Origin of the sequence: Aggregatibacter sp. oral taxon 513 (genome assembly GCF_018128305.1) — a bacterium.
GTDB lineage: Bacteria > Pseudomonadota > Gammaproteobacteria > Enterobacterales > Pasteurellaceae > Aggregatibacter > Aggregatibacter segnis_A.
The window spans coordinates 170,766-401,451 of sequence record NZ_CP072381.1 but is presented as its reverse complement, the minus strand read 5'-3'; the positions used below and the strand labels follow the sequence as shown (position 1 = coordinate 401,451).

At 43.0% G+C, this 230,686-nt stretch carries 229 protein-coding genes, 5 tRNA genes and 2 pseudogenes (2 of these 236 only partly in view); 92 read left to right on the top strand and 144 right to left on the bottom strand.

The genetic code is table 11. The features are described 5' to 3' along the window. The 19 genes from J5A60_RS02120 to rsuA all read right to left on the bottom strand — a co-directional run. Positions 1 to 794, bottom strand: the 5' portion of a protein-coding gene (locus tag J5A60_RS02120) for an NAD(P)/FAD-dependent oxidoreductase (protein WP_212510419.1). Its footprint begins 409 nt before the window's first position; 794 of the gene's 1,203 nt are visible here — the first part of the coding sequence; its start codon is at positions 792 to 794; its stop codon lies off the left edge, out of view. Beyond that, the gene (gene nrfF, locus J5A60_RS02115; RefSeq protein ID WP_212510418.1) at positions 791 to 1,840 is read right to left on the bottom strand and encodes a heme lyase NrfEFG subunit NrfF; all 1,050 of its coding nucleotides are present in this window, start codon (positions 1,838 to 1,840) and stop codon (positions 791 to 793) included. The genes J5A60_RS02120 and nrfF overlap by 4 nt, the downstream gene beginning before the upstream one ends. Beyond that, on the bottom strand, positions 1,837 to 2,367 hold the full coding sequence (locus J5A60_RS02110) for a DsbE family thiol:disulfide interchange protein (RefSeq protein WP_212510417.1): 531 nt from the start codon (positions 2,365 to 2,367) through the stop codon (positions 1,837 to 1,839). Before J5A60_RS02110 ends, nrfF begins: the two co-directional genes overlap by 4 nt. Continuing rightward, positions 2,360 to 4,270: a heme lyase NrfEFG subunit NrfE gene (gene nrfE, locus J5A60_RS02105; protein ID WP_212510416.1), complete on the bottom strand. Its 1,911-nt coding sequence runs from the start codon at positions 4,268 to 4,270 to the stop codon at positions 2,360 to 2,362. The genes J5A60_RS02110 and nrfE overlap by 8 nt, the downstream gene beginning before the upstream one ends. Before the next feature lie 354 nt (positions 4,271 to 4,624). Further along, entirely contained in the window at positions 4,625 to 5,590 is a 966-nt protein-coding gene (gene nrfD / locus J5A60_RS02100; RefSeq protein ID WP_212510415.1) for a cytochrome c nitrite reductase subunit NrfD, read from the bottom strand. Then, a complete protein-coding gene (gene nrfC, locus J5A60_RS02095; RefSeq protein WP_212510414.1) occupies positions 5,587 to 6,264 on the bottom strand; it encodes a cytochrome c nitrite reductase Fe-S protein in 678 nt (225 codons plus the stop codon). Before nrfC ends, nrfD begins: the two co-directional genes overlap by 4 nt. Then, positions 6,261 to 6,917, bottom strand: a complete 657-nt coding sequence (gene nrfB, locus J5A60_RS02090) for a cytochrome c nitrite reductase pentaheme subunit (RefSeq protein ID WP_021615857.1) — start codon at positions 6,915 to 6,917, stop codon at positions 6,261 to 6,263. The genes nrfC and nrfB overlap by 4 nt, the downstream gene beginning before the upstream one ends. A gap of 72 nt (positions 6,918 to 6,989) precedes the next feature. Then, on the bottom strand, positions 6,990 to 8,513 hold the full coding sequence (gene nrfA, locus J5A60_RS02085; protein WP_212510413.1) for an ammonia-forming nitrite reductase cytochrome c552 subunit: 1,524 nt from the start codon (positions 8,511 to 8,513) through the stop codon (positions 6,990 to 6,992). Positions 8,514 to 8,989: 476 nt separating this feature from the next. Further along, positions 8,990 to 9,910, bottom strand: a complete 921-nt coding sequence (gene ccmI, locus J5A60_RS02080; RefSeq protein ID WP_212510412.1) for a c-type cytochrome biogenesis protein CcmI — start codon at positions 9,908 to 9,910, stop codon at positions 8,990 to 8,992. Continuing rightward, positions 9,907 to 10,389 (bottom strand): cytochrome c-type biogenesis protein, encoded by a 483-nt coding sequence (locus J5A60_RS02075; RefSeq protein WP_212510411.1) that lies wholly within the window; start codon positions 10,387 to 10,389, stop codon positions 9,907 to 9,909. The genes ccmI and J5A60_RS02075 overlap by 4 nt, the downstream gene beginning before the upstream one ends. Then, complete coding sequence (locus J5A60_RS02070) at positions 10,389 to 10,937, bottom strand: DsbE family thiol:disulfide interchange protein (RefSeq protein WP_212510410.1); 549 nt, start codon at positions 10,935 to 10,937, stop codon at positions 10,389 to 10,391. Before J5A60_RS02070 ends, J5A60_RS02075 begins: the two co-directional genes overlap by 1 nt. 29 nt (positions 10,938 to 10,966) lie before the next feature. Further along, positions 10,967 to 12,925, bottom strand: coding sequence for a heme lyase CcmF/NrfE family subunit (locus tag J5A60_RS02065; RefSeq protein WP_212510409.1), 1,959 nt, complete (start codon positions 12,923 to 12,925; stop codon positions 10,967 to 10,969). Beyond that, positions 12,925 to 13,443, bottom strand: a complete 519-nt coding sequence (gene ccmE / locus J5A60_RS02060; RefSeq protein ID WP_006717138.1) for a cytochrome c maturation protein CcmE — start codon at positions 13,441 to 13,443, stop codon at positions 12,925 to 12,927. The genes J5A60_RS02065 and ccmE overlap by 1 nt, the downstream gene beginning before the upstream one ends. Then, the gene (gene ccmD / locus J5A60_RS02055) at positions 13,440 to 13,646 is read right to left on the bottom strand and encodes a heme exporter protein CcmD (protein WP_006717136.1); all 207 of its coding nucleotides are present in this window, start codon (positions 13,644 to 13,646) and stop codon (positions 13,440 to 13,442) included. The genes ccmE and ccmD overlap by 4 nt, the downstream gene beginning before the upstream one ends. Positions 13,647 to 13,663: 17 nt before the next feature. Beyond that, positions 13,664 to 14,401, bottom strand: a complete 738-nt coding sequence (locus J5A60_RS02050) for a heme ABC transporter permease (RefSeq protein ID WP_212510408.1) — start codon at positions 14,399 to 14,401, stop codon at positions 13,664 to 13,666. 10 nt (positions 14,402 to 14,411) lie between these two features. Then, entirely contained in the window at positions 14,412 to 15,077 is a 666-nt protein-coding gene (gene ccmB / locus J5A60_RS02045) for a heme exporter protein CcmB (protein ID WP_006717132.1), read from the bottom strand. A 4-nt stretch (positions 15,078 to 15,081) separates the two neighbouring features. Next, positions 15,082 to 15,717, bottom strand: coding sequence for a cytochrome c biogenesis heme-transporting ATPase CcmA (ccmA, locus tag J5A60_RS02040; RefSeq protein ID WP_109859214.1), 636 nt, complete (start codon positions 15,715 to 15,717; stop codon positions 15,082 to 15,084). Positions 15,718 to 15,911: 194 nt separating this feature from the next. After that, the gene (locus J5A60_RS02035) at positions 15,912 to 17,108 is read right to left on the bottom strand and encodes a Bcr/CflA family multidrug efflux MFS transporter (RefSeq protein WP_212510407.1); all 1,197 of its coding nucleotides are present in this window, start codon (positions 17,106 to 17,108) and stop codon (positions 15,912 to 15,914) included. A 1-nt stretch (position 17,109) separates the two neighbouring features. Further along, positions 17,110 to 17,814, bottom strand: a complete 705-nt coding sequence (gene rsuA / locus J5A60_RS02030) for a 16S rRNA pseudouridine(516) synthase RsuA (protein ID WP_212510406.1) — start codon at positions 17,812 to 17,814, stop codon at positions 17,110 to 17,112. Between the two features lie 228 nt (positions 17,815 to 18,042). Here rsuA and J5A60_RS02025 point away from each other — a divergent pair, with 228 nt between their 5' ends. Together J5A60_RS02025 and sodA are read left to right on the top strand one after the other, a co-directional pair. Further along, positions 18,043 to 20,307 (top strand): NADP-dependent malic enzyme, encoded by a 2,265-nt coding sequence (locus J5A60_RS02025; RefSeq protein ID WP_212510405.1) that lies wholly within the window; start codon positions 18,043 to 18,045, stop codon positions 20,305 to 20,307. A 146-nt stretch (positions 20,308 to 20,453) separates the two neighbouring features. Beyond that, a complete protein-coding gene (sodA, locus tag J5A60_RS02020) occupies positions 20,454 to 21,098 on the top strand; it encodes a superoxide dismutase [Mn] (RefSeq protein ID WP_006717123.1) in 645 nt (214 codons plus the stop codon). A gap of 67 nt (positions 21,099 to 21,165) precedes the next feature. On the opposite strand, the gene plsY is transcribed toward sodA, so the two are convergent. Continuing rightward, on the bottom strand, positions 21,166 to 21,762 hold the full coding sequence (gene plsY, locus J5A60_RS02015; RefSeq protein ID WP_032997768.1) for a glycerol-3-phosphate 1-O-acyltransferase PlsY: 597 nt from the start codon (positions 21,760 to 21,762) through the stop codon (positions 21,166 to 21,168). A gap of 94 nt (positions 21,763 to 21,856) precedes the next feature. Between plsY and folB the strand changes: the two genes are divergently transcribed. From folB to J5A60_RS02000, 3 genes are read left to right on the top strand one after another with little or no spacing between them, the layout of a single operon-like run. Beyond that, on the top strand, positions 21,857 to 22,210 hold the full coding sequence (gene folB / locus J5A60_RS02010; protein ID WP_048750628.1) for a dihydroneopterin aldolase: 354 nt from the start codon (positions 21,857 to 21,859) through the stop codon (positions 22,208 to 22,210). 23 nt (positions 22,211 to 22,233) lie between these two features. After that, a complete protein-coding gene (gene mltF, locus J5A60_RS02005; protein ID WP_212510404.1) occupies positions 22,234 to 23,754 on the top strand; it encodes a membrane-bound lytic murein transglycosylase MltF in 1,521 nt (506 codons plus the stop codon). Next, complete coding sequence (locus tag J5A60_RS02000; protein WP_162837158.1) at positions 23,723 to 23,869, top strand: hypothetical protein; 147 nt, start codon at positions 23,723 to 23,725, stop codon at positions 23,867 to 23,869. The genes mltF and J5A60_RS02000 overlap by 32 nt, the downstream gene beginning before the upstream one ends. Before the next feature lie 59 nt (positions 23,870 to 23,928). Here the strand turns inward: J5A60_RS02000 and dsbB are convergent, their stop codons facing one another. Beyond that, complete coding sequence (dsbB, locus tag J5A60_RS01995; RefSeq protein WP_109859219.1) at positions 23,929 to 24,468, bottom strand: disulfide bond formation protein DsbB; 540 nt, start codon at positions 24,466 to 24,468, stop codon at positions 23,929 to 23,931. A 24-nt stretch (positions 24,469 to 24,492) separates the two neighbouring features. Continuing rightward, on the bottom strand, positions 24,493 to 26,034 hold the full coding sequence (gene nhaB, locus J5A60_RS01990; RefSeq protein ID WP_212510403.1) for a Na(+)/H(+) antiporter NhaB: 1,542 nt from the start codon (positions 26,032 to 26,034) through the stop codon (positions 24,493 to 24,495). A gap of 187 nt (positions 26,035 to 26,221) precedes the next feature. Here nhaB and fadR point away from each other — a divergent pair, with 187 nt between their 5' ends. Beyond that, positions 26,222 to 26,947, top strand: coding sequence for a fatty acid metabolism transcriptional regulator FadR (gene fadR / locus J5A60_RS01985; protein ID WP_048750624.1), 726 nt, complete (start codon positions 26,222 to 26,224; stop codon positions 26,945 to 26,947). A 93-nt stretch (positions 26,948 to 27,040) separates the two neighbouring features. Here fadR and J5A60_RS01980 read toward each other — a convergent pair whose 3' ends face one another. Continuing rightward, positions 27,041 to 28,255, bottom strand: a complete 1,215-nt coding sequence (locus J5A60_RS01980; RefSeq protein WP_048750623.1) for a pyridoxal phosphate-dependent aminotransferase — start codon at positions 28,253 to 28,255, stop codon at positions 27,041 to 27,043. A 117-nt stretch (positions 28,256 to 28,372) separates the two neighbouring features. Here J5A60_RS01980 and J5A60_RS01975 point away from each other — a divergent pair, with 117 nt between their 5' ends. From J5A60_RS01975 to metK, 5 genes are all read left to right on the top strand, one after another. Beyond that, positions 28,373 to 29,680, top strand: a complete 1,308-nt coding sequence (locus J5A60_RS01975) for an isochorismate synthase MenF (RefSeq protein WP_212510402.1) — start codon at positions 28,373 to 28,375, stop codon at positions 29,678 to 29,680. After that, positions 29,671 to 31,377 (top strand): 2-succinyl-5-enolpyruvyl-6-hydroxy-3-cyclohexene-1-carboxylic-acid synthase, encoded by a 1,707-nt coding sequence (gene menD / locus J5A60_RS01970; RefSeq protein WP_212510401.1) that lies wholly within the window; start codon positions 29,671 to 29,673, stop codon positions 31,375 to 31,377. The genes J5A60_RS01975 and menD overlap by 10 nt, the downstream gene beginning before the upstream one ends. A 51-nt stretch (positions 31,378 to 31,428) precedes the next feature. Beyond that, positions 31,429 to 32,193 (top strand): 2-succinyl-6-hydroxy-2,4-cyclohexadiene-1-carboxylate synthase, encoded by a 765-nt coding sequence (gene menH, locus J5A60_RS01965; RefSeq protein WP_212510400.1) that lies wholly within the window; start codon positions 31,429 to 31,431, stop codon positions 32,191 to 32,193. Positions 32,194 to 32,271: 78 nt separating this feature from the next. Beyond that, positions 32,272 to 32,541: a 30S ribosomal protein S15 gene (gene rpsO / locus J5A60_RS01960; protein ID WP_021615823.1), complete on the top strand. Its 270-nt coding sequence runs from the start codon at positions 32,272 to 32,274 to the stop codon at positions 32,539 to 32,541. Positions 32,542 to 32,742: 201 nt separating this feature from the next. Further along, positions 32,743 to 33,897 carry a methionine adenosyltransferase gene (gene metK / locus J5A60_RS01955; protein WP_212510399.1) on the top strand — a complete coding sequence of 385 codons (1,155 nt, stop codon included), beginning with the start codon at positions 32,743 to 32,745 and terminating at the stop codon, positions 33,895 to 33,897. Between the two features lie 84 nt (positions 33,898 to 33,981). On the opposite strand, the gene J5A60_RS01950 is transcribed toward metK, so the two are convergent. From J5A60_RS01950 to tpiA, 19 genes and pseudogenes are all read right to left on the bottom strand, one after another. After that, entirely contained in the window at positions 33,982 to 34,389 is a 408-nt protein-coding gene (locus tag J5A60_RS01950; protein ID WP_249113882.1) for a transposase, read from the bottom strand. 391 nt (positions 34,390 to 34,780) lie between these two features. After that, a complete protein-coding gene (locus J5A60_RS01945) occupies positions 34,781 to 35,287 on the bottom strand; it encodes a HEPN domain-containing protein (RefSeq protein ID WP_212510397.1) in 507 nt (168 codons plus the stop codon). Next, on the bottom strand, positions 35,277 to 36,401 hold the full coding sequence (locus tag J5A60_RS01940) for a DUF262 domain-containing protein (protein ID WP_212510396.1): 1,125 nt from the start codon (positions 36,399 to 36,401) through the stop codon (positions 35,277 to 35,279). Before J5A60_RS01940 ends, J5A60_RS01945 begins: the two co-directional genes overlap by 11 nt. Before the next feature lie 63 nt (positions 36,402 to 36,464). Further along, complete coding sequence (gene purL, locus J5A60_RS01935) at positions 36,465 to 40,358, bottom strand: phosphoribosylformylglycinamidine synthase (RefSeq protein WP_212510395.1); 3,894 nt, start codon at positions 40,356 to 40,358, stop codon at positions 36,465 to 36,467. A gap of 160 nt (positions 40,359 to 40,518) precedes the next feature. Further along, entirely contained in the window at positions 40,519 to 40,815 is a 297-nt protein-coding gene (gene fis, locus J5A60_RS01930) for a DNA-binding transcriptional regulator Fis (protein ID WP_032997766.1), read from the bottom strand. 20 nt (positions 40,816 to 40,835) lie between these two features. Further along, positions 40,836 to 41,798, bottom strand: coding sequence for a tRNA dihydrouridine synthase DusB (gene dusB, locus J5A60_RS01925; protein ID WP_212510394.1), 963 nt, complete (start codon positions 41,796 to 41,798; stop codon positions 40,836 to 40,838). 287 nt (positions 41,799 to 42,085) lie between these two features. Next, positions 42,086 to 42,970, bottom strand: coding sequence for a 50S ribosomal protein L11 methyltransferase (prmA, locus tag J5A60_RS01920; protein WP_212510393.1), 885 nt, complete (start codon positions 42,968 to 42,970; stop codon positions 42,086 to 42,088). Between the two features lie 17 nt (positions 42,971 to 42,987). After that, the gene (gene panF, locus J5A60_RS01915; RefSeq protein ID WP_212510392.1) at positions 42,988 to 44,421 is read right to left on the bottom strand and encodes a sodium/pantothenate symporter; all 1,434 of its coding nucleotides are present in this window, start codon (positions 44,419 to 44,421) and stop codon (positions 42,988 to 42,990) included. Then, positions 44,418 to 44,693: a YhdT family protein gene (locus J5A60_RS01910; RefSeq protein WP_212510391.1), complete on the bottom strand. Its 276-nt coding sequence runs from the start codon at positions 44,691 to 44,693 to the stop codon at positions 44,418 to 44,420. Before J5A60_RS01910 ends, panF begins: the two co-directional genes overlap by 4 nt. Positions 44,694 to 44,705: 12 nt before the next feature. Next, positions 44,706 to 44,831 (bottom strand): annotated as a pseudogene (locus J5A60_RS01905) (single-stranded DNA-binding protein); the annotation flags it as partial. A 13-nt stretch (positions 44,832 to 44,844) separates the two neighbouring features. Further along, positions 44,845 to 45,294 carry a hypothetical protein gene (locus tag J5A60_RS01900; protein WP_212510390.1) on the bottom strand — a complete coding sequence of 150 codons (450 nt, stop codon included), beginning with the start codon at positions 45,292 to 45,294 and terminating at the stop codon, positions 44,845 to 44,847. An 11-nt stretch (positions 45,295 to 45,305) separates the two neighbouring features. Further along, the gene (locus J5A60_RS01895; RefSeq protein WP_212510389.1) at positions 45,306 to 45,626 is read right to left on the bottom strand and encodes a hypothetical protein; all 321 of its coding nucleotides are present in this window, start codon (positions 45,624 to 45,626) and stop codon (positions 45,306 to 45,308) included. Between the two features lie 81 nt (positions 45,627 to 45,707). Continuing rightward, positions 45,708 to 47,054 carry an acetyl-CoA carboxylase biotin carboxylase subunit gene (gene accC / locus J5A60_RS01890; RefSeq protein ID WP_212510388.1) on the bottom strand — a complete coding sequence of 449 codons (1,347 nt, stop codon included), beginning with the start codon at positions 47,052 to 47,054 and terminating at the stop codon, positions 45,708 to 45,710. A 41-nt stretch (positions 47,055 to 47,095) separates the two neighbouring features. Then, the gene (accB, locus tag J5A60_RS01885) at positions 47,096 to 47,557 is read right to left on the bottom strand and encodes an acetyl-CoA carboxylase biotin carboxyl carrier protein (protein WP_212510387.1); all 462 of its coding nucleotides are present in this window, start codon (positions 47,555 to 47,557) and stop codon (positions 47,096 to 47,098) included. Positions 47,558 to 47,704: 147 nt separating this feature from the next. Continuing rightward, positions 47,705 to 48,154 (bottom strand): type II 3-dehydroquinate dehydratase, encoded by a 450-nt coding sequence (gene aroQ / locus J5A60_RS01880; RefSeq protein ID WP_006717072.1) that lies wholly within the window; start codon positions 48,152 to 48,154, stop codon positions 47,705 to 47,707. A gap of 106 nt (positions 48,155 to 48,260) precedes the next feature. Further along, entirely contained in the window at positions 48,261 to 49,262 is a 1,002-nt protein-coding gene (gene menC / locus J5A60_RS01875; RefSeq protein ID WP_249113898.1) for an o-succinylbenzoate synthase, read from the bottom strand. Positions 49,263 to 49,331: 69 nt separating this feature from the next. Next, positions 49,332 to 49,574 (bottom strand): annotated as a pseudogene (locus J5A60_RS09520) (nucleotidyltransferase domain-containing protein); the annotation flags it as partial. Positions 49,575 to 49,677: 103 nt separating this feature from the next. Further along, positions 49,678 to 50,535: a 1,4-dihydroxy-2-naphthoyl-CoA synthase gene (menB, locus tag J5A60_RS01870; RefSeq protein WP_005701557.1), complete on the bottom strand. Its 858-nt coding sequence runs from the start codon at positions 50,533 to 50,535 to the stop codon at positions 49,678 to 49,680. 111 nt (positions 50,536 to 50,646) lie between these two features. Further along, positions 50,647 to 51,438: a triose-phosphate isomerase gene (gene tpiA, locus J5A60_RS01865; RefSeq protein WP_109103942.1), complete on the bottom strand. Its 792-nt coding sequence runs from the start codon at positions 51,436 to 51,438 to the stop codon at positions 50,647 to 50,649. A gap of 174 nt (positions 51,439 to 51,612) precedes the next feature. Here tpiA and J5A60_RS01860 point away from each other — a divergent pair, with 174 nt between their 5' ends. Further along, positions 51,613 to 52,056: a GNAT family N-acetyltransferase gene (locus tag J5A60_RS01860; RefSeq protein ID WP_109859234.1), complete on the top strand. Its 444-nt coding sequence runs from the start codon at positions 51,613 to 51,615 to the stop codon at positions 52,054 to 52,056. A gap of 106 nt (positions 52,057 to 52,162) precedes the next feature. On the opposite strand, the gene hemN is transcribed toward J5A60_RS01860, so the two are convergent. The 10 genes from hemN to gltX form a co-directional block, all read right to left on the bottom strand. Then, positions 52,163 to 53,530 carry an oxygen-independent coproporphyrinogen III oxidase gene (gene hemN, locus J5A60_RS01855; RefSeq protein WP_212510385.1) on the bottom strand — a complete coding sequence of 456 codons (1,368 nt, stop codon included), beginning with the start codon at positions 53,528 to 53,530 and terminating at the stop codon, positions 52,163 to 52,165. A 16-nt stretch (positions 53,531 to 53,546) separates the two neighbouring features. Further along, positions 53,547 to 53,981 (bottom strand): DUF2489 domain-containing protein, encoded by a 435-nt coding sequence (locus J5A60_RS01850; protein ID WP_212510384.1) that lies wholly within the window; start codon positions 53,979 to 53,981, stop codon positions 53,547 to 53,549. Between the two features lie 13 nt (positions 53,982 to 53,994). Then, positions 53,995 to 54,555 carry a Der GTPase-activating protein YihI gene (yihI, locus tag J5A60_RS01845; protein WP_212510383.1) on the bottom strand — a complete coding sequence of 187 codons (561 nt, stop codon included), beginning with the start codon at positions 54,553 to 54,555 and terminating at the stop codon, positions 53,995 to 53,997. Between the two features lie 99 nt (positions 54,556 to 54,654). Further along, a complete protein-coding gene (gene tadA, locus J5A60_RS01840) occupies positions 54,655 to 55,182 on the bottom strand; it encodes a tRNA adenosine(34) deaminase TadA (RefSeq protein ID WP_212510382.1) in 528 nt (175 codons plus the stop codon). 63 nt (positions 55,183 to 55,245) lie between these two features. Beyond that, positions 55,246 to 56,097, bottom strand: coding sequence for a thymidylate synthase (locus J5A60_RS01835; RefSeq protein WP_212510381.1), 852 nt, complete (start codon positions 56,095 to 56,097; stop codon positions 55,246 to 55,248). After that, positions 56,094 to 56,891 carry a prolipoprotein diacylglyceryl transferase gene (gene lgt, locus J5A60_RS01830; protein WP_212510380.1) on the bottom strand — a complete coding sequence of 266 codons (798 nt, stop codon included), beginning with the start codon at positions 56,889 to 56,891 and terminating at the stop codon, positions 56,094 to 56,096. The genes J5A60_RS01835 and lgt overlap by 4 nt, the downstream gene beginning before the upstream one ends. An 8-nt stretch (positions 56,892 to 56,899) precedes the next feature. Further along, positions 56,900 to 57,697 carry a sulfite exporter TauE/SafE family protein gene (locus J5A60_RS01825; protein WP_212510379.1) on the bottom strand — a complete coding sequence of 266 codons (798 nt, stop codon included), beginning with the start codon at positions 57,695 to 57,697 and terminating at the stop codon, positions 56,900 to 56,902. Positions 57,698 to 57,699: 2 nt separating this feature from the next. Then, positions 57,700 to 58,299, bottom strand: a complete 600-nt coding sequence (gene rppH, locus J5A60_RS01820) for an RNA pyrophosphohydrolase (protein ID WP_212510378.1) — start codon at positions 58,297 to 58,299, stop codon at positions 57,700 to 57,702. A gap of 277 nt (positions 58,300 to 58,576) precedes the next feature. Continuing rightward, positions 58,577 to 58,652: transfer RNA gene (locus J5A60_RS01815), tRNA-Ala, on the bottom strand. Positions 58,653 to 58,731: 79 nt separating this feature from the next. Next, positions 58,732 to 60,177 carry a glutamate--tRNA ligase gene (gene gltX, locus J5A60_RS01810; protein WP_212510377.1) on the bottom strand — a complete coding sequence of 482 codons (1,446 nt, stop codon included), beginning with the start codon at positions 60,175 to 60,177 and terminating at the stop codon, positions 58,732 to 58,734. 170 nt (positions 60,178 to 60,347) lie between these two features. Here gltX and J5A60_RS01805 point away from each other — a divergent pair. The 8 genes from J5A60_RS01805 (at position 60,348) to J5A60_RS01770 (ending at position 65,793) form a co-directional block, all read left to right on the top strand. Then, positions 60,348 to 60,423, top strand: a tRNA-Val gene (locus J5A60_RS01805). Between the two features lie 37 nt (positions 60,424 to 60,460). Then, positions 60,461 to 60,536: transfer RNA gene (locus J5A60_RS01800), tRNA-Val, on the top strand. Positions 60,537 to 60,573: 37 nt separating this feature from the next. Beyond that, positions 60,574 to 60,649 (top strand) — tRNA-Val (locus J5A60_RS01795). 27 nt (positions 60,650 to 60,676) lie between these two features. Next, positions 60,677 to 60,752 (top strand) — tRNA-Val (locus J5A60_RS01790). Positions 60,753 to 60,863: 111 nt separating this feature from the next. After that, entirely contained in the window at positions 60,864 to 61,652 is a 789-nt protein-coding gene (locus tag J5A60_RS01785; protein ID WP_212510376.1) for a glycosyltransferase family 32 protein, read from the top strand. Positions 61,653 to 61,766: 114 nt separating this feature from the next. After that, entirely contained in the window at positions 61,767 to 63,140 is a 1,374-nt protein-coding gene (argH, locus tag J5A60_RS01780; RefSeq protein ID WP_212510375.1) for an argininosuccinate lyase, read from the top strand. 273 nt (positions 63,141 to 63,413) lie between these two features. Further along, positions 63,414 to 64,763, top strand: a complete 1,350-nt coding sequence (gdhA, locus tag J5A60_RS01775; protein WP_212510374.1) for an NADP-specific glutamate dehydrogenase — start codon at positions 63,414 to 63,416, stop codon at positions 64,761 to 64,763. A gap of 199 nt (positions 64,764 to 64,962) precedes the next feature. Continuing rightward, a complete protein-coding gene (locus J5A60_RS01770) occupies positions 64,963 to 65,793 on the top strand; it encodes a class II glutamine amidotransferase (protein WP_212510373.1) in 831 nt (276 codons plus the stop codon). Positions 65,794 to 65,863: 70 nt separating this feature from the next. On the opposite strand, the gene dnaE is transcribed toward J5A60_RS01770, so the two are convergent. Then, positions 65,864 to 69,340 (bottom strand): DNA polymerase III subunit alpha, encoded by a 3,477-nt coding sequence (dnaE, locus tag J5A60_RS01765; RefSeq protein WP_212510372.1) that lies wholly within the window; start codon positions 69,338 to 69,340, stop codon positions 65,864 to 65,866. A gap of 242 nt (positions 69,341 to 69,582) precedes the next feature. Here dnaE and J5A60_RS01760 point away from each other — a divergent pair, with 242 nt between their 5' ends. The 3 genes from J5A60_RS01760 (at position 69,583) to nrdG (ending at position 74,632) form a co-directional block, all read left to right on the top strand. Beyond that, positions 69,583 to 71,370, top strand: coding sequence for a long-chain fatty acid--CoA ligase (locus J5A60_RS01760; RefSeq protein ID WP_212510371.1), 1,788 nt, complete (start codon positions 69,583 to 69,585; stop codon positions 71,368 to 71,370). 281 nt (positions 71,371 to 71,651) lie between these two features. Further along, positions 71,652 to 73,778: an anaerobic ribonucleoside-triphosphate reductase gene (gene nrdD, locus J5A60_RS01755; RefSeq protein ID WP_212510370.1), complete on the top strand. Its 2,127-nt coding sequence runs from the start codon at positions 71,652 to 71,654 to the stop codon at positions 73,776 to 73,778. Between the two features lie 386 nt (positions 73,779 to 74,164). Next, positions 74,165 to 74,632 (top strand): anaerobic ribonucleoside-triphosphate reductase-activating protein, encoded by a 468-nt coding sequence (nrdG, locus tag J5A60_RS01750; RefSeq protein ID WP_212510369.1) that lies wholly within the window; start codon positions 74,165 to 74,167, stop codon positions 74,630 to 74,632. A gap of 27 nt (positions 74,633 to 74,659) precedes the next feature. On the opposite strand, the gene J5A60_RS01745 is transcribed toward nrdG, so the two are convergent. Together J5A60_RS01745 and J5A60_RS01740 are read right to left on the bottom strand one after the other, a co-directional pair. After that, positions 74,660 to 75,451, bottom strand: coding sequence for a TatD family hydrolase (locus J5A60_RS01745; RefSeq protein ID WP_212510368.1), 792 nt, complete (start codon positions 75,449 to 75,451; stop codon positions 74,660 to 74,662). A 43-nt stretch (positions 75,452 to 75,494) separates the two neighbouring features. Beyond that, a complete protein-coding gene (locus J5A60_RS01740) occupies positions 75,495 to 76,007 on the bottom strand; it encodes a peptidylprolyl isomerase (protein ID WP_212510367.1) in 513 nt (170 codons plus the stop codon). Positions 76,008 to 76,106: 99 nt separating this feature from the next. Between J5A60_RS01740 and cysS the strand changes: the two genes are divergently transcribed. Continuing rightward, complete coding sequence (gene cysS, locus J5A60_RS01735) at positions 76,107 to 77,486, top strand: cysteine--tRNA ligase (RefSeq protein WP_212510366.1); 1,380 nt, start codon at positions 76,107 to 76,109, stop codon at positions 77,484 to 77,486. Between the two features lie 137 nt (positions 77,487 to 77,623). On the opposite strand, the gene lipA is transcribed toward cysS, so the two are convergent. The 10 genes from lipA to rhlB all read right to left on the bottom strand — a co-directional run bounded on the left by lipA (position 77,624) and on the right by rhlB (position 87,022). Next, entirely contained in the window at positions 77,624 to 78,586 is a 963-nt protein-coding gene (gene lipA / locus J5A60_RS01730) for a lipoyl synthase (protein WP_212510365.1), read from the bottom strand. Positions 78,587 to 78,640: 54 nt separating this feature from the next. Further along, positions 78,641 to 79,279 carry a lipoyl(octanoyl) transferase LipB gene (lipB, locus tag J5A60_RS01725; protein ID WP_212510364.1) on the bottom strand — a complete coding sequence of 213 codons (639 nt, stop codon included), beginning with the start codon at positions 79,277 to 79,279 and terminating at the stop codon, positions 78,641 to 78,643. 45 nt (positions 79,280 to 79,324) lie between these two features. After that, entirely contained in the window at positions 79,325 to 79,627 is a 303-nt protein-coding gene (gene ybeD / locus J5A60_RS01720) for a DUF493 family protein YbeD (protein ID WP_006717010.1), read from the bottom strand. Positions 79,628 to 79,699: 72 nt separating this feature from the next. Further along, positions 79,700 to 80,887, bottom strand: coding sequence for a serine hydrolase (locus J5A60_RS01715; protein ID WP_212510363.1), 1,188 nt, complete (start codon positions 80,885 to 80,887; stop codon positions 79,700 to 79,702). 30 nt (positions 80,888 to 80,917) lie between these two features. Beyond that, positions 80,918 to 81,781 (bottom strand): septal ring lytic transglycosylase RlpA family protein, encoded by an 864-nt coding sequence (locus tag J5A60_RS01710; protein ID WP_212510362.1) that lies wholly within the window; start codon positions 81,779 to 81,781, stop codon positions 80,918 to 80,920. 47 nt (positions 81,782 to 81,828) lie between these two features. Next, entirely contained in the window at positions 81,829 to 82,950 is a 1,122-nt protein-coding gene (gene rodA, locus J5A60_RS01705; protein ID WP_371817618.1) for a rod shape-determining protein RodA, read from the bottom strand. Next, complete coding sequence (mrdA, locus tag J5A60_RS01700; RefSeq protein WP_212510361.1) at positions 82,937 to 84,874, bottom strand: penicillin-binding protein 2; 1,938 nt, start codon at positions 84,872 to 84,874, stop codon at positions 82,937 to 82,939. The genes rodA and mrdA overlap by 14 nt, the downstream gene beginning before the upstream one ends. Continuing rightward, entirely contained in the window at positions 84,875 to 85,342 is a 468-nt protein-coding gene (rlmH, locus tag J5A60_RS01695; RefSeq protein WP_006717001.1) for a 23S rRNA (pseudouridine(1915)-N(3))-methyltransferase RlmH, read from the bottom strand. Positions 85,343 to 85,390: 48 nt separating this feature from the next. After that, complete coding sequence (gene rsfS, locus J5A60_RS01690) at positions 85,391 to 85,699, bottom strand: ribosome silencing factor (RefSeq protein WP_212510360.1); 309 nt, start codon at positions 85,697 to 85,699, stop codon at positions 85,391 to 85,393. A gap of 66 nt (positions 85,700 to 85,765) precedes the next feature. Next, on the bottom strand, positions 85,766 to 87,022 hold the full coding sequence (gene rhlB, locus J5A60_RS01685; RefSeq protein WP_212510359.1) for an ATP-dependent RNA helicase RhlB: 1,257 nt from the start codon (positions 87,020 to 87,022) through the stop codon (positions 85,766 to 85,768). Between the two features lie 298 nt (positions 87,023 to 87,320). Between rhlB and rho the strand changes: the two genes are divergently transcribed. Beyond that, a complete protein-coding gene (gene rho, locus J5A60_RS01680; protein WP_212510358.1) occupies positions 87,321 to 88,583 on the top strand; it encodes a transcription termination factor Rho in 1,263 nt (420 codons plus the stop codon). Between the two features lie 130 nt (positions 88,584 to 88,713). Here the strand turns inward: rho and J5A60_RS01675 are convergent, their stop codons facing one another. From J5A60_RS01675 to bioA, 13 genes are all read right to left on the bottom strand, one after another. Then, entirely contained in the window at positions 88,714 to 89,940 is a 1,227-nt protein-coding gene (locus tag J5A60_RS01675) for an MFS transporter (RefSeq protein WP_212510357.1), read from the bottom strand. 225 nt (positions 89,941 to 90,165) lie between these two features. Then, on the bottom strand, positions 90,166 to 90,396 hold the full coding sequence (gene acpP, locus J5A60_RS01670) for an acyl carrier protein (RefSeq protein ID WP_005627318.1): 231 nt from the start codon (positions 90,394 to 90,396) through the stop codon (positions 90,166 to 90,168). A 269-nt stretch (positions 90,397 to 90,665) separates the two neighbouring features. Next, the gene (fabG, locus tag J5A60_RS01665) at positions 90,666 to 91,394 is read right to left on the bottom strand and encodes a 3-oxoacyl-ACP reductase FabG (RefSeq protein WP_111295745.1); all 729 of its coding nucleotides are present in this window, start codon (positions 91,392 to 91,394) and stop codon (positions 90,666 to 90,668) included. A gap of 21 nt (positions 91,395 to 91,415) precedes the next feature. Beyond that, the gene (gene fabD, locus J5A60_RS01660) at positions 91,416 to 92,354 is read right to left on the bottom strand and encodes an ACP S-malonyltransferase (protein WP_212510356.1); all 939 of its coding nucleotides are present in this window, start codon (positions 92,352 to 92,354) and stop codon (positions 91,416 to 91,418) included. Positions 92,355 to 92,460: 106 nt separating this feature from the next. After that, positions 92,461 to 93,411 carry a beta-ketoacyl-ACP synthase III gene (locus J5A60_RS01655; protein ID WP_032997759.1) on the bottom strand — a complete coding sequence of 317 codons (951 nt, stop codon included), beginning with the start codon at positions 93,409 to 93,411 and terminating at the stop codon, positions 92,461 to 92,463. A gap of 35 nt (positions 93,412 to 93,446) precedes the next feature. Then, the gene (plsX, locus tag J5A60_RS01650; RefSeq protein ID WP_048749910.1) at positions 93,447 to 94,481 is read right to left on the bottom strand and encodes a phosphate acyltransferase PlsX; all 1,035 of its coding nucleotides are present in this window, start codon (positions 94,479 to 94,481) and stop codon (positions 93,447 to 93,449) included. A 27-nt stretch (positions 94,482 to 94,508) separates the two neighbouring features. After that, positions 94,509 to 94,679, bottom strand: coding sequence for a 50S ribosomal protein L32 (gene rpmF / locus J5A60_RS01645; RefSeq protein WP_005544470.1), 171 nt, complete (start codon positions 94,677 to 94,679; stop codon positions 94,509 to 94,511). A 16-nt stretch (positions 94,680 to 94,695) separates the two neighbouring features. After that, entirely contained in the window at positions 94,696 to 95,220 is a 525-nt protein-coding gene (gene yceD / locus J5A60_RS01640) for a 23S rRNA accumulation protein YceD (RefSeq protein WP_048749912.1), read from the bottom strand. A 71-nt stretch (positions 95,221 to 95,291) separates the two neighbouring features. Then, on the bottom strand, positions 95,292 to 95,933 hold the full coding sequence (bioD, locus tag J5A60_RS01635) for a dethiobiotin synthase (protein ID WP_212510731.1): 642 nt from the start codon (positions 95,931 to 95,933) through the stop codon (positions 95,292 to 95,294). Further along, entirely contained in the window at positions 95,933 to 96,697 is a 765-nt protein-coding gene (gene bioC / locus J5A60_RS01630) for a malonyl-ACP O-methyltransferase BioC (protein ID WP_212510355.1), read from the bottom strand. Before bioC ends, bioD begins: the two co-directional genes overlap by 1 nt. Beyond that, positions 96,688 to 97,341 carry a DUF452 family protein gene (locus J5A60_RS01625; protein ID WP_212510354.1) on the bottom strand — a complete coding sequence of 218 codons (654 nt, stop codon included), beginning with the start codon at positions 97,339 to 97,341 and terminating at the stop codon, positions 96,688 to 96,690. The genes bioC and J5A60_RS01625 overlap by 10 nt, the downstream gene beginning before the upstream one ends. Then, a complete protein-coding gene (locus J5A60_RS01620) occupies positions 97,326 to 98,498 on the bottom strand; it encodes an 8-amino-7-oxononanoate synthase (RefSeq protein WP_212510353.1) in 1,173 nt (390 codons plus the stop codon). Before J5A60_RS01620 ends, J5A60_RS01625 begins: the two co-directional genes overlap by 16 nt. Continuing rightward, a complete protein-coding gene (gene bioA, locus J5A60_RS01615; protein WP_212510352.1) occupies positions 98,491 to 99,780 on the bottom strand; it encodes an adenosylmethionine--8-amino-7-oxononanoate transaminase in 1,290 nt (429 codons plus the stop codon). The genes J5A60_RS01620 and bioA overlap by 8 nt, the downstream gene beginning before the upstream one ends. 227 nt (positions 99,781 to 100,007) lie before the next feature. Here bioA and asd point away from each other — a divergent pair, with 227 nt between their 5' ends. The 10 genes from asd (at position 100,008) to J5A60_RS01565 (ending at position 108,666) form a co-directional block, all read left to right on the top strand. After that, positions 100,008 to 100,877 carry an archaetidylserine decarboxylase gene (gene asd / locus J5A60_RS01610; protein WP_212510351.1) on the top strand — a complete coding sequence of 290 codons (870 nt, stop codon included), beginning with the start codon at positions 100,008 to 100,010 and terminating at the stop codon, positions 100,875 to 100,877. Positions 100,878 to 100,902: 25 nt separating this feature from the next. Then, positions 100,903 to 101,535 (top strand): FKBP-type peptidyl-prolyl cis-trans isomerase, encoded by a 633-nt coding sequence (locus J5A60_RS01605; RefSeq protein ID WP_006716926.1) that lies wholly within the window; start codon positions 100,903 to 100,905, stop codon positions 101,533 to 101,535. 222 nt (positions 101,536 to 101,757) lie between these two features. Further along, positions 101,758 to 102,096: a nitrogen regulatory protein P-II gene (gene glnB / locus J5A60_RS01600; protein ID WP_006716923.1), complete on the top strand. Its 339-nt coding sequence runs from the start codon at positions 101,758 to 101,760 to the stop codon at positions 102,094 to 102,096. 3 nt (positions 102,097 to 102,099) lie between these two features. Next, positions 102,100 to 103,155 carry an AI-2E family transporter gene (locus tag J5A60_RS01595; protein WP_109128422.1) on the top strand — a complete coding sequence of 352 codons (1,056 nt, stop codon included), beginning with the start codon at positions 102,100 to 102,102 and terminating at the stop codon, positions 103,153 to 103,155. A gap of 124 nt (positions 103,156 to 103,279) precedes the next feature. Beyond that, entirely contained in the window at positions 103,280 to 104,323 is a 1,044-nt protein-coding gene (mltG, locus tag J5A60_RS01590; protein ID WP_109128421.1) for an endolytic transglycosylase MltG, read from the top strand. Between the two features lies 1 nt (position 104,324). After that, positions 104,325 to 104,957, top strand: a complete 633-nt coding sequence (gene tmk, locus J5A60_RS01585) for a dTMP kinase (RefSeq protein WP_109128420.1) — start codon at positions 104,325 to 104,327, stop codon at positions 104,955 to 104,957. Further along, entirely contained in the window at positions 104,954 to 105,937 is a 984-nt protein-coding gene (locus J5A60_RS01580; RefSeq protein WP_109128419.1) for a DNA polymerase III subunit delta', read from the top strand. The genes tmk and J5A60_RS01580 overlap by 4 nt, the downstream gene beginning before the upstream one ends. Positions 105,938 to 105,940: 3 nt before the next feature. Continuing rightward, positions 105,941 to 106,723 (top strand): TatD family hydrolase, encoded by a 783-nt coding sequence (locus tag J5A60_RS01575; RefSeq protein ID WP_109128418.1) that lies wholly within the window; start codon positions 105,941 to 105,943, stop codon positions 106,721 to 106,723. A gap of 31 nt (positions 106,724 to 106,754) precedes the next feature. Then, entirely contained in the window at positions 106,755 to 107,279 is a 525-nt protein-coding gene (locus J5A60_RS01570; RefSeq protein ID WP_109103919.1) for a DUF1523 family protein, read from the top strand. Between the two features lie 91 nt (positions 107,280 to 107,370). Further along, complete coding sequence (locus J5A60_RS01565; RefSeq protein WP_109128535.1) at positions 107,371 to 108,666, top strand: hemolysin family protein; 1,296 nt, start codon at positions 107,371 to 107,373, stop codon at positions 108,664 to 108,666. A 148-nt stretch (positions 108,667 to 108,814) separates the two neighbouring features. Here the strand turns inward: J5A60_RS01565 and folA are convergent, their stop codons facing one another. From folA to J5A60_RS01550, 3 genes are read right to left on the bottom strand one after another with little or no spacing between them, the layout of a single operon-like run. Then, complete coding sequence (gene folA / locus J5A60_RS01560) at positions 108,815 to 109,297, bottom strand: type 3 dihydrofolate reductase (protein WP_109128417.1); 483 nt, start codon at positions 109,295 to 109,297, stop codon at positions 108,815 to 108,817. Positions 109,298 to 109,336: 39 nt separating this feature from the next. Next, complete coding sequence (locus tag J5A60_RS01555; protein ID WP_109103916.1) at positions 109,337 to 109,801, bottom strand: threonine/serine exporter family protein; 465 nt, start codon at positions 109,799 to 109,801, stop codon at positions 109,337 to 109,339. A gap of 1 nt (position 109,802) precedes the next feature. Next, entirely contained in the window at positions 109,803 to 110,588 is a 786-nt protein-coding gene (locus J5A60_RS01550; protein ID WP_212510350.1) for a threonine/serine exporter ThrE family protein, read from the bottom strand. Between the two features lie 164 nt (positions 110,589 to 110,752). Here J5A60_RS01550 and proB point away from each other — a divergent pair, with 164 nt between their 5' ends. Then, the gene (gene proB / locus J5A60_RS01545; RefSeq protein WP_212510349.1) at positions 110,753 to 111,859 is read left to right on the top strand and encodes a glutamate 5-kinase; all 1,107 of its coding nucleotides are present in this window, start codon (positions 110,753 to 110,755) and stop codon (positions 111,857 to 111,859) included. 95 nt (positions 111,860 to 111,954) lie between these two features. Here the strand turns inward: proB and mog are convergent, their stop codons facing one another. From mog to J5A60_RS01450, 19 genes are all read right to left on the bottom strand, one after another. After that, on the bottom strand, positions 111,955 to 112,536 hold the full coding sequence (gene mog, locus J5A60_RS01540) for a molybdopterin adenylyltransferase (protein WP_212510348.1): 582 nt from the start codon (positions 112,534 to 112,536) through the stop codon (positions 111,955 to 111,957). 68 nt (positions 112,537 to 112,604) lie between these two features. Further along, positions 112,605 to 113,534: a phosphatidate cytidylyltransferase gene (locus tag J5A60_RS01535; protein WP_212510347.1), complete on the bottom strand. Its 930-nt coding sequence runs from the start codon at positions 113,532 to 113,534 to the stop codon at positions 112,605 to 112,607. After that, a complete protein-coding gene (locus J5A60_RS01530; RefSeq protein ID WP_212510346.1) occupies positions 113,534 to 114,166 on the bottom strand; it encodes a lysophospholipid acyltransferase family protein in 633 nt (210 codons plus the stop codon). Before J5A60_RS01530 ends, J5A60_RS01535 begins: the two co-directional genes overlap by 1 nt. A 10-nt stretch (positions 114,167 to 114,176) precedes the next feature. Beyond that, entirely contained in the window at positions 114,177 to 114,785 is a 609-nt protein-coding gene (locus J5A60_RS01525) for a CDP-alcohol phosphatidyltransferase family protein (protein ID WP_212510345.1), read from the bottom strand. A 17-nt stretch (positions 114,786 to 114,802) separates the two neighbouring features. Next, the gene (locus tag J5A60_RS01520) at positions 114,803 to 116,665 is read right to left on the bottom strand and encodes an SLC13 family permease (RefSeq protein WP_212510344.1); all 1,863 of its coding nucleotides are present in this window, start codon (positions 116,663 to 116,665) and stop codon (positions 114,803 to 114,805) included. Between the two features lie 39 nt (positions 116,666 to 116,704). After that, positions 116,705 to 117,304 carry a ribonuclease HII gene (gene rnhB, locus J5A60_RS01515; RefSeq protein ID WP_212510343.1) on the bottom strand — a complete coding sequence of 200 codons (600 nt, stop codon included), beginning with the start codon at positions 117,302 to 117,304 and terminating at the stop codon, positions 116,705 to 116,707. Next, positions 117,297 to 118,481: a lipid-A-disaccharide synthase gene (gene lpxB, locus J5A60_RS01510; protein ID WP_212510342.1), complete on the bottom strand. Its 1,185-nt coding sequence runs from the start codon at positions 118,479 to 118,481 to the stop codon at positions 117,297 to 117,299. The genes rnhB and lpxB overlap by 8 nt, the downstream gene beginning before the upstream one ends. Before the next feature lie 79 nt (positions 118,482 to 118,560). Beyond that, a complete protein-coding gene (gene lpxA / locus J5A60_RS01505) occupies positions 118,561 to 119,349 on the bottom strand; it encodes an acyl-ACP--UDP-N-acetylglucosamine O-acyltransferase (protein WP_048749959.1) in 789 nt (262 codons plus the stop codon). 19 nt (positions 119,350 to 119,368) lie between these two features. Next, positions 119,369 to 119,779 (bottom strand): 3-hydroxyacyl-ACP dehydratase FabZ, encoded by a 411-nt coding sequence (gene fabZ / locus J5A60_RS01500; RefSeq protein ID WP_048750176.1) that lies wholly within the window; start codon positions 119,777 to 119,779, stop codon positions 119,369 to 119,371. 130 nt (positions 119,780 to 119,909) lie between these two features. Beyond that, entirely contained in the window at positions 119,910 to 120,941 is a 1,032-nt protein-coding gene (gene lpxD / locus J5A60_RS01495; protein WP_212510341.1) for a UDP-3-O-(3-hydroxymyristoyl)glucosamine N-acyltransferase, read from the bottom strand. Next, complete coding sequence (locus tag J5A60_RS01490) at positions 120,941 to 121,519, bottom strand: OmpH family outer membrane protein (RefSeq protein ID WP_212510340.1); 579 nt, start codon at positions 121,517 to 121,519, stop codon at positions 120,941 to 120,943. Before J5A60_RS01490 ends, lpxD begins: the two co-directional genes overlap by 1 nt. 99 nt (positions 121,520 to 121,618) lie before the next feature. Further along, positions 121,619 to 124,024 (bottom strand): outer membrane protein assembly factor BamA, encoded by a 2,406-nt coding sequence (bamA, locus tag J5A60_RS01485; RefSeq protein WP_212510339.1) that lies wholly within the window; start codon positions 124,022 to 124,024, stop codon positions 121,619 to 121,621. A gap of 26 nt (positions 124,025 to 124,050) precedes the next feature. Further along, entirely contained in the window at positions 124,051 to 125,385 is a 1,335-nt protein-coding gene (rseP, locus tag J5A60_RS01480; protein WP_212510338.1) for a sigma E protease regulator RseP, read from the bottom strand. 10 nt (positions 125,386 to 125,395) lie between these two features. Next, complete coding sequence (locus J5A60_RS01475) at positions 125,396 to 126,265, bottom strand: phosphatidate cytidylyltransferase (protein WP_111306076.1); 870 nt, start codon at positions 126,263 to 126,265, stop codon at positions 125,396 to 125,398. Positions 126,266 to 126,279: 14 nt separating this feature from the next. Next, positions 126,280 to 126,999 (bottom strand): polyprenyl diphosphate synthase, encoded by a 720-nt coding sequence (gene uppS, locus J5A60_RS01470; protein ID WP_111306077.1) that lies wholly within the window; start codon positions 126,997 to 126,999, stop codon positions 126,280 to 126,282. A gap of 22 nt (positions 127,000 to 127,021) precedes the next feature. Next, positions 127,022 to 128,227 (bottom strand): 1-deoxy-D-xylulose-5-phosphate reductoisomerase, encoded by a 1,206-nt coding sequence (gene ispC, locus J5A60_RS01465; RefSeq protein ID WP_207942844.1) that lies wholly within the window; start codon positions 128,225 to 128,227, stop codon positions 127,022 to 127,024. Between the two features lie 109 nt (positions 128,228 to 128,336). After that, complete coding sequence (gene frr, locus J5A60_RS01460) at positions 128,337 to 128,894, bottom strand: ribosome recycling factor (protein ID WP_048749974.1); 558 nt, start codon at positions 128,892 to 128,894, stop codon at positions 128,337 to 128,339. Positions 128,895 to 128,932: 38 nt separating this feature from the next. Beyond that, the gene (gene pyrH / locus J5A60_RS01455; protein WP_006716861.1) at positions 128,933 to 129,655 is read right to left on the bottom strand and encodes a UMP kinase; all 723 of its coding nucleotides are present in this window, start codon (positions 129,653 to 129,655) and stop codon (positions 128,933 to 128,935) included. 144 nt (positions 129,656 to 129,799) lie between these two features. Next, positions 129,800 to 131,458 (bottom strand): putative transporter, encoded by a 1,659-nt coding sequence (locus J5A60_RS01450; protein WP_212510337.1) that lies wholly within the window; start codon positions 131,456 to 131,458, stop codon positions 129,800 to 129,802. 156 nt (positions 131,459 to 131,614) lie between these two features. Between J5A60_RS01450 and J5A60_RS01445 the strand changes: the two genes are divergently transcribed. The 5 genes from J5A60_RS01445 (at position 131,615) to leuD (ending at position 138,762) form a co-directional block, all read left to right on the top strand. Further along, positions 131,615 to 133,399 carry an ABC transporter ATP-binding protein/permease gene (locus J5A60_RS01445; RefSeq protein WP_249113881.1) on the top strand — a complete coding sequence of 595 codons (1,785 nt, stop codon included), beginning with the start codon at positions 131,615 to 131,617 and terminating at the stop codon, positions 133,397 to 133,399. Positions 133,400 to 133,918: 519 nt separating this feature from the next. Next, positions 133,919 to 135,466 carry a 2-isopropylmalate synthase gene (gene leuA, locus J5A60_RS01440; RefSeq protein ID WP_212510335.1) on the top strand — a complete coding sequence of 516 codons (1,548 nt, stop codon included), beginning with the start codon at positions 133,919 to 133,921 and terminating at the stop codon, positions 135,464 to 135,466. A gap of 104 nt (positions 135,467 to 135,570) precedes the next feature. Next, positions 135,571 to 136,647 carry a 3-isopropylmalate dehydrogenase gene (gene leuB, locus J5A60_RS01435; protein ID WP_212510334.1) on the top strand — a complete coding sequence of 359 codons (1,077 nt, stop codon included), beginning with the start codon at positions 135,571 to 135,573 and terminating at the stop codon, positions 136,645 to 136,647. Between the two features lie 77 nt (positions 136,648 to 136,724). Next, positions 136,725 to 138,134: a 3-isopropylmalate dehydratase large subunit gene (gene leuC / locus J5A60_RS01430; protein WP_212510333.1), complete on the top strand. Its 1,410-nt coding sequence runs from the start codon at positions 136,725 to 136,727 to the stop codon at positions 138,132 to 138,134. Positions 138,135 to 138,159: 25 nt separating this feature from the next. Then, a complete protein-coding gene (leuD, locus tag J5A60_RS01425; protein WP_212510332.1) occupies positions 138,160 to 138,762 on the top strand; it encodes a 3-isopropylmalate dehydratase small subunit in 603 nt (200 codons plus the stop codon). 97 nt (positions 138,763 to 138,859) lie between these two features. Here the strand turns inward: leuD and J5A60_RS01420 are convergent, their stop codons facing one another. Both J5A60_RS01420 and mtr read right to left on the bottom strand, forming a co-directional pair. Beyond that, the gene (locus tag J5A60_RS01420) at positions 138,860 to 139,612 is read right to left on the bottom strand and encodes a bifunctional 2-polyprenyl-6-hydroxyphenol methylase/3-demethylubiquinol 3-O-methyltransferase UbiG (RefSeq protein ID WP_212510331.1); all 753 of its coding nucleotides are present in this window, start codon (positions 139,610 to 139,612) and stop codon (positions 138,860 to 138,862) included. Position 139,613: 1 nt separating this feature from the next. Next, positions 139,614 to 140,858, bottom strand: coding sequence for a tryptophan permease (mtr, locus tag J5A60_RS01415; RefSeq protein ID WP_212510330.1), 1,245 nt, complete (start codon positions 140,856 to 140,858; stop codon positions 139,614 to 139,616). Between the two features lie 153 nt (positions 140,859 to 141,011). Here mtr and ppa point away from each other — a divergent pair, with 153 nt between their 5' ends. Then, positions 141,012 to 141,539, top strand: coding sequence for an inorganic diphosphatase (gene ppa / locus J5A60_RS01410; protein ID WP_006716839.1), 528 nt, complete (start codon positions 141,012 to 141,014; stop codon positions 141,537 to 141,539). 78 nt (positions 141,540 to 141,617) lie between these two features. After that, positions 141,618 to 142,391 (top strand): M48 family metallopeptidase, encoded by a 774-nt coding sequence (locus J5A60_RS01405; RefSeq protein WP_212510329.1) that lies wholly within the window; start codon positions 141,618 to 141,620, stop codon positions 142,389 to 142,391. An 81-nt stretch (positions 142,392 to 142,472) separates the two neighbouring features. Here J5A60_RS01405 and J5A60_RS01400 read toward each other — a convergent pair whose 3' ends face one another. From J5A60_RS01400 to J5A60_RS01380, 5 genes are all read right to left on the bottom strand, one after another. Beyond that, positions 142,473 to 143,237: an energy transducer TonB gene (locus J5A60_RS01400; protein ID WP_212510328.1), complete on the bottom strand. Its 765-nt coding sequence runs from the start codon at positions 143,235 to 143,237 to the stop codon at positions 142,473 to 142,475. 10 nt (positions 143,238 to 143,247) lie between these two features. Beyond that, the gene (gene exbD, locus J5A60_RS01395) at positions 143,248 to 143,712 is read right to left on the bottom strand and encodes a TonB system transport protein ExbD (protein ID WP_212510327.1); all 465 of its coding nucleotides are present in this window, start codon (positions 143,710 to 143,712) and stop codon (positions 143,248 to 143,250) included. Between the two features lie 9 nt (positions 143,713 to 143,721). Beyond that, entirely contained in the window at positions 143,722 to 144,186 is a 465-nt protein-coding gene (gene exbB, locus J5A60_RS01390; protein WP_109432653.1) for a TonB-system energizer ExbB, read from the bottom strand. A 180-nt stretch (positions 144,187 to 144,366) separates the two neighbouring features. Further along, a complete protein-coding gene (locus J5A60_RS01385) occupies positions 144,367 to 145,629 on the bottom strand; it encodes an HlyC/CorC family transporter (RefSeq protein ID WP_212510326.1) in 1,263 nt (420 codons plus the stop codon). 75 nt (positions 145,630 to 145,704) lie between these two features. Continuing rightward, on the bottom strand, positions 145,705 to 146,499 hold the full coding sequence (locus tag J5A60_RS01380; protein ID WP_048750000.1) for an inner membrane protein YpjD: 795 nt from the start codon (positions 146,497 to 146,499) through the stop codon (positions 145,705 to 145,707). A gap of 152 nt (positions 146,500 to 146,651) precedes the next feature. On the opposite strand from J5A60_RS01380, the gene ffh reads away from it, so the two are divergent. Next, positions 146,652 to 148,031, top strand: a complete 1,380-nt coding sequence (gene ffh, locus J5A60_RS01375) for a signal recognition particle protein (RefSeq protein WP_212510325.1) — start codon at positions 146,652 to 146,654, stop codon at positions 148,029 to 148,031. A 124-nt stretch (positions 148,032 to 148,155) separates the two neighbouring features. Here ffh and plsB read toward each other — a convergent pair whose 3' ends face one another. Beyond that, entirely contained in the window at positions 148,156 to 150,597 is a 2,442-nt protein-coding gene (gene plsB / locus J5A60_RS01370) for a glycerol-3-phosphate 1-O-acyltransferase PlsB (RefSeq protein ID WP_212510324.1), read from the bottom strand. Positions 150,598 to 150,809: 212 nt separating this feature from the next. On the opposite strand from plsB, the gene lexA reads away from it, so the two are divergent. The 6 genes from lexA (at position 150,810) to dprA (ending at position 154,313) form a co-directional block, all read left to right on the top strand. Beyond that, positions 150,810 to 151,433: a transcriptional repressor LexA gene (lexA, locus tag J5A60_RS01365; RefSeq protein WP_006716824.1), complete on the top strand. Its 624-nt coding sequence runs from the start codon at positions 150,810 to 150,812 to the stop codon at positions 151,431 to 151,433. A 151-nt stretch (positions 151,434 to 151,584) separates the two neighbouring features. Continuing rightward, positions 151,585 to 151,962 carry a 30S ribosomal protein S6 gene (gene rpsF / locus J5A60_RS01360; RefSeq protein ID WP_005555822.1) on the top strand — a complete coding sequence of 126 codons (378 nt, stop codon included), beginning with the start codon at positions 151,585 to 151,587 and terminating at the stop codon, positions 151,960 to 151,962. Beyond that, positions 151,949 to 152,275 (top strand): primosomal replication protein N, encoded by a 327-nt coding sequence (gene priB, locus J5A60_RS01355; RefSeq protein ID WP_109432648.1) that lies wholly within the window; start codon positions 151,949 to 151,951, stop codon positions 152,273 to 152,275. Before rpsF ends, priB begins: the two co-directional genes overlap by 14 nt. Positions 152,276 to 152,287: 12 nt before the next feature. Further along, positions 152,288 to 152,518, top strand: a complete 231-nt coding sequence (rpsR, locus tag J5A60_RS01350; RefSeq protein ID WP_005541294.1) for a 30S ribosomal protein S18 — start codon at positions 152,288 to 152,290, stop codon at positions 152,516 to 152,518. A 15-nt stretch (positions 152,519 to 152,533) separates the two neighbouring features. Continuing rightward, positions 152,534 to 152,983 (top strand): 50S ribosomal protein L9, encoded by a 450-nt coding sequence (gene rplI / locus J5A60_RS01345; protein WP_006716790.1) that lies wholly within the window; start codon positions 152,534 to 152,536, stop codon positions 152,981 to 152,983. 214 nt (positions 152,984 to 153,197) lie between these two features. Then, positions 153,198 to 154,313 (top strand): DNA-processing protein DprA, encoded by a 1,116-nt coding sequence (gene dprA / locus J5A60_RS01340; protein ID WP_212510323.1) that lies wholly within the window; start codon positions 153,198 to 153,200, stop codon positions 154,311 to 154,313. A 220-nt stretch (positions 154,314 to 154,533) separates the two neighbouring features. Here the strand turns inward: dprA and J5A60_RS01335 are convergent, their stop codons facing one another. The 13 genes from J5A60_RS01335 to priA form a co-directional block, all read right to left on the bottom strand. Beyond that, positions 154,534 to 155,124 carry a sigma-70 family RNA polymerase sigma factor gene (locus J5A60_RS01335; RefSeq protein ID WP_212510730.1) on the bottom strand — a complete coding sequence of 197 codons (591 nt, stop codon included), beginning with the start codon at positions 155,122 to 155,124 and terminating at the stop codon, positions 154,534 to 154,536. A 155-nt stretch (positions 155,125 to 155,279) separates the two neighbouring features. Next, positions 155,280 to 155,570 (bottom strand): hypothetical protein, encoded by a 291-nt coding sequence (locus tag J5A60_RS01330; RefSeq protein WP_048750016.1) that lies wholly within the window; start codon positions 155,568 to 155,570, stop codon positions 155,280 to 155,282. 231 nt (positions 155,571 to 155,801) lie between these two features. Continuing rightward, positions 155,802 to 157,775, bottom strand: a complete 1,974-nt coding sequence (locus tag J5A60_RS01325; RefSeq protein ID WP_212510322.1) for an LTA synthase family protein — start codon at positions 157,773 to 157,775, stop codon at positions 155,802 to 155,804. A gap of 69 nt (positions 157,776 to 157,844) precedes the next feature. After that, the gene (locus J5A60_RS01320) at positions 157,845 to 158,504 is read right to left on the bottom strand and encodes an NAD(P)H-dependent oxidoreductase (RefSeq protein WP_111306096.1); all 660 of its coding nucleotides are present in this window, start codon (positions 158,502 to 158,504) and stop codon (positions 157,845 to 157,847) included. A 118-nt stretch (positions 158,505 to 158,622) separates the two neighbouring features. Continuing rightward, positions 158,623 to 158,916, bottom strand: coding sequence for a DUF167 family protein YggU (yggU, locus tag J5A60_RS01315; RefSeq protein ID WP_212510321.1), 294 nt, complete (start codon positions 158,914 to 158,916; stop codon positions 158,623 to 158,625). Positions 158,917 to 158,942: 26 nt separating this feature from the next. Then, on the bottom strand, positions 158,943 to 159,503 hold the full coding sequence (locus tag J5A60_RS01310; protein WP_212510320.1) for a YggT family protein: 561 nt from the start codon (positions 159,501 to 159,503) through the stop codon (positions 158,943 to 158,945). Positions 159,504 to 159,518: 15 nt separating this feature from the next. Then, positions 159,519 to 160,466, bottom strand: coding sequence for a magnesium/cobalt transporter CorA (corA, locus tag J5A60_RS01305; RefSeq protein WP_048750024.1), 948 nt, complete (start codon positions 160,464 to 160,466; stop codon positions 159,519 to 159,521). Between the two features lie 419 nt (positions 160,467 to 160,885). After that, positions 160,886 to 161,686 (bottom strand): class I SAM-dependent methyltransferase, encoded by an 801-nt coding sequence (locus tag J5A60_RS01300; protein ID WP_212510319.1) that lies wholly within the window; start codon positions 161,684 to 161,686, stop codon positions 160,886 to 160,888. A gap of 148 nt (positions 161,687 to 161,834) precedes the next feature. Then, positions 161,835 to 164,933, bottom strand: coding sequence for an efflux RND transporter permease subunit (locus J5A60_RS01295; RefSeq protein ID WP_212510318.1), 3,099 nt, complete (start codon positions 164,931 to 164,933; stop codon positions 161,835 to 161,837). Positions 164,934 to 164,946: 13 nt separating this feature from the next. Continuing rightward, the gene (locus tag J5A60_RS01290) at positions 164,947 to 166,137 is read right to left on the bottom strand and encodes an efflux RND transporter periplasmic adaptor subunit (RefSeq protein WP_212510317.1); all 1,191 of its coding nucleotides are present in this window, start codon (positions 166,135 to 166,137) and stop codon (positions 164,947 to 164,949) included. 27 nt (positions 166,138 to 166,164) lie between these two features. Continuing rightward, on the bottom strand, positions 166,165 to 166,734 hold the full coding sequence (locus tag J5A60_RS01285) for a TetR/AcrR family transcriptional regulator (protein WP_212510316.1): 570 nt from the start codon (positions 166,732 to 166,734) through the stop codon (positions 166,165 to 166,167). A gap of 200 nt (positions 166,735 to 166,934) precedes the next feature. Then, positions 166,935 to 167,756, bottom strand: a complete 822-nt coding sequence (gene ftsN / locus J5A60_RS01280; protein ID WP_212510315.1) for a cell division protein FtsN — start codon at positions 167,754 to 167,756, stop codon at positions 166,935 to 166,937. Positions 167,757 to 167,862: 106 nt separating this feature from the next. Continuing rightward, positions 167,863 to 170,061 carry a primosomal protein N' gene (gene priA / locus J5A60_RS01275; protein WP_212510314.1) on the bottom strand — a complete coding sequence of 733 codons (2,199 nt, stop codon included), beginning with the start codon at positions 170,059 to 170,061 and terminating at the stop codon, positions 167,863 to 167,865. Between the two features lie 147 nt (positions 170,062 to 170,208). Between priA and J5A60_RS01270 the strand changes: the two genes are divergently transcribed. From J5A60_RS01270 to J5A60_RS09615, 4 genes are read left to right on the top strand one after another with little or no spacing between them, the layout of a single operon-like run. After that, entirely contained in the window at positions 170,209 to 171,072 is an 864-nt protein-coding gene (locus J5A60_RS01270) for a glycosyltransferase family 2 protein (protein WP_212510313.1), read from the top strand. Further along, positions 171,069 to 171,866 carry a glycosyltransferase family 32 protein gene (locus tag J5A60_RS01265; protein WP_212510312.1) on the top strand — a complete coding sequence of 266 codons (798 nt, stop codon included), beginning with the start codon at positions 171,069 to 171,071 and terminating at the stop codon, positions 171,864 to 171,866. The genes J5A60_RS01270 and J5A60_RS01265 overlap by 4 nt, the downstream gene beginning before the upstream one ends. An 11-nt stretch (positions 171,867 to 171,877) precedes the next feature. Further along, entirely contained in the window at positions 171,878 to 172,993 is a 1,116-nt protein-coding gene (wecB, locus tag J5A60_RS01260; protein ID WP_212510311.1) for a non-hydrolyzing UDP-N-acetylglucosamine 2-epimerase, read from the top strand. Between the two features lie 34 nt (positions 172,994 to 173,027). After that, positions 173,028 to 173,633: a CatB-related O-acetyltransferase gene (locus J5A60_RS09615; RefSeq protein WP_212510310.1), complete on the top strand. Its 606-nt coding sequence runs from the start codon at positions 173,028 to 173,030 to the stop codon at positions 173,631 to 173,633. Here J5A60_RS09615 and J5A60_RS01250 read toward each other — a convergent pair. Further along, positions 173,626 to 174,474, bottom strand: a complete 849-nt coding sequence (locus J5A60_RS01250) for a glycosyltransferase family 25 protein (protein ID WP_212510309.1) — start codon at positions 174,472 to 174,474, stop codon at positions 173,626 to 173,628. The genes J5A60_RS09615 and J5A60_RS01250 overlap by 8 nt on opposite strands. Before the next feature lie 254 nt (positions 174,475 to 174,728). Between J5A60_RS01250 and rpmE the strand changes: the two genes are divergently transcribed. The 3 genes from rpmE (at position 174,729) to J5A60_RS01235 (ending at position 176,714) form a co-directional block, all read left to right on the top strand. Then, the gene (gene rpmE, locus J5A60_RS01245; RefSeq protein ID WP_006716752.1) at positions 174,729 to 174,941 is read left to right on the top strand and encodes a 50S ribosomal protein L31; all 213 of its coding nucleotides are present in this window, start codon (positions 174,729 to 174,731) and stop codon (positions 174,939 to 174,941) included. Positions 174,942 to 175,002: 61 nt separating this feature from the next. Then, the gene (locus tag J5A60_RS01240) at positions 175,003 to 175,689 is read left to right on the top strand and encodes a glycosyltransferase family 25 protein (protein ID WP_212510308.1); all 687 of its coding nucleotides are present in this window, start codon (positions 175,003 to 175,005) and stop codon (positions 175,687 to 175,689) included. Continuing rightward, on the top strand, positions 175,686 to 176,714 hold the full coding sequence (locus J5A60_RS01235; RefSeq protein ID WP_212510307.1) for a glycosyltransferase family 9 protein: 1,029 nt from the start codon (positions 175,686 to 175,688) through the stop codon (positions 176,712 to 176,714). The genes J5A60_RS01240 and J5A60_RS01235 overlap by 4 nt, the downstream gene beginning before the upstream one ends. Positions 176,715 to 176,717: 3 nt before the next feature. Here the strand turns inward: J5A60_RS01235 and mutM are convergent, their stop codons facing one another. The 4 genes from mutM to radC all read right to left on the bottom strand — a co-directional run bounded on the left by mutM (position 176,718) and on the right by radC (position 178,889). Next, on the bottom strand, positions 176,718 to 177,533 hold the full coding sequence (mutM, locus tag J5A60_RS01230) for a bifunctional DNA-formamidopyrimidine glycosylase/DNA-(apurinic or apyrimidinic site) lyase (protein WP_212510306.1): 816 nt from the start codon (positions 177,531 to 177,533) through the stop codon (positions 176,718 to 176,720). 69 nt (positions 177,534 to 177,602) lie between these two features. Next, positions 177,603 to 177,773, bottom strand: coding sequence for a 50S ribosomal protein L33 (gene rpmG, locus J5A60_RS01225; protein ID WP_005613503.1), 171 nt, complete (start codon positions 177,771 to 177,773; stop codon positions 177,603 to 177,605). A gap of 11 nt (positions 177,774 to 177,784) precedes the next feature. Next, complete coding sequence (rpmB, locus tag J5A60_RS01220) at positions 177,785 to 178,021, bottom strand: 50S ribosomal protein L28 (protein WP_005542826.1); 237 nt, start codon at positions 178,019 to 178,021, stop codon at positions 177,785 to 177,787. Positions 178,022 to 178,229: 208 nt separating this feature from the next. Continuing rightward, positions 178,230 to 178,889 carry a DNA repair protein RadC gene (gene radC, locus J5A60_RS01215; RefSeq protein WP_048750052.1) on the bottom strand — a complete coding sequence of 220 codons (660 nt, stop codon included), beginning with the start codon at positions 178,887 to 178,889 and terminating at the stop codon, positions 178,230 to 178,232. Between the two features lie 176 nt (positions 178,890 to 179,065). Between radC and coaBC the strand changes: the two genes are divergently transcribed. The 5 genes from coaBC to crp all read left to right on the top strand — a co-directional run bounded on the left by coaBC (position 179,066) and on the right by crp (position 182,317). Next, positions 179,066 to 180,265, top strand: coding sequence for a bifunctional phosphopantothenoylcysteine decarboxylase/phosphopantothenate--cysteine ligase CoaBC (gene coaBC / locus J5A60_RS01210; protein WP_212510305.1), 1,200 nt, complete (start codon positions 179,066 to 179,068; stop codon positions 180,263 to 180,265). Between the two features lie 69 nt (positions 180,266 to 180,334). Further along, positions 180,335 to 180,790 carry a dUTP diphosphatase gene (gene dut, locus J5A60_RS01205; RefSeq protein ID WP_048750057.1) on the top strand — a complete coding sequence of 152 codons (456 nt, stop codon included), beginning with the start codon at positions 180,335 to 180,337 and terminating at the stop codon, positions 180,788 to 180,790. Further along, positions 180,790 to 181,389: a nucleoid occlusion factor SlmA gene (gene slmA / locus J5A60_RS01200; protein WP_212510304.1), complete on the top strand. Its 600-nt coding sequence runs from the start codon at positions 180,790 to 180,792 to the stop codon at positions 181,387 to 181,389. Before dut ends, slmA begins: the two co-directional genes overlap by 1 nt. Before the next feature lie 23 nt (positions 181,390 to 181,412). Further along, positions 181,413 to 181,631 carry a YheU family protein gene (locus J5A60_RS01195; RefSeq protein WP_212510303.1) on the top strand — a complete coding sequence of 73 codons (219 nt, stop codon included), beginning with the start codon at positions 181,413 to 181,415 and terminating at the stop codon, positions 181,629 to 181,631. Between the two features lie 38 nt (positions 181,632 to 181,669). After that, positions 181,670 to 182,317, top strand: a complete 648-nt coding sequence (gene crp, locus J5A60_RS01190) for a cAMP-activated global transcriptional regulator CRP (protein WP_109128369.1) — start codon at positions 181,670 to 181,672, stop codon at positions 182,315 to 182,317. 119 nt (positions 182,318 to 182,436) lie between these two features. Here crp and gorA read toward each other — a convergent pair whose 3' ends face one another. The 3 genes from gorA to J5A60_RS01175 all read right to left on the bottom strand — a co-directional run bounded on the left by gorA (position 182,437) and on the right by J5A60_RS01175 (position 187,422). Further along, positions 182,437 to 183,807 carry a glutathione-disulfide reductase gene (gene gorA / locus J5A60_RS01185; protein ID WP_212510302.1) on the bottom strand — a complete coding sequence of 457 codons (1,371 nt, stop codon included), beginning with the start codon at positions 183,805 to 183,807 and terminating at the stop codon, positions 182,437 to 182,439. 109 nt (positions 183,808 to 183,916) lie between these two features. Then, positions 183,917 to 184,762, bottom strand: a complete 846-nt coding sequence (locus J5A60_RS01180) for a 23S rRNA (adenine(2030)-N(6))-methyltransferase RlmJ (protein WP_109859326.1) — start codon at positions 184,760 to 184,762, stop codon at positions 183,917 to 183,919. A 92-nt stretch (positions 184,763 to 184,854) separates the two neighbouring features. Then, positions 184,855 to 187,422 (bottom strand): penicillin-binding protein 1A, encoded by a 2,568-nt coding sequence (locus J5A60_RS01175; RefSeq protein WP_212510301.1) that lies wholly within the window; start codon positions 187,420 to 187,422, stop codon positions 184,855 to 184,857. Positions 187,423 to 187,532: 110 nt separating this feature from the next. Here J5A60_RS01175 and J5A60_RS01170 point away from each other — a divergent pair, with 110 nt between their 5' ends. The 8 genes from J5A60_RS01170 (at position 187,533) to J5A60_RS01140 (ending at position 193,969) form a co-directional block, all read left to right on the top strand. Further along, entirely contained in the window at positions 187,533 to 188,354 is an 822-nt protein-coding gene (locus tag J5A60_RS01170; protein ID WP_212510300.1) for a competence protein ComA, read from the top strand. After that, positions 188,351 to 188,869: a PilN domain-containing protein gene (locus tag J5A60_RS01165; protein ID WP_212510299.1), complete on the top strand. Its 519-nt coding sequence runs from the start codon at positions 188,351 to 188,353 to the stop codon at positions 188,867 to 188,869. Before J5A60_RS01170 ends, J5A60_RS01165 begins: the two co-directional genes overlap by 4 nt. Then, complete coding sequence (locus J5A60_RS01160; protein WP_212510298.1) at positions 188,866 to 189,393, top strand: competence protein; 528 nt, start codon at positions 188,866 to 188,868, stop codon at positions 189,391 to 189,393. The genes J5A60_RS01165 and J5A60_RS01160 overlap by 4 nt, the downstream gene beginning before the upstream one ends. Positions 189,394 to 189,403: 10 nt before the next feature. Continuing rightward, complete coding sequence (locus J5A60_RS01155; protein ID WP_212510297.1) at positions 189,404 to 189,790, top strand: pilus assembly protein PilP; 387 nt, start codon at positions 189,404 to 189,406, stop codon at positions 189,788 to 189,790. Between the two features lie 19 nt (positions 189,791 to 189,809). Further along, positions 189,810 to 191,234, top strand: coding sequence for a type IV pilus secretin PilQ (locus J5A60_RS01150; RefSeq protein WP_212510296.1), 1,425 nt, complete (start codon positions 189,810 to 189,812; stop codon positions 191,232 to 191,234). 214 nt (positions 191,235 to 191,448) lie between these two features. Further along, on the top strand, positions 191,449 to 191,976 hold the full coding sequence (gene aroK / locus J5A60_RS09510) for a shikimate kinase AroK (protein WP_048750075.1): 528 nt from the start codon (positions 191,449 to 191,451) through the stop codon (positions 191,974 to 191,976). A 33-nt stretch (positions 191,977 to 192,009) separates the two neighbouring features. Continuing rightward, entirely contained in the window at positions 192,010 to 193,098 is a 1,089-nt protein-coding gene (gene aroB / locus J5A60_RS01145) for a 3-dehydroquinate synthase (RefSeq protein ID WP_249113880.1), read from the top strand. Positions 193,099 to 193,102: 4 nt separating this feature from the next. After that, positions 193,103 to 193,969: a Dam family site-specific DNA-(adenine-N6)-methyltransferase gene (locus J5A60_RS01140; protein ID WP_212510295.1), complete on the top strand. Its 867-nt coding sequence runs from the start codon at positions 193,103 to 193,105 to the stop codon at positions 193,967 to 193,969. Between the two features lie 91 nt (positions 193,970 to 194,060). Here J5A60_RS01140 and J5A60_RS01135 read toward each other — a convergent pair whose 3' ends face one another. Further along, entirely contained in the window at positions 194,061 to 194,639 is a 579-nt protein-coding gene (locus J5A60_RS01135) for an NAD(P)H-dependent oxidoreductase (RefSeq protein WP_212510294.1), read from the bottom strand. A 307-nt stretch (positions 194,640 to 194,946) separates the two neighbouring features. Here J5A60_RS01135 and J5A60_RS01130 point away from each other — a divergent pair, with 307 nt between their 5' ends. Beyond that, on the top strand, positions 194,947 to 195,318 hold the full coding sequence (locus J5A60_RS01130) for a hypothetical protein (protein ID WP_212510293.1): 372 nt from the start codon (positions 194,947 to 194,949) through the stop codon (positions 195,316 to 195,318). Between the two features lie 680 nt (positions 195,319 to 195,998). Here the strand turns inward: J5A60_RS01130 and J5A60_RS01125 are convergent. The 3 genes from J5A60_RS01125 to J5A60_RS01115 form a co-directional block, all read right to left on the bottom strand. After that, on the bottom strand, positions 195,999 to 196,442 hold the full coding sequence (locus J5A60_RS01125) for a MarR family winged helix-turn-helix transcriptional regulator (protein WP_032997747.1): 444 nt from the start codon (positions 196,440 to 196,442) through the stop codon (positions 195,999 to 196,001). Between the two features lie 12 nt (positions 196,443 to 196,454). Then, entirely contained in the window at positions 196,455 to 196,862 is a 408-nt protein-coding gene (locus tag J5A60_RS01120) for a hypothetical protein (RefSeq protein ID WP_005715880.1), read from the bottom strand. A 464-nt stretch (positions 196,863 to 197,326) separates the two neighbouring features. Beyond that, complete coding sequence (locus J5A60_RS01115; protein ID WP_048750111.1) at positions 197,327 to 197,803, bottom strand: single-stranded DNA-binding protein; 477 nt, start codon at positions 197,801 to 197,803, stop codon at positions 197,327 to 197,329. A gap of 169 nt (positions 197,804 to 197,972) precedes the next feature. Between J5A60_RS01115 and uvrA the strand changes: the two genes are divergently transcribed. Then, on the top strand, positions 197,973 to 200,804 hold the full coding sequence (gene uvrA, locus J5A60_RS01110; protein ID WP_212510292.1) for an excinuclease ABC subunit UvrA: 2,832 nt from the start codon (positions 197,973 to 197,975) through the stop codon (positions 200,802 to 200,804). Positions 200,805 to 200,937: 133 nt separating this feature from the next. On the opposite strand, the gene pssA is transcribed toward uvrA, so the two are convergent. Continuing rightward, positions 200,938 to 202,305, bottom strand: a complete 1,368-nt coding sequence (pssA, locus tag J5A60_RS01105) for a CDP-diacylglycerol--serine O-phosphatidyltransferase (protein ID WP_212510291.1) — start codon at positions 202,303 to 202,305, stop codon at positions 200,938 to 200,940. Positions 202,306 to 202,476: 171 nt separating this feature from the next. Here pssA and J5A60_RS01100 point away from each other — a divergent pair, with 171 nt between their 5' ends. Then, a complete protein-coding gene (locus J5A60_RS01100) occupies positions 202,477 to 203,553 on the top strand; it encodes a tRNA/rRNA methyltransferase (protein WP_212510290.1) in 1,077 nt (358 codons plus the stop codon). 59 nt (positions 203,554 to 203,612) lie between these two features. Here J5A60_RS01100 and J5A60_RS01095 read toward each other — a convergent pair whose 3' ends face one another. After that, positions 203,613 to 203,873, bottom strand: coding sequence for a YfhL family 4Fe-4S dicluster ferredoxin (locus tag J5A60_RS01095; RefSeq protein ID WP_212510289.1), 261 nt, complete (start codon positions 203,871 to 203,873; stop codon positions 203,613 to 203,615). 66 nt (positions 203,874 to 203,939) lie between these two features. On the opposite strand from J5A60_RS01095, the gene J5A60_RS01090 reads away from it, so the two are divergent. The 4 genes from J5A60_RS01090 (at position 203,940) to J5A60_RS01075 (ending at position 208,181) form a co-directional block, all read left to right on the top strand. Further along, positions 203,940 to 204,635 carry a ribonuclease T gene (locus J5A60_RS01090; protein WP_212510288.1) on the top strand — a complete coding sequence of 232 codons (696 nt, stop codon included), beginning with the start codon at positions 203,940 to 203,942 and terminating at the stop codon, positions 204,633 to 204,635. Positions 204,636 to 204,772: 137 nt separating this feature from the next. Beyond that, complete coding sequence (gene pgk / locus J5A60_RS01085) at positions 204,773 to 205,936, top strand: phosphoglycerate kinase (protein WP_212510287.1); 1,164 nt, start codon at positions 204,773 to 204,775, stop codon at positions 205,934 to 205,936. Positions 205,937 to 206,060: 124 nt separating this feature from the next. Further along, positions 206,061 to 207,140 (top strand): class II fructose-bisphosphate aldolase, encoded by a 1,080-nt coding sequence (gene fbaA / locus J5A60_RS01080; RefSeq protein ID WP_111306354.1) that lies wholly within the window; start codon positions 206,061 to 206,063, stop codon positions 207,138 to 207,140. 108 nt (positions 207,141 to 207,248) lie between these two features. Beyond that, positions 207,249 to 208,181, top strand: a complete 933-nt coding sequence (locus tag J5A60_RS01075; RefSeq protein WP_212510286.1) for an alpha/beta fold hydrolase — start codon at positions 207,249 to 207,251, stop codon at positions 208,179 to 208,181. Here J5A60_RS01075 and crcB read toward each other — a convergent pair. Beyond that, positions 208,159 to 208,545, bottom strand: coding sequence for a fluoride efflux transporter CrcB (gene crcB, locus J5A60_RS01070; protein WP_212510285.1), 387 nt, complete (start codon positions 208,543 to 208,545; stop codon positions 208,159 to 208,161). The genes J5A60_RS01075 and crcB overlap by 23 nt on opposite strands. After that, complete coding sequence (locus tag J5A60_RS01065; protein ID WP_212510284.1) at positions 208,545 to 209,363, bottom strand: Cof-type HAD-IIB family hydrolase; 819 nt, start codon at positions 209,361 to 209,363, stop codon at positions 208,545 to 208,547. The genes crcB and J5A60_RS01065 overlap by 1 nt, the downstream gene beginning before the upstream one ends. A 153-nt stretch (positions 209,364 to 209,516) precedes the next feature. Here J5A60_RS01065 and ilvG point away from each other — a divergent pair, with 153 nt between their 5' ends. From ilvG to J5A60_RS00990, 15 genes are all read left to right on the top strand, one after another. Beyond that, entirely contained in the window at positions 209,517 to 211,169 is a 1,653-nt protein-coding gene (ilvG, locus tag J5A60_RS01060; protein WP_212510283.1) for an acetolactate synthase 2 catalytic subunit, read from the top strand. A gap of 4 nt (positions 211,170 to 211,173) precedes the next feature. Beyond that, positions 211,174 to 211,395, top strand: coding sequence for an acetolactate synthase 2 small subunit (gene ilvM / locus J5A60_RS01055; RefSeq protein WP_212510282.1), 222 nt, complete (start codon positions 211,174 to 211,176; stop codon positions 211,393 to 211,395). Further along, complete coding sequence (locus tag J5A60_RS01050) at positions 211,388 to 212,497, top strand: putative phage abortive infection protein (protein ID WP_212510281.1); 1,110 nt, start codon at positions 211,388 to 211,390, stop codon at positions 212,495 to 212,497. Before ilvM ends, J5A60_RS01050 begins: the two co-directional genes overlap by 8 nt. Before the next feature lie 30 nt (positions 212,498 to 212,527). Beyond that, on the top strand, positions 212,528 to 214,366 hold the full coding sequence (gene ilvD / locus J5A60_RS01045) for a dihydroxy-acid dehydratase (RefSeq protein WP_212510280.1): 1,839 nt from the start codon (positions 212,528 to 212,530) through the stop codon (positions 214,364 to 214,366). Between the two features lie 136 nt (positions 214,367 to 214,502). Next, positions 214,503 to 214,940, top strand: coding sequence for a hypothetical protein (locus tag J5A60_RS01040; RefSeq protein ID WP_212510279.1), 438 nt, complete (start codon positions 214,503 to 214,505; stop codon positions 214,938 to 214,940). Further along, positions 214,937 to 216,478 carry a threonine ammonia-lyase, biosynthetic gene (ilvA, locus tag J5A60_RS01035; protein WP_212510278.1) on the top strand — a complete coding sequence of 514 codons (1,542 nt, stop codon included), beginning with the start codon at positions 214,937 to 214,939 and terminating at the stop codon, positions 216,476 to 216,478. The genes J5A60_RS01040 and ilvA overlap by 4 nt, the downstream gene beginning before the upstream one ends. A 158-nt stretch (positions 216,479 to 216,636) precedes the next feature. After that, positions 216,637 to 217,557 carry a dialkylrecorsinol condensing enzyme gene (locus J5A60_RS01030; protein WP_212510277.1) on the top strand — a complete coding sequence of 307 codons (921 nt, stop codon included), beginning with the start codon at positions 216,637 to 216,639 and terminating at the stop codon, positions 217,555 to 217,557. Positions 217,558 to 217,560: 3 nt separating this feature from the next. Beyond that, the gene (locus tag J5A60_RS01025) at positions 217,561 to 218,721 is read left to right on the top strand and encodes a beta-ketoacyl-ACP synthase III (protein WP_212510276.1); all 1,161 of its coding nucleotides are present in this window, start codon (positions 217,561 to 217,563) and stop codon (positions 218,719 to 218,721) included. Further along, positions 218,711 to 219,100, top strand: coding sequence for a hypothetical protein (locus J5A60_RS01020; protein WP_212510275.1), 390 nt, complete (start codon positions 218,711 to 218,713; stop codon positions 219,098 to 219,100). The genes J5A60_RS01025 and J5A60_RS01020 overlap by 11 nt, the downstream gene beginning before the upstream one ends. A gap of 77 nt (positions 219,101 to 219,177) precedes the next feature. After that, entirely contained in the window at positions 219,178 to 220,119 is a 942-nt protein-coding gene (locus J5A60_RS01015; RefSeq protein ID WP_249113879.1) for a BtrH N-terminal domain-containing protein, read from the top strand. Then, a complete protein-coding gene (locus tag J5A60_RS01010) occupies positions 220,116 to 220,838 on the top strand; it encodes an ABC transporter ATP-binding protein (protein WP_212510273.1) in 723 nt (240 codons plus the stop codon). The genes J5A60_RS01015 and J5A60_RS01010 overlap by 4 nt, the downstream gene beginning before the upstream one ends. Beyond that, the gene (locus tag J5A60_RS01005) at positions 220,832 to 222,073 is read left to right on the top strand and encodes an ABC transporter permease (protein WP_212510272.1); all 1,242 of its coding nucleotides are present in this window, start codon (positions 220,832 to 220,834) and stop codon (positions 222,071 to 222,073) included. Before J5A60_RS01010 ends, J5A60_RS01005 begins: the two co-directional genes overlap by 7 nt. Then, entirely contained in the window at positions 222,073 to 222,363 is a 291-nt protein-coding gene (locus J5A60_RS01000; protein ID WP_212510271.1) for a phosphopantetheine-binding protein, read from the top strand. Before J5A60_RS01005 ends, J5A60_RS01000 begins: the two co-directional genes overlap by 1 nt. After that, complete coding sequence (locus tag J5A60_RS00995; RefSeq protein ID WP_212510270.1) at positions 222,363 to 223,349, top strand: beta-ketoacyl synthase N-terminal-like domain-containing protein; 987 nt, start codon at positions 222,363 to 222,365, stop codon at positions 223,347 to 223,349. The genes J5A60_RS01000 and J5A60_RS00995 overlap by 1 nt, the downstream gene beginning before the upstream one ends. Then, positions 223,346 to 223,933, top strand: coding sequence for a hypothetical protein (locus J5A60_RS00990; protein WP_212510269.1), 588 nt, complete (start codon positions 223,346 to 223,348; stop codon positions 223,931 to 223,933). The genes J5A60_RS00995 and J5A60_RS00990 overlap by 4 nt, the downstream gene beginning before the upstream one ends. 27 nt (positions 223,934 to 223,960) lie before the next feature. On the opposite strand, the gene J5A60_RS00985 is transcribed toward J5A60_RS00990, so the two are convergent. The 7 genes in view from J5A60_RS00985 to J5A60_RS00955 are tightly spaced (at most 49 nt apart) and all read right to left on the bottom strand, a layout consistent with a single transcriptional unit that may run on beyond the window. After that, positions 223,961 to 225,205, bottom strand: coding sequence for a beta-ketoacyl-ACP synthase (locus J5A60_RS00985; protein ID WP_212510268.1), 1,245 nt, complete (start codon positions 225,203 to 225,205; stop codon positions 223,961 to 223,963). Between the two features lie 39 nt (positions 225,206 to 225,244). Continuing rightward, complete coding sequence (gene fabG, locus J5A60_RS00980) at positions 225,245 to 225,973, bottom strand: 3-oxoacyl-ACP reductase FabG (RefSeq protein ID WP_212510267.1); 729 nt, start codon at positions 225,971 to 225,973, stop codon at positions 225,245 to 225,247. A 49-nt stretch (positions 225,974 to 226,022) separates the two neighbouring features. Then, positions 226,023 to 226,466, bottom strand: coding sequence for a dehydratase (locus J5A60_RS00975; protein WP_109128333.1), 444 nt, complete (start codon positions 226,464 to 226,466; stop codon positions 226,023 to 226,025). After that, positions 226,459 to 227,682: a beta-ketoacyl-ACP synthase gene (locus J5A60_RS00970; RefSeq protein ID WP_212510266.1), complete on the bottom strand. Its 1,224-nt coding sequence runs from the start codon at positions 227,680 to 227,682 to the stop codon at positions 226,459 to 226,461. Before J5A60_RS00970 ends, J5A60_RS00975 begins: the two co-directional genes overlap by 8 nt. A gap of 7 nt (positions 227,683 to 227,689) precedes the next feature. Next, positions 227,690 to 228,166 (bottom strand): hypothetical protein, encoded by a 477-nt coding sequence (locus tag J5A60_RS00965; RefSeq protein WP_048750136.1) that lies wholly within the window; start codon positions 228,164 to 228,166, stop codon positions 227,690 to 227,692. Between the two features lie 6 nt (positions 228,167 to 228,172). Then, complete coding sequence (locus J5A60_RS00960; protein ID WP_212510265.1) at positions 228,173 to 230,446, bottom strand: MMPL family transporter; 2,274 nt, start codon at positions 230,444 to 230,446, stop codon at positions 228,173 to 228,175. 6 nt (positions 230,447 to 230,452) lie between these two features. Next, positions 230,453 to 230,686: the 3' portion of an outer membrane lipoprotein carrier protein LolA gene (locus tag J5A60_RS00955; RefSeq protein WP_212510264.1), read on the bottom strand. It continues 351 nt past the right edge of the window; only the last 234 of its 585 coding nucleotides appear in the window; its start codon lies beyond the right edge, outside the window — the gene reads right to left on this strand; the stop codon is at positions 230,453 to 230,455.

The window sequence follows — 230,686 nt, the reverse complement described above, 5'->3', positions numbered from 1 at the left end:
TGACGAATATCGTTATAAGGCAATAAATCAAGATGAATACTTTCGCCCGGTTGCCAATAGTTGGAAATTTGCAAAATCGCCGGACCGGATAAACCACGATGGGTAAACAGCATTTGGTGGGTAAAGGTTTTGTGTTGATTGGTCGCGGCGACATCCAAGGAAATACCGGATAACGTCGCATAAAACTTATCGCATTCACGCCAAGTAAAAGGCACTAAACTTGCCCGAGGTGCAATCACATGAATGCCAAATTGCTCGGCGATTTGATAACCCAAAGGCGTTGCGCCCAAGCCCGGCATAGATAAACCGCCGGTAGCAACGACTAAATGAGTACAATACAATGTCTCACCATTTGCCACGACAGAAAATCCGTTTTCCGTTTTTGCCATAGCAGAAATGCTTTGTCGTAAGGCAATCTCCACGCCGTATTTTTTACATTCCGCCAGTAGCATATTGACGATATCTTCCGCACCGTTATCACAAAACAGCTGACCAAGCTCTTTTTCATGATAAGGAATGCCATACTCCGCCACTAAACCGATAAAATCCCATTGGGTAAAACGTTTTAAGGCAGATTTCACAAAATGTGGATTTTGGCTGAGATAACGACCTGAAGAAAGTTCCATATTGGTGAAATTACAAAAACCACCACCGGACATTAAAATTTTCCGCCCGACTTTTTTGCCGTTATCTAAAATTCTGACTTTGCCACCGCACTTTGCCAATTGCGACGCACAAAATAAGCCTGCCGCCCCGGCACCGATAATGAGTGTTTCAATGGCATGGTTGCTCACTGCAACTCTCCCTTTTGCATGAAACCGACCATTTTCATTTTCTGAATAGTGGCACGACGATCCACCGCGGAGTTACCTGAATCCAAAATTTGCTGCCAATAATCAAGTGCGGTGGAATAATCGCGTGTTTTTAAGGCTTCTGCCGCCAACAAAGATAATGCGGAGACTTCCTTCGGATCTTGTGCCAACGCTTCATTCAAGAATTGTTGCACCTTTGGCGTAATCTGTTGATTTGCTTGAAGATATAATGCCATCGCCATCAAGCCTTGCGTGGTCGGCTGACGGCCACTAATTCTTTCTGCATTGCCATAACAAACAAGGGCGCTGTCAAAATCGTTATTCTGCATATAGGCGTCACCCAGCTTAATCCAGTTTTCCGCGCTATTCGGATCTTGGCGCAATTTATCCTGAATTTTGCCGATAATCACCTCGGTTTTATTTTCTTCCGGCGTTTCAAGTTGCTGATTATGTTGTGCAATTTGTTCCTGCTCACCTTGCTGTGCGCGGGAAAAACGTTCCAAAGAAAAATAATAGGCTAAAGGAATAACAAGCAATAAAGCGAAAACCAGGAGCGTCGATTTAAGCTCAAATTTGACCGCACTTTTCTCTTTTAAGGATTGAAAGTGCGGTAGATTTTCCGCCTGTTTTTCCGGTTCAAGCGGTGATGAACTGCGACTGGAATACCAAATCAACCCAAATGCTGCGAGCAACAAGCCTATCGGCAATAACCAAAGTAATGCAGTATTCCATTGGAACGGCGGCTTATAATTGACGAAGTTACCGAAACGCGATGTCATGGCATCAATAATTTGCTGGTTCGTTTTGCCTTCATTTACCATGTTATACACCTCAATGCGCAAATCATAGGCAATGGGTGAATTCGATTCGACTAAGTTTTGGTTTTGACATTGCGGACAACGCAACGACTTCGCCAATTCCACGGCACGGGTGCGATCTGCCTGATTCTGAAATTCGAAGGTATCCACCATTTCAGCAATGGCATTCACACTAAACAATAAAAAAATTAACGCTAAAAATCGTTTCATGGTTGTAATAGCTGGTTAAGTTGAGGCACGAAAGTTTTTTGCCAAGTTTCCCGATCTAATAAGCCGGAATGACGATAACGGATAATGCCGTTGGCATCGACTAGATAGGTTTCCGGCGCACCATCTACACCGAGTTTTAACGCCAATTCGCCACGGCTGTCATCAATGACTAAGGTGTAAGGATTACCCATATGTTGTAACATCGCAATACCATTTTGTGGTTTGTCGCGATAGTCCACGCCCACGATAGGAATCTCTTTTGCTAACTCAAGCAATAATGGGTGTTCTTGCTGACAATAACCGCACCAGCTTCCCCAAATATTGAGTAAAAATGGGCGTTTCGGAAAATCTTTTGGGCTAAGTGTTTGACGATTATCCAATAAGTTTGCCTGATAAAACTCAGGCACGGGTTTATCAATTAACGCAGAGGCGATTTTTTTCGGATCTTGATGCAAACCCGCTAACAATAAAACACATACGCCAAGTAACAATACTAACGGCAGGAAGAAAATCACTTTTCTATTCATCACGTTTTCCTCTTCGCTTCGTGGTCAATACAGAACACAATGCACCCAATGCCATCAATATACCGCCAAACCATAACCAATGAATCAGCGGTTTGTAATGAAGACGGAACGTAAACTCCCCCTTTCCGAGCGGATCGCCCATAACAATATATAAATCGCCCCAAAAACCGCCAGACAACCCTACTTCACTCATGGTCATGGTGCGTACATCATAATAACGGCGTTCCGGCTGCAATTCGGCATACGGCTTGCCCTTTTCTGTCACGCTAAACGTTGCCACTTCAGCCGTAAAATTCGGGCCGATTTCATTGGAAAATCGTTCATAGTGAAAATTAAATGCACCGAGTTGTTGGCTTTGTTGCGGCGATAAACGTACACCGATTTCACTACCGAAATAACTGCTCATGACGGCGCCCATTGTGGCAATGGCCACACCGCTATGCGCAAAAATCATCGCATAGTGAGAAAGACCTAACTTTCGCCAGTTTTGCCACAACGTCGCCAATAATAGCCAAATCGCTAAGGTGAGTAGGAAATAGGCTGTCCATTTGAACTGTAATGCACTGTCATTTTGCATAACGTGGTGAATGGCTAAATAGGCAAGCAACAAAGAGGGCAACAATAACGCCGTACGTTTTAATAAAATGCGTTTATCCGCTTTCGCCCAATGCAAGCCTAGCGAGATCACCATGGCAATTAACACCAACACAATCAGCGGCAGGAAAATACTGTTGAAGTAAGGCGCACCAACAGAAATAGAGCCCCAATTCATGGCTTGGAATAACATTGGATAGAAAGTGCCGAGAAACGTGCTGACAGTAGCGATGCTCAATAAAACATTCAAAAAAAGCACCGCACTTTCTTTAGAAAGCAACTTTAATTTCACAGCTTGTTGCTGCATATTCGCTTTGAAAGCAAACAGACCGAGTGCCCCGACAGTCAACAGGAAGAAAATCACAAGCAATGCGGTGCCTCGCTGGCTATCGACTGCGAAAGCATGTACAGAAGTCAATGCACCTGAGCGCACGATAAAGGTGCCGAGAACACTGAAAGCGAACGCTAACAGTGAGAAAAGCGTTGTCCAATAATTAAAGATGCCCCGTTTTTCACTGACAATTAAACTATGTAACAGCGCTAAACCTAATAACCAAGGCATTAATGACGCGTTTTCTACCGGGTCCCAGAACCACCAACCGCCCCAGCCAAGCTCGTAATATGCCCACCACGCCCCTAGCACAATACCTAACGTTAAAAACAACCAAGAGACCAATACCCAAACCCGCATCACGCGGGCAATTTGGCTTTCTAAATGTTGATGCAACAATGCAGTAATACTCAACGCAAAATTCACTGCAAAGCCAACATAACCGAGATACAACAATGGCGGATGAAAAATCAGCCCCACATCCTGCAACATCGGATTCAGATCTCGTCCTTCCAACGGTGCTGGAAATAGGCGTCCATACGGATTAGAGAAAAAGACGATAAAAACCGCAAAGCTAAAACAAATTAAACCTAAAATCACCAGGCTCTGTGCCACAAAAGTGCGGTCATTTTTTCGATTAAATAATGCAAACAGCACAACCCAAACTGAAAGTGAAAATAACCAGAATAACATCGAGCCTTCATGCCCTCCCCAAGTCGCCGCAATTTTAAAGAACGTCGGCAATTGAGAATTCGAATGGGCTGCGACATATTCCAAGGTAAAATCATCGGTCGCAAAGGAATACGCCAAAATAGAAATAGCAGCTAACGTAAATAAGCCGAAGCAATAGCTTAATCCCCAAGCTAATTGGGTAAGTGCAGGCTTACGCAGCCAAAGCCCGAGTTGTGGAACGACCGCGAGAAGAAGCGCGCTCATCATAGCGAGAAGAAGAGAGATAAAGCCAAGTTCGGGGATCATAAAATAATCTCGTGTTTTAGATTGTCATGTTGGTTTTGTGGATGAGCACTTCAGGTTTCGCTTGCATTTTATACTGCCTCTTTAATAAAGAAGAAGTTAAGAGGAGATATTGACGATATTAAACAACCCATAAGGTTGAAATCACTTCTGCCAAACCTCCCCTTTTCCTCTTTGCTAAAGAGGGGAAAGTGAGATAAAAACATTTAAAATTTTAACCGCACTTTACTCGTAGAAAAAACAAATCAGATTTCCTTCTTTGAGCCGCCTTTCTTTTTTATTTTTCTTTGCCAAAGAAAATAACACCAAACAAAAAGGCGTATTTTACTACGCCTTTTGATACAAACAAAAACCTTATCATGCGATTGTAAGCTGTCCTGCGTACAAGATAAAGTAACGCAAGCATAACACCCCAATCAAGTCGAAAATCGACACAAGGATGATAAAATTCTTATTGAATTTCAAACGATCGCTAACAAACATATTGGCAATCAATGGAATTAAAATACCGATAAAGAATACCCCAATCCAGAAGACTGCGCCCCAGAAGCCGGATAATGCATTATGTAATGCCACCACTTTTTGTCCGCCACCGAAGTAGAGTCCAACGAAGAAACACACTAATAGACCAAGCTCGGTTACCATAATCGGCACTTCAAATTTATGAATGAAGTGTGATTCGTGGGAATCGCCTTTTAATTTACCTGCAATCAGGATAAATAAGAAAGTCGCGGCGATACCGGAAGAGGTACCGGAGGCTAAGAAGAGTGCCGGTAAGACCGGATTATTCAACATCGGATAGCTAATCAACGCAGAAAGTAAGAAACCGGTATAAGCCCCTAGCACCGCGGCTAAGATGAAGAGAATGACTTCAACAGGGGAGGTTACGCGTTCTAATACATTGATAATGCTACCAATAAAACGGAGTTTTGGCATAAAACGTTGGATCAATGCCATAATCTCTTCTTTGAAGATAACGACACACCAACAAACCAAAAACAGCATATACACTTGGAATAACATAACCCCCATAGACATCACGGAATTAAATTGATAGTTAAACATCAATTTCCAGAATGTCCAAGGACGCGCCAAATGGAAAATCAACAAGGTTAAACCGATTAATGTCGGCACACTCCCCAATACGGCAGCGGCACGAATAATCCAGTTTTTGCTTGGATTTTCAAGTTTGTTACTACGTTTATAAGCGATTGCTAGTTGTACTGCACCAGAGGAAATACCAAGCAAGAACAGATAGATAGCAATTGTTGAATCCCACACCAGATTAGGTGTGTGAAACGGAACAGGATAATCTAATGTCATCTTCTTGGTTCTCCATGTTGGAATGGAATGTGGTAAAGATTCGGTTGTGTACCTAATTCCACTTTCGTGCGGTAAACAGGACTTTGTTTTACCTTGCGTGCCACTGCGCTTGTCGGATCATTCATATCACCAAAGGTTAATGCTTTGGTTGGACAAGCTTCGACACAAGCCGGTTGTTTACCAGCTGCTAAGTTTGTATCACGACAGAAGTTACATTTATCTGCAGTACGGTGTACCGGATGAATGAAACGTACGCGATATGGACAGACGGCAATGCAATATTGGCAACCGACGCAAAGATCTTTATTCACATCCACGATACCGGTTTCATGATCGATGAATGATGCCCCGGTTGGACAAACCGCCACACAAGGTGCATTCGTACAATGTTGGCAAGATTGACGGAAAAACTCGTACTCTTGATTCGGGAATTCCCCATAAGGTTCGCTACGTAGGATTTCCAAACGTGAAACGCCTTCAGGCACGTGGTTAGTTTCACGACAAGCATCCATACACGCAGTACAGCCAATGCACGCGGTTTCATCGTGCACCATCGCGTAGCGTTTCGGTTTATCCGCCTTTTCCTCTTTCGCTAAAGAGGTCACTGATGTTCCCGTCATAAGGATCAACGCCCCCATGCCGGAAACAAAGTTTCGGCGTGAGCAAGTTGTCATTGTTTATCCTTTTGTTCGGTTGATTGAGTTTGTTCTTTTTGCGCTTTACGTTTTTGTTGTTCACCGTGGCAATCCACACAAAGTTTCACACGATTTTTCGGTTGAATACCTTTCATCGCATCATCTTTCGGGTGTAATGTGTGGCAACTTGCACAAGGCAATTTCATTGCATGAACATCATGCGCCCAAAGTTTTTCACGAAGTTTGTCCGGTTGGTGGCAAGAGAAACAGACTTGGTTTTGTTCTTGTGCGCTATACATCGGTTTTTTCTCACCGAAAATATCGCCGTCAAAACGCATCACGTCTTTTGCACCACGACGGTGATCTTCAGAAATATTGCCATGGCAGTTCACACAATTAATTGGTTTACCGTTATTCGGGTTTTTCTGATTTAAGTGCGCACCATGAAACTTACCGAAGTGTAATTCACCACCGGATTGATCCAAGGTTTGGTTTTTATCGACTTTGTCGAATTTATGGCATTTGGCACAGTATTGGTTTGGATCGCGTTGATTATCCAATTGCGGTTCGTAAGTAAACTTGTCCGCAGCAGACGGCTGACCTTCTGCTTGTGCGAGCATCGGTGCGGCGACCAATACTGCAAGCAATGCAAGGGCTTTTGCCGGTTTGCGGAGTAGAGACGTTAAATTCATTCTGATTACCTCAAATTTGTTTTTGAAAATGACCGCACTTTTATAAAGTGCACAAAAGTGCGGTACGTTTTTCTATTGTTTTGTTGCGGAATCTTCAGCTAATTTGCCATTGGCTTTAGCTTCTTTGACCCATTGAGGTACAACAGTTTCTAAGAATTCTTTTTTCGCTTTACGTTCTTTCTCGATGTCAATACCCATGACTTTCCATGCTTTTTCTGCAGTAGAAATATCGGGTACTTCAACCGGAGTTTTCACGCCATGTTTAGTTAAGATTGCGGCAAGTTTAGTACGAGCATCAGCAGCTTTGTCTAAACCAGAACCTAATACGCGAAGCATTACATCAGGTGCGTGCATGTGACCACCGTGACTTGCTGCTGCGTAGTCCCAACGCCATTGAGCGTGACGGATATCCATTAAAGCAGGTTCCATTTCTTCTTTAGTTGCACCAGCATCCCATGCTGCTTTCGCTTCAAAGTGAGCACGAACAACTTGATCTTCTAAACGACCCATTACATCTTTCACTTCTTTTTTACGTGAAGCAACGATGTCTTTAAGTTTTTCTTTGCTTTGATCGTGACAGTTTGCACATGTGGTATCAAATGCATCGAATGGGTTTTGGATTTGGTGGTCGGTGTAAACTTTACCATCTTTACCTTGTACTTTAGGCATGTGACAGTCGATACAAGTTACGCCGTTTTTACCGTGCATACCTAAAGACCAAATTTCAAAGTCAGGGTGTTGCGCTTTTAACATTGGTGCTTTAGAAAGCGAGTGAGTCCAGTCACTGAAGCCGATATCATCGTAGTATTTTTCGATGTCATCAACAGTTTGACCGTTGTTCCACGGGAAGGTTACTTGTTTTAAGTCGCCTGCGAAGTAGTATTCAACGTGACAGTTTGCACAGATTTCAGCACGTTTTTCAGTGCGAGCAGCTGTGTTAAAGCTTAAGTTAGCTTGTTCTTTACCTTCAGCTTTTGCTTTTGCTTGAAGTGCATTATTTAAGTGATCTAATGCACGAAGAACGTGTGGACGAGCAATACGTAATGCAGGTTTGCCTTCAGCAAAGTCTTTAGAGGTCGTATCGTGACAGTCAGCACAACCGATCGAGTTGACAATTTCTGGTCCACCTTTAGCCCATTTGGCACCAAAGTAACCATCTTCACCCCATTCTGCAATTAAACGAGGAACGTCTGGACCTTTACAAGTCCAACATGCCATTGGTTGTGGGCCATCATTTGCATTTTTGGGCGCACCAGTACGTAAAATATTACGTACATCTTCTACTGCATAAACGTGACCACGAGGTGCGTTATATTCTTTTGCAAAAGAATAGCCGCCCCATAACACGATTAAACGAGGATCTTGTTCGTCGGCGTAGATAATTTTGTCACCTTTTTCAGTCGCTTTCCACGAATTGAATTGGCTAGGATATTTTTCAGCAAATTTTTCATTCACTGCTTCGATTTTTAAATTAGGGTTAGGGGCTTCTACAGGTTGCTCCAGCGGTTTGTAAACCAATTCTGCCATGGCTGAATTAAACACGCCAAAAGCTGCGAAAGAAGCTGCCACAATCAGGCTTTTTCTCAATGCGTTCACGATAATCACTCCAATAAGGTTATAAAATGGCTTCTACTAGAATTAATAGAAGGTTACAAAAACATCTGTTATCAGCTCATTAGTAATGAGAATTTTTATCATTAATAACAATATGATAGAAGACATAACGACTTAAAATCAGCGGTAAAATAGCGAAATAACAATGTTTTTTCTATGGATATTTGCACTTTTCTTGTTCTTGATCAATTTTTAAAATTTAGGACTTAATTTTGTTTATTTTTGTAGCATCATTATCGATATATTCAAACCTCAAAGATACTTATTTATAGGTATTCAATCAAATACCCACTCTAAAACCGCCACTTTGCACATAACCATAAAGAGGTATTAAATTTAATACCCTATGCTACATTTACTTGAACGAAACAAAAAGGCTAAATTCCAAAAAGAATTTAGCCTTTTAAAAAATAAGTGCGGTCAAAAACAGCGCTATTTTTTCTAAAAATTAAATCAATTTAATTTTCCTTATTTGGTGTCACTTGCTGATGTTTCTCTTTTTCCTGACCTTCTAATGCATCACGCGCAGAACGAATGCTACGCTCAATAATTGGCGCTCTAGGGTCATCTTTCGGTAACAGTTTTAACATCATTGCCCATGTGACGGCTGCCATTTTGTAATCTTCCGTTTCAAAATAACTAAACGCCAGCAAGCTTAAGGCTTCAATATTGCTGTGATCCTCACGAATCACTTCGCGTAATAAATTATTACCTTTTAACTTGTCCGTCGTGTCTTCTGAAAACATCAAAACACGAGCATACCCGAGCTTATACTGGTTATTATCAGGTTCTAACTTATTCGCACGAGCAAAACTATCCAACGCCATTCTTGGTTGTTGTAAATTCATACCAAGTTGCCCTAACAACCACCAGTTTTTCGCATTATTTGGATTTTTCTGTAAATCAACTCGAAGTGCGGTCGCAAACTGTTGCATTTCAGCTTCATCTAGCGGGTTGCTGCTCTCACTTTTTATGCGCTCATAAAAGTACGGTAGTTTTTCTGCCGTTTTTTCTAACATGATTTCCGATTGCCAAGAACCCACTGCAAAATATGCGGCACCCGACAAAATTGCTAATGCTAAGAAACCTGAGACAAACCATAACTTGCCGTAATTTTTCTCAGTAAGAACAGCACTTTCTACCTGCTGAGGAATATCTTCCAAAAGGGATTGTTGCAGCTCTAATTTAAGCTGTTCGGTATTTTCTAATAATCCTTGATTTTCATCTATTTCCAGCTCTTTTAAGCGCTCGAAATAAAAGGCTTTATTGAGATCATCGCGTTTTACTGACGTACTTTTTTTGGATTCTAATAACAACGGGAAAAAACAAATTAACGCGGCAACCAACGTTAAGATGAGAATGCTTAACCATAAATTCATCTATCATTCTCCTTGTTTAATAAAGTATTCAAACGGTTTTGTTGTTCTTCAGTTAACACATTAGTAGCACTTTCCGTTGCATGGCTCACTTGCTCACTTTGCGAACGTTTGCGACGGAAAAGTACCAAAACGCCAAGCAAAATGAAAAGAATCGGCGCACACCAAAGAATCATAGTAACGGGAGTTAACGGCGGATCATAAGTGACAAAATTACCGTAGCGATCCACCATGTACTGCACAACATCTTGTTTAGATTTGCCTTCTTGCAATAACTCAAACACTTTGCCGCGCATATCCACCGCGATCACTGCGTTGGAATCGGCAATGTTGTTATTCTGACATTGCGGACAGCGTAATTCCTGCGTTAACGCGTGATAATCATCTTCCTGTTGCGGTGAACTGAAATTCAATGCATCAATCGCTGCAGAAGCACTAACGCTAAACAAAAGTGCGGTGGAAAATAAAAGCGTTTTTATCATTACTCTTTCCCTCCGCCTAATTTTTGATAAATCGGCTGCAAGGTTTCCTGCCAAACTTTTTCGTTTACATCACCGGCATAGCGATAATGAATCACGCCATTGCCATCAACAATAAAGGTTTCCGGCGCGCCATACACCCCTAAATCTAAAGCAAAAGACCCTTTTTCATCTTTCAACACGACCTGATAAGGATTACCAAGATCCTTCAGCCATTTCATCGCTTTCGCGTTGTTATCTTTATAGTCCAAACCAATTATCGTGACGCCTTGTTTCGCCAATTGGTTCAGATATTGGTGTTCGGCATAACAAGTAGGACACCAGGTCGCCCATACATTGAGTAAAACCGGTTTGCCTTGCTTAAACAAGGATTCATCATAGGTTTTCTCTGAAAGCAAATCCGGTAACGTTTTTGCCGGAACAGGTTTACCCACTAGCGCAGATTCTAATGTTTTCGGATCATCGCCTTGTGAATTGCGTTGCAACTGCACCAGAAATGCCGCCGCTAAACCTAAAAAAATGATTAAAGGTAAATATAATTTTTTATTCATTATCAATACTCTATTACGCCAATGAAGATTTATTGCGCATTTTCACTGCTTAAAATTTTGCTAAAGCGATAACGACGGTCAAACATACACAATAAACCGCCCAGCGCCATAAACAATCCGCCTAACCAAATCCAACGAATAAACGGTTTATAATATAAGCGTAATGCCCAGGCGTTATTCTCTAATTTTTCACCTAATGCCACATATAAATCACGGGTAAAGCCCCAGTCGATAGCTGCTTCAGTCATCGGCATTTTGCTTACGGTATAAAGACGTTTTTCAGCGAATAATGTCGCTTCCGTTTTACCATGATAGGTGATATCAATTTGTGCTTTTCCACCGATATAGTTAGGCCCGTTAGCATCGCTAATGCCCTTGAAGGTGAAATCATAGTCAGCAATTTGTACGGTATCTCCCACACTCATGCGGACATCACGTTCAACACTGTAGTTTTGGCTGAACGCAATTCCCCAAACGGTCATCGCCACCCCTAAATGCGCCAACACCATGCCCCAGTGGGAACGGGATAATTTTGTAACTCCTTTCAAGAAACTTTCCCGATGGGTAGCCCGTTGATGCATTTCATAAAGACTAAGCAATACGATAATCACTGCCATCATGGTGCCTAACACAGCACTGACGGTAAGTTTGTCTTGCAATAAGTAAGGCAGTGCAAAACCGGCAATCAGCATGATAATCAAACTCACAATCACCGGCGTGCGAATTGCAGAGAATTGGTCACGACGCCACTTCACAAGCGGACCAATACCTAACAGCAAAGCAAACGGTGTCATAATAATCAGGAACATTTGATCAAAGAACGGCGCACCAATAGAAATGGAGCCTAAGCCTAACTGTTTGTGTATGAGAGGCAACAATGTTCCCAACAATACGACACAAAGTGCGGTCATTAATAAAATATTATTTAACAACAACAGACTTTCACGGGAATAACGCTCCGCATTATCACGTGAACGAATTTGGCTTCCTTTGTAAGCATACAAGGTCAGTGAGCCGCCAATCACCACGATTAAATAGGCTAAGACATATAAACCACGGGTTGGATCAGATGCAAAGGCATGTACGGAAACCAAAATACCGGAACGAACCAAGAATGTGCCAAGCAAACACAAAGAGAACGCAGAAATTGCGAGTAACACCGTCCAGGCTTTAAAAGAACCGCGTTTTTCCGTTACTGCTAAAGAGTGCAATAACGCCGTTCCCGCCAACCAAGGCATGAAGGAGGCATTTTCTACCGGGTCCCAGAACCACCAGCCGCCCCAGCCAAGTTCATAATATGCCCACCAAGAACCAAGCACGATACCAAGTGTTAAGAACACCCAAGCGGCCATCGTCCAAGGACGTGACCAACGAGCCCAAGCGGTATCAAGTTTACCGGTCATCAAAGACGCGATGGCAAAAGCAAAGGCGACAGAAAAACCTACATATCCCATGTATAACAATGGCGGATGGAAAATCAATCCTACATCCTGCAATAACGGGTTAAGTTCTTTGCCGTCCACCGGAAATTCAGGGAAAGTGCGGTTAAATGGATTGGAGGTAAATAACATGAAAAGCAAGAAACCGATACTGATAATCCCCATAATACCAAGCACGCGAGCGGTGGCTTCTTGTGGTAAGTGTTTGCTAAACAATGCTACTGCCGCGCTCCACAAAGACAGCAACCAAATCCATAATAATAACGAGCCTTCGTGGGAACCCCATACCGCAGACAAACGATAGTAAATCGGCAATGTCGTGTTGGAGTTATTCACGACGTATTGCACGCTGAAATCATTGATGGCGAACAAATAAAATAAGGCACCAAACGAAAAAGTTAATACAACAAACAAACCATATGTCATTGGACGGGCCAAGGACATCATTTGTACGCTTCCTTTTTCCGCACCCCATAAAGGGAAAATCGCCAATAAAATGGCGATTGCTAAGCTTAGCGCTAAAGCATAATTTCCTAATTCTGCAATCATTACTGACCTTCTTTCATTTTTTCTTGACGATCGCGTTCACTCTCACCTTTCAGATCAGAAACACCCATCGGTTTATGCACTTTTTGCATTTGTTTTTCTAAATCCGGCGGCACGTAGTTTTCATCGTGTTTTGCCAATACTTCACTCGCTTCTAACAAAGTTGGTTCTTTTAAAATACCTTGTGCAACAATGCCTTGACCCTCACGGAATAAATCGGGAAGAATCCCTTCATATTCAACACTGATAGATGGACCAATGTCGTTCAAATCGAAACGAACTTTTAAGCTTTTCGGATCACGTTCTACCGTACCGGCAACAACCATGCCACCGACACGAATACGTTGTCCAACTTCCGGTTTTTGATCAGCATCATCGTTTTTACCGTAAATCACTTCTGATGGTGTATAGAACAGATCGATATTTTGGCGTAACGCGTATAACACTAAAGCGGAAGCCACAGCCACACCTAACAGTACGAATAAGACCACGGATAAACGAGATTTACGTCTCGGGTTCATAGCGTATCTCCTTTTTGTTTCATTTGTTGTAAACGGGCTTCACGTTGTTGTTCACGTTTGATGGATTTTAGCACCGCACTTTTGCCTGCAAGGCTTTGCACGATAAGCACCACAATCGCCAATAAGCTCAGACCATAAGAAAGCCACACATAAAAACCGTAGCCTCCCATATCCAGTAATTCACTCCAAGATTCAAAAAACATAGTTCCCCCGGTTCAAACTAAAATTTTTCAGCCAATGCTTTTACCCATGGGCGTTTAGCATCTTCTTTCAATAATTCATTGCGATAACGCACCAACGTCAACCAAACAGATAACGTCATGAAACCAAAGATACATAAAATCAGCGGCAGCAACATTGGTGTCGCGATAGATGGTCGTTCAAATTTCGTGATACTCGCACCTTGATGTAAGGTATTCCACCATTCCACCGAAAAGTGAATGATCGGTAAATTCACCACGCCAACAAGACATAAAACACAAGCGGCTTTTGCACCCACATTGCGATCTTGAAAGGCGGAATACAATGCCAACACGCCTAAATATAAGAAAAACAGAATTAATTCAGCGGTTAAACGGGCATCCCATACCCACCAAGCACCCCACATTGGTTTTCCCCAGATGGCACCTGTCACCAACGCCAAGAAAGTAAATAATGCACCAATAGGCGCCATGGCAATCATTGCCAATTGTGCCTGCTTAATTTGCCACACAAGTGCCACTAATGCTGCAACTGCCATGGAGCCATAAACCCCCATCGACCAAATCGCTGTCGGCACATGTACATACATAATGCGGAAGCTATTGCCCTGTTGATAATCTGCCGGTGCAAATGCGATGCCCCACACGATACCAACACTCAATAACAGCGCGGTCAGGATTGCAAGATAAGGGCTGAACTTACCACATAATTGATATTGCGTTTCCGATTTTGCATAAGGATGCAACCACTTCCACATAAACTATCCTCTATTGATCTAAACTAATCCGTAATGCCGTTGCTATGGCAAAAGGAGATAATGTTACTACAGCGGCTAAAATCGCACCAAGAATGGCTAATTGTCCGCCGTAAGGTAAATTTAATCCGGCGGCATCTAACACCGACGCAGAAAAAATAAGCACAGGAATAAACAACGGCACAACCAGTAAACTCAACAGCACGCCGCCTTTGCGTAATCCCACCGTAAGCGCCACACCAATAGCACCGAGACAGCTCAATACCGGTGTGCCTAATAATAGTGTCAGAACTAGCGCCCACCAAATTGATATTTCCAATGACAGCAATAATGCTGCAATAGGCGACAATAAAATTAACGGCAAGCCTGTTAACAACCAATGCGCCAGCACTTTCGCCAACGCCGTTAATACCAATGGCTGAGACGTCAACATGACCTGTTCTAAAGAACCGTCAATAAAATCATCACGAAATAAACGTTCAAAAGACAACAACGCGGACAACAACGCCGCCACCCAAGCCACACCGGGCGCAATACGAGAAAGCAGTTTCGGATCAGGCCCAATAACCAATGGAAACAAAGTAATTACAATAAGAAAAAACCACAACGGATTAAGAATCTCCGCCTGTTTGCGCATGGCAATTTGTAATTCGCGTTTAATAATATTCCAAAAGATCATGCCGTCACTCTGTACATTTAAACTGTTCTAAATTGATTTTTTTCAACCGAGCACTCGGCACTTCTTGATGGCTGGTTAATATCACAATACCGCCATTTTGTGCGTGTTGCTCAAAAAGTGCGGTCAAAACTACCACACCTTTTTTATCGATAGCGTTAAATGGCTCATCTAAAATCCATAACGGCGCTTTTGATAACCACAAACGTGCCAATGCAATACGTTTTTGCTGTCCGGCAGAAAGTTGTGCTGCAGGAATATCTTCTCGACCGAGCAAACCGACCGTTTGTAATACCTCCCACAACAAATCATCCCCCTGACGGCAATGCCCGATTTGTTGATAAAAGCGTAAATTTTCCCAAGCTGTCAATTCAGGCTTAATGCCACTCTGGTGTCCTAAATACAACAAATCATAATGGAAAGCTTCACGCTGTTTAATAATCTCTTCAGAATTCCACCGCACTTTGCCTTCCAGTGGTGAAGCAAGACCGGCGATAATGCGCAGCAAACTGGTTTTACCGATGCCGTTATGCCCTTCAATTTGCACGAAATCGCCTGCCTGAATTTGTAAATTCAAGTGTTGAAAAAGGACTTTATCACCACGTTGGCAAGCGAGATTTTCGAGAATTAATTGATTTACCATAACAGATTGTTTCACAGACTTATTTTTGCGGGGCATTCTATCACAAGGGAATGAAATGGCAGGGTTAAACCACATAACTATTTAGTGGTAGTTTAACTACTTTTTGACTTAGAACAAGTTTACGTCTTTATCAAGAATGAGAATAGGTGTCATCAATGAATTTAAGCCACATTCGACCGAATGTGGCCAGGTGATTATTTAAGGTTTTTTGCCGTTAAAAAAACATAGAAAAGAACAGACACAAGCGAACAGCCCCCCATCGTCAATAACATGGGCAATGCACTGTCGGTCGGCATTAACGCAATTAACGAGCCAATACAAGCACCAATACCAAAACGAACGCTGCCCACCATCGAATTTGCCGAACCTGCCGCATTAGGGAATTTTTCTAAAATAGACGCCATGGAATTGGAAGAGATCAACGGATTTTGCCCAACAAATACGGCAATACCTAATGCCATTGGCCAAAACCCTAAATCAAATAGGATAACGCCCATTAACCAAATACCGGCGAGAAATTGAACACCAAGCCCATAACGCAACATGGTTTCCGCCCCGAATTTACCAACTAAACGCCTGTTCAGAAAAGAACTCGATGCCATAATGGCAATATTCAACATGAAAAAATAACCAACGTTTTCCGGTTTAATGCCATAAATGCCGATATAGACAATGGAGCCTGCTGTCACGAAAGCAAACAAACCACCGAAAGCAAAAGAGGTGGTAAACATGTAGCCCAATACTTGTTTTTGTTTCCATAATGCCATGAAGTTTCGAGCAATAACATTCAAGCGTAAAGGAATACGCTTATCGTGATGATGTGTTTCGGGAATCACGAAGAAAACCAATAAAATGCTCAAGAACCCCATAAAGGCAATAACATAAAAAATGGCATGCCAGTGGAAAAAGTACACAATATAACCACCAATAATCGGTGCTAATAACGGCGCGACCATAAATACCAAGCTGATGGTTGACATCATTTTGGATAATTCATTTTTATCAAATAAATCCCGTAATAAGGCACCCACCAACACGACCGGTGCAGCACCAAAGAAGCCTTGCTCAAAACGAAGTGCGGTGAAATTTCCAATAGAATGTATCTGGGTCAGAATCAATGCGGCAACGGAGGCAACCATCACGCCTAACAAAATAATCGGCTTACGCCCGAAGCTATCACCGAACGGCCCCCAGAATAATTGCCCAAGCGCTAAACCATAAGCAAAAGACGTTAACGTATGTTGCACTTGATCATTGGTCACACCAAAATCTTGCGCAATAGTTAAAAATGCCGGCAAATACATATCTACGCCCAGCGGCGGCAACATAGACAAAATGCCTAAAGTAATAACGAAAATAAAATTTGTTTTAACGACTTTGCTTGAACTCAAACTATGCTTCCCCCATAAAATAAGCAATTTCTTCCTCGGTGAGATGACGAAATTCCCCTTCGCCTAAATCATCATCTAGAGTCAAATTGCCGATTTTCCAGCGATGTAACCCGACAACCTTATTTCCCAAGGCGGCAAACATCCGTTTTACTTGATGATAACGGCCTTCGCTGATCGTCAAATTCACGTTGTAATCATCTAAAATTTCTAACTCAGCCGGTTTGGTTGGCTCCTTTTCTCCACGTAATAAAATGCCCTCGGCACAAGCCTGTGCATAATTCGCTTCAACGGGATCTGCCAAGGTCACTAGATAGGTTTTTGGGTAATGGTGCTTTGGTGACGTAATACGATGAGACCACTGACCGTCATCTGTCAACAGCACCAAACCTGTGGTATCCACATCCAACCGCCCGGCACTGTGCAAACGGGTAGATAAAGGATAATCAAAAAATTGATAAATCGTCGGATGATCGCCATCTTCATGGGAGCAAATGTAACCTTGTGGTTTGTGCAACATAATGTATTGCCCGTTTTCTACCCACGTTAAACGCTCACCATCATAATAAATCTCATCATCAGGACTCACTTTCGCCGCCCCGCTCTTTTCAATTTTACCGTTAATCGTGACCGCACTTTGACGCAACACTTTTGCCGCCTGTGAACGGGTTAAACCGGTTGTTTCCGCTAAAAATTTATCTAAGCGCATAGAAATTCCTTATAAAAATCCTCGCGCATTATAGCGCTAATTTTCGCCCTTCGCCCACGGAAAAACACCACAAGAAATAACCGCACTTTATTAAAACACCATAGACCAACATTTCATACTTCCGAAAAATTGTTAATAATGTGTGAAATGTCACAGAATTCTTTTCTATTTTAATTATAATGCGGGGTACTTTTTTCTAACTGAATTTATTCAAAAGAGGATATTTTTATGGATGAACAACTAAAAAAAGCAGCATTAGATTTCCACGAATTTCCAATTCCGGGAAAAATTGAAGTGACACCAACCAAATCGCTTGCCACCCAACGCGACTTAGCCTTGGCTTATTCACCCGGTGTTGCGGCGCCTTGTTTAGCCATACAGGTAGACCCGGCAGATTCCTATAAATATACCTCGCGTGGCAACTTGGTGGCGGTAATTTCGAACGGTACGGCAGTGCTTGGTTTAGGCAATATCGGGGCTTTAGCAGGTAAACCTGTGATGGAAGGGAAAGGCGTATTGTTTAAAAAATTCGCCGGCGTCAACGTATTCGATATTGAAGTAAATGAACACGACCCAGACAAACTCATTGACATTATTGCGTCTCTTGAACCAACATTCGGCGGCATTAACTTAGAAGATATTAAAGCACCGGAGTGTTTTTATATTGAACGTAAATTACGTGAAAGAATGAAAATCCCCGTCTTCCACGATGACCAACACGGCACCGCGATTATTTCTGCCGCCGCGGTGCTAAACGGCTTACGCATTGTTGATAAAAAAATTGAAAACGTGAAACTCGTTGCTTCCGGTGCCGGTGCGGCATCGATTGCGTGCTTGAACTTATTAGTTTCTCTCGGCATGAAGCGGGAAAATATCATCGTATGCGACTCCAAAGGCGTGATCTATAAAAATCGTGATGATCGCATGGATGAAACCAAAAAACTTTATGCGATCGATGATAACGGCAAGCGTACGTTAGCGGAAGTCATTCCGAACGCGGATATTTTCTTAGGTTGTTCTGCTGCCGGCACGTTAACACAAGACATGGTTAAAACCATGGCGGCACATCCGTTGATTTTGGCACTCGCCAACCCTGAACCGGAAATCTTACCGCCATTGGCAAAAGAAGCCCGTCCGGATGCCATTGTGTGTACCGGTCGCTCCGACTATCCGAACCAAGTTAACAACGTACTTTGTTTCCCATTCATTTTCCGTGGTGCATTGGATGTCAGCGCCACCACCATTAACGAAGAAATGAAACTTGCCGCAGTGCGCGCCATTGCCGACTTAGCCTTGGCAGAGCAAAGCGATGTGGTTACCTCCGCTTACGGTGACAGCGAATTGTGTTTCGGGCCGGAATATATTATTCCGAAACCATTTGATCCACGTTTAATCGTGCGTATCGCGCCAGCCGTGGCGAAAGCCGCAATGGATTCCGGCGTAGCAACCCGTCCGATCGAAGATTTTGATGCTTACATCGAACAACTTACCCAGTTCGTTTATAAAACTAACTTGTTTATGAAACCGGTGTTTGCGCAAGCGAAACAAGACAAGAAACGTGTGTTATTAACCGACGGTGAAGAAACCCGAATTTTACACGCCGTACAAGAAATCTCGACTTTAGGCATCGCTTATCCGATTTTACTCGGTCGCCCAAGCGTGATTGAACAACGCATTAAAAAACTCGGTTTACATATTCAGGCGGGACGTGATTTCGAGTTAATTAACATTGAAAATGACGCACGTTATCAAGAATGCTGTAAAACTTACTATGATATGCTCAAACGCTCAGGCGTCACACCAAGCATTGCCAAACGTGAAATGTTTAACAACCCAACCGCCATCGGTGCCGTGTTGTTACATTTAGGCCATGCTGACGCTATGTTGTGTGGCTTAGTTGGACATTATGCTGATCATTTAAAAACCCTCAAAAACGTCATTGGTTTGCAAGACGGCGTCCATACTGCCGCTACCGTTAACGGTTTGGTGTTACCGGGAGGCAACTTATTCCTTGCCGATACCTTCGTGAACAACGATCCGACAGCGGAAGAATTAGCGGAAATTACGCTCATGACAGCGAAAGAAGTAAGCCTGTTTGGTATCGAACCGCAAATTGCCTTAATTTCACATTCCAATTACGGTAGCAATAACACCCCAAGTGCGGTCAAAATGCGTAACGTTTTACGTTTAGTGAGAGAAAGAGCGCCGGAACTCTCCATTGACGGCGAAATGCACTGTGACGTTGCCTTATCACAACAGCTCCGTGATAACGTGATGCCGGACAGCCCACTCAAAGGCGCGGCAAACGTATTGGTGATGCCAAATATGGAAGCTGCGCGTATCAGCTTAAATCTATTACAAGGCACGGCAACACCGACAACCGTTGGGCCAATCTTAATGGGCTTGAAAAAATCAGCGCATATTTTAACGTCTGTCGCTTCAGTTCGCCGTATTATTAATATGGTGGCGATTGCCGCAGTAAAAGCGCAATAATTGCCTAACAAAAAAGAAAGAAGATGACCAGTTGTCATCTTCTTTTTTATGCGCCAACCCTAGCATTTAATGATCTTAATCAATTTTTGTGCTATGATTCGGGTCGTTTTTTAAACATGAATCTACTCTAACAAAAGGAAAAAATTATGGCTTACACTTTACCTGAATTAGGTTATGCCTATGACGCATTAGAACCTCATTTCGATGCGCAAACCATGGAAATCCACCATACTAAACACCACCAAGCCTATGTTAACAACGCGAACGCTGTGTTAGAAAACTCCCCAGAATTACAAGAGCTTGCCAGCGGTTGCCCAGGTAAATTATTGGCGCACTTACATGAAGTTGCACCTGAAAAACGCCCGGCGTTACGCAACAATGCAGGCGGTCACTTAAACCACAGCTTATTCTGGAAAAGTTTGAAAAAAGGCACCACGTTACAAGGCGCATTAAAAGACGCTATCGAACGTGACTTTGGTTCAGTTGAAAATTTCAAAGCGGAATTTGAAAAAGCGGCGGCGACTCGTTTCGGTTCCGGTTGGGCATGGTTAGTATTAGAAAACGGCAAACTTGCTGTGGTTTCTACAGCAAACCAAGATAACCCAATTATGGGTAAAGAATTTGCCGGCTGTTCAGGCACACCAATCTTCGGTTTAGACGTTTGGGAGCACGCTTACTATTTGAAATTCCAAAACCGTCGTCCAGACTACATCAAAGAATTCTGGAATGTCTTGAACTGGGATTTTGCTAACGAACGTTTTGAAAAAGCATTAGCCGGTGTTCACCACTAATTAAGGCTTATAAAAAGAAAAAGTGCGGTCAAAAATGACCGCACTTTTTTATTCTTGCTTTTCACTGCTACTTTTTAAACTTATTCCACATTTTATCTTCTTCTCCGCGCCATAAACGTTGAATGTTCTCATGGTGACGGTAAATGAGAAGACAACAAACTAAAGCAACAGGGAAGGTAAACTCCGGTTTAAACCACCAAACATAGAGTGGCACCAACAATGCGCTAATTACTGCGCTAAGGGAGGAATAACCGCTAATGAGGAAAACGAAAACCCAAGTTCCCAAAGTTGAAAATAACACCCCCCAACCAATTGGTGCAATGGCTCCGAAAGCCGTTGCTACTCCCTTTCCTCCTTTAAACTTGAAGAAAATAGGAAAAATATGCCCTAAACATGCCCCTAACGCCACCATGCCTAATTCAAATTGGGTTAAACCTAAAGAGTAACCGAGCCAAACCGGCAGCATGCCTTTTAAGATGTCGCAAATTAAAACGCCAAGCGCAATCCAACGCCCACCAATACGCAATACATTTGTCGCACCAGGATTATTCGACCCTGTTTTTCTTGGATCCGGTAAGCCGGCAATACGGCATAATAAAATTGCGCTAGAAATGGAACCCAGTAAATAGCTCAATAACATATAGAAAAGGGCGAAAAGGCTCATAGGACTTCCTTGGAATGGAAAAATTGTTCGTCTATTGTACCCAAAGTTGATAGTATAAGCCCACAAAAATTTAAGCGATAACGATAGGAACATCATGAAAGATCTCATTTTTATTGAAGGATTGAGCGTATTTGCGCAAATTGGCGTTTATGATTGGGAACAACAAATTAAACAAAAATTGATCTTTGATGTCGAAATGGCTTGGGATACGCGTCAGGCTGCGATAACTGATGATGTTCAATACACGTTAAATTATGCCGAAATCAGCCAATTTATCATTGATTATGTGCAATCCAAGCCATTCTTGTTAATTGAACGGGTTGCCAATGAAGTGGCAGATCAATTACAACGTCAATTTAACATTAGCCGACTTCGACTCAAATTGAGCAAACCTAAAGCCGTTGCACAGGCCAATAACGTTGGTGTCATTATTGAGCGGAATCGCTAATATTTTTTAGAGAAAGAGATCATTTGAAAGGTTTATTTTTACGCATTATTGCAGGTATATGCTTGCTCTTATGGGCACTAGATATGGTATTTCCATGGCGGCAAGTCATGTCATCAGAAGAAAACCCTTATCACGCCATTCAAAGTCGTGGCAAATTAATTGTAGGTACTATTAACAATCCTATTTCTTACTTTATCAATGCAGAAGGGCAATCCGGTTTAGAATATGAACTCAGTAAAGCGTTTGCAGATTATTTGAATGTCGAACTGGAAATCAAACCTTTAAACAACAGTGAAGAACTTTTCACTGCCTTAAATGTGCATGATATTGATATTGCCGCGGCGAATCTTTTTTATCAGCCCAATAAAATCGAACATTTTCAGCTAGGACCGTCATATTATTCTGCTTCTTGGCAAATTGCTTATCGAAAAGGTGAAAATCGGCCACGTTCACTAGCGCAAATTAATAGCCAGCTCGTCATTCCGGATAATGCAGAATTGGAACATATTCTGAAAGAGGCCAAACTAAAAAACCCCCATCTAACCTGGACGGTCGATAAAAAACAAACGCAAGAAGAACTGTTGTTACAAGTTGCTGATGGCAAAATTGATTATACGATTGCTAATTCTTTGGATATTTCAGCTGCACAACATATTAAGCCACAAATTGCTGTGGCTTTTGACTTAACCGATGAAATGAGCGTGCATTGGTATTTAGCGAATAACGCATCCAATGAATTGCAATCAGCGTTATTAGATTTTATGAATCGTTCTATTGATTCCGGGTTAATTGCCAAGATTGAAGAAAAATATTTTAGTCATTTTCGTGACTTTGACTATGTTGACGCAAAATCTTATTTAAATGCGATAGAAACAATTCTTCCAAAATTCGAGCCGCTCTTTACTAAGCATAAAGGAGACTTAGACTGGCGCTTATTAGCAGCAATCGCCTATCAGGAATCCCATTGGAATCCTGATGCTACCTCACCAACAGGCGTTCGAGGTATCATGATGCTAACGAAAGATACCGCGGAACATATGAAAATTCAGGATCGAACCGATCCCGAGCAAAGTATCAAAGCCGGTTCAGAATATTTACATTGGTTGCTTGAACAGATGCCTACCAGTATCAATGATGAAGAAAGAATTTGGTTTGCCCTTGCCGCTTATAACATGGGGCTAGGCCATTTGCTGGATGCCCGCCGTCTCACCAAAAATTTAGGGGGCAACCCGGATAACTGGCTTGATGTCAAAAAGAATTTACCTTTATTAGCCGAAAAACGTTACTATTCAAACCTTAAATACGGCTATGCACGAGGCTATGAAGCATTTCAATATATCGAAAATATTCGTCGTTACATGAATAGTATTGTGAATTATTATCGCGTTCAGCAAAATCAAAGCGAGAAATTAACGCAAGAATCTGATAATGAGATCAAAAATGCAGAGAAAAAACATTCCGATTTGAATGAAAATAAACAACATGAAAATCGACAAACAGAGGAAAATATCAATGAACAAGAAAAGATTTCTCAAACCAACTAAGAAAAAATTCATTCATCAACAACAAGCACGTACTTTGCGTTTAAAGCATTTAAAACAACGTAAAGCGAAATTGTTTGCCCGCCATGCGTTACAATTCGTGGTGCAAGATATATAAAATAAAAAAATGGTGTTGTTTTATACAACACCATTTTTTACATCTTTCGATAGAAAACGTTACTTGAATAAACGTCTTCTCCCTCTCGTATCAAGACGTTTAAATTGGCTAATTAAAACAACTAACAACACAAGTAAATAAACGGCAAACATGGCTACAATCCATTGCGCCATTGAAAAGCCAAGGAATGACCAAGCCACATCCTCACAAGAGCCTGTAGGTTGAAATAGCACTGGAAACCATTTATCCAACGGTAGAGTTTGTGGAAATTCCGGCAAATAAGAACACTGGTTCCAAGGCGCCGGATGAAGTTGATAGTCTACATGTTTGAGAGAAAGCAATAGTCCTTTAACCACACTGACAAAACCAATTAATAGCGCCAATAAACGGACTATTAAAAAACGAGGTGCGATTAAACCGAAAAGTCCTGCAAAGGCTAATCCAAACAATGCGACTCGTTCATAAACGCACATTACGCAAGGTTGCAATTCCATGCCATATTGGAAATAAAGTGCAATTCCTTCCAACACCAATGCTGAGATTATCAATAACAACCAACCGCTACGTTGTACGGAAAGTGTTTTGAAAAATTTTAGCATAGCGCTCTTTCTCCCTAAAAAATGTTAAATCGGCATGATTAGGCCTAAATTCGCCAACCAAATTGTCATTCGCGGTAAAATATATTCCACAGCCAAGAAACCTACCAACGATAACACAATGGTGTAAGGCAACGCCATGTAAACCATTCTACCATAGGAAAGGTTAATAAGCGGCGCAAGCGATGATGTTAATAGGAATAAGAAAGCCGCTTGTCCGTTTGGTGTTGCGACGGAAGGCAAGTTAGTCCCCGTATTAATCGCCACAGCTAATAATTCAAACTGATGCGGAGGAATAATATTCGCTGCCAACGCATTTTTTGCTTCGTTAATATAGACTGTCGCCACAAATACATTATCAGAAATAGCAGAAAGGATACCGTTGAAAGCGTAGAATAACGTGAGTTGAGTACTTTCTTCCGCAGACAAAACATAGTGCACGATCGGTGCAAAAAGTTTTTGGTCAATAATCACTGCAACAATCGTAAAGAACACCACTAAAAGTGCGGTAAATGGCAAAGACTCTTGGAAAGCCTTGCCTAAGGTATGCTCACTTGTGATACCACAAAATGCAGTACATAAAATGATAATACTTAACCCGATCAACCCTACGGAAGCTAAATGAAATGCTAAACCGATAATCAACCAAATACCAACTATTGCTTGCACGATGAGTTTCAGACGTTCTTGTTTACTCATTTTTTTCATATTGTCGCGATCAAAATCGGCCAATACTTCCCATACCTTTTGCGGTAATTTTGCACCGTATCCGAACAAATGAAATTTCTCTAACGCAACACAAGTTAGCAAGCCCAAAACAAAGACTGGAACAGTCACCGGCGCCATGCGAAGGAAAAACTCAACAAAATTCCAACCAGCTTGGTCCGCGATAATCAAGTTCTGCGGTTCACCAACCATCGTCATTACGCCACCCAATGCAGTACCAACCCCGGCATGCATCATTAAGCTACGTAAAAAGGCGCGGAATTCTTCTAGGGTTTCATGGTGAGTGCCGATTTTCTCGTCATTCGTAATATCGGTAGAATCATAGAATGTGCCACCGGAAGCGACTTTGTGGTATACGCCATAAAATCCCATTGCAACGCTGATGATTACCGCAACCACAGTTAACGCATCCAAAAATGCCGATAAAAAAGCAGCACTGAAGCAAAACGCCAAGGAAAGCACTAATTTAGAATGGATGTTAAGAAGCAGTTTAGTGAACACAAACAACAATAATTGTTTCATGAAGTAAATACCCGCCACCATAAACATCAATAGCAAAATCACTTCAAAGTTAGCCAACACTTCTGCTTTAATGTGCTCTGGTGTTGTCATGCCAATAAAAATCGCTTCAATAGCAAGTAACCCGCCGGGTTGTAGTGGATAGCATTTTAGTGCCATCGCCAAGGTGAAAATGAATTCAATGACTAATAACCACCCAGCCCAGAAAGGAGAAGTTGAAAATAAGATAGGGTTAATAACAAGAAAGGCGACAATCGTTATTTTGTACCAATCCGGGCTCGAGCCCAAAAAGTTTTTTAGAAACGCCTGTTGATAATTGTCCATACAAATTGACCTTAATTCTTTTAATTAACAATATTTTAACCTACGCTATTGGAGGCAATTCCGCGTTCAACTCTGTCAAAAATCGCAAATATTGTCAATGAATTTAAAAAATAATTATCTAATTGTAATGTATAGGCGTTTCTACGATAATAACGACGAATTTACCCTCTATTTATACTGAACAATTATGCATAATGACTCGACTCTTCTGAAGGCACAAAGTCCTGCCGCTTTAGCTGAAGAATATATTGTAAAAAGCATTTGGAATAATTATTTTCCCCCAGGTTCTGATTTACCTGCCGAACGTGAACTTGCCGATAAAATCGGCGTAACCAGAACAACGTTGCGTGAAGTATTACAACGCTTAGCTCGTGATGGTTGGCTCAGCATCCAACATGGTAAACCAACAAAAGTCAATGATATTTGGGAAACCTCCGGTCTTAATATTCTCGAAACCATGATTCAGCTCGATGGCACAAGATTGCCTTCACTTATTGCCAACATGCGCTCAGCGCGTACTGATATTTCAATGATTTACATTCCCAAAGCCTTTAAACGCGCAAAGGAACAATCACTCCGTATTTTGCAACCGCTCAATAACTTGCAAGATACGGCTGAAGATTACACAAAATTTGACTACGATGTATTCCGTAATTTGGCATTTGCCTCAGACAATCCGGTTTATGGCTTAATTTTAAATAGCTTCAAAAGTTTATATTCCCGCATCGGCTTATTTTATTTCCAAAATCCGGAAGCTCGTGCACTTGCCAAACGCTTTTACGTCAAACTTCAAGATATTTGCCAACGGGAGGCTATTGATGAAGTAGTCCCTTGTGTTTTGCAATACGGAAAAGAAAGTGGTGTCATGTGGTCCAATATGCAGGCATTTTTACCGGAAAATTTTAGTGAATAATACTGAATTAAAAATCTTCCGAAAAAATGACCGCACTTTATGCTAAATAAAAAGCCCCGAATAGATATTCGGGGCTTTTTCTTCGGGAAGACATTATTGATGATAATGGGATAAGAACCGCGCAAATTTGCCTAAAGCTTCTTCAATTTGATGAACATACGGCAATGTTACAATGCGGAAGTGATCCGGTGAATGCCAGTTAAAACCACGACCGTGCACCAATAACACTTTTTCCTGAGCCAATAAATCAAACACCATTTTTTCATCGTCATACATATTAAATTTTTTGATGTCGATTTTTGGGAACATATACAACGCCCCCATCGGCTTCGTACAACTAATTCCCGGAATTTGGTTGAGCAATTCATAGGCTTTATTGCGTTGTTCTAACAAGCGTCCGCCCGGCAAAATGAATTCGTTAATGCTTTGATAGCCACCAAGTGCGGTCTGAATCGCATGTTGCATTGGCACATTGGCACACAAACGCATAGACGCCAACATATCCAAGCCTTCAATGTAACCTTTAGCGTGTTTTTTCGGCCCATTTAAAATCATCCAACCTTGGCGGAAACCGGCTACACGATAAGCTTTGGATAAGCCGTTAAATGTGACCGTCAATAAATCCGGCGCTAATGCGGCAATATGGTGATGTACCGCACCATCGTATAAAATTTTGTCGTAAATCTCATCGGCAAAAATGATTAAATTATTCTGACGTGCCACTTCAGCGATTTCTAACAGCAATTCTTTGCTGTAAACCGCACCGGTCGGGTTGTTCGGGTTGATTACCACAATCGCTTTCGTGCGTGAGGTGACTTTGCTTTTAATGTCTTCCACATCCGGGAACCAATCCGCCTGTTCATCACACAAATAATGTACCGCTTTACCGCCTGCCAACGTTGCTGCGGCAGTCCATAATGGGTAATCCGGCATAGGAATTAACACTTCATCACCGTCATTCAACAGTGCTTGCATCGCCATTGTAATCAACTCTGACACACCGTTTCCGATGTAAACATCATTTACTGTGACGCTACGAATATCTTTCGATTGATAATATTGCACAATGGCTTTGCGGGCAGAATAAAGCCCTTTGGAATCACAATAACCTTGGGCAGAAGGAAGATTGCGTAAGACATCAACGAGAATTTCATCAGGCGCTTCAAAACCAAAAGGCGCGGGGTTACCGATATTCAGTTTTAAAATTTTATGCCCTTCTTCTTCAAGGCGTAGTGCCTCTTTGTGCACGGGTCCGCGAATATCGTAACAAACGTGCTCTAATTTATCTGATTTGGGAAAGCGTTCCATAGTTTTGCCCTTGAGTAATTAAGAAATGAAATATTTTGTGAAAAATTCCCGTAAAGTGCGGTAGAATTGCGGTTCATTTTTAACTTATTTTCCTGTTAAAGACAATGCTTTTTCAAAATGGATAGTTTGCAATCACTTAAAACGCAATTAATCAATCAAATTAATGCATTACAATTAAATCAACCTCATCACATTGCGGTCTGTTCAGTACAAGCCGAATGCGATGTTGATTTATTAAGTTGGCTAAAAGCACAACCGCACTATCCGCAATTCTATTTTCAATTACAACAAACAACACAATGTTTTGCCACGCTTGGCGCCATTCGTACATTTCAACAATTAGACGCAGCGCAAGATTTCGTGAATCAACACAATTTGCCTCTTTTTGGTGGCATTCAATTTTACGGACAAACCACTTTTTTTCTGCCACAGTTAATGTTAGAACAGCGCGACAATCAGATTCAAGTCACCGTTTTTATTGACCAAGATAATTTTATTCACAATAAAGACAAGGCGTTACAGGTTTTAAAAACATTTGAAAAAACGACCGCACTTTTACCGCTTCAAACTCGAGCGGATTTGATTGAGCAGCAAGCGAATCCGACGCAATGGGCAAATTGGGTAGAAAAGGCTCTAGCGCAAATTCATGAAAAAGCGGTCACCAAATTAGTGTTAGCCAATAAAAGCACCTTTGCCCTCAATCAACCACTCAATGCCAAGGATTTTTTAGCGCAAAGTGAAATTTACAATAAAGGCTGCTACCACTTTCTTTTCGCGCAAGATGACAAAGCCAGTTTCCTTGGCTCTTCGCCAGAACGTTTGTATGCACGTCATGAGCGTCATTTAAAAACAGAGGCTCTCGCAGGCACTGCGCCCATGAGCGAGGATCATGAAGCCAATCATCAACAAGCCGATTGGTTACTTAACGACAAGAAAAACATTCATGAAAACCAATTGGTGGCGGATGGGATTTGCGCCAATTTAGCCCCTTTTACTCAACACATTGAAGTCGGCAAGCTCGGCATCAAACAGCTGCGTCAAGTACAACATTTACGCCGAGAAATCACCGCACTTTTAACCGAAAGTTATACCGATTTAGACTGTTTACAAGCTATTCATCCAACGGCCGCGGTTGCCGGATTACCGCAACAAAAAGCCAAAGCATTGTTACAGCAAATTGAACATTACGATCGCAGTTGGTACGCGGGCACATTAGGCTTTTTTAATCAACAACAAGCGGAGTTTTGTGTGGCGATTCGTTCGGCCTTTATTGAAGCAGACAAAATTCATGTATTTGCCGGCGCCGGTATTGTTGAGGGCTCAGTTCCCTTGCTAGAATGGCAAGAAATCGAGCGAAAAGCCGCGGGATTAATCTCATTATTAAAAATAACGAAATCTGAAAACGGAGAGCAAAAATGTCAGTAAGCGTCTTTAATCGTTGTTGGTCAAAAGTGATCTTGGAAACCCTTGTGCGTCAAGGCGTAACCCACTTTTGTATCGCGCCCGGTTCGCGTTCGACCCCACTGACATTGGAAGCCGTGCGTTTACAAAATGCCAATCGTGCCCTTTGCCATACGCATTTTGATGAACGCGGTTTAGGTTTTTTTGCCCTTGGCATCGCAAAATCCACCAAAAAACCTGTTGCCGTTATCGTGACGTCCGGCACGGCTGCCGCCAATTTATACCCGGCAATCATTGAAGCCCGTCAAAGCCATGTCAATCTGATTGTGCTGACTGCGGATCGCCCACCGGAACTCTTAGAGTGCGGTGCAAATCAGGCGATTTTGCAAGAAAATATGTTTGCCGATTATCCCCTTGCCAATTTGAATCTTCCGCGCCCAAGCCAAGATTACGCAGCAAGCTGGTTGATTTCAAAAATTGAGCACGCCTGTCATAAACAAGCGGAAGAAGCCGGTGTGATTCACATTAATGTGCCTTTCGCCGAGCCGTTATATGATGCCAATGCGGAAGAAATTGATGTTCATCCTTGGTTAGCACCCGTTCAGCGTTGGTTAAGCCAAAATAAAAGTTGGACAACCTACCCTGCGCCACATCAAGAAGTCTTAATTCACGAACACTGGGATCAATGGCGCACCAAACGCGGGATTATTGTGGCAGGAAGAATGCCGGCAGAACAAGCCATGGGCATTGCTTCTTGGGCAAATACCATGGGCTGGGTGTTACTGACCGATATTCAATCCGGCGTGGAAGCCAGTTTACCTTATGCGGATATTTGGCTTGCGAATCAAACGGTGAAACAAAAAATGTTGCAGGCAGATATTGTCATTCAGCTTGGCAACCGTTTTATCAGTAAACGCATTAACCAGTTTTTAGCCGAATTTAAAAACGAATATTGGATTGTGGATGAAAACCCGCAAGCGGTGGATCCTTACCATCATTCCCACACCCGTTTTGTCGCTAAAATTCACCATTGGTTACGCGCCCATCCACCGTTAAGACAAAAACCGTGGTTACTGGAAGCATTGGCGTTATCCAAATTCTGTGCCACCTTTATTGAGCAGCAAGTGGGTGGCAATTTAAATGAAGCTTCGTTAGCGCACCACATCGAACGTTTACTGCCGAACAATGGCACCCTTTTCCTCGGCAACAGTTTATTTGTGCGTTTGGTCGATGCGCTCACTAAATTGCCGGAAGGTTACCCGATTCACACTAATCGCGGTGCAAGTGGCATTGACGGTTTACTTGCCACTGTTGCCGGCATTGGTATTGGTTCTAATCAGCCAGTCGTTGCCTTAGTGGGTGATACCTCTGCGCTTTATGATTTAAACTCATTGGCATTGTTCAAAAAACTTACCCAACCGACCATTTTGTTTATTATCAATAACAACGGCGGAGCAATTTTTGATATGCTGCCCGTGGATGCCGAAGTGAAAGATAAGTTCTATCGCATGCCGCACCACACCGAGTTTTCCCAAGTAGCGTCCATGTTCGATTTAAAATATGCCCGTCCTTATACCTGGGCGGATTTAAGCTCCGTGCTGAAACAAGCCTATTCACGTCGCGAAACCACTATCATCGAAATTAAAGTCGCGCCGAATGACGGCAGCACCATTTACAAACGCCTCATCGACCAAATCAGCTATGCGGTTGTTGGCGAATAAACGGAAAGATCAAAAGCAAACTATCTCACGTTAGTTTGCTTTTTTCATGTGATGAAACCTTACCTCATTTTTTTACACGGCTTACTCGGCACCCAAGCCGACTGGCAAAAACTCACAGAAAATTTACCGCACTTTCATTGCGTTGCCTTTGATTTACCTTTCCACGGCAGCGCAAAAAATCACCCTGTACGGGATTTTGATGACACCTGCGCTTACGTGGCACAACACATCCAAAGTGCGGTAGAAAATCACCCTTATTTTTTAGTGGGCTATTCCCTCGGTGGCAGAATTGCGCTGTATTACGCCCTCTGTAGCCAACTGGACAAATACAACCTACAAGGGCTGATTATTGAAGGCGGCAATCTTGGATTGACGAATGAGGCTGACAAAAAAGTGCGGTGGGAAAATGATGTGTTTTGGGCGCAACGTTTTCACCATGAAACCGCGACTTCCGTACTGAATGATTGGTATCAACAACCTGTCTTCGCCCATTTAACGGAAGACCAACGCAAGGGATTGATTGAAAAACGCCAAGCCAACTGCGGCGATAATATCGCCCAAATGCTGTTGGCGACCTCCCTTGCTAAACAACCGGATTTACGCCCTTACGTCAAAAACAGTCCTTATCCGATCGAGTATTTCTGCGGCGAACGGGATCATAAATTCAAACAAATGGCATTAGACAATCAGTTGAACCTGACATTGATTCCGCACGCAGGACATAATGCGCATCAAGAAAATCCAACGGCATTTTCCAAGCAATTAAATACTTTATTACAAGATAAATTCATTGCTTTTTCGCCGCGCAATGGCTAAAATCTGCACTCCTTTGTCGTCGCTGAATTAGAGATCGGCGAACGATGTATCATTAACCACTTCATATTAGGAGTTATTATGTCTCTAAGTACTGAACAAAAAGCAAAAATCGTTGCTGAATTTGGTCGCGATGGTAAAGACACCGGTTCTTCCGAAGTTCAAATCGCTTTATTAACCGCACAAATCAACCACTTACAAGCACACTTTGCTGAACACAAAAAAGACCACCACGGTCGTCGCGGTTTATTACGCATGGTTTCCCGTCGTCGTAAACTTTTAGATTACTTAAAACGTACTAATCTTGAACTTTACAGCAGCTTAATCGCTCGTTTAGGTTTACGTCGCTAATCTTTTTAGTTGTGTTAATCGAAAACCCTCAGCGTTTGTTGAGGGTTTTTTCTTTTTTACCGATGCCATTATTAATAGCAAATGGACAAAATCCCTCTGACAAGTTGCATTTTTAGCCTAAAAGCGTATTATAGCCGTCCAGATGGAAATACTTCCAAATACCCTTACATTTATTCTGTATAAAATTATGCCGGAGAAACAATGAGCCAATATTTATTTACATCCGAATCCGTTTCCGAAGGACATCCGGATAAAATTGCCGATCAAATTTCTGATGCGGTATTAGATGAAATTCTTAAACAAGACCCAAAAGCCCGCGTTGCCTGTGAAACCTATGTGAAAACCGGAATGGCATTAGTAGGCGGTGAAATCACCACTTCTGCTTGGGTCGATATTGAAAACTTAGCTCGTGAAGTGATTTGCGACATCGGTTACACCAGCTCCGAAATGGGCTTTGATGGCCGTTCTTGTGCCGTATTGAATGCGATTGGCAAACAATCTGCCGATATCAACCAAGGAGTGGATCGTGAAAATCCATTAGATCAAGGCGCGGGCGACCAAGGCATTATGTTCGGTTACGCCACTAATGAAACCGATGTATTCATGCCGGCTGCCATCACTTATGCCCACCGTTTGATGGAACGCCAAGCACAAGTGCGTAAAAGTGGCAAATTAGATTGGTTACGTCCGGATGCGAAAAGCCAATTAACCTTCAAATATGAAGATCACAAGATCGTCGGCATTGATGCCGTCGTGCTTTCCACCCAACATGCTGAAACCGTCAGCCAAAAAGATTTGCATGAAGGCGTGATGGAAGAAATCATCAAACCGGTATTGCCGGCGCAATGGTTATCCAAAGACACCAAATATTTCATTAACCCAACCGGACGTTTTGTGATTGGTGGCCCAATGGGTGACTGTGGTTTAACGGGTCGTAAAATTATCGTGGATACTTACGGCGGCGCAGCGCGTCACGGTGGTGGCGCATTCTCCGGTAAAGACCCATCGAAAGTTGACCGTTCTGCTGCCTATGCTGCCCGTTATGTAGCGAAAAACATCGTTGCTGCAGGCCTTGCCGATCGTTGTGAAATCCAACTTTCCTACGCTATCGGCGTTGCCGAACCGACGTCCATCATGATCGAAACCTTCGGCACAGGCAAAGTCACCAATGAATTATTGGTCAGCCTCGTGCGCGAATTCTTTGATTTGCGTCCGTACGGCTTAATTAAAATGTTAGATTTAATCCAACCGATTTACCGCCAAACCGCCGCTTACGGCCACTTCGGTCGCGAACAATTCCCTTGGGAAAAAATCGATCGCGCAGCAGAGTTACGCGCAGCTGCCGGATTGAAATAATCTCGAATCGAAATGAAAAAAGGATAAGTCGAAAGGCTTATCCTTTTTGTTTAACTAAAAACAAAGAAATTTTTGACCGCACTTTTAGCGGAGTACATCGATGTCTAAAACAGGATCAACCGCCTGCCAATAGTTTTTCGCACTGCTATATTTCCAATCCTGCGGCTCAGACACAAACCCGCTCACCACCGGATTTTGATGAATATAGTCTAGCTTTTCGTCAAAAAATTTATCGGAATGAATTTCGATGGGTTGGTTGTGGTGTTGCCAGAATTGGTATTTAGTAACTTTAGAACTACGTTTCCCTGCTCGTTCAAACATCCAAAGTAGCCATTCCTTACGACTTTCTTGTTGGTTATCTTTGATTAATCGAATTAATGAAGTCGAAGTAAAATGCTTTAAGTCTCGAATCAGTTCTGCGGGATCAGACTGTTCAGCTTTAAAGAGTAAATGAATATGGCTCGGCATAATGCAATAACCATAAATTTTCATCCCTCTATTCTTTCGACAATATTCCAATGCCTCTGTAACCTTTTCGAAATAAACTTCTCTGATAAAGACATCAATCCAAAAAACCGTAGCAAAACTAACAAAATAAACACCTTCAGGATTATAGAATTTATATTTTCTACTCATTCGCGTAATCATCTAAAAATAATAAAATCCTGAAACTATATAAACTTTATTTTAAAACCTATAAAGACTGCTTATTTTCTCGATCTAACTCACAAAAGTGCAATCTAATCACTTAAAAAAACTAAACGAATCATCAAATCGATAGCGCACGCTTCACAGCGTGTGCTTATCACTGAGTAAAAAAGAAAAAGGCACACGTTAGGAAACGTGCGCCATCATGGGGGGCCATCATGGGGGGAGAGAGCTATCATGAGAGACCATCAGATAAAACATTATCTAAGATATCTAATACTAATACTCCTGACTCATAATAAGAAAGAATTGTATCTATTGTGGCTGTACAATTATTACCATGAGCAACATCATTTCTTAATTGCACTAATGAATTGAGATCAGATTTTATATTGTGCTCATGACCATTTAATTTTTCACTAAAAGAATTTTTCCAGCCAGGATCAAATTTATACAAATAACTTTCTATAATTCCTGTTTTAGGATTGCTTGAACTATCCATTATTTCTTTTAAAATAAAATCCTTAATTCTATTATGTGAAGTTCCACAATCTAATTTTAATCTATCACATAAAATCTTCTTAAATAAAACTTCAATTCGCCCAGAGGCTCTAACCACAGAATAGTAAGTTAAGTGCTTTGATATTTTGGATAGCTTATGCTTGCCACTATTAATCTCTTTTTTTATATCCAGCAGCTCATTTCTTACTTCTTCTATATCAGTAATAAAATCAGAATGCATAGTCTAATCCAAATAAAATCTTCGTAGCTAAAATTATTCTATTCTTTATATTCTCTACATTAGTAGTTCTCACTGATGTTGAAGATATAAAACTTTCATTATGTAGTAAATCTTTATATCTAGTCACATAATCAATAGATCTAGACTTAACAAAACCAGATTCATTTGCAAATGTTGCTGCTGTACAAATAGCATCAAATACAGGAGGAGTTATTCTCCCAATAAATGTATCTTTTTTATTATCATATCGTTTAAAGGCTGCATCACCTAAAATATCATCTAATATCTTTAACATGCTAATAAATTGATTATTTAACTTATCACAAGTATTAGCATCAATACTTTTATTATTCCCCATATAATTATTAAGGTATTTTACAAGATTTATTGATTGTTGTTCTTTCTCTTTCGATTTTCTAAAGTCATTTATAGCGAAATATCTTAAAATCAGCTCAAGATCAAACATTCTAGGATCATCTGATTCCCTGCCAAATGATTTTCTCCACAAATCATTATTATTTAGTTTGAATAATAATGAATTAAAACTTCCTTGATATACACAATTTCTTATTTCCTGAGGTTTTAATGCAACTCCGCTAGTATTAATTCTTTCAAAGATTTGGTACATTCCTGTATCATCTTGTGGGGATTTCTGCTCAAAAATAATAGCATGAATTGTTGTTGATCGAATTTTTCGTTGTTCATCTTGAGTTAATTCTAAAAATGACTTTCCTCTCCACCTTGAATTAATTATATCTGATTTTACAAGGTTAAATGTTTTATCAGTAGACTGGAACTTATTACCTTTTATAAAATCATAAATAGTCATTATTCTCTGATATCCATCTATTATTAACATAGTTTCATCTTCTTTTTTTGCAAGAAAAATACTTGGAACAGGAAGTCCTAGTAAAATTGAATCTATAAATCGACTAGCTTCTTTCTTGTTCCAAACATACTTTCTTTGCAATTCAGGTTTTAATAAATCCCCCTCTTCATACATAGTAACTAATTCCCTAAATGATAAATCAGCTCCCCATGAAGTAATATTAAATAGATCATCATTAGAATAAGAATCGCTTTCATCACACAATTCAGATATATAATTTTCCATAAAATCTCCTTAAGTTAATATAATATTTTGAAAACTAAGCCAATCATATCCAATATAAAGTAATTAGGCAAACACCACCCTCGCATTCCTAAACACCCGCATCCAAGCCCCATCTTCTCCCCACTCTTCCGGATGCCATGAGTTGCTCACGGTGCGGAAGACGCGTTCCGGGTGTGGCATCATGATGGCGACGCGGCCGTTGGTGTTGGAAAGGGCGGTGATGCCGAGGGCGGAGCCGTTCGGGTTCGCCGGGTACACTTCTGTCGGGTTGAGGTTGTTGTCGATGTATTGCGCCACGATCAAGTTTTGCGCTTGAAGTGCGGTTAAATTTTCAGGCGTTTTGAATTCCACTCTGCCCTCGCCGTGGGAAACGGCAATTGGCATGTGAGAGCCTGCCATGCCTTGGAACCACAGGGAGTTGCTTTCGTTAATGCGAACCAAGGCGGCGCGGGCTTCAAAACGTTCGGATTTATTGCGCACGAAACGCGGCCAATTTTCTGTACCCGGGATGATTTCCGCCAAGGTGGAAAGCATTTGACAGCCGTTACAAATGCCAAGTGCGAGCGTGTCTTCACGTTCAAAGAATTGGCTGAATTGATCCCGTAAGTGCGGGTTAAATAAAATGGATTTTGCCCAACCGCCACCGGCGCCGAGCACGTCGCCGTAAGAGAAGCCGCCGCACGCCACTAACGCATTGAAGTGTTGCAAGTCATAACGGCGATTGTGTAAGTCGCTCATGTGAACATCGATAGCCTCAAAGCCGGCGCGGTCAAATGCCGCCGCCATTTCAACATGACTGTTGACGCCTTGTTCGCGCAACACCGCCACTTTCGGGCGCTTGCCGGTGGCAATATAAGGTGCTGCAATGTCTTCGCTTGGGTCGTAGGTTAAACGGGCGGAGAAGCCTTTGTCCTGCGGATTTTTCTTCGCGGCAAATTCTTGGTCGGCACATTCCGGGTTGTCGCGTAAACGTTGCATTTGATGGGTCAATTCCGCCCAAATGCCGCGTAATTCGGAACGTTTTTCATTAAGTAGCACTTTGTTGCCGCGGGTGATTTCGATTTCGTCGTTTTCAGTCACGGCGCCTAATTCTTTCACTAAGTGCAACACATTGTGTTTGGCAAAGACATCGCGCACGAGACTCAAATCGCTGTCGCGCACTTGAATCACCGCGCCCAATTCTTCGTTAAATAACACCGCTAAATCGTTGTCGCCCAAGGCGCTGATATCCACAGCCACGCCACAATGTCCGGCAAATGCCATTTCAGCCAAGGTGACGATTAGCCCGCCATCGGAGCGGTCGTGATATGCCAATAATTTTTCTTGCGCCACCAATTCTTGCATGGCGTTAAAGAAGTTTTTCAATGTGTCGGCATTAACCACATCCGCCGGTTTGTCACCAAGTTGCGCATACACCTGCGCTAACGCCGTAGCACCCAAGCGGTTGTTGCCTTCGCCCAAATCCACCAACAACAAGCGGGATTGCCCTTTGTCAGTGCGTAATTGTGGGGTGACGGTTTTTCGCACATCTTCCACGCGGGCGAAGGCGCTGATAATCAAAGAAAGCGGCGAAGTCACGCTTTTTTGCTCGCCATTTTCCTGCCAAGTGGTTTTCATGGACATGGAATCTTTACCCACCGGAATGGTTAAGCCTAATTGCGGGCAAAGCTCTTCGCCCACGGCTTTCACCGCAGCGTATAAGCCTGCGTCTTCGCCTTTGTGGCCTGCGGCGGACATCCAGTTGGCAGACAATTTAATGCGTTTAATGTCGCCGATATTCGTGGCGGCAATGTTGGTGAGGGATTCTGCCACGGCTAAACGGGCAGACGCAGCGAAATCGAGTAATGCTACCGGCGTGCGTTCACCCATGGACATAGCTTCGCCGTAGTAGCTATCTAAGGTCGCTGTGGTCACCGCGCAGTCTGCCACCGGCACTTGCCACGGGCCGACCATTTGATCACGCGCCACCATGCCGGTCACCGTGCGATCACCGATAGTAATTAAGAAGGTTTTTTCCGCCACCGCAGGCAAACGAAGTACGCGATGTAACGCTTCTTTTAATTGAATCTGGCTTTGTTCAAGCTGTTCGCCGTTAACGCTAGCGGTTTGCACATCGCGGGTCATTTTCGGGGTTTTACCGAGCAACACGCCCATTGGTAAATCAATCGGATTGTTGTTGAAATGCTCATCGTGTAAGGTTAAGTGTTCTTCTTCCGTGGCTTCACCGATCACCGCATAAGGCGCGCGTTCACGACGGCAAAGTTCCTCAAAGTGCGGTAGTTTTTCCGGATGAATGGCAAGCACATAACGTTCTTGTGATTCGTTACACCAAATTTCCAATGGGCTCATTTCGCGCTCGTCACTTAGGATTTTACGGAGTTCAAATTTACCGCCACGGCCGCCGTCATGCACCAATTCAGGCATGGCGTTGGATAAACCGCCCGCGCCCACGTCATGAATAAAGGCAATCGGGTTGTCATCACCCAGTTGCCAGCAACGGTCGATCACTTCTTGGCAACGACGTTCCATTTCAGGGTTATCCCGTTGTACGGAGGCGAAATCCAAGTTTTCTTTCGATTTACCGGACGCCATAGAAGAGGCGGCACCACCGCCCAAGCCGATGTTCATGGCCGGGCCACCAAGCACAACCAGTTTTGCGCCCACCGGAATGTCGCCTTTTTGCACGTGTTCGGCACGAATGTTACCGATACCGCCCGCCAACATGATCGGTTTGTGGTAGCCACGCACTTCTTCGCCATTGAAACTATTCACTTTTTGTTCGTAAGTACGGAAATAGCCAAGCAATGCAGGACGACCGAATTCGTTGTTAAACGCCGCGCCACCTAACGGGCCTTCCAACATAATATCTAAGGCGGAAGCAATACGGTTTGGTTTAGAAAGCGGCGCTTCCCAAGGTTGTTCAAAGTTTGGAATGCATAAGTTGGACACAGAAAAGCCCACCAAACCCGCTTTCGGTTTTGCGCCGCGACCGGTAGCCCCTTCGTCACGGATTTCACCACCGGAACCGGTTGCCGCCCCCGGGAACGGGGAAATGGCGGTCGGGTGGTTGTGGGTTTCCACTTTCATTAAAATGTGGGTGTCTTCATTGTGATAACGGTAAATGCCGTCTTGATCCGGGAAGAAACGTCCCGCTTTGGAGCCTTCCATCACTGCGGCGTTGTCTTTATACGCGGAAAGCACAAAATCTGGGGTTTTCTCAAAGGTATTTTTGATCATTTTGAACAGGGATTTATCCTGTTTTTTACCGTCGATAATCCAGTCAGCATTGAAAATTTTGTGGCGGCAGTGTTCCGAGTTGGCTTGTGCAAACATATACAGCTCAATGTCGTGCGGGTTGCGTCCAAGTGCGGTGAAATTTTCCATCAAATAATCGATTTCATCTTCCGCCAATGCCAAGCCAAGTTCCACGTTGGCACTTTCTAAAGCGCTGCGCCCGCCGTTTAAAATATCCACGATTTTTAACGGCTTCGGTTCTTGTTGGCGGAACAACACTTCCGCCTCATCAGCCTTGCGCACCACAGTTTCCATCATACGGTCATGTAAAAGTGCGGTCAGTTTTTCCGTCGTTTTTTCATCTAACGACTGTGTCAATTCAAAGTAATACACCAAACCACGCTCAATACGTTCCACTTCATTTAAGCCGCAGTTATGGGCAATATCGGTGGCTTTAGACGACCAAGAGGAAATGGTGCCGACCCGCGGAATCACAATAAAACTTTCCCCTTTGGCTTCATGTTCGGCAAGGGTCGGTCCGTAATGCAACAAGGCTTTTAGTTTGGCTTCCTGTTCAGCAGAAAGAGTGGAGTTTAATGCCACAAAATGCACATACTCCGCATACACGGATTTCACCGGTAATTGTTGCTGTTGGAATTTTTGCATTAAGCCATGAATACGGAATTCGGAAAGGGCAGGTGAGCCACGGAAAGTTTGAAACATGAGGATTACCTTTAAGGTTGAATTGAAACAAAAATTGCGGGCTATTATAAAGGAAATTGGGATAAACGAAAACGTTTGCGCAAGAAAAACAAACGGGAAGAAACAATAAAAAAAGCCCTTGTCAAAAGGACAAGGGCAAGAATGAAAAATGAGCTAAAAACTAACCCATACCGTATTTTTTTAATTTTTTACGCAATGTACCGCGGTTAATGCCAAGCATTGTCGCCGCGCGGGTTTGGTTACCACGGGTATATTGCATAACCATATCCAACATCGGATGTTCAACTTCTGCCAATACCAACTCATAAAGATCGTTGACATCTTGACCGTCTAATTGGGATAAGTAATTTTTTAAAGCCTGTTTCACAGAATCGCGTAATGGCTTGTTGGTTACTTGAGATTGAGAATTCAGCACAGAAACAGTTAATGCTTCCGCCGGATTACGTTGTTCTAACATTGTTCTATCCATTAATTAAATCAAATTAAACGAAAAAATTGTTCTAATGCGTCTAACTGCGCCGAAGCGGAAGTGAGCGCATTAAAATCTTGTTTGAAAACAGAATGAGGTTGAATATCCTGTAAATACCAAGCGATATGCTTACGTGCGATTCGGTAACCTTTTTCATCACCGTAAAACTGATGCAGCTCACGGATATGTTGCAAAATTACACCGCACTTTTCTTCTAAACTTGGTTCGGTCACGATCGAATTGTGTTCCACCAACCCCACCATGGTTTGAAACACCCAAGGTCGGCCTAATGCCCCTCGGCCGATCATTACGCCATCTGCCCCCGTATAATCGAGCACAAATTTGGCTTGTTGTGGGGAAATCATATCGCCATTGGCAATCACCGGAATGGAAACAGCTTGTTTTACCGCTTTAATCGAGTCATATTCCGCGACGCCCTCAAATTTACAGGCGCGCGTGCGACCATGCACGGTTAACGCTTGAATGCCACTTTGCTCTGCGATTTTAGCAATCTCGACACAATTTCGATTTTCCGTATCCCAACCGGTGCGAATCTTCAACGTTACCGGAACGTTGACCGATTTCACGACGGCCTCAAGAATCTGTTGAACTAAGTCGGGATATTGCAAAAGAGCGGAGCCCGCCATTTTACGATTCACCTTTTTCGCTGGACAGCCCATATTAATATCAATAATTTGAGCGCCGTATTCCACGTTCACTTGAGCGGCTTGCGCCATTTCGTCGGGATCGGAACCCGCAATTTGTACGGCATTGATACCGGCATCTTGGTGGTGCGCTAAGCGCAATTTCGATTTTTCGGTATGCCACACTTGCGGATTGGTTGACATCATTTCTGAAAAGGTTAAACCCGCCCCGTAATGGGCGCAGATTTTACGGAAAGGTTGATCGGTAATTCCCGCCATGGGTGCCAATAAAATGCGATTTTTTAATTGATAATGACCAATGCGCATTATGACTCCGCGACTTTCCAACAACTTGACCAAACTCGGCTGCCAACCGACAAGGTGCGCTATCATACGCACTTTTAATGCGTTTGCAAAGGGTAATTTTTATACAAATTATAATTTTTTTAGATCCAATTCAATTTGCCAAATTTCTGCAGAAATTTGCTATAAAAGAATTGACTTTGATGGGGAAATTGTCTCGTTCATTGAGCGCCGTAAAACAAAAAGTGCGGTGAAAAAACGTGATATTTCTCCACCGCACTTTTCTATTATACTTTGAGGCTTATTGTGCGTTATGCCTTTAGCTTACCGGTAATTCGACACCATTCTTCGCGCTCTGCCACCGGCGCCAACACAAAGCGCTCTGCATAAGCATCACACACGGATTGTGCTTGTGTCGCCAAAATGCCTGATAAACCTAAATCCCCGTTTGGTTTCACTAACTGGCTAATCACCGGGTAAAGCTCTTTTAACGGCCCCGCCAAAATATTCGCCACCACCACATCGGCTTTCAAGTCCGACGGTTTTGCATCAGATAAAAACAGTTGCAAGCGATCTGCCACACCATTTTGTTCCGCATTGTTGCGGCTGGCTAAAATCGCTTGTGGATCGATATCAATACCGACCGCACTTTTTGCGCCCAACTTCAATGCCGCAATGGCCAAAATGCCGGAACCACAACCAAAGTCGATCACCGTTTTATCTTTCAAATCTAAACTATCAAGCCATTCCAAACAAAGTGCCGTAGTCGGGTGCGTCCCCGTACCAAACGCCAAGCCCGGATCAAGCATCACGTTCACGGCATTCGGATCCGGCACATCACGCCAGCTTGGGCAAATCCACAAGCGCTGACCAAATTGCATTGGATGAAAATTATCCATCCACTCGCGCTCCCAGTCTTTGTCTTCGATTTGTTCGATTTTATAGGCAGTATGTTCATTTACATGGTTCGCCTGTTTAAGTGCCTCCACCACCACATTCATATCGGTTTCTGCATCAAATAAAGCAATCACATCGGTGTTGCCCCACAAGCGGGTTTCTCCCGGCAAAGGCTCAAAAATCGGGGTATCTTGGCTGTCCATAAAAGTAACGGACACCGAGCCGATTTCTTCTAAAAAATCACTGATTTGCTCAGCCTTTTCATTAGTACTGTTTAGGCGAATTTGAATCCAAGCCATGTTTATTCCTATATGTTTTATGATGAATGGCGCTTCTCGCCGATTTTATTCCCAATCAAAAATGCCACCAAGCCAAAGACGAGAGATGGCACAATCGGGTTGAAGCCAAAGAGTTTAATGCCAAATTGGGTAAATAAAATAAATGAAACCAAGCCGACCAACATGGAGCTAACCGCACCGTAAGCATTGGCTTTGTCCCAGTAAAGTCCAAGAACGATAACCCACAAAAATGCGGCTTCAAGTCCACCAAAGGCAAACAGATTCAGCCAAATAATCATATCCGGCGGATTCAGAGACGCAAAAATTAAAAGTGCGGTCAAAATTAACGTAATGATTGAGGAGATTAGGCCAATCCGTTTTTGATTTTGCACTGCCTGCGGTTTTGCCGCCAAATACAGGTCTTTCACAAAAATAGAAGACGATTGAATCAGCTGCGCATCCACCGTGGACATAATCGCCGACATTGGTGCCGCAAGGAAAATCCCCGCCACAATCGGTGGCAACACTTGCAACATCAGGCTCGGAATCACTTTATCCGACACCGTTAAATCCGGTACGATGGCGCGCCCCAATGCGCCCGCCAAATGCATACCAAACATGATAATCGTCAACACGATCGTGCCGATCAACATACCATTGTGCAGGGCTTTGCTGTCTTTAAACGCCATGCAACGCACTGCCGTGTGCGGCAAGCCGACCACACCGAAGCAAACCAAAATCCAGAAAGACGCCATAAATTGGAAATCTAACATCTCATTTGGTCCGTACGGGCTGACGAGGCTTGGGTCAATTTCAGTTAATTTTTTGACCGCACTTTCCACGCCGCCTACCTGATAAATCACGCCGACTAACAACACAATCGTGCCGAGAATCATCACGGTACCTTGGATTGTATCCGTCAACACCACGGCACGGAAACCGCCAATGAAGGTATAAATTCCCACGGTTAAAGCGAAAATTAACAAGGCTTGGGTGTAAGGAATGCCGATGGTAGTTTCCAATAAACGGGCACCACCGATAAATTGCACGGTCATCGCCGCAAAGAACGCGATCAACAACGCAACACAGGCAATCCATACCAAATATTTATTTTTATAGCGATAAAGCAATAAATCATTGATCGTCAAGGCGTTAGTTTCTCGTGAAAGCAAGGCAAATTTTTTCCCCAGCGCACCAAGCGCCAACCACACGGCAGGTACTTGGATCATGGCAAGCAAAACCCAGCCTAATCCGTATTTATACGCCGCACCGGGGCCACCAATAAAGGAACTGGCGCTGGCATAAGTAGAGGCAGTCGTCATGGCGAGCACAAAACCCGTCATAGAACGGTTGCCGACATAATATTCAGAAAGAAAATCCCCGCCTTTTTGACGTTTCACATAAGCATAAATCGCCGCCCCGAAGACAAAGGCTAAATAAATGACGAGCGGAAAAATAATCCCTAGGTTCATTGGTGACGCTCCGTTGTCGAATATTGTTTTTTCTCTTCCACATCCAGCGGAATATCTTGAAACACAATTTTAATCAGCCAATACGCTACCACAATAAACAGAATCGGCAGGTAAATGCAGGCCAGTTCAAACCACAGAGGAAAACCAATTGGGCCTTGTGTACCTTTTGGCAAGTAAGCACATAAGCACCAACCAATCACATAAAGCAAAGTTAAGCCCAATGCCCAACGGGCTTCTTTGGTCGCTTGTTTATAACGTTGTTGTAAGTTCATATATCATTTTTCTTTATCTGTCCAACTTTCACTTGTTGCCACGCTAAGGTTAGCAACGGTATCACCATTTGGCATAGTGCGAATTTCCGGTGGATTGCCTAAGTAACCAACAATCGTAACTTTGTTTACCCCAAACATAATTTCTCCTTATTTAGTTGTGATGAGAATCATTGTGATAAGAATTGCCTAAGTCTTGAAATGAGTGTTCAAAAGAACCGCTTAAATCTACTCCATAAGGATTCCCTCCTACATCAATTCCATTAGATGTTGGCAACCCAGTAGCCGGATTAATTGAATCAAAAGAACCGCTTAAATCTACTCCATAAGGATTCCCTCCTACATCAATTCCATTAGATGTTGTCAACCCAGTAGCCGGATTAATTTCATTATGAATAAATGATGAATTATTAGTGTTTACACCATTCATTGAAAAGTTTGAGTTAAAGAATGATGAATTATTAGTATTTATATCATCCATTGAAAAATTTGAATTATGAACCATTCTTTTTTTTCTTAAAAAAAGCGCATATTCTTCTTTAGTCATAATTCTAAATCCAATTTTGTCTTTAATTTTTTTTAATAAATTAAAAAATAATTTCATAATGTATCCTCCTAATACTTATCTTTATATTTATCTTCGTTTGCCTTTTCTCTGTTGTTAGCAAATTTCTCTGCTGAATCAGACATAATCCGATTTTTTCCGGCTTGTATATCATAAGAGTTTCTGACATTTTGATTTCTATTGTCATTAGGATTAATATGTTCAATAGGATCTGTTTTTATCCCCATTTTTTTAGCTTGTTCTTCATAATCAAATCCACGATTGCCTACATGATTTTCAACTTGACCGCTTAAATTACTATGACTACCGCCACTGTGCTTTGGCCTCCTGAATTTCCTCGGGTAAAGTCGCCTTGTGAAGCTAACACGCACATTCCATTTCCATCATGAATATTCCGCAATCCTAAATAAAAAAAGTGGACTGAGATCCACTTTTTCTATTAATGCTACGTTTTATTCGTGCATACCTAATTTTTTCTCCAAATAGTGGATATTTGTGCCACCTTTTTGGAAGTTTTCGTCTGCTAAAATCAGATCATGCAACGGAATGTTCGTTTTAATACCGTCAATGATGGTTTCTGATAACGCATTTTGCATACGACGGATCGCGACTTCACGGGTATCGCCGTAAGTAATCAATTTCGCAATCATGGAATCATAATGCGGAGGAACGGTGTAACCTGCGTAAACATGAGAATCCCAACGCACGCCTAAACCGCCCGGAGAATGCAAATGATCAACTTTGCCCGGTGAAGGCAAGAAGGTTTTTGGATCTTCCGCGTTGATACGACATTCCATCGCATGGCCTTTCACTTTAATGTCTTCTTGTTTGAAAGAAATCGGCAAGCCTGCAGCAATACGCAATTGCTCTTTCACCAAGTCCACACCGGTAATCATTTCCGTCACAGGATGTTCCACTTGAATACGGGTATTCATTTCAATGAAATAGAACTCACCGTTTTCATATAAAAATTCAAATGTACCTGCACCACGATAGCCAATTTCCACACAAGCCTTAGCACAACGAGAACCGATATCACGACGAACTTCTTCGGTGATACCCGGTGCAGGTGCTTCTTCCACCACTTTTTGGTGGCGACGTTGCATAGAACAGTCACGCTCTGCCAAGTAAACCGCATTGCCGTGGGTGTCCGCTAATACTTGGATTTCCACGTGGCGTGGGTTTTCCAAATATTTTTCCATGTAAACCATGTCGTTGTTGAAAGCCGCTTTCGCTTCTGCTTTCGTCATGGCAATAGACTCTTCCAACGCCTCTTCGCTACGGACTACACGCATACCACGACCACCGCCGCCACCGGAGGCTTTGATAATGATCGGATAGCCAATACGTTTCGCGATTTCTTTGTTTTTCGCGATGTCAGAGGTTAATGGGCCATCAGAACCCGGTACGCAAGGCACACCGGCTTTTTTCATGGCGTTAATCGCGGACACTTTGTCGCCCATCAAACGAATCACATCGGCAGTTGGTCCGATAAACGTGAAACCGGAGCTTTCTACCTGTTCGGCGAAATCCGCATTTTCGGAAAGAAAACCATAGCCCGGGTGAATAGCATCAGCCCCGGTCACTTCAGCTGCAGCAATAATTGCCGGAATATTTAAATAACTTTTTGCAGATTGAGCAGGACCGATACACACGGTTTCATCCGCAAGCAGAACGTGTTTTAACTCACGGTCGGCGGTGGAATGAACCGCAACGGTTTTAATGCCCAATTCTTTGCAGGCGCGCAAAATTCGCAGTGCAATTTCACCACGATTGGCGATAACAACTTTTTCTAACATAATAAATCCATTCTTGTTTAAATTATGGTGTGCTATGTTAATTATTCGATAATAATCAACGGCTCATCAAATTCGACAGGCTCACCATCATTTACCAAAATAGCTTTTACTACACCTGCTTTATCCGCTTCAATACGGTTCATCATTTTCATCGCTTCAACGATGCAAAGTGCATCACCTACTTTTACGGTTTGCCCCACTTCAACAAACGCTTTCGCTTCAGGGCTTGGACTACGATAGAACGTTCCTACCATCGGAGAACGGATCTTATGACCAGAAACTTCTTCAGGTGCTGCAGCAGGGGCTGCCGGCGCGGCAGCTGGTGCAGCAGGAGCCGCAACCGGAGCCGGCGCAGCTGCTGGAATGGAATACTGAACATTTGCCGGCGCGGCAACAGTGGCACGACTAATACGTACAGAACCCTCTTCTTCTGAAACTTCGAGTTCCGTAATACCGGATTCTTCCACTAATTCAATCAGTTTTTTAATTTTACGAATGTCCATAGTTTTTTCCTAAAATATGCTAGATTTTCACCGCACTTTTGAAAAAAGCACGGTATGGATTAAGATAAATTTTCGCCCGAGAGATTACCTCAAAATCATTATTTTGGCGATAAAATTCTGCGATTTTTTGCTAAATTTCGCCGATCTTCACTTTTTTGAAAGATAATTTACGGCAAACTGCAATGCGAAATCATACCCCTGCGCACCACAGCCACAAATCACACTTTCCGCCACATCACTAAAATAGGAATGATGACGAAATGGTTCTCGTTTATGAATATTGGATAAATGCACTTCAACGAAAGGAATGCCAACGGCAAGTAACGCATCACGCAACGCCACACTGGTGTGGGTATAGGCCGCGGGATTGATAATAATAAAATCCACTTTTTGAAAGCTTTGGTGAATTTTCTCAATTAATTTTTCTTCGCTATTGGCTTGAAAACAATCCAGTGCCACTTGCTGTTTTACCGCTTGTTGTTGCAAATGCCGTTCAATTTCCGCTAAGGATAAATGCCCGTAATGACCTGGCTCACGCACGCCTAACATATTCAAGTTCGGGCCATTTAACAGCAAAATGTTGTATTTTGATGACATATCACATTCCTTTTTATTGCGCGCATTATAATGATTTTTCGCTTTTTGCTGGTCTAATCTGTAAAAACGTCCCAGTAAAAAATAGCGGAAAAAAACGACCGCACTTTTAATCTAAAATAACTTCGGTAATGAATTCCGAATCCAAGCCAACGACAGGTAATTCCGACCCCGGCCAGGCTCTGACGACTTGATAATCCATTAAATCCAGTGTGTCTAAGCCCGGCGTGACATTTGGCGTATATTGTTGCGCCATGCGTGCCAGTTGGGTTAAACCGAAGCTACTTTCAATGCTGGAACTGATAACCGCTTTCATACCTAACGCATGCACCTGAGCAATCAACTCGGCACAACGTTCAATAGATCCCACCAAGGTCGGTTTAATTACAATCGCCGCCAAGTGCGGTTCTTTTTCCACACGAAAATCAGGTTCACGTACACTTTCATCCCAGGCAATGTTAATGCCGGTTTCTGCCGCAAATTGACGACTTTCCTCACGGGTTTTGCAAGGTTCTTCAATAAATTGAATGCGCGCACGGTGTTCCGGTTTCACATATTTGGCGAACATTTGCGCTTTAGCAGGCGTCCAGCTGCGGTTAGCATCTAGCCGTAATTGCAAATCCGGAATGGCTTCTAACAACATATCGGCAATAAGGCCATCACGATTGGCTTCATACATGCCCACTTTCACTTTCGCCACTTTTTCACCCTGCATTTGATCCAGCGGTTCATAAAGCTCATCCGGGTCGCCATAACATAAAGGCGCGGTTTGATAGTTGCCTTCGTCACCCAAACGTCCTTTCATTTCCATCAACGCACAACTGAGCCCGAACGCCACAGAAGGATACAAATCATCCGTTAAATCCAGTTTTACGTTACAACTGCGGGATTGATCCCATTTTTCCAGCCATTCGATGGCTTGGGCTTGGGCTTGGTCTAAGGTTTCATGACTAAACTCCGGCAACGGCGCAATTTCGCCCCAACCTTCATTTTGCCCACAGCACACTTTCACTAAAAGACCTTCACGCTTTTTCAAAAAGCGATTGCGCAAAATCAGTTGAGAATCCACCGGAATGGAATAACGGAAAAGTTGGTAACGACGATGTTGAATGGCGCAATTTTTCTTTTCATAGAAAATTTTGCCCACCTGTTGAATATGTGCCAGTAAAGCCGGTTCGGTAATCTTGTCATAAATGACTACATCGAATTTATACGGAATGGTAGTTTGCGACAGGGTTTGCTGAATGTCGTGCAACATGGCGTCAGTAATGCCATCGCCTTTTAAGGCTAAATCAATGTCCGAGTCTTCACGAAAATTCCCCTTCCCACGCGAGCCAAATAAAATTGCTGTTTCAACCTGAGGGAAATGGCGCAAATTCCAACCGATGTTTTTAATGATTGTTTCTGTTAAACCGAAATCCATTATCTTTACCTATATCAATTGCAGAGAAGAAATTGCTGTGTGCGAAATAACGAAAGTGCGGTCGATTTAAAAAACATTTTTAAAAACGACCGCACTTTTTATCTTAAGGATTGCGCTTAAATTTACCAAAGTCCGGCGCGCGTTTTTCATTGAAGGCGTTGCGACCTTCTTGGCCTTCTTCTGTCATGTAGAACAACATGGTGGCGTTACCGGCAAGTTCTTGAAGACCGGATTGTCCGTCGCAGTCAGCATTCAATGCCGCTTTCAAGCAACGCAAGGCAATTGGGCTGTTGCGTAGCATTTCACGGCACCAACGTACGGTTTCTTTTTCTAACTCAGCGTAAGGCACCACCGTGTTCACTAAGCCCATATCTAACGCCTCTTGTGCATTATATTGACGGCATAAGAACCAAATTTCGCGCGCTTTTTTCTGACCAACGATACGCGCCATGTAGCTTGCGCCCCAACCGCCATCAAAAGAACCTACTTTCGGGCCGGTTTGGCCGTAAATGGCGTTATCTGCGGAAATGGTCAGGTCACACATCATGTGTAACACATGACCGCCGCCAATGGCATAACCTGCCACCATCGCCACCACCGGTTTTGGGCAAGTACGAATATCACGTTGGAAATCCAACACGTTAAGATGATGTACGCCGCTGTCGTCTTTATAGCCGCCGTAATCCCCACGTACTTTTTGGTCACCGCCGGAACAGAACGCTTTTTCGCCTTCACCGGTTAGCACGATAACACCGATTTTTTCATCAAAACGGGCATCGGCAAAAGCGGTGATCATTTCTTTCACAGTTTGCGGACGGAAAGCATTGCGCACTTCCGGACGATTAATGGTGATTTTGGCAATGCCGTCGGTGGATTTGTGATAACGAATGTCGGTATAACCCGCGCTGTGGTCAACCCACTCAACCGGTGCATATAAAACATCATCTTTTGGATTTTGCATGAGGAATTCCTTTAATTTAAGGTTAAAAAAGTGCGGTCATTATAGCGGAAGTTTCTGAAATCTGAAAACGAAAAGGGTCGGTATTCACCGACCCTCAAGGACAAAATGAAATTAGTTTTTCGCTTTTGCCGCAGCTTTCACGATCACCGCAAAGGCAGGAGCTTTTAAGGAAGCGCCACCCACTAATGCACCGTCAATATCCGGTTGGGTGAACAATTCTGCCGCGTTAGCATCGTTAACAGAACCGCCGTATTGAATGATCACTTGATCAGCAACCGCTTGAGATTTTTTCGCAATATGACCACGAATGAATGCGTGTACGGCTTGCGCTTGTGCCGGAGTCGCAGATTTGCCGGTTCCGATTGCCCAAATTGGTTCATACGCAATCACCGCACCGTTGAAGGCTTCTACGCCTAACAGGTTGATGACCGCATCAATTTGGCGTGCGCAGACTTCTTCAGTTTTACCCGCTTCATTTTCCGCTTCGGATTCACCAATACATAACACAGGCACCAAGCCAGCTTCTTTTAACGCTCCAAATTTTTTCGCCACGAATTCATCGCTTTCTTTGTGATAAGTACGACGCTCGGAGTGACCAATAATAATGTATTTCGCGCCAAAATCTTTCAACATTTCAGTGGAGATATCACCGGTGAAAGCACCTTTCACATTCACATCCACGTTTTGTGCGCCTAATTGGATGATATTTTGACCGCCACAGCTGCAGCCGCAACCGGATAATAATTTTTCAGCTTCCCCCAAATACATGACCGGTGGGGCAATTGCCACGTCACAACCGGTGACACCGTGCAACTCTTCTTTTAAGCCGGTGATTAATTCACGGGTGAAAGCTTTGCTACCGTTTAATTTCCAGTTACCCATAACTAAAGGACGACGAGCCATTTTATTTCTCCTTAATATGATTGAATAAAAACTGCGCTTACTATAACAAAAAACGCCTGCTTTTTTTGGTAAAAAATCACAGTTCTAAAAAATTTTCTTTGTAACAGATGATTCTTTTGGGCTAAAAAGATACAATCTACTGTATAAATTTAACAAAAAATGACCGATTGCCTCATGATTAAAATTTTTAAAGCTGAACAATGGAACCTAGAAACACTCCTACCGCTATTTGAAGAATATCGTCTTTCTCAGGGCATGACAGAAAATCCGGAACGTACGCTCACCTTTCTTTCCAACCGTATTCGTTTTAGCGAAAGCATTTTTTTCCTTGCGCTCGACCAATCCCAACAAGCGCTCGGTTTCATTCAACTTTATCCTCGTCTTTCTTCGCTACAATTACAGCGCTACTGGCAATTAACAGACATTTTCGTGCGCCAAGGCAATCAATCAAACGATATTTACACCGCACTTATTGCCAAAGCCAAAGAATTCGTCAGCTACACGCAATCCACGCGATTAGTGGTAGAACAAGATCGACAGCAACATCATTTACTGGAACAAGAAGGTTTCCGCTTAAACCCGAAAAAATCTGTGTTTGAATTGAATTTAGTGGGGTAATGATAAACGAAAAGTGCGGTTGAAATTTCCGATGAATTTCAACCGCACTTTTTATTTTAGAAAACAGGCGCAGAGATAGGCATAAAACCTACCCAGACATTTCAAATTAAATAATCCGCGAAAATTGCTGTTGTTTTGCTTGTGCGCGTGAATACGTGTCGAAACACAAACAAATATTACGAATCAACAAACGTCCTTTTGCGGAAACCGTGATTTGCGCCTCACCGATATCCAATAAACCATCGGCAGCCAAAGGTGCGAGCAAGGCCAAATCTTCAGCAAAGTGTTGTTTAAAATCAATATTGTACTGTTTTTCTAATGGGGCATACGCTAATTTAAAATTACAAATCAATTGCTTAATGACATCCCGACGCAAACAATCTTCTTCTGACATGGCTAAACCTTTATGCAAGGCAATGCCGTTGGTATCCACCGCGGTATAATATTCCTTCAAATCTTTCTGATTTTGCGCATAGGTATCCCCCAATAAGCTGATTGCCGACACACCCAGCCCCAACAAATCACATTCTTCCTGCGTCGTATAGCCTTGGAAATTACGGTGCAACACGCCATTTTGCTGTGCAATAGCAAGTTCATCGTCCGGTTTGGCAAAATGATCCATACCAATAAACTTATAACCTGCACTGCCCAGTGTTTCGATGGTTTTTTGTAAAATTTCCAGCTTCGTCTCCGGTTTCGGTAACTGCCAATCTTTTATTTTTGCTTGTCCGGCGAAACGGCTTGGCAAATGGGCATAGTTAAATACGCTCAATCGATCAGGGTTGAGTTCAATGACTTTTTTCAAGGTGAACATAAAGCTCTCAACACTCTGGAATGGCAAACCATAAATCAAATCTAGGTTAGTCGATTGAAAACCCAGCTCACGAGCGCGCATCAACAGCGCATTGACAAATGCCTCATCCTGTTCGCGATTCACCGCTTTTTGTACGTCTTTATTGAAATCTTGTACGCCCATACTGATGCGGTTAAACCCGATGTTATGCAAATGTTCTAACATCGAAAGCTCAATTTCACGAGGATCCATTTCAATACTGATTTCTGCGTTATCGGCGATATTAAAATGGTCGCGCAACATTTGCATTAAACGGGCAGATTGTGCTTCCGTTAAATACGTTGGCGTGCCACCGCCCCAATGCACTTGCGTTGCCACACGATTTGTAAATAATTTCGACCGCTCTTTTATTTCTCGTTCCAGAAAATCCAAGTAAATGTCGGCTTTGTGCTGATGGCGCGTAATGACTTTATTACAGGCGCAGAAATAACAAAGTTTATGGCAAAACGGAATGTGAACATATAATGACAACGGACGTGTTGGATAACGTTGTGCCGCGGCAATAAAGTCCTCATTCGTATACTGTTCGTTAAACTCAAGCGCTGTCGGATAGGATGTGTAGCGCGGACCGGATTGATTATATTTTTGAATTAATGCTAAATCCCAAATGATCTCAGACATTCAATTTCCCCCACGTTTATAATGTTTGGATATCCGTTAGAAGTCGGTTTAGTTCTAACTTAATCTTACTTTCAAGCTCGGCTTCTGTGCTTTCACGCTGTAAATCCAAACGCATTCTTTCGTTCTTTTTTAATTCTCTGCGAGCCTCATGGGTCGGCATATCTTCGACCGTTTCATACAATCGCCACATGGCAGAATAATGTTTTAGGCTCATGCCCACCGGTTCGAGTAGCATTTTCAAACGCAATACACCTTCTGATAAATTGCAATCACCGTTCAACATGGCTTTCGCAATAATCTCAAGGCTTTCTTTAATGCGATGAATACGGTTTCGGCGTGCTTGCAACAGTGCTTTTTTCTGCTTTTGCAACGCCAGCAACAAATACGCGGCATAACCGACCATACCGGCAATGATGATGACAGCTGCAATGAGTAAAAACGTTTTCCACATAATTTAAAGATACTTATTTAAATTGGTTGATGTCGATTCGTTCAAAAGTGCGGTATAAATCTTCATCGTTTTCTTCATCATCCACAATGCCTAACTCGTCCATTAATTGCGCGACACGCGCCAAACAGGTATCCACAAATTTTTGATCTTCGGCAGACAATTTTTTACCTTCATCCAATTGATCCAACAACTGATTCAAACATTCGTTATTTTCTAACTGTTCTAATTCTACCATCGGATCCAAGGTTGCTTTTGGCTCAGATTTTGCAGCTGATACTGCTTGCGCTTTTTGCGGTTTATTCACAAATTCCACCATCAACGGCACTTTTTTACGGCTACCGATTCGTGGATCCTGAATTTCTTTTACTTGATTCGCGGCTCTATTTTCCGGCGCACTATGACGAGAACCGGAATCCAATCCTTTATGCTTACGTTTTTTCTTCTCTTCACGGGCTTTCGCATCCAGTTCATAACGTGTCGCTTTGCGGCCGGAAAGGGGTTGTTCCGGTTTTTTATCGGATTTGCGGGCCGGCATGATATCTGTAAGGCGGCGAGTCTTTTTCTGACGGGACATAACTTATCTCTTGACTAATAAAATTGAGCGGCGATTGTATCACTCCGCAGGAAATTTAACGAGGGATATTAAAAAATGCTGAAAAAAATGACCGCACTTTTAATCATCAGACTTCGCTTCAGTCATCAACTGTTGCGCTAATTTCGCTTCTTTCTGCTGCGCGCGGCGTTTTTGAAAAAACGCACTGAGTTTTTCACTGCATTCCTGTTGCAACACGCCAGCGGTGATTTCGATGGCATGGTTCATTTTATAATCATCAAAAAAATGAAAACGAGAACCTACCGCACCGGTTTTATAGTCTGCCGCGCCAAACACCAAGCGGTTAATACGGCTGTGCAAAATCGCACCGGCGCACATAGTGCAAGGTTCCAACGTGACGTATAAGGTTGCATTCAACAAGCGATAATTTTGTAAGGTTTGTCCGCCTTGACGCAACGCGACAATTTCAGCGTGCGCAGTGGGATCAGAATCAATGATCGATAAATTCCATCCCTCACCAATAATTTCACCCTCTTCGCTCACTAACACGGCACCCACAGGAATTTCACCCAAGGCTTCTGCTTTGTCCGCCAACATTAAGGCGTGGCGCATAAATTGTTCATCCAGTTGCTGTTGAGATTCAGTCATGAGGCTATTCAGATAAAAAGTGCGGTGGATTTAAAAAACGTTTTTAAAACCGACCGCACTTTGTTAGACGGAAAACGGATATTTAATCGGTTCGTGGCATTGATAACCCGTGACTTTGAAATCATCCATGGTGACCCAGGTTTCCAGGTCTTCTAAAGATTTAATGTCCGGGTTAATTTCCAACTGCGGTGAAGGGAAAGGCTCACGTTTTAATTGCACATCACGCATGAGTTCCAACTGGTCTTCATAAATATGTGCATTCACAATGTGATGGAATACCTGCCCTGCTTTTTTACCGGTAATTTGTGCCATTAATGCTAAGAAAGTGAATACTTGGATTTGGTTGAAATTCAAACCAAGCGGCACATCGCAAGAGCGTTGGTAACTGGTGAGATATAACGTATCACCCAATAAAGAAAAAGTATGCGTATGCATGCAAGGACGCAAACAACCCAAATCAAATTCACCCGGATTATAGAACGTCAGAATCTCACCGCGGTCATCAATGCCTTTGCTGAGGTTATTGACGATTTTACGCAACTGATCGAGATGTTCACCATTTGGCTTGCGCCAGCTTCTGCCCTGCACACCATACACGCGTCCCATGTCATCCGTGCCTTTGCGGTGCGGATTATTCAGCCAAGCCTGATTTTCATTGGCATTGGCATCCCACGTTTTGGTGCCAAGATTGCGGAAGTCTGCTGCATTGTCATAACCGCGAATATAGCCTAAAAATTCTGCAATCGCTGCTTTCCAATAACTTTTACGGGTGGTAATCAACGGAAATTGGTTATTTGCCACATCGTAAGTCAAACCGGCGTTAATCACGGTCAAACAACGTTTGCCGGTACGTTCGTTTTCTACCCAAACGCCTTCGTTAACAATACGTTGGCACAAATCTAAATATTGTTTCATTTTTTCACCGCACTTTTGTTGTATGCCCAAAGCATAATGAAAACACCGCCAAGCATCATTGGCAGACAAAGAAGTTGGCCTCTTGTGATCACATCAAGAAACAGTTCTACATCAGGTTCGCGCACATATTCAATCATAAAACGGAAAACGCCATAACCAATGAGGAAGAGGCCGGCAACCGATCCCATTGGACGTGGTTTACGAATAAACCAATTCAAAATAAGGAACAATACCAAACCTTCTAACACAGCTTCATATAATTGAGATGGATGGCGTGGTAATAATAGCGGATCTGTCGGAAAAATCATTGCCCAAGGCACGTCCGTTGCACGTCCCCATAATTCTAAATTGATGAAGTTACCAAGACGCCCCATTCCTAAACCGAAAGGAATGAGAGGTGCAACAAAATCTGCCGTCGCCCAAAAGCTGCGTTTTTGTATTTTAGAAGTAATGACCATGGCAATAATCACGCCAATTAAGCCACCATGAAAAGACATACCGCCTTCCCAAACGCGTAATAAATACAGCGGGTCCTGTAAAAAACGATCAAAATTATAAAAGAAGACATCACCAATTCGACCGCCTAAAAAGACGCCCATGAAACCATTAAAGAGTAAAGAATCGACTTGATCTACCGTCCAACCGCTGTTTGCTTGCTGAACTCGGCGCACACCTAACCAACGAGCAAAAATAAAACCGAGCAAATACATTAATCCATACCAGCGCAAACCGATGGGACCAAATTCAAAAATTGCCGGATCGAAATGCGGTAATACAAGGTAATCTGAATTCATAACGTTCCTTATTTCAATAACATATTAATCGCCACCACAATTAAAAAGGCGGCAAAGGCTTTCTTCAAGGTCGGCACCGGGAGTTTATTCGTTGCGTTGGCACCAAGTTTAGAAGTGAAAAATGAGGTGACCGTGATGCCCAATACAGCCGGAAAATATACGAAACCGATCGAATAAGGCGGCATACCTTGCGCATTCCAACCGCTCACCATAAAACTTAACATTCCTGCAATCCCCATCAACATGCCGCAGAAAGCGGAAGTACCGATAGCTTTTTTAATATCTACGTTGCGAGAATTTAAAAACGGCACAATAAATCCACCACCACCAATACCGGCAACGCTTGATGCCATACCAATCAAGGCACCGCCAATAACCGAGGATAACGGTGTAATTTTTTTATTCGGGTCGATGTTTTTCGGCTTAATAGACAAAATCATTTTAGCGGCTAAATAAACAACTAAGCAGGCAAACAACTTGCTGGAAATGTCATGAGGCAATTTACTGATGTATTGTCCTGAAATGAAGGCACTGATCATTAATGCGGGGGCAAAATACTTCAAGGTGGACCAAACAACATTGCCAAGTTTGTGGTGTCGTTGTGCGGAAGAAAAAGCGGTAACTACGATAGTCGCGAAGGAGGTGCCAAGTGCAGTGGACATTAAGAGCGAATCCGGTACGCCGACAATTGGCAATAAATAAACCATCATCGGCACAATCACCATGCCGCCACCAATGCCGAATAAACCGGCTAAAAAGCCGGCGACACAACCGGCAAGCAAACAAAAGAGGAAAAAGGTTAACATAATTATCTCTTATACTTTTGTGATGAATGTTTAGAATGCTTTGAATGGGTCTGTTTTGGCGTTGAAAAGGTATTCTTTTTCTCTTCTACTGCGCTAGAGTCTGCCCGCAATAACAAGTCTTTGTTATTTTCATCAAATAACACCGTAGCAAACTCTTTCATCGCTTTACGATAGACATCTCTTTTGAAAGAAACCACTTGACGCACCGGATACCAGAAACTCACCCAACGCCAACCATCAAACTCCGGTGTTTTACTGCATTGCATATTGATGTTTTTGGTGTCGCTGACTAACTGCAATAAAAACCAGCGTTGTTTCTGTCCGATACAAATAGGTTTGGAATCATAACGTAACAGCCGTTTTGGCAATTTATAACGCAGCCAATGCTTAGAGGCATAGAGCACTCGCACATCTTTGCGTGTTAATCCGACTTCCTCAAACAATTCTCGGTACATCGCTTGTTCTGGCGTTTCATTATCATTAATCCCGCCTTGCGGAAATTGCCAGGAATTCTGTCCGTATCTTTTCGCCCACAGCACTTGCCCTTTGTCGTTGCAAATAACAATGCCTACATTCGGACGGTAGCCATCGAAATCGATCACTATCGTATCCTTAAAATTCAGTTAATTTTTTTAAATTGGAATAGCGACAAATTGTTTCATAAACTCCCCCTTCGGGCAACTCATTTAGCAAGAAACAGGGAGCTATAGAACATTTAAGAAATGTTTAAATGCTCTTTTTAAGCATAAATTTCACATTAGATGAGATAACTTTAGAGGCAAGAACTTAATAGCATTTGCGTTGATAACGCATGAAGCACAACGCTAAAAAATAAAAAAACCTTACCAACTAATAACTAATTGATAAGGTTGTAAAATTTGGTGGAGATAATCGGGATCGAACCGACGACCTCTTGAATGCCATTCAAGCGCTCTCCCAACTGAGCTATATCCCCGTATAGTGGCGGCTATGATAAATTCCGCCCCTTGGTCTGTCAATATTAAATTTTTAATTCATTGCCATCAGATTAAATATTAAACGTTTTGTGCGTGAATAAAATCAATGGCTCGTTGAATACGATTTAATACGCGATCACGCCCGATACCCACAAGGGTGACGTCCATAGACGGCGATTGCCCCGCGCCAGTCACGGCCACACGCAACGGCATCCCCACTTTACCCATGCCAACCTCTAATTCGGCAGCAGTTTGTTCAATGGCTTCATGAGTAGAATGCAAATCCCAAGTGGAAAGTGCGGTCAGTTTTTCTTTTACTTTTTTAAGAGCTTCTGCCGCACCCGCTTTGAAATGTTTTTTCACCGCGGCTTCATCAAAATCGTCAAACTCTTCAAAGAAATAACGGCTGGCAAGCGCCATTTCACGTAACGTTTTACAACGATCCGCCAGCATGGTGATGATTTCCGTTAATGCCGGGCCGTTGGACGTGTCAATGCCTAAATCCTGATATTGCCATGCTAAATGTTTCGCGACGTAGTCCGCTGGCAATTCACGAATATAGTGATGGTTCAACCACAATAATTTTTCGGTATTAAAGGCACTGGCAGATTTACTCACGGAGTGTAAATCAAATAAATCAATCATTTCTTGGCGGGTGAAAATTTCCTGATCACCATGGCCCCAGCCTAAACGCACTAAATAGTTAATGAGCGCTTCCGGCAAATAGCCTTCATCACGATATTGCATCACGCTCACTGCGCCGTGACGTTTAGACAGTTTTTGACCATCGTCCCCGTTAATCATGGAAACGTGTGCATATACCGGAATCGGTGCGCCAAGGGCTTTTAAAATGTTAATTTGACGCGGGGTGTTATTAATATGGTCTTCACCGCGTACAACGTGGGTAATACCCATATCCCAGTCATCTACCACCACGCAGAAGTTATAGGTCGGTGAGCCGTCGGTACGGCGGATAATCAAGTCATCCAATTCGCTGTTGCTGATTTCAATGCGTCCACGCACCGCATCATCAAATACCACAGAACCCTCAGTTGGATTTTTAAAACGCACAACATGCGGTTCATCGGCAGAATGTTCAGCGTGATCATGTAAACAATGGCGGTCATAACGCGGTTTTTCTTTATTTTGTTCTTGTGTATGACGTAATGTTTCCAAACGTTCTTTGGTACAGTAACAACGGTATGCCAAACCTTGCTCAATCATTTGATCGATAACTTGGTTATAACGGTCAAAACGCTTAGTTTGATAATAAGGGCCATGCTCCCAAGCCAAATCTAACCATTCCATCGCTTCTAAAATGGCTTGCGTGGCTTCCGGTGTGGAGCGCTCCAAATCGGTATCTTCAATACGCAACACAAATTCGCCGTGATTGTGTTTAGCGTATAACCAGGAATAAAGTGCGGTACGCGCGCCGCCAACGTGCAAATAACCGGTTGGGCTTGGTGCAAAACGGGTACGCACCTTAACGTTTGGATCTAAATTAAACAATGCTTCTAATTTCATTTTATAACCTTTTTCTGTGCAAATAATTATGCGGTATTGTACTACGAGTTGTTTGAATTCATAAGGAAAAATCTGTTTTTATGCCTATTTTTAAAACAACCAACGGATTTTTGGCAAAAATTTGTTGACTGAAATCATTGAGCAATTATAATGCACGCTCACAACATTGAGGGCGATTAGCTCAGTTGGGAGAGCACCTCCCTTACAAGGAGGGGGTCACTGGTTCGAGACCGGTATCGCCCACCACTTTCAAGGTTTCTCAATGTTGTCAATGTAACGACGTGGGCGATTAGCTCAGTTGGGAGAGCACCTCCCTTACAAGGAGGGGGTCACTGGTTCGAGACCGGTATCGCCCACCACTTCTTTACATACTTCCCTATTTTAAGATTCTAACGTGGGCGATTAGCTCAGTTGGGAGAGCACCTCCCTTACAAGGAGGGGGTCACTGGTTCGAGACCGGTATCGCCCACCACTTAAAATCTTAAAATACCGATTCGTCGGGCGATTAGCTCAGTTGGGAGAGCACCTCCCTTACAAGGAGGGGGTCACTGGTTCGAGACCAGTATCGCCCACCACTCTACTTTTCATGTAATGTTTTCTCTTTCAAAGCCTTCCTGACGTTTATTCTTTTTGTGTAAAGTGATAAAGTACAGCCTGTTTTTCAACAGAATAAACGGATTCATTTAATGCAAAAAACAATAAAAAATCAGACCGCACTTTTAATTTCAAACGGTCTATTACGCTTAACCGGGAACATTGTCAAAATCCTAAGCTACCCTTTCCATGCGCTTTTTCCGAAAAAACGCTTTACGATCCCCGAATTCAGTCCGGCTAAACGCCAATCCGGCAAACCAAGCAAAATTAATCGCGTGATTTGGCAAACCAACTACAGCAATAAAGTGACGTTGCCAATTTACTGCAACTATTTGGTCAACCGTTTATTTTCGTTAAGTTACGATTACCGCTATGTCAGCACTGAAGCACGTAGCGAGTATATTGAAAAATATGCTGATCCACGCACGTTTGCCGCTTACAGCCAACTGACTGACGGTGCCGCACAAGCGGATTTTTGGCGCTTATTCACACTCTACCAAGACGGCGGTATTTATATGGATATTGATGGTCATCTTGTCGGCTGCTTAGATGCGATGATTGACCCGGAGGATGACGAAGTCCTCATCACCCGTCGTGGACGTTACACTAACTTCTTCTTAGCCAGCCGCAAAGGCAACCCATTTTTAAAGGAAACGTTGGATATTATCGTAGACAACATTGAACATCGTCGCGTTGACGGCGGCGTATTTGTTCTTACCGGCCCGGAAACATTAAACAAAGCACTGGAAAACAAAGACGTAAATACGCGCCGTGATAAATTTACCTGTGCCCAAGGCACGTTCGCTAACGAGTATTTTCAATACATGGATAAAAAACGTGGTAAATGGATTCACGCAAAAAACGAAGATTTATTAAAATAACGGTCAATGACACAAAAAGTGCGGTCACAAAAAGCAAATTTTTTGTTGATCGCCTTTTTTGTTTCTGTGATATATTTTTTAACCAATGACATCAATCACAAATTAGAGGATTCTATGGCACTTTGGGGTGGACGCTTTACGCAGGCGGCGGACAAGCGTTTTAAAAATTTTAACGATTCATTACGCTTTGACTATCGTCTTGCCGAGCAAGATATTGAGGGCTCCATCGGCTGGTCGAAGGCTTTGGTTTCCGTCAATATTTTAAGCGTACAAGAACAGCAACAATTAGAACAAGCATTGAACGAATTATTGATTGAAGTGCAGTCAAATCCGCAAGCGATTTTGCAAGACGATGCCGAAGACATTCACAGTTGGGTGGAAAGTAAACTGATCGACAAAGTGGGCAATTTAGGTAAAAAACTGCACACCGGTCGCAGCCGTAACGACCAAGTAGCGCTCGACATCAAAATGTGGTGTAAAGAGCGTGTAGCCGAATTGCAACATTCCATTCGCGAGTTACAACGCAAATTGGTGTTTACCGCAGAAAATAACCAAGATGCTGTGATGCCTGGCTACACCCACCTACAACGTGCCCAACCAATTACCTTTGCCCATTGGTGCATGGCTTACGTGGAAATGTTGGATCGCGATTATTCCCGTTTAGCCGATGCTTACCGCCGTATGAATAGCTGCCCACTAGGCAGTGGTGCCCTAGCCGGCACAGCGTATCCTATCGATCGCGAACAGCTTGCCAAAGATTTAGATTTCGCATTTGCAACCCGTAACAGTTTGGACAGCGTCTCCGATCGCGATCATATCGTCGAACTACTTTCTGCCGCCTCGCTGAGCATGGTGCATTTATCCCGTTTCGCCGAAGATATGATTATTTTCAACAGCGGCGAATCTAACTTTGTGGAACTCTCCGATCGCGTAACCTCCGGTTCCTCCCTCATGCCACAGAAGAAAAACCCTGATGCCTGCGAATTAATCCGCGGCAAAGCAGGACGTGTTATCGGTGCATTAAATGGGATGTTAATGACATTAAAGGGATTACCGTTGGCGTATAACAAAGATATGCAGGAAGACAAAGAAGGCATTTTCGATGCATTGGACACTTGGCAAGATTGCTTAGACATGGCGTCATTAGTATTAGACGACATCAAAGTGAACGTGAAACGCACCCGCGAATCGGCTCTTAAAGGCTACTCCAACGCCACCGAACTGGCCGATTATTTGGTTGCCAAAGGCGTACCGTTCCGTGATTCCCATCACATTGTGGGCGAAACCGTGGTGTATGCCATCAAGCAACACAAGGCCTTAGAAGATCTGACGATTCCTGAATTTCGTCAATTTTGTGAAAAAGTATCGGACGATGTGTATGACATTCTTTCTTTACAATCCTGCTTAGACAAACGCGCCGCCAAAGGTGGAGTATCACCGTTGCGTATCGCAGAAGCCATTGCAGAAGCAAAAGCAAGATTTGCCTAACATCTCTTCTAAAGTGCGGTCATAAAAAATCTTATTTTTATGACCGCACTTTTGCCATCACCCTCCCGAAAAAAATAAATCCAATCTAACAAACAAATCTATTTTTTAGATAAAAAATAAAATAAGTTAAAAACACAAAACAATTTAATTATTTTTCGTAAAAATATTTGAAAACATATGATTTCCTGTTGCATAGTAATTCCGACTTAGCAATATAGCCAAGCGAAAATAAATAAAGCAAACACCAACATACTATCCACAGGAGAAATTCTTATGTCTCACGCAGTTGCCTCACTCGAAGAATTCTTAGCAAAAGTCGAACAACGTGACGGAAACCAACCGGAATTTTTACAAGCGATACGCGAAGTTTTCACGTCTATTTGGTCATTCCTTGAGAAGAATCCGAAATACTGCTCTGAAGCCTTATTAGAACGTTTAGTTGAGCCGGAACGCATTATTCAATTCCGCGTAGCATGGACCGATGACAAAGGCAAAGTGCAAGTCAACCGCGCTTTCCGCATTCAATTTAACAGCGCTATCGGCCCTTTCAAAGGCGGTATGCGCTTTCACCCGTCCGTCAACCAATCCATTTTAAAATTCTTAGGCTTTGAACAAATCTTCAAAAATGCCTTAACCACCTTGCCAATGGGCGGTGCCAAAGGCGGTTCAGACTTTGATCCAAAAGGTAAAAGTGATGCGGAAGTCATGCGCTTCTGCCAAGCCTTAATGACTGAACTTTATCGCCACATCGGCCCGGATACAGATGTGCCGGCAGGTGATATTGGTGTCGGCGCACGTGAAGTAGGTTATTTAACCGGCATGATGAAAAAACTTTCCAATCAAACCGGCTGTGTCTTTACCGGCAAAGGCTTGAGTTTCGGCGGCAGCTTAATTCGTCCGGAAGCTACCGGTTATGGTTTGGTCTATTTCGTCCAAGCCATGCTGGCAGAAAAAGGTCAAGATTTGAAAGGCAAAACCGTCGCAGTTTCCGGCTCCGGCAACGTGGCACAATATGCGATTGAAAAAGCCCTGCAACTAGGTGCAAAAGTCATTAGCTGTTCCGACTCATCCGGCACCGTTGTGGATGAAGAAGGCTTCACTCAAGAAAAATTAGCCGCTTTAATGGACATCAAAAATGTCAAACGCGGTCGTGTAAAAGATTACGCCGATCTCTTTGGATTGAAATATGTCGCCGGTGCTCGGCCGTGGCATTTAAAAGTCGATATTGCACTCCCATGTGCCACTCAAAACGAATTAGCATTAAGCGATGCACAAGCCTTGATTGCCAATGGCGTGCAAGTCGTAGCCGAAGGTGCCAATATGCCAACCACCATTGAAGCGACCAACGCCTTTATTGAAGCTGGCATATTATTTGGACCAGGCAAAGCAGCAAATGCAGGCGGCGTCGCCACTTCCGGTTTGGAAATGTCACAAAACGCACAACGCTTAAGTTGGACAAGAGAAGAAGTCGATGCAAAATTGCATCGCATTATGTTAGACATTCATGCTAACTGTAAAAAATACGGCAGTGATGCGCAAGGTAACATCAACTATGTCGTGGGTGCGAATGTCGCCGGTTTCGTTAAAGTGGCCGATGCCATGTTGGCACAAGGCGTGTATTAATCGACACGAAAAAACACCTCGAAAAACGACCGCACTTTTGATAGCAACAAAAAGTGCGGTATTTTTTAAGCTAATTTTGTTATGAGACAGCACATTTTGTTCTAAAAATGAGGTCGGTGGAATATTGAAATTAGCGAAATTATAGTGTTAAATCTGCACTTATTCTATGGTTATTCTACACAAGGGTTAAAACAAATTTATGTGCCAATTATTGGGAATGAACTGCAATACGCCGACGGATATTGTGTTTTCATTTGAAGGATTTCGTCATCGCGCCGGACTTACTGATTCCCATTCTGACGGATTTGGTATCGCTTTTTTTGAAGGCAAAGGCGTGCGGATTTTCCGCGACAATAAACCGGGGCATATTTCCCCTATCGCGGATTGTGTAAAACAATACCACATCAAATCCCTCAACGTCATTTCCCATATTCGCAAAGCGACGCAAGGCGATGTAAATCTTGAAAATACCCACCCCTTTATCCGTGAGATCTGGGGAGAAAATTGGGTGTTTGCCCATAATGGTAACTTAACCGAACTGCCCGACATGAGCGAATCTTTCTGTCAACCTATCGGCAGCACAGATTCAGAGACTGCTTTCTGTTACATGGCAGAACAATTAAAAAACCGCTTTAGCAAAAAGCCAAGTGAAGAAGAAATTTTTCAAGCCGTTCAAGATATCAGCAATAAACTCGCAGAACATGGCACCTTCAATTTTATCCTGTCTAACGGCGAATGGATGATTGCCCGTTGTTCCACCAATTTGCACTATCTCACCCGTAAAGCCCCATTTGGCAAAGCACAACGTGTTGATGATGACGGTGTCATCGACTTCAATGAATACGCCAAAGAGGGCGATAAAGTCACGATCATTACCACCGTACCGCTCACCAAAGACGAAGTCTGGAGAAAAATGGAAAACGGTGGATTTGTTTTCTTCAAAAACGGGGAGAAAGTGTGGGAAATTATCGGCACGCCGAGAACAGAAGTGATTGATGATGGGACGTTAGGCACGGCTAAAGTAGCCTAACCCAGCCCATACAAAAAGTGCGGTCGAAAAAAATAATTTTTTTCTGACCGCACTTTTTTATCTCTATTATCTATTCAAACTCCAATTCCACCGCACTTTCACCGAGCAATGTCACAAGTTCGGTCAGCAATTCATCGGTTGGGTTGACCGACCATTGCACGCCCATTTTGACTAAGGCTCTGCCTTCTGGGCTTTGGTAATAAATATGTACCGGCAGGGAATTGCCGCTGTAAGGCTGTAAAATCCGTTTAAATTGCTTAATGAATTGCGGTGTAATTTGTTCTTGAGACAGGCAAATCGCAAGGCTTTTCGCATAACGTGCACGCGCTTCATCAATCGTCATCAAATCCCGCACAGACATACGCAAGCCTTGTGAAAAGTCGTCAAAACTGACCTGCCCTGACACCACGATCACTGTGTCTTTTTGCAGTTTCTCACCGAATTTATCTAGCGCTTCGCCAAACAACGTTAAATCTAAACGACCGGATCGATCATCAATGGTGGCAATGCCGATATGGTTACCTTTTTTGGTCATGGCAATGCGCGTATTAACCACCAAACCGCTGGCGGTGCTCATTTGTCCGCGATAATTCGGCGTTAATTCTTTTAGACGCATTGGGCTGTAATGGGATAATTCTTTTAAATAACGACTCACAGGATGGCTACTCAAATACAATCCGAGAGTTTCCCGTTCACCGTCTAAAATCGTTTTTTCCGTCCAAGGCGCAATGTTGGCATAAGAATGTTCCACTTCCTCGTTGGTTTCTGTCAACACGCCGAACATATCCGTCTGCCCTAAAGCCTCGTCTTTAGCGTGTTGATCGGAGGCACGTAGCGCATCTTCCAGATTTTGTTGTAACGCCGCACGATGTGGTCCAAGTTTATCGAAAGCACCGGATTTAATCAGGCTTTCAAACGTGCGTCGATTGATTTTCTTTAAATCCACGCGGGCACATAAATCAAATAAGTTTTTGAAAATACCGTCTTTCTCACGAGCTTCTACCAAGGCGGCAATCGGCCCTTCACCCACGCCTTTAATGGCACCGATACCATACACAATTTCGCCGTTTTCATTCACGCTAAAATGATGTTTCCCGGTGTTAATGTCAGGCGGAACGACTTTCAAGCCCATGCGCATACATTCGTCATACAAGCCAACGATTTTGTCGGTGTTATCCATTTCCGAAGTCATTACTGCGGCCATGAACTCTGCCGGATAATGGGCTTTCAACCACAGGGTCTGATAGGACACCAAAGCATAAGCAGCTGAGTGGGATTTGTTAAAGCCATAACCCGCAAATTTTTCCACCAAATCGAAGATTTTCATGGAAAGATCCCCGTCGATGCCATTTTTGATGGCCCCCTCTTCAAATACGGAACGCTGCTTCGCCATTTCTTCCGGTTTTTTCTTACCCATCGCACGACGCAATAAGTCCGCGCCACCCAACGTATAACCCGCCAACACTTGGGCAATTTGCATGACCTGCTCTTGATACAAAATAATGCCGTAGGTTGGTTCTAAAATCGGCTTAAGGGATTCATGTTGATAGTTAGCATCCGGGTAAGACACTTCTTCTCGCCCGTGTTTACGGTCGATAAAGTTATCCACCATACCCGATTGCAACGGGCCGGGACGGAACAAGGCTACCAACGCGATAATATCTTCAAAACAGTCTGGCTTAAGACGCTTAATCAAATCTTTCATGCCGCGTGATTCCAACTGGAACACTGCCGTGGTTTCGGCATTGAGCAACACTTCAAAAGATTGATGATCATCCAATGGAATGGCATTGATATCCACTAACGGTTTGCCTTCTTTTTCCATGCGCGCGTTAATCATGTCCAACGCCCATTTTATGATGGTTAAAGTACGTAAGCCTAAGAAGTCAAACTTCACTAAACCCGCATATTCCACATCATTTTTATCGAAGTGAGTGACCGGATGTTTCCCTTCCGAATCACAATACAACGGCGAGAAATCTGTAATTAACGTCGGCGAAATCACCACCCCACCGGCATGCTTACCGGCATTACGCGTAACGCCTTCCAGCTTGCGTGCCATGTCAATAATGGCTCGGACTTCTTCATCGGCATCGTAAATTTCTTGCAGTTTTGGCTCGGCTTCAAACGCTTTCGCGAGCGTCATACCGGGATCCGGCGGCACCAACTTAGAAATGCGATCCACAAAGCCATAAGGTTGTCCCAGTACGCGCCCAACATCTCGAATCACCGCTTTTGCCGCCATGGTTCCGAAGGTAATAATTTGCGATACCGCGCCGCGCCCATACATTTCAGCGACGTGTTCAATCACGCGGTCGCGCCCGTCCATACAGAAATCCACGTCAAAATCAGGCATGGAAACCCGTTCCGGATTGAGGAAACGCTCAAAAAGCAAATCGAATTCCAACGGATCCAAATCGGTAATTTTTAACGCATAAGCCACCAAAGATCCCGCACCGGAACCTCGCCCCGGCCCCACCGGAATATCGTTATCTTTTGACCATTGGATAAATTCCATCACGATCAAAAAGTAGCCCGGGAAGCCCATTTGGTTGATTACATCCAGTTCCACCTGCAAGCGTTCATCATATTCTGGGCGGCGCTCTGCACGCAGTTTTTCATCAGGAAACAGCACCTTGAGGCGTTCTTCCAAGCCCTCTTTGGCGCGTTTCACAAGGTAATCTTCGGTGCTTAAATCCCCGGTTGGAAATTGCGGTAAGAAATATTCGCCCAATCGAATGGTCACGTTACAACGCTGAGCAATTAACAGGGTATTCTCCAAGGCACTTGGTACGTCGGCAAAAAGCTCGCACATTTCTTGCTCGGAGCAAAAATATTGTTGATGGGTATAAAGTTTTGGACGTTTCGGATCGTCCAATGTGAAACCGTCATGAATCGCTACACGAATTTCATGGGCTTCAAAATCTTCTGCCTGTAAAAAGCATACATCATTGGTCGCTACCACCGGCAATTGTTCCCGCTCAGCCAGTTCTAACGCGGCTTGGATGTAACGTTCTTCATCGGGACGACCGGTACGAGTAAGCATCAGATAAAAATGGTCAGGGAAAAATTCGTGGTAAAAATCCACCGCACTTTTGAGTTCATCAGTATTGCTACGCAGTAATTTTTTACCTACATCGCCATTGACGCCGCCGGATAAAACAATCACCCCGGCACGATGTTCTACTAGCCACTGCTGATCAATATACGGCACATCCGAATAACCGCGCTCATAGGCTTTGGAAAGCAACAAGGTGATATTTTTGTAGCCTTCGTTATTTTTTGCCAATAAGGTTAAACGGAATCTTTCCTCGCCACACAGATCGCTTTGCACCAGCACATCGGCACCGATAATCGGTTTCACGCCCGAAGACAATGCCTCACCATAAAACCGCACCAAACCACAAAAGTTGGTGAAATCCGTCAACGCCATCGCCACCATGTTGTTTTCCACGCAGGCTTTCACCAACGGTTTCACCTTGGCGATACCGTCAATCATGGAAAAATCACTGTGAACCTGTAAATGAACAAAACGTGGCGGTGACATAAAAATCCTTAAAATAACAAAAAGTGCGGTCAAAAAATCCAATGGATTTTGAGCGTTGGCTTGAGCAACAGTGGCGAAGCCATAGTGGGTAATTTTAGCGGTATTTTGCCGAGAATTATAGGGATAATTTGTCTAGTGGCATCAACACAATAAATCCCCACAAAACGCAGTTTTATTGCTAGAGTTTTGAGCCTCAATCCGCTATATTAGCGCACAACTGTTAGCTGACTTTGGATTTAACCATGGATCTCAATTTTCATTTTATTCACCGTGTGCGTAGTCAAGCAAAAACGTTGGCAAATCGCACCGCACTTCGTTACTTCAAAGACAACAACTGGTTGTCTATTTCTTGGTCAGAGTTTCAACAACAAATTGACCAAATTTCATTAGCGTTATTAGCAAATCATATTGATATTCAAGATAAAATTGGTATTTTCTCGCATAATATGCCGCGTTGGACGATCACCGATATCGGTGCATTGCAAGTGCGTGCCGTCACCGTGCCGATTTATGCCACGAATACCGCCAAACAAGCCCAATTTATTATTAACAATGCAGATATGAAGATCATTTTTGTGGGCGACCAAGAACAATATGATCAGGTATTGGAAATCGTCGATGAATGCCCGAAACTGGAAAAAATCGTGGCGATGAAAAGTACGATCCATTTGCATGAACACGCCAAAGCCTGCCACTGGCAAGACTTTATTGAGATGGCAGATGAGCAATATCAGGCGGAATTACAACAACGGTTGGATAGCAAATGCTTGGAAGATTTGTTCACATTAATTTACACCTCCGGCACGACCGGTGAGCCGAAAGGCGTGATGTTGGATTACGCGAATTTAGCGCACCAACTCAACGCACACGATCAGGAGCTGAAAGTCGATGATACCGATGTATCTCTTTCCTTCTTGCCGTTATCTCATATTTTTGAGCGCGCTTGGGTGGCTTATGTGCTTCATCGCGGCGCGACCAACTGTTACATTGAAGACACCAATCAAGTGCGGTCGGCTTTGACGGAGATTCGTCCAACCTTAATGTGTGCCGTGCCACGGTTTTACGAAAAGATTTATACGGCCATTTTAGACAAAGTTCATCATGCGCCAAAACTTCGCCAACGTATTTTTCATTGGGCGATGGACGTTGGACATCAGCATTTCGATGCCCTTGCCAAAGGACAAAAGATCGGCTTTTTATTAAAACAACAGTATGCCCTCGCCAACAAACTGGTACTTGGCAAATTACGTGCGCTACTCGGTGGACGCATTCGCATGATGCCTTGCGGTGGTGCTAAATTAGAACCGACGATCGGCTTATTTTTCCACAGCATCGGCTTGAACATTAAGCTGGGTTACGGCATGACAGAAACCACCGCGACGGTTTCCTGTTGGGATAATTTTCACTTTAACGCCAATTCCATCGGCAGTTTAATGCCGGGCGCAGAAGTCAAAATTGGCGAAAATAACGAGATTCTCGTACGCGGTGGCATGGTGATGAAAGGTTATTACAAAAAACCACAGGAAACCGCCGATGCTTTCACTGCAGACGGTTTTTTAAAAACCGGTGATGCAGGCAAATTTGATGCCGAGGGCAATTTATACATCACCGACCGCATTAAAGAATTAATGAAAACGTCCAACGGCAAATACATCGCCCCACAAGTGTTGGAAAGTAAAATCGGCAAAGATAAATTCATCGAACAAATCGCGGTCATTGCTGATGCCAAAAAATACGTTTCCGCCCTTATCGTGCCTTGCTACGCTGCCCTTGAGGAGTACGCCAAACAGGTCAATATCAAATATCAGGATCGTTTAGAGTTACTCAAACATTCCGAGATTTTGCAAATGCTAGAACAGCGAATCAATGAATTACAAAAAGAGCTTGCCGGTTGGGAGCAAATCAAACGGTTTACCTTGTTGCCTCAGGCATTCAGCACGCAGCTGGAAGAAATTACCCCCACGCTAAAATTACGTCGAAAAGTCATTCTGCAACGCTATAAAGAGCAGATTGAAGCGATGTATAGTTAAGTTTTTTACATAATAAGTGCGGTCAAAATTGACAATAAATTTTGACCGCACTTTTTTATTTTGAACACAAAACGTCCAATTCGTGATCAAACTCACAAAACAATAAAATTCTTTTATTTTTCTTTTCTGCTAAATTTTCAACAAAACCAATGACTAACTTGCCTCACGACATTTAATACAGTCCAAACACACAAAAACACTACATATTGTGTGTTGAATTTAAAAAAATATCTATATATAGTATCGCCACTTTGATAACACACTAAATATAGGTGGCTAACATGGGTACATTTTTCGTCATTAAGCGTGATGGTTCACGCATCGGGTTTGAAATTCAACGCATTATTAATGCCATTAAAAAGGCAGCCCAAGCGGTGAGTATTCAAGATGAACGTTTTTGTCATGATATTGCACAAAAAGTCAGCAATGACATTTTTGCGCATCATCAACAAGAAATTGATATTAGCCACATTCAAAAGATTGTCGAAAATCACCTGATGGCAAGCCAATATCCACAAATTGCGCGCGCTTATATTGAGTATCGTCATGAGCGTGATATGGCGCGCGAGAAACGTAGTCAATTAACCAAAGAAATCGAGGGGCTGATTGAACAAAGCAACGTAGAATTGCTCAATGAAAATGCCAATAAAGATGCCAAAGTGATCCCTACTCAGCGGGATTTATTGGCCGGTATCGTGGCGAAACATTATGCTAAGCGTTACATTTTACCGCGCGATGTCGTAGAAGCTCATGAAAAAGGTGAAATTCACTATCATGATTTGGATTATTCACCTTTCTTCCCGATGTTTAACTGTATGTTAGTCGATTTAAAAGGCATGTTGACCCATGGTTTTAAAATGGGAAATGCAGAAATCGAACCACCAAAATCGATCTGTACCGCAACCGCTGTCACTGCCCAAATCATTGCTCAAGTGGCCAGCCATATTTACGGCGGCACCACCATTAACCGCATTGATGAAGTGCTTTCGCCTTATGTGCAGTTAAGCTATGAAAAACACCTCAAAAACGCAGAACAATGGAACATTCCCGATGCGCAAGGATATGCGCAAGCCTTGATTGAAAAAGAATGTTTCGATGCCTTCCAGTCTTTGGAATATGAAGTAAACACGCTGCATACTGCCAATGGACAAACACCGTTTGTTACCTTTGGTTTTGGCTTAGGCACAACTTGGCAAGCACGTTTAATTCAAAAATCCATTTTACAAAATCGAATTCGCGGTTTAGGCAAAAATCACAAAACACCGGTGTTCCCGAAACTGGTCTTTACTCAACGTAAAGGGGTGAATTTAGAGCCAAACGATCCGAATTACGACATCAAACAGCTTGCGTTGGAATGCGCCAGCAAACGGATGTATCCGGATATTCTGAATTACGACCAAGTCGTCAAAGTCACCGGCTCCTTTAAAGCACCAATGGGCTGCCGCAGTTTCTTAGGCGCATTCGAAGAGGATGGCGAGCAAATCCATGACGGACGCAACAACCTCGGTGTGGTGAGCCTCAATTTGCCACGTATCGCCATTGAAGCCAAAGGCGATGAAAAACATTTCTATGACATATTGGATCAACGCTTGGCTTTGGCGAAAAAAGCCTTAATGACCCGTATTGCCCGCTTGGAACACACCAAAGCCCGCGTAGCGCCAATTCTCTACATGGAAGGCGCCTGTGGCGTGCGTTTGAAAGCAGACGATAACGTGGCGCACATCTTCAAAAATGGCCGCGCCTCCATCTCGCTTGGTTACATCGGCATTCATGAAACCATCAATGCGTTGTATCACCAAGGGCATATTTATGATGACGAAATGCTACGTGAAAAAGGCCGTGCTATCGTGGAACACTTAAGCAACGCGGTTAAACAATGGCGTGCCGAAACGGGTTATGCCTTCAGTTTATACTCCACACCAAGTGAAAATCTGTGCGACCGTTTCTGCCGCCTTGATACCAAACAGTTTGGCGTCATCGACGGCGTGACCGATAAAGGCTACTACACCAACAGCTATCACTTGGATGTTGAGAAAAAAGTGAACCCGTACGACAAGTTAGATTTTGAAATGGTGTACCCACCATTGGCTAACGGTGGTTTTATTTGCTACGGCGAATACCCGAACATTCAACATAACTTGAAAGCGTTGGAAGACGTGTGGAATTACAGTTACGACCGCGTGCCTTACTACGGCACCAACACGCCAATCGACGAATGCTACGAATGCGGTTTCACCGGCGAATTTGAATGCACCAGCAAAGGCTTCACCTGTCCGAAATGCGGTAACCACGACAGCGAAAAAGTCTCCGTCACCCGCCGCGTCTGTGGCTACCTCGGCAGCCCGGATGCCCGTCCGTTTAATGCTGGGAAACAGGAAGAAGTGAAGCGTCGGGTTAAACACATGTAATCTTAAGGCGTTGCCAAATCTCCCCTGCCCCCTCTTTGCTAAAGAGGGGGATTTTAGGCGCATTATCACGATAAAGTGCGGTTATTTTTTGGGGAGATATTCAGTCAAAAACATGAAAAAATCTGACCGCACTTTTGCAACGCTCAAATAAAATGGGATCCCGTATAAGACGCCTGAGCGACTTGCCATTTTTAGGCAATTTTCGTCTGTTTGAGCGTAGCGAGTTCGAAAATTGCCGTAAAGAAAATGGCAATCAAGCGAAGAACAGCGGCTTATCCGGGTGCACTTTTCTTTGCTTACTTTCTTTTGTGCAAGCAAAAGAAAGTGAGTCGCCATCGGCGAAACCCGATATTTAAAAAAGCGAATTTGATTTAAACAAAACGAAAATGAACTACCTCCAATACTACCCCGTTGATATCGTCAACGGTGAAGGCACGCGTTGTACGCTTTTTGTCAGCGGCTGTACTCACGGCTGTAAGGGGTGCTACAACCAAAAAAGCTGGTCGTTTAGCGCCGGGGTGCCCTTTGGTATTGAGATGGAAGAACAAATTCTCAAGGATCTCAAAGACACGCGTATTAAACGCCAAGGTTTGACCCTCTCCGGTGGTGACCCTTTGCATCCGAGAAACATAGAAGCTCTGTTGCCTTTGGTTCAACGAGTAAAACGAGAATGTCCCGATAAAGACATTTGGGTCTGGACGGGTTACAAATTAGAGGAATTGGACGCATATCAACGGCAAATGTTGCCCTACATTGATGTGCTCATTGATGGTAAGTTTATTCAAGAACAGGCAGACCCAAGCTTGGTTTGGCGCGGTTCGGCGAATCAGATCATTCATCGTTTTAAGATTTAATGCCTGCATAAAAGTGCGGTGCTTTTTTTAGGCAAATTTACTCAGACTATTTTGCCAAATTGTCTCGGCAATCATCTCCGGCGTTTCACGTCTTAATTCACACAACACCTTAAAAACCTGTTGCACTCTTTCCGGGCGATTCGGTTGACCTTGAAAACCGAATATCGGCATATCGGGCGAATCCGTTTCGAGTAATAAAGCATCAAGTGGCAATTTCGCGATAGTTTGACGGGTTTTATTGGCTCGTTCATAGGTAATCGTGCCGCCTACACCAATAGAATAGCCCAAATCCACAAAACGTTTTGCCTGATCGTAGCTGCCTGCAAAACCATGTACGACGCCACGTTTCGGCACCTCAATGCGTTTAAGAAAAGAAAACAGTTGATCGTGCGACTTACGGGAATGCATGTTCACCGGCAAATCGTGCTTTTTCGCCAAATACAGTTGCGCTTCAAAAAAATCGCATTGCTTGCGCCATAGTTCATCGGTTAATAATTCCGGCACGGCACGTTCCAAACCGATTTCCGCCACGGCGGTACAATTTGGCGAACGCGTTGCTAACGCCTGTTCCAATAAATCTAAATCCTGCGCTTGGTGTTCTTTAATGTACAAGGGATGTAACCCCAAGCCGTAATACAACTGTTGCGGATAAAGTGCGGTCATTTTTTCAATTGTTTTGAAATCCCGCTGTAACACGGCGACGATCAAGACCTTTTGCACACCAGCCGCCTGCGCATTTTGCATAAGCTGCGCCAACGGCTCACCGGTGAACTGCTGTAAATAATCGAGATGAGTATGGGTGTCAAAAAAGGAATACATATCAATCTAAAAAATCAGGCAACTCAATGAGTTGCCTATATTATTATTCATCAACAGAAACAGAGGTAATCACCACATCTTCGTTCGGTACGTCTTGGTGGAAACCTTTGTTGCCGGTTTTCACACCTTTGATTTTGTCCACAACATCCATGCCTTCAACCACTTCTCCGAATACCGCATAGCCCCACTCTTGTACCACTTCTTTGCCAAACATTTCTTTTGAACGATAATCCAAGAAGGTGTTATCCGCCACGTTAATGAAGAATTGTGCCGTGGCAGAATGCGGATCGGAAGTACGCGCCATGGCGATGGTGCCACGCTTGTTGCTTAAACGATTGTTGGCTTCGTTTTTAATCGGTGCGTTAGTCGCTTTCTCGCGCATACCGCTTTCCATGCCGCCGCCTTGAATCATAAAACCGTCAATCACGCGGTGGAAAATTGTGTTATCATAAAACCCATTTTTACAATAAGTTAAGAAGTTTTCTGCCGTTACCGGTGCTTTTTCATGATTTAAGGCAATTTTAATGTCGCCGAAATTAGTGTGTAGTGTAATCATTGTGCTTTTCCTATACGAATTAAAGAGCGTCATTATTCCATAATCCGCCCCAAATCGCCATAAAGTGCGGTGCGTTTTCAAAAAGATTTGGATCCCAATATGTTAAAACTTTTCAATACTCTTACTCGCGAAAAAGAAATTTTTAAACCGATTCATGCCGGCAAAATCGGCATGTATGTTTGCGGCGTGACCGTTTACGATCTCTGCCATATCGGGCACGGCCGCACCTTTGTCTGTTTCGATGTGGTTGCGCGTTACTTACGCTATTTAGGCTACGAGTTGACCTATGTGCGCAACATTACTGACGTAGACGACAAAATCATTAAACGGGCATTGGAAAACAAAGAAACCTGCGATCAATTAGTCGATCGCATGGTCGTGGAAATGTACAAGGATTTTGATGCCCTGAACATTTTGCGTCCGGATTTTGAACCTCGCGCGACACACCACATTCCAGAAATTATTGCTCTTGTTAAAAAACTGATTCAACGCGGACATGCTTATGTGGCAGACAACGGCGATGTGATGTTTGACGTAGAAAGTTTCAAAGAATATGGCAAATTGTCCCGCCAAGATTTAGAACAATTACAAGCGGGCGCGCGTATTGAAATCAATGAAATCAAGAAAAATCCAATGGATTTCGTGTTGTGGAAAATGTCCAAACCAAACGAACCAAGTTGGGATTCGCCTTGGGGCAAAGGCCGTCCAGGCTGGCACATCGAATGCTCCGCCATGAACAGCAAACAACTTGGCGAGCATTTTGACATTCACGGTGGCGGCTCTGATCTGATGTTCCCGCACCACGAAAACGAAATCGCTCAATCTTGCTGCGCTCACGGTAACCAATATGTGAACTACTGGCTGCATTCCGGCATGATCATGGTGGATAAAGAAAAAATGTCGAAATCCCTCGGCAACTTCTTCACAATTCGCGATGTGCTAAGCCACTATGATGCGGAAAGCGTACGTTACTTCCTACTCAGTGCCCACTACCGCAGCCAATTAAATTACAGCGAAGAAAACCTCAATCTCGCCCGCGGTGCCTTGGAACGCCTCTACACCGCGTTGCGCGGCACCGATAAAAGTGCGGTGGCTTTTGGCGGTGAAAATTTTGTGGACACGTTCCGCGAGGCGATGGACGACGACTTCAATACGCCAAACGCCCTTTCCGTACTATTTGAAATGGCGCGCGAATTGAACAAACTGAAAACCGAAGACATGGGCAAAGCCAATGGACTTGCCACACGCTTACGCGAACTTGCCGGCATTCTCGGTTTGCTCCAACTCGATCCGGAACAATTCCTACAAGCCGGTTCTGATGATGACGAAGTCGCCAAAATCGAAGGTCTCATCAAACAACGCAACGAAGCCCGTGCGGCAAAAAACTGGCCTGCTGCGGATGCGGCACGCAACGCCTTAACCCAAATGGGCATTGTGTTAGAAGACGGCCCGAACGGAACCACTTGGCGAAAACAATAAGAACACAAGTTAAAAAACAAAAAGGAAAGTGAATCGCTCACTTTCCTTTTTTCTTATTAAGAGCCATAAAATGCGGTTGTTTCTAGCAACGTTTCTCACCTTGAAAAAGACCAGTAAAAACCACCGCACTTTTCAGATTATTTCACCACCCCACCGCTTGCTTGCAAATCAGCGTGGTAAGAAGAACGTACGAACGGGCCACAAGCCGCATGTTCAAAGCCCATGGCTTGTGCTTTTTCGCGGAACATATCAAATTCTGCGGGCGGTACATAACGCGCTACCGGTAAATGGTGACGGCTCGGCTGCAAATACTGCCCGAGAGTCAACATGGTTACACCATGGTCGCGTAAATCCTGCATGACCTCTAAAATTTCTTCGTTTGTTTCGCCTAACCCCACCATTAAACCGGATTTGGTCGGAATATGTGGGAACATGGCTTTAAAGTCTTTCAGTAAACGCAAAGACCATTCGTAATCGGCGCCTGGGCGGATTTCACGGTACAAACGTGGCACGTTTTCTAGGTTGTGGTTAAACACATCCGGCGGATTCGCTTTTAATTTTTCCAACGCCAATTCAATGCGTCCACGGAAATCCGGCACCAAAATTTCAATTTTAATATTCGGATTTAACGCACGAATTTCGCGTACGCAATCGGCAAAATGCCCGGCACCGCGATCAGGCAAGTCGTCACGGTCAACGGAAGTAATCACTACATACCGTAATTTCATGTCCTGAATAGTTTCTGCCAATTTACGCGGTTCTTCAGGATCCGGTGGTAATGGTTTGCCGTGCGCGACATCGCAGAACGGACAACGACGGGTACAAATTGCCCCAAGAATCATAAAGGTTGCCGTGCCGTGATTGAAACATTCATGTAAGTTAGGGCAAGAGGCTTCTTCGCATACGGAATGTAAGCCATGACGACGCATACCGGATTTAATGCTTTGAATACGGGCTCCGTTTGCCGGAATTTTGATTTTCATCCATTCCGGTTTTTTCAGTAGCTCTTGCTCAGGATCGATATTTTTCACCGGGATAATGGAGGTTTTAGCGGCATCGCGATATTTAACACCGCGCTCCATTTTAAAAGGTGTTCCCATTGATATTCCTTAATTTTTTATGAAGATAATGAGATGAAATGCTGTTTATTGATGTTAACAAGTTGTTACATTATACCCTAACTGATCGGCGAAATGCTTAACTAATTGTGGTGAAACCTTGTCGCAATCGGCGTCTTGAGCCGGAATAAAGTCCGCCAGCTGGCACATTTCTAACCCGGCATAGCCACAAGGGTTAATTTGATGAAAAGGGCTCAAATCCATGTTGATATTAAACGCTAAACCGTGAAATGAGCGCCCATGCCGAATGCGCAAACCGAGAGAACAAATTTTTCTACCATCAATATACACACCGGGCGCATCCGGTTTTGGATAACCTTCAATACCATAATCCGCTAGCGTTTTCACCACGGATTGCTCAAGTGCGGTGACTAATTGGCGAACATTTAAATTTTCATGGCGCTTCACATCAATCAGCACATACATAATTTGCTGGCCTAAACCGTGATAGGTAATCTGCCCACCACGATCCGATTGCACCACAGGAATAGTGCTTTGCTGCAACAAATGCTCCGGTTTGCCGGCCTGACCTTGAGTAAATACCGACGGATGTTGTACCAACCAAATTTCATCAGTGGTATCTTCCGTACGATTATCGGTAAACGACTGCATCTCGTGCCAAACGCTCTCGTAATCACGAATGCCAAGCTGACGTACAATTAATTCGGGTTGCATGATGATTTCCTAAAAACGCTATAAAAAATAACCGCACTTGGGTGATTACAACACCATTCTCACGCCGTTGATTTCTGCCAACTCTTTGTAGAGTTTCTCGATTTGCTCAATATTTTCGGCACGCACGTTGATGGATACCGAATGATAAGTGCCTTTACCACTTTCTTTGGTGCTTGGCGTGTAATCGCCTTTAATGGTTTTATGAACCGTTTGAACCACATCATCCACTAAATCCGGGCGAGCAGCTCCCACCACTTTAAAAGTAAAATCACAAGGAAACTCAAGAAGATCTTTTAATTTTTTATCATGTGCAAGATCGGTTAAATTTACCGTTTTTTTATCGTTCATTTGTCTTTTCCTAAAAAATTTAACCGCACTTTCATAAAAAGTGCGGTCGGTTTTCGAAATGTTTTTTAAAGATTAACTAAAGAGGCTTTTAACCGTGAGTACTAACCAGTCCCAGATTTTACCGAAAATACCGCCCTCTTTGACTTCTTGCATAACTTGCAAATTCACGCTGGCAATGTCTTTACCATCAAGTTGATAGACCACTTTGCCAACGACTTGACCTTTTGCTAATGGTGCTTCGAGGTATTTTTTCTCTAATTCATAACGGGCTTTTAGCTCACTACTTTTACCTTTCGGAATGGTAATAAAGGCATCCTGTAACACGCCTAACTGAATGTTGCTTTCATCACCGTAATAAACTCGTTGTTCGGAAATCGCTTTGCCCGCTTCAAAGGTTTTAAAGGTTTCAAAATTAGCAAAGCCCCATTGTAATAATTTTTTGCTTTCCACTTCGCGGCCTTTGTAGGTTGGCACCCCCATCACGACGGAAATCAAACGCATATTATTTGGATTGGTAGCAGAGGCGACAAGGTTATAACCCGCTTTATCTGTGTGACCGGTTTTCATGCCATCCACATGAATGGTTTTATCCCACAATAAGCCGTTACGGTTCGGTTGCTTGATTTTATTAAAGGTAAAATCTTTTTCTGCATAAATTTTATATTCTTCTGGTAAATCACGAATAATATGCGCACCAATAATTGCCATATCCCGAGCAGAAGAATATTGGTTTTCATCATCCAAGCCATGAACAGTTGTGAAATGAGTGTTCTTTAAACCAAATTGTTCTACATATTTGTTCATGGTCGCAACGAAGTTCGTCACCGTACCGGAAACATGTTCCGCCATCGCCACACAAGCATCATTGCCAGATACGATGACAATCCCTCTATTCAAATCAGCAACAGAAACTTGTTGGTTTAAGTTTAAAAACATTTTAGATGAGCCAGGGAAGTTTTGCCCCCAGGCACTTTCACCGATCGTGACCACATCCGTATCATGAATTTTACCTTGTTTTAATGCTTGTCCTGTGACATAACTGGTCATCATTTTCGTTAATGACGCCGGATATTGGCGCTGATCCGGATTTAACGCTGCCAATACAGTGCCTGAGTTATAGTCCATTAAAATATAGGTTTGGGCATTAATTTCCGGTACGGCAATATTAAATTGAATATCGTCTGCCACTGCACCAAATGATGCAGTTAAGGCACCGGCAATAAATGCCATTTTTGTGTGTTTTACTACTTTATTAAACATAAGATTGAATATCCTAACATCATGTAACGGTTATTTATTATAAGAATACACAACTAGCGGTTCGGAATGATTTAATCGCTTTAATTGTGTTTTCAAATCAGCCACTTGAGCCTTCGAGTTTAACGGCCCCAAATGAATATTATACTTTTGCCCATTTGCAGCAATTTCCGCTTTAATATTCTTTAGTGCAAGTTGATTAATCACCTCTTCAGCATGTTTTTTACTGGCTAAATTAATCATTCTCAACTCGTAACTTTCATCTTGAATATGAGGTACTTTAACGTTTTGTAATGCTTCCTTATCAATATCAAGATCGTCCACCGGCAAACGCTTTAAGCCCTCTTCATTGTTACTGGTTTTCACCAACGTAGAAGCGCCTGCACCAGAAAGTTCGCCTTTTGAATCGACATGTAACGCTTCAATCTTTACCATGCCCATGCCGCTGCCGATAATACCAATTTCTTTTGCTGCCGCATGAGACAAATCAATAATACGACCTTTAGAAAAAGGACCGCGGTCATTAATACGAACAATCACTTTACGTTGGTTATTCATATTTGTCACAACCGCATAGGAATTCAGTGGTAAGGTTTTATGCGCAGCGGTGTACAAAGTGGAGTTATAAAGCTCTCCACTGGAAGTGCGACGTCCATTAAATTTACTATGGTAATAACTGGCAATACCTTCTTTGCTATAATCCTTTGCATCCTGATGCGTTCTTGTTGTGTAAACCTCCCCTTTCACTTGGTAGGTTTGCGTTGCGTTAGAAAGAGGACGATACGTCAACTTTGGCCCTTCTACACCATAAAGCTTTTTCGTTTCTGCTTGCACGGAAAGTGCGGTTAAAAATGAAAATAAAATAAAAACATATTTTACAGTTTGCTTTAAATTCATTAAATTTCCCCCTCTCTGTAGAGATGACAATTAAGAAAACTGAAAACTTAATTAGTTCCCTTCAGAAAGTGTTCTTTGTGAGTATGGACCGACATGATCAAGCCAAAGCCCGCCATAATTGCTACATAAGATGTGCCGCCATAACTCACCAATGGCAAAGGCACACCCACCACAGGCAAAATACCACTCACCATTCCAATATTAACAAAGACATAAACGAAGAAAATTAACGTTAATGCCCCAACTAAAATACGCCCAAATGCGGTCGGTGCGCTGACGCCAATCATTAAACCGCGAGCAATAATAAATAAATAAATGGCTAATAAAATCAAGAAACCGATCATGCCATATTCTTCGCTTAATACGGCGAAGATAAAATCCGTATGAGGTTCAGGTAAAAATTCCAATTGGGATTGCGTGCCTTGCATCCAGCCTTTTCCCCACATGCCGCCGGAACCGATAGCAATCTTAGATTGCCAAATATGATACCCTGCACCCAATAAGTCCTTTTCCGGATCAAACAAGGTTAAGACTCGGGTACGTTGATAATCGTGCATTAAATAAAACCACATAATCGGCAAAAATGCTGCCAAGGCGAGAACTGCCGCTAAAATCAACCACCAACTCACGCCGGCTAAAAATACCACAAATAGGCCTGAGCCGCTAACCAAAATTGATGTGCCTAAATCAGGTTGAATCGCCACCAACAGCGTTGGAAGAAGAATAATCACCAACGCAATCATGGTTTCCTTTATCTTAATCGGTTGCGGTCGATTCCCTAAATACACCGCCACCATCAACGGCACGGCCAGTTTGACGATTTCAGAGGGCTGAAAGCGCACAACGCCCAAATCCAGCCAACGTTGCGCCCCTTTACTGGTTGTTCCGATAAGATCCACTAAAACAAGCATAACAATGCCGAGCATAAATAAATAGGGTGCAATTCGCTGATAAAATTTAGGCGGAAATTGTGCCATCAGCAACATAACAGCAAAACCAAGCCCGACCTGTACAATACGGTTATGAAACATCGCCTCATTTGCACCGGATGCACTATACAATACCAACATACCATAACCGGTAATGACGACGAGTCCGATAAACAACCACAAATCAATATGCAAACGACGCCATAATTCCAACCAAATATTACGATCATTCATTTTCATTTGGCGCTCCCGACATTGTTGGTGTCAGCATTTCTTCTGTTGTTTGTCCGTTACTTTGCTTAAAATAATAGTCCATAATTTTTCTAACGACAGGCGCGGCATTACTGGAACCACCGCCCGCATTTTCCAAAATCATCGCCACCACAATTTGTGGCTTATCATAGGGAGCAAAAGCGGTAAACCAAGCATGGTCATGCAATTCTTTTTTTAATGCTCCAGCATTGTAACTCTGATTCTCTTTTAAACTGAATACCTGAGCTGTTCCTGATTTACCCGCCACACGATAAGGCGTTCCGGCAAATGCCTTACGCCCGGTTCCCGCTGCAGAATTCACCACGTTATACATACCGCGCTTGGCCACATCCCAATAGTATTGTTTTGGTTCGGTAATATCTTCATATAGCAACGGATCTTTATAAGGTTCGACTACCGCCCCCTCAATATTTTTCATTAAATGCGGTGTATTAACTTTACCGTTATTCACTAACACGCTCGTCGCTTTTGCTAATTGTAAAGGGGTTGCCGTCCAGTAGCCTTGCCCGATGCCCACAGAAACCGTATCGCCTTGTACCCACGGTTTTTTGTAGCGTTTTTGTTTCCACTCTCGGGTCGGCATATTCGCAGCAGTTTCTTCCTGAATATCAATACCGGTCGGCACACCAAACCCAAAGCGTTTCATCCAATCAGACAAGCGATCAATCCCCATGTTATAGGCGGTTTGATAAAAATAGGTATCGGAAGATTCGGTAATGGCTTTATTTAAATCCGTCATGCCATGCCCGCCTTTACGCCAATCTCGAAAACGTTTCGTGGTATTCGGCAAAACCCAATAACCGGGATCAGAAATCGTCATTTCCGGTGTGATCACATTTTCCTGCAACGCAGAAACCGCAATAAACGGTTTCACCGTCGATGCCGGTGGATAAGCCCCTTGTGTCACACGGCTGTATAAGGGACGGTTCGGATCGTTTAACAAACGACGATAATCCTCACCGGAAATGCCATCTACAAACAGATTATTGTCATAACTCGGTACGGACACCATGGCTAAAATGCTACTGTCTCTCGGATCCATCACCACAACGGCGCCTTTTTGCCCAGCCAATAGATCAGTGACATAAAGTTGCAAATTCAAATCAATGGTTAAATGGATACTTTTTCCTGCCACTGCCGGCTGTTCGCGTAATTTACGAATCACTTTGCCACGGCTATTTACTTCTACTTCTTCAAAACCGGTGGTGCCGTGTAATGCTTCCTCATAATAGCGTTCAATGCCTAACTTGCCTAAATCATGAGTGCCGGCATAGTTAGCCAACTTTTCCTCTTTCTTTAAACGCTCTACATCACGATCATTAATCTTCGACACATAGCCCAAAATATGGGTCAACGGCTCGCCATATAGATAATGTCGTTTAAAATAAGGCTTCACATCCAAGCTGGGGAAATTGTATTGATTCACCGAAAAACGGGCGATTTGTTCTTCTGTTAGATTTGGTTTCAACAAAATTGGCGTATAGCGCGAAGAACGTTGACGCTCTTTTTTGAAATTCTCAATATCCGTATCCGTTAAACCGACCAATACTTTCAATTCCTCAAAAGTGCGGTCTAAATTTTCCACTTTTTCCGGCACAATATATAACCCAAAGAAGGTCAAATTTTCTGCCAATAAGTGACCGTTACGATCGTAAATCAACCCGCGTGTAGGCGGCAACGGCAACAATTTAATGCGGTTTCCGTTAGATCGGGTTTGATAGCTGTCGTAATTGACCACCTGTAAACCATAGAGATTCAACACTAAAATTGCCGACAAAGCCAAAACGCCGATAAATGACACCAAAGCGCGACGAGCAAATAAATTGCGCTCGGCTTTTTTATCACGAATCGGATCGTATTGTGGCTGAGACAGTAATTTTTTTAAGTTCATTTATTCTCGATGATAAGGATGATTGGTGGTTAATGACCAGGCACGATACAAGCTTTCTGCCACCACCACGCGTACTAACGGATGTGGCAAGGTTAAAGGCGATAGCGACCAACTTTGTTCAGCGGCCATCTTACATTCAGGTGAAAGCCCTTCCGGTCCGCCGATAAGTAAACAGACATCACGACCGTCATTTTTCCAACCTTCCAGCTGTTGCGCTAATTGTTCGGTCGTCCACGGTTTACCAGGAATATCCAATGTCACAATTTTCCCCTTTCCGGCCGCCGCCAACATAGCTTTGCCTTCCTGTTCTAAAATCCGTTTAATATCGGCATTCTTGCCCCGTTTACCGGCAGGAATTTCGATTAATTCAAAAGGCATGTCTTTTGGAAAACGACGTTGGTATTCCTCAAATCCCGTGGTCACCCACGCCGGCATTTTGGTTCCAACGGCAATTAACTGAATTTTCATTCTCGCGCCTCAAAAAACATCGTGAAAAACGACCGCACTTTATGTGCCCTATGCCCAAAGTTTTTCCAGTTGATATATTTCACGACTTTCCGCCTGCATGATATGCACGATAGCCTCGCCCAAATCGACAACCACCCAATCCGCTGTTTCTTTGCCTTCATCGCCAAACACGTCAATGCCGGCAAGTTTACATTCGGTGATTAATTTCTGCGCCAAAGAAGACACGTGACGAGAAGAAGTACCGGTGCAAAGAATCATGGTATCGGTGATGGACGATTTTCCTTTCACGTTTAAAGGCAGAATATCAGTGGCTTTTAAATCATCTAACTTATTCACCACGAAATCGACTAATAACATTATTTTTCCTCAATTGACAAAAGGCGCGAATTTTAACACTGAATAAAATACCCGCCAATCTTTTGACTAGCGTTTCGCGCGAAACGGCTTACGACGTTGATTGTTCGGCGCGCTAAAATTACCTTCCCGTTTTAACCGATAAGGCTTCGGAATATCCTGTAACAATGCATTCGGATCATATTGACTCACCGGAATACTATGCCCGATATATTCTTCAATTGCCGGTAAATTCATAGCGTATTGCTCACAAGCAAAGCTAATGGAAATCCCGCTTTCGCCCGCGCGTCCGGTACGCCCTATACGGTGCACATAATCTTCCCGATCATCCGGCAAATCATAGTTAAACACATGTGTCACCTCTGCAATGTGCAAGCCACGCGCTGCCACATCAGTGGCCACTAAAATATCCAAATCGCCATCGGTAAATTGTTTCAACAAAGAAAGACGTTTTTTCTGCGCCACATCGCCGGTTAACAAACCAACACGGTGTCCATCCGCGGCTAAATAGCCCCAAATCGCCTCACATTGATGTTTCGTGTTAGCAAAAATAATGCAACGCTCCGGCCATTCTTCTTCTAACAACGTGAGCAATAGCGGAATTTTATCTTGGTTAGACGGGTAAAATAATTCTTCTTTAATTTGCTGCCCGGTTTTTTGTTCCGGCTCAATTTCCACGTATTCCGGGTCATTCATATCTTCAAAGGCAAGTTCGCGCACTTTGTAAGACAGCGTGGCGGAAAATAGCATTGTCAGACGTTGTTGCGCTGGAGGACATTTGCGCAGTAAATAACGAATATCGCGAATAAAACCTAAATCAAACATCCGGTCCGCTTCATCCAACACCACCGTTTGAATCTGATCCAAGCGGATAATGCCCTGCTTCACATAATCAATGACCCGTCCGGTTGTGCCAATAAGCACATCCACGCCATTTTCGATGGCTTTTAATTGCTTATCATAGCCATCCCCACCATAAGCAAGTGCGGTCTTAAATTTCGTTGTTTTTAAGAAAACCTGCGCATCATGTTCAATTTGCACCGCCAATTCACGGGTCGGCGCCAAAATCAACGCACGCGGTTGATTCTTAGCCGTCTCAGTTGGGTGAGTTAATAAATGGTGAAAAAGTGCGGTCAAAAATGCGATTGTTTTTCCCGTGCCGGTTTGGGCTTGCCCTGCGACATCTTTTCCTCGTAAAGTCACCGGCAATGAAAGCGCCTGAATCGGTGTACAAAACTCAAATCCTTTATCGTTCAACGCCTGTAACACCAAGGGATGTAGCGGAAAATCGGCAAAACGTGCCGAACTCAAATAATTCTGTTGCATAATCTCAAATTCATTATAAAAAATTGCCGCTAAGAATAGCACGAACCAAGCAAATCCACCAAAAATTCATCCGCATGAATTACAGAAAATAAAACAGGAAAAATTAAAGTCCGCGCTAAAAACACTGTGAAAAACCGCCGCACTTTTGCTATACGGTTTGAAACCAATCAACCAAAACAAGAAAAACTCAGCTAAAAACTAGACAGTGCTTGAATTTAATGCTAATTTACGCGCCAATTTCAAATACCCCATTCATTTATTTCTAATTCATCTAATCTAAATAACTTTCAAATTAATTATGCATCTTACAGAACTTAAAAATATGCCCGTTTCCGATCTCGTGAAACTCGGCGAAGACCAAATGGGTTTAGAAAATTTAGCCCGTTTACGCAAACAAGACATTGTTTTTGCCATTTTGAAACAACACGCGAAAGGCGGAGAAGATATTTTCGGTGGTGGCGTTTTAGAAATTTTGCCGGACGGTTTCGGTTTTCTACGTTCAGCAGACAGTTCCTATTTAGCCGGTCCCGATGATATTTACGTCAGCCCAAGCCAAATTCGTCGTTTCAATTTGCAAACCGGGGATAAAATCGAAGGGAAAATTCGACCGCCAAAAGAAGGCGAACGCTACTTTGCCCTCCTTAAAGTTGACCAAGTCAATGACGACAAACCGGAAGTCTCCCGCAGCAAAATCCTTTTCGAAAACTTAACGCCATTACATGCCAATTCCCGTTTAAGAATGGAACGTGGCAACGGCTCTACCGAAGATTTAACCGCCCGAATTTTAGATTTAGCCGCCCCTATCGGGAAAGGCCAACGTGGTTTGATCGTCGCGCCACCGAAAGCGGGTAAAACCATGTTGTTGCAAAATATTGCGCAAAGCATTACCCACAACTACCCTGATGTAGAACTTATCGTGTTACTGATCGATGAGCGCCCGGAAGAGGTTACGGAAATGCAACGTTCCGTCAAAGGCGAAGTCATTGCCTCTACTTTCGATGAACCGGCAACCCGTCACGTTCAAGTGGCTGAAATGGTGATCGAAAAAGCCAAACGTTCTGTAGAACACAAAAAAGATGTGGTGATTTTACTCGACTCTATCACCCGTTTAGCGCGCGCTTATAACACCGTCACACCGGCATCCGGTAAGATTTTATCCGGTGGTGTGGACGCCAACGCATTACACCGCCCCAAACGTTTCTTCGGCGCAGCGCGTAACGTGGAAGAAGGCGGCAGCTTAACGATTATCGCCACCGCATTAGTCGATACCGGCTCCAAAATGGACGAAGTGATCTTCGAAGAATTTAAGGGCACAGGTAACATGGAATTACATCTTTCCCGTAAAATCGCGGAAAAACGTGTGTTCCCGGCTATTGACTTTAACCGTTCAGGTACCCGAAAAGAAGACTTGCTGACCACCCCTGACGAGCTACAAAAAATGTGGATCCTCCGCAAAATCCTTAACCCAATGGGAGAAGTGGAAGCGATGGAATTCCTTATCGATAAACTCGCCGTGGCGAAAACCAACGAAGAATTCTTTGAGATCATGAAACGCTCATAATTCTCACCGCACTTTCAACGAAAAAGCCGCTTTTGACATAATCAAAAGCGGCTTTTTGTTTACAACCATTTTATGAATCTAAAAAATGCGATGAAAAAATATTTCATTTTTCAACCGCACTTTCATCACATTAATGCAATTCTTTGCCTTTTAATTCCGGCACTAAACACACTGTTGCTAACATATCGATGACATAAATCACCGCTAAAAAGGCAATAGCAGTTTGGAAAGAATACGCGGAAACCACGGCACCCACCGCTACCGGGCCAAAGCCGCCCACCGCACGCCCCAAGTTAAACAACACGTTTTGCGCAGTAGCGCGTGCTTGAGTTGGATAAGCTTCTGCCATTAAAGCACCGTAGCCGCCCATCATGCCGTTTACAAACATCCCTAAGAACGCACCAGCAATTAACATGGTATTCGGATCTGTTAATTGAGAATAGGCGATGATACTGACCACAGCCCCAGCTTGGAACAATAAGAAACTCGGTTTACGTCCAATATGATCGGCCAAACGCCCGAAAATCCAAATGCCCGCCATCATGCCGCAAACGGTCACTGCCGTCCATACGCCTGATTTCGTCAAGCTAAAACCAAGTTGTTTGGAGAGAAAATTCGGCATCCAAATCATAATGCCGTAATAACCAAAGTTTTGTACGGAGGTCAAGATAACCACACCCAAACTGACTTTGGCTGTGGCTTTATCTTTCACTAATAACTTGAATGACTCCAATTTAGATGCCCAACGATTTGTTGGTTTTGGAAGTTCGGTCTGTTTTTGCACAAAAATTTCAGGTTCATGCAAACGGGCGCGTAAATACCACGCCACAAATGCCGGGAAGATGCCCACCACAAACATGCCACGCCAACCAATTTGCGGCAATAGTAACGGAGTTAACAATGCTGCCCCCAACACGCCGACCTGCCAACCAAGCGCCACATAGGAAGCAGCCTTGGCACGATGGCGCGCAGGCCAAGCCTCCGCCGCTAATGCCATGCCGATCCCAAATTCTCCGCCTAAACCGATACCGGCAATGGTGCGATAAATCAGCAAATCCCAATAACCTTGCGCCAATGCACATAAACCGGTGAATACGGCAAAAAGAATGATCGTCCAGGTTAACACGCGCACACGGCCATATTTATCACTTAATGCACCGAAAACGATGCCACCAAAAACAGCACCAATCAATGTCCAAGTTACTAAAGAACCGCCTTGCGCCGGGGTTAACCCCAAATCGGCAGAGATGGCACTTAACATAAAACCGAGAATAAGAAGATCGAAACCGTCCATCGCATAGCCGACGGCAGAGCCTAGCAAGGCCTTCCAGCCATAGCTATTTACTTTTGTAGTCATGTTGAATTGTCCTTCTGTTACTCACAGGTAACATTTAAAGTTTATAAAGAAGTGATTTTTTAGCTTGCATAAAATAAGGCCAAAAAATTGTGCGCTAGTTTACTGATTTCAAGAAAAATTTCAATAAAGTGCGGTAAGTTTTTACGGAGTCTTTTATGAGGGGGATAAGGTAACGCGAGATAAAATTTAGGCGGTTATAAAAACCGCCTAAATTTAGAAAATCAATTATTGATTGTTTTGAACGTAATCAATTGCTGATTGAACTGTTGTGATTTTTTCAGCTTCTTCATCTGGAATTTCGATATCGAATTCTTCTTCTAAAGCCATAACTAATTCAACAGTATCTAAAGAATCCGCACCTAAATCTTCAACGAAAGACGCTTCAGATTTTACATCTTCTTCTTTCACGCCTAATTGTTCAACGATGATTTTTTTTACGCGTTCTTCAATGCTCATTTGTTTCTTCCTATGTTTAAGTTTACGCTCATTGCGATAAGTTAAGTAGTGTATGTATTTGTAAAAAATTTGCAATATTTCCGGTGAGAGGTCAAACCTCAAAAACATTGAATTTTCACAAAACCATACAGTGAAAAAATAGTTACGTCTTCCACGAACCCTTGAATGACCTAACCAAGTTACATTGCGAGGGGATTTTAACACTAAGCCACACGTTTGGCTATTGCTTTTATCCGCTTTGCTGCGAGTAACCTTTTGCTAAATAGCGGTTAGCTCATGTACATGCCGCCATTAACATGCAACGTTGTACCGTTAATATAAGACGCATCCTCAGAGGCTAGGAATGCCACGGCTTTGGCGATATCTTTCGGCTCACCTAAACGGCCTGCGGGGATTTGAGTTAATAAGTTATTTTTTAACTCTTCACTTAATACGTCTGTCATATCGGTCGCAATAAAGCCTGGTGCCACAACGTTTACCGTAATACCACGGGAAGCCACTTCTTTTGCCAACGCTTTACTGAAACCGATTAAACCGGCTTTTGCTGCACAATAATTCGTCTGACCGGCATTCCCCATGGAGCCCACGACAGAACCAATGTTGATGATACGCCCGAAACGTTTTTTCATCATGGTGCGAAGCATCGCTTTAGAAAGATGATAAACAGAACTCAAGTTAGTTTGTAAAATATCAAACCATTCTTCATCTTTCATGCGCATTAACAAATTATCACGGGTAATACCGGCATTATTCACTAAAATATCAATGTCGCCAAACTCTTGTTTGATCTGTTCCAATACCGCATCAATGGAAGCTTGATCGGCAACATTTAATACCAATCCTTTTCCTTTCTCACCTAAATAGGCAGAAATACTTTCAGCGCCTTTCTCTGACGTCGCCGTACCGATAACAAAAGCGCCTTTTGATACTAATTCTTCGGCTACTGCACGACCAATACCACGGGTTGCACCTGTCACTAATGCAATTTTACCTTGCATAACTTTCTCTCCTTTTCACTACTATGCTAATACTTCTTCGACGGAATCGAGGGATTTCACATCATTTACAGAAATCGCTTGTAAGGAATCCACGATGCGTTTCGTTAACCCGTTTAACACTTTACCCGGACCCACTTCCACTAACACTTCGACGCCGTTTTGTGCCATTTTTTCTACGGTTTCTGTCCAACGTACCGGGCTATAAAGTTGGCGAACTAAGGCATTTCGAATCGCATCGGCTTCAATTTCATTTTTTACATCTACGTTATTTAAAACAGAAACGCTGGCTTCTTTTAATGTGATACTTTCTAAGGAAACGGATAATTGATCTGCTGCCGGTTTCATTAAAGCACAATGTGAAGGCACGCTCACCGCTAGCGGTAATGCACGTTTAGCCCCGGCTTCTTTACATAATGCAGCCGCACGTTCTACCGCCGCTTTCGCACCGGCAATCACGACTTGTCCCGGTGAATTGAAGTTCACGGCGGAAACCACTTCGCCTTGTTCTGCTTGTTTGCAGGCGTTAATAATCGCGTCATTGTCTAAACCAATGATCGCGTACATCGCCCCAGTACCTTCCGGCACGGCTTGTTGCATAAGCTTACCACGCAACTCCACCAATTTAACTGCATCTTGGAAATCTAACACACCGGCACACACCAACGCAGAATATTCACCTAAGCTATGACCAGCCATCACCTCTGGTTTTAATGCCGGGTATTTTTGTTGCCATACACGATAAACAGCCACAGATGCGGTTAATAACGCTGGCTGCGTTTGCCATGTTTTGTTTAATTCTTCCGCAGGGCCTTCCTGCACTAATTGCCACAAATCATATCCCAATACTTCTGAAGCTTGTTTAAAAGTTTCTTGTACAATTGGGTAGTCGCCGGCTAATTCCGCTAACATTCCCACCGTTTGTGAACCTTGTCCTGGGAAAACCATTGCAAATTTTTTCATGTGTCTTACCTATATTAAAAAATAAATCAATTTATTCCGATATGCGTTACAGTCGAAAAGTGCGGTCAAAAATAACCGCACTTTTTTCTGAATGATAACAGATTATCTAAAATCTCACTAAAGCCGAACCCCAAGTCCAACCACCGCCAAAGGCTTCAAGGAGGAGCAACTGACCACGCTGAATACGTCCATCACGCACCGCTTCATCCAATGCGACAGGCACGGTTGCCGCACTGTTATTGGCATAACGATCCAGCGTGACCACCACTTGCGACATATCCATATCTAATTTTTTCGCGGTCGCCGAAATAATACGTAAATTAGCTTGGTGAGGTACCAACCAATCAATGTCTTTTTTATCTAAATTATTGGCAGCAAGGGTTTCTTCCACCACATTAGAAAGTTCACGCACAGCCAATTTAAAGGTTTCATTGCCTTGCATTTCGATATAACCGGATTTTGCCACGCCACGCTCAGGCTGAGGAAGTAACAATGCGGCATTTTTATCTGCTGAGGCGTGTAAATGGGTAGAAATGATCCCTTCTTGTTCCGATGCTTCCAAAATAACCGCACCTGCACCATCACCAAATAACACGACAGTGCTACGATCTGTTTCATCTAACTTACGGGAATTTAAATCAGAACCGATCACGAGCGCTTTTTTCACTTTGCCGGTACGAATAAATTGATCAGCGACTCCTAACGCATACACAAAGCCGGTACAAGCCGCCGCTAAATCAAACGCAATGGCATCATCAATCTCCAACATACCTTGAATTTGGCAAGCTGCGCTTGGATAAGCATGAGAGTTGCTGGTTGTCGCCACTAAAATAAGATCAATTTCCTGTGGATTGATGTTTGCCGCTTCAATGGCTTTTTGGGCTGCTTCAAATCCCATGGTAGAGACGGTTTCATCCGGTGCTGCAATGCGACGTTCACGAATACCGGAACGGGTAACAATCCACTCATCTGAAGTATCTACCATTTTTTCTAAATCGGCATTGGTACGAATATGTTGGGGTAAATAGCTACCTGTCGATAAAATTTTGCTAAACATAGTCATCTCGTTAAAAATAATAGCGAGGGAACTCACTACTTCATTAATATTTCATTTTTATTTAAGCCCGCCAAAATTTTTTGTGGAATTTGACGTCGAGCTTGTAATGCCGCATCGGCAATAGCATAAGCAAATGCCTCTATATTTGCACTTCCGTGACTTTTCACCACAACAGAAGTCAAACCGATAAGCGATGCGCCATTATATTGATCAGGGTTGATTTGCTTTAATCGTTGGTATTTATCTTTGAAAAGATATTTAATTAAATACCCAAAAACGTGACTTAATATACTCTTTTTCTTATCACTTTTCAGTAGAGAAATCACGTTCTTTGCCGCGCCTTCCAAGGTTTTCAGCGCAACATTGCCGGCAAAGCCATCTGTCACAATCACATCCGCCTTGCCATTGAGTAAAAAATTGCCTTCAAGGAATCCAATGTAATTAAGTGCGGTGTCTTTTTTCAGTAAATCTGCCGCATCCCGGATGGATTTGTATCCTTTCACTGCCTCAATACCAATATTCAATAACGCAATACGCGGATAAACTAAATTGAGGGTATTTTCTGCAAAAATGGCACCCATCAAGGCAAATTGATACAAGTTTTCGGCATCGCACTCAACATTCGCCCCCAGATCCAACATAATCGAACGCTCACCTGTCACTGTTGGGATCGTAGAAATCAGTGCCGGACGATGGATACCTTCCAGAGGTTGCAATAAGATTTTCGATAAGCCCATCAAAGCTGCTGTATCACCGGCACTCACACAGGCCTGCGCATCCCCTTTTTGTACTGCTTCAATTGCCAAACGCATAGAGGTCTCTTTGCTATGGCGCAAGGCGTAGGAAATACCCTGACGACTATCAATCACACGAGCACAATGAACAATGTCACAACGTTGACGAATACTGTTGGGAGCAGAGGATAAAAGCGGAAGAATTTGTTGGCGATCGCCAAACAATAAGAGAGAAAGCGTTGGATCTCGTTCCAAGGCTAAAATGGATGCTGGGATAGTAATACGGGGACCAATGTCCCCGCCCATCGCATCTAACGCAAGGGTTAGACGACTCAAGTGATTACCTTTATGTAATTGAGATAATTACTTGTTAATCACTTTACGACCACGATAGTAACCGTCAGCGGTTACATGGTGACGCAAATGAGTTTCACCACTTGCTTTATCAACGGATACTGCAGCAGTTGTTAACGCATCGTGAGAACGACGCATATCACGACGTGAACGGGATTTTTTATTTTGTTGAACAGCCATTGGCTATACTCCTAAATTATTTTTGCTTTAAATTAGCTAATACAGCGAACGGGTTCGGTTTTTTTGCCAATTCTTCCGGCAATTCGCCAAAAACCTGTTCAGCCACGGACACTTCACAGTGTTCAGATGAATGCATTGGCACAATCGGCAAACTCAAAATGAGTTCATCTTCAATTGTTCCAAGTAAATCTATTTCACCGAATTCATTGAATTCAACTGGCTCATAGATTTCCGGCAATACATCAATTTGATCCAAATTAGCCACCGGACTGTAACAAAACGCACAATCAACGGTTTGAACGAAAGGTTCGCCACAACGCTGACAATTTAATTCAACATCAACCTTGGCATGACCTTTCATGACAACCAATTTTTGCGGATCAACAAAGAACGATAATGTAACCTGTGCATCGCTGAGCACTTTACTGACCGATTCGGCAAGACGACTTAATTGATTAGCGGAGTAATAACCCTGATAATCCAATCTTCGTTGCGCGTCCTTTACCGGATCAACAGTTAGGGGTAGTTTTACCTTTTGCATAGGGAGCGCATATTACCCTTTGAAAAAAAAATAGTCAAAGGAAATTATCGTTCCAAGCGTGAAAATCAGCGCTAAAAATCGATTTTCTCCATCAACATAAATTTTGTCTCCGGAAAGCGTTTGGCTAAGTAACTGCGCAGATATTGTTGTGTATCTTGAGTAATCAATTCGTCAGCCGGCGGATACAGATTATAAATCAATGCCTCTACGCTAATTTTTCGCTGAGCGCACGCCTCAAGGCTGAGCAAAGTGTGATTAATACTCCCCAGTCTGCCGGAAGTCACCAGAATTAACGGATACCCATGCGCCGCAAGGTAATCCAACGTGGTTTTCTCCTCGGAATAAGGCACCATCAAGCCGCCCGCGCCCTCCAGCAAAACATAATCATAGTTTTGCGCCAAAAGTGCGGTGGATTTTTCAATGATTTTTTCATCAATACACGTCTGTTGCAAACGTGCGGCCATGTGAGGCGAGCAGGGATAATCAAACAAATAAGGACATGTGATGCCCTGACGATCTTCCTCAGTTAACGCAATGCCTTGAATTTTTCGGTGCACGACAATATCTGCCGATATCTCCTGACAGCCCGTTTGCACCATTTTCTGTGTAATCACCGAATATCCTTGCTGCATTAAATGCTTAGCGTAATACCCTGTCGCGATAGATTTACCGATGTCCGTATCAATTCCCGAAACGAATAATACCTTTCCCATCATCTTTCCTCTTTTTTCTGCGCCAACATTAAAATCGGCACATAAGTTAACGAGACATAGCCTTGCTCGTCAGCATACTGTTGTCGATATTGCTCACAAAATTGGGCAACTTTCTTGTAATTCCAAATTTGATTATTGGTGGCCGTCACACCGGTCTCTTTCAAATGTTTAAGTACCGATAACGGCGAATCAAATTTCAACTGAATTTCTTTTTGCTCTAAATGCAATACGGAAAAATCTGACGTTAATGTCTCCTGCCATTGTGCTAAATCGGGGTAATCCAAACCGACGCCCGTTAATGCTCTAACTTCGTGTAAATTGGTCGGGGCAAACGTACCAAATAAAATCATGCCGTGAGGCGTTAAATAATTTGAACAACGTTGAAGAAACGCCAGCGGATCAGCAAACCATTGAATGGTCGAGGCAGAAGCAATCAAATCATATTGATGCGCAAAATCAAGACGCTCGCCACAACCTTGATAAAAACGATAATTTTTCTGTGGCAAATTACATGCCAAGTGGTTGACGACATCGCATAAATCGTTGCAATCCCAATGCGTTGCGTTGATATGTTGCATGAGCAAACGGGTAAAGCCGCCCGTACCACAACCAATGTCCAGCACTCGTTGAAATTGATTTCCGCCTTTCTCCAATAGCAACTGTAATAAATCTTCGGTGATTTGCTTTTGAGCAATGGCATTTTGTTCATAGGTTGGTAAGGCGGCGCTGAAACATTGCATCACCCGTTGTTGCGTTATTGCCATAGCTGTTCCCAAGTTTGTAGCAATGGGAATAGATAATGTCCACCACCCATTTCACTCACCTCACAGCGTTCATGCCAATAATTTCGTTGATTTTGTGTAGGGAAAATACGATCTTGTGTACCAATAATCGCTTTCGTCCAAGGTAACGCCGTATGTTGATGTTCTGCCGATAACGCATCATAAAGTGCGGTCAATTCTACGTGTATTTCTTCAATTGAACGCCGTCCTTCCAAGGATTGATATTGCTGCAACAACTGTTTGTCACCACACATACGACGCTCGAATTTGCCTTGATTGATTTCATCTAGCGTATCCAACGTGCCTTGAAAAACGGCGCATGGAATACCGTAGTCATCATGCATGGGCAAGCCTGTGCCATTTATTGCGGTTGCAGAAAGCAAAGGGATTTGTCTCATCACACGTTCAGCTACCCAAACGCCCATCGACCACGCCACCAAACGCACATTTTCATAACGGGAAAAATCAAACTCCAACGAAAAATCCCGATAGTCATAACACAGCAATAGATCATACGCCGGTGGAATAGCTAAATGTTGCACGACAGAAGGCGGTGTGCCCCAACCGGCAAAATAAACGATCAAATTCCGGCTTGGTGGATTTTGGCTAATTAATTGATATTGCATAAAAATAACTGTTCTATAAATTGCTCAAGTTCATCATGCGTAATGTCGGCGGTGAGAGACAAACGAATGCGCGAGGTGCCGACAGGCACTGTTGGCGGGCGAATCGGCAAGCAGTAATATCCTTGCTGTTGCAGACATTGCGCCGTTTGCACGGTACGTTGGTTGTCGCCCAGAATCAACGGCACGATATGACTTTCGCTTGGCATGGGCATATTTAACTGTTCAGCCACGACTTGCCGTAAGCGCGCACTTAATTGCATAAGATGTTGCCGTTTCGCCTGAAAGTGCGGTCGTTTTTCAAAAAGAAATTCTGTCCACGCCACATTAAACGGGGGTAATGCGGTGCTAAAAATCAACGGGCGCATGGTGTTAATTAAATAATCTTTGATCACTTGATCGCAAACCACATAAGCTCCCATCGACGCCAGTGCTTTGCCGAATGTGCCGACCAAGAAATCAATGTACGGAAGGCAATTCATCTGCTCGGCAACGCCTAAACCCTGTTCGCCGTAAACCCCAATGCCGTGCGCTTCATCCACATACAACATAACATTGTCGAATTGCTGTTTAAATGCCACTAATTGAGGCAAATCAGCAAAATCGCCGTCCATGCTAAACAGACTTTCCGTCACCACAATAATGCGTTTGTAGTTGAGATGCTGTTTTTGCAAAATCTCGTACAAATGGGCGTAATCATTGTGGCGATAACGCACAAACGGCGCATCGCTCAAACGGATGCCGTCAATAATACTGGCATGCACCAGTTTATCCGCCACGATCAACGTCTGTTTATTGGCTACCGCAGGCAAAATACCGATATTGGCGTGATAACCGCTGTTAAACAACAAACTGGCCTCACGCTGAAATGCCTCCGCCATTCGTTGCTCAAGGCTTTCGTATTCAGGAAAATTCCCGGTTAATAAACGGGAGGAGGATGAGGTAAAGTGCGGTCGTTTTTCCGCGAGTTTTTCAAGAAACGCTTGCTGCAAGGTGTCGTCATTCGCCAAACCTAAATAATCATTAGACGCCAGATTTAGCATTGAAAGCCCGTTCTGCTCTACGAACTTTCCCTTATGCACAATTTGCGGAAAACGACGATATTGTTCTTTTTGACGGAGTTTTTCCAACTGCGCGGCAAAATAATCTGACTTACTCATGGTATTCCTCTTTAATTGCCGCCAGCATACCAGCGGTTAATGCGGATAATTGGGCTGAACTGATAATAAACGGTGGCATGATATAGACAAGCTTGCCGAAAGGGCGCACCCAAACACCGTGCGCCACCAGACGTGCCTGCAAACTCGCCAAATCTACCGGTTCGTGCATTTCCAATACGCCGATGGCGCCAAGAACACGCACTTCTTTGACGGATTTAAAACTTTCTGCGACCTGTAACTCGGCTTTCAGTTGGGCTTCGATCCGTTGGACATTACCCAGCCAATCACTTTCCAACAACACATCAATGGATTCGGCGGCAATGGCACAAGCCAACGGATTCGCCATAAAGGTCGGGCCGTGCATAAAACAATGCGCTTCACCCTGACAAATGGTTTGTGCAATAGCGCGTGTGGTAATAGTGGCGGACAGGGTTAAATAACCACCTGTAAGTGCTTTGCCGATACACATAATATCCGGCGAAATGCCGGCATATTCAGCGGCAAACAATTTTCCCGTGCGCCCAAAACCGGTGGCAATTTCATCAAAAATCAGCAAGATGCCGTATTGTTCGCACAGCTGCTTGGCTCGGATCAAATACATCGGCGAATAGAAATACATTCCCCCCGCCCCTTGCACCACCGGTTCCAAAATAAGTGCGGTCAGTTCTGCGCCTTTTTTTTCTAATAAATCTGCTAAGGGTTTTATATCGTCTTCGTTCCAAGGCTGCCCAAAAGGCGTTTGCGGCTGCGGGAGAAAATATTGCACCGGCAAACTTTTCGCAAACAGCCCGTGCATGCCGGTCACCGGATCGCACACCGACATCGCATGCCAAGTGTCGCCATGATAACCGGAACGAATGGTGGCGAATTTATGCCGTTGGGTTTCGCCTTTCGCGTGTTGATATTGAATCGCCATTTTCATCGCCACTTCTACGGCGATGGATCCACTATCGGCAAAGAAAATTTGCTCCAAATCTTGCGGCAATAAAGGCAATAATTTTTGCGCCAATTTGACAGCAGGTTCGTGCGTTAAACCGCCAAACATAATGTGGCTCATGTGTTCCAACTGTTTTGTCGCGGCCGCATTCAACCGCGGATGATTGTAGCCATGCAACGCTGCCCACCAAGAGGACATGCCGTCAATCAGTTGGCGACCATCTTTAAGCGTAATCATCACACCGTCGGCACGCTCAACGGCATAAATCGGTGTGGTCGGTGGAAGAGCGGCATAAGGATGCCAAATATGTTCACGATCAAATTGCAATAACTGTTGTTGGTTCATAGGGTTAGCTTCAAAAATTAAGAAGTCGTAATTTTACCTTAGAAAATAAGGCAATTCTAAAGCTTTGCACTTCCCCATCCGATTTTTTGTGTTTTTTGAGGCATTTGCCACAATTTTGATGATTTTCACCGCGGAATAAAGCGGCGAATCCGCCGATACATTGCACAAGCCGAATAAGTTGTTATAATCACCGACTTCTTTTTGACACTGTAGAAAAAATAACCATTATGAATAAATTCACTTATTGGCAACGTGCGAAAGTTGCTTTTCAATACATTATACCGCAACTGTATTTAACCCAATTAGCCGGTTGGTTTGCCCAACAAAAATGGGGTGCGGTAACACATTTCGTGATCAAGGTTTTCGCAAAGAAATACAACGTGGACATGAGCGAAGCAAAAAAAGAGAACTTTAGCGATTATGAAAGCTTCAACCAATTTTTTATTCGCGAGTTAAAAGACGACGCGAGAAAAATCAATGAAAATCCGACCGCACTTTGCTTACCTGCTGACGGTCGTGTGAGCCAAATCGGGCATATTGACGATGAACGTTTATTGCAAGCCAAAGGACATTTTTTCAGCCTATCTGATTTATTAGCCGGCGATGAAGAATTAGTTAACACCTTTAAAAACGGCGAATTTGCCACGATTTATTTATCTCCGCGTGATTATCACCGCGTCCACATGCCGTGCGATGCGACCTTGCGCAAAATGATTTATGTGCCGGGCGATTTATTCTCGGTCAACCCGTTCTTAGCGGAACACGTACCAAACTTATTCGCTCGCAATGAACGTGTTATTTGTGTTTTTGATACAGCGTTCGGCCCAATGGTACAAATCCTCGTGGGCGCGACCATCACTGCTAGCATGAGTACGGTTTGGGCTGGCGTCATTAATCCACCGCGCACCGGTGAAATCAAAGTCTGGACATATCAAGGAGACAACGCCATTAAATTAACTAAAGGCCAAGAGATGGGCGCATTCCAATTAGGTTCAACCGTCATTAACTTATTCCCGGCGAATTCCGTGACCTTAGCTGAACATTTAGAGGTGGACGTTCCGGTAAGAATGGGTGAAATCTTAGCCACGATGAAATAGTTTTATCAACAGAAAGGAAAACAACATGACAGCAGAATTTTTCAATCAAGTGACATTAGACGATACCGAAGCCAAAGGCAGTTACGGTATCGGTTTGCAAATCGGTCAACAATTATTGGATAGCCAATTGGCGGTGAAAGCAGAAGCGGTAGCAAAAGGGATTTACGATGTGTTAAATCAACATGCACCGGCATTAGATTTCAATGAAATCAGCCAAGCGTTGCAACAATTGCAACAACAAGCTGCGGAAGCCCAACAAGCGCAATTCAAAGAAATTGAAGCCGCAGGCAAAGCCTTCTTAGAGGCGAACAAACAAAAAGACGGCGTGAAAGTCACTGATTCCGGCTTACAATATGAAGTGTTAGTTGAAGGTAACGGCAACGTGCCATCCACAACCGATAAAGTACGTGTTCACTACACCGGCACATTACCGGACGGTACCGTATTCGACAGTTCCGTCGCACGCGGTCAACCGGCTGAATTTCCGGTTAACGGCGTGATCAAAGGTTGGATCGAAGCGCTTTCCATGATGCCGGTCGGTTCTAAATGGCGTTTGGCAATTCCACACGAATTAGCCTATGGCGAACGTGGCGCAGGCGCAGCCATCCCGCCATTTAGTCCATTAGTCTTTGAAGTAGAATTACTAGAAATTCTTTAATCGGATAACTTATCTCACCCAAAACGGCGTTAATCATAGCGCCGTTTTTTTATATAAAAATCTCCATGCTATTTAATTTCCTCAGCAAGAAAAGTGCATAAAAGTGCGGTCGTTTTCTAGGATGTTTTTTCATGCGTTCCAGTGTTTTTCACTCTCAAGATCTGATAAAGTCTGCGCTCACAACAGGCTAATTTTTAATGACCATTTTCAGGAGCAACAAGAATGAAAAAAATCGAAGCAATCATTAAACCGTTTAAATTGGATGATGTGCGCGAAGCCTTATCCGACATTGGCATTACCGGCATGACCGTCACCGAAGTCCGTGGTTTTGGACGCCAAAAAGGGCATACGGAATTGTATCGTGGTGCCGAATACATGGTGGATTTTCTGCCGAAAGTGAAAATGGAAATTGTGGTACCTGATGATTTATTAGAACAATGTTTGGACGCTATCGTCGATACGGCACAAACCGGCAAAATCGGAGACGGCAAAATTTTTGTGTATGAAGTGGAACGGGTGATTCGTATCCGTACCGGCGAAGAAAACGAGGATGCGATTTAGTTAATGGAAAAACACGCTTCTTTAGTAAAAGCACTGGTCGCCTGTGCTGCTATCGTGATTATTTTAGCCGGCATTAAGGCAGCTTCAGAAATTGTCGTGCCATTTTTACTGTCGCTGTTTATTGCGATTATTTGCTCGCCGTCACTCAATTACTTAACCAAGAAAAAAGTGCCCTACGGTCTCTCCATTGGTTTGTTGTTAGCATTGATTTTAATCGTCTTTTTCTTTCTGTTCGGCTTAATTAACAGCACAATCCAAGAGTTTAGCCAATCTATCCCGCAATATCGCCAATTATTGGGCGAACGCGTTAATAGTCTAGTGGCACTTTCACAAAGTCTGAAAATCCCGTTGGATATTTCCGAGAAAAGCATCATGGAGCATTTCGATCCAAGCGTGATCATGAATTTTGTGCGTCGTGTTTTTCTCAGCTTTTCCGGCGTAGTCACCAATATTTTCGTGTTGGTGTTAGTCGTTATTTTCATGCTCTTAGAAGCGCCTTATGCTAAACACAAATTTGCCGTGGTATTTAGCAGTGATTCGAAGGAAATCAGCCAACAAGAACGTTATTTAGATCGTATTCTACAAGGTGTTATCAGCTACCTTGGTGTAAAAACCATGATGAGTTTATTAACTGCTATTTGCATTTGGCTTTTATTGGAAATTGTCGGTGTGCAATATGCGATTTTGTGGGCAACACTGAGTTTCCTGCTCAATTACATTCCCAATATCGGCTCAATTATCGCTGCTGTTCCGATTATCGTGCAGGCATTATTACTCAACGGTTTTGTGGTGGGCTTGGAAGTCATTATCGGTGTCATTGCCATCAACATGATTATCGGCAATGTGCTTGAACCTCGATTAATGGGTAAAAAATTGGGGCTTTCCACGCTGGTGGTCTTCCTGTCTTTGTTGTTCTGGGGATGGTTGCTAGGAACAGTAGGAATGTTGCTGTCTGTGCCACTCACCATGGCACTCAAAATTGCCTTAGAAGCCAGCCCAACAACCGTGAAGTACGCCTTGTTGCTCGGCGATTCCGACAGTGCCCATGAAAGTAAATAATCCCGCGTATCAGAGCCTTGTTTCGACAAGGCTCTTTTTCGATAAAAAACACAATTTCGTGCTATAATCCCGCCACTTTTATCATCATTTTTACAACGTCTTTCACGACGCCACGATCACGCATATGAAAAAATTTTTCTTCCTTCTTTTGTTCCTCGTTGTCTTATTGGCAGGCGCCGGTTTTTGGGGATATCAACAACTACAACGATTCGTGCAGCAACCGGTGAATGTGCAAAACGATCAATTATTGACCATAGAACGTGGCACAACCGGTAATAAATTAGTCACGTTGCTAGAGCAAGAAGGTATTTTGGACAGTGCCGCATTATTGCCTTGGGCCTTAAAATTACACCCTGAATTGAGCAAAGTGAAAGCAGGCACATATTTATTGGATGATGTGAAAACCGTAGAAGATTTGCTGAAATTACTCAACTCCGGCAAAGAAGCACAATTTAACGTGCAATTTATTGAAGGCAACACCTTTAAAAATTGGCGAAAACGTCTCGAAAACGCACCGCACTTAAAGCAGACCTTAAAAGACAAATCCGAACAAGAGATTTTCCAGTTATTGGCACTGCCAAAAGTCTCAAAAGCGATTGATGAATGGATGAAAATCGACGGTTGGTTGTATCCGGACACCTATAATTACACGCCGAACTCTACCGACTTAGAACTGTTGCAGCGTGCAGCAGAACGCATGAAAAAAGCCTTGGACAAAGCCTGGAATGAGCGCGATAAGGACTTACCCTTAGAAGATCCTTACGAGATGTTGATTCTTGCGTCTATCGTAGAAAAAGAAACCGGCATCGCCGCAGAACGTCCTCAAGTGGCTTCAGTATTTATCAATCGTTTGAAAGCCAAAATGAAGCTCCAAACCGATCCAACGGTGATTTACGGCATGGGTGAAGATTACAACGGCAATATTCGTAAAAAAGATCTCGAAACGCCAACCCCTTATAACACCTATGTGATTGACGGTTTACCGCCAACGCCGATTGCCATGCCAAGCGAAGATGCATTGCAAGCCGTAGCCCATCCTGCGCAAACGGAATTTTATTATTTCGTTGCCGACGGCAAGGGCGGTCACAAATTCAGTCGAAACTTAAATGAACACAATAAAGCGGTGCAGGAATATTTACGCTGGTACCGCCAACAAAATGGGAAATAATATGGCAGGCAAATTTATCGTGATTGAAGGCTTGGAAGGCGCAGGCAAAAGCACCGCCCATCAATGTGTCGTGGATACCTTAAAGGAATTGGGGGTTAATGATGTCGTCTTCACCCGTGAACCCGGTGGTACACCGTTAGCAGAAAAATTACGCCACCTCATTAAACATGAAACAGAAGAACCAGTCACAGACAAAGCCGAATTGTTGATGTTATATGCTGCCCGAATTCAATTAGTGGATAATGTCATTAAGCCCGCCCTCGCCCAAGGCAAATGGGTCGTTGGTGATCGCCATGATATGTCGTCACAAGCCTACCAAGGCGGTGGCCGCCAGTTGGGAGAGGCTTTGTTAACTAACTTAAAACAAACCGTTTTGGGCGATTTTGAGCCGGATCTGACATTGTATTTAGACATTGATCCAGCCGTCGGTTTAGCCCGCGCCCGAGGACGTGGTGAGCTGGATCGTATCGAACAACAACATCTGGATTTTTTCCACCGCACTCGTGCCCGTTATTTAGAACTGGTAAAAGACAATCCGAAAGCTGTGATGATCAATGCGGAACAATCCATTGAGCAAGTGCAGTCAGACATTAAAAGTGCGGTCAAAAATTGGTGGGTTTCGCTGTCAAAATGAGCCTTTTAACCCCTTGGCTGACGCCAACTTATCACAAAATCACACAGGCTTTTGATGAGGCTTTAGGGCACCACGCTCTGCTGATTCGCGCGGATGACGGTCTCGGTGTAGAGCAACTTTGTTCCGCGTTGGCAAAACGTCTGATGTGCTTAACGCCCAAAGGGGCGGAGGCTTGTGGCGAATGCCATGCCTGCCATTTAATGCAAGCCAACAGCCACCCGGATTTCCAGCCCATCTCGCCTATTGAGAACAAAGACATCGGCGTGGATCAAATTCGTGCCATGAACGAACAAGCGACGCAACATGCGCAGCAAAACGGCAATAAAGTCGTTTATATCGAACAGGCACATCGTTTGACGGAAGCCGCTGCCAACGCCATTTTAAAAACACTGGAAGAGCCTCGTCCGAACACCTATTTCATTTTGCAGTGCGATATGCAAAAGGCGTTGTTGCCAACCATTTACAGTCGCTGCCAAGTGTGGAACCTCTTACCACCGAACACCGACAGGGCATTACAGTGGTTGCAATCACAAACGTCCGCTGAAACATCCGATATATTGACCGCACTTCGGGTGAATTATGCTCGACCACTGCTCGCGCTTGCCATGTTAGAGCAAAATTTACTGGCACAACGGCGGGAGTTTTTACGTCAATTTTGGTTGTTTTATCGCCGTTGTTCGCCTTTGGAATTACTGCCATTTTTTAATAAAGAAATTGTCTTACAGCAACTGGATTGGTTGTCGGCTTTTTTAAGCGACAGTTTGAAAAACAAACTGAATATTCGCGAAGATTGGGTTTGCCAAGACATTGAACAAGGCGTCATTCAATTTAGCCAAGGACTGTCTGCCCCGGCATTATTAAAAGCGACACAAATTGTTGGCAAAGTGCGGTCGGATTTATCGGCGAATTCGGCGTTGAATTTAGAATTGATTTTACTCGACGGGCTGACCCGTTTAATTACTGAAGTATTTGAAGGATAAAATATGTTTATTGTTGATTCCCATTGCCATTTGGATGCCTTGGATTACGAAACATTACATCAAAATATTGCCGATGTTGTGGCAAAGGCAAAAGCGAGTGATGTGAAACATTTATTGGCGATTGGCGTGACCTTGAGCCGTTTTGAAAAAGTGTATCCGGAATTAGCCAAATTCGATAACGTCTCTTTAGCCTGCGGCGTACACCCGCTGGATTTTGAAGAAGAACCTTATGATGCAGCGCGTTTGTTACGCTTGGCGCAAGATCCGAAAGTCGTTGCCATCGGCGAAATCGGCTTAGATTATTATTACAGTGCAGAAAACAAAGCCACCCAACAAGCCGTGTTTGCCAGCCAAATTGACGTGGCCAACCAGCTCAATAAACCGGTGATCATTCACACGCGTGAAGCACGCGAAGACACGATTCGCCTATTGCGCGACAATCAGGCAGAAAAGTGCGGTGGCGTTTTGCATTGTTTTACCGAAAACTATGATATGGCAAAACAAGCGTTAGACTTGGGTTTTTACATTTCCATTTCAGGGATTATCACCTTTAAAAATGCGGAAGAACTTCGGGATGTGGTGCGTAAACTGCCGCTGGATCGTCTGTTGGTGGAAACCGATTCGCCTTACTTGGCACCGGTGCCTTATCGCGGTAAACAAAATCAACCGGCATATACCCGCGAAGTGTGTGAATATGTTGCTGCGTTGAAAGGCGTGTCAGCCGAGGAAATGGCACAAATCACCACACAAAACTTCGAGCGTTTATTTAAAATTCAGGTACAATAATTAACCAATCTCATTTCAATAGGACAAAAAGATGAGAAAATTTCTAAAATATTTTTTTATTTCCGTCATTTTTATTTTTCATTTATGTATTGCCGCGGCGATAAATTATTCCATGCCGAGCTATGATGTCACCAAAGTGACCGGCGTTGAGGTGAAACGGGTGGATAAAGACGGACCGATTACAAAAGCCAATCCGGCAGACGGCCCGACCCGCGATGTGTATTTTATCAATACGCAACATGAAAACGGCAAAGTGATGGTATATCGCAATGAAGATACCCGTTGGGGTTTTCCGTTCTATTTCAAATTCGGCTCAGCAAATTTACAGGCATTGGCGCAAGCCTTGGGCAATGAAGAAAAAACCGTGGAAATCAAATATTACGGCTGGCGTCTGACTATGTTTGATGAGTTTCCAAATGCGTTATCCGTAAAAGAAGTAACGGAAACCAATACCCCAAGCCACCCGATTTTTAGCTATATTCTTTACGTACTTTTATTCTTTACCTTCTTCTTTGCCGTGCAGTTTATTCGCGGCTGGTTTGATAGCGAAAATTAGGTTTCTTTTTTCATTTCTTTTGTGCGGTTAAAAACACAGTCAAAATTAACCGCACTTTATGTCTCGTTTACATCAAGTTATTGAGAACCTTATGAGTTTATTCAGCGCAATTTTAATTTTAATCTTACTGATTATTGTCAGTGCCATCGTGTCCTCTGCCGAAATTTCATTGGCAGGCGCGCGTCGTATTAAGTTACAAAACATGACTAACGAAGGGAATACTAAAGCGGCCATGGTGCTCAAATTACAGGAGCAGCCGGGGCGTTTTATTACGGTGGTGCAAATCGGCTTAAACATGGTTGCCGTCTTGGGCGGGGTCATTGGCGAAGCGACTATTAGCGTGCATTTACAAGCATTTCTGCAACAATATACCGATGCACCTTGGGTTGACAGTGCCGCCTCTTGGCTTGCCTTTATCATCGTCACCGCTTCGTTCATTTTATTAGCAGATTTAATGCCAAAACGCCTTGCATTAATCAATCCGGAAGCGGTGGCACTACGCACGGTGCGCATTATGCAACTGTGCATTATCCTATTAAAACCGATTGTGTGGATTTTTGATTCATTGGCGAATGTGATGTTCCGCCTGTTCAGAATTTCCACCGTACGGGTTGAAAGCATGACATCAGAAGATATTGTCGCTGTCGTAGATGCGGGCGCAGAAGCCGGTGTGTTAAAAGCACAGGAACATTATTTAATCGAAAATATCTTCGATATGCAGCAACGCACGGTCACCTCAACCATGACCACGCGTGAAAACATCATTTTTTTAGACCGCACTTTTACCCGTCAACAAGTGCTAGACACGTTAACGAAAAACTCCCATTCTAAATTATTGATTTGCGATCAGGGCTTGGATCATATTTTAGGGTATGTGGAGTCCCACAGTTTGTTGACCTTGTTTTTAAAAGAAGAACAAGTGCAATTAACCGATAATCGCTTATTGCGCAAGTTGTTGTACGTGCCGGACACGTTGTCTTTATATGAAGTGTTGGAGCTGTTTAAATCCACCGGTGAAGATTTCGCCGTTATCGTCAACGAATATGCGTTAGTCGTAGGGATTGTGACCTTAAACGATGTGATGAGCATTGTGATGGGCGAATTGGTTTCCAGTGAAGAAGAGCAAATTATTCGCCGTGATGAAGATTCTTGGCTGATTGATGGCGCCACACCGTTGGAAGACGTGAAACGCGCCTTGGATATTGAAAGTTTTCCGCACGATGAAAATTATGAAACCATCGCTGGTTTTATGATGTATATGTTGCGTAAAATCCCGAAGAAAACCGATTTCGTGCTATACGACCGCTATAAATTTGAAATCATTGACACCGAGAATTTTAAAATCGATCAGTTGATGGTGTCTTTTAGAAAAGACTTGGCGGAATAAGGATTCTTTTCACTTGGGTAGGCGAGCGTTCCGTTTTTCTCCCGCTCGCCACCCCCATTCCAAGCATTCTTCCTCCCCCTACATCAGATCAAGGAGGAAGAATATCAAAATGCACGGAAAACCCACCGCACTTTTACTTACGCAAAAATCACTTTCTTACCAAAATCAAAAAACGGCAATCATAAGGATTCTGCTCATCGGCTGGACGGTATTGTTCAAATTCAATCGACCAGTCATGCCAATCGATTGGAGGAAAGAAAGTGTCGCCGTCTAATTCTGTTTGAATTTCAGTGAGATAAAGACGACTCGCCTGCGCTAGGTACTGCTTAAAAAGCTGTCCGCCACCAATCAACATAATTTCCTCTGAATCACGGACAAAATCCACCGCACTTTCTAGACTCGCTTTCCACACAACACCTTCATGCATGAAGGGTTGACGTGAAAGCACAATATTCGTGCGTTTCGGCAACGGGCGACCAATACTTTCAAAGGTTTTTCGCCCCATGATCACCGGCTTGCCGGTCGTGTTTTGACGAAACCAAGCCAGGTCCGCGGGCAAATGCCACGGCATTTGGTTATCTTTACCGATAACGTGATTTTTCGTCATGGCGACAATCAGGCTTAAATTCATGTATTTTCCTAAGTTATTTAATGGCTTAACATACGGTTACTATACCACAGGTTTTCCGCGATAGAACAATAAGCCCGGTAACGCCAAACCGAAAACCAAGGCGCCAAGAATAAACGTTGTATTAATAAAGGAATTGATCATTTGTGCAAACAATTCATCAGAAAAACCGTAATGGTGAATCTGCACAATCGCAATCATGGCTTTGTAAGCATGCACGCCGGGAATCATTGGAATAATTGCCGCCACGGTGAAGACTTTCGGATGGGCTAAATAACGGTGAGAAAGATGCACACCAATAAAGCCGATAAGTGCTGCCCCAACCAGCGTGGCAAAAATAATCGGCATATCCCAATGGAGCAACAAGGTACGGGTTACATGCCCTAACGCGCCAAGCATCGCGCAATATTTCAGTGCTTTAGCCGGCACATTAAACAACAGTGCAAAGCCCACGGCAGGAATCGCTGCAAAGAACATATCATCGAGTAACCAAAATAACCAATCCATCTTAATTCCCCCAGGTCGTGATATTCAGCACACTGAGCGTAAAGACAATGCCCAAACAGGCCCCAAAAGTGAGAATCGTCGCTACCGCCCAACGACTAATACCCATGTTAACGTAGCCTTTTAAAATATCCGCCAGTGAATTGATTAACGGGAATCCCGGCACCAGCAACAACGCGCTGGACGCCAAAGCAATTTGCGGATCATTGCCGATTTGATATTTCAGGCTCATGCCCGCAATCAATGACGCTACAAAGGCCGTAATACAAAAAACAATCATGGGGTTGTAATGGCGTTTCGATAATTCCTGCCGCACATACATCGCTACGGAGGAAGCCAAGAAAGTGATGAGACTAATTAATGCATCACCTCCGGATAAATGCGCAAAGGAGGCACAAGATAACCCCACCATCAATATAACAAAATAACGGTTATATTTTAATGGTTTGAGGTGGTCTAGTTTTTTCTTCACCAGGTGTAAATCGTATATACCATGTTCCGCAGAAATAATAATGCGTTGAACATCCGTGACCATTTGCATATTAATGCCTTTGTCGGCACTTTTACGGGTCGTCGTAATGCAATGTCCATTGGTGAGTGTGGTAAGAATCACTGCGTTGGCGGTTAATGCGCATTCCACGCTGGCAACCCCAAGTGCAACACCAAGTCGTTGCGTCATTTGCACGACCACCGCACTTTCCATGCCATGTTGTAATAACAACAATGCCGTTTCTACGCACACACGGGTCACCTCCCGTTGGTATTCCTGAGTAATCTGTTGAGCTTTCATTATACTTTTACCTAAATTAACTGTGCCGCCCATTATAAAACTTTCTAAAAGGAACAACAGTATTTCATCTTGCCACATCAAAGTGCGGTGGATTTTCCCGATAAATTTAATGCTTTTTGCCACGCTTAATGCTAACTTAAACGCATTTTTGACAAGGAGTCAGTATGCAACAGAATAACAAAACCATTGTGGTGAAATTCGGCACCAGCACCTTAACCCAAGGTGCACCAAAATTAAATTTAGCGTACATGATGGAAATCGTTCGTCAGTTAGCACAATTACATCGCGCCGGCTTTCGTTTGGTGATTGTCACTTCAGGCGCCATTGCCGCTGGTCGACATTATTTAAATCACCCGCAATTACCGCCCACTGTGGCATCCAAACAATTATTGGCGGCAGTGGGTCAAAGCCAGCTGATTCAAACGTGGGAAAAACTCTTTGCCATTTATGATATTCATATCGGACAAATGTTGTTAACCCGTGCGGATATTGAAGATCGCGAACGCTTTCTCAATGCACGCGATACATTGCATGCGCTATTAGATAATCACATCATCCCCGTTATCAATGAAAATGATGCTGTCGCCACAGCAGAAATTAAAGTGGGTGATAACGACAATTTATCCGCCTTAGTGGCAATTTTAGTGCAAGCGGAACAGCTCTATTTATTGACCGATCAACAAGGCTTGTTTGACAGCGACCCGCGTAAAAATCCTCAAGCAAAATTGATTCCGGTCGTGGAGAAAATCACCGATCATATTCGTTCTATCGCGGGCGGTACCGGCACGAATTTAGGTACCGGTGGCATGTCCACCAAAATCACTGCGGCAGATGTTGCCACTCGTTCAGGCATCGAAACTATTATTGCACCGGGTAATCAACCTAACATCATCATCGATTTAGCATACGATCAAGCTATCGGCACCAAATTCAAGGTACAAGCGGATCGCTTGGAAAGCCGCAAGCAATGGCTCTTCGCTGCGCCTTCTGCAGGCGTGCTAACGATTGATGATGGCGCGCAAAGTGCGGTGTTAATTCAGCACAAATCCTTACTGCCGGCGGGTATCGTTGATGTCAGTGGGCGTTTCTCCCGTGGTGAAGTTGTGCGCATTCGTAACTCTCAAGGCAAAGATATTGCTCTCGGCATGCCGCGTTATAACAGCGATGCACTGGAATTAATCAAAGGCAAACAGTCTCATGATATTGAACAACTGCTTGGTTATGAATACGGCACCGTCGCCATTCATCGGGATGATATGATTGTGCTGTAAACAAAAAACGGTATTCCATCACAATAAGGGAATACCGTTTTTGTTTTAGTGCGCTGTAAAAATGCCGTCAAAAATGACCGCACTTTCCTCCACGTTTAACTCCGTCGTGCCGATTTCGGGCGGAAACTGGCAATAATTTCCGGTTTGGTATCAATATATAATCCGTTGATGAGCTGCAAGCAGTACGGCACGGCGCTAAAAATCCCCTTCACCAACACATTGCCGCTTTCATCTTTTACGCCTTCTAACGTTTCTTTAATAGCCTTCGGCTGCCCCGGTAAATTTAAAATCAAACTGTCTTTGCGGATCACACCTACTTGACGAGAAAGAATGGCTGTCGGCACAAAATGCAAACTGACTTGACGCATTTGCTCGCCAAACCCCGGCATTTCACGATCAGCAACAGCAAGTGTCGCATCCGGTGTAACATCCCGCTTTGCCGGCCCGGTGCCGCCGGTGGTGAGCACCAAATGACAATGTTCTTCATCCACTAAGTTGCACAGCGTGCGCTCAATTTCCGGTTGCTCGTCCGGAATGAGGCGTTCGACTACCTCAAAAGGCTCCACCAACGCCTGTTCCAACCAATGTTTAAGTTCCGGAATGCCTTGATCCGGATACACGCCTTGCGATGCCCGATCAGAAACGGACACTAACCCAATCTTTAAAAGTGCGGTCATTTTTTCTCTCATTTTTAAGGTTTGTTAATCAATAAATCCGGCTAGAAGCCGTTCTCACAAAAATCCTACTAAGCCCAATAATATCTCACCACATGGAAGAAAATCGGCGCAGCGAAGCAAAGGGAATCCATGCGATCTAGCATACCGCCGTGGCCACTAATCATATTCCCCCAGTCTTTTACCCCCATGCTGCGTTTCATGGCGGACATCACTAAGCCGCCTAAAAAGCCCATGAGGCAGATTAATAAGCTCATCAACACCGCTTGTACCGGGTTAAACGGGGTAAGCCAATAGAGCAATCCGCCCAGCACACTGGCGCTGACGACACCGCCTAAAAACCCTTCTACGGTTTTGGATGGCGAAAGTTTAGGCGCAATTTTGTGTTTGCCGAACAACTTGCCCCATACGTATTGCAACACATCACTGGATTGCACCACTAAAATCAAGAAAATCATCAATAGCAGTTTTTTATCTTCAAAACCTTCAATGTCTAATGTCAGGATTGCCGGGATATGGGAAATACAGAAGACGCTGATCATCAATGCCCATTGCACTTTGGTGGAACGATCTAAGAAATGTGCCGCATCACCCAACAAGGCGGAGAGGATTGGCAAAAATAGAAAGCCATACACCGGAATGAAGATGGTGAACATACTGAACCAGTCAATTGCCACTAAAAAATATTGAAGAGGCAGAATGACGTAGAAACAAGTGGCAAGTGCGAGATGATCGCCACGACGAATATAAAGCAACGATAAAAACTCACGCAATGCCATGAAGGAAATCACAAAAAATAACCCGATCACGCCATAAAAACCCAATGCCGCGGCGGCAAAGATAATTAAAATCATGACCCACCAGGCATTAATGCGTGCGTTAAGATTATCAATTACCGCATGAGGGGTGGAAAAGCCGACTTTGAATTTCAATCCATAACCGATTGATGACGCAATAATTAAGGTGATGATTAACCCACCAAACAGTTGCCATATTTCCATTATGCTTTCCCTTTTTCGGTTAAATTTAGACTTAATAGTGCCTGTTCGGCTCGGTTCAAGAAATCGGTTTTGTCTTCCGCTTCACGGTAGAAGAGCGGCTCTCCCATGTATAAATCGCACAACAGCGGAATTGGCACCACAAACCCCTTCGGCAAAACATTATGCATATTACTAATCCATACCGGCACAAGTTCTAATTGCGGGTTTTGCTTTGCGATGTAATACAAACCGCTTTTGAAAGGTTGTAGTGGCACATCATCGTCCATTTTACGGGTGCCTTCAGGGAAAATAATCAGAGAATGATGTTGCAGGGCATCGCTAATTTGTTGAGTAATGGCTTGTGGATTGTCGCCTCCCCGCTCAATCAGCAACATATTGAACACGTTGTGCGCCAAGAAACGACGAATCGGCCCTTTCGTCCAGTAATCCGCACCGGCAACTGGGCGGGTGTTTTTGCGCACTTGATACGGCAACGATACCCACAACAAAATAAAATCACCGTGGCTATTATGGTTTGCAAAATACAAACGATGTTTATCCGCGGATTGCTGTTCCACATTTTTTTGCGGACGGACACCGGTGATAAAGGAGGTAAAACGACATAAGAGAAAATCAATCAATTTGGCTAACATAATCACGCTCCTATTCATTACCCACTTCGGCCAAGCCAGACTTCACACGTTTGACACAAGTGACAATTAACAGAATGATGACAACCCAAAGCAGCCAATAGAGAAAATCCGGTAAAGTAGGGACAAAAACATAAACCAAGCCTAACACGCCAAACAAAAACGCCCGGTCGCTTTTACCTAACGGACCATCATAACGGCGCGTTTTTCCTTGCACTTGCCCGAGCACACCACAAAATTCCGTCAATGCCGACAACCAAATGATCAAGCCGATCTGTAACGCATCAAAAGGATGGAAAAAAGCAAAAGGCAGATATAACGCGGCGTCAGACACGACATCAGTGATTTCATTCAGGTATCCGCCCAAACGGGATTTTTGGTTAAATTCGCGCGCTAACATACCATCAATGGCATTAAGTGCCATACGCACAAACAACCAAATAGGAATCAGCATAAAAAGCCAGTGATAACCAGAAAGTGCGGTCAAAATTAGCCCTAAAATAACAGAAATGGCACAAGCCGTTAAAGTCACCTGATTGGCAGTCACACCACGTTGTTCGAGCTTTATCACGAGAGGACGTAATAGATTTTGGAATTTTGGTTTCAGATCATAAATACTCATCACATTCTCCTTAAACCTTAAAAAGGAAAGAGTAAAGGAATAAGAAACACGCTCACCAACATAACCAAAAGAGTGAACGGCACACCGACTTTGACAAAATCAGAAAATTTATAACCACCGGGGCCAAAAACCATGGTATTTACCGGTGAAGATACCGGCGTCATGAACGCGGCAGAAGCGGCGATAGCCACCACCATTGCAAATGGCATCGGGGATAAATTGAGTTGGTGCGCCATCGTAATGGCGATTGGGGCAATCAAAATTGCAGTCGCCGTGTTAGAAATGAATAAACCAACAACGGCAGTGAGAATAAATAGGCTAATTAAAATCCAATGTTTGCCCATGCCTCCTACTAAATTCAGCATTAACTCGACAATCACCGACACCCCACCGGTTTTCTGTAAAGCCAACGAAAATGGCATCATGCCCACAATCAGGACAAGGCTTGACCAGTGAATTGAACCATAAGCACTTTTGCTATCTACACAACGGAAGTAGCCTAGCATTAAGCAAGCAATGAGGGCGGCTACCACATTTGGCACAACACGGGTCACCATTAACAGCACCATCACTAAAATACTCAACAAGGCATAAGGCGCTTGGCTTTGCGCCGGCACGGCACGGGTGATTTCAGTCGGGTAATTCAACACAAAGAAATCTTTGCTGTGGCTACGCATTTGCTGGATGAGTTTCCAATCGCCAATCACCAGCAATAAATCCCCGGCTTTATACGGCGTTTCGACAAAATGCCCACCAAGCACTTCTCCGTCACGCTTAATGCCTACAACGTTCAAGCCGTATTTAGAACGGAAAGCAAGTTCTTCAGTCGATTTTCCGATACAGTCGGAATCCGGCACTAAAATCAATTCCGCCATACCAATAGAACTGGCTTGTTCAGAAAAAGATTGCGCACGAATTTCCGCCCGTTCTAGATTATATTCCTGACAAAATGCTTTCAAATTGAGTTCAGGATCGCTGCTATCCATCAATAAAATGTCTTTCTCTCGGACTTCTGAGGAACCAAGCGCAGCAATAAATATCGGGCGAAAACGTTTCCAACGTTCAATCGCCAACACGTTCAAACCAAATTTAGAACGTAAATGTAATTCATCCAGATTTTTACCAATAAGCGGTGAGCCTTTTCTTACCACAAAACGCTGCGTGCGTTGTTGCAAACCATATTCATGAATCAAATCACTCATGGAACGTTTATCCATGCTGTTGGTTTCATTTTCTTTATCGGACTTTAACCAACGACGGGCAACCAGCATATAGCCGATCCCCATAAACAAAATCACTAAACCAATAGGCGTAAAATCGAAGAATTTCAAACGCATATCCGTTTCGCGTACCAACTCGGCATTCACCACTAAGTTGGGCGCTGTCGCAATCAACGTCAACATGCCACTGATAAGCCCGGCAACGCTCAGTGGCATCATCAAACGTTTCGGAGAGATATTCATTTGGCGACAAATCATCAGCACCACAGGAATGAAAATAGCCACGACCCCCGTGGAACTCATGAAAGCCCCCAGACCTGCCACGGCTAACATCATGAAAACTAATACACGTGCTTCACTGTTATGAGAAGCTTTTAACAACCATTCGCTCACTTGATACGCCACACCGGTGCGTACCAAGCCTTCCCCGACGATGAACAATAAAGCAATCAGAATAATATTGGGGTCACTAAAACCGGCAAACACTTCTTGTACGGTTAAAATGCCACTGAGGCTGAACGCCAGCATCACCAAAATAGCGACGACGTCCATGCGAATGCGGTTACGAATGAAGAGAATCACGGAAGCAATGAGCAACAACAGCACCCACACCCAAGGTTCTGGACGGAAAGAATCAAGTAAGCTGGTGAATTGGTTCATGGCGCCCTCCGTGCTAAAAATGTTCAAATGCAGGTTAAATTATAGCGATTCTAATAATTTTTTAACAGGCGCAAAACTACGGCGATACTGTGGTAAAAGGCCAAATTCGGCGATTTTTTCCAAATGCAATTTCGTTGGGTAGCCTTTGTGTTGCGCAAAGGCATATTGTGGATATTGTTGATCCAATTCCAACATTTCTTGGTCTCGTGCGACTTTTGCCAAAATAGACGCCGCGCTAATTTCCGCGACTAAAGCATCCCCTTTAACAACCGCTTGGGCCGGTATCGACAAATTCGGTGGAATCTGATTGCCATCCACCAACACAAAGTGCGGTTGAATTTTCAAATGTTTTATCGCCCGTTCCATAGCAAGCATGGAGGCATGCAAAATATTTAACTCGTCAATCTCATGTGGTTCCGCTCGCCCAAGCGCCCACGCCAAGGCTTTTTGCTTAATTTCTTCCGCCAACAATAAACGTTTTTTTTCCGACAGTTTTTTAGAATCGGCAAGTCCCTCAATGGGCTTATTCGGATCTAAAATCACTGCAGCTGTCACCACGGCCCCCACTAACGGCCCACGTCCCACTTCATCCACGCCGGCAATGAGTTCATAGCCTTGTGGGTATACAAACTTATCCATGGGATGGCTCCAATAAATCAATCACTGCTTGTGCGGCTTGCTGATCGGCATTGCATTGAATCATTTGGTGCAACTCAGCAAAACGCTGTAATAAAACGTGGCGATTTTGCACCGCACTTTTGTCCTCACTTAAATACAGGGACAATTTTTCTGCCAAATTCGTTGGGTTGCAGTCTTCTTGAATTAATTCCGGCACTAACATTTCGTCTGCCAGCAAATTTGGCAAAGAAACATACTTAGTTTTCACCAAGCGTTTGGCTAAGAAATAGGTGAAAGGTTTCATGCGATATCCCACTACCATCGGGGATTTACATAACATGGCCTCTAACGCGGCTGTGCCGGAAGCGAGCAAGGTTGCCTCGGCCGTAATCATTGCGGCACGCGCATTGCCATCCAATAAAATCATGTCCAATTCCGGCGCAACGCGTTGTTTGATTTGTTCAAATTGCTGACGACGTTTTTGATTAATTAACGGCACAAGAAATTTAACATCCGGATAGCGTTCATGTAGCAGTTGCGCAGTTTGTAAGAAAGGTTCGCTAAGAAATTCCACTTCAGAACCACGACTGCCCACTAACATCGCCACATAACATTGAGTTGGATCTAAATTGAGTAATTGGCAGGCTTCATCACGATTCGGTTTCAACGGAATGGCATCCGCCATGGTGTGCCCAATAAAACGACAAGGCACATTGAAACGATCATAAAAGGCTTTTTCAAAAGGCAAAAAGGCAAGGACTAAATTGGTGGCCGCTGCGATTTTATACACGCGTTTCTGACGCCATGCCCACACGGACGGACTCACATAATGAATGGTCTTAATGCCCTGCTGTTTGAGTTTCAGTTCTACGTCCAAATTGAAATCCGGTGCATCAATGCCAATGAAAATATCCGGTTTTAAGGCCGATAATTGCTCAATGATACTGCGGCGAATTTTGAGTAAGCGTGGTAGATGTTTCAGCACTTCCACCAATCCCATCACGGATAACTCTTCCATATCAAACAGAGTTTCAAATCCTTCGGCAATCATGCGTTCACCGCCAATACCGATAAATTTAGCGTTCGGGTAACGCGCTTTCAGGGCGTGAATTAAACCCGCACCGAGAATGTCACCGGAGACTTCGCCTGCGATGATTGCAATGGTTGGAGAATGATTGAGGGATATTGAATTTGGCATAGTCAAAACTCTGAAAAAAACGACCGCTCTTTTAGTCATAGAAAAGAGCGGTCGGCAATAGATGAATTTATTAAAAGGATTAACGGATAATGCCGCGGGTGGAACGCTTAAAGAAATCCAAGAAGAAACTGATCGCTGACTCTGTGGCAGCAATTTGTTCAATTTCCGGCATCACTTCATCTAGCGTTTTACCGCTACGATAAATCATTTTGTAAACGTTACGAATCGCATGCATTGTCGGTTTATCAAAACCGCGACGTTTTAACCCTTCAATGTTTACCCCGAACGGTTGAGCATGATTGCCTTGCGCCATGACATATGGAGGCACATCTTGGCTGACCATAGACCCGCCGCCCAACATCACATGAGCGCCTACAACAACGAATTGGTGAATTGCAGACATTCCGCCGACAATCACAAAATCGTCCAATTCCACGTGTCCGGCAAGGGTGGCGTTATTGGCTAAAATACAGCGGTTTTTAATCACGCAGTCATGTGCGACATGGACGTTAATCATGAATAAGTTATCATCACCGATTTTCGTCACTCCGCCACCTTGTACGGTACCACGGTGAATAGTCACACTTTCACGAATGCGGTTACGGTTACCAATCACAACACGTGTTGGCTCACCTTGATATTTAAGATCTTGGTTCACCTCACCAATGCTGGCAAATTGATAAATTTCATTATCTTCGCCGATTCGTGTATGCCCATTAATCACAACATGGGAGTGAACAACAGTACCTTTGCCGATTTCAACGTCTTTACCGATGATGGTAAACGGGCCGATAACCACGTTTTCACCAATTTTTGCACCTTCTTCAACAATGGCCTGCGGATGAACTTTGGCTGTTGGGTGAATCATATTTATCCCCTTGTCTGAATTATGCTGCACGACGAGCACACATTAGTTTCGCTTCACAGGCCACTTCACCGTCAACGGTTGCTGTAGCGGTAAAGGCAGTAATACCACGACGTTCTTTAATGACTTCAACGTGTAATACCATTTGATCGCCCGGAACAATCGGACGCTTAAAGCGGGCTTCATCAACACCGGCGAAATAGAAAATCTCACCACCGGCTAACTCATGGGTTTTGAAAGCTAAGATACCCATAGCCTGCGCCATGGCTTCAAGAATTAACACGCCCGGTAAAATGGGATTTCCCGGGAAATGGCCGGTAAAACAAGGCTCATTCACACTGATATTTTTAATCGCGGTCAACCATTTTCCTTCTTCAAAATTGATCACACGATCCACTAACAAAAATGGATAGCGATGTGGCAATAATTGCATGATTTCGTGAGATTCGATAATTCTTGAGGTTTGTTCAGTCACGGGATTACCTTTCAATATTAAATAAGAAACAAAAAATACGCATTAAATTATACGTTATTTAACGCATCAACACAAAATGAACGAAACATCACTCATCTGATTTCAGTTTTTTCTCAAGGGCTTTAATGCGTTTATTTAAACCATCAATGCCAAGCGTCAATGCCGCCGTTTTGCGCCATTCTTTATTGGTTTGGAGCGGAATACCGGAAGAATACACACCAGGTTCGGTAATCGGGCGCATCACCATCCCCATGCCGGTGACGGTCACTTGATCACAGATTTCCATATGCCCGTTAATCACGCTCGCGCCGCCAATTAAACAATAACGTCCCACGGTTAAACTGCCTGCCATAATCACCCCGCCGGCAACCGCGGTACCCGTGCCGATATGCACGTTATGGGCAATCTGACAAAGGTTGTCGATAATCACGTTATCTTCAATTACGGTTGCATCTAATGCGCCACGGTCAATACAGGTACAAGCGCCAATTTCAACGTGATTACCAATAATCACTTGTCCTACTTGCGGGATTTTGATCCATTTACCGCGCTCATTGGCATAACCAAAACCATCGCTACCGATGACTGCACCGGATTGAATTAAGCAATGCTGGCCAATTTCGACCTCATGATATACGGATACATTCGCCCAAAGTTGGGTGTGCGCGCCAATTTTAGTATTTTTACCAATAAAGCAATTTGCGCCAATCACCACGTTGTCTCCAAGCACAACGCCGGATTCAATGACACTGTTTGCACCGATAGAGACATTTTCACCTAACAAAACGTCGTCAGAAATGACCGCACTTTTTGCAATTCCACTTGCCGCTTTTGGTGTGGTATCCATATATTGTGCTAATTTTGCATAGGCAACATAAGGATCTCTCACGATAAGCAAATTACTTTCCGGTGAACAAAATTCCACATCCGCTTCGGATACTACCAAAATACCCGCCTTTGACTGTGCCAGTTTTTCACGGAATTTGGCATTAGAAATAAATGTTAGCTGATGTTTATCTGCTTTATCTAAGGGAGCGATATTACTCACAACAACATCGGCGTTACCACGAATGGTAGCGCCGATTTGTTGTGCTAATTCCAAGAGGGAATAGGTCTTCATTATTTAGCCTGTGTAGGAATTGCTTTTAATACATCTTCAGTGATGTTTTTACCGTCAACAGCAAAAACAACGGAACGATCATCAAGCACTAAAGTGTAATTTTTTTGTTTCGCTACATTATTAGTGGCGGTTTGAATGCTCGCAATCATTTTTGTTGTTTCTTCATTTTCACGTTTTGCATAACTTTCTTGGAAAGCTTTTGCTTTTTGATCGTGCTCAGTAATCAATTTATTAATAGCGTCTTGCTCATCATTAGCAAATTTATTAATTTCATCTTCGCGTTTTTTGATGTCTGCAGAACGTAATTTAGGCGCCTCTTTCTGTAAAGCAGTCACTTTTGCTTCCACTTTCTTTTGAACATCCGCAATTTTTGCATCAATCTGTTTTTTGTTTTCTGCTAATTTATCTGCGGTTGGTTTGAATTCAGCCTCTAATTTTTCAGCAACAACTTTACGATCCGGATGATTCTGGAAAAGGTAATCTGCGCTTACAAAAGCGATATTTTCTTCTGCCATTGCTAAAGAAGAAGTGAATGCTAAAGCTAAAGAAAGTGCGGTTAATTTTACAGTTTTTTTCATTTTTTTATTTTTCCTTTTAGTAAGTTAAACATTAAACTCTTCTGTGCCAATGTCTTGGCACAGATATCTCTTTATATCAATTGGATTAGACTGTTCTGTTTAGAACGATCCACCAATACTGAACTGGAATTGTTCAATATCATCATTTTCATATTTTTTGATTGGTTTAGCATAAGAGAACACTAATGGGCCAATCGGAGACTGCCATTGGAATGCAATACCAGCAGAAGCTCGAACACGAGAAGGATCGCCATAATCAGGTAAATTACTATTAAACTTGCCTTTCTCTGATTTCCAGTGTGTATCCCATACGCTCGCTGCATCAACGAAGAAGGATGTACGAACAGAATTTTGATTTTTCTCTGCAACAAACGGCGTTGGTACAATTAATTCCACGCTAGCTGTGGCCATCGCGTTACCGCCAACCACATCACCATTTAACTTATCGTCATTATAACAGCTAGGGGTTGTACTAACGCCACGACAAGCTGCTGAGATTGGCGTTTTAGCGTAAATCGCTTGTGGACCAATAGCGCCATAAGAAAAGCCGCGTAAACTGCCAATACCACCTGCAGTATAAGTTTGATAGAACGGCAAGCGTTTACCACCAAAGCCATCCGCATAAGATGCCCCTAAACGTCCAGACAATACCCATGTCTGATCACGGTTAAGTGGATAGAAACCTTGTACATCGGCATTGAGTCTGTAATATTTATTATCAGAGCCCGGAATTGTTACCTTGCCGCCAATAGACGCTTTCACCCCTTTAGTTGGTAAAAAGCCACGGTTCAAACTGTTGTAGTTCCAACCGAATGAAACATCATAATCGTGAGATTTGAACACCCAGTCATCAAAGTTCATAGAGGCTAAATATAAGGCACGATTATATTCAGGTGTAATATTTTTTAATTTATTATAGGCGTAACCAACACCAAGATAGTAGGCATTGTTTTCATTGACCGGGAAACCTAAGGTTAGGTTACCACCATAAGTCGTACGGGCATAAGCTGCAGATGTTGAATTTTTTGAGTTATCAAAGCTTTCAAAGAAAACATTTCCGCCCAAACTTACACCATCTTTAGTGAAGTATGGTTCTGTATAACCTAAATTAACGCTTGTACCATAATCATTACGGGAACCAGCTAAACTTAGAGAAGACCCCATACCCAAGAAGTTATCTTGTTTAATGCTGGCTTGGTAACTTAAACCGCTTTCCGTACCATAACCGATACCAAAATTAATACTACCGGTATTACGTTCTTTTACCTTATAAATAACGTCAACTTGGTCATTGGTCCCTTCAACGGCTTCTGTGCGACTTTCAACGGTCTCAAAAAAGCCTGTACGATCTAACCGCACTTTACCTAATTCAACTAAATCGGTAGATAACCAACTTCCCTCTTGCTGACGCATTTCTTGGCGCAAAGTGCTGTCTGCGCTCACGGTGTTACCTTCAAAACGAATTTGGCGCACAGAATAACGTTTACCGGCATCAACAACAAAACTCAAGCCAACCGTTTTATTCTCATCATTAAAATCAGGCTGTACATTCACTTGGGCACTACCATAACCACGTTCACCAAGTGTCGCTTTAATACTTTCTTCGACTAATTGCACATCACTACGACGGAACTCTTCACCAACATGAATCTGTTTTAATAATGGTGATAATTGCTCCGCCATGCCGCCTACATCGCCAACAATACGCGCACTATTAACGGTATATTTCTCTCCTTCAACAATATCAATTGTTACTCGAGCTTCCGTCTTTTCATCGTTTAGTTTCACATCAGTATTGGCGATTCCGGCTTTTGCATAACCACGATCAAGGTAATAATTTCTAATTGTTTCAAGATCTTTAGTGAATTGCGTAGAATCAAATTTGTTACCAAAGAACTTCCACCAAGCATCCGGTTGGAGCTCCATTTGATCTTCTAAGCGATCACTATCAAAGGCTTGATTACCGACAAAAGTGACATCTTTCAGCAAAGCAACATCATTTTCAGTCACTTGAATCTTAACTTCCGCACGGTTATTTGGTAATGGGTTAACAATCGTTTCTACTTTTGCGTTATAACGACCAACACTATGATAGTGTTCTTCTAATCCTTTACGAAACTCTTCTAATTTTTCACGATTCAACACATCGCCTTTACGAAAACCGTTGGTATCCAAGTTTTGTTTTAACGCATCGTTTGGAACAGACTTATTTCCTTCAAACACCACATCAGAAATGATTGCCTTCGGCATAACAGAAATCACTAATGTATTTCCTTGCTGTGATGCCCTTACATCATCATACTGACCGGTTAGGAACAAATTACGGACGATATTAGAAATATTGGCATCATTAATTTTTTGACCGATTTTTATCGGTAACGAGGCAATAATCTGACTTTCACTACCAGCCTGAACACCATCAACACGAATATCTTGAACTACAAAAGGTCCCGCAAGAGCGGCGGTAGAACCAAACAACAAACTTACAAGTAAAAGTTTTTTCATCGTAATTTCTATCCTGTATAAAAATACTAATTTAAACGTAAAAAATCATTAATCAGGCCAAATCCCATTAACATTAATAATAAGATTACACCGATTCGATAACTGATATTCTGAACATGTTCGGAAACCGGTTTTCCTTTAAGCGCTTCCAATCCTAAAAAGACTAAATGTCCTCCATCAAGCACAGGCAATGGGAAGAGATTCATAATCCCTAAATTTACACTAATCAGTGCAAGAAAACTGAGGTAATAAACTAATCCTAACTCAGATGATGCGCCTGCACCTTGCGCAATAGAAATCGGACCACTTAAATTATTTAGAGACAACTCACCAACCAATAACTTGCCGATTACTTTTATAGTTAACCAAGAGAGTTGAAACGTCTTTTCAGTCCCTTTCTGTAAGGATTCAAACATATCATACTTTAATTCAGTACGATATTCATCTGGCACCGGGGAAAAAGTCGGTGAAATGCCTACAACTAAACGCTTTTTGTCATTCAGTTCTGGCGTAATAGTCTTCATTAACCACGCGCCATTACGCTCGACCTTCACAGATAATGGATTACCTAACTCCACTTGCTCAATAAAATCCAGCCAACGTATCGCCTTACCATCCCCCCAATATAATTTATCACCAACTTGTAATCCCGCTTTTTGTGCAGGAGAATTCTCGACGACTTTAGACAAAGTCATATCGACTTTAGTTCTAACCGGCAACATACCAAGGGAGCCGAAAGCTGTTTCTTTTTCAGGATTAAAATGCCAGCCCGATAAATCCAAGATTCTATGCTGTTCAATATTAGAACCAAATTCGACTAAGGTTAACTCTACTCTACTTTCGCCAATTTTAGTAGCCAACAGCATATTGATGGTCTCCCAATCGGGAGTCGTAACACCATCAATTTCAGTGATCTGCGTTTTGGGCTGAATCTGTGCCATCGCGGCAATAGAATCGGGTTTTACATCATCAATAACCGGTTTAATGCTTGGAATACCGATGGTATAAATCAAAAAATAAGCAAAAATAGCAAACAAGAAATTAGCTAGCGGACCAGCAGCAATAATAAAAGCACGTTGGGCGACCGTTTTATTGTCAAAGGCTTGAGGTGCCAACTCTGAAGAAATGTCTTCGTTTCTTCCATCCAGCATTTTGACATAGCCCCCAAGCGGAATGGCCGACACGGCAAATTCCGTCCCTTGTTTATCGGTACGCGACCAAATGACTTTACCAAAACCAATAGAAAAACGATGTACTTTCACACCGCACTTTCGTGCGGCCCAGAAATGACCATACTCATGTACCGTTACTAAAACGGCAATCGCAATGAGAAATGAAACGGTTGACCACAAAAATGACATATCGCCAATCCTATAGTACAAAGAAATAGAAGTAAGCAAAGAATGGAACAGCAGCCGTTAAGCTGTCAATACGATCCAAAATACCGCCATGCCCCGGAATTAAATGACTGCTATCTTTAATACCGCTTTGGCGTTTAAACATACTTTCCGTTAAATCGCCTAAAATAGAAATCGCAACCGTTGCCACAGACAAACCAATAAAGGCTTCAGGTGAAACATTCGCGGTCAAACTTTGTTGCGCCACATTCACAAAAATGGCTGCAACAATACCTGCCATGACCAAACCGCCAATCGCACCCTGCCAAGATTTCCCCGGAGAAACTTTCGGTGCCAATTTGTGCTTACCAAATTTACGACCGACAAAATAAGCGCCAGAATCCGCTACCCAAACCAAAATGAACACATACAACAACAGCATAATGCCGTGGTAAGGCTCTGTCACATAATGATCTAAACGTAACAATAATACGCCGATTAAAAATGGGATAAGGGTAAAGAAACAAAAAAAGAATTGTAAGACAGAATGTTTGCCCCAGATAACACTACTTTTCGGGTAAGTCACCACAAAAAATAACGCCACCAGCCACCAAACAACCGCGCCCAATAAAATCGGCTGAGCATACAGTTCAAATACACGTCCGGCATCTAAATAATTGCCTTCCCCATAGATCCAAAGGAATAAAAAGGCAGCACTTAAACCGGTGATGGCATAGCGCCAAAAAGTGGGCTGTTTGAAATTAAAGAACTGTGTCCATTCCCAAACGCCCAACACGACGACAACACCCAAGGCGAGAGCAAAATAATAAGGTGAAAATAAAAATAACGCGGTAAAGACAAGGGCAATTAACACAATTGCCGAAATAACTCGTTGTTTAAGCACAATATATTCCTCAATTATTCGGTCCCGCCAAAACGGCGATGACGTTGTTGATAAGATAAAATCGCCTGATGAAACTCGGCTTCATTAAAATCCGGCCACAGTACATCAGAAAAATATAATTCCGCATAGGCTGTTTGCCACAATAAGAAATTACTAATGCGTTGTTCACCACTGGTACGAATCAATAAATCCACTTCAGGCTCATCTTTCGTCACCAAATGTTGTTGCAATAAAGCTTCATTAATGTCTGCGATGTTAAGCTGTTGCGCTTGAACCTGTTCCGCCAACTGCTGTGCCGCCTGAACGATATCCCAGCGCCCGCCATAATTTGCGGCAATATTTAACGTAAGTGCGGTGTTATTTTCCGTTAATTTTTCCGCTTTTTTGATTTTTTCCTGCAAGCCTGCACTAAAGCGGGAAATGTCGCCTAAAATCTTCAAACGAATGTCATTTTTATGCAGTTTTTTCACTTCAAAATCAAGCGCTTGCATAAATAAACTCATCAATGCGCTCACTTCCTGCTCGGGGCGGTTCCAGTTTTCGCTGCTAAACGCATATAAGGTTAAATATTTCACCCCAATTTTGCGAGCATAAGACACGGCTTCACGTACTGCCGCCACGCCGTTTTTATGTCCAAAAACGCGCATTTTTCCTTGTTGCTTCGCCCAACGCCCGTTGCCGTCCATGATAATCGCAACGTGTTGCGGAATATTACTCTGATCTAATTCAGTCATTATCCCTTCTCAATACAAAATATCAGTGTGACCAATGTGTCAATTGTTGTCGCGCATAGTCACGAGCAGCACGATCCACCTCCAACACATCATCAATTTGTTTGATTTGTTGCAACGGCATTTGTTCCACAACAGCCTGATTCAGTTTGGCAATATCCGTAAATTTAATTTGGCGATCTAAAAAGGCTTGTACGGCCACTTCATTCGCCGCATTCATGGCAGTGGTCGCATACTGTCCTGCCGCAAAAGCCTCTATCGCCAGTTTCAAACAAGGATAACGTTGGTAATCCGGCGCTAAAAAAGTCAGTCCATTTAATTGGTAAAAATCTAACGGAGCTACGCCGGAAAAAGTGCGGTGCGGATACGCCATGGTTTCTGCAATCGGTGTGCGCATATCAGGATTCCCCATTTGCGCAATAACGCTACCATCAATGTAGCGTACCATGGAGTGAATAATGGATTGCGGGTGAATAATGACTTCCATTTCATCGGCTGTCGCATTAAACAACCAACGGGCCTCAATATACTCCAACCCCTTGTTCATCATTGTTGCGGAATCCACAGAGATTTTCTTACCCATCGCCCAATTCGGATGTGCTACCGCCTGTTCCGGCGTAATGCCGTCAAATTCACTTAAATCCGTATAACGGAAAGGCCCACCGGAACCGGTCAACACAATTTTACTGATACCTAAATCAGCCAACGTGCAAAATCCGATTTGTTGTTGAGCCTGCGGAGGCAACGATTGGAAAATGGCGTTATGTTCACTGTCCACCGGCAATAATTGCGCGCCATAGCGTTTCACCGCATCAATAAAAATCTGGCCGCAAGTGACCAATGCCTCTTTATTTGCCAGCAGAACTTTTTTGCCTGCTTTCACTGCTGACAACGTTGGCAACAATCCAGCTGCACCAACGATTGCTGCCATGACCATATCCGCATCAGGATGCGCGCTTAATTCACAAATCGCTTGTTGACCGGCAAATACTTGCGTCGGGAGCTGATGCGTAACTACTTTCTCACGCAACTGTTTTGCCGCGCTTTCATCTGCCAAAGCAACAAAGTGCGGTCGAAATTTCACGCATTTTTCAAACATGGCATCCACATTGCCCCCCCCGACTAAAGCAAACGCTTCATACTTTTCCGGATTGTGTTCAATCACCGAAAGGGTGCTATTACCGATGGAACCTGTCGCGCCAAGAATCACGACCTTTTGTTTTTTTTGCATAAAATTTCGACCGCACTTTGTCAATTTTCGGGCAACATGAAAACCTCATCCACCCATATAAGAAAAGACGCAGTAAGGCACTGCGTCTGATGTTAACCTGTTTTTATGATTAGAAATCGAGTAATTCTTTTTCTTTTTCCGCTAACACTTCATCGACTTTTTTGATGAATTTATCAGTAATTTGTTGAATTTCCGTTTCAGCTTTGTGCTGATCATTTTCACTGATTTCTTTGTCTTTTAGCAAAGCTTTGATTTTATCGTTCGCGTCGCGGCGTACGTTACGAATCGCGACTTTACCTTGCTCACCTTCTGATTTCACAATTTTAATCAAATCACGGCGACGTTCTTCTGTTAATGGTGGAAGTGGCACGCGAATCGTTGTACCTGCAGAAGACGGATTCAAGCCTAAGTCAGAGGTTAAAATGGCTTTTTCTACCGCTTGAATCAATGAACGATCAAACACAGTCACCGCTAAAGTACGGGCATCTTCTGCCACCACGTTGGCTAATTGACGTAATGGTGTCGCAGAGCCGTAATAATCCACTTGAATAGCATCCAACAAACTTGGTTGCGCACGGCCGGTACGAATTTTTGCAATATGGCCTTTTAACGCTTCAAGGCTTTTTTCCATGCGGTCTTGCGCATCTTTTTTAATTTCGTTAATCACAATAATTCCTTCTCTATTAAATAAATCAAACCATTAAACTAGTCTTTTGCACAAATGAGTGTGCCTTCTTGCTCGCCGGTAATCACGCGACGTAGCGCGCCCGGTTTACCCATATTGAATACGCGAATCGGCATACCGTGATCGCGAGCTAGGGTAAAGGCTGCTAAGTCCATGACTTGTAATTCTTTATCAATCACTTCGGCATAAGTAAGGTGCGGATAAAGCATGGCATTTGGATTTTTTGCCGGATCGCAATCATATACACCATCCACTTTCGTTGCTTTTAACACAACGTCCGCTTCAATTTCGATACCGCGTAAGCACGCAGCGGAATCCGTGGTAAAAAACGGACTGCCTGTACCGCCGGAGAAAATCACAACACGTTTTTCACGCAACATTTTGATGGCTTCAGACCAGTTGTAAGTGTCACAAATGCCGTTTAATTGAAATGCCGACATTAATTTTGCATTCACATCTGCACGGAAAAGCGAATCACGCATTGCCAAACCGTTCATGACCGTAGCTAACATTCCCATATGGTCGCCGACCACACGGTTCATTCCCGCTTTGGCTAATTTAGCACCACGGAATAAGTTGCCACCGCCTAATACGACGCCAACTTCTACGTCCATTTCGACCAACTCTTTGATTTCTAACGCCACTCTATCAAGAATAGACGCATCAATCCCGAAACCTTCATCACCTTGCAAGGCTTCTCCGCTTAGTTTTAACAAAATTCTTTTATAAATCGGTTGGCTCATCTTATTTCCCTTTTGTCTTCACAAAAAATTGGTTCATTTTAATAGATCTTATCTACCCTGTGAAGTCAACGCGTCCTTAAATAAGGAAAAAAATGACCGCACTTTTAGACGAAGTGCGGTCATTTTTAAACGCGTTTTTTCTTACTATGTGAAACTCCAGAGGAGCAACGCCAGCAATTGTGGAGAAACAATACGTAAAAACATCGCCAGCGGGTACACCGTTGCATAAGATAACGAAGCCGCACCGCTGCCTTCTTTAATAGAATTAGCAAATGCCAATGCCGGTGGATCGGTCATTGAACCAGCAAGTACACCGCAAAGTGAAAGGTAATTCAATTTGCTGTATAAACGTGCGATAACTGCGGTAATGAGTAAAGGCACTAACGTAATAACGATACCGTAGCCCATCCATTCCAACCCGCCTCCGTTTAATAAGGTGTCCATAAAACTACCGCCGGATTTCAGCCCAACCACGGCCAAAAACAAGACAATCCCTAACTCGCGTAGCGCCAAGTTAGCACTTGGTGGCATAAACCAATACAGCTTACCGATCGTACCGATACGCGCCAAAATCAACGCAATCACTAACGGACCACCCGCTAAGCCTAATTTTAAGGCAACGGGAAAACTTGGAATATAAAAAGGAATGGAGCCGAATAGCACACCTAAACCAATCCCGATAAAGACCGGCAACATTTGCACTTGTTGCAATTTTTGCTCGGCATTACCGATCACAGAAATAGCGTTATTCATCATGTCTGTGCGACCAACCATGTGCAGTACGTCACCGAATTGTAAGGTCGTATTTGCTGTCGGAACCAATTCCACACCGGCACGGTTTAAGCGAGAAATCACTACGCCGTATTTTTGATGGATACCAAGCGATTTGATTTTTTTACCTAAGACTTTTTCACTCGTCACCACAACACGTTCTGAACGAATCTCTCCGCCTTTGGTGGAAACAGGCACATCCAACTCATCACCAATAATTAAGCACATTTTTTTCAATGCGCTGCCATCACCGACCAAATGCAACACATCATCCAAATGGATTTCTGAGCTGGCTTTTGGCACACAAACATTGTTGCCACTTTTCAAACGGGAACACACAATATCCCCTTCACCAAAGCCCGGGATATCGATTAGGCGTAAACCATCCAAGTTTTTATTGGTGACTTTTACGTCCATGGTGGTTAACGTTTCTTTATCTTGTCCGCTTTCATGTTGGAAATGTTGTTCTTCTTCATCTACCTTAATTTTAAAGAACAAACGCACCAACCACATGGAAAGTAAAATACCGCAGATCCCAAACGGATAGGCCATGGCATATGCCATCCCCATGGTGGAAGTGGCACTTTTTAGCCCAAGCTCCGCTAAAATTTGTTGCCCCGCCCCCAACGATGGCGTATTGGTTACCGCCCCGGAATAAATCCCCAGAATAATGTCTAACGGCACATCGGCAAGCTTATGAATAAGAATCACCGAAATCCCGCCAAGCAACACAATCAAAAAGGCAAAACCGTTAAGTTTTAACCCCGAACGGCGCAAGGAAGAGAAGAACCCCGGCCCCACTTGGATCCCAATAGTGTAAACAAACAGAATCAAGCCAAACTCTTGCACGAAATGCAATGTGTGCGTGTCTAATGCCAATCCGTATTGATTGGTAAAATGCGCCACAATGATCCCACCAAAGAGCACCCCGCCTACACCAAAACCGACACCTTTGATCTTCCAATGACCGATCCATAAACCAATCACGGCGACCAGGGCGAGTAGGCTAATCGTAATAGCAATATCGCTCATATTTACCTCAAATAAAATTAACTGTGGCAAATTATAGCAACTTCATTTTTTTTAGGGAAAACAAACACAAAAAGTGAAACCTCTATCACATTTTTTCTTGCCTAATAGGGAAATCTTTTTAAAATGAACCGCACTTTTTTATTAGCGGATTACATAATGGACTACTCTCAGGAAGCGATTACCTCCCTACTTTGGATTGCAAAAACCTTAGCAATCACAACCGTTGTTTTTAGCCTCAGCATCTTTTTGTTGGTGCGTTTCACCCACTGGGGAAAACAATTTTGGATGTTTGCCGGCGGCTACCTTTCACCGAAACGTAGCGTTAAACCATTGTTATTTTTCGTTCTGATTGTCGCTTTAACCTTGTTTAGCGTTCGTCTTGGGCTGGTACATTCCACTTGGTATAACAATATGTACACCTCGCTACAAGAGTTCAATCAGCCGGTCTTTTGGGAACAAATGATCCTGTTTTGTTTTATCGCCGGATTTTCCGTACTTTCTGCCTTAATTAGCTACTACATCAGCCAGCGCTTTTCCATTAATTGGATTGAATGGTTAAACCAAGAAATGTTGGAAAAATGGATGAGCCACCGCGCCTACTATAAAAGCCAATATACCGCCCAACATTTGGACAACCCCGATCAACGGATTCAACAAGACGTGCAATCCTATGTCAAAACAACGCTTTCCTTGAGTACCGGCGTCATTGATGCGGTCACCTCCATGATTTCTTACACGATTTTATTGTGGGGATTAGCTGGGTCAATGAGTTTATTCGGCGTCGAAATCCCACACATGATGGTCTTTTTAGTGTTCGCTTATGTGATCTTCACCACACTTATCGCCTTTTGGCTTGGTAAGCCGTTAATTCGCCTCAATTTTACCAACGAAAAATTAAACGCGAATTACCGTTATTCTTTAATCCGTGTAAAAGAATACGCTGAAAGTATTGCTTTCTATGCCGGTGAAAAAGTTGAAAAAAGCCAGCTTTATAAACAATTTCGCGCTGTTATCGACAATATGTGGGATATCGTCTTCCGAGCCTTAAAATTCTCCGGTTTTAACTTAGTGGTCAGCCAAATTTCCGTAGTGTTCCCTTTACTCATTCAAGTGGGACGCTATTTTGAAAAACAAATTAAACTGGGCGATCTGATGCAAACCTTGCAAGTCTTTGGCAAATTGCATTCCAATCTTTCTTTCTTCCGTAACACGTACGATAGCTTTGCCGAATACAAAGCCACTTTGGACCGTTTAACCGGCTTCCATTACAGCGTAGAAGCCGCACAGAAAGAAAGCAAAACCCAGATCACCGATCACCCAACCGATGTTATTTTCCAACATCTGAATGTGAAATCGCCACTTGGCAAAACACTGATTAACGATCTCAATCTCACGCTGCCGAAAGGGGATTCTTTGCTAATCCAAGGTCAATCTGGAGTGGGAAAAACCACCTTGTTACGCACCGTTGCCGGTTTATGGTCGTATGCGCACGGCGAAATCTTCTGTCCGCAACAAAACAGCCTTTTCCTTTCACAACGCCCTTATTTACCTCAAGGGGATTTGCTCACCGCACTGTATTATCCCAACACCACGGAGCAGGCTGATTTGACGAAAGTAAATGACGTATTACAGCAAGTACAACTTGCCCATTTACAAGAACGTTTGGAACAAGAACAAGACTGGAGCCGCATTTTATCCCTAGGCGAACAGCAACGTCTCGCCTTCGCGCGGCTTTTGCTCCATAAACCGCAAGTCGCCTTTTTAGATGAAGCCACCGCCAGCCTGGATGAAGGACTTGAAGATGCCATGTATCGGTTAATTCGTCGGGAATTGCCGAATACCACCATTATCAGCATCGGGCATCGTTCAACCTTAGTGCCATTACATGAAAAGCGTTTAGAATTGAAGACGGATGGGCATTGGGAATTAAGTACTCATTAAGCTTATTGCGCATGAAAGTGCGGTGGATTTTCATAACGTTTTTTTAAATATTTAAGAAAATTTACCGTACTTTTCTTTTCTGTCCTGTAAAAAAAGTAGAACTATTTATCAAATAAATTTTTCCTAGAATAAAAATTCACAGCAAAAAACAAATAAAGAACATAAATCCAACAAACTCAAAAATATCAGACAATAAATCCAAAGTTATTTCTAAAATAACGCAAAAATCAATATAAAACACTAAGCAAACGTTTGACAGAAGAATTTAAATCCGTAATATGTGACGCACTTTTACAGATTTTATGCATTAGGATTTTTCATGTTTATCACTGTTTCTTTATCCCTCAACCTGCTGCTCTCACATTCTTTGTGCGGCTAAGTTGTGGATGAAAAACAGTCAAATGTAAAACCCTCAAGATTTAAACCCGCACTCTAATTTGCGGGTTTTTTCGTTTGTACACGAGCAAAAACAACTGAAAAAGCGACCGCACTTTGAGTGATTGAAAGAAGGAAAATGTTATGACAGATCGCGTTATTATTTTTGATACGACCTTGCGTGATGGGGAACAAGCGTTAAAAGCAAGCCTTACCGTAAAAGAAAAATTACAAATTGCCCTTGCTTTAGAGCGTTTAGGCGTGGATGTCATGGAAGTGGGCTTTCCGGTCTCCTCGCAAGGGGATTTTGAATCCGTACAAACTATCGCACGCCATATCAAAAATAGTCGAGTTGCGGCACTTTCCCGCGCCGTAGATAAAGACATCGACGCGGCGTATGAAGCCTTAAAAGTGGCGGAAGCTTTCCGTATTCACACCTTTATTGCCAGTTCCGCATTACACGTGGAAGCCAAATTAAAACGGACATTTGACGATGTGGTTGAAATGGCCGTAGCCGCGGTAAAACGCGCGCGTAACTACACCGACGACGTCGAATTTTCCTGCGAAGATGCAGGACGCACAGGTATCGACAATATCTGCCGCATTGTCGAAGCAGCAATCAACGCCGGCGCCACTACCGTCAATATTCCGGACACTGTGGGCTACTGCTTACCGATGGAGTACGGCAACATCATCGCTCAAGTGCGCAATCGCGTACCAAACATCGACAAAGCGATTATTTCCGTGCACTGCCACAACGACTTAGGCATGGCGACCGCCAACTCTTTAACCGCCGTACAAAACGGCGCGCGCCAAATTGAATGTACCATCAACGGCATCGGTGAGCGCGCGGGCAACACTGCTTTGGAAGAAGTGGTCATGGCAATTAAAACCCGCCAGGCACTATTCGGCGTGGACACGCGAATTAATACCCAAGAAATTCATCGTATCAGCCAAATGGTGAGCCAACTTTGCAATATGCCAATTCAACCGAACAAAGCTATTGTGGGTTCCAATGCTTTTGCACACTCTTCCGGTATTCACCAAGACGGTATGTTGAAAAACAAAAACACCTACGAAATCATGTCGCCGGAAACCATCGGTTTGAAGAAAGAGAAATTGAACTTAACCGCGCGTTCCGGCCGTGCGGCGGTGAAAGGCCACATGACCGACATGGGCTACACCGAACAAGATTACGATTTGGATAAATTGTACGATTCCTTCTTAAAATTGGCGGACAAAAAAGGCCAAGTGTTCGATTATGACTTGGAAGCCTTGGCGTTCATTGATATGCAGCAAGGCGATGAAGATCGTTTGGTGTTAGATAAACTTTCCGCTCACTCCACCAAGGAATATCCGGCGACTGCCTTTGTTCAATTACAATTAGACGGTGAGAAATTAAGTACTTCGTCAATCGGCGGTAACGGTCCGGTCGATGCGGTTTACAACGCCATCTTAAATTTAACCGGTTTAGAGATCAAAATGTCTCACTATAACTTAACCGCCAAAGGCGAAGGCGCTGAAGCCTTAGGTCAGGTGGATATTGTGGTAGAACACGAAGGCCGTAAATTCCATGGTGTAGGTTTAGCGACGGATATCGTTGAATCTTCTGCGCTTGCCTTAGTGCACGCCATCAATGCAATTTATAGGGCGCATAAGGTGGCAGATATTAAAAATCATAAACATCATTAATCCCTTCGTAGGGACAGGCTTTATGCCTGTCCAATATTAATGAGTAATCGGACAGGCATAAAGCCTGTCCCTACAACTAAATAACAAATAAAGGATAATTCAATATGCAATCATACAACATCGCTGTTCTACCGGGAGACGGTATTGGCCCGGAAGTCATGGCGGAAGCCATTAAAGTATTAAACAAAGTCCAAGAAAAATTTGGTTTTAAACTTAACTTCAACGAGTTTTATGTGGGTGGTGCCGCAATTGATCACTGCGGTTGTCCGTTACCGGCAGAAACCTTAAAAGGTTGTGATGACGCAGATGCAATTTTGTTTGGTTCTGTGGGCGGCCCTAAATGGACAAATTTACCGCCGGATCAACAACCAGAACGCGGTGCATTGTTGCCATTGCGTAAACATTTCAAATTATTCTGTAACCTTCGCCCGGCAATCCTTTACAAAGGATTGGAAAAATTCTGTCCGTTACGAGCAGACATCGCGGCAAAAGGATTTGATATGGTGGTTGTGCGCGAATTAACGGGCGGGATTTATTTCGGTCAGCCTAAAGGTCGCGAAGGCGAAGGCGCACAAACCAAAGCATTCGATACGGAAGTTTATTACAAATATGAAATTGCACGCATTGCTCATGCGGCTTTTGATGCGGCAATGAAACGTCGGAAACATGTGACTTCTGTGGATAAAGCCAACGTATTACAAGCGTCGATTTTATGGCGTGAAACCGTGACCGAAGTGGCGAAAGACTACCCTGAAGTGACCTTAGATCATATTTATATCGACAATGCGACCATGCAGTTAATCAAAGCACCGGAGTCTTTTGATGTACTCCTCTGCTCTAATATTTTCGGCGATATTATCTCTGATGAAGCAGGGATGATCACAGGTTCTATGGGCATGTTGCCATCTGCCAGCTTAAATGAAGAAGGTTTCGGCTTATATGAACCGGCTGGCGGTTCTGCCCCTGATATCGCAGGCAAAGGCATTGCCAACCCGATCGCACAAATTCTTTCTGCCGCGATGATGTTGCGTTACAGCTTCAACTTAAACGAAGCAGCGGATGCGATTGAAAATGCAGTACAAGAAGTCTTAGCAAATGGTCACCGTACCGGCGATTTAGCCGATGACTCCACCCCTGTTTCAACGGCAGAAATGGGTACGTTAATCGCTAACGCAATCTAATCAAAAACAATTAAAGTGCGGTTTAAAACACTGTCAAATTTAACCGCACTTACTACTCTAATGAATTGAGAAAAATTATGGCAAAAACACTTTACGAAAAATTATTCGATGCCCACGTGGTGTACGAAGCGGAAGGCGAAACGCCGATTTTGTATATTAACCGTCATTTAATCCATGAAGTGACCAGTCCGCAAGCTTTTGACGGTTTACGTGTTGCGGGTCGTCAAGTACGCCAAGTAAGCAAAACTTTCGGTACCATGGATCACAGTATTTCCACTCAAGTACGTGATGTGAACAAACTTGAAGGCCAAGCGAAAATTCAAGTATTGGAGCTCGCAAAAAACACAAAAGCGACCGGTATTCAATTATTCGACATGACCACCAAAGAACAAGGTATCGTGCATGTGATGGGGCCTGAACAAGGCTTAACTTTACCGGGTATGACTATCGTTTGTGGTGACTCTCATACCGCCACTCACGGTGCATTCGGTGCTTTGGCATTTGGTATTGGTACATCTGAAGTAGAACACGTATTAGCCACACAAACCTTAAAACAAGCTCGCGCAAAAAATATGAAAATTGAAGTGCGCGGCAAAGTAGCGCCAGGCATTACCGCAAAAGACATTATTCTTGCCATTATCGGTAAAACCACCATGGCGGGCGGTACAGGCCATGTAGTGGAATTCTGCGGCGAAGCGATTCGTGACCTTTCTATGGAAGGCCGTATGACCGTTTGTAATATGGCGATTGAAATGGGCGCGAAAGCGGGCTTAATCGCACCGGATGAAACTACTTTCGAATACTTAAAAGGTCGTCCACATGCCCCGAAAGGGAAAGATTGGGATGATGCCGTTGCTTATTGGGAAACCTTAAAATCCGATGATGATGCGAAATTTGACACGGTCATCACATTAGAAGCGAAAGATATTGCGCCACAGGTAACTTGGGGAACAAACCCAGGCCAAGTAATCGGTATCGATCAGCCAGTGCCAAACCCAGCAGAAATGACCGATCCGGTGACTCGTGCCTCAGCAGAAAAAGCATTGAATTATATTGGCTTAGACGCTAACACTGATTTAAAAAATATCCCTGTAGATCAAGTCTTTATCGGTTCTTGTACTAATGCGCGTATCGAAGATTTACGTGCGGCAGCGGCTGTGATGAAAGGTCGCAAAAAAGCCGATAACGTAAAACGGATTTTAGTGGTGCCGGGTTCCGGCTTAGTGAAAGAACAAGCAGAAAAAGAAGGTTTGGATAAAATCTTTATTGAAGCGGGAGCAGAATGGCGCAATCCGGGCTGTTCCATGTGTTTAGGGATGAATGATGACCGTTTAGGCGAATGGGAACGTTGTGCTTCCACTTCAAACCGTAACTTTGAAGGTCGCCAAGGCCGTAACGGACGTACCCACTTGGTGAGCCCAGCCATGGCAGCCGCAGCGGGAATGTTCGGTAAATTCGTTGATATTCGTGAAGTGGCATCAAATTAAGGCCCAAAGAAGAGGAAAAAGAAAAATGGCAGGATTCAAACAACTTTCAGGCTTAGTAGTGCCATTGGATGCCGCGAATGTGGACACAGATGCGATTATTCCAAAACAATTTTTACAAGCCATTACCCGCGTAGGTTTCGGCAAACACTTATTCCATGAATGGCGTTATTTGGATGTAGAAGGCACCAAATCGAATCCGAAATTTGTGCTGAATTACCCACAATATCAGGGGGCGACTATTTTATTAGCACGCAAAAACCTCGGCTGTGGTTCTTCGCGTGAACACGCGCCTTGGGCATTAGCCGATTATGGTTTCAAAGTGATGATCGCACCCAGCTTTGCAGATATTTTCTATAACAACAGTTTAAACAACCACATGTTACCGATTCGTTTAAGCGAAGAGGAAGTGGAAGAAATCTTCCAATGGGTGTGGGCGAATGAAGGTAAGCCAATTCATGTGGACTTGGAAGCCATGACCGTGACCGTAGGTGACAAAGTGTATCACTTTGAACTGGACGAATTCCGCCGCCATTGTTTGTTAAACGGCTTGGATAATATCGGTTTAACCCTTCAACACGAAGACAAAATCGCAGAATACGAAAGCAAGATTCCGGCGTTCTTACGCTAACTTTTTATCACTCGGAAAGCAGATATTTTCTGCGCTAAAAGGCGGACAAATTGTCCGCCTTCTTTTTCTCAAAAACACGTCAAAAACCGACCGCACTTTATGTGTTTTTTCTCGCCTTAACAAACAACAATACCGGGCGATGTTGTAAATCTTTAAACTCATCCTGCCATTGCGGTTGGTCTGCAAGCATTGGCTCCGCCATTTGCTCAATGTGAAAACCAGCAGAAATCAAATTGTTGATGATGGTCGCAGTGGTGCGGTGATAGGTAGTGAAAGGCTGTTTAAACCAGTTGCGTTGGCGTTCGCCTTCATCACGATAGAAATTGAGACGATAGGCGAGTTGGCGTTTTTGTGCGTCTTTTTCCCAACGCTCACCGCCTTGATAACAGGTCACAATGGGATGCTCTTGAGAGAAAACCAATTGTCCGTTTGGTTTCAGTTTGGCATGAATTTTTGCTAATAAGGCAGGAAAATCCTGCACATAATGAAAAGCAAAAGAACTGGTGATTAAATCAAAACCTCCCTCATTTAACTGATCTAAACGCTCCATGGGAGCTTGCTCCAGTAAAAAGTGCGGTCGAAATTCTGCAAGATTTTTTGCTGCCTGTTGCAACATGGCTTGGGACAAATCTATACCGGCAACAAATGCGGCACCCCGTTCTAAATAGCGCTTGAGATGTTCTCCGCAACCACAGCCTAAATCTAAAATACGCTTATCTGACACGTCGCCGACTAAGCCCAACATGGTGGGCTTTTCGACGATTTCATTTAAGCTGTTCGGGTTACTGCGCAGTTTCTGGTACAGGTCGAAAAAACCGTCCTTGTCATACACGCTTTGCTTGTCTTGCATATTATCCTTTGAAATCAGCAATCCAACCGAGCTGCAATGCTACTTGCGCAAAGATGTTTAATAAACCGAATAAAATCACAAAATACACCATGAAGTTACCGCCATGTACGCGATAGGTGGCATTCGGGAATTTTTTACGGCTCGCTTTTGCCAACAATGCCGGCACAATGGCAGCCCAAATCGTGGCGGCTAAACCCGCGTAACCGATAGCAATAACGAAGCCGAACGGGAATTGCAAACTCAGCAATAACGGCGGCAGGAAAGTGACTAATGTCGTTTTCGTGCGTCCTAAGCGGCTGTCATCGAATTTACATAAGTCAGCGATGTAATCGAATAAGCCTAAGGTGACACCAAGGAAAGAACTGGCGATAGCCATGTAGGCAAAGAAATTCAAAATAATCCCAATGTAATCCGTTTGGATGTATTTGTTCAAAGCTTCTAATAAGGCCGCTACATCACCGCCTTTGGCGATGACCGGTGCAAACTCGGCTCGCGGTAAGTTACCTTGAACGGCAAGCTGCCATAAAATATAAATAATCAACGCCAAACCGGTACCAAGGAAAATGGATTTCATCACGCGCTTGCCGTCACGATCATAGTATTTCACCAAACTCGGGACGTTGCCGTGGAAACCAAATGACACCAAACACACCGGAAGTGCGGTCAAAATATAAGGTAAATATTGCTGTTCGCCCTGTGCCACTGTATTAAGCAACACATCGGCTTTCACCGAACTCAACAAACCGGAGGTAGAAAGGAAGAAAGAAATGATCATACCGGCAATTAACACCGTACTAAAACGGTCAACCGCTTTGGTAGAGAACCACACAAACGCCGCCAACACAAAACAGAAAATCAAGGAGCCTGCAGTGCGCCCCACTTCCACGTTTTCACCTAACTGATTCAGGAAACTTTCCGTGATGCTGCCGCCGGAAGTGATGTAGGCATAAGTAAGAATGTAAAGTACAAAGGCGACGGATAAGCCATTAATGACGTTCCAGCCTTTGCCTAATAAATCGGTCACAATCGTATCGAAACTCGCGCCGGTCGGATAATGCAAATTGGCTTCCAAAATCATTAAGCCCGACGTGGTCATACAAAACCAGGTGTAAATCAGAATCAAAATTGAACCGAAAAACCAAATGCCGGCAGTGGATGTCGGGTTTGCAAGCATACCGGCGCCGATTGCCGTACCTGCGATAATCATCGCGCCACCGAGTAAAGAAGGGCGTTTTTGTGTTGTCATTATAAAATCCTCTCTCAAAATTTTGGACTATTATAATAGTACAATAATAAAAAACAACTGGATTTTATTATGTCGTTTTCCCTCAACTCGACAAATGAAGCCGATTACCGCTATAATTGCGACGTTTATTTAACTCACAAGAAGGAATAACAAATGGGCTTAGAAAGCGTACCGGCAGGTAAAGAATTACCAGATGACATCTATGTTGTTATTGAAATCCCTGCAAACTCTGATCCAATCAAATACGAAGTAGACAAAGAAACCGGCACATTATTTGTGGATCGTTTCATGGCAACCGCCATGTTCTATCCGGCAAACTACGGTTATGTGAACAACACCTTATCTTCTGACGGCGACCCGGTTGACGTACTAGTGCCAACACCGTATCCGTTACAACCTGGCTCTGTGATTCGTTGCCGTCCGGTAGGCGTGTTGAAAATGACCGATGAAGCCGGTGGCGATGCAAAAGTGGTGGCAGTACCGCACACGAAATTAAGTAAAGAATACGACCACATCAAAGACGTGGGCGATTTACCGGAATTATTAAAAGCACAAATCAAACACTTCTTCGAAAGCTACAAAGCGTTAGAAGCAGGTAAATGGGTGAAAGTTGAAGGATGGGAAGGCGTTGACGCAGCGCGTAAAGAAATCCTTGATTCATTTGAACGTGCGAAAAAATAATCAAAAATCACCCAAAAAACAGGCCGCATCTTTAAAAAGTGCGGTCTTTTTTACGCACAAATCTACGAGGGAAAATCTATGTTCAAATTTGGTAAAACATTAGCATTGGTCTCCATCATCGGTATTTTAAGTGCTTGTGCCGATTCTGCTTCAATCAATCAACAAGCGGCAATGGGCTATCGTCAAATGATCTCCGAAGCAAAAGCAAAGGGGCAATTAGATACCCAATCCCGCACCGCTCAACGAGTGCACAAGATTTTCAACAAAATGGTGCCTTATGCCAATGCGGAAAACCACACCGGTCAGCCGTTTAACTGGCAAATCGAAGTGATTAAATCGAAAGAACTTAATGCTTGGGCAATGCCGGGCGGCAAAATGGCATTTTATACCGGTTTAGTAGAAAGCTTGAACCTCACGGATGATGAAATCGCGACAGTGATGGGGCATGAAATGGCTCACGCCTTAAAAGAGCATGGTAAAAAGAAAGCCAATATGGGGCAATTCACTGACGTACTTGCTGGCGTCGCCCATGTTGCATTATCAACTCAGATCGGTTCTGATGGTAGCGCTATTGTCGTTGGTTTAACCAAAGACTGGGCGTTAGATAAACCTTATTCCCGTAGTGCCGAAACAGAAGCGGATGAAGTCGGTTTATTATTAATGGCCAAATCCGGTTACAACCCACAAGCAGCACCGGGATTATGGGACAAAATGCAAAAAGCGTCTAAAGGTTCACAAAGTGTGTTGGATAAACTCAGTTCCACCCACCCAAGCGACAAAGATCGCCAAGAAAACTTATTACGCCTCATGCCGGAAGCAATGGCGCTCTATCAGAAAAGCAAACACAGCTAATTTTCTGCATTAAGAGGCAATAAAAAGTACGGTCAAAAATTTATTTATTTTTTGACCGCACTTTTATTTGTAAGAAAGAAATTATCTCAGATTGAAACTGATCGGCACCGTAATACTGGAAGAAACACCTGCAGGACGAGGGCCGATAGAACGAGCACTGCCCACAGCTTTTAATGCGGCACTATCCAAATCCTCAACACCGGAGCTTTTCACTACACTAGCACCGCTGATACTACCATCGGCTGCAATTGAGAAGGACACGGTGACAACACCTTGTTTACGCATCATTTGTGCACGTGCCGGATAACGTTTATGTTTTTCAATCTCACGTCGAACGGCTGACAAATAAGCATCTCTCTCACTGCCGCCCACGCCATTACCAACCAAATTCGGATTGGTCGTATTTGCCGGACCAGTAGTGGTTGCCTTAGAGTTAACGGACGCATTGGATTCAACAGTTCGATCACCTACCACCGCATCAGTTTTTGGTTTCGGTTTATCCTTTGGCTTCTCTTTTGGTTTTTCTTTCGGTTTTTCTTTTGGTTTCTCTTTCGGCTTTTCAGGCTCTTTCGGTTTTTCAACCTTAGGTGGTTCCGGTTTTAATGTTGGGTCTTCCACCATTTCCTGTTTTTCCGGCTCTGGTGCTTTTTCCACCACCGGTGGCGTGTCCGCTTCCACCATCGCCATAAGCATCTCCATAGAAATACTGGTAGAAATTTCGCCGGTTGCGCTATTTGCCGTTGTATCTGTTTTCGTTAAATGGCTCCAAAACAACACAAGGACAATAATGGCATGAATAACAACAGATAACAGGAAACTTAACAGCGAACGTTTGGCATTCTGCATTCAGACTCTCCTACTGCGCTGCCGATTTTGTTTCTGCATTGCCCTTTTGTGGAGCGGCAGGTGTTGCCAACGGAGCATCTGTCGATTTTGATTTTTCGCCGCCTTTAGTTGCCACAATGGCAACATCTTTAATCTCATTTTTTGCCAATAAATCAGTTACTGACACGAAATCTTGGAAAGTAGCGCCAGCGTCAATTTTCAACGTCACTTTTTGGGTTTTATCCCAAGCAGAAATTTCTGTTTCTAACGATTCCAAGCTGGTCGGTTTGTCGTTAAAGAATACTTCCCCTTCAGCAGTCACCGTCAATAATTTCGCCAACTCACTGGATTTAAATGCCACAGAAGAACTGGCTTTCGGCACATTCACTTGGATTTTCCCTTGAGAAATGAAAGACGCCGTAATCAATACGATGGCAAGCAACACCAACATAATATCAATGAACGGGATAATGTTGATTTCATCAAACTTTTTCACGGTGATTCCTTATGCTTCGGTATCTTCTTTATTCTTTTGAGAATGTAATACTTTCCATTTCAAACGGTTAACTTCTACTTTACGACCTAAGGCGTTATAGAAAATCATGGAAGGAATTGCCACAAGAATCCCAAGTGCGGTCGCTTTTAACGCTAAAGATAAGTGCATCATGATTTCGCCGGCATTGACATCACCACCGGATTGACCAATTTGGTAGAACGTTAAAAGGATCCCAATTACCGTTCCCAATAACCCCACGTAAGGCGCATTCGCACCAACGGTGGAAATCACAGTAAGGTTGCGATTTAAATCAATTTCAAGAGCGTGAATCGTAGAATATTGGTTGACTTTAACACGAGATAAAAAGAAGAAACGCTCGATTACCATGGCGAGCATTAAGATGCTCATAAATAACAATAAACCGATGATGATGTAATCACTGTAATTGTGTAAAAATTCAAAAATTTGTGGCATTTGTTTTCCCTTAGACGAGGTGCTTAAAATATAAAAAAGAAGGAGATAAATCACACTCCTTTTACAACTGATAATGAATCGCATTAATTATAAGAATCTTCCATCGTTTGTAAATTAAAATTTAGCAATAAAAAAAGCGATGAAGACACTTCATCGCTTTAATTTGATTTAAGTCAGATTTTAGAGCTTAACTACTTTCGCTTGTTTAATCATGTTGTCACTCACTTCCAAAATAGTCACTCGCAATCCATTCACTTCACAAACAGTGCCTTCTTCAGGAATTTCTTCCAAATGCTCCAAAATCAAACCGTTAAATGTACGCGCATCTTCGGTGTCTAAATTCCAATTAAACATTTTATTTAAATCGCGCAAATTGGCAGAACCCTCAATAATCATCGAACCATCAGATTGCTGTACAACTTCTTCATCAATTGTCGGCGCGTTAGATGTGGTGAAATCTCCCACGATTTCTTCCAAAATGTCTTCCAAGGTAACCAAACCTTTAATATCGCCATATTCATCCACCACCAAGCCGATACGCTCTTTTTTATTACGGAAATTAGCTAATTGTGTCTTCAAAGCCGTGCCTTCAGGAATGAAATACACTTCATCGGCAGCACGGATCAAGGTTTCTTTGGTAAATTCATTTTTTTCCAGTAACAAACGAAACGCTTCACGCACACGCAAAATACCGAGCACGTTTTCGTCCATACTGCCTTTATACAACACCACGCGGTTATGTGCCGCATGATTGAGCTGGCGCATAATAGATTTCCAGTCATCATCAATATCAATGCCGCCGATTTCATTGCGTGGCACCATGATGTCATCCACGGTAACGGTTTCCATATCCAAAATAGACAACAACATTTGCGGATGTTGCTCATCCGGTGTCGCTTCCCCCGCTTCGGAAACGATGCTGCGCAATTCTTCGCGGCTAATGACTTGTTTTTTCAAATCCGGTTTTAAGCCCACCAAACGCATTAAAAATTTGGTTAATACATTCATCACCCAAACTAAAGGAGCAAAAACTTTGAGTAATGGGGTTAATAGATGGCTCGAGGTCAACCCCACTTTTTCCGGGTGCATCGCTGCCACCGTTTTGGGGAAAATTTCAGAGAAAATCAACATCACGAACGTTAATGCACCGGTGGCAATCGCCACACCGGCATCACCATATAATCGCATCCCAATCACGGTCGCAATCGCCGAGGCACTAATATTCACAAGGTTATTAAAGATAAGAATAAAACTCAGTAGTTTGTCCGGTTTGGCAAGCAACATCTCCGCTTTTTTGGCGCCTTTATTGCCCTGCTCTGCTAAAAAACGCAGGCGATATTTATTTAAAGAAAGCAAACCTGTTTCAGAACCGGAAAAATAGGCAGAAAGGACTAAACAGGCAATTAAAATGATAAATAACGTACTAAGGGGAATACTATCCAAAGTGAAATCCTTATATTGACTTAAAAATAAAAAAGGCGGGAAAAACTCACCGCACTTTTTTCTCATTTACTGATATTACACAATCAGACGACTACCGAAATAAGCAATCGTGAGCAAAATCATACCTGAAATTGCATAAATAATCATCTTTTTTCCACGCCAGCGGTAGTGCTTATAGCCTAAAATCGCAATGCCGAATACAATCCAGCCGAATAACGAAAATAAACCTTTATGAATATTATCCGGCGTCATGGCGTTAACCAAATGAAAGGTGCCGGAGATGAGGGTGAATGTCATCAATACTTCGCCACTGACCAATAAACGGAAAAAATGACGCTCTACTGTCATAAGCGGCGGCACCATTGGTGAAAAAGTCATCTTTTTGCTTTTCAAACGACGATCAAGCCAGACCAATTGAATCGCATACAGAGTCGCGATACAGCACACGGCATAAGCAAAAATCGATAAGCCGATATGAAAAAGCATAGACGTATTTTGGTTCAATAATTGAATAATGTGGCTTGGAAGAAAAGTGGCATAAATCAAATTAATAATGGAAAAACAATAAACAATCGGTAACACAAACCACATGGTGTTGACGCGCAACATGGCTAACGTGGCAAGTATAGCAATCATGACACTCATCAATGAAGCCACTTCCATAATGCTGAAATTCTGCCCTTCTGCCAAGTTTCCCAATAGCGGGAAAGTGCTAATAAGGTGAAAAACCACCGCCAAAAGTGCGGTCAAAAAAAACTGTGTTTTTTTAGTTTTAACATCGGCTCCCGCCACTTGCGAGGTTAATAAAATGGGAGCAATGCGTAACACACTGATGAGGTAAAAAAGAATTGATAAAACAGCAAACCACATAATTGTTCTTCCTTTGTTTTGTTGGCGTTTTATTCTAACGAGATCAAGCTAAAATCGCCACGACTTTATTTGACGTGAAAATGCGCGGAATTTCAGTATAATGAACGGCATTTTACCGATGATACCTTTCCGATTTAACCACAGGAAATATTATGTTTGAGAATTTATCCGATCGTCTTTCCAAAACCTTACGCAATATTAGCGGTCGAGGTCGTTTAACCGAAGATAACATTAAAGAAACCTTGCGCGAAGTTCGCATGGCATTGTTAGAAGCTGATGTGGCGTTGCCGGTCGTGCGCGATTTTATTAACAATGTAAAAGAACGTGCCATTGGGGTGGAAGTCAATAAAAGCCTTACCCCGGGACAAGAATTCGTCAAAATCGTCCAAGCCGAATTAGAAGCGGCGATGGGTGAAGCCAACGAAAGTTTAAATCTGGCTACCCAACCGCCTGCCGTGATTTTAATGGCGGGTCTGCAAGGAGCAGGGAAAACCACCAGCGTGGGTAAACTGGCCAAATTTCTGCGTGAACGTCATAAGAAAAAAGTGCTTGTTGTTTCTGCCGACGTCTATCGTCCGGCGGCGATTAAGCAATTAGAAACCCTCGCTCAAGGGGGTAATGTCGATTTCTTCCCGTCAGATGTGAAACAAAAGCCGGTAGATATTGCGAAAGCCGCGTTGGCAGACGCGAAATTAAAATTCTACGATGTGCTGATCGTGGATACCGCCGGTCGTTTGCACGTTGATAGTGAAATGATGGATGAAATCAAGCAGATTCACGCAGTGTTAAATCCAATTGAAACACTCTTCACCGTGGATGCTATGACCGGTCAAGATGCCGCGAATACGGCAAAAGCCTTTAATGAAGCCTTACCGCTTACCGGTGTCATTCTCACCAAAGTGGATGGCGATGCTCGTGGCGGTGCCGCACTATCGATTCGTCAAATCACCGGCAAGCCGATTAAATTCCTCGGGGTGGGTGAAAAAACCGATGCATTAGAACCCTTCCATCCGGATCGTGTGGCGTCACGTATTCTTGGCATGGGTGATGTGCTTTCCTTAATTGAAGATTTAGAACGTTCCGTTGACCGTGAAAAAGCGGAAAAAATGGCGCAAAAATTCAAAAAGGGCGACGATTTCACCTTAGAAGATTTCCGCGAACAATTACGCGAAATGAAAAAAATGGGTGGCATGATGTCCATGTTGGAAAAATTACCAGGCGCTAAAAACCTGCCGGATCATGTGAAAAATCAGGTGGACGACAAAATGTTCAACAAACTCGAAGCCATCATCAATTCCATGACCTTAAAAGAACGCGCGAATCCGGACATCATCAAAGGCTCTCGCCGTCGTCGCATTGCTCTTGGTTCCGGCACGCAGGTGCAAGATGTAAACAAGCTACTCAAACAATTTGACGAAATGCAACGCATGATGAAGAAAATGCGTAAAGGCGGTATGGCCAAAATGATGCGTGGCATGCAAGGCTTAATGGGCGGCGGGCTCGGCGGATTAGGCGGAATGTTTAGACGTTAACTCAGACGCAAAGAAAAAGCCATCTAAAGGAAGATGACTTTTTTATTAACAAATAATTTAAGAAACCAAAGTGCGGTCGAGAAAAATAATGTTTTTTATGACCGTACTTTTATTATTCTGTTTCTTAACTTTCGTTGTGTTCTTTCTCTTCTACTTTTGTCACGGCACCGTTAATCGTTAAGCAAATTTCCGTTGAAATCAGATGGGTTAGAATCTCTGCTAATACATGCAATTTTTCGGTATTTGCACTGCCGCTTTCATTGAAATAGCCTTGGTCTTTTAAACTATTCGTAAAGGCTGAGAAAACCGCTTTATCAAAGAATTCAGGTGCATTAATGCCATGTAGGACAGACAACCGTTGTGCCACAGACTGACTTTCTTTTTCCAAATCTGCACGGGAAATCAATGGATTATTTTGCAGTAAATTCACTGTAATGTAATAGCGTTGTAAGATTTCACGTACACCGGCAGACCAAAGTTGCAACATCCGAATATTCGGCTTATTGATTGTCAGCATATTCTCACTGTGCTTAATAATATTTTGGCGTTGAAATTCGTTAATGATTTGCTCTACACGCTGTACGATCTGATTTTCTTCCGTAAAATGCAAGAATAATTCGCTACGCAAGAACGGGTAAATCTTAAGCACGGCATCTAACACTAAATCCTTTTGAATACCTTCGTAATGCAACACAATACTTGCGACCAAGGATGGCAACACAAATAAGTGTTGAATGTTATTGCGGTAGTAGGTCATTAACACGGCTGAAGAACGTTCCAAACGGACAATTTCACCGAAGTTGTCTTTCTCCACCAAAATACCGACTCGATCCAGACTTAACACATGATCCAGCATAATTTCCGGTTTTTCAGCCGGAACAACAATATCGTCAGAATATGGTACGTTTTGCAATAATTGTTGATAACTGGAAAGTTGCTCTAACAATTGCTCACGAGAAAGTGCACGTTGACGGGAAGACAATAATGCCGTGCCGGTTAAGTTCATCGCATTCACTGCTGCGGCTTTATTAATGTTCACCATTACTTGATGAGAAACCGCATCGACAGCTTTGTTAAACCATTGCGGGCGATCTTCCGGTGGCTCTTTCCATTCCGGGAAGTTTTGATTTAAATAAGCATTTAACGTAATAGGCTCACCAAAATTCACATAGCCTTTGCCCAAATTACGCAATTTTTTAATCACACGTAATACCAAGCCGGCATTTTCTTTTTCTTTCGCCGCACCACGTAATTCTTTGGCGTAAGTGTCCACTTCTAAAACGTGTTCATACCCCACATACACCGGCACAACCGTAATCGGTCGGCTCTGTTGTTGCTGTAATGCCTGTAATGTCATGGACATCATACCGGTTTTTGGTGCAAGTAAACGCCCCGTACGTGAACGCCCACCTTCAATAAAGTATTCCACCGCATACCCACGATGGAACAACTCCGACAAATATTCACGGAAAATCGTAGAATATAAGCGGTTACCTTTAAAGGTTCGACGAATGAAAAATGCCCCACCACGGCGGAACATCCCACCAACCGGCCAGAAATTAAGGTTAATTCCTGCGGCAATATGCGGAGTCACCAAACCTTGGTGATATAACACATAGGAAAGCAATAAATAGTCAATGTGGCTACGATGACAAGGCACGTACACGATTTCATGGCCTTCTAACGCCAGTTTACGCACGCGATCCGCATTCTCTACTTGAATTCCTTGATACAATTTGTTCCACAACCAACGCAAGAAACGATCCGCTACACGTAAACTTTCATAGCTCACATTCGCCGCAATTTCATCCAGAATCTTTTCAGCTTCTTTATACGCTTTCTCTTTACTGATGTTCTTACTTTTCGCTTCGTCTTCGATTGCCGCTAAAATCACCGGCAGTTGCAATAATTTATTGAACATGGCTTGGCGATTTGGCAAGCGCGGACCGGTCGCCGAAATTCTCTGCTTAGCAAAATGCATTTTGGCTACACGAGCTAATTTTTGTGCAATTTTCTGATCAAATCCATGTTCACGAGTCATATAACGTAAAGACACCGCTTGAGAGAAACGCACAAAGGTGTCACGTCCAAACCATAATGCCGCGACTGTTTTTTGTAGCCCGTTTAACAAACGTAAGTTTGGCAAGCCCGTTTGATCTTCACGCCCCGGAGCTCTTCCCCATAACACCGAAACAGGAATTAACTGCACGTCTAAATCCGGTGAAGTGCGGTGCAATTCCAAATATTTATTGAAAACAGTGATCGTTTCTTTTTTGGCGCCTTTCGATTTAAAAAAACGGCGACCTTCATCTAAAAAAACAAAGCGAGGTAATAAATTGCCATTAATTTCATTTTGTTCTAAAGGATCCGGCAAGCCCACACTCAAACAGTTTTTACGGAAAATCACAAAATCGGTTTGTGATGTATAAGGCAACACATAAACGATAGGTTGGGAAATATTTAGTTCTAGTTCTTCAATAGGATGATGAGGAATCGGATTATTTTTTACTAAAATCGACAATGGCAATTCAAGTAATTTCCGGTAAGCATTCAGAAAACCAGCCATAATAAATGTCCTTGTATAATTAACGTTATTTCACATACTTTGTGCAAAATTGGCGCTAGTTTAGCATAAAAACTTCATAGAATTAGTGACGAACAACACAATTCTAGGATAAGCCTCTGATTCGATTTATATTTCAACAAAAGAAAGGTTGCGCCCCAAGTTTTTCTGTATATAATACCAGTTAATTATGTATAAAATAACAGGGTGATTTTATGAAACCACTTACAGCTCGGCAACAGGAAGTTTATGATTTTCTGAAACACCATCTTGAAACAACCGGCATGCCACCAACTCGGGCGGAGATCTCTAAAGAATTGGGATTTCGCTCTCCAAATGCGGCTGAAGAACATTTAAAAGCATTGGCAAAGAAAGGCGTGATTGAAATTGTCTCCGGCACATCCCGTGGTATTCGCTTATTGCTTGAAGATAATGGGCAAGAAGAACCGGGATTACCGTTAATCGGGCGCGTAGCCGCGGGTGAACCGATTTTAGCGGAACAGCATATTGAAGGCACATATCATGTTGATCCGACTATGTTTAAACCACAAGCGGATTTTCTACTCAAAGTTTATGGTCAATCCATGAAAGACATCGGCATTTTGGACGGTGACTTATTAGCCGTCCACAGCACCAAGGACGTACGCAACGGACAAGTTGTCGTTGCCCGCATTGAAGACGAAGTCACAGTAAAACGTTTGGAGCGCAAAGGTTCAACGGTTTATTTACATGCCGAGAACGAGGAATTTGCCCCGATTGTCGTGGATTTGACTCAACCGACGCAATTCGAAATTGAGGGTATCGCTGTCGGCATTATTCGTAATAATGCTTGGATGTAAAAACACCGGAAAAATCGACCGCACTTTTCTTGCAAAAACCAGCTTTCCGTGTATAATTTGCGCCCTCAGTCACATCCGAATTAGTTCCTTGCTTCCACAAGATTGGTGACTGGTCTTACGTTGGAGGCTGATTAACCCGTAAGGAGCAGTAATGCGTCACTACGAAATCGTGTTTATGGTTCATCCGGACCAAAGCGAGCAAGTACCGGGCATGATTGAACGTTACACCGGTTCTGTAAAAGAAGCCGGCGGTCAAATTCATCGCCTAGAAGATTGGGGTCGCCGTCAATTAGCATACCCAATTAACAAATTACATAAAGCACACTATGTGCTTATGAATGTAGAAGCGCCTCAACAAGTAATCGACGAGCTAGAAACGACTTTCCGTTATAACGATGCTGTATTGCGCAGCCTTGTTATTCACACTAAGCACGCCGTAACCGAAGCGTCCCCAATGGTTAAAGCAAAAGATGATCGTAAAGCTTTAACTGAAGTTGAATCCAACGATTTTGAGGATGCTGAAGAGTAATTTGAACATTGAAAACCGTTTATCCATTATTGGTATCGTTACCGGTAATCTTAGACGGCGCAAAAGCCCAAACGGAATCGAACATTGCCAATTTTTATTGGAACATCGTTCAAACCAAGTGGAAGCCAATTTAAGCAGACAAGCTTGGTGCAAAATTCCGGTTCAGGTAAGCGGCAATCAATTAGTAGAAAAAACTCAAGGCATTACGGTCGGCAACAAAGTCTTAATTCAAGGTTTTCTAACCACCCATCAGTTAAATAATGGGTCAACGCAATTAGTCTTACATGCCGAGCAAATCGAATTTATAGATTAGGAGACCAGCCAAATGGCACGTTATTTCCGTCGTCGTAAGTTCTGCCGTTTCACAGCGGAAAATGTTGTTGAAATCGATTACAAAGATATCGCTACATTAAAGAACTACATTTCTGAAAGCGGCAAAATTGTACCAAGCCGCATTACCGGTACTCGTGCGAAGTACCAACGCCAATTAGCTCGCGCAATCAAACGCGCTCGTTATTTAGCGTTATTACCTTACTCTGACACGCATCATCACTAAGAAGGGGAAGGTCAAATGCAAGTAATTCTTTTAGATAAAATTGCACACTTAGGTAAAGTGGGCGATCAAGTAAATGTTAAATCCGGCTATGCACGTAACTTCTTAATCCCACAAGGTAAAGCAGTTATGGCAACCGCAGCTAACATTGAACACTTTGAAGCACGTCGTGCAGAATTAGAAGAAAAAGCAGCACAAGCATTAGCCGCTGCTGTTGACCGCGCAGCACGCTTAGAAGCATTAGGTTCTGTAACCATCGCGTCTAAAGCAGGTGACGAAGGTCGTTTATTCGGTTCTATCGGTACCCGTGACATCGCTGATGCAATCACTGCAAAAGGCGTTGAAGTGGCGAAAAGTGAAGTTCGTTTACCAAACGGTTTAATCCGTACTCTTGGTGAACATGAAGTAACTTTCCAATTCCATGGCGAAGTTTTCTCTCACTTGAACGTGATTATCGTTGCTGAATAATTCAGTGCGAAAAGAAAAACCCGGCTATCCTGCCGGGTTTTTTATTTGACACTAAAAAGTGCGGTAATAAAAAATAATATTTCTCCCCCACCTCTCCTAATTTTTATCCTCTTTCTTTTTAAATTACGATCCTGATCGCAAAACTTATTCCCTTTTTATCTTCCTTATTTCTGTTCTTCGTATAATTTTGCTTTAAAAAGAATCACAGAAGAACATGAAGAACCATTTACCTCTTTTACTTCGCCTATTACAAATTCCGAAACTAGGCCCAACCTCAATTCAAAAAATACTTGATCAAGTAAATTTATCTGATTTACAAGATTACGATGTTACCGCATTCAAACATATAGGTTGGAATGCCCAACAAATCCAAGCGTGGTTCAATCCTGAAAAACGCTATATTGAACCGGCACTTTTATGGAGAGAAAAAGAAGGAAATCATATTCTTGATTATTATCATCCGGACTATCCTGAGCAATTAAAACAAATTGACAGCGCGCCACCTGTGTTATTCGTCAAAGGTGAAACATCCACCTTATCTCACCCACAGATTGCTATCGTTGGCAGTCGCCAATGTTCTAGTTATGGGGAATACTGGGCAAAGTATTTTGCCTCAGAACTAACAACCAATGGTTTGATCATTACCAGTGGGCTCGCCTTAGGCATTGACGGATTTTGCCATCAAGCCGCTGTAGATTTGAGACAGCCGACTATCGCGGTATTAGGGAGTGGTTTGGAAGAGGTTTATCCGGCGAAACACCGTAAATTAGCACAACACATCATTGAGCAAGGTGGTTCGTTAGTTTCTGAGTTTTTCCCGTTGCAACCGCCTATCGCAGAAAACTTTCCCCGCCGTAATCGCATTATTAGCGGATTATCTCTCGCAACGTTAATTATCGAAGCCACTGAACGTAGCGGATCTTTAATCACCGCTCGTTATGCTCTGGAACAAAACCGAGAAATTTTTGCTCTACCCGGCAATATCCAAAGTCAATTTAGCCAAGGCTGCCATAAACTTATTAAACAAGGCGCGATGCTAGTAGAAAATGTAGAAGATATTTTAGAAAACCTTGCACCACAAATGGCATGGGAAAAACACCTGAAAAATAGACCGCACTTTTCTTCCCCAACGGCCATTTCTCCGCAACAAGAGGAAAAGGTACCACCTACTTATCCTGAACTTTATCAAGCGATTGGGTATACGCCAATCAGCATTGATTCCCTCTCTAGCACACTCAATTTGTCGGTGGAGCAACTTCTTATTCAGCTTTTAGAATTAGAACTTCAAGAACTGATTTACAGTGAAAACGGGTTATACCGCCGCACTTAATTTATCCCTCAAAAGACATCAAAATCCTCAGAATAAGAAACAATCGATGCTTATTGTTCAGAGAAATCATGCATTAACTTATGCATTTTTTTACAATTTTTAGCAAATGCGCGACAGTACGGACAAATAGCCAAATGCAGATACACCCGACCTTGTGTTAATAAGGACAGGGGTTTTTCTTGGTGCATTGAGATAAATTTGGTGACTTGATTACATTTCATCATTTCTCTCCTGCGTTATCCGTATGATCAAACCAATGGCGGGACAAGCATGCTTGTAATTGTAAGCGGGCGCGGTATAGCAACACGTGCAAATTAGAGATGGATAAATCACATTCTTGGCAAATTTGTTCACTTTGCATATCAAAATATTCTCGCATCATAAAAACACGCGCTTGCTGTGCCGGCAGATGATCCAGGCATGCTTCAAAAATAATCCAAAACTCTTTTTTATATGCCTGTTCTTGAGGTTCTTCCCAAGTTGAGGGTAAAAATCGACTACGATCCCAGTGCCCTTCTTGATCAAAAAACGCATTCGGGTCATCGTCATCACTGACTTCCGAAACGGTAAGTACACGCTGCCGATACTTCAACAAATCAATAATCTGATTTTTCAAAATGGCAAAAAACCACGTTTTTAATGCTGCCACACCTTTAAATGACGCAGCATGCTGATACGCCTTTGTCAGGGCTTCTTGCACCACATCTTCCGCCAAATCCTTGTCGCGCAACTGCAGCAGTGCAAATTTTAACATTTGCTCCCGAATCTCTTGTATTTGCTGAGATGAAATCAATTGAAAAGCCAACGGCATCGTTGAAGACATAAGAAAATCCGTTTTATCTGTACTTGCAGGCATTCATCATAATCCTCCCTCTTTCACAAAGAAAGCCATACCGCAGAATTCATAGATATGAATGATGTGCTTTTTGAAAAGGCTTGTTTAGCACAAGCCTTATCATTTAAAAGTTACATTTTTGGCTTCATTGCTTCAGCTTCTTTCATGCCCTGGTTCATTTTATTTTCCATCATCTTTTTACCTTCTTTCATCTTTTTCTTCATATCGTGTTTCATCGATTTTCCCTCTTTCATATCATCCATTTTCTTGTCCATCATCGGCTTGGCATCCTTCATGCTGTCCATTTTATGTTCCATTTGCTGTTCCATTGGTTGCATACTTTTCATTTCAGCAAAAACTTGAAAAGCCATTGCCATGCCAAGAACACCGGCTAATGTTACGAATGATGTCATTTTTTTCATAAGAAACTCCTTTAATCCTATTAAGATGTGTTGAAATTTTTTGATTAAGAAAAACCGTAAGAAAACGAATGCTTTCCTACATGCTGATTAGACGGAACTCGCCGACAATTTCTTACAAAAATTTTTATGAAAAAAGAGGGGATGGGAAGAGGAAATAAGCTGCGATGACAGAAAACAAAAAAGTGCGGTTAAAATCCATCGTGAATTTCCACCGCACTTTTCCTCTTAAAATCAGCGCTTACTTTCCGCCTGTTTAATTTCCGGTGTTGTGTATAAACGATGTTTATACAAGTAGCTACCTAACAATGCGTGAGCCAAAGCTTCTTTCACCATGCTTTGCGGCACTTCTGCTTCCGTTAAGGTTTCAGTAGCTTTGTCGTAACGGTAGGTTTTGGCGCCCACTTTCGGGAATTGAATCACCACGTCATTGCCACGCATCAGTGCCTGCACTTGGTCGTATTGCATAATGGCGCGATTTGGATTGTTCGGTTGAGTGAGGTCATAACCAATCATCGGGTAATCGCCACTAATGCCTGCCAGAGAAAGCAAGGTGGTCGGCATATCGAATTGGCTGACCAAACGATTATCGCGGCGCGGCTCGATGCCTTCGCCCAAAATCAATGCAGGAATATGGAAATGCTTAATTGGCATCAAGCTGGCACCGGCGACACGAGAGTCGTGGTCAGCAATCACTAAGAAAATAGTGTCTTGCCAATAATTGGAGGCTTTCGCCAATTTGAAGAAATGCCCAATCGCATAATCCGCATATTTTGCCGCGTTGTTGCGCGTGGTTTTAGGCTGTTCGTACAGATCGATTTTGCCATCCGGGAATTCAAACGGATCGTGGTTACTGGAACTGAATACGAGGCTAAAGAACGGTTTGCCTTCGTTGTGTAATTGGGTAAACGTCTCATTGGCTTTAGTGAACAAGTCTTCGTCACTCACGCCCCAAGTTCCGGTGAAACTTGGGTTTTGATAATCCATTTGGTCAATAATACGTTTAAAACCATTACCGTAGAAAAAGCCCGCCATGTTATCAAAATGCTTTTCCCCGCCGTAAATAAAGGACGTATCGTAACCCCGTTGGCTTAAGATTTGCGCCAAGGTAAAGAAACCATTTTGACTGTTATTCAATTTCACCACAGCACGTGCCGGTGTCGGGGTAAAACCTGCCGTAACGGCTTCTATGCCTCGTACAGAACGGGTACCGGTGGCGTATAAATTATCAAACAACCAGCCTTGCTGTGCCAACTTGTCAAATTCGGGCGACAATGGCAAACCGCCTAGCGTACCGATAAATTGCGCCCCAAGGCTTTCCTCCAACACAATCACGATATTTTTCGGTTTGCCTTGGTAAGTGGCTTGGTTACGGGTCAAAGTTGGAATTTCCTTAGAAAGATAAGCCTCTGCCGGACGGCTTCCGCTGTTTCTCACAATAGAGAGCATTTCTTCCACATCCATTTTGCCGTAGGCTTCGGAAGAGGTACCTTCGTCTTTAAATTGTTGCGCCGCATAAATGACGGAATAACCTGAATTCAACACCAAAGAGTTCACCATGGCATCAGAAGAAAACGCCACCATGGCCGGGTTAATCCCGCGGTGTTGAAAACTGGAACGCGCGCCAAGAAAACTCAAGGCAATCACCAACAACGCGACCACAGGACGCCAGGTCCAACGCATTGGCGTGATATTGCGCACCGCCCAACCGGCCAGCTTCCAATACACCACCACGGCAATCAACGTAAAAACGAGGCTAAAAATGACCGCACTTAAATGCCCTTCCATCAGCATGGAAAACACTTCTTTCGGGTAAATCAAATATTCGATGAACAGGCGATTCGGACGATAATCATAGGTTTCAATAAACGCCGGTGTCGCCAGCTCCATAAACACGATAAACACACTGCCGGCAGTCAACCAGAAACGCAAAATACGCTGCCAAATGCGCCCTAACGCGTTTTGATGATACAGTAATACCGTCAATAATGCCGGCACGCCGAATAAATAACACAAAGACACCACGTCCATGCGTAGGCCTTGCAAGAACAATTCGCCCCAACCGTTCACTGCACTGACCCGTTCCTGTTGCCATAAAGATAAGCCGAGGCGGGACAGCGTAAATACGATGAGATTAATCAAAGAAAAGAAAAAAATCGGAAATAGCAACGAACGCGGTCTGCCTTTCGTAAATAAATATCGTGACATGTCAGTCTCCAAAACATAAAAAAACCGTTCTTTTTAGCCATGAAAGCAAAGAACGGATTTAAGAAAAAATTATTCGATCCAATGAACAATCTCATTGAGTGGCTTGCGGGATTTTGGACGAATGTCTTTAGCACGATAGCCGAAAGTCACTGCCACGGATACCGCATATTTTTCCGCATCATATGCACCGGTTTGCGCCAAAATACGGTTGACTTCCGCATAATTAAACCCTTCGATCGGACAACTGTCGATACCGATTAAGGCAGCCCCCGTCATCATATTAGCCAAAGCGATATAAGTTTGTTTGCTCGCCCAATCGAATAAAGTGCGGTCATTTTCCAACACTTTTATGTCGTTTTTTTGGAATGTTTCGTATTTTGCGACAGCTTGTTGTAGTTGTTCTTCATTTAAGCCGCGACGCAACAAATTCTGGCGAAAATCGTCCGAATCGTAACGGGCTTTTTTATTCGCCAAAATGACGACCACATGGCTGGCATCATCTAACTGTGTTGCCATCCCCCAACTCACCGGTTTTAACGCTTGGCGTAACTCAGGGTTCTGAATCACTAAAAATTGCCACGGTTCAGAACCGACAGAACTCGGCGACAAACGCCCAAGCTCCAAAATATAATCAAAATCTTCTTGGCTGATTTTACGGGTAGGATCGTAATAACGCGTTGCGCAGCGAAAATGGAAGGCATCTAATACTTGTTGTTTAGTGATGCTCATAAATGTCTCCTTTACAATAACATAATGAGAAATAAGAATAAGTTGCAATTTGCTTGCTCATTCTCCGCTTATTTTGATATTTGTCCAGTAAAAAACATATGGATTTTTGACCGCACTTTTACACGGTTAAATAAGCTTCAATTTGTGGCGGAATCGCCTTAGGGCAAGGAATGAGAACCTGCTTATGTCGATTAAGCTCCCCTTTTTCCAGTACAATGCTACTTTTGGGCACTTTAAAAAGTTTACTGAGGAATTTGAGTAAATGGGCGTTGGCTTGTCCATCCACAGGAGGTGCGGTAATGCTGATTTTTAATTCATCATCATGCAAACCGACAATCTGATCTTTGGCGGCTTTGGGTTGTAAAAAGATTCTAAGGCGCAAATCATCGCCGTTTCGTTCTACTGCCGCCATATTGATATTCCTAAAATGTCGTTAGCTTAAAACGCTGCCACAGCCCAAAGACCACCGAAGATGTCATAGAGTATACGATTGAGTAAATACAAGATAAAAACTACCACCATTGGTGAAAAATCAATCATACCGGTATTAGGTAGAATTTTACGGATCGGACGAAGCACAGGCTCACTTAATTGGTACAACAAATATTGTGTTTGACCGGCAGCACGATTAAACCAGCTTAAAATGGCCCCTACTAACAACACGTAGAAAATAGCCTCACCAATGCTGTGCACCACACTTAATACACTAATTACGGCATATTCAAATAAGGAAGCACCTGCGATAGTGCCAAAAAAGTTTAATAAAGGAAATTTTACCCATCCCAAAATCAAACATGCCAATAACGCAGCAATATTCACCCCTTTCACTGTTGGCGCAAATTGACTGAGTGGCGCGACAACAGGCTGTGTCGCTTTCACTAAAGCTTGTGACAAAGGATTATAAAAATCCACTCGCGCTAGTTGGAACCAAACACGTAAGATTAAAATAAAGCTATAAACGCTGATCACAGTCGCAATCAAAAATTGAATTGAATTCATGCTGTTTCCTTAAAATTATAACCAGCCTTTGCGTTTGAAATACCAATAGGGTGCAAACGCTGCCAACGCCATTAATCCCAGTGCCATCGGATAGCCAAATTTAAACCCAAGTTCCGGCATGTCGTTGAAGTTCATGCCGTAATTGGAAGCTACCAATGTTGGTGGGAGGAAAATGACTGACACAACGGAGAAGATTTTAATAATACGGTTCTGCTCAATATTAATGAAACCCATTGCAGCTTGAAGCAAGAAGTTCACTTTTTGGAACAAGGATTCATTATGCGGTTGCAAAGACTCAATATCTCGTAAAATTTCACGCGCCTGTTCTAACTGATTTGCCGGCAAGCGAGTTTTACGCACTAAGAAACTAAGGGCGCGCTGCGTATCCATCAAACACAAACGTACTTTAGAGCTGGTATCTTCTTGTTCTGTTAAAGTTGCCAAAGCCTCATCAAAAGCTTCCCCTTGAGTGCCGTCTAATACCACGCGACTTAATTTTTCCAAATCGGCATACACGTTTTCAATCACATCAGCCAGTTGCTCGATTTTGGTCTCAAATAAATCCAACAATAATTCATAGGAGTTACATTCAATCAAACGCTGATTACGGGAACGCATACGATATAAACGGAACGCCGGTAATTCACGGTCACGCAAGGTAAACAAACGCCCGTCACGAATGGTGAACGCCACGCTGGCTAAATCCGCATAGTCATTTTCATCTTCACAATAAAAGAAGGAGTGCAAGTGCAAACCGTCTTCGTCTTCAAAAAAACGCGCAGATGCTTCGATGTCTTCCAATTCAAGAAAAGAGGCTAAGCTCTGGCCTAGATTTTCTTGCAAGGTCTCACGTTCTTCGATAGTTGGTTCAATTAAATCAAGCCAAATTGCGGTGTTTAACGGCTCGGTGGTTTCATCAATACGAACCAAGCGAGCGTCCTCAAGGGCAAAAGCATTTATCATTTTGTCATACTCCCGTATTGGACTATGCACATGGCAGTGAACGACGGCAAACGAAAGGAATATTACAAGCAATCACGATCAAAAGTGCGGTCATTTTTAGACGCGTTTTTTAACGACAAATAAAGAAAGCTGTAATGAAAGAATATGTTGCAAATTTCGTTTGACGAAAAGATGCCGAAAAAGAGAAAGGTAAAAGAAACTTACCAACGAAACCATCGCCGATAAGTGAGAAAGGCGATAGTTACAGTGAAAACTCCGTTCGGTATCGACTGTGACTGTCCAAAGTGTGTGTCCTCATGTTACTAAATCGCGCGCAATGTTACGCCTGAAAGCCTGATTCGTCAAGGCGAAGGCGAAAAAATCCCCTTCGCCGAATAACCTTTTAAAGTGAAAAAACACCTCAAAATTGCACCGCACTTTTAAGCCACATTCCACCAAATTAACGCCCATTTGCGTTGCCCGTGTTCGATGGCTTCGTTGTTCTGTTGTTTTTGACGATAAAATGCAAATAATCCTTGTTTTTCTTTGTCGTTCAACGGACCAAGGGAAAATTCCACCGAATTCAGCAAATCTTCATAGGTTTCGCCCATAAAACGGCCGGATTCCGTTTCAATGAAACTGAGGTTGGCTTGAATGCCTTTTTGGTAAAGCCGATTGAGCAGGTAAATATAGGTCGGGAAACCAATATCATCACGCCCGATGGCGGAAAATACGCCTTCATCTAAGAAATGGCGCTGCGTCACGGAAGTGAGATACACCCGTTTTTTCGCTTTAGCGCAAAGTTTCTCGATCATGTCGTCTAAATCATCCACTAAGGTAGAACGCGATGCCAAAATCACATCCACTTGCGGCACATCGTCCCAATTCTCCGACCAAGAACGACGAATCAGATTTAAATTTTCCAGTTGCAATTTTTGTTTATATTCCGCCAACACATCCAACATTCCTGTGCTATAATCTAAGGCGTACACCTGACTGCCTTGCTGTGCCAAAGGAATGGCAAAGGTGCCCGGGCCACAACCGATATCGAGAACGCTTTCGTCAGGTTGCACCTGCATGGTTTCCAGTAATTGTTGGTTATAACGGCTGGCTTTCCCCACCAGATTTTCTGCCATTCTGACGGCTTTTTTGTCCCATTTCTCCGGCGGCAAATTGTAATGGTTGCAAGCAATAAGATGCTGTTTGTAGAGGGCATTAAAATCAATATCGTAGAAAGTCATTGTATTTTCCTAAAAGTGCGGTGGATTTTGGTGATAGATTTTACTGCATTGCTATATTCTTTAAAATATAACGCATGCAAGATTTAACGCAAAAATAAACCGCACTTTGATTGCTCAACAGTGCGGTTTGTTTTACAGATGATATGAATTAGTGATTAATCTCACCTTCAATCGGTTTGATATTTTCATCAAATTCCGGAAGCGGTTTATGTTCACTTGCCACGTAAGAATAAATCACCGGCAACACGAACAGGGTAAACAACGTACCAACCGCCAAGCCTGAAACAATCACGATCCCCATACTGAAACGGGAAACTGCGCCGGCACCGGTGGCATAAAGCAATGGAACCAAGCCGGCAATCATCGCTGCAGTGGTCATCAGAATTGGACGCAAACGCACTTTGGCGGCTTCAGTAATGGCTTCAATACGATTTTTACCATGATTTAGCTGCTCTTCTTTTGCCACTTCACACATTAAAATACCGTGTTTGGTGATTAATCCGACCAACGTAATTAACCCCACTTGGGAGTAAATATTCAATGTCGCACCGGCTTTGCCAACAAAACCGAAAGCATTTAATGCTAATAATGCACCACTGATCGCCAACGGCACGGAAATCATGATCACCATCGGGTCACGAATAGATTCAAACTGAATTGCTAACACCAAGAAAATGATTACTACCGCCAACACGAACGTCACGGCTAACGCATTACCCTCTTGTACCAACTGGCGGGCTTCACCTTTGAAGTCGTAGTTATAACCTTGCGGTAACAATTCTTTTGAGCTGTCTTTCAGCCATTGAATCGCATCCCCAATGGAAGAACCCGGCATCGGTACCGCACTGATCACCGCCGAGTTCAGCTGGCTGAAACGTGGCAAAGAGCTTGGTTGTGGTTCTAACGTCATGCTGATCAAACTGCTTAGCGGAACAGAGGTGCCATTCGCTGCCGAAACATAATAATTATCCCAACTTTGTGGAGATAAGCGATCTTCGCGTTTTACCTGTGAAATAATTTTATACGCACGACCGTCAATATCCACACGTTCAACTGTCGCCGCAGATAAGAAGCTGCCTAATGTTGCACTGATTTGTTTCATCGTAATGCCGTAAGTACCGGCTTTTTCACGGTCAATTTTGATGTGCATTTGCGCCGTGTCGAATTTCAAATCTAAGCTCGAGTAAACGAACTTGCCGGATTTCTGCATCGCTTCCAAGAATTTACCGGCAACATTCGCTAAATCTTCATAGCCTTTTGACGTACTAATCACAAAACCAATCGGTGGCCCTTGTTCCCCGGTTTCAATTTCCGGGAAGGCAAAACCACTAACAGACACTTCAGGAATACCTTTGGCTTTGGCGTTCAATTCTGCCAAAACCTGCGCCTGACTTCTGGAACGATCTTTCCAGTCTTTCAAGGTTACAACATTCAAAGATTGGTTGGTGCTTGGCACACCGGAAATACTCATGGCAAATTGCACTTCGTCTGTATCCGTTAACATTTTTTGATACGGTGCCATCGCCGCTTGTACATAATCTACGTTCACGTTAGATGGTGCAGAACCAATGGCCAAAAATGCGCCTTTGTCTTCTGTCGGGGTCAATTCACTGGAAAGGGAATTAAACAATACCGGTAATGTGGCAAAAATCGCTGCCGCAAATACCAACATACATTTCCGATTCGCCATCACTAAACCTAAAACATAAGTATAGGCATTGTTGATTTTAGTTAATGTGCGGTTAACACGCGCTTCCAATTTGCTTGGTTTATCGTGTCCTTTCAACAATTTACTGGTCATCATCGGAGAAAGCGTTAATGCTACGATACCGGAAATAAACACCGCACCGGCAAGGGTTAAGGCAAACTCTTTAAACAATGTTCCGGTAATACCGCCCATTAACGCCATTGGTGAATATACCGCAATCAACGCAATCGTCATGGAAATGACCGGCACAGCAATTTCGCGTGTACCGATAATCGCCGCACGGAATGGCGTTTCACCGAGCTTAATATGGCGGTCAACGTTTTCCAACACCACAATGGCATCATCCACCACCAAACCGATCGCTAAAATTAAAGCCAGCAATGTCATCAGATTGATGGAGAAATCCAACGTTTGCAACATCATGATCACCCCGATAAGGGAAATCGGAATGGTAATGACCGGAATCAAAATCGCACGGAAGGACCCGATAAACATGGTAATCACCACCAATACGATAATTGTCGCTTCAATGATAGTTTTTACCACTTCTTCAATGGAGTTGTTAATAGCAACAGTGCGGTCATATAAAATGTCTGTTTGAATCGCATCCGGCAAATTATTTTTAATGCTTTCATACAGCGGCAGGATTTTTTCTGCCACCGTTAACGGGTTTGCCGAAGACGTCGGATTCACCGCCAACACCACGGAATCAGAACCGTTTGCCACTGCACGAGCATTATCGCTGGATTTATTCAATTCAATATCTGCAATATCGCGTAAACGGACAAGTTTATCGCCATTGGAATACACAATCAGTTTGCTTAACTCATCAACGGATTTTGTGGTGGTATCCACTTTATTTTTGTACACCACGTAAAAACCGTTGTCGTTACCCGCCGCCGTTTGCACGTTGTTTGAGGATAAGGCAGACATCACTTGCGTGGCAGAAAGATTTTGTGCTGCCATTTTTTGTGGATCCAACCAAATGCGCAGAGCATATTCAGATGCACCGAAAATATCCACGCTGGCAACCCCTTCCACGGTAAAGAACTGCGGTTTCACCACACGTTGAATATAGTCCGTCACTTGGCTTGCATCTAACTTATTGGAACGGAAACTAATATACATAATGCCCGAACCACCGGTAGAAGAAGTCACCGTCGGATCTTCAATCCCACTTGGCAATTCTGAACGCACGGAATTCACCTTCGCCAACACATCAGCAAGCGCCGCATTCGGGTCGGTATTTAATTTCATTTTCACCGTGATCGAAGAACTGCTCGGTCTACTGGAAGAAGACATATAGTCCACGTTATCCGCCTGCGCGACCGCTTCTTCAATTTTCGAGGTCACAAACGCCTGAATCAAGTTCGCATCTGCGCCGGGATATGCCGTTGTCACGGTGATCACCGTAGTTGTCATTTTAGGATATTCACGCACCGCCAGTTTGGAAATCGCCTGTAATCCCAAAATAATGATTAACAGACTAATCGAAACCGCAAGCACCGGGCGACGAATAAATATATCGGTAAATTTCATTCGTATTTCCTAATTAAAGATTGGTTTTCGATGCAGGTTGTGTGGTGCCTACGCCTTCTTTATCCGCCACAAGCACTAACGCACCGTTACTTAAATTTTGCTGACCACCGGTCACGATTTTATCGCCGATTTTCACTTCATCACCTTTTAGCTGAGCATAGATACCTTGGCGATCTTTGGTAAACACCGTGATTTGCTTCGCACGATACATTTTGTTCACATCGCCTTGGCTAGCAAATTTCTCTTTTTCCTCATCAGAAAGTGCGGTCAAAATATAAAGCGATTCGCCATACATGTTGTAGCTCACGGCGACTTGTGGCACGACAATTTGGTCATACTCCGTTGCCAATGCCACGTTTAAACGGGTGAACATACCGGATAACAGTTTTTCGCCATCTTCCGGATCAAACGTGGCTTGCACGTCAATTAACCCGGTGGAAGAATTAATCGCCGGTTCAATCGCAGAGATCGTTGCCGAGAAGGTTTCGCCTAAACGGGCATCTGCTGTCGCGGTGACTTTTTGACCGATATGCAATTTTTCCAATAAATTCTGTGCAATCGCAAAATCTACTTTCATAGAACTACGATCTTCCACACGCACGATTTCTGTGCCGTTCGATACATACTGTCCCACATTAACTTTCACGATACCCGCTTTGCCATCAAAAGGTGCAACAATCTGACGGCGCGCAATTGTGGCTTTTAAGGATTCCACATTCGCCACTTGCGCATCATACGCCGCTTTGGCATTGTCTAATTCTTGCTGAGAAATGCCACCACTTTTCGCCAAATTCGCATAGCGTTGATACGTTTGACGTAATGAAATCACTTGTGCTTCAGCCGCTTGTAAGCTTGCTCGCTCCACGGAGCTGTCTAATTCCACCAACAAATCGCCTTTTTTCACGCTTTGTCCGTTAGTGACTAACACTTTTGAAATCGTCCCCGCACTTTGCGCACTCAACATCGCCCCTTGATTTGGACGAACCAACCCGGTGGTCTCAATCACCGGCGTCCATTGCTGAGCAGAAACGGTCATTGCCGTCACCGGAACAGCTCTTTCTCCTTGATTAGCCAAGAAATCCGCAATGCCTTTCGCTTTCATCTGATTCATCACAATCATTGCGATGAAAATTAAAACAAATATTCCAAGCGTCAGTTTTAACAAGAAAACGTGCAAGCGCTTTGGTTTGATGGTTTCGGTCATACAAACTCCGTAATATCTCTTGAGTGATTATTGATTTTTAACAGCCCGCCAAGCCCGTTCAATCACAGACTCCAGCATTTCTGTTGAAACTTCTTTGATAAAATGTTGGCATTTGAAGGCGATATTAATCGCGCTTTCCAACGAGATGGCAAATAAAATATGGGTTGGCAAATCTGCCACTTCGCCCGCCTCTTTTGCCTTGTTACAAAAGTGATGCCACAGGCTATCTTGCTCCCATTCCCGACAAATATCAGTAAATCCCGGTAAAGATTCATATTGGTGCATATTACTCATGATCGTCGGATCACTTTGCAAAAACGTCCAAATATTCCACCACATTTTCCGATACTGCTCGGCAAAAGATTGCGTTTCATCGTGATCTTTTTCCATCGCACGTTGAAATGAGAGGAAAATATGACGAGCGAATTGGGCCAACAATTCTTCTTTATTTTTAAAATAAATATAAATGGTCCCCGGCGAAATTTTTGCAGCCTTTGCGATTTTATGCATCGACAAATTCGGCAAGCCTTCCACCGCCATCAAGTTGTCCGTTGCAGAAAAAATCCGCTCAATCATATCCATTTCAGATTGATTCATAGTCATTCGTAAACATTGAGTAAATCGTTAAGAAGTGCGGTGAAAAATATTTTCACCTCGCACATGGGGTAGGTTACATACAGTAAATACATTACCACTGAATGAACGTTCGTTCATTTTATTGATTTTTTGTTTTTTGGCAAGTTAAAAATAAAAAAAGTGCGGTGAAAAATCACCGCACTTTTTTGTTATTTCATTCATTACATGGCAATCACAACACAGTTAATTACGCTCTTAGCTTTTTCCTGCATCTTCACTGCGGCGTTGCGATCCCCTGCCGGACCAACCACAACACGGTTCCAATCCGCACTTTCTTTCACTCTCGCCGGCAATCCGAGCAAGCTTAAACGCGCCTGTAAACCTTCTGCCTGTGCTTTATTTTTAAAAGCGCCACACTGTAAGCCATATTTTCGCTCACCACTATTACTTGTCGGTGTTTGTTGCGCTGGCTCCGTTTTTTTCTGAGGTTCAGCCTTCACTGTTTGCTCAGCTTTTTTCTCTTCTTTTGGCATTGTAGCCTTCTTCGCTTCTACAACCTGAGGTTGCGGCTTCGATTGTACTTGAGGCTGTTGTGTTGCTTGTGTAGTAGCCGATTGAACCGATTGTTGCGTAGCTACTTGTGCAGTTTGTTGGGTTTCTGCCGCTTTCGTTTTTGCCAATTCAGCTTGTTTTTGCTCTTCTTCCATCGCAGCTAAAATCTTGCGTTGTTCTTCTGTTAAACGCATATTTTTATCCAACGATTTTGGATTATCATCAATCGGTACCGTGCGTGTTTCCAATGCTTTGATATAACTCCACACTTCTTCCGGGCGATTCGGTAAAACACTTTTCGGCTGTGTTTTTTCGACAGTTTCTTGCGGTTGTACTACATTTTCCGGCGCTTTTTCCTTCAACAAATACAATCCAAATGCAAATGCCGCCACAATCATGATTGCAAGCATTAACAACATCGACTTATTACTTTTGCGCTGCTTCTTCTTTTTCTTTGCGCCGCTACGGGCGGCGTAATCACGTTGAGCCACGATAAAACCTGTTTAATCTAACTAAAATAATCAATAACTATATGACAATAAAAAATTCTGCTAATTCTACTGAAAAATTACTTTATTGACTACAAAAAAGCCGAAACTAGCTTAAATCCAACGGATCCACATCTAAAATCCACCGCACTTTTGTTGCTTGATCGCCTTGGTCGCGTCCAAATGCCGTCAAGACCTGATGCAAAGTTGCACGAGAAGGATGCTGCAATAATAACTGCCAACGATATTGCCCTGCTTTTTTGCTGAATGGCGCGGGCATTGGACCTAATATTTGTAATTCTGGGGCAATATCTCGTTTCACCTGCTGTAAATATGCCGCAAACTGCGCCAACAAATGCTCTGCGTCTTCGCTATGGCGGCTTTGCGCTTTGAACAAGGCTTGCGAACTGAAAGGTGGTAACCCCATCGCTTTACGCAAGGCGAGGGCATTGAGGGCAAATTGGTTGTAACCTTGTTGCAACAGACTTTGTAACAAAGGATGTTCCGGGTAATGGGTTTGTAAAAGCACTTCACCTTGTTGGGTGCCACGCCCCGCACGGCCTGCCACCTGCATATAAAGTTGAGCCAGCCGTTCTTCCGCACGGAAATCCAATGAAAATAACGCACTATCCACATTTACCAACGCGACTAAGGTGACATTAGGGAAATGGTGTCCTTTCGCCAACATTTGTGTCCCGATAAGAATTTGGCTTTTACCCTGTTGAATATCTTCTAAATAACCTTCTAACTTACCTTTGCGCGCCGTCGTGTCACGGTCAATTCGGGCAATGCCGTAATTTGGGAAAATTGCTTTTAAGGAATCTTCTAGCTGTTCCGTACCTAAGCCCGTAGTGATTAATTGGGTGGAACCACAATTTCCGCATTGGCGCGGAATCGGCTTTTGTGCACTGCAATGATGACAACGCAACACATTGTGTTGTTGGTGATAGGTATAAGGTTTATCGCAATGGCGACATTCCGCCATCCAGCCGCATTCATGGCACAGCAACACCGGTGCAAAACCGCGTCGATTCAGAAATAACAAGACTTGATTGCCTTTTTCTAAATGCGCCTGCATACGTTTTATCAGGATTTCAGATAAACCATTGCGCATTGACTGATGTTTTAAATCAATGATGTGTTGCTGAAGTGCGGTGGACTGATTGGCTTTTTCTGATAGGCACAAGCGCTGATATTTTCCCTGTTGCACGTTATTCAAACTTTCCAAACTGGGCGTTGCCGACCCCATTAAAACGGGAATATTCAGTTGTTTTGCATACACCACCGCCAAATCGCGAGCATGATAACGCCAACCGTCTTGCTGCTTAAAAGACGCGTCATGTTCTTCATCGATAATAATCGCGCCTAAATCGGCAAATTGTGTAAACAGCGCAGATCGCGTACCAATAATGACCGCACTTTGCCCACTGCGCGCACGTTGCCACACGTGTAATCGTTGCGTGTCATTTAAATTGGAATGCAACACATCAATCGCCACGTTAAAACGGGCTTGGAAACGACTTACCGTTTGTGGCGTCAACCCAATTTCCGGCACCAAGACCAACACTTGTTTGCCTTGATTTAAAATCTCTTCAATAAATTGCAGATAGATTTCTGTTTTGCCGGAACCTGTCACGCCGTCCAACAGCCAAGCCGTAAAGCCTTGAGTAAATTTCAATTGGCTAAACACCAACGCTTGTTGTTTGTTAAGTGTTAATCGATCTGCTTTATTGACGATTGTCTCGCCAACTAATTGCTGTTGCCAGGTTTGAATTTCCGATTCTTGGGAAACTTCAGTAATGTATTCTTTGGCTTTCAACACCGACCAAATGCCACTGCCAAAGGGATTGTTGCCTTTTTCCATCCCCTCCTTTGCCGCCTGCAATGCTTCAAGTTGTTTTTTCGAGCGTTTTAGTAAGCCTTGCGCCAACGCTTGATCGCCAAGTGCGGTCGGTTTCCAAAAAACTTTTTGTTTTTCCACCGCACTTTCACCTTGGCGCAACTTCACCGGCAATGCTTGCGACAACACTTCTCCCAAAGGCGCATGATAATAATTTGCCGCCCAACTTAAGAACTGCCAACTTTCCGGAGAAAACAGAGAAGTATCATCAAGACAGGCTAGCACAGGCTTCAACTGTTCTTCAGGCACATCCGTCTGTTCCACCACGTCAACCACGACGCCAACCCGCTTCTGCGTCCCAAACGGCACAAGCACCCGCGCCCCAACGACAACCTTCATCGACGCAGGGAGGACATAGTCAAAATAGCGATGTAGCGGCACCGGAAGTGCGATTCGGGCAAATGGCATGAATGGAAATTAAGTGAACTAAAATGGGCTCGGAATATAGCATTTTGGGGGATTATTGTCTATTTAGGGGCTTTCACATCTTGAAGATTTAACTGTTTTAGGTAAAATCGCCCAACAAATCTAACTTTATCTAGGGTATTACTTATAATGATCTCCATCATTCTACCAACATATAATTGTGCTGATTATCTCGATAGGTCAATAATGTCAGTAATTAGACAAACGTATAATAATTGGGAATTATTAATTATTGACGATGGCTCAACAGATAATACTAAAGAAATATGTAATTATTATTGTAACATTGACAAAAGAATAAAATATATTTACCAAATAAACCAAGGTGTTTCAGTAGCTCGGAATAATGGAATAAACTTAGCTCAAGGGCAGTATATAGCCTTCTTAGATGCAGATGACCTTTACACTTCCAATTTCTGCTCTGAGTTAATATACAAAATATATAATTATGATATAGCTTACTCAGGATTTACATATAAAAAAGAAGATAATACTAATAAAAGTAAAATACTAAAGGAAACCGGAAATATATTAATACCTTACTTAAACTCTATCTCCAATCAAGAACACCCATTACACATATGCTCCATGCTTATAAAAAAAGATATTCTGATTAAAAATCAGATATTATTTACTCCTCATGTAAAGAATTGCGAAGACACTGAATTCATTATAAAAGTCCTATATGTAGCAAATGCCAACTACTTTAACGGACACCTATTCACCTATCTACAAGGAAGAGCTGGTTCAGCAACATCTAACACCCCTATAATAAATCAAATAACATCAATATTAGAAAGCTTTAAAAGAATTTATATATCATCTCCTGATAATATAAAACCACATATTAGATATCTAATTAAAAAAGAAATTAATTTCTGGCTGAAGACATTACTCAGTAGAAAGTTAAGAAAAAACATCAAGACTATTTTATCTATAAAAAAATGGGAAATATATAATAGAAATATATTAAATATAAAGGATAAAAAATGACAATACCTAAAAAAATACATTATGTTTGGGTAGGAACAAAAGAAAAACCTCAACTTGTTATTGATTGTATAAATTCTTGGAAAATTATTTTACCTGATTATGAAATAATAGAATGGAATAATAACTCTTTACAAAACATAAAAAATGACTATGTAAGTGAAGCTTACAAGAATAAAAAATGGGCTTTTGTTTCTGATTACCTAAGATTATATGCGTTATATCATGAAGGTGGAATATACCTTGATTCAGATGTTGAAATAACACAAAAAATAGATCAATTTCTTCATTTAGATTTTTTTAGCGGATATGAAGTATATGGTGAAAACAAAAGATTCTTCCCTATTACTGCATTAATGGCCGCCCAAAAACACAATGACATCATTAAGGATTTGTTAGATGAATATAGCAATATTCACTTTGAAACAAAAGCGGGATTAGATCTAACACCAAACACATTTAGAATAAGTGAGTATTTTAAAAATAAATTTGACATCAAAGAACCTTATAATGGTGAAAGCACAACCAAGATAAATGAGAAATCTATAATATACCCATATTATTATTTCTGTACTCCTAGAGATAACTTTGATAATTTTTCCATTCACCATTTTAATGGCTCATGGAAGCCTTCTCATGAAAGAAAAGATAAATTCAATCTATTTAATAGATTTATAATTTCTAGATTCAAGAAAAAAGGAATAGGAGATCTACCAATAACACAAAATGAAAAAATACTCTTTTCAATAAGAGTATCCAATCTAAAAAGTTATGTATTAATAAAAATAAAGGACTAGAGAATATTATTATGAAGAGATATCTTATTGTATTTGGAACTCGACCTGAAGCTATTAAAATGGCACCTCTTATAAAACAGATGAAATATAATAATCTAAACTTCAGAGTTTGTGTCACTGGGCAACATAGAAAAATGTTAGATCAAGTCCTAGAAATATTTGAAATTAAGCCTGATTACGATCTAGACATTATGAGTAATCAACAAACATTATCTACTATTACCTCTAGTATCTTACAAAAAATACAACCAATTATAGAGGAATATAAACCAACCTTGATTTTTGTTCATGGCGATACAACAACAAGCTTTGCAACTAGTCTAGCAGCTTATTATAACAGAATAGATATAGCTCATATTGAAGCTGGCCTAAGAACTAATAATATTTATTCTCCTTACCCAGAAGAAGGCAATCGAAAATTAATAGCTGCAATCACAAAATACCATTTTACCCCAACACAAACATCAAAAGATAACTTATTAAAAGAAAACATACCTGATAAAAATATTTATATTACAGGAAATACTGTAATTGATGCTTTATTTACAGCTCGCAATAAAATAAATAAAAATATTACACTATTGAATAAATTAAAAAGTCAATTCGACTTCCTAAACTCAGATAGAATTATTCTAATTACAGGTCATCGAAGAGAAAATTTTGGAGAGGGTTTTGAAAACATATGCCGAGCGATTTCGGAATTATCATTGCTTCATCCAGAAGTTCAATTTGTATATCCAGTACATCTAAACCCTAATGTCAAAGAGCCTGTTAACCGGTTATTAAGCAACAAATCTAATATTCATTTAATTGAACCATTAGACTATTTATCTTTTATCTATTTAATGAATTCTTCATATTTAATTCTCACTGACTCAGGAGGAATCCAAGAAGAAGCACCATCTCTAGGAAAACCTGTATTAGTAATGAGAGAAACAACTGAAAGACCTGAAGCTATAAAATCAGGAACTGTAAAATTAGTTGGAACATCTAAAAATATGATAATTGAACAAGTTAATTTATTACTCACTAATGAACTTGAATACAATAAAATGTCTCAAGCACACAACCCATATGGAGATGGTTCTGCGGCAATGCAGATAATATCTATATTACAAAGAAATTAATATACAAATAAGTTATACTTTAATAGTGGGCAATATGAAATTAAAAGAATGGTTCTATAAAATACTAAAACATAATAAAAAAGAAAAATTTAAAGATGTAAAAAAAGGAAATCAAGTTCAATTTTTTATAGAAGATGATCTCATTATAACTGATGATTGTGAAATTGGAGATTATTCTTACCTACATAAAGGTATGTTTAAAAACACCAAAATTGGACGTTATTGTTCAATTGCTACAGGAGTTAAAATTGGTTTAGATAATCATCCTATAAACTGGCTATCAACACATCCATTCCAATATGCTGACTCTTATACAAACTTTCTACCTAAAAGAACTCATATTGGCAATGATGTTTGGCTAGGGGCAGATGTTATAATTTTAAGTGGCTTAACTATTGGTGACGGCGCAATAATTGGAGCAGGAAGTGTTGTTACAAAAGACATTCCACCATATGCAATAGCAGTTGGTGCTCCTGCAAAAGTTATTAAATATCGTTTTGAGCAAGATATTATTAGCAAACTACTAAAATTAAAATGGTGGGAATTAGGTTATCAAGATTTACAAAATGTAGATTTTGATAATATTTACACTGCTATTGAACAAATAAAAAGAATTAAACAAGGAATTGATATCAAATAAATGGTACAACATCCTTTCCCAAATTCTCTTTAAGGCGTTGTTGTTCTTTCCATTTTTCTTTATTGAGTGCCCGTATAGTATTATCTTTTATTCGATCTAAACGCTGTCTTAGTGTTTTTTTTAGTTGTATTGCTGTATTCTTCTTTCGATCTTGCTGGAGCCCACTCGTCAATGTGCTACTTTCCTGATTCAATTGCAATTCTTGTACACAAATTGCAGGGTTAAGTTGATACACCTGATAAAGATCAATATTTATCCATTCATTGAACATGATTTCATCAATCGCCTTAACTTCTTCTACAGTAAGTTTTTCAAATACATGAATAAAGTATCTCGCAGCAGCATTAGAAATAATATAGCCTGCCGTGCCAAAGTGTTTAGATTTTAAAATATCAATTTCTCTTTGATGGTAAGGCAATATCTTTTCCTGTTTTTCAAGCTTAACAGGCATCAAAAAGGTTTCTAAACGCAAGACAAAAATCTCTTGAAAATTGAACCGCACTTTTAACCACTCATCTTCTGCAAGAAACCGTTCTGCATTCTCACCAAGCAAAATATCGTCCTCAAAAAGCGTGATGAAATCTAAATCATCATCAACACACTTTTTCCACAACATGAAATGACTCATCAAACAGCCCTTCTCTCCCATGGTTAACTTAGGAGTGGCTGCAACATTGGGAAGATAACGCAGTAAATGATCAGTGAGACGCTCAGAAGGTGTAAACGCATCAAAAAATTCAAATGGGATGTTCTGTTGACCGAATTGTTGGATGATGTGATTTCGACGTTTATCCGCAGTGGAAATGCTGATAACAAAGTTTTTATTTTCAATGAAATGCATACGGAGATATGAAGTTAGCCTTAAGTTACCGATTATCTTACTATTTTGAGGCAATGAAATGAATCTTAATATGCACAAAAAATCAAAGTGGCAGATCGGCTCACAGCTTGAACTATGCTAATTTTTTCTGTAAAATTTGCACCCTTACACACAAGCGTGCCATTTATAATGGCGTAATATTAATCTCATGCGGTGTCAGGGATTGCTTTTGCGATTGGCTTGATAGCGGCATGGCTTCAAATTTGAGGTTTTCTATGAAACAAGGTATTCATCCTGAATATAAAGAAATTACTGCAACTTGCTCTTGCGGTAACGTGATCAAAACTCGTTCTACCTTAGGTAAAGACATCAACCTTGATGTGTGCGGTAAATGCCACCCATTCTACACAGGTAAACAACGTGTTGTTGATACCGGCGGTCGCGTTGAACGCTTTAACAGCCGTTTCAAAATTCCAGGTACGAAGTAATCTGAATCTTAGCCCTCGCAATTGCGGGGGTTATTTCTATGTAGTTCAAGGTGATATGTTTATGAGTAATGCTTACAATCTTCCCCCAATTTTTGTTATTAGTTTGAAAAACTCTTCCCGCCGGGAATTTATCACAAAACGCCTAAAAGGACTTGGACTGCAATTTGAATTTTTTGATGCGGTTTATGGAAAAGAGTTAAGTAAAGAAGCGCTTGCTCAAGTAGATTACCATTTTTATAAAACATATAACTCTCTTCCACTGACCCTTGGAGAAATCGGATGTGCAACTAGCCATATCAAGGTTTATGAGCATATGGTAGAAAATAATATACCATCCGCTATCATCCTTGAAGATGATGCAATTATTTCTCAATTCTTTAAGGAAATCATAGAAGATATGCTTGGTAAAATTCATCATAGCTATGAATTGATTTTCTTAGATCATGGCAAAGTCAAATCATATCCTTTTAAAAAGAAATTAATTGAAGGATATCGATTAGCCCATTACCGTAGCCCTTCAAAAAACTCGAAACGATGCATAATATACGCAACCGCCTATTTAATAACACTTTCCGGCGCTCAAAAATTATTAAAGTATGCTTATCCAATAAGAATGCCGGCGGATTATCTAACCGGGTTAATACAAAAAACCAAAGTAAATGCTTATGGAGTTGAGCCTCCATGCGTTTTCAGAGGTCTTGATGCAGATTCGGAAATTGATCAAATTGAAGATAGACATAACAAATGAACATTAAACTAATTCTTCAGACTATACGTCTATCAATAGGGAAACTTATCTTAGATAAAAAAACACCTAAAAACGCTACCGCACTTTCACCTAAGAAAATTCTTTTCTTACGACAAGATGGGAAGATTGGCGATTATATCGTGAGTTCTTTCGTTTTCAGAGAAATTAAGAAATTCAATCCTGAGATTAAGATTGGCGTAGTTTGTACGACAAAAGGCGCCTATTTATTCAAACAAAATCCTCATATTGACCAACTTTACTTTGTGAAGAAACGTAATATTTTTGACTATATAAAATGTGGTTTATCTCTTGCAAAAGAAAGCTATGATGTTGTTATCGATCCAACATTATTAATAAGAAACCGTGATTTACTTTTGTTAAGATTAATCAATGCTAAAAATTATATTGGTTATAAAAAACAAAATTACAAACTATTTAACTTCAGTATTAATCAGGAGCAATTACATTTTTCTGAAGTGTACGCAGAAGCAATAAAATTGTGTGGTATAGAGAATATTGATATTAGTTATGACATTCCAAATCACAGTGATAAAAAAGAAGATATCGCACATTTTATTAAAGAAAATCATCTTGCTAACTGTATTACTATCAATTTCTTTGGTGCCGCTAGTTCTAGAAAATTCAAAGAACAAAATATTTGTTTATTTATTGAAAAACTTCAATCAGAGAATAAAAGAGTTTTGCTGTTAACTTATCCTGAAGTCACACCTTTATTAAAAAGCATTTCAGAAAAATACGCTAACGCATTTGTTTATGAAAAAACCGAAAATATTTTTGATACCATAGCATTACTTCATCATTCTAGTCTGGTTATTTCACCTGATACTTCTATTGTTCATATTGCCTCAGGCTTAAATAAACAAATCATTGCTTTCTATAAATTAGCTGATAAAGAGAATTTTGCCCACTGGAATCCGAACTGTAAAAACAAAACTCACATTATTAACTTTGTTGAGAATGTTAATGAGATATCTCCAGAGGACGTATTGGAAGTTATCAGATAATACCTATCCTTTCTTCTGACACATCGGGCAATAAAAGCTGTTTCGTTGTCCGATGATTAAACTTTCAATTTTTGTACCGCACGTTGAACAAGGTTTGCCTTTATTCCCGTAAACCAACAATTCTTGGGCGAAATAACCCGGTCTGCCATCAGGTTGTAAGAAATCTTTGAGTGTCGTTCCGCCTTGTTCAATGGCTTTGGCTAACACGGATTTGATGGTATCTACCAAGCGTTCACATTGCTTACGCGTCAGATTGGCGGCAAGTTTCATAGGATGCAGACCACATAAAAATAAACTTTCGTTGGCGTAAATATTACCAACGCCCACCACCACAGCATTATCCATTAAAAAGGTTTTAAGTGCGGTCGTTTTTTTGCGAGATTTTTTGAAAAGATAGTCGGCGTTAAATTCCTCTGATAGCGGTTCCGGCCCCAGTTTCAAAAATAAATGAAACTCATCTAATTTTTCCGTCCACAACCAAGCCCCAAAACGTCGCGGATCGTTATAGCGTAATAATCTGCCGTTATTCATCACAATATCCAAATGATCGTGTTTATCAATCGGGCTGTCATGCGGTACGATTCTTACGGTTCCTGACATCCCTAGGTGTCCGATGATATAGCCTTTTTCGGTATGAATGATAAGGTATTTAGCACGGCGGCTCAGCTCTAGAATTTTTACTTGATGCAATGTCGCTAATTCCGGTGATACTGCCCAGCGGAGTTTCGGCTGACGTACCTCGATTTTTTCAATCGTGTAATCTTTTAGATAAGGGCTTACGCCACGTAGTGCGGTTTCGACTTCAGGTAGTTCAGGCATTCTCTTTCTCCGATAGCCACTGGATATAAAAAAACCCGAACAATGTCGGGTTTTTCAATTCGTGCAAAATTATTTGATTTTTGCTTCTTTATAAATAACGTGTTTACGCACAACTGGATCAAATTTTTTGATTTCCATTTTTTCAGGCATATTACGTTTGTTTTTGTCAGTTGTGTAGAAATGACCGGTTTCTGCGGTAGAAACTAAACGGATTTTCTCACGAGCACCTTTTGCTGCCATTTGTTAGCTCCTTAGATTTTCTCGCCACGAGCACGGATTTCAGCTAAAACTGCATCAATGCCTTTTTTATCAATAATACGCATACCTTTTGCAGTTAAGCGTAATGTTACGAAACGGTTTTCACTTTCAACCCAAAAACGGTGAGTGTGAAGGTTAGGAAGAAAACGACGACGAGTCGCGTTCATTGCGTGAGAGCGGTTGTTACCCACTGCCGGACGCTTGCCTGTTACTTGACAGACTCTAGACATATTAATCTCCAATAATGAAATTTAAGCTCGAGCTTACGGTTCGGAATACTTCAAAAATAACTTTTGAATGACCTCGTCAGGTCGTATAACCCGACCCGCATACTATATTAAAGGTCGTGCATTATACTCACTTTATATTGCATTCTCAAGCCTAAATCCTGAATTTGCTGACATTAAAACTAAAATTTATCCAAAAGTGCGGTCAGTTTTAGAGAAGATTTTGTTCCGCAAAGGAAAAATAATCGCCTTTGCCAATCACAAAATGATCCAGCACTCGAATTTCCACCAACTCCGCCACCTGTTTGATAGTCTCCGTAATTTGTCGGTCGGAAAAGCTTGGTTCCGCTACGCCGGAAGGATGATTATGTGCCAAAATAATCGCCGCAGCATTGCACGCCAACGCCTCTTTGATCACTTCGCGCGGATAAACCATCGCTTTATTAATTGTGCCAAGAAACAAGCGTTCCTGCTTAATCAAGCGATGCTGGTTATCCAAGAACAGCACTAAAAAAATTTCTCGCTCTGTATTTTCCAACTCTGTTTGTAAGTACATTTTCACTGTCTCTGACGAGCTAAAACAATACCCTTCTTTAAGTTCCGCCAATAAATAACGACGGGTCATTTCCGTGCAAGCTTGCAATTGAATAAACTGCGTAATGCCAATGCCTTTCATGGCACAAAACTGCTTTTGATTGGCGTTAATAAGCCCACGCAACGACCCAAAATGTTGTAACACATTTTTCGATAGCTGCATCACCGGACAATCTTTAATCCCCGTACGCAAGAAAATGGCCAAAAGTTCAGCATCTGTCAGTGTGGCGACTCCATATTTTAAGAGCTTTTCCCTTGGCATTAAGGCCTCATTCATTTCTTTAACCTCGCAAAAAATAACAGATTCGCTATTCATTCACAGGGCGTCGTAAAATCCAAAAAGTACATTCAAAAGATGGGATTGCGATCGCAAAATAAGATTTTTGATTAAATCATAATTCAAGTAGAATAAGCGAATTCATCTCCGAGTCAGTCAATTCATGGGATTCAAGCATGATTAATCTAGAAAATAAACGCATTGTTGTGGGTATTACCGGCGGCATTGCCGCGTACAAAACCATCGAATTAATTCGTTTATTACGCAAAGCCAATGCGCTGGTTCGCGTAGTGCTCACGCCTGCTGCCGCAGAATTTGTGACCCCACTCACCTTACAAGCGATTTCCGGCAATGCTGTGGCGCAATCGTTATTGGATCCGCAAGCAGAACTGGCAATGGGACATATTGAATTGGCGAAATGGGCGGATGTCGTATTAATCGCACCTGCCAGTGCCGATTTTATTGCGCGCTTAACTGTCGGTATGGCGAACGATTTACTGTCCACGATTTGCCTTGCCACCAGTGCACCGATTTTTCTTGCGCCGGCGATGAATCAGCAAATGTATCGCCAAGCCATAACGCAGCAAAATCTGACCGCACTTTTAAGCCGTGGCATACAACTTATCGGCCCGAACAGTGGCGAACAAGCCTGTGGTGATGTGGGCGCAGGGCGGATGTCCGAACCATCGGAAATTTTCACCGCACTTTGCCATCATTTTACTGTGCAGCAAGATTTACTCAGCATCCATGTTGCCATTACGGCAGGCCCAACGCGTGAAGCCATCGATCCGGTGCGTTACCTTTCCAATCACAGCTCCGGCAAAATGGGCTTTGCCATTGCAGAAGCCTTTGCAAAACGTGGGGCAACTGTGACGTTAATTGCCGGCCCGGTGAATCTCACCGCCTCACCCAATATTCATCGTATTGATGTCACTTCCGCGCAAGAAATGTGGAAAACCGCCTTAGAAAGTGCGGTCAAAAATCACATTTTTATTGGTTGTGCGGCGGTGGCAGATTACCGTATTGCGGATATCGCTGATCAAAAAATCAAAAAATCGGCTGAAGAAATGACGTTAAGGCTTGTTAAAAATCCGGACATTATCGCGGATGTGGCGCATCTTACGGAAAAGCGCCCTTTCACTATTGGGTTTGCGGCTGAAACGCAGAATGTTGCCGATTACGCGAAAGATAAATTGATGCGCAAGAATTTGGATATGATTTGTGCCAATGACGTTTCCGGCGGGCAAGTGTTCGGACAAGATCACAATGCGCTACACCTCTTTTGGAAAAACGGAGAGAAAGCCTTGCCGCAGGCGGATAAAAATACATTGGCAGAAGCATTAGTCAGTGAAATCATGGCGCGTTACCGTCAATAAAAAAACACAGCAAAAACCAACTGCACTTTATCAAAAACATAAAAGATTTCGTTAAAGGAAAAGATCACAATGAAAAAAATTGACGTTAAAATTTTAGATAGCCGTCTTGGCAGCGAATTTCCTCTGCCAACGTATGCCACCGAAGGATCCGCAGGATTGGATTTACGTGCACTCATAGACAATGGCATTGAAATTCAACCGGGTGAAACCAAATTAATTCCAACGGGACTTTCTATTTATATTGCCGATCCCAATTTAGCCGCAGTCATTTTACCTCGTTCCGGTTTAGGCCATAAACACGGCATTGTGTTGGGCAATTTAGTCGGTTTAATTGATTCTGATTATCAAGGACCGCTCATGGTTTCCGTGTGGAACCGTGGCAGTGAGCCGTTCAAAATTGAAGTAGGCGATCGCATCGCACAATTAGTCTTTGTGCCCGTTGTGCAAGCGGAATTTAATATCGTCAACGAATTTCATGCCACAGAACGCGGCGAAGGCGGTTTCGGCCATTCAGGTAAACACTAATGGAACAAACCAATAAACGCAGTATTAAAGAACGCCGCCAACAAGTGTTGACGGTGCTCACGCATATGTTGCATTCCGAACGCGGCATGGAGCGTATGACAACGGCGCGTTTAGCCGCAGAAGTGGGCGTGTCAGAAGCGGCGTTATACCGTTATTACCCAAGCAAAACCAAGATTTTTGAAGCCTTAATTGAGAATATCGAAAGCACATTGCTTAATCGCATTTCACAATCTATCAAAAATGAAACCAACACCATGCAACGGGTAAAAGACATCCTGCAGATGATCTTGGATTTTGCCCGTAAAAACCCCGGTTTAACCCGTGTGTTAACCGGCCATGCGCTGATGTTTGAAGATGCCAAACTACAAGCCCGCGTTGCCACCTTTTTTGACAGGCTGGAATTGCAGTTTGTGAATATTCTGCAAATGCGAAAATTGCGCGAAGGACGCGGATTTAACGTGGACGAACGCATTATCGCCGCACACCTCGTCACCCTCTGTGAAGGGCAGTTTATGCGCTATGTGCGTTCCAACTTCCGACACTCACCAAATCAAGGGTTTAGCCAGCAATGGCAGCTCATTGAAAGCTTATTTGCATAATTTATTTATTTAGGTAATATGTCGTGATTATTCCTTGGCAAGAACTGGCGGAAGACACTTTAATCAATATTGTGGAAAGCGTCATTTTACGTGAAGGAACCGATTATGGTTCACATGAACAGACTTTCGAACAAAAAAAGAAAGCGCTACTGAACAAAATCCGCCAAGGAAGTGCGGTGATCGTTTGGTCTGAGTTACATGAATCTATCGATATAAAAAATAAAACGGAATTTTTTAAATAAACTTTTTAGTTTTTTATTGTTAGCTGGAGGTTTTCACCGTGCAGGAACAAAACGCACAAGTTACAACGCCATCAACGGATCCAACCCTTGATTGGTTTTTATCTCATTGCCATATTCATAAATATCCATCTAAAAGCACATTAATCAATGCAGGTGAAAAGGCTGAAACCTTATACTATTTAATTCAAGGTTCCGTTTCCGTTTTAGTGAAAGATGAAGATGGTAAAGAAATGATCCTGACTTATCTAAGCCAAGGCGACTTCTTCGGAGAAGCCGGTTTATTTGAAGAAGATCAGCGTCGTTCCGCCTGGATAAAAGCCAAAGCGGCTTGTGAAGTTGCTGAAATTTCCTACCGTAAATTTCGCCAATTAATTCAAGTTAACCCTGAAATTCTAATGCTCCTTACCGCGCAGTTGGCACGTCGTTTACAAAACACCTCACGCCAAGTCAGTAACTTGGCTTTCTTGGATGTTACCGGGCGCATTGCTCAAACCTTATTAAACCTAGCCAAAATGCCGGAAGCGATGACTCATCCGGATGGTATGCAAATTAAAATTACCCGCCAAGAAATCGGCCAAATGGTAGGCTGTTCCCGTGAAACTGTTGGACGCATTCTCAAAATGCTGGAAGATCAACATCTCATTTCAGCCCATGGCAAGACCATCGTTGTTTATGGAACCCGTTAAAAACACAATAAAATAAGACCGCACTTTAGTTAAAGTGCTAAAGTTTGTGTCTAACATACTGAATAAAGAATAGAAAAAAGGTCTGAAAACTCAGACCTTTTTTATTTAATAAGTGTTAATTAACGCATTGTTACAAACTCTTCCGAGCCGGTTGGGTGAATAGCCACTGTGTTGTCAAAATCCGCTTTTGTCGCGCCCATTTTAATAGCAACAGCAAAACCTTGAATCATTTCGTCCACGCCAAAACCGATACCATGTAAGCCCACAATTTTTTCCTCTTTACCAACGCACACCAATTTCATGCGGCAAGGTTGACGATGCTGGGTAACAGCCGTGTACATAGAGGTAAAGGAAGATTTATACACTTTCACATTTTCCGCACCATATTGTTCAATGGCTTGCGGTTCGGTTAATCCCACAGTGCCGATTGGCGGATGACTGAACACCACGGACGGTACTAAATTGTAGTCTAAATGTTCGTTCGGTTTATTGTTAAACAGGCGTTCGGATAAACGACGTCCGGCTGCAACTGCCACCGGCGTGAGTTCAATGCCGCCTTCAATAATATCGCCTACTGCATAAATGCCCGGGACATTGGTGTTTTGGTATTTATCTACCTTGATGAAACCACGCGCATTCGCTTCTACGCCGGCGGCTTGTAAATTAATTTTATCAGTCGTCGGCTCACGTCCAATCGCCCAAATCAAGCAATCCACGGTTTGCTCGCGACCATCCTCTAATTTCAGGGTCACAGAACCGTCTGCATTTTTTACCACTTCGTTTGGAATGGCATGGGTGTGCAACGTAATGCCGTCTTGTTGCATAGATTCCACCAAGGTTTCCACCATCATTGGATCAAAATTACGCAACGGCGCGTGTTTACGCACAAATAAATGGGTTTCCACACCAAGGCTGTTCAAGACGCCGGCCAACTCCACGGCAATATAACCTGCGCCAACAACAGCTGTGCGTTTAGGTAGCTCGGTTAACGCAAAAACGCCATTAGAATCAATACCGTATTCCGCGCCTTTTATTGCAGGAATACTTGGACGTCCGCCAGTGGCGATCAAGATATGATCTGCTGTCACTTGCTCGGTGGAACCATCGTCGAAAGTTACTTCAAGGGTATTTTTATTGACAAATTTGGCAAAACCGCGAATGACTTCCACGTTATTTTTCGCCAACACGTTATCGTATGAAGTGTGAATGCGGGAAATATAGGCTTGACGGCTTTCCACCAACTTAGCGAAATCAAATTTTTTGACGTCCACATCAAAACCGTAATCCGGTGCATAATGATGGATGGCTTCTGCAATTTGTGCGCCGTAGAACATCACTTTTTTCGGCACGCAGCCCACGTTAACACAGGTTCCACCTAAATGTTTTGCTTCAATAATGGCACATTTTTTGCCATAACTTGCTGCACGGTTAATGGAAGCAATTCCACCGCTGCCACCACCGATGGCAATGTAATCATAATGTCTGGTCATACTCTTTTCCTTATTAATAAATTGGGCGCTATTCTGCCCAAAGGATGTTCACAAATCAAACAAATAGGATAAATCGGTCTAATTGGTATTATCTTATGCTGGCATCATCTTATTCAGGTGTAATCCAATTCACCGACCAACTGCCGGTACCTTGCGGTGCAAGTGCGGTGGTTAAATACGGCAAAATGGATTTCATCTGTTGTTCCAACGTCCATGGCGGATTCACCACAATCATGCCACTCGCAGTCATGCCACGTTGATCAGAATCCGGGCGCACCGCCAATTCAATTTGCAAAATCTTACGAATGCCCGAAGCTTCCAAGCCTTTAATGATGCGTTTTGTTTGCTGACGTAGCACCACCGGATACCAAATTGCATACACACCGGTTGCAAAACGTTTGTAGCCTTCTTCAATGGCTTTCACCACCAAATCATAGTCTTCTTTCAGTTCATAAGGCGGATCAATTAGTACCAAGCCACGACGCTCTTTAGGAGGCAATGTGGCTTTGACTTGCTGAAAACCGTCACCAATCTTCACGGTAACATTTTCAAATTCTTTGAAATTATTGCGTAACAAAGGAAATTCGCTTGGGTGCAATTCCATCATCAGCGCACGATCCTGTGGGCGTAATAAATTGGCGGCCAATAACGGGGAGCCAGCGTAATAGCGCAATTCTTTCCCGCCATAGTTGAGTTTTTTAATCAGTGCCACATACCGCGCCACTTCCGGCGGTAAATCCTCACGCCCCCACAAACGACCGATGCCATCTACATATTCAGCCGTTTTCTCCGCTTCTGCACTAAATAAACGATAACGTCCCGCGCCTGAATGGGTATCTAAATAATAAAAACCTTTATCTTTCTGTTGCAGACTTTCAATAATCAGCATTAACACGATATGTTTCAACACATCCGCATGATTACCTGCATGAAAACTATGACGATAACTGAGCATAATTCCTACTTATAAAACGTTAAATAAAATGACCGCACTTTTCCCCAAAAAGGAAGCCCGACAGCTGCCGGGCTTCAAAAACAAGTCACGGTCTAGAATAATTCTTCCCGTTGGCCACCCGATGCGCCACCGCCTTCCTGCAAATCGCTAGGCACATAATAACCACGTTCTTCCACATAAGCTCGGGTCGGTTCGGTACCTTTAATGAAGTATTCAACACGTCCACCACCAGATAATAAGCCGGAACGCGGATCAATGTTTTTCTCGACAATATTCGCCGGGGTCGGCAACGTGCGTTCAGGGACTTCTTTCAAAATGGCCTTCATGTAGCTAATCCATGCCGGCATCGCACTTTTCGCACCAGCCTCTCCGCGACCTAAATCGAATTTATTGTCATCAAAACCAATATACACAGCCGTTGTTAAGTTCGCGCCAAAACCGGCATACCACGCCACTTTGGAGTTATTGGTCGTCCCGGTTTTGCCGCCAATATCCTTACGCTTGATCTCATTTGCCATGCGCCAACTGGTGCCTTTCCAATCTAGCCCTTGTTCACCATAAATCGCTGTATTTAATGCGCTACGAATCAAGAACGCCAATTCACCACTAATGACACGTGGCGCATACTCAACTTGCGAGCTGTTGGTTTTTGCTTGCGCCATGAAATTTAAATTTTCTTCTTTCACAGAATCAATGCGTGGCTGTAACTCCGGAATATCCGGCACAGTTTCACCTTGATCCACTTCTTCGCCGTTCGTGGAATCATCGCTACGTTTCAAGCCGTCAACCATGGTCAAATCGGTATTTTTGAAACCATCTAATTTTTCCGTTTCGCCGTAAATGACAGGAATACTGTCACAAGTTGGACAGGCGACTTTAGGGTTGGCCACAAAAATTTCTTTACCGGTATTATCTAAGATTTTATTGATGATATATGGATCAACTAAATAGCCACCGTTATCAAACACTGCATAACCACGCGCCATTTCAAGCGGCGTAAAGGAAGCCGCACCTAATGCAAGCGCTTCACTGGCAAAATACTGATCTCGTTTAAAACCAAAACGTTGTAAGAAATCCGCAACAAACTCGACACCGGCCATTTGCATGGAGCGAATGGCAATCATGTTTTTAGATTGGCCTAGTCCCACACGTAAACGTAAAGGACCATCATAACGATCCGGTGAGTTTTTCGGGCGCCATTCCTTTTGACCCGGCTTTTTCAACACAAGCGGTGTATCTTGTAACACGCTAGATAAGGTCAACCCTTTTTCCAATGCTGCCGCATAAATGAACGGTTTAATGGAAGAACCGACTTGTACTAATGATTGTGTTGCACGGTTAAATTTACTTTGTTCAAAACTAAAGCCGCCCACAATCGCTTCAATGGCGCCATTGTCACTATTTAAAGAAACCAACGCCGAATTGGCACGTGGAATTTGTCCCAAGACCCATTCGCCTTTGTCGTTTTTACGCAGCCAAATTTGCTCACCTGTTTTCACCGGAGCAGACTGTCCCGTCCAGCGCATCGCACTGCTTGGCAACGTTATTTTCTCACCGGATGCCAATAAAAGCTCTGCACCGGATTTAGATACATTCATGACAGCAGCCGGAATAAACGGCTCAGAATTTGGTAACTTTTTCAGAAAACCAATAATAGTGTCATTATCCCAAGAGGCTTCGCCTTTTTTCCACAAGGGTTCACCACCACGATAGCCATGACGCATATCGTAAGCGATTAAATTATCACGTACCGCTTTTTGCGCCGTTTCCTGATCTTTGGAAAGCACCGTGGTATAGACTTTATAGCCTTTGGTATAGGCGTCTTCTTCACCGAAACGTTTTACCATTTCCTGACGCACCATTTCTGTGACGTAATCAGCTCGAAAATCCAATTGCGCACCGTGATAGCTGGCGACAATTGGCTCTTTCAACGCAGCATCATATTCTTCTTGAGAAATATATTTTTGATCCAACATACGCCCCAACACTACATTACGACGCTCTAACGCACGTTTCGGGGAGAAAAGCGGATTCATCGTAGAAGGGGCTTTCGGCAAACCTGCAATCACCGCCATTTCGGACAAAGTCAGTTGATTTAATTCTTTACCAAAATAGGTTTTTGCCGCGGCCGCCACACCATAAGAGCGGTATCCCAAATAAATTTTATTTAAATAAAGCTCAAGAATTTCGTTTTTATCTAGGGCATTTTCGATCTCAATCGCTAAAATCGCCTCTTTGGCTTTACGAATCAAACTTTTTTCCGGCGTTAAGAAGAAGTTACGCGCCAACTGTTGCGTGATGGTACTCGCCCCTTGGGAAGCACCACCTTTACTGATCGCCACCATCACGGCACGACCGATCCCGATCGGATCTAGCCCATGGTGTTCATAAAAACGGCTGTCTTCCGTCGCCAATACCGCATCAATTAACGTTTGCGGCACATCATTTAATTTCACCGGAATACGACGCTGTTCGCCTACTTCACCAATCAACTTCCCGTCAGAAGTATAAATTTGCATTGGCTGTTGCAACTCAACGGTTTTCAGTGTTTCCACATCCGGCAAGTCGGATTTTAGCTGCACATAAACAACGCCCACGGCGATACAGCCCAAAATGAACAGGGTTAATAAGGAACTTAATATTAATTTTGCGATCCGCATCGAAAAATTCTCACTTAGTTAAAGGCAATAAAAGGAATTAAAAATATAGTGGCTAAGTATAAAGACTACGCAACAAAAACGACAGTAAATATTGCAAACAAGGATACTTCATGTTCATCAGACATCAGTCAGCCATTCAAGTTGGCCTTTGCTACCGCCCACAACATATCGATGTTCTTTGGTTTGATTCACAAAACCAAGCTCAGTTTTTACAATGTCACGAACTTGATTTACCGACGCTCTCCTCCACGTTAAATCAGAAATTAAATCAATCACCGAGAAGAGCAAACTATAAATACATCACCGCCATTATGCCGCAGCATATTTGGCAAAAAAGCCTTATTCTGCCGCACAATCTAAACACCCAAGAATGTGAACAACAGTGTCATTTTACTCTTACCCATGAATTACCGATTCCACTTGAGGAAGTTTGGTACGACTATACCGCTACGCCGCTAAAACAAGGATTTCGTTTAGATATTTTCGCCATTAGACAACAAATTGCGAAAAACTATTTAAATCAATTTATTCCCTTGCAAATTGATGTGTTAGATAGCGTTGCCAAAGCTGTTTTACGCGCCAGCGAATATATTTTAGAGCAACCATTACCGATCGACGCCTTAGTGTTGTACCAAGACGAAAGCGGCGCATTAGCGATTCACCAAAAACGACAACAGACCCAAACACTGTTTCAAACGGACGGAAATTTGACCGCACTTTTTGAGCAATATTGCCAGCGTTATGATGAAAAACCAGAAAAAATGTTCTATTACAGCACTGAATCTACGCCACACATTGGATCAGACTGGGTGGAAATAAACACCTCCCTTCCTTTTATCGCCCTAGGTAATGCCTTGTGGCAACAAGAAACGTTACAAAAATCCACCGCACTTTTTGATGTTAAAGCGCCATCTTTAGAGAAAATGACATGAAAAAAGACATGAATTTGTTGCCTTGGCGCATTAAACAGCTGCGACAGAAAAATCGGCGTTTGTTGGTTACCCTATTTATCGGGGCAACGTTATATACAATCAGCACATTATTGCTCACCCATTTTGCGCAAGGCTATACCGACAATGCGGGCAAAGCACAGTTGCAATACACCACTCACCAACAAGAATTACAGGCGACACAGCAACAGATTCAACAATTTCGCCACAGTCATGCTCAATTGGAAACCCTTCAGGAAATTCCAAAAGAAATACTTTTTTCTTTATTAAATCAATTAGATGAGTTTCCACTTACACAAGGTGAATTAACGGAGTTACACCTTAATAGCGAACATCTTATGCTCAAGGGATATGCTGAAAATCAAGAAGAATTTTCTCGTCTCAATGGATATCTCTCCGCACAACCGTTATTTCGCGAAGTTAATCTGGTGGAATTTAAACCACAAGCCCAAGAACTGCGTTTCCAATTTGATGTAAAGATAAAAACAACACCATGAATTTCAGAGAAAAACTTACCGAGACATTGGCCCATTGGCACCGATTACATCCCTGGAAACAACACTCCACGTTATTTTTCCTCGGCGGATTTATCCTCTCTTTCCCCTTGCAGCATTATTGGCAACAACGTGCTCACATGACACATATGGAGCAACAATTACAAACGCAACGCGAAAGTTTGGCACATCAACAAAAACTTTTAGCAACACTAAAAGAGAAAGCGGCAACGCAATTACTCACACCGGCGCTGGCTGCCAAACTGCCGCCGATAAATCAACAAATCCAACAATTTGCTCAACGTTTGCAAATCGTACAAAGCCAGTGGGATTTTCATCAAAAGCCCTTACTCAGGCTACAACTTCAAGGCCATTTCAAAGATTTACATTCATTTTTAACCGCACTTTTAAACGCGAACACAGAATTGGAACTCGTGGAATGGCAAGTGCTACAAAGCGATGAAGCCAATGAAACCTCATCCATTCAAACAGCACTTTTATTTCAATTAAATAGCAAAGGAAACTAAGGAAAAACGAATGCGAGAACCACTTTTATACTTAATATTGGGCATTTTGCTCAGCTTACCCGCAGCAGCGAATGATCCATTTAATAAAACACAACGCCATCGCACCAAACCAGAACATGTCCAAAAGCAAGGTCAGGCGCTTGAACATTCATGCCAAACAGGGCTTTTCCCAAACACGCCTTTTGCTCAAATTCAGATTGTCGGCATTATTCAGCAACAAAAAGATTGGCAACTTATTTTACAAGCAGACCAGCATGTTCATTTGGCGAACGTCGGTGATATCATCTCCGCAGAGGCAATCAAAATAGACCATATCACCAAACAGCAAATTACGTTTCTACGCAGAGAAAACAATCAACATTGTGAACAGACGCTCCCGTTTAATGTTCAGTTTTAAATCATTATAAGGAAATATCATGCAATCGCTTTTTCTCAAGATCTTAAAGTGCGGTCTGTTTTTCGGATGTTTTTTCACGTTCGCCGTGCATGCCGAACAACATCAAACCTTTTCCATTCAACTCAAACAGGCACCTTTAGTGCCGACCTTACAACAACTTGCGCTGGCTCAAAATGTTAACTCGCTGATTGACGACGAATTACAAGGCACACTGACATTAAAGTTAGATAACGTAGATTTAGATCAGCTCTTTCATTCCGTTGCCAAAATCAAACAATTAGATTTATGGCAGGAAGACGGCATTTATTATTTAAGTAAACGTGATACCGCCGCCAAATTTGCCGGCAATATCACAGAACCTCAACCCATTGCATCACTCCCCCCTGAGGAAGACACCTCGCTCGCGACTGCCACCATTAAACTGCACTTTGCCAAAGCCTCTGACGTCATGAAATCGCTTACCGGCGGTAACGGGTCGATGTTATCGCCGAATGGCAGCATTACCTTTGATGACCGCAGCAATCTCTTGCTGATTCAAGACGAACCAAAATCCATCGCCAATTTGAAAAAATTGATTAAGGAATTGGATAAGCCCATTGAACAAATTGCCATAGAAGCACGTATCGTCACCATCAACGCGGAAAGTTTGAAAGAATTAGGTGTCCGTTGGGGAATTTTCAACCCGACAGAAAATGCCCACAAAATCGCTGGCAGTCTCGCCGCTAACGGCTTTGACAATATTGCGAATCAATTAAACGTGAACCTGCCGACTGCCACGACACCGGCGGGGTCTCTCGCGTTACAAGTCGCCAAAATCAACGGACGACTTTTAGACTTAGAATTGACCGCACTTGAACGGGAAAACAATGTGGAGATTATCGCCAGTCCTCGTTTACTCACCACGAACAAGAAAAGTGCCAGCATTAAGCAAGGGACGGAATTACCTTACATTATGGTGAATGAAAAAAGTGGCACACAAAGTGTGGAATTTCGCGAAGCCGTATTAGGGTTGGAAGTCACACCGCACATTTCCTTGGATAAGCAAATTCTGTTGGATTTAATTGTGAGCCAAAACGCGCCGGGCAGCCGTGTGGCATACGGTTTAGGCGAGGTGGTTTCGATTGATAAACAAGAAATAAATACGCAAGTTTTTGCCAAGGACGGCGAAACCATCGTGCTTGGTGGCGTCTTTCACGACACCGTTACCAAAAGCTTAGACAAAGTGCCATTACTGGGAGACATTCCCGGCATTAAGCATTTATTTAGCAAAGAAAGTGATCGCCACCAAAAGCGGGAATTGGTGATCTTCGTCACGCCACATATTTTGCGCCAGGGTGAGACATTGGAAAACTTGAAGAACAACCAGTCAACAGCGAAAAAGAACAAGAAGCAAGAGAAATCCAAGACCGCACAAAACAAACCGAAAAAGGAAAGAAACCCGTAGTTTATTTTGTCTTTAACGCGGGATAAACGAAATAAATCGCCTGTTTATGTTGAAAAGAATGGCGATTTATTGAGATAATCTCGTGCAATTTTGGGGTGATCTTTTCAATTTTATTCAAAACTTTCACACGACCACATGAATCATGACTTGCGGTCGTTTCTTATTTTCTAAAAGATCACATTCTTTACGACGACATAAATTTAAGATTATAGCAATGGCAGAAAAACGTAATATTTTCTTAGTGGGCCCTATGGGTGCAGGTAAAAGCACTATCGGTCGCCAACTCGCACAATTACTCAACATGGATTTCGTCGATACCGATGCGGAAATTGAAGAACGCGCCGGTGCCGATATTGGTTGGATTTTTGACGTTGAGGGCGAAGAAGGGTTCCGTAAAAGAGAAGAACGTCTCATTAATGAATTAACGCAACGTCAAGGCATCGTGTTATCGACCGGTGGCGGCGCTGTATTATCAAAAGACAACCGTAATCACCTTTCCGCTCGTGGCATCGTGATTTATCTAGAAACTACCGTGGATAAACAATATCAACGCACACAGCGAGACAAAAAACGTCCGTTATTGCAAGATGTGACTGATCCGCGCCAAGTGTTGGAAGACTTAGCTAAAGTTCGCAATCCACTTTATGAAGAAGTGGCGGACATCACCCTACCAACTGACGAACAAAGTGCCAAAGTCATGGCGACACAAATTATCGACCTGATTGACAACTACAACGGTTAATACGAACGGTTAAACACCTCAAAGGCAAAGTAAATGTTCTGTGTAAATGTTGAATTGAAAGAAAGAAGCTACCCGATTCATATCGGTGCCGGATTACTCACGAATACCGATTGCTATCCGCTGAAATCCGGCAATAAAGTCATGATCGTGACCAATCCAACTGTTGCACAACATTATCTTTCCACCGTGACGAACACCTTAGAAAAAATCGGTTGTCTTGTTGAGCACGTGTTATTGCCGGACGGCGAACAATACAAAACCCTGGATTCTTTGAACCTGATTTTCACCGCACTTTTAAAAGCCAACCACGGACGCGATACCACGATCGTGGCATTGGGCGGCGGTGTCATCGGTGACGTGGCAGGCTATGCCGCAGCAAGCTATCAACGTGGCGTACGTTTTATTCAAATTCCAACGACGTTATTAGCCCAAGTGGATTCTTCCGTGGGCGGCAAAACGGCGGTAAACCACGAATTAGGCAAAAACATGATCGGCGCGTTTTATCAACCCACCGCCGTGATTGTCGATACACTCACCTTAAATACCTTACCAAAACGCGAAGTCAATGCAGGTCTAGCCGAAGTCATAAAATACGGTGCGATTTTAGATTTCCCCTTTTTCCAATGGTTAGAACAACACATCGATGACTTAGTCGCCCTTAACCAAAACGCATTACAACAATGTATCGCCCGTTGTTGCCAATTAAAAGCGGATATTGTGGCGCGCGATGAAACAGAAAAAGGCGATCGTGCGCTATTAAATCTTGGCCACACCTTCGGTCACGCCATCGAGACCCATTTAGGTTACGGCAACTGGTTACACGGCGAAGCGGTATCCGCTGGCTGTATGATGGCTGCAGTGTTGTCTGAAAAATTAGGCGATTTAACACCACATGATGTCGCACGGTTAGAAAAACTTTTAGCGCGCGCCAATTTACCAACGGTTTCACCGGATCGGATGACTGCACAAGATTACTTGCCGCTAATGATGCGTGATAAAAAAGTGCTAAATGGCAAATTGCGTTTGGTACTCCTCAAAGCGCTTGGACAGGCTTATGTGGCGACGGATGTCCCACAAGAACAGGTGATTGAAGCCATTAATCGTTGTACGCAAGTTGACTAACCCCATGCCTAAACCCGCTAAACCCACAACAAAAACCAAAAGCCGCCCCTTTCTCAAATGGGCGGGCGGTAAATATCGTCTGACAGACGAAATCAACCGCTTATTGCCAAAACGCAAACAATGTTTAGTCGAACCTTTTGTTGGTGCCGGTGCGGTATTTCTCAACAGCCATTTCGAACGCTACATTCTGGCAGACATCAACCCTGATTTAATCCACCTATTCAACATCGTCAAACAGGACGTTGAAGGTTATATCCAAGCGTGCAAACCGGTTTTCTTTCATCCCGATGCTAATACGGAAAGTTACTACTACACCAAGCGTAAAGAATTTAATCAAAGTACCGATGTCTTCCAACGTGCCGTATTATTCCTGTATTTAAACCGTTTTGGTTTTAACGGCTTGTGTCGCTACAATTCCAAAAACGAATTTAATGTGCCTTTCGGTGCTTACAAAACCCATTATTTCCCGGAAGAAGAACTCCGTTTTTTCTCAACGAAAGCACAAAGTGCGGTCTTTATTTGCGCCGATTTTCAACAAACCTTCCAAATGGCGGATGAAAATTCAGTCATCTACTGCGATCCCCCCTACGCCCCTCTTTCACAAGACAGCAATTTCACCAATTATTCCGGCAATGAATTTTCCATCGCCCACCAGCGTGATCTTGCCAACCTTGCCAAAGACACCGTAAAACAACGCAACATCCAAGTGGTGATTTCAAATCACGATACGCCATTCACTCGAGAAATCTACCAAGGCGCGAAAATCCGCCGCTTAAAAGTACAACGCTCCATCAGCCAAGCGTCACATAAGCGAATCAAAGTACGGGAGCTGATCGCAATATTTAAAGCAGAAAAACACGCTGAAAAATGACCTCACTTTTGCGCAAGAAAATATCCTCATTCTCTACGACAAAAAAACAAAGGTGAGCAAAATGCCCACCTTTTAAGCTAGCATTTCTCAATTAACCAAACACTTTTTCCAAGTGTGTTTGGTAATCGGCTAAGTATTGTTCGACTTGTGGATTTTTAATCACATCGTTACATAAGAATGTCGGCAGACGGGTCAAACCGATGAACTCGTTGAGTTTGTGAAAATGCATGTATAAAGCATCCACGCCTTTGCCTTCGAAGAAGTCGCCTTCGCGGGTGAACGCCTCAATCGGGGCATTCCAAGTAAGTGAAAGCATGTGCTTTTTGCCTTGCAACAAGCCACCTGTGCCGTAGCCTTCTGTCGGATTGACGCGATGACGGCCGTCACTGTGATAAAGCTTGCCGTGTCCACTGGTTAATACTTCGTCTATGTATTTTTTCACTGTCCAAGGCTCGTGCATCCACCAACCCGGCATCTGCCAAATCACGGCATCCATCCAAACAAATTTCTCGATTTCTGCTTCAACGTCATAGCCGGCATCAATCACGGTTTCTTTTACATTGTGTCCAAGTGCGGTCAAAATTTCTTTTGCTTTTTTATGAAGTGTATGGTTCAACTCGCCATGTGAATGTCCGAAATCTTTGCCACCATCCAATAATAAAATATTCATCTCTTTGCTCCTAAAATAAATAATTCGAAAAACTAGAGCCGCAATTATGCCTTCTTACTCTATATTTTAAAAGTGCAGTTACTTGCCACGCTATTTCCAGACCATAAGGGAAATTTCTCATACGCCATCAATTACGGCTAATCGGTAACATCAACATTCACTATTTCCCATCAACTAAACAAGCCTTTTCAATCAACTCCCTTACCCAGCGATACGCAGAATCTTTATGAGTCCGTTCGTGCCAAATCAGTGTTTTGGTAAAGCCTTGAATTTTAAGGGGCGGTTCAAAGCGCTTGAGGTTATCTAAGTGAGTAATCAAACGCTCAATCGCTTTGCGCCAGCAACCATCCTTGACCTGAACGACGATTATTTGCCGCATTTTATGCGCACCGTTCAGCAGCTACCTGAAGATGCCGTTATCATGCGCTTGAAATTCTTCCACCAATACAGTCAATTTGAAGGCGCATTTGCAGATAATCCGAGCTCTTTTTACGATTGGGTATGTAAGCAAAGTTATATTGCGCTGGGGAATATGCTGACCTCGTCAGCAATGATCGGCATTAAAAGAACCCCGATTGAAGGTTTCCCTTATGCCAAAATAGAAGCGTTATTGGCGGAAAAAGGTTTATTTAATACCAAAGAATTAAGAACCTCGCCCCAAAACGCGTCAAGGTTTTGAGCAAGTGGTGGAGTTTATTAAATAATATAAATAAGCATTAAGTACTTTACATCCCCCAATGGGGCAAGCGTCCACGCTTGTGCCAATTTTCCTAAGGATTAATCAATGAGCAAACGCCTTACAAAACCCTCTTACGTTGGAAATGTCGTAGTATCCGGTGATTGCGTAATTGCGTCCTAAAATGCGCTATTTTCTTATTACGATAAAAAACTGCGGTCAAAATTTTCGATATTTAAGTTGGAAAAACGCACAGAAAAATGACCGCACTTTTGCGCTAAAAATACACCGACTTTATGCCACAAAAAACAAAGGGTCTGACATAACATCAGACCCTTTATCATTTTTGTGCTTTATTCGTTAGAACGGTTGTTTCTATATAACGAAAGAATGCAAAAATAAAACTCTAATTATTTCAACTTGTTGCAATCAAATATTGATACTTGCCTTAAAAATACGTAAAAATAACCCCGATCACACGGTAATTATGTCATTATATTTTACAATATAAACGTAAAATTTTTACACATTGCGTTCAAGAGTCAACCATTTATGTTCTCTGTTTTGCTTTTTGAGAATAAAAAAGAGGACTTCTATACTTTTGCGTAAATAGTCCTCTTGAGTAAATTTCTGTTTTATATCTATGTTCTATTTTTTGAGTTTTACATGTAATATGGATAATATTATTCTTTGTTTAACCTAACAAGAAAGTGTTTAAATAGTTCTTCATCGTTATCCAACTTTCCGAAAAAAAACTCATCAATTTGCTCAATTAACGGAACAGCTGTTTGTAATATTTCTTCTCCTTTTTTGTTTAAAATAACAACTTTTGCTCTTGTATCTCTTGAATGTTCTTTTCTTTTCACAAAATCATGTTTTTCCAATAAACTCAATATTTGAGATACCGTCATGACATCTATCTCTGAGAGTTTTGAAATCATAACTTGTGTAACTTCATTGTCATTTTGCGATAGATACGCAAGAGAAGCTAAAACAACAAATTGAGGGTGTGTCAAATTTATTTTCTTTAACTCTTTTTTTATCATAAGATGCCATTTATTGTACACCCTCATGAACAACAATCCTGTTGATTTTTCTGAATTGTCTTTATATTTTGATGTAAACAAACAGCAATCACCTTATTTTTCCAAACGATTTTTTAGAATAAATATAGACTGAGGAACATCTGAAAAAACTTGTTTTAAAAATTCCAAATGTTGCTCATCCTCACTATCTAAAATCACAGTGTGTTTTATATTCACACTTCCGTCATTATTATCAATTATTTGATGCCCGAAAAGAATATCTCCGAACGGAGTTTCTGTTTTATCCCAAAATTCCTCAAAAGGTTTTACAAGAGTAAGCTGATATTCCATAGGAGGCATTCCTTCAAGCTCCATAGTTCCGTATGAGCCAGTCTCAAATTTACCGTTCAATGTAATGTTTTTTAAATCTTCTTCCCAATCATACCATTTTTCAATATTTGCATAGTACTCCCATGCATCTTCTTTTGCAGCTTTGATTTTCAAACTAAAACTAAATTCCATTGTAATTTCTCCTTTGATTATATGTTCACTTATTATAAGTTAACTTATAATATTGTCAACGAAATTTCTACTTGGGATACTATTCTTTAGTTTTTCCAAATGGCAGAATAATTTTTCTCAATCTTTTAAGTCAAATCCTACAGACTGTGTACTACTATTCTTTGCCACCGATGGCGCAAGCGTCCACGCTTGTGCCAATTTTTCTAAGGATTAATCAATGAGCAAACACCTTACAAAACCCTCTTATGTTGGAAATGTCGCAGTATCCGGTGATTGCGTAATTGCGTCCTAAAATGCGCTATTTTCTTATTACGATAAAAAGTGCGGTCAAAACTTGCGATATTTAAGTTGAAAAAACACGCTGAAAAATGACCGCACTTTTGCGCAAGAAGATACCCTCATTCTCTACGACAAAAAACAAAGGGTCTGACACACATCAGACCCTTTGTTTTGTGCTTTATTCCTTAGAACGGAATATCATCATCAAAGTTATCCATCGGTGCTTCGGCTGCCGGTTTGCTTGCCGGGGTTGCACGTGGGGCACTCTGAGCTTGGCTTGGATAAGTCGGTTGAGCAGCTGGGGCATAGCCGCCGGATTGACGATCAGAGCGGCTGTCTAACATCTGTAAAACATCGCCTTGAATTTCTGTGGTGTAGCGATCTTGGCCGTTTTGGTCTTGCCATTTACGGGTTTTTAAACGCCCTTCAACATAAACCTTAGAACCTTTGCGTAAGTATTCGCCCGCCACTTCAGCCTGACGACGATAGAACACAATGCGGTGCCATTCGGTCACTTCACGACGTTCGCCGGTGTTTTTATCATTCCAGCTTTCACTGGTGGCAACGGTAATGTTGGCAACCGCTTCACCGTTCGGCATGGTGCGAATTTCAGGATCGTTACCTAAGTTACCAACAATAATGACTTTATTTACTCCAGCCATAATATCCTCTTCTTTATTCAATTTTGCTGTAAAAAAATTTGCTCTATTCTGCCTGAAAATTTGGAATAAATCCACGCCTTCAACAAAATTAACTGGATATTTGCACAGTTATTTGGGAATATGCGATAATTGTCGCAAATTTACACTTCTTTCATTTATAAAATCTATTATGGATACCATCGATATTCGTGGTGCAAGAACCCACAATCTGAAAAATATTAACTTAACTATTCCCCGTGATAAATTAATCGTCATTACCGGCTTATCCGGCTCAGGCAAATCTTCTTTGGCTTTTGACACGCTGTATGCTGAAGGGCAACGCCGTTATGTGGAATCCTTGTCCGCCTATGCGCGTCAATTTTTGTCATTAATGGAAAAACCCGATGTGGACCATATTGAAGGGCTTTCACCGGCCATTTCTATTGAGCAAAAATCTACCTCACACAACCCACGTTCAACAGTGGGTACCATTACCGAAATTCACGATTACCTGCGTTTGTTGTTTGCCCGCGTGGGCGAGCCGCGCTGTCCTCATCACAATGTCCCACTCACGGCGCAAACCATCAGCCAAATGGTGGATAAAGTGCTTTCCCTGCCTGAAGAAAGCAAAATGATGTTGTTGGCACCGGTGGTAAAAGAGCGCAAAGGTGAACACGTTAAATTATTGCAACAAATTGCCGCGCAAGGTTACATTCGCGCCCGTATTGATGGTGAGATTTGCGATTTATCCGATCCGCCAAAACTGGAATTACAGAAAAAACATACCATTGAAGTGGTGGTGGATCGCTTTAAAGTGCGGTCGGATTTAGCCACAAGATTGGCGGAATCCTTTGAAACCACGCTCGAGCTTTCCGGCGGCACGGCGGTCGTCGCTTATATGGACGATCCGAAAGCGGAAGAACTGGTGTTCTCTGCCAACTTTGCCTGTCCGCACTGCGGCTATTCCGTACCGGAACTGGAACCTCGTCTCTTCTCCTTTAATAACCCCGCCGGTGCGTGCCCGACTTGTGACGGTTTGGGCGTACAACAATATTTCGATGAAAAACGCGTGGTGCAAAATCCGAGTATTTCCCTTGCCAATGGCGCTATTAAAGGTTGGGATCGTCGCAATTTCTATTATTACCAAATGCTCACGTCCTTGGCGAAACACTACCATTTCGATATTGAAACGCCTTTTGAAGAACTGCCAAAAAAAATCCAACAGATTATTTTGCACGGTTCCGGCAAGGAAGAAATCGAATTCCAATACATGAACGATCGCGGCGATGTGGTGTTGCGCCACCATGTATTCGAAGGCATTCTGAACAACATGGCGCGCCGTTATAAAGAAACGGAATCCATGTCAGTGCGCGAAGAACTGGCAAAACACATCAGCAATCGCCCTTGTGCCGATTGTAGCGGTTCGCGTCTGCGTCCCGAGGCGCGTAACGTTTATATTGAGCAAACCAATCTGCCTGATGTCTCGGAGAAAAGCATCGGGGAAGCCTTGAGCTTTTTTGGAGAGCTACAGCTGAGCGGACAAAAAGCGCAAATCGCCGAGAAGATTCTGAAAGAAATCAAAGAGCGGTTACAATTTTTGGTGAATGTCGGCTTGAATTATCTTTCCCTTTCCCGCTCCGCCGAAACCCTTTCAGGCGGTGAAGCGCAACGCATTCGTCTTGCCAGCCAAATCGGTGCAGGCTTGGTCGGGGTGATGTATGTGTTGGATGAGCCGTCTATCGGGTTACATCAACGGGATAACGAACGCTTGCTCAATACCTTGATTCACTTACGAAATCTCGGCAACACTGTGATTGTGGTGGAACACGATGAAGATGCGATTTTAAGCGCCGACCACATTATCGACATCGGCCCAGGCGCAGGTGTGCATGGTGGCAATGTTATTGCGGAAGGTACGGCGCAACAAATCATGCAAAATCCAAATTCATTGACAGGTAAATTCTTATCCGGTGCGGAAAAAATCGAAATACCGAAAAAACGTACCGCACTTGATAAGAAAAAAACACTCAAGTTGTTTGGCGCATCAGGTAATAACCTGAAAAACGTCAACTTAGAAATTCCGGTCGGCTTATTTACCTGTATCACCGGCGTGTCCGGCTCAGGCAAATCCACGTTGATTAACGATACCTTATTCCCGATTGCTCAAAACGCATTAAACCGAGCGGAAAATGCCGAAGCAGCGCCGTATAAATCTATAGATGGTTTGGAATTTTTCGACAAAGTCATCGATATTGACCAAAGCCCAATTGGTCGTACTCCGCGCTCTAACCCAGCAACCTACACGGGCGTATTTACCCCGATTCGTGAGCTGTTCGCCGGCGTACCGGAAGCCCGTGCACGCGGCTACAACCCGGGACGTTTCAGTTTTAACGTACGCGGCGGACGTTGCGAAGCCTGTCAGGGGGACGGCGTGATCAAAGTGGAAATGCACTTCCTGCCGGATGTGTACGTGCCTTGCGACCAATGTAAGGGCAAACGCTACAACCGCGAAACCTTAGAAATTCGCTACAAAGGCAAAACCATTCATCAAGTGTTGGATATGACCGTGGAAGAAGCGCGCGAATTTTTCGATGCTGTTCCGATGATTGCGCGCAAACTACAGACCCTCATAGACGTGGGATTGTCTTACATTCGCTTGGGCCAATCTTCCACTACCCTCTCCGGTGGTGAAGCGCAACGGGTAAAATTGGCAACGGAACTCTCTAAACGGGATACGGGCAAAACGCTGTATATTTTGGACGAACCTACTACCGGGCTACATTTTGCCGACATCAAACAGCTGCTTTCCGTGTTGCACCGCTTGCGCGATCAAGGCAATACCATCGTGGTCATTGAGCACAATTTAGACGTGATTAAAACCGCTGACTGGATTGTGGATCTCGGCCCGGAAGGCGGTAGCGGCGGCGGACAAATTATCGCCACCGGTACGCCGGAGCAGGTCGCTAACGTAGAAGGTTCGCATACCGCGCGCTTCCTGAAAGGGATTTTGGCGAAAGGTTAAAAACGTTTTATTTTTCCACCGCACTTAAACAACTCAAAGTGAGGTCTCTTTTCACGACGTTTATCACGAAAAAAGGATTGTCATTCACTGACAATCCTTTTTTATATTGAGTGTAAATGCACTTACAATGTGATTACAAAATCATCTTCACTAATTTGTCCGCTTTAATACGGGCAAATTTTTTCAATAATTTTTGCACCGGTGTCGGGTATTGCTTCATTTCTTCCAACTCGGTGTAATGTTGAAGCACCGTGGTATGTTGGCGAATACAATCTAATTCCTGAACCACTTGAGGCAAAAGTTGTTGTTTCGGGTCATGGATAAACAAGCCATTTTCCGCATCCAATCGCCACGCGCGCGGATTCAGATTATTACCGGTCAACAAAATATAATTATCGTCAATCCAAACGCCTTTTAGATGATAGGTATTCGCACCGTCTTTCCAGGTCCGAATGATCAGCTGACCTTGTGCCATTTCATGTTCAAACTTTTTGCTGAAGCGGCGTAAATTGTTTTCATACAAATAAGGCAATGCCCCCACCATTTTGAAGGGCTGTTCCGGTGGAATGTAGAAATCATTCGCCACTTTATCGCCCACGATAATTTCAATTTTTTTGCCTTTACGTAGCAAATGGCGGATTTTTTGTTGCAATGTCCGCGGGAAATTAAAATACGGCGTACAAATAGTGAGCTTTTCATCGACCAGCTGGAATAAATCTTCGATCGTGCAATTCAATACATTGCCCGCGCCGCCTAAACCAAACAACGGCGTTACCGTCAATTCATTGCCAAAATCAACCGCACTTGACAGCTTATATTGCCCATTAAGTGCAAGATTTTTTCTAAAATGGCGGATATTTTGTCGAATTTCTTTGGTTTTCGGGCGATTAACGCTATCCAACGGCAACACCACATCGCTATTCAACAAAAAGTCACGAATAAAAGCCACCATGCTGTCGGCTAATTGCGGATGGGTGATTTTTTGATAACGGTCGTAACGGTATTTTTCATTTTGTTGTAAATACACGTTATTGATACTGGCGCCACTATAAAGCACGGTATCATCAAAAACAAAGCCTTTAATATGCAACACGCCGAATACTTCACGCGTATTGATCGGTACACCGAAAAATAGATTCGGGTCATCGGCAAGTTGATATTTTTGGCGTTGTTCACAATACCAATCGGCATTCGTTGCACTCTTTTCCGCGCCTAATAAATTGCGCTGTGCACGATGCCAGTCAATTAAAATTTTCACTTCCAGTTCAGGCTTATCTTGTTTCGCACGGTAAATTTCATCGAGAATTTCTTGTCCGGCTTCATCATTTTGCCAGTAAAGTGCGGTCACAAAAATACGCGTTTTCGCCTGTCTGATCAGTTGAATAATTTCATTTTTGAATGCCATTGGGCTGTAAATAAATTCAACTTGTTCCGCCTGTAAAGCTAAACATGGCAGGCTTTCAAGACGCTTCTGGGCCCGTTTTGTCTTATCTCTAAACATAAAATTTGTTCTCTGTTGTACTCAATGAGTCGGAACCTAATTGGGGCGATAGTTTACAATATTTATCGCCCCCCTTGGTAGAAAAAAGGCTGGTTTTCGTTATAATGCTCACAAATTTATTGCCAACAGCGCAAATTTATTCCATTCATCCACCCTATCGGCAACACAACTATGAACCAAAATTCAAACAAACCGACTTTCAAATCAAACAACCGTACTTTTTCTGAACGCAGTGTCGGTGACGACCGTCAAAAACGCGATAAAAATCGACCGCACTTTGCCTCCGCAAAAAGCGATTCTCGCCAAGAATTTCGCAGAGAGAGAGATAACGACAGAAATACTAAGCCGAAATTTAAACGCGCTGAAAGCCAAGAAAAAACCTTACACATTGCCGAAAGCACGATGAAAAAAGCCGGTGGTGCGGAAGGCAACGTGAAAGTGACCGTCAAAAGCAGTCGTTTCGATGATAAACCAAGAGAGAAAAAGACCGGCCCATTGTCACCACGCGCACCGGAAAAAATCAAAAAGAATCGCGCAGAAGAAATGAAAGTGTATGGTGAAAATGCGTGTTTAGCCTTATTCCAACAAAGCCCGGGAAGCATTGTGCGCTTGTGGGCAACCGTACAAATGGCGCATAAAATTGGGGATATTTGCAGCTATTTAGCCACTAATAAAAAGGTGTATCACATTGTGGACAACGACGAGATGATCAAAGTCAGCGGCACAGAACACCACGGTGGCATTTGTATGTTGGTGAAAAAAGCGCATCCGTTTACGTTGCAAGGTTATCTCGATGTGCCGCATCAAGAAGATTGCTTGGTGTTGTTAGATAATGTGAACAACGCACAAAACATTGGCGGTATTTTACGTACTTGCGCCTTTTTCGGGGTGAAAAATATTGTGGTGGAAAACGCTGAAAGCCTTAATTCTGCCGTGACCTTACGCGTTGCAGAAGGCGGCGCGGAATACGTGCGAGTATTGGAAACCAATGACACGCGCAATGCACTTGCCCAATTACGCCAAGCCGGCTATCAAATCCTTCACGTGAGCAGCGACGAAAATGCGACAGCATTGGATAAAGTGCGGTTAAAAAATAAAACGGTTTTTGTGCTGAGCGAAGGTTCGACAGAGGCTTTATCAGAGAAAAACGATGAGCAGGTTCGTTTGGCGTTTGCCAGCCCAGTGAAAAATGGGTTAAACGTATCGGTCAATGCCGGCATTTTACTGGCGAAATGGTATTTTAGATAAAACGAGAAAAGTTAGGGCGGGTAAAAACGCCCTCTTTTTTCACCGCACTTTCAAACGCGTTACAGTTTGTCTCCGTGGTGAATTAACACAAAGCGCTCCCATAGCTGTTCTTCGCTTTCCACGTTATCCGGGTCGGTGATAATACATTTGCTGATAGGGCAAACTTTCTGGCAGGTGGGCGTGTCGTAGTGACCGACACATTCGGTGCACAGTTCGGGATCAATGACATAGATCTCATCGCCGATTGAAATTGCTTCATTCGGGCATTCCGGCAAGCACATATCGCAATTCGTGCATTTGTCAGTGATGAGTAGCGCCATAACATCCTCGGGGAAAATGAAAGGGTCGGATTATAATCAATACGTTAACAAAGTGAAAGGAATTTTATGAACGAAAAACGTATGTTGCTACTGTCTTTTTTTGTGGTGGCATTTTTAATGTTTTTACTTGCCGGTTGGTATTATTTTTCGCAACAGAAACAAGCGGCGGAGGTGGTTGTTGATCGTAATTACGATTACATCATGAAAAACGATCCTATCGGGCAAAATAAACATGCCCAAACCGATTATTACACCCTCGTGTTATCTTGGTCGCCGGCATTTTGTGAACGACAACGTCAACAATACGGCGATAATTTGCCGACCTCTTTGCAATATCAATGCGGCTTAACCCAACAATTCGGTTGGATTGTGCATGGGTTGTGGTCACAAAACAAACAAGCCAGAAGAGTCTCCGATCACCCGCGTTTTTGTCAGGGCGATTTACCGCAATTACCGCAAGATCTTATAGAACGCTATTTGCCTGAAGTACCGAGCGCAGGCTTATTACAAGGCGAGTGGGAAAAACACGGCGCGTGCATGTTTAACAATGCGCAAGATTATTTTGAAAAGATCAAAAATTTATACCGCACTTTGAAGCTACCGAACTATGAATTAAGCCGTACCGAACTGTTTAAATGGATGCGAAAAAACAACCCGCAATTAAAGGATGTTTACCTGGGCGCCGCACGTAATGAGCTCTTTATTTGTTACGATTTAAACTGGCAAATTATGGATTGTCCAAGCAGCCGAACCGGTTATTAATCCAATAATCCGACATGGATCAATGAAATGTGTAATCCTGAATTTGAGCCCTTGAATTCAGGTTACAAGCTACTCAGTTACGGGTATAATGCCAACAGTTTTTATTTTTAATTTTAACCAGTAAAAAGAGGTAAATTATGTCAGTAATTAAAATGACCGATTTAGATTTGAATGGTAAACGCGTATTTATCCGTGCCGACCTAAACGTACCGGTAAAAGACGGTAAAGTTACATCTGATGCGCGTATCCGTGCCACCATCCCAACCTTAAAATTAGCCTTAGAAAAAGGCGCAAAAGTGATGGTCACCTCTCACTTAGGTCGTCCGACCGAAGGTGAATTCAAACCTGAAGATTCCCTCCAACCTGTTGTTGATTATTTAAACGAACATCTTGATGTCCCGGTACGCTTAGTACGCGATTACCTTGACGGTGTTGAAGTGAACGCCGGTGAAATCGTGGTATTAGAAAACGTGCGCGTCAACAAAGGCGAAAAGAAAAACGATCCGGAATTAGGTAAAAAATACGCCGCACTTTGTGATGTGTTCATTATGGATGCCTTTGGTACAGCTCACCGTGCGCAAGCCTCAACTTACGGCGTTGCAGAATTTGCACCGGTTGCCTGCGCAGGTCCATTGCTTGCCGCAGAACTTGATGCGCTTGGTAAAGCATTAAAAGAACCAGCACGTCCAATGGTGGCTATCGTGGGTGGTTCTAAAGTATCAACCAAATTAGAAGTGTTAAACTCACTTTCCCAAATTGCCGACCAAATTATTGTAGGTGGCGGTATCGCCAACACCTTCATTGCCGCAGCCGGTCATAACGTGGGTAAATCCTTATACGAAGCCGATTTAATCCCGGTTGCTAAAGAATTAGCGGCAAGCACAGACATTCCTGTACCAGTTGATGTTCGCGTGGGTACCGAATTCTCTGAAACCGCACCTGCGACAGAAAAATCTGTGACCGAAGTGAAAGATGACGAATCTATTTTCGACATCGGTGATAAATCTGCGGAACAACTTGCCGAAATCATCAAAAATGCGAAAACCGTATTATGGAACGGCCCGGTGGGCGTATTTGAATTCCCGAACTTCCGCAAAGGAACGGAAATTATTTCTCACGCCATTGCCAACAGCGATGCGTTCTCCATTGCGGGTGGTGGTGATACGCTTGCTGCTATCGACCTATTCGGTATCGCAGATAAAATTTCCTATATCTCAACCGGCGGCGGGGCTTTCTTAGAATTCGTTGAAGGTAAAGTGTTACCGGCAGTAGAAATCCTCGAAAAACGTGCGAAAAACTAACCGCACTTTTTCTGCATAAGATCGTCATAGCACGTGTCTGCTGATGCGTGCTATCAATCAAAAACGTAAAACAAATTCTTCAAATGGTGGGAGCAACCCACCCAACACAAAAGGAAAAACGAAAATGGCTAAATTATTAGATATCGTCAAACCGGGCGTGCTTACCGGTGAAGATGTTCAAAAAGTATTTGCATACGCAAAAGAACACGGCTTCGCACTGCCTGCCGTCAACTGCGTCGGCTCCGACTCCGTTAATGCCGTATTAGAAACGGCTGCCCGCGTGAAAGCGCCGGTCATTATTCAATTCTCTAACGGTGGTGCGGCCTTCTACGCCGGCAAAGGCATCAAACCGACCAGCGGTGCACGTCCTGACGTTTTAGGTGCGATTGCAGGTGCAAAACACGTTCATACTTTAGCCAAGGAATATGGCGTACCGGTGATTTTACACACCGACCACGCAGCGAAAAAATTACTGCCATGGATCGACGGCTTACTTGAAGCCGGTGAAAAACACTTCGCTGAAACCGGTCGTCCATTATTCTCTTCCCACATGCTTGACCTTTCCGAAGAGCCAATGGAAGAAAATATGGCAATCTGCCGTGAATACCTTGCCCGTATGGATAAAATGGGGATGACCCTTGAAATCGAAATCGGTATCACCGGTGGTGAAGAAGATGGCGTGGACAACTCCGGCGTAGATGAATCTCGTCTTTACACCCAACCGTCTGATGTGCTTTATGTTTACGACCAATTAAATCCGGTCAGCCCGAACTTTACCGTTGCAGCCGCATTCGGTAACGTACACGGTGTGTACAAACCGGGTAACGTAAAATTAAAACCATCTATCTTAGGTGCAAGCCAAGAATTCGTTGCCAAAGAACGTAACCTTCCGGCAAAACCAATCAATTTCGTGTTCCACGGTGGTTCCGGTTCTTCCCGTGAAGAAATTCGTGAAGCGATTAGCTACGGCGCAATTAAAATGAATATTGACACCGATACCCAATGGGCGTCTTGGAACGGTATTCTCAACTTCTACAAAGCGAACGAAGCGTATTTGCAAGGTCAATTAGGCAACCCGGAAGGCCCTGATGCACCAAACAAAAAATACTACGATCCGCGCGTTTGGTTACGCAAAATGGAAGAATCTATGTCTAAACGCTTAGAACAATCTTTCGAAGACTTAAACTGCGTTGACGTTTTATAATTTAAAAACACGCTGAAAACCGACCGCACTTTTTGAGATGTACTTTAAAGTGCGGTTATTTTTTCCTCTTTTTATTTTGACCCCTTTTGCCTCAACAACTCATTTACCATGCACAACATAGAGAACGCCCCATTACACCTCTTCGCCGAACAATTTCCCTTGCAATACATTGAGGGACAACGCGGCTGCCGATTGGCTTATCGACATTGTGTTCACCAGCCGGTTGCCGATAAGTTGGTCATTTTGGTCAATGGGCGGGTGGAAAATATCCTGAAATGGACAGAAATTGCACAAGATTTCTATGGGCAGGGATATGATGTGTTGCTGTTCGATCATCGCGGTCAAGGCTATTCACAACGATTATTGTCGGACAGCGAAAAAGGACATTTGGACGAATTTCGGTTTTATGCGCAAGACATGGCAAAAATCATCGAAAATCTGACCGCACTTTACCCCTACGAGCAACAATATTTGCTCGCCCATTCTTTAGGGGCGTTGATTTCAACCTACTATTTAGCGAATTTTGATCACCAAATTAGACGTGCGGTTTTTTCCGCGCCGTTTTTTGGCATGCCGTTAAGTCACCCTATACGAGATGAGATCGCGCTGAATTTCATGATGTTATTTGGGCAAGGAAAGCGTTATGTGTTTGGTAAAGGGCCTTATAAACCGGTGGATGTGCAGGAAAATTTGTTAAGCCATGATAGTAAGCGAATGCAAAGAATGAATGAAATTAATTTGGCTAATCCTTCTATTCGTTTGGGCGGTCCGACTTTCCGTTGGGCCTATTTATGTCTGATCGCCATTAAGCATTTGCCAAAAATTCTGCCACGCATCGAAACGCCGGTGTTGGTGTTAGAGGCGGAACAAGAACAAATCGTCAATAATAAAACGTTGGAAAAACTCACCGCACTTTTCATGCACAGCAGTCTGAAAAAAATCGCCGGGGCAAAACATGAAATTCTGTTTGAAACCGACAATATTCGCTCACTGGTGTTACAGCAAATTCAGGCATTTTTTACTTCAACACACAACGCATAACCCACACGCCGAAGAGGGTGAAAAGCAAACTGCCAAAGACGTGGGCAGCAATTAATCCGATGCCAACAGCGAATTTGTCATTCAAGATGTTTTCCACCACCTCCATCGAAAAGGCGGAAAAGGTGGTCAAACTGCCTAGAAATCCGGTGACTAAAAAGAGTTTCCATTCCGAAGAAAGTGATGGGAAATACCAAAAAACGGCAAACAACACGCCAATAATCAAACTGCCTAAATAATTGGCGATCAAGGTGCCAAAAGAAAAAGCGCTAAACCATGGATTGAGCAACAAGCCCAAGCCCCAGCGCAAGCAAGCACCCAGCACGGCACCGCCACTAATCCAGAGTAAAGAAGATAATAGCGGCATTAATAAATCCCGAAAATCGCACGAAGGTAAGACGCGACAGCTTCATGTCCATGGCGACCGATCACTTCTAGCTGTGGACACGCCTGCACTAAGCGCGGATCGGCATTTCCCATAATGCATCCCTTGCCCACTTCTGCCAGCATTTCGACGTCATTCATGCCATCACCAAAGGCAATACAATCTTGCAAACCGTATTCCCGTTGCTCAATTACCTGTGCAAGTGCGGTGGCTTTTGACACATTTTTATTCATCACTTCCAAGCAAATCGGCGTGGAATAAGTCATGCTGATTTTCTCGCCGAAGTTCTGACGAATACGCTGTTCCAATTCCACTAAATCTGCCGGCGCTTTTCCAATAAAAAATACTTTCTCGGTATCTCTGCCGTGATGTTGCTTAAAATCCACCACATCGTACACAAAACCGGAATCTTTGTGATACTTGTAAAGTTCGGGAATGTCTTTGTTGATAAACCAGCCATCAGCCTGATAACTGTTCACACAGACTCGTTTATCGTCAAAGGGCAAATTCATGACTTGATACGCAATCTCTTCCGGCAAGGAATTATTGAGCAACAACTCCCCTTGTAAGTTATGCGCTTGTGCACCATTTGAAGTAATTAGCACCGCATCCTTCACTTTGGTTTTCTTCAAAATACTGGACACATCGAAATAATTACGCCCTGTTGCCAGCACAATATCAACCTTGCTGTCATACAAACGTTCCAAGGTGTTCGCGGTAAAATCGCCGACCACATGATGTCCGTTAAGTAACGTCCCGTCCATATCCGAAACGATGGCGCGATAAGGAAGTTTTTGCATAATTTTTCACCTCAAATGACATAATGACTAATGGTAGCAAATTTTGCATAAAAATATTTGAGGTTTTCTTGAATTTTTTTAGGAAATGTAATAAAAGATTAAACCTTTCACACGAAAAAAATCACTCCCTAACAATTGAAAACGGCGAAGAATATGAACGGTGCAAATTTAATCATCGAGTGCTTAAAAGCACATCACGTGGATACCATTTTTGGCTATCCCGGCGGTGCCATCATGCCGACCTATGATGCAATTTATGATTCCGGCTTAGACCATTTACTTTGCCGTAACGAACAAGGTGCTGCCATGGCAGCTATTGGTTATGCGCGTGCTTCCGGCAAAGTTGGCGTATGTATTGCCACTTCAGGCCCCGGCGCAACTAATTTGGTCACCGGTTTAGGCGATGCCTTAATGGATTCCATTCCTATCGTTGCCATTACAGGCCAAGTTGCCTCTCCACTTATCGGTACTGACGCCTTTCAGGAAGCAGATGTGCTAGGCTTATCCCTCGCCTGCACCAAACACAGCTTTATCGTACAAAATATCGACGAATTACCGGAAATTATCGCCAAAGCCTTTGAAATCGCCAAAAGTGGCAGACCGGGCCCAGTCTTGATCGATGTACCGAAAGACGTTCAAATTGCGCCAACCACGGCAAAACCTATCGTGAATTCGCCGCCAAAAACGACCGCACTTTGCGACAAACAACTAACCCAGGCACTTGAGTTATTAAAACACGCTAAACGCCCGATGGCGTATATCGGTGGTGGTGTGGGTATGGCAGGCGCCGTGCCGGCATTGCGCTATTTCTTACACACCACCCAAATGCCAAGTATCGTAACCTTAAAAGGGCTTGGCTCAGTATCGCCTGACGATCCTTATTATCTCGGCATGATCGGTATGCACGGCACCAAAGCCGCTAACTACGCCACCCAGGAAGCTGATTTATTGCTCGTGTTCGGTGCGCGTTTTGATGACCGCGTGACGGGCAAACTCGACACCTTCGCGCCACACGCCAAAGTGATTCATGTGGACATCGACGGTGCCGAATTAGGAAAATTACGCCGCCCAGATGTGGCGTTACGTGGCCATCTAATCGCCACGCTGGAAAGTCTCAGCGTGCCGCTTGATATCGCCCCTTGGCAACAAACCGTTGCACAATATAAACAACAATTTGCGTTCAGCTATGGCGAACATAGCGGCGAACAACTCATCAACCCGTTATGGTTGCTCAACAGCATTTCACGCAAAAAAACACCGGAAACTATCATTGTCACCGACGTGGGACAACATCAAATGTGGTCGGCACTACACGTGCAACATCACGCCCCGGAAAACTTCATTACCTCCGCCGGTTTCGGCACCATGGGTTTCGGCTTGCCTGCCGCCATCGGTGCGAAAAAAGCCCGCCCGGAAGATGAAGTGATTTTAGTCAGCGGTGATGGCTCCATCATGATGAACATTCAAGAGCTCGGCTCCATTGGTCGTGGCAAAGCCCCAATTAAAATTGTGTTATTGGATAACCAACGCCTCGGCATGGTGCGCCAATGGCAATCCCTCTTTTTCAATGCCCGTCACAGCAGCACGATTCTAGACGACAACCCGGATTTCGTGGTACTTGCCTCGGCTTTCGGCATTAAAGGGGAACGCATTGATTCCGCCCACCAAGTGGATGCCGCGCTAGAGCGCTTATTCAACAGCCAAGAAGCTTATTTATTGCATATTTGCATCCATTCCGATGAAAACGTGTGGCCGTTAGTGCCGCCGGGCGCGTGCAACGCAGATATGTTGGAAAGTATGGAGTAATCACATGGAACACCAAATCGAACTCACCGCCCAACACCGCCCAGAAGTATTGGAACGCATTCTCCGTGTTGTCCGCCACCGCGGTTTCACCGTGACCCAAATGGATATGCAGCTGATTGACGACAAAGTGCGGTTAAAATTCACCGTAAAATCCGACCGCACTTTGGATTTGTTGGTCAGTCAGTTGGAGAAGTTGCCGGATGTGGTGGAGATTAATAATGGATAAGGAAAGTAAAGAATCTTTTATTGAAAAGAATCTTTGGTGGTTACTTCTTATTATTGGTCTTACATCTCTAGGTATTTACTTTTGGCAATTTCATGGTGGACTAGCAAATAAAAGTGATGAATGGGATCATTTTGGGAGTTACATCGGTGGTATTTTTTCTGGAATGGCTTTTTTAGCGCTTATTGCAGAAATGAGAGCGAATAAAAAGGATAAAAAACTTCAAGAAACACGTTATCAAACTCAGATAGAAGAATTAGAGAAGGAAAAACAAGAGCAAGATAAACGATGGAAAAAAGAGGATTTTGAAAGAACCTTTTTTATGATGCTAGAGCAATTTAATAGAAAATTAAATTCTTTAGAAGAAAATAAATATATAGATCCTGTATATTCCATGATTTTAGAAAGTAAGAATTTTATAGAAACAAGAGCTTGCCTAGAGTACGGCAAGGATCGAAATAATTACTCTAACATAAATCAGTTATTTATAAATTTATATAGAATATTAAAATTTATTGATAATTTTAAGTGGTTAACCACTGAAGATAAAAGAGTTTATTCCAGTTTACTTAGAAGTTATTTATCAAGAAAACTGCTAGTCATATTAGGTTTTCACTTATGTTATAGGAAAGACAACCCTCAATATCTCGATTTTATACGCTTTATAGAGAAATATAACTTCTTTGAGCATATAGGATTATCTATATTAGAAATGGAGTTTTGGAGGAAATATTTATACAGACTAAAGGATTATCTTAATGATGAAAGTGGTGAAAGGCTTTATTGTATCTATTCTTATATGATTAAAAATAAAACTCACCCTTTAAGCATGACAGAAGAAGTTAAATTTCACTTAGAGTATACAGGATCTTTAAAAGATAGATTAATGAATATTATTGATAATAGAATCTCCGGTAAAGAGATTAATGATGATAATCTAATATCAACAACCTCCAATAGCTATTTTTTACAATTTATATTCTTACATTTATTGGCAAATTTTAATAGAGCTTTTGAAGATAATATTGAATATAAAGATATTCAAATATGCTACAAGTTATTTATAGACAAAGTAAAAGAATTTTACCCAGAACATAATATTTAGATATTAAAAACTTACTCGGAGAACTTATTTATGCCAAAACTACGTTCAGCGACCAGCACACAAGGTCGTAATATGGCAGGCGCACGTGCCTTATGGCGTGCCACAGGAATGAAAGAAAATGATTTCGGCAAACCGATTATTGCGGTAGTGAACTCTTTCACCCAATTCGTCCCGGGGCATGTGCATTTAAAAGACATGGGACAACTGGTCGCAGCGGAAATTGAAAAAGCCGGTGGCGTAGCGAAAGAATTCAACACCATTGCGGTGGACGATGGCATTGCCATGGGACACGGCGGGATGCTGTATTCCCTACCAAGCCGTGACTTAATCGCAGACAGCGTGGAATATATGGTGAACGCCCACTGCGCCGATGCCATGGTATGTATTTCCAACTGTGACAAAATCACCCCGGGAATGTTAATGGCGGCAATGCGCTTGAACATCCCGACTATCTTCGTATCAGGCGGTCCAATGGAAGCCGGCAAAACCAAGTTATCGGATCAACTGATTCGTTTAGACTTAGTTGATGCAATGATTGAAGCGGCGGATCCTAATGTCAGTAATGAGCGTATTGATGCCATTGAACGTAGCGCCTGCCCGACTTGCGGTTCCTGCTCCGGTATGTTTACTGCCAACTCCATGAACTGTTTAACAGAAGCGCTCGGTTTAAGCTTACCGGGCAACGGTTCCATGCTTGCCACCCACGCTGACCGCAAAGACTTGTTCTTAAAAGCCGGTCGCCAAATTGTCGAACTGTGCAAACGTTATTACGAACAAGACGACGAAAGCGTATTACCTCGTTCCATCGGCACCTTTGACGCCTTTGAAAACGCCATGAGTTTAGATATCGCCATGGGCGGTTCCAGTAACACCGTTTTACACTTACTTGCCGCAGCGCAAGAAGCCAGCGTAGATTTTAAAATGGCCGATATCGACCGTTTATCTCGTGTCGTGCCTTGCTTAAGTAAAATTGCGCCGAACACCAACAAATACCACATGGAAGACGTACACCGCGCAGGCGGGATTATGGGCTTATTGGGCGAATTGGATCGCGCCGGTTTAATTCACCGCCACACTAAAACCGTGTTGGGCATGACGTTGGAAGAACAATTAAATCAATACGATATCATCCGTAACCAAGACGAAGTATTACACAAATTCTTCCGCGCAGGCCCGGCAGGCATTCGCACCACCCAAGCCTTCTCACAAGATTGTCGTTGGGACAGCGTGGACGATGACCGTGTAAGCGGCTGTATCCGCAACAAAGAAAATGCGATTTCTCAAGAGGGTGGCTTAGCCGTCTTGTTCGGGAACATTGCCGAAGACGGTTGTATCGTCAAAACCGCGGGCGTGGATGAATCTATCTGGAAATTCACTGGTCGAGCCATCGTGTTTGAAAGCCAAGAAGATGCCGTTGCCGGGATTTTAGGTGGCAAAGTCAAAGAAGGCCATGTCGTCGTAATTCGTTATGAAGGCCCGAAAGGCGGCCCGGGCATGCAAGAAATGCTTTATCCAACGAGCTACTTAAAATCCATGGGCTTAGGCAAAAAATGTGCCTTGTTAACAGACGGACGTTTCTCCGGTGGCACATCCGGCTTATCGATTGGTCATGCCTCACCTGAAGCGGCTTCCGGTGGTGCGATTGGTTTAGTACAGGATAACGACATTATCGAAATCGACATTCCAAATCGCACGATTAACCTCAACATCAGCGATGAAGAATTAGCCAAACGCCGCGCCGAACAAGATGCCAAAGGCTGGCAACCGGCTCACCGTGAACGTGAAGTGTCTTTCGCCTTAAAAGTGTTCGGGCATTTCGCGACATCCGCAGATAAAGGCGCAGTGCGTGATAAAAGTCTATTAAAATAAAAAATTGTCGGGACAGGCGTTATGCCTGTCCTTATCAATATCGAACAGGGACAGGTATAAAACCTGTCCCTACAACAAAATTCAATAAAGTGCGGTCATTTTTCTACGTGTTTTGAAAAAATATAGGAAGACTCTAATGGCATTTCTCGATTTGTTTAAGAAAAAAGAAATAGTTAGGATTGGTACATCATCTTATAAGAAAAAGTTAATTGATATTTGGAAGGATAGCATTAATGGAGATGAGAAGTCTTGGGTGCTGTTTGAAAATGGAACTTGCGTTATTTTACTTGAGCCCGAAGAAGATTTAGCAAAACAAGCTAAAGAATTATTAAGTGAATGGGGAAAGGTTCAAATAGCTACACCGTCAGCAGATTTTGGTGTTATCCATTTGGATAATGGCGAAGGATATGCTGTTTCATCTCATCATCCCGAAATTTTTACGCTAGTTTTAAAACAAGATGAATTAGATGAAGATTTCAAAATAGGTCTTGAAGGTCGCTCTAACCGAAATTATGACGCCGAAGAGCTCAATGTCATTCATATCGAAGATAAACGAATAAAAGAAATACTATGAAAACCCTACTCACCAACCCACAACCGAGCCAAAGTGATTATATTAAAGCTATCGTCAAACTTGGCTCCCGTGTTTATGAAGCGGCGACGGTCACACCGTTACAAAAAATGGGCAAATTATCCGACCGTCTGCATAACAATATTTGGATCAAACGTGAAGACCGCCAACCGGTTAACAGCTTCAAGCTACGTGGCGCCTATGCCATGATTTCCACCCTGTCTGATGAACAAAAACAGGCCGGTGTGATTGCCGCTTCGGCAGGCAACCATGCACAAGGCGTGGCATTATCGGCAAAACAACTTGGCTTAAAAGCTCTTATCGTGATGCCACAAAACACTCCAAGCATTAAAGTGGATGCGGTGCGTGGTTTCGGTGGCGAAGTGTTATTGCACGGCGCCAATTTCGATGAAGCCAAGGCCAAAGCCATTGCGCTTTCAAAAGAAAAAAACATGACGTTTATTCCGCCTTTCGACCATCCGTTAGTCATTGCCGGCCAAGGCACATTAGCGATGGAAATGTTGCAACAAGTGGCGGATTTGGATTATGTCTTCGTGCAAGTCGGCGGTGGCGGTTTGGCCGCCGGTGTGGCAATTTTACTCAAACAATTTATGCCGGAAATTAAAGTCATCGGCGTAGAATCTAAAGATTCTGCCTGCCTAACTGCCGCATTAGAAAAAGGTGAACCAACGGATTTAGCACACGTTGGCTTATTCGCCGACGGTGTAGCGGTAAAACGTATCGGTGATGAAACCTTCCGCCTATGCCAACAATACCTCGACGACATGGTACTGGTGGACAGCGATGAAGTCTGTGCCGCGATGAAAGATCTGTTTGAAAACGTCCGCGCCGTATCCGAACCCTCCGGCGCATTAGGCTTAGCCGGTCTGAAAAAATACGTCAAACAGCACAACATTCAAGGCAAAAACATGGCAGCGATTTTGTCCGGCGCCAACTTGAATTTCCATACCCTTCGCTATGTGTCCGAACGTTGCGAAATCGGTGAAAATCGTGAGGCCTTACTTGCCGTGACGATGCCGGAACAGCCGGGTAGCTTCTTAAAATTCGTCCACGTACTAGGCAGTCGCGCTGTGACGGAATTCAGTTACCGTTATGCCGATGATAAACGCGCCTGCATCTTTGTAGGGGTTCGCACCGCAGATGAACAAGAAAAAGCGGATATTATCGCTGATCTCACGCAAAACGGTTTTGATGTAGAAGACATGTCTGATGACGACATCGCCAAAACCCACGTGCGTTATTTAATGGGCGGGCGGGTCGCGAATCACGGCGAACGCCTTTATACCTTTGAGTTTCCGGAACAAAAAGGCGCCTTGTTGAAATTCCTTGAAACGCTACAAAATCGTTGGAATATCTCACTCTTCCACTATCGCGCTCACGGTGCCGACTATGGCAATATCCTCGCAGGATTTCAGTTGGAACAAAGCGATGTCGCCGAGCTTGAAAGCGCATTAGAAAAACTGGACTACGTCTATCAAGATGTCACAGACAGCAAATCGTATCGTTATTTCTTGCGTTAAAATCCTTTAAAAAAAGACCGCACTTTGCTCTTAAATCATCAAGTGCGGTCTTTTTTTATTGAGGATTTTCTTATAACGTCTCTTTGTAATAGCAATTAAAAATTCATCAAAAGTAGGATAAAATCTAGGCTTTATATTTAGCCTAATATTTCTAACCTATGTCAGACGCTCAAAAACATATTTTAGTGGTTTCTTACTCTCAAACAGGACAGCTTGATGCGCTGACCAGTCATTTTCTTCATCCATTAAAACAACAAGAAAACACCGTGATCGAAGAATATAAAATTCGTCCGCTTCAACCTTATACCTTTCCTTGGAAATTTATTCCATTTTTTAATCAATTTCCGGAATCGGTACACCTAAAGCCGGCACCAATAGAAACACCCGAATTACAACAAAAACACTATGATTTAGTCATCATTGCTTATACGGTTTGGTTCTTGTCGCCCTCACAGCCTATCACCGCCTTTTTGCAATCAGAGCAAGCCAAGATTTTGAAGAATACACCGGTGATCACACTGATCGGCTGTCGCAATATGTGGCTGATGGCACAAGAAAAAATAAAGAAAATGCTGACCGCACTTGATGCGCCTCTTATCGGAAACATTGTAAAAACCGACCAATCCAATTCGTGGGCCAGTTTTATCACCACACCGGCGTGGATGTTAAGTGGAAAGAAATGTTATTTTTCATGGCTCCCTAGTGCCGGCATTAGCGATGATGAACTGCATGATATGCAACGCTTTGGCACTAAATTGGCCGAAACCTTGAATGCAGACCAACCGCTCAATAACGCGCTCTTTCGTCACATGGGTGCGGTCAAAATTGACGAAAAACTGATGATGAGTGAGAAAGTCGGTCATCGTAGTTTCTATTTGTGGGGCAAATTGCTGTTAAAGTGCGGTCAAATTTCACCGCGTTTTCGCCATGTTGTGCTCTATTTTTATATTCTCTTTTTAATTATACTGATCCTCACGGTCGTGCCGCTCTCTGCGGTCATCAAACGCTTACTTAAACCATTATTAAAAGAAAAATTAGCGCGTCAGAAACGCTATTTTGCCGAACCTTCAGGGGAATAAATCTTGACTGCATTAGCCGATGTTTACATTAACCGAGTCGCTGCTTTTTTACCCAATGCGCCTGTGGATAACGATCACATGGAACACGTATTGGGCATGGTAGGCGATACGCCGTCCCGTGTACGCAAAATGATTTTGCGTTCCAATGCCATCAAAACTCGTCATTACGCAATTGATCCAGCGACACGAGAAACCACACACACCGGCACGGAATTAGCGGTTGAAGCAATCAACGGGTTAATTGCACAAGGGATGAATGTTAATGACGTCAGCTGTCTTGCTTGCGGCACCTCCTATCCTGATCAAGTCATGCCCGGTCAAGGCGTTATGGTGCATGGTTTAATCCCAAATGCACCGGCTTATGAAGTGCTCACGACAGCAGGAGTTTGCGTGGCGGGCATGGCAGCGATGAAACATGCGTATAACGCCATTCGCACAGGCGAGCATCAAGGCGCTATTGCCGTGGCCTCTGAAACGGCTTCCGCCATTATGCGGGGTGAACATTTCCAAGCGGAAATCAACCAAAAACAATTGGAAGACGCCAAACCCGAAATCGGTTTTGAAAAAGATTTCTTACGTTGGATGTTGTCTGATGGCGCGGGAGCAGTGCAATTAAGCCATCAACCGAACGCACAAGGCGTTAGCCTGAAAATTCACTGGATTGACCTGATTTCCTATGCCAATGAAATGCCGGTGTGCATGTATGCCGGCGCAGAAATTCAAGACACGCGATTTATCAGCTGGAAAAACGTCACTAAGGATGAGCGCGACGCACGCAGTTTCATGTCGGTTAAACAAGATGTCAAATTGCTCAACAAAAATATTGTGCGTTGCACGGTGGAAAATGCCCTGTTGCGTTTAATCAAAAAACATCGTTTGAAAGCCGAAGATATTGATTATTTCCTGCCGCATTATTCTTCCGGTTTTTTCCGTGGCAAATTGCTGGAAGGACTGAAAAATATCAATTTCGTTATTCCACAAGAGAAGTGGTTTACCAATTTGGAAACCAAAGGGAATACCGGTTCAGCTTCCATCTACATCATTCTTCAGGAATTTTTAGAGAAATATCCGCTAAAAAACGGACAAAAAGTGTTGTGTTATATTCCGGAAAGCGGGCGTTTTTCATCCTGTTTTATGTTGCTTGAGGTCGTCAATGGAAATTAACGATATCCCGCAAGACAACAGCAAAATCTTTCGCGGGCAACGCAAAGTAGTCTATGCCACCCAAGATGGCAACTACCAAACCGCCACGTCGAACGGCTGGGAAACGGAAGAATTCGCGACAGAACAAGCGGTGGAAGAACTCAATCAACTTACTAACGAAGCGTTAGACGCCGTAAAACGCGGCGAAAAGTCACCGCTCTTTTATTATATGTACCGTTATCGTTTTGACCTCCCCAGCCTCGCTCAAGCCACAGGCTTCTGGCAATGGCAAATCAAACGACATTTTAAACCAAGTGTCTTTGAGAAACTGTCGGATAATGTATTGGCTAAATATGCAGAAGCATTTGGCGTATCAACTTCAACATTAAAAACGATCTAAATAAAAATCACAGTTATATATTAATTCCTATGAACAATTTCCAGCATCAGCACACGGCTCACTGCGAAAGTGGTGTTATGTCCACTATGTTGAAAGCGCAAGGTGTCGATTTTAACGAAGCGATGGTATTCGGTTTGGCATCGGCGTTGACCTTTGTTTATATTCCGTTGGTTAAAATTAACGGATTGCCGCTGATTTCCTATCGAATGCCGCCACGTTCCATTATCAAAAGGCTATCAAAGCAGTTGAAAGTGCGGTTGAAAATGCAAAAGTTTCGTTCGCCACAAGCCGGACAGCAAGCGTTAGATCAAGCACTTGCCGAAGAAAAGTTGGTCGGTTTACAAACCTCTGTTTTCTGGTTGCCTTATTTCCCGCCTGAAATGCGTTTTCATTTTAATGCGCACAATTTAATCGTATATGGCAAAGAACAAAACGATTACCTGATTAGCGATCCCGTATTTGAAAACGTACAACGTTGTACCGCAGAAGATTTGCAACGGGCACGTTTTGCGAAGGGCGCATTAGCGCCGAAAGGGTTGATGTATTATTTTGAAAATCAACCTGATTTAACACAAATTGACTTACCAAACCTCATCCGTAAAGCCATTCGTAAAAATGCCAAACAAATGTTGGCTCCGCTCTTTTTCGTAGGTGTAAAAGGCATTCGTACCGTTGCCAAGCAAATTGAAAAACTGGCAACGCATCCTTCGGAAAAATACAAACGCTTATACCTCGGTCATATCGTGCGTATGCAAGAAGAAATCGGCACCGGCGGCGCAGGTTTCCGTTATTTATACGCCTATTTCCTTGAACAAGCTGCCAATATCTGCCAAGAGCCTAAATACAAACAAGCCTCCGAACACATGACGGAAATCGGCGATATGTGGCGCCAATTCGCGGGCTTATGTGTGAAGCAATGCAAAAAGCCAACAACGGAAGGCTATAAAACAGTAGCGGACTATTTGCGAAAGATTGCGAATAAAGAACAATACATTTGGCAAACCTTACGTAATTTATGATTCAAATAAACCATCTTAGCCATCACTACCCCAACGCGGAAAAGAACGCATTAAGTGCGGTCAGTTTTCGCATTGAATCTGCTTCTACCGTAGGCCTACTTGGCCCTAATGGTGCAGGAAAAACGACCTTAATGTCCCTGCTTGCAGGGCTGCAATCCGTACAACAAGGAGAGATTTATTTTGATGGCGTGCCTTTGGCGAAATTGAGCAAGAAACAGCGCCATCAGATTTCCTTGGTGCCACAGGATTTTGCTTTTTATCCGTTGCTGACGGTTTGGGAAAATCTGACATTTTTTGCATCATTGTATGATGTTCGGGATAAAAGCTATTTGTTGGAATTATTGACCAAAGTAGATTTAGTGGCGCATAAAAACAAGCTGGCGAAGCATTTATCCGGCGGATTAAAACGCCGTTTAAATTTTGCTATTGGTTTAATTAATCGCCCAAAAGTGATTTTTCTCGATGAAATCACCGTGGGGATTGATCCGCAATCCCGTCAGTTTATTTTAGATAGCGTAGCGGCGTTGAAACAGCAAGGTGTGACGGTGATTTATACCTCTCATTATTTGCAAGAAATTGAGCAATTATGTGACAAATTAGTGCTGTTAAATGAAGGCAATCTCATTTATCAAGGCACGGTACAAGGCATTTTAGAAGAAGGGCAAAGTCTGGAACGTTTTTATTTAGATTTTTTAAATAAGGCGGGAAAAACATGTTAATTGCATCGATTATCAAAGAAATGCGCCTATTAAGCCGTGATCTGCATGGTGTTGCCGTATTATTTATTATGCCGATTTTGTTTATGTTAATTATGTCGGCCGCCTTGAGTAACGATAATGCGTTAAGCAATCGCTCGGAAATCGTGTTGTTAAGTGAAAAAAATCAACTAAATGATGATTTCTTAGCCAAGCTCAAACAAGAAAACCTCGCCGTAAAACAAGCGCCGCTATCAGAATTAACACAATATCAAGCTGACCTACAAGCGGGTAAGTTTGATTTATTGATTTTAAATCCGAATGAAAAACAGACCGCACTTTCAGAAGAACACGCCTTACAGCTTTGGTTAAACCCAAGCGTAGATCGCAGTTGGCTACTGGGTGTGAAAGGTGTGTTGCAAAAGCATTATTCGCAACTGCGTTTAAACGATTATTTGGCAGACAATCACATTACGTTAGAAAATAACAATCGTAAGCCAATCAAAGAGATTCAAAATAAAGTCAATCAAGAACTGGACAGCAAATTCGCGCAAATTAACGATTATCTTGCGAAAGATTTGTGGCAAGAAATTTATGTGAACCGCCATGGCAAGGAAGTCAGCAAACCTAGCTCGGTACAACATAGTGTGCCTGCGTGGCTGATTTTTGGCATGTTCTTTATTATGATTCCGCTTTCCAATGTGATGGCGATGGAACGCCAAACCAACACGCTGACTCGGTTGCGTATGGCGCGAGCTTCTGCATTGAGTTTGATTATTGCCAAGCTAATTCCTTATTTTCTCATCAACCAATTACAATTTGTCGGCATGGTGGCGCTAGGTTATTTTGTTTTGCCTGCACTAGATATGCCTGCGTTTACGCTTTCCGGAAGTTGGTTGCCTTATTTTGTCTTATCCGCTGCAGTAAGCCTTGCTGCACTAGGCTACGGATTGTTAATCAGTGTGCTGGCAAGAACGACCGAACACGCCGTCGTGTTGGGCGGTGGCGGTATTATTATCATGGCGGCTATTGGCGGTATTATGGTGCCGGTGTATGTCATGCCGGAAATCATGCAAACCATTGCTCAATTTTCCCCTATGGGTTGGGCATTAAGCGGTTTTCAAAATTTACTGTTAAACCAATATCACCTCAGCCAAATTCAACAACCGCTCTATTTATTAAGTGGCTTTGGTGCGATAACGTTACTTTTTGCCACGCTGATTTATCAACAACAATTAACCAAACAAGCGAGATTCTAATGGCTTATCTTTTCACGCTGGAATACCCGGCATTAGAACAAGAACTCAAAAAACTGATTATCCAAGAAACAGAAAAAGACGAATTTGACCCAATGGAAATCAGCGATGATGAATGGCTTTTCGGTGAACAAAGCCGCATTCAGTTGGATTCTTTAGATGCCTTGCAGGTCGTTGTAGCATTACAAGCACATTTTGGCGTGCGATTACAGGGAGATCGTATGGTGCGCAAACACATGATGAACATACACGATCTTGCCGCCTTTATTCGTGAACAACACCAAAAAGCCTGATGAACGTTTATCTCACCGCGGCTTCTGCCAAATTTGCCAATCATCTCGGGCAACGAACCTCTCATATGTTGGGGCAACCGCTTCATTTTCCTTATTTCAACGCGTTTGATGAGGCGTTGCTCTCTCTTGAACAACTCTCTGCCTATTTTAATGTAGAAATCGACCGCACTTTACAACTGGCAGGCTGGGATAAAAGCGAATTGAAAAACATCCCCATTTTGCTCGGTTCAACAGCCTATGTGATCAGCAATTGCGAGGCCCGTTTAGCTAATCATCTTCCTTTGCCGGAACAACACAGCCTGGCAGTCATTGCCGATGATTTACGCCGACGTTATCAAACTGAGGTCTTTAGCTTCGCAACCTCTTGCACCTCCTCTGCGCAAGCGATGGGATATGCTTACAAAATGCTACAAAACGGTCTGTATGAAAAAGCTTTGGTCATCGGGTTTGAAACATTTAATCGCCTGACATTTGAGCATTTTCAAGCAATGAATTTGTTATCGCAGGACGCACAATATTTGCCGTTAATCCAACCAACAGGCATTGTGCTAGGCGAAGGCATCGGTTGTGTCGCCTTATCTGTTCAACCTAATCCGCAATGCTCCTGTGAACTATTGGGTGTGGTCACGCTAACTGACAATGAAAACCTAACAAACAGTAGCGAGTCCGCATTACGTCACCTGATTCACGCCTGCTTAAACAAAGCCAATTTATCTCCTACGCACATTAATGGGGTGAAAGTACACGGCGTTGGTGGAAATATCGATGAAATGGAGCTCCGTGTTTTACAAGACCTCTTCCCGCACGCGCAACAGCTTTCACTGAAAGCGCGAATGGGGCACACGCTCGGCGCCAGCGGTGCATTAGAAAGCGCATTTTTGTTCGAGCAATTTAAAAATAATGATCAAAAGTGCGGTTATTTTTTAAATTATTTCTTAGGCTTTGGCGGCAGCAATATTGCTTGGGTACTTAAGGTGGGGCAATGACGTATTATATTCAGCAAATCCATCACTTCAGTGGTAACCAAAAAGATGACAAGTCCTTGCGTCAAGAATTGAAAACCTACAGCGTAGATGCTCGTCGTTTAAGTCGGTTTACGCAACTTGCCTTACTTGGCGCCCTTCCTCTCAAGGCTTATTTAGCAGAAAAAAGTGGGATTTACTTAGGTTCTCCATTTAATTCGCCAAGCAAATTCGACAAAATGTTCCACCAACTGACGGCACAAAATCTACCAAGTCCGTTGGATTTCATGGCGAACATTAACAATGCGGCGGCCTTCCAACTGGCGCAAACCTTACAAATTAACGGAAATTCGCTCTTCTTGGCGGTCAATCAACACACTATTTGGCAACCATTACAACTGGCATTATTGGATTTAGAACAGGACACAATACCATCTGCTCTCGTCGGTTGGGTATTAGAAACGGATAACGAACAACAAGAAGGCGCCTGTTTTTGGGTGATATCGAAAGACGCTAAAAGTGCGGTCAAAAAATTAGCTGTTTTACCTAGCACTGATAACATGAAAGAAAAGGATTTTTTATCTCTAGTGCAAACGGCACTTTACTAGGTCGGGCGCAGAACCCGACCTTACACATTAACCCTGCCAGCGTTTAAAAATTAACGATGTATTCACACCGCCAAAAGCAAAGTTATTATTCATGACATAATCCGTGTCAATATAACGGCCGTCACCTTGAATATAATCTAGCTTGCCGCAACGCTCATCAATATGATCTAGATTAATGGTTGGCGCAAACCAGCCATCACGCATCATTTCAATGGAAAACCAAGACTCTAATGCGCCGCAAGCCCCCAATGTGTGGCCTAAATAACTTTTTTGCGAGCTTAACGGAATGTGACCGAATACGGCTTCTGTCGCGAGCGTTTCTGCAATATCACCTTGTTCTGTTGCTGTACCATGCCCATTCACATAACCAATATTTTCCGGAGATAAACGGGCATCTTTTAACGCCAATTCCATGCAACGTTGCATGGTGTCTTTTTGCGGGCGGGTCACATGCGCACCATCACTATTCGCCCCATAGCCCACGACTTCTGCAATAATATTAGCATTACGGGCAAGGGCGTGCTCCAACTCCTCGAGGACAAAAATCCCGGCCCCCTCACCAATAACCAAACCATCACGATCTTTATCATAAGGACGTGGTGTTTTGTCCGGATTGGCATTATTGCGGCTGGCCGCATATAAAGAATCAAACACATAGACTTCCGACGGGCAAAACTCCTCCGCACCGCCAGCCAACATCATGGGAATTAAACCGTATTTTATAGATTCATAAGCGTAGCCGATACCTTGGCTACCGGAAGAACACGCGCTAGAAGTAGGAATAATTCGTCCGGTCAAACCGAAAAAAATACCGATATTGGCGGCGGCGGTATGCGGCATCATGCGTACATAAGTATTTGCATTAAAACCGTCAGATTTCCCAGTCATAAGTAGCTCTGCCGCATCACGCACATCATTGGTAGAGCCTGTCGAAGAACCACAAGCAACGCCCATTCTGCCATCCTTTAAATAAGCCAGAATTTCGCCATTTTCATCCAATAATCCCGCATTTGCTAACGCATTTTCAGCGGCTTCCACAGCAAGTTGAGAGACGCGTCCTAAACTGCGTAATTGTTTGCGATTCCAATGTTTCGGTGGCTCATACCCTAAAATTTCGGCGCCCAGATTAGCGCCCAACTCAGGATAACGTTCTGCCCATTCTGTTTTTGCCTGTACCGCATTTTGTTTGCGTTGGAAAGCCGCTTTGACAGACGACCATTTCTTACCAAAGGCAGTAACGGCGCCGATTCCCGTAATCACAACTCGTTTCATTAATTTATCTCTTTGACGTCTTCATGGTTTCTAGATGCGCTAACATAAACCGCCATTCACGGCGATCACTTGGCGGGTGATGTAAGCTGCCTTTTCATCCATGAGAAAATCTACCGCATGTGCCACTTCTTCCGGCTCGCCCATTCGCCCTGCCGGAATCATTTTTAGAATCTCATCAATAGGCACATTTTCATCCAGAATATCCGTATCAATTAATCCCGGTGCCACACAGTTTACGGTAATTTTACGTTTTGCTAATTCCACTGCAAGCGCCTTCGCCGCACCGATAATCCCGGCTTTGGAAGCACTATAATTGACCTGACCACGATTGCCGATTAAGCCAGAAACCGATGTAATACAAACAATACGCCCTGCTTTGCGGCGACGAATCATAGGCATCATAATCGGATGTAATACATTGTAAAAACCATCCAAATTCGTACGCAATACTTGATCCCAGTCCTCTTCGGTTAAGGCTGGAAATGCGTTATCACGGGTGAGTCCTGCATTCAGCACCACACCGTAATAAGCGCCGTTCTCTTCCACATCGGCAAGTAGCTTTTCTGCGACCTCCGCGCGATGACTGACATCAAACTGCAATACGCGAGCACGTTGCCCCAATTCACGAACAGCCTGAGCAACCTCTTCCGCCTCTTCCACTCGACTACGGCAATGTACCACAATATCAAAGCCTGACTGTGCCAACTGTAAGGCAATCGCCTTGCCAATACCTCGGCTAGAACCTGTGATTAAAACTGTTTCACTCATATAAATTCCTTAGATTAGATAAAAAGTGCGGTGGTTTTTAGCGATGAATTTACGCTTGCGGTCTGAAGACATTTAATGCGCCTTCCACGATAATCTGTTGACTGTTAGCATCGATTAATTGGCAATCGAACACGCCAAAACCGGAGGCATCTTCAATGGAAAGCTTAATTTGAATACGTAATTTACTGCCCATAGCAATATAAGGCTGATGAATACTTAATTTACGCGAACCCAGCCAGTACCCTAATCCGATGGGTTTTCCGAGTTGCGCACATTTACAGCCATCCCAGGCGGCAACGCCTTGCGCCATAATTTCCGCCCCTAAAAAACTAGGCAATCTTTCACCACGAAGAAAAACGTTATCCGGTCTAACCTCCATCTCGGCAATCAAAAAATCTGTACCAAAATCAAGAATTCTGTCCAGCATAATCATTTTGCCACTGTGCGGCACCAAAGGTGCAATGTCTGTTATCGGACAGGTTAAATCAGGCATGTCGTTCCCCTAAAATCAATACGGTATTATTTCCACCAAAAGCAAAAGAACTGCTCGCGCCAATGCGTTGTGACTTAGCCCACTGACTTTGTTCATGGGTGATATTTATTACCGGCAATACGACATCGGTCTGATGATCCCACAATTGTGCCGGCAACTTACCTGTTGGATTTAATGTGCGATCGATAATGCCCCATACAATCGCAGCCTCTACAGCCCCAGCCGCGCCAAGAGTATGCCCTGTATAGGGTTTAGTTGTAGTACATGGCGTGTCATCGCCAAACACCTGATGAACCGCTAAGGTTTCCATTTGGTCGTTATGCACCGTGCCTGTGCCGTGTAAATTAATCCAGCCGATCTCATCCGCCGTTAAATTGGCTGAATCCAATGCCGCGCGAAACGCAGCAATCGCGCCCTCACCTTCAGGATGCGGAGACGACATATGATAAGCATCGCTGCTTGCGCCGTAACCTAACAACGCAATGTTGCTTTCTTCTAATTTTTCTCGTGTCATGATAAAAACAGCGGCGCCTTCACCAAGATTGATGCCATCGCGATTAACCGAAAGCGGGTTAGAACGTTTATCAGACAACACGGACAAAGAGGAAAAACCACTGATCGTGAGAGGCGAAAGTTCATCTACCCCACCGCAAATCACCGCATCACACAAGCCGGCATTTAACAAACGCGCGGCACTGATTAAGGCTTTTGCGCCGGAAGTACAGGCAGTAGAAATACCGTAAGTTAGCCCTTCCAAACCATATTGGTAGGCGACAAAATCAGCTGGTGCGGAAAAATATTGTTGCTGTTGTTTAAAGCGTTCACTCGACCAATCATGATGCTGTGCCGCATATTTAAACACCGGAATATTTTCATCAACGCCAGTTGTCGATGTGCCAATTACTACGGCAATACGATGTTTTCCAAAACGTTGAATGACTGACGCGATCTGATCTTCTATTTGCGCCAAACAATGCCACAGTAATTGATTGTTACGGCTCACATGGATTTCCGGTAAATTCTGTGGGAAAGGACGTAAAGGAACATTCACTTCGCCAAAGACACGTGGTTTTCCTTCTAGCCCATAAATATGAAAAGCACGCTCGGAAAGTTTTAGTGGCGAATCCTCGGCATTGAGTAAATGCAGAACATGTCTCTCGATACCTTCACCTAGACTACTTAGGATTGCCGGTTTGCTTAAATAAAGTGCGGTCATTTTTCTCTTAATTTAGTTCCTCGATTCGCCAATGGCTATGATCCGACAAATCGATTTCAATCATGGATGGCAATTGTCTGATTTGCCATACTTTTTTCTGTTTAACAAAATAATCTGCGCCGTTTGAAATAGGCTGAACAGCGCTAAAATCAAATAAAGGTTGCTGCGGGTTTAACGCCGTAGAAAGGGCGGAAAAGAGCTGACGAGCCTGTTGATTCGGCATAACAAAACCGTCATTTTGCCACCCTTGTTTAGTTAAAATCACTCTCGCTAACGGTGCACCAAGCGGATCTGTCTGCACCCAACGCCATTGTTGCGCATCCATTTGTAAGGTTAACAAACTGGCTTGCTGTAATTGATTTTCAGCCGTCACTTGTTCGACTTTAAAGATTCGGATGCCTTGATGCGCGGGCAACTGTTTTACCGTGGGTAATGTGCTACACGCCGTTAGCATGGCAAAAAAGAGAATTAAACAATATTTCATACTTCCTTACCGCAACATTTTAAACGTAATGATAACACTGAATAGCACACCAAGACTGACGCTTAAACCAAAAGAGGCGACAGCAGGTGTCGAGCTTAAACCCAGTAAAACAAAGGAAATGAGCGTTGTGGTTGCCGCCAATAATACCGCAATGTACTTACCGTATAAAGGCTCATTTGCCGTTTGCATATAGGCGGTATAATCAATCCCAATGGCAGACACCAATAACAAGCCGAACATCGTAAATAAACTGATTGGCCAGCCTACCCAGCCGAAAATGGCTATCGTCAACACAATGGCACATAATGGTGGCAATAACATGGTCACCGTCTTTTTCACACCAAAGAAACGCCATAACAATAAACCGGCAAACAAAAATGACATTGCTTTAAGCCAGGCTGCCTGATCACGGGTGGCTTGAAATGCTTGATTCAAATGCGATCGTTTATCCGTCCAAAAGATATCTTGCTGATTAGCCAAATTTTCAAACGGAAAGGCCGATTGACCAACAATCTGAACGATACCTGCAACTTTCCCAGGCACCAAATGACCTAAATATAATGTTTGCCACGCCTGCCCGATTTGTTGCTGCAAGGCAGAAGACAAGGATATAGGCGTTTCTGTACCTAACGCCAGCAAAGCGGTTTGGATGGTTTCCGGCGGAATCCCAATATCCTGCAACACAGCATAATCTTGCGGATGAACTGTCGCAGCAAGCTGCTGAATAAATTGCTGCTGTTGGTTTGTGGACATAAGCCATTGAGATAAGGCTCGGTACGGAATATTTTGCGCCTCTAGTTGCTGAGTCAAGACAGTCTCTTTTTCCAGTAATTCATCATCATTCTCTGCAAGCACCAAGAAATAACGATTCCCTAAGTCAATGCCCGTTAACTCACTGATTTGCTTGGCCTCCATCAGCATTCCCTGCGGCATCGCAACCCATTCGCGAATATCATCGCGCCAACTTGATTGAAACAACCCCACCACAACAAAAAGCAAAGCCGTGATTTTCGCAAAAATGCCGAATTTGTAGTGTAAAAACATCGTAAAAATCGACCGCACTTTAGGGCGGAAAGGTAAAGGTTTACCCTGATAATGACGGAATAGTGGCGGCAAAAAGAGCAAGGTCGCTAACATAGCAGCAATCAGCGCTACGGCAGAAAAAAGTGCGGTTTGTTTTAATACCGGAAGCACCGTAAAACCCAACAAGCCATAGCCAAGCAACGTCACCAATAGGCTAATCAAAAAGGTAAAGCGCAATTTCCGCATGGTCTGCGCGGCATTCCAGACAAGATGAAAAAGTGAAGATGAAAGCCAATGGAGCGGGAAATCAATGAGCACACCGATTAAGCTGGTGCCGATAACAAGGGTTAGAATATGAATTTGTCCAAATGCGTACACCGTTGCCGTCACGCCACTTAACATACCGGCTAAGATCGGCAAAAACAACCAAAGCACACGAAAGGTTCGAAACGTAAATAGTAACAACAATAAGGTCAGGCTAATGCCCAAGATACTCATGAATGTGCTTTCTTGTTCTGCTTTCACTTTGGCATGAGCCGCAAATAATGGCGCACCGGCAGCACGCATTTGCCCTTTATTTTCTTCAATTTGAAGACGATTTTGCGCCAAAAGTGCGGTCAAATTAACAGATGGATTAATCAAACTACTCTGTCGCAATACGCCTCGTAACAACACCCATGTTTGATCATTTTCCGTCACATAAAGCATGCCATTTGTCGCATTCCATTGAAGACGACTTTGTATTTGCGCCTGTGGCAAAACAAAACGCCCTAATCCCAACCAATCTTGCTCTAAAGACAATAAATTGTTTTGCGTAAAAGGATTGAGCAATTGTTCCGCATATTGTTGGAAGTAAAGTTGGGGTGCCGTTAATAACTGCTGACGAATCTCTTGAGGCAAGGTGGCTAAACGTAGATGTTTGATTTCATTACGTAGCACATCGATATCCGGTTGCATTCGGTCATTGACCTGAGCAAACAACCCACTTTCCTGCCATTGCTGTGCCACCGACGCATTCAGTTTAAAGGCTGTTTGTGCATCAGCGTGTCCCACAAGTAAAATCACTTGTTGATTGAGTTGTTCTTCTTGATGTTGATCCGCCTTCACTTGCCAAGATGACCAGCCTTGTTCTTGCGGCAATAAAGCGCGCAAATCCGTTTGTAGCCAATGGCCTTGCTTCACAGCGTAGCCAAACAGCCACAACGTGATCAGTAAAAATGAGGCATAAAGAAAGGCAAGTGCGGTGGATTTTTTCATCGTTTTTTATTCCAACGCCGCCTGAGCGAACGCCGTTAATGATTGGTTTTGCTGAACATTGTCAAAATGAATCCGGGTTTTATCCCCTTGTTTTTCATCTAACACAATGGTTTTCACCACGCTATCACCTTGAATTTCAATATGATTAAAAATCTGTTTCATCAGCAACGAACTTGGCGTTAACGTTAAAGACCAATTTTTCGCTTCACCAACCAGCGTTGTATCAAATTGCGTTTTTAA

Bases quoted from the DNA above. Each gene is read 5' to 3' on its own strand.
- nrfF (WP_212510418.1), bottom strand. From the start codon at position 1,840: ATGAAACGATTTTTAGCGTTAATTTTTTTATTGTTTAGTGTGAATGCC.
- J5A60_RS02110 (WP_212510417.1), bottom strand. From the start codon at position 2,367: ATGAATAGAAAAGTGATTTTCTTCCTGCCGTTAGTATTGTTACTTGGC.
- nrfE (WP_212510416.1), bottom strand. From the start codon at position 4,270: ATGATCCCCGAACTTGGCTTTATCTCTCTTCTTCTCGCTATGATGAGC.
- nrfD (WP_212510415.1), bottom strand. From the start codon at position 5,590: ATGACATTAGATTATCCTGTTCCGTTTCACACACCTAATCTGGTGTGG.
- nrfC (WP_212510414.1), bottom strand. From the start codon at position 6,264: ATGACAACTTGCTCACGCCGAAACTTTGTTTCCGGCATGGGGGCGTTG.
- nrfB (WP_021615857.1), bottom strand. From the start codon at position 6,917: ATGAATTTAACGTCTCTACTCCGCAAACCGGCAAAAGCCCTTGCATTG.
- ccmI (WP_212510412.1), bottom strand. From the start codon at position 9,910: ATGAATTTATGGTTAAGCATTCTCATCTTAACGTTGGTTGCCGCGTTA.
- J5A60_RS02075 (WP_212510411.1), bottom strand. From the start codon at position 10,389: ATGATAAAAACGCTTTTATTTTCCACCGCACTTTTGTTTAGCGTTAGT.
- J5A60_RS02070 (WP_212510410.1), bottom strand. From the start codon at position 10,937: ATGAATAAAAAATTATATTTACCTTTAATCATTTTTTTAGGTTTAGCG.
- J5A60_RS02065 (WP_212510409.1), bottom strand. From the start codon at position 12,925: ATGATTGCAGAATTAGGAAATTATGCTTTAGCGCTAAGCTTAGCAATC.
- ccmE (WP_006717138.1), bottom strand. From the start codon at position 13,443: ATGAACCCGAGACGTAAATCTCGTTTATCCGTGGTCTTATTCGTACTG.
- ccmD (WP_006717136.1), bottom strand. From the start codon at position 13,646: ATGTTTTTTGAATCTTGGAGTGAATTACTGGATATGGGAGGCTACGGT.
- J5A60_RS02050 (WP_212510408.1), bottom strand. From the start codon at position 14,401: ATGTGGAAGTGGTTGCATCCTTATGCAAAATCGGAAACGCAATATCAA.
- ccmB (WP_006717132.1), bottom strand. From the start codon at position 15,077: ATGATCTTTTGGAATATTATTAAACGCGAATTACAAATTGCCATGCGC.
- ccmA (WP_109859214.1), bottom strand. From the start codon at position 15,717: ATGGTAAATCAATTAATTCTCGAAAATCTCGCTTGCCAACGTGGTGAT.
- rsuA (WP_212510406.1), bottom strand. From the start codon at position 17,814: ATGCGCTTAGATAAATTTTTAGCGGAAACAACCGGTTTAACCCGTTCA.
- J5A60_RS02025 (WP_212510405.1), top strand. From the start codon at position 18,043: ATGGATGAACAACTAAAAAAAGCAGCATTAGATTTCCACGAATTTCCA.
- sodA (WP_006717123.1), top strand. From the start codon at position 20,454: ATGGCTTACACTTTACCTGAATTAGGTTATGCCTATGACGCATTAGAA.
- plsY (WP_032997768.1), bottom strand. From the start codon at position 21,762: ATGAGCCTTTTCGCCCTTTTCTATATGTTATTGAGCTATTTACTGGGT.
- folB (WP_048750628.1), top strand. From the start codon at position 21,857: ATGAAAGATCTCATTTTTATTGAAGGATTGAGCGTATTTGCGCAAATT.
- J5A60_RS02000 (WP_162837158.1), top strand. From the start codon at position 23,723: ATGAACAAGAAAAGATTTCTCAAACCAACTAAGAAAAAATTCATTCAT.
- dsbB (WP_109859219.1), bottom strand. From the start codon at position 24,468: ATGCTAAAATTTTTCAAAACACTTTCCGTACAACGTAGCGGTTGGTTG.
- nhaB (WP_212510403.1), bottom strand. From the start codon at position 26,034: ATGGACAATTATCAACAGGCGTTTCTAAAAAACTTTTTGGGCTCGAGC.
- fadR (WP_048750624.1), top strand. From the start codon at position 26,222: ATGCATAATGACTCGACTCTTCTGAAGGCACAAAGTCCTGCCGCTTTA.
- J5A60_RS01980 (WP_048750623.1), bottom strand. From the start codon at position 28,255: ATGGAACGCTTTCCCAAATCAGATAAATTAGAGCACGTTTGTTACGAT.
- J5A60_RS01975 (WP_212510402.1), top strand. From the start codon at position 28,373: ATGGATAGTTTGCAATCACTTAAAACGCAATTAATCAATCAAATTAAT.
- menD (WP_212510401.1), top strand. From the start codon at position 29,671: ATGTCAGTAAGCGTCTTTAATCGTTGTTGGTCAAAAGTGATCTTGGAA.
- menH (WP_212510400.1), top strand. From the start codon at position 31,429: ATGAAACCTTACCTCATTTTTTTACACGGCTTACTCGGCACCCAAGCC.
- rpsO (WP_021615823.1), top strand. From the start codon at position 32,272: ATGTCTCTAAGTACTGAACAAAAAGCAAAAATCGTTGCTGAATTTGGT.
- metK (WP_212510399.1), top strand. From the start codon at position 32,743: ATGAGCCAATATTTATTTACATCCGAATCCGTTTCCGAAGGACATCCG.
- J5A60_RS01950 (WP_249113882.1), bottom strand. From the start codon at position 34,389: ATGAAAATTTATGGTTATTGCATTATGCCGAGCCATATTCATTTACTC.
- J5A60_RS01945 (WP_212510397.1), bottom strand. From the start codon at position 35,287: ATGCATTCTGATTTTATTACTGATATAGAAGAAGTAAGAAATGAGCTG.
- J5A60_RS01940 (WP_212510396.1), bottom strand. From the start codon at position 36,401: ATGGAAAATTATATATCTGAATTGTGTGATGAAAGCGATTCTTATTCT.
- purL (WP_212510395.1), bottom strand. From the start codon at position 40,358: ATGTTTCAAACTTTCCGTGGCTCACCTGCCCTTTCCGAATTCCGTATT.
- fis (WP_032997766.1), bottom strand. From the start codon at position 40,815: ATGTTAGAACAACGTAATCCGGCGGAAGCATTAACTGTTTCTGTGCTG.
- dusB (WP_212510394.1), bottom strand. From the start codon at position 41,798: ATGCGCATTGGTCATTATCAATTAAAAAATCGCATTTTATTGGCACCC.
- prmA (WP_212510393.1), bottom strand. From the start codon at position 42,970: ATGGCTTGGATTCAAATTCGCCTAAACAGTACTAATGAAAAGGCTGAG.
- panF (WP_212510392.1), bottom strand. From the start codon at position 44,421: ATGAACCTAGGGATTATTTTTCCGCTCGTCATTTATTTAGCCTTTGTC.
- J5A60_RS01910 (WP_212510391.1), bottom strand. From the start codon at position 44,693: ATGAACTTACAACAACGTTATAAACAAGCGACCAAAGAAGCCCGTTGG.
- J5A60_RS01900 (WP_212510390.1), bottom strand. From the start codon at position 45,294: ATGAAATTATTTTTTAATTTATTAAAAAAAATTAAAGACAAAATTGGA.
- accC (WP_212510388.1), bottom strand. From the start codon at position 47,054: ATGTTAGAAAAAGTTGTTATCGCCAATCGTGGTGAAATTGCACTGCGA.
- accB (WP_212510387.1), bottom strand. From the start codon at position 47,557: ATGGACATTCGTAAAATTAAAAAACTGATTGAATTAGTGGAAGAATCC.
- aroQ (WP_006717072.1), bottom strand. From the start codon at position 48,154: ATGTCATCAAAATACAACATTTTGCTGTTAAATGGCCCGAACTTGAAT.
- menB (WP_005701557.1), bottom strand. From the start codon at position 50,535: ATGCAAAATCCAAAAGATGATGTTTTATATGCACCGGTTGAGTGGGTT.
- tpiA (WP_109103942.1), bottom strand. From the start codon at position 51,438: ATGGCTCGTCGTCCTTTAGTTATGGGTAACTGGAAATTAAACGGTAGC.
- J5A60_RS01860 (WP_109859234.1), top strand. From the start codon at position 51,613: ATGATTAAAATTTTTAAAGCTGAACAATGGAACCTAGAAACACTCCTA.
- hemN (WP_212510385.1), bottom strand. From the start codon at position 53,530: ATGTCTGAGATCATTTGGGATTTAGCATTAATTCAAAAATATAATCAA.
- J5A60_RS01850 (WP_212510384.1), bottom strand. From the start codon at position 53,981: ATGTGGAAAACGTTTTTACTCATTGCAGCTGTCATCATCATTGCCGGT.
- yihI (WP_212510383.1), bottom strand. From the start codon at position 54,555: ATGTCCCGTCAGAAAAAGACTCGCCGCCTTACAGATATCATGCCGGCC.
- tadA (WP_212510382.1), bottom strand. From the start codon at position 55,182: ATGACTGAATCTCAACAGCAACTGGATGAACAATTTATGCGCCACGCC.
- J5A60_RS01835 (WP_212510381.1), bottom strand. From the start codon at position 56,097: ATGAAACAATATTTAGATTTGTGCCAACGTATTGTTAACGAAGGCGTT.
- lgt (WP_212510380.1), bottom strand. From the start codon at position 56,891: ATGAATTCAGATTACCTTGTATTACCGCATTTCGATCCGGCAATTTTT.
- J5A60_RS01825 (WP_212510379.1), bottom strand. From the start codon at position 57,697: ATGTTAACCTTTTTCCTCTTTTGTTTGCTTGCCGGTTGTGTCGCCGGC.
- gltX (WP_212510377.1), bottom strand. From the start codon at position 60,177: ATGAAATTAGAAGCATTGTTTAATTTAGATCCAAACGTTAAGGTGCGT.
- J5A60_RS01785 (WP_212510376.1), top strand. From the start codon at position 60,864: ATGCAAAAAACAATAAAAAATCAGACCGCACTTTTAATTTCAAACGGT.
- argH (WP_212510375.1), top strand. From the start codon at position 61,767: ATGGCACTTTGGGGTGGACGCTTTACGCAGGCGGCGGACAAGCGTTTT.
- gdhA (WP_212510374.1), top strand. From the start codon at position 63,414: ATGTCTCACGCAGTTGCCTCACTCGAAGAATTCTTAGCAAAAGTCGAA.
- J5A60_RS01770 (WP_212510373.1), top strand. From the start codon at position 64,963: ATGTGCCAATTATTGGGAATGAACTGCAATACGCCGACGGATATTGTG.
- dnaE (WP_212510372.1), bottom strand. From the start codon at position 69,340: ATGTCACCGCCACGTTTTGTTCATTTACAGGTTCACAGTGATTTTTCC.
- J5A60_RS01760 (WP_212510371.1), top strand. From the start codon at position 69,583: ATGGATCTCAATTTTCATTTTATTCACCGTGTGCGTAGTCAAGCAAAA.
- nrdD (WP_212510370.1), top strand. From the start codon at position 71,652: ATGGGTACATTTTTCGTCATTAAGCGTGATGGTTCACGCATCGGGTTT.
- nrdG (WP_212510369.1), top strand. From the start codon at position 74,165: ATGAACTACCTCCAATACTACCCCGTTGATATCGTCAACGGTGAAGGC.
- J5A60_RS01745 (WP_212510368.1), bottom strand. From the start codon at position 75,451: ATGTATTCCTTTTTTGACACCCATACTCATCTCGATTATTTACAGCAG.
- J5A60_RS01740 (WP_212510367.1), bottom strand. From the start codon at position 76,007: ATGATTACACTACACACTAATTTCGGCGACATTAAAATTGCCTTAAAT.
- cysS (WP_212510366.1), top strand. From the start codon at position 76,107: ATGTTAAAACTTTTCAATACTCTTACTCGCGAAAAAGAAATTTTTAAA.
- lipA (WP_212510365.1), bottom strand. From the start codon at position 78,586: ATGGGAACACCTTTTAAAATGGAGCGCGGTGTTAAATATCGCGATGCC.
- lipB (WP_212510364.1), bottom strand. From the start codon at position 79,279: ATGCAACCCGAATTAATTGTACGTCAGCTTGGCATTCGTGATTACGAG.
- ybeD (WP_006717010.1), bottom strand. From the start codon at position 79,627: ATGAACGATAAAAAAACGGTAAATTTAACCGATCTTGCACATGATAAA.
- J5A60_RS01715 (WP_212510363.1), bottom strand. From the start codon at position 80,887: ATGTTTAATAAAGTAGTAAAACACACAAAAATGGCATTTATTGCCGGT.
- J5A60_RS01710 (WP_212510362.1), bottom strand. From the start codon at position 81,781: ATGAATTTAAAGCAAACTGTAAAATATGTTTTTATTTTATTTTCATTT.
- rodA (WP_371817618.1), bottom strand. From the start codon at position 82,950: ATGAAAATGAATGATCGTAATATTTGGTTGGAATTATGGCGTCGTTTG.
- mrdA (WP_212510361.1), bottom strand. From the start codon at position 84,874: ATGAACTTAAAAAAATTACTGTCTCAGCCACAATACGATCCGATTCGT.
- rlmH (WP_006717001.1), bottom strand. From the start codon at position 85,342: ATGAAAATTCAGTTAATTGCCGTTGGAACCAAAATGCCGGCGTGGGTG.
- rsfS (WP_212510360.1), bottom strand. From the start codon at position 85,699: ATGTTATTAGTCGATTTCGTGGTGAATAAGTTAGATGATTTAAAAGCC.
- rhlB (WP_212510359.1), bottom strand. From the start codon at position 87,022: ATGCAACAGAATTATTTGAGTTCGGCACGTTTTGCCGATTTTCCGCTA.
- rho (WP_212510358.1), top strand. From the start codon at position 87,321: ATGCATCTTACAGAACTTAAAAATATGCCCGTTTCCGATCTCGTGAAA.
- J5A60_RS01675 (WP_212510357.1), bottom strand. From the start codon at position 89,940: ATGACTACAAAAGTAAATAGCTATGGCTGGAAGGCCTTGCTAGGCTCT.
- acpP (WP_005627318.1), bottom strand. From the start codon at position 90,396: ATGAGCATTGAAGAACGCGTAAAAAAAATCATCGTTGAACAATTAGGC.
- fabG (WP_111295745.1), bottom strand. From the start codon at position 91,394: ATGCAAGGTAAAATTGCATTAGTGACAGGTGCAACCCGTGGTATTGGT.
- fabD (WP_212510356.1), bottom strand. From the start codon at position 92,354: ATGAAAAAATTTGCAATGGTTTTCCCAGGACAAGGTTCACAAACGGTG.
- J5A60_RS01655 (WP_032997759.1), bottom strand. From the start codon at position 93,411: ATGTTTAGCAAAATTTTATCGACAGGTAGCTATTTACCCCAACATATT.
- rpmF (WP_005544470.1), bottom strand. From the start codon at position 94,679: ATGGCTGTTCAACAAAATAAAAAATCCCGTTCACGTCGTGATATGCGT.
- yceD (WP_048749912.1), bottom strand. From the start codon at position 95,220: ATGCAAAAGGTAAAACTACCCCTAACTGTTGATCCGGTAAAGGACGCG.
- bioD (WP_212510731.1), bottom strand. From the start codon at position 95,933: ATGGGAAAGGTATTATTCGTTTCGGGAATTGATACGGACATCGGTAAA.
- bioC (WP_212510355.1), bottom strand. From the start codon at position 96,697: ATGGCAATAACGCAACAACGGGTGATGCAATGTTTCAGCGCCGCCTTA.
- J5A60_RS01625 (WP_212510354.1), bottom strand. From the start codon at position 97,341: ATGCAATATCAATTAATTAGCCAAAATCCACCAAGCCGGAATTTGATC.
- J5A60_RS01620 (WP_212510353.1), bottom strand. From the start codon at position 98,498: ATGAGTAAGTCAGATTATTTTGCCGCGCAGTTGGAAAAACTCCGTCAA.
- bioA (WP_212510352.1), bottom strand. From the start codon at position 99,780: ATGAACCAACAACAGTTATTGCAATTTGATCGTGAACATATTTGGCAT.
- asd (WP_212510351.1), top strand. From the start codon at position 100,008: ATGAATAAATTCACTTATTGGCAACGTGCGAAAGTTGCTTTTCAATAC.
- J5A60_RS01605 (WP_006716926.1), top strand. From the start codon at position 100,903: ATGACAGCAGAATTTTTCAATCAAGTGACATTAGACGATACCGAAGCC.
- glnB (WP_006716923.1), top strand. From the start codon at position 101,758: ATGAAAAAAATCGAAGCAATCATTAAACCGTTTAAATTGGATGATGTG.
- J5A60_RS01595 (WP_109128422.1), top strand. From the start codon at position 102,100: ATGGAAAAACACGCTTCTTTAGTAAAAGCACTGGTCGCCTGTGCTGCT.
- mltG (WP_109128421.1), top strand. From the start codon at position 103,280: ATGAAAAAATTTTTCTTCCTTCTTTTGTTCCTCGTTGTCTTATTGGCA.
- tmk (WP_109128420.1), top strand. From the start codon at position 104,325: ATGGCAGGCAAATTTATCGTGATTGAAGGCTTGGAAGGCGCAGGCAAA.
- J5A60_RS01580 (WP_109128419.1), top strand. From the start codon at position 104,954: ATGAGCCTTTTAACCCCTTGGCTGACGCCAACTTATCACAAAATCACA.
- J5A60_RS01575 (WP_109128418.1), top strand. From the start codon at position 105,941: ATGTTTATTGTTGATTCCCATTGCCATTTGGATGCCTTGGATTACGAA.
- J5A60_RS01570 (WP_109103919.1), top strand. From the start codon at position 106,755: ATGAGAAAATTTCTAAAATATTTTTTTATTTCCGTCATTTTTATTTTT.
- J5A60_RS01565 (WP_109128535.1), top strand. From the start codon at position 107,371: ATGAGTTTATTCAGCGCAATTTTAATTTTAATCTTACTGATTATTGTC.
- folA (WP_109128417.1), bottom strand. From the start codon at position 109,297: ATGAATTTAAGCCTGATTGTCGCCATGACGAAAAATCACGTTATCGGT.
- J5A60_RS01555 (WP_109103916.1), bottom strand. From the start codon at position 109,801: ATGGATTGGTTATTTTGGTTACTCGATGATATGTTCTTTGCAGCGATT.
- J5A60_RS01550 (WP_212510350.1), bottom strand. From the start codon at position 110,588: ATGAAAGCTCAACAGATTACTCAGGAATACCAACGGGAGGTGACCCGT.
- proB (WP_212510349.1), top strand. From the start codon at position 110,753: ATGCAACAGAATAACAAAACCATTGTGGTGAAATTCGGCACCAGCACC.
- mog (WP_212510348.1), bottom strand. From the start codon at position 112,536: ATGACCGCACTTTTAAAGATTGGGTTAGTGTCCGTTTCTGATCGGGCA.
- J5A60_RS01535 (WP_212510347.1), bottom strand. From the start codon at position 113,534: ATGGAAATATGGCAACTGTTTGGTGGGTTAATCATCACCTTAATTATT.
- J5A60_RS01530 (WP_212510346.1), bottom strand. From the start codon at position 114,166: ATGTTAGCCAAATTGATTGATTTTCTCTTATGTCGTTTTACCTCCTTT.
- J5A60_RS01525 (WP_212510345.1), bottom strand. From the start codon at position 114,785: ATGAGTATTTATGATCTGAAACCAAAATTCCAAAATCTATTACGTCCT.
- J5A60_RS01520 (WP_212510344.1), bottom strand. From the start codon at position 116,665: ATGAACCAATTCACCAGCTTACTTGATTCTTTCCGTCCAGAACCTTGG.
- rnhB (WP_212510343.1), bottom strand. From the start codon at position 117,304: ATGGATAAGTTTGTATACCCACAAGGCTATGAACTCATTGCCGGCGTG.
- lpxB (WP_212510342.1), bottom strand. From the start codon at position 118,481: ATGCCAAATTCAATATCCCTCAATCATTCTCCAACCATTGCAATCATC.
- lpxA (WP_048749959.1), bottom strand. From the start codon at position 119,349: ATGATTCACCCAACAGCCAAAGTTCATCCGCAGGCCATTGTTGAAGAA.
- fabZ (WP_048750176.1), bottom strand. From the start codon at position 119,779: ATGCAATTATTGCCACATCGCTATCCATTTTTGTTAGTGGATCGTGTG.
- lpxD (WP_212510341.1), bottom strand. From the start codon at position 120,941: ATGAAGACCTATTCCCTCTTGGAATTAGCACAACAAATCGGCGCTACC.
- J5A60_RS01490 (WP_212510340.1), bottom strand. From the start codon at position 121,519: ATGAAAAAAACTGTAAAATTAACCGCACTTTCTTTAGCTTTAGCATTC.
- bamA (WP_212510339.1), bottom strand. From the start codon at position 124,024: ATGAAAAAACTTTTACTTGTAAGTTTGTTGTTTGGTTCTACCGCCGCT.
- rseP (WP_212510338.1), bottom strand. From the start codon at position 125,385: ATGTCATTTTTGTGGTCAACCGTTTCATTTCTCATTGCGATTGCCGTT.
- uppS (WP_111306077.1), bottom strand. From the start codon at position 126,999: ATGACTGAATTAGATCAGAGTAATATTCCGCAACACGTTGCGATTATC.
- ispC (WP_207942844.1), bottom strand. From the start codon at position 128,227: ATGCAAAAAAAACAAAAGGTCGTGATTCTTGGCGCGACAGGTTCCATC.
- pyrH (WP_006716861.1), bottom strand. From the start codon at position 129,655: ATGAGCCAACCGATTTATAAAAGAATTTTGTTAAAACTAAGCGGAGAA.
- J5A60_RS01450 (WP_212510337.1), bottom strand. From the start codon at position 131,458: ATGAGCGATATTGCTATTACGATTAGCCTACTCGCCCTGGTCGCCGTG.
- J5A60_RS01445 (WP_249113881.1), top strand. From the start codon at position 131,615: ATGGACTACTCTCAGGAAGCGATTACCTCCCTACTTTGGATTGCAAAA.
- leuA (WP_212510335.1), top strand. From the start codon at position 133,919: ATGACAGATCGCGTTATTATTTTTGATACGACCTTGCGTGATGGGGAA.
- leuB (WP_212510334.1), top strand. From the start codon at position 135,571: ATGCAATCATACAACATCGCTGTTCTACCGGGAGACGGTATTGGCCCG.
- leuC (WP_212510333.1), top strand. From the start codon at position 136,725: ATGGCAAAAACACTTTACGAAAAATTATTCGATGCCCACGTGGTGTAC.
- leuD (WP_212510332.1), top strand. From the start codon at position 138,160: ATGGCAGGATTCAAACAACTTTCAGGCTTAGTAGTGCCATTGGATGCC.
- J5A60_RS01420 (WP_212510331.1), bottom strand. From the start codon at position 139,612: ATGCAAGACAAGCAAAGCGTGTATGACAAGGACGGTTTTTTCGACCTG.
- mtr (WP_212510330.1), bottom strand. From the start codon at position 140,858: ATGACAACACAAAAACGCCCTTCTTTACTCGGTGGCGCGATGATTATC.
- ppa (WP_006716839.1), top strand. From the start codon at position 141,012: ATGGGCTTAGAAAGCGTACCGGCAGGTAAAGAATTACCAGATGACATC.
- J5A60_RS01405 (WP_212510329.1), top strand. From the start codon at position 141,618: ATGTTCAAATTTGGTAAAACATTAGCATTGGTCTCCATCATCGGTATT.
- J5A60_RS01400 (WP_212510328.1), bottom strand. From the start codon at position 143,237: ATGCAGAATGCCAAACGTTCGCTGTTAAGTTTCCTGTTATCTGTTGTT.
- exbB (WP_109432653.1), bottom strand. From the start codon at position 144,186: ATGCCACAAATTTTTGAATTTTTACACAATTACAGTGATTACATCATC.
- J5A60_RS01380 (WP_048750000.1), bottom strand. From the start codon at position 146,499: ATGTGGTTTGCTGTTTTATCAATTCTTTTTTACCTCATCAGTGTGTTA.
- ffh (WP_212510325.1), top strand. From the start codon at position 146,652: ATGTTTGAGAATTTATCCGATCGTCTTTCCAAAACCTTACGCAATATT.
- plsB (WP_212510324.1), bottom strand. From the start codon at position 150,597: ATGGCTGGTTTTCTGAATGCTTACCGGAAATTACTTGAATTGCCATTG.
- lexA (WP_006716824.1), top strand. From the start codon at position 150,810: ATGAAACCACTTACAGCTCGGCAACAGGAAGTTTATGATTTTCTGAAA.
- rpsF (WP_005555822.1), top strand. From the start codon at position 151,585: ATGCGTCACTACGAAATCGTGTTTATGGTTCATCCGGACCAAAGCGAG.
- priB (WP_109432648.1), top strand. From the start codon at position 151,949: ATGCTGAAGAGTAATTTGAACATTGAAAACCGTTTATCCATTATTGGT.
- rpsR (WP_005541294.1), top strand. From the start codon at position 152,288: ATGGCACGTTATTTCCGTCGTCGTAAGTTCTGCCGTTTCACAGCGGAA.
- rplI (WP_006716790.1), top strand. From the start codon at position 152,534: ATGCAAGTAATTCTTTTAGATAAAATTGCACACTTAGGTAAAGTGGGC.
- dprA (WP_212510323.1), top strand. From the start codon at position 153,198: ATGAAGAACCATTTACCTCTTTTACTTCGCCTATTACAAATTCCGAAA.
- J5A60_RS01335 (WP_212510730.1), bottom strand. From the start codon at position 155,124: ATGCCGTTGGCTTTTCAATTGATTTCATCTCAGCAAATACAAGAGATT.
- J5A60_RS01330 (WP_048750016.1), bottom strand. From the start codon at position 155,570: ATGAAAAAAATGACATCATTCGTAACATTAGCCGGTGTTCTTGGCATG.
- J5A60_RS01325 (WP_212510322.1), bottom strand. From the start codon at position 157,775: ATGTCACGATATTTATTTACGAAAGGCAGACCGCGTTCGTTGCTATTT.
- J5A60_RS01320 (WP_111306096.1), bottom strand. From the start codon at position 158,504: ATGAGCATCACTAAACAACAAGTATTAGATGCCTTCCATTTTCGCTGC.
- yggU (WP_212510321.1), bottom strand. From the start codon at position 158,916: ATGGCGGCAGTAGAACGAAACGGCGATGATTTGCGCCTTAGAATCTTT.
- J5A60_RS01310 (WP_212510320.1), bottom strand. From the start codon at position 159,503: ATGAATTCAATTCAATTTTTGATTGCGACTGTGATCAGCGTTTATAGC.
- corA (WP_048750024.1), bottom strand. From the start codon at position 160,466: ATGATAAATGCTTTTGCCCTTGAGGACGCTCGCTTGGTTCGTATTGAT.
- J5A60_RS01300 (WP_212510319.1), bottom strand. From the start codon at position 161,686: ATGACTTTCTACGATATTGATTTTAATGCCCTCTACAAACAGCATCTT.
- J5A60_RS01295 (WP_212510318.1), bottom strand. From the start codon at position 164,933: ATGAAATTTACCGATATATTTATTCGTCGCCCGGTGCTTGCGGTTTCG.
- J5A60_RS01290 (WP_212510317.1), bottom strand. From the start codon at position 166,137: ATGACCGAAACCATCAAACCAAAGCGCTTGCACGTTTTCTTGTTAAAA.
- J5A60_RS01285 (WP_212510316.1), bottom strand. From the start codon at position 166,734: ATGAATCAATCTGAAATGGATATGATTGAGCGGATTTTTTCTGCAACG.
- priA (WP_212510314.1), bottom strand. From the start codon at position 170,061: ATGCCATTTGCCCGAATCGCACTTCCGGTGCCGCTACATCGCTATTTT.
- J5A60_RS01270 (WP_212510313.1), top strand. From the start codon at position 170,209: ATGATCTCCATCATTCTACCAACATATAATTGTGCTGATTATCTCGAT.
- J5A60_RS01265 (WP_212510312.1), top strand. From the start codon at position 171,069: ATGACAATACCTAAAAAAATACATTATGTTTGGGTAGGAACAAAAGAA.
- wecB (WP_212510311.1), top strand. From the start codon at position 171,878: ATGAAGAGATATCTTATTGTATTTGGAACTCGACCTGAAGCTATTAAA.
- J5A60_RS09615 (WP_212510310.1), top strand. From the start codon at position 173,028: ATGAAATTAAAAGAATGGTTCTATAAAATACTAAAACATAATAAAAAA.
- J5A60_RS01250 (WP_212510309.1), bottom strand. From the start codon at position 174,474: ATGCATTTCATTGAAAATAAAAACTTTGTTATCAGCATTTCCACTGCG.
- rpmE (WP_006716752.1), top strand. From the start codon at position 174,729: ATGAAACAAGGTATTCATCCTGAATATAAAGAAATTACTGCAACTTGC.
- J5A60_RS01240 (WP_212510308.1), top strand. From the start codon at position 175,003: ATGAGTAATGCTTACAATCTTCCCCCAATTTTTGTTATTAGTTTGAAA.
- J5A60_RS01235 (WP_212510307.1), top strand. From the start codon at position 175,686: ATGAACATTAAACTAATTCTTCAGACTATACGTCTATCAATAGGGAAA.
- mutM (WP_212510306.1), bottom strand. From the start codon at position 177,533: ATGCCTGAACTACCTGAAGTCGAAACCGCACTACGTGGCGTAAGCCCT.
- rpmG (WP_005613503.1), bottom strand. From the start codon at position 177,773: ATGGCAGCAAAAGGTGCTCGTGAGAAAATCCGTTTAGTTTCTACCGCA.
- rpmB (WP_005542826.1), bottom strand. From the start codon at position 178,021: ATGTCTAGAGTCTGTCAAGTAACAGGCAAGCGTCCGGCAGTGGGTAAC.
- radC (WP_048750052.1), bottom strand. From the start codon at position 178,889: ATGAATGAGGCCTTAATGCCAAGGGAAAAGCTCTTAAAATATGGAGTC.
- coaBC (WP_212510305.1), top strand. From the start codon at position 179,066: ATGATTAATCTAGAAAATAAACGCATTGTTGTGGGTATTACCGGCGGC.
- dut (WP_048750057.1), top strand. From the start codon at position 180,335: ATGAAAAAAATTGACGTTAAAATTTTAGATAGCCGTCTTGGCAGCGAA.
- slmA (WP_212510304.1), top strand. From the start codon at position 180,790: ATGGAACAAACCAATAAACGCAGTATTAAAGAACGCCGCCAACAAGTG.
- gorA (WP_212510302.1), bottom strand. From the start codon at position 183,807: ATGACCAGACATTATGATTACATTGCCATCGGTGGTGGCAGCGGTGGA.
- J5A60_RS01180 (WP_109859326.1), bottom strand. From the start codon at position 184,762: ATGCTCAGTTATCGTCATAGTTTTCATGCAGGTAATCATGCGGATGTG.
- J5A60_RS01175 (WP_212510301.1), bottom strand. From the start codon at position 187,422: ATGCGGATCGCAAAATTAATATTAAGTTCCTTATTAACCCTGTTCATT.
- J5A60_RS01170 (WP_212510300.1), top strand. From the start codon at position 187,533: ATGTTCATCAGACATCAGTCAGCCATTCAAGTTGGCCTTTGCTACCGC.
- J5A60_RS01165 (WP_212510299.1), top strand. From the start codon at position 188,351: ATGAAAAAAGACATGAATTTGTTGCCTTGGCGCATTAAACAGCTGCGA.
- J5A60_RS01160 (WP_212510298.1), top strand. From the start codon at position 188,866: ATGAATTTCAGAGAAAAACTTACCGAGACATTGGCCCATTGGCACCGA.
- J5A60_RS01155 (WP_212510297.1), top strand. From the start codon at position 189,404: ATGCGAGAACCACTTTTATACTTAATATTGGGCATTTTGCTCAGCTTA.
- J5A60_RS01150 (WP_212510296.1), top strand. From the start codon at position 189,810: ATGCAATCGCTTTTTCTCAAGATCTTAAAGTGCGGTCTGTTTTTCGGA.
- aroK (WP_048750075.1), top strand. From the start codon at position 191,449: ATGGCAGAAAAACGTAATATTTTCTTAGTGGGCCCTATGGGTGCAGGT.
- aroB (WP_249113880.1), top strand. From the start codon at position 192,010: ATGTTCTGTGTAAATGTTGAATTGAAAGAAAGAAGCTACCCGATTCAT.
- J5A60_RS01140 (WP_212510295.1), top strand. From the start codon at position 193,103: ATGCCTAAACCCGCTAAACCCACAACAAAAACCAAAAGCCGCCCCTTT.
- J5A60_RS01135 (WP_212510294.1), bottom strand. From the start codon at position 194,639: ATGAATATTTTATTATTGGATGGTGGCAAAGATTTCGGACATTCACAT.
- J5A60_RS01120 (WP_005715880.1), bottom strand. From the start codon at position 196,862: ATGGAATTTAGTTTTAGTTTGAAAATCAAAGCTGCAAAAGAAGATGCA.
- J5A60_RS01115 (WP_048750111.1), bottom strand. From the start codon at position 197,803: ATGGCTGGAGTAAATAAAGTCATTATTGTTGGTAACTTAGGTAACGAT.
- uvrA (WP_212510292.1), top strand. From the start codon at position 197,973: ATGGATACCATCGATATTCGTGGTGCAAGAACCCACAATCTGAAAAAT.
- pssA (WP_212510291.1), bottom strand. From the start codon at position 202,305: ATGTTTAGAGATAAGACAAAACGGGCCCAGAAGCGTCTTGAAAGCCTG.
- J5A60_RS01100 (WP_212510290.1), top strand. From the start codon at position 202,477: ATGAACCAAAATTCAAACAAACCGACTTTCAAATCAAACAACCGTACT.
- J5A60_RS01095 (WP_212510289.1), bottom strand. From the start codon at position 203,873: ATGGCGCTACTCATCACTGACAAATGCACGAATTGCGATATGTGCTTG.
- J5A60_RS01090 (WP_212510288.1), top strand. From the start codon at position 203,940: ATGAACGAAAAACGTATGTTGCTACTGTCTTTTTTTGTGGTGGCATTT.
- pgk (WP_212510287.1), top strand. From the start codon at position 204,773: ATGTCAGTAATTAAAATGACCGATTTAGATTTGAATGGTAAACGCGTA.
- fbaA (WP_111306354.1), top strand. From the start codon at position 206,061: ATGGCTAAATTATTAGATATCGTCAAACCGGGCGTGCTTACCGGTGAA.
- J5A60_RS01075 (WP_212510286.1), top strand. From the start codon at position 207,249: ATGCACAACATAGAGAACGCCCCATTACACCTCTTCGCCGAACAATTT.
- crcB (WP_212510285.1), bottom strand. From the start codon at position 208,545: ATGCCGCTATTATCTTCTTTACTCTGGATTAGTGGCGGTGCCGTGCTG.
- J5A60_RS01065 (WP_212510284.1), bottom strand. From the start codon at position 209,363: ATGCAAAAACTTCCTTATCGCGCCATCGTTTCGGATATGGACGGGACG.
- ilvG (WP_212510283.1), top strand. From the start codon at position 209,517: ATGAACGGTGCAAATTTAATCATCGAGTGCTTAAAAGCACATCACGTG.
- ilvM (WP_212510282.1), top strand. From the start codon at position 211,174: ATGGAACACCAAATCGAACTCACCGCCCAACACCGCCCAGAAGTATTG.
- J5A60_RS01050 (WP_212510281.1), top strand. From the start codon at position 211,388: ATGGATAAGGAAAGTAAAGAATCTTTTATTGAAAAGAATCTTTGGTGG.
- ilvD (WP_212510280.1), top strand. From the start codon at position 212,528: ATGCCAAAACTACGTTCAGCGACCAGCACACAAGGTCGTAATATGGCA.
- J5A60_RS01040 (WP_212510279.1), top strand. From the start codon at position 214,503: ATGGCATTTCTCGATTTGTTTAAGAAAAAAGAAATAGTTAGGATTGGT.
- ilvA (WP_212510278.1), top strand. From the start codon at position 214,937: ATGAAAACCCTACTCACCAACCCACAACCGAGCCAAAGTGATTATATT.
- J5A60_RS01030 (WP_212510277.1), top strand. From the start codon at position 216,637: ATGTCAGACGCTCAAAAACATATTTTAGTGGTTTCTTACTCTCAAACA.
- J5A60_RS01020 (WP_212510275.1), top strand. From the start codon at position 218,711: ATGGAAATTAACGATATCCCGCAAGACAACAGCAAAATCTTTCGCGGG.
- J5A60_RS01015 (WP_249113879.1), top strand. From the start codon at position 219,178: ATGTCCACTATGTTGAAAGCGCAAGGTGTCGATTTTAACGAAGCGATG.
- J5A60_RS01010 (WP_212510273.1), top strand. From the start codon at position 220,116: ATGATTCAAATAAACCATCTTAGCCATCACTACCCCAACGCGGAAAAG.
- J5A60_RS01005 (WP_212510272.1), top strand. From the start codon at position 220,832: ATGTTAATTGCATCGATTATCAAAGAAATGCGCCTATTAAGCCGTGAT.
- J5A60_RS01000 (WP_212510271.1), top strand. From the start codon at position 222,073: ATGGCTTATCTTTTCACGCTGGAATACCCGGCATTAGAACAAGAACTC.
- J5A60_RS00995 (WP_212510270.1), top strand. From the start codon at position 222,363: ATGAACGTTTATCTCACCGCGGCTTCTGCCAAATTTGCCAATCATCTC.
- J5A60_RS00990 (WP_212510269.1), top strand. From the start codon at position 223,346: ATGACGTATTATATTCAGCAAATCCATCACTTCAGTGGTAACCAAAAA.
- J5A60_RS00985 (WP_212510268.1), bottom strand. From the start codon at position 225,205: ATGAAACGAGTTGTGATTACGGGAATCGGCGCCGTTACTGCCTTTGGT.
- fabG (WP_212510267.1), bottom strand. From the start codon at position 225,973: ATGAGTGAAACAGTTTTAATCACAGGTTCTAGCCGAGGTATTGGCAAG.
- J5A60_RS00975 (WP_109128333.1), bottom strand. From the start codon at position 226,466: ATGCCTGATTTAACCTGTCCGATAACAGACATTGCACCTTTGGTGCCG.
- J5A60_RS00970 (WP_212510266.1), bottom strand. From the start codon at position 227,682: ATGACCGCACTTTATTTAAGCAAACCGGCAATCCTAAGTAGTCTAGGT.
- J5A60_RS00965 (WP_048750136.1), bottom strand. From the start codon at position 228,166: ATGAAATATTGTTTAATTCTCTTTTTTGCCATGCTAACGGCGTGTAGC.
- J5A60_RS00960 (WP_212510265.1), bottom strand. From the start codon at position 230,446: ATGAAAAAATCCACCGCACTTGCCTTTCTTTATGCCTCATTTTTACTG.